General features: G+C 58.8%; 207 protein-coding genes, 1 tRNA gene, 4 pseudogenes and 2 riboswitches (2 of these 214 cut by a window edge). Of the genes and pseudogenes, 134 read left to right on the top strand and 78 right to left on the bottom strand.

The genetic code is table 11. The features are described 5' to 3' along the window. From istA (LJ360_RS13725) to LJ360_RS13685, 9 genes are all read right to left on the bottom strand, one after another. A protein-coding gene (istA, locus tag LJ360_RS13725; protein ID WP_213480217.1) for an IS21 family transposase crosses the window boundary here: on the bottom strand, window positions 1-277 show its 5' end (the start). The gene continues 1229 nt to the left of window position 1, outside the view; the window shows 277 of its 1506 coding nt (coding positions 1-277); its start codon is at window positions 275-277; the stop codon falls past the left edge of the window. Between the two features lie 492 nt (window positions 278-769). Then, window positions 770-976 (bottom strand): MbcA/ParS/Xre antitoxin family protein, encoded by a 207-nt coding sequence (locus LJ360_RS13720; RefSeq protein WP_143066680.1) that lies wholly within the window; start codon window positions 974-976, stop codon window positions 770-772. Window positions 977-1181: 205 nt separating this feature from the next. Beyond that, entirely contained in the window at window positions 1182-1649 is a 468-nt protein-coding gene (locus LJ360_RS13715) for a nucleotidyltransferase domain-containing protein (RefSeq protein ID WP_264994299.1), read from the bottom strand. A 9-nt stretch (window positions 1650-1658) separates the two neighbouring features. After that, window positions 1659-1898, bottom strand: a complete 240-nt coding sequence (locus LJ360_RS13710) for a hypothetical protein (protein WP_264994298.1) — start codon at window positions 1896-1898, stop codon at window positions 1659-1661. After that, window positions 1895-2551, bottom strand: a complete 657-nt coding sequence (locus LJ360_RS13705) for a metallophosphatase domain-containing protein (RefSeq protein WP_264994297.1) — start codon at window positions 2549-2551, stop codon at window positions 1895-1897. Before LJ360_RS13705 ends, LJ360_RS13710 begins: the two co-directional genes overlap by 4 nt. After that, window positions 2548-3174 (bottom strand): 3'-5' exonuclease, encoded by a 627-nt coding sequence (locus LJ360_RS13700; RefSeq protein ID WP_264994296.1) that lies wholly within the window; start codon window positions 3172-3174, stop codon window positions 2548-2550. Before LJ360_RS13700 ends, LJ360_RS13705 begins: the two co-directional genes overlap by 4 nt. Then, a complete protein-coding gene (locus tag LJ360_RS13695; RefSeq protein ID WP_264994295.1) occupies window positions 3171-3482 on the bottom strand; it encodes a hypothetical protein in 312 nt (103 codons plus the stop codon). Before LJ360_RS13695 ends, LJ360_RS13700 begins: the two co-directional genes overlap by 4 nt. A 32-nt stretch (window positions 3483-3514) precedes the next feature. After that, window positions 3515-3865 (bottom strand): metallophosphoesterase, encoded by a 351-nt coding sequence (locus LJ360_RS13690; RefSeq protein ID WP_264994294.1) that lies wholly within the window; start codon window positions 3863-3865, stop codon window positions 3515-3517. After that, window positions 3862-4209 carry a hypothetical protein gene (locus tag LJ360_RS13685; RefSeq protein WP_264994293.1) on the bottom strand — a complete coding sequence of 116 codons (348 nt, stop codon included), beginning with the start codon at window positions 4207-4209 and terminating at the stop codon, window positions 3862-3864. The genes LJ360_RS13690 and LJ360_RS13685 overlap by 4 nt, the downstream gene beginning before the upstream one ends. A 253-nt stretch (window positions 4210-4462) precedes the next feature. On the opposite strand from LJ360_RS13685, the gene LJ360_RS13680 reads away from it, so the two are divergent. From LJ360_RS13680 to LJ360_RS13660, 5 genes are read left to right on the top strand one after another with little or no spacing between them, the layout of a single operon-like run. Beyond that, window positions 4463-5008: a hypothetical protein gene (locus LJ360_RS13680; protein WP_264994292.1), complete on the top strand. Its 546-nt coding sequence runs from the start codon at window positions 4463-4465 to the stop codon at window positions 5006-5008. After that, window positions 4996-5661, top strand: coding sequence for a metallophosphoesterase family protein (locus LJ360_RS13675; protein ID WP_264994291.1), 666 nt, complete (start codon window positions 4996-4998; stop codon window positions 5659-5661). Before LJ360_RS13680 ends, LJ360_RS13675 begins: the two co-directional genes overlap by 13 nt. Continuing rightward, window positions 5648-6994 (top strand): type II toxin-antitoxin system HipA family toxin, encoded by a 1347-nt coding sequence (locus LJ360_RS13670; RefSeq protein ID WP_264994290.1) that lies wholly within the window; start codon window positions 5648-5650, stop codon window positions 6992-6994. The genes LJ360_RS13675 and LJ360_RS13670 overlap by 14 nt, the downstream gene beginning before the upstream one ends. 47 nt (window positions 6995-7041) lie before the next feature. Beyond that, window positions 7042-7752 carry a hypothetical protein gene (locus LJ360_RS13665; RefSeq protein WP_264994289.1) on the top strand — a complete coding sequence of 237 codons (711 nt, stop codon included), beginning with the start codon at window positions 7042-7044 and terminating at the stop codon, window positions 7750-7752. A 53-nt stretch (window positions 7753-7805) separates the two neighbouring features. Then, complete coding sequence (locus tag LJ360_RS13660) at window positions 7806-8192, top strand: DUF2384 domain-containing protein (protein ID WP_264994288.1); 387 nt, start codon at window positions 7806-7808, stop codon at window positions 8190-8192. 160 nt (window positions 8193-8352) lie between these two features. Here the strand turns inward: LJ360_RS13660 and merA are convergent, their stop codons facing one another. Genes merA through merT form a run of 4 tightly spaced genes read right to left on the bottom strand, consistent with a single transcriptional unit; the run spans window position 8353 to window position 10659 of the window. Next, complete coding sequence (gene merA / locus LJ360_RS13655) at window positions 8353-9795, bottom strand: mercury(II) reductase (protein ID WP_264996046.1); 1443 nt, start codon at window positions 9793-9795, stop codon at window positions 8353-8355. Next, complete coding sequence (gene merF / locus LJ360_RS13650; RefSeq protein WP_264994287.1) at window positions 9749-10009, bottom strand: mercury resistance system transport protein MerF; 261 nt, start codon at window positions 10007-10009, stop codon at window positions 9749-9751. Before merF ends, merA begins: the two co-directional genes overlap by 47 nt. After that, window positions 10006-10308, bottom strand: coding sequence for a mercury resistance system periplasmic binding protein MerP (merP, locus tag LJ360_RS13645; protein ID WP_011783481.1), 303 nt, complete (start codon window positions 10306-10308; stop codon window positions 10006-10008). Before merP ends, merF begins: the two co-directional genes overlap by 4 nt. A gap of 15 nt (window positions 10309-10323) precedes the next feature. Further along, window positions 10324-10659: a mercuric ion transporter MerT gene (merT, locus tag LJ360_RS13640; RefSeq protein ID WP_413774429.1), complete on the bottom strand. Its 336-nt coding sequence runs from the start codon at window positions 10657-10659 to the stop codon at window positions 10324-10326. 93 nt (window positions 10660-10752) lie between these two features. Here merT and merR point away from each other — a divergent pair, with 93 nt between their 5' ends. The 3 genes from merR (at window position 10753) to LJ360_RS20050 (ending at window position 12434) form a co-directional block, all read left to right on the top strand. After that, window positions 10753-11187 (top strand): Hg(II)-responsive transcriptional regulator, encoded by a 435-nt coding sequence (gene merR / locus LJ360_RS13635; RefSeq protein ID WP_091852855.1) that lies wholly within the window; start codon window positions 10753-10755, stop codon window positions 11185-11187. A gap of 430 nt (window positions 11188-11617) precedes the next feature. Further along, window positions 11618-12178 carry a PDZ domain-containing protein gene (locus LJ360_RS13630; RefSeq protein ID WP_264994286.1) on the top strand — a complete coding sequence of 187 codons (561 nt, stop codon included), beginning with the start codon at window positions 11618-11620 and terminating at the stop codon, window positions 12176-12178. 151 nt (window positions 12179-12329) lie between these two features. Next, on the top strand, window positions 12330-12434 hold the full coding sequence (locus LJ360_RS20050; protein ID WP_413774428.1) for a DUF4113 domain-containing protein: 105 nt from the start codon (window positions 12330-12332) through the stop codon (window positions 12432-12434). 40 nt (window positions 12435-12474) lie between these two features. On the opposite strand, the gene LJ360_RS13625 is transcribed toward LJ360_RS20050, so the two are convergent. Beyond that, window positions 12475-12780, bottom strand: coding sequence for a DUF1778 domain-containing protein (locus LJ360_RS13625; protein ID WP_264994285.1), 306 nt, complete (start codon window positions 12778-12780; stop codon window positions 12475-12477). 173 nt (window positions 12781-12953) lie between these two features. Between LJ360_RS13625 and LJ360_RS13620 the strand changes: the two are divergent. Both LJ360_RS13620 and LJ360_RS13615 read left to right on the top strand, forming a co-directional pair. Next, a pseudogene (locus LJ360_RS13620) lies at window positions 12954-13619 on the top strand (SOS response-associated peptidase). Window positions 13620-14034: 415 nt separating this feature from the next. Further along, window positions 14035-15197 (top strand): IS3 family transposase gene (locus LJ360_RS13615; RefSeq protein WP_264994284.1). Its coding sequence is split into 2 segments (ribosomal slippage): window positions 14035-14290 and window positions 14290-15197, totalling 1164 coding nucleotides; the frame shifts between segments, so codons are not numbered across the junction. A gap of 348 nt (window positions 15198-15545) precedes the next feature. On the opposite strand, the gene LJ360_RS13610 is transcribed toward LJ360_RS13615, so the two are convergent. Further along, window positions 15546-16358 (bottom strand): PaaX family transcriptional regulator C-terminal domain-containing protein, encoded by an 813-nt coding sequence (locus LJ360_RS13610; protein WP_264994283.1) that lies wholly within the window; start codon window positions 16356-16358, stop codon window positions 15546-15548. 63 nt (window positions 16359-16421) lie between these two features. Here LJ360_RS13610 and LJ360_RS13605 point away from each other — a divergent pair, with 63 nt between their 5' ends. From LJ360_RS13605 to LJ360_RS13590, 4 genes are all read left to right on the top strand, one after another. Beyond that, window positions 16422-17204: a crotonase/enoyl-CoA hydratase family protein gene (locus LJ360_RS13605; RefSeq protein ID WP_264994282.1), complete on the top strand. Its 783-nt coding sequence runs from the start codon at window positions 16422-16424 to the stop codon at window positions 17202-17204. A 15-nt stretch (window positions 17205-17219) separates the two neighbouring features. After that, entirely contained in the window at window positions 17220-18743 is a 1524-nt protein-coding gene (locus tag LJ360_RS13600) for a class I adenylate-forming enzyme family protein (protein WP_264994281.1), read from the top strand. A 292-nt stretch (window positions 18744-19035) separates the two neighbouring features. Then, window positions 19036-19557, top strand: coding sequence for a hypothetical protein (locus LJ360_RS13595; protein ID WP_264994280.1), 522 nt, complete (start codon window positions 19036-19038; stop codon window positions 19555-19557). Window positions 19558-19709: 152 nt separating this feature from the next. Next, entirely contained in the window at window positions 19710-20513 is an 804-nt protein-coding gene (locus tag LJ360_RS13590) for an opioid growth factor receptor-related protein (RefSeq protein ID WP_264994279.1), read from the top strand. Between the two features lie 10 nt (window positions 20514-20523). Here the strand turns inward: LJ360_RS13590 and LJ360_RS13585 are convergent, their stop codons facing one another. From LJ360_RS13585 to LJ360_RS13575, 3 genes are all read right to left on the bottom strand, one after another. Continuing rightward, on the bottom strand, window positions 20524-21201 hold the full coding sequence (locus tag LJ360_RS13585; RefSeq protein WP_264994278.1) for a hypothetical protein: 678 nt from the start codon (window positions 21199-21201) through the stop codon (window positions 20524-20526). A 164-nt stretch (window positions 21202-21365) separates the two neighbouring features. After that, complete coding sequence (locus tag LJ360_RS13580) at window positions 21366-21545, bottom strand: hypothetical protein (protein ID WP_264994277.1); 180 nt, start codon at window positions 21543-21545, stop codon at window positions 21366-21368. After that, window positions 21542-21859 (bottom strand): hypothetical protein, encoded by a 318-nt coding sequence (locus LJ360_RS13575; protein ID WP_264994276.1) that lies wholly within the window; start codon window positions 21857-21859, stop codon window positions 21542-21544. The genes LJ360_RS13580 and LJ360_RS13575 overlap by 4 nt, the downstream gene beginning before the upstream one ends. A gap of 197 nt (window positions 21860-22056) precedes the next feature. Here LJ360_RS13575 and LJ360_RS13570 point away from each other — a divergent pair, with 197 nt between their 5' ends. Beyond that, the gene (locus LJ360_RS13570) at window positions 22057-23058 is read left to right on the top strand and encodes a helix-turn-helix transcriptional regulator (RefSeq protein WP_264994275.1); all 1002 of its coding nucleotides are present in this window, start codon (window positions 22057-22059) and stop codon (window positions 23056-23058) included. Window positions 23059-23108: 50 nt separating this feature from the next. Here LJ360_RS13570 and LJ360_RS13565 read toward each other — a convergent pair whose 3' ends face one another. After that, on the bottom strand, window positions 23109-23441 hold the full coding sequence (locus LJ360_RS13565; protein WP_264994274.1) for a hypothetical protein: 333 nt from the start codon (window positions 23439-23441) through the stop codon (window positions 23109-23111). A 256-nt stretch (window positions 23442-23697) separates the two neighbouring features. Between LJ360_RS13565 and LJ360_RS13560 the strand changes: the two genes are divergently transcribed. From LJ360_RS13560 to LJ360_RS13490, 15 genes are all read left to right on the top strand, one after another. Then, window positions 23698-24627, top strand: a complete 930-nt coding sequence (locus LJ360_RS13560) for a metallophosphoesterase (RefSeq protein WP_264994273.1) — start codon at window positions 23698-23700, stop codon at window positions 24625-24627. Between the two features lie 222 nt (window positions 24628-24849). After that, window positions 24850-27753 (top strand): DEAD/DEAH box helicase, encoded by a 2904-nt coding sequence (locus tag LJ360_RS13555; protein ID WP_264994272.1) that lies wholly within the window; start codon window positions 24850-24852, stop codon window positions 27751-27753. 8 nt (window positions 27754-27761) lie between these two features. Further along, window positions 27762-32765: a hypothetical protein gene (locus tag LJ360_RS13550; protein WP_264994271.1), complete on the top strand. Its 5004-nt coding sequence runs from the start codon at window positions 27762-27764 to the stop codon at window positions 32763-32765. Beyond that, complete coding sequence (locus LJ360_RS13545; protein ID WP_264994270.1) at window positions 32762-35239, top strand: dynamin family protein; 2478 nt, start codon at window positions 32762-32764, stop codon at window positions 35237-35239. The genes LJ360_RS13550 and LJ360_RS13545 overlap by 4 nt, the downstream gene beginning before the upstream one ends. 14 nt (window positions 35240-35253) lie before the next feature. After that, a complete protein-coding gene (locus LJ360_RS13540; protein WP_264994269.1) occupies window positions 35254-36186 on the top strand; it encodes a diguanylate cyclase regulator RdcB family protein in 933 nt (310 codons plus the stop codon). Next, on the top strand, window positions 36170-36454 hold the full coding sequence (locus LJ360_RS13535) for a patatin-like phospholipase family protein (protein ID WP_264994268.1): 285 nt from the start codon (window positions 36170-36172) through the stop codon (window positions 36452-36454). The genes LJ360_RS13540 and LJ360_RS13535 overlap by 17 nt, the downstream gene beginning before the upstream one ends. 58 nt (window positions 36455-36512) lie before the next feature. Next, window positions 36513-37814 carry an IS1380-like element ISMaq3 family transposase gene (locus LJ360_RS13530; protein ID WP_011784498.1) on the top strand — a complete coding sequence of 434 codons (1302 nt, stop codon included), beginning with the start codon at window positions 36513-36515 and terminating at the stop codon, window positions 37812-37814. A gap of 138 nt (window positions 37815-37952) precedes the next feature. Further along, complete coding sequence (locus LJ360_RS13525) at window positions 37953-38771, top strand: patatin-like phospholipase family protein (protein WP_264994267.1); 819 nt, start codon at window positions 37953-37955, stop codon at window positions 38769-38771. A 248-nt stretch (window positions 38772-39019) separates the two neighbouring features. Then, window positions 39020-43729: a DUF3320 domain-containing protein gene (locus LJ360_RS13520; RefSeq protein ID WP_264994266.1), complete on the top strand. Its 4710-nt coding sequence runs from the start codon at window positions 39020-39022 to the stop codon at window positions 43727-43729. Beyond that, window positions 43726-44184 (top strand): hypothetical protein, encoded by a 459-nt coding sequence (locus tag LJ360_RS13515; protein ID WP_264994265.1) that lies wholly within the window; start codon window positions 43726-43728, stop codon window positions 44182-44184. Before LJ360_RS13520 ends, LJ360_RS13515 begins: the two co-directional genes overlap by 4 nt. Before the next feature lie 17 nt (window positions 44185-44201). After that, window positions 44202-44519, top strand: coding sequence for a hypothetical protein (locus tag LJ360_RS13510; RefSeq protein WP_264994264.1), 318 nt, complete (start codon window positions 44202-44204; stop codon window positions 44517-44519). Between the two features lie 11 nt (window positions 44520-44530). After that, window positions 44531-44881, top strand: a complete 351-nt coding sequence (locus tag LJ360_RS13505) for a hypothetical protein (RefSeq protein WP_264994263.1) — start codon at window positions 44531-44533, stop codon at window positions 44879-44881. Between the two features lie 8 nt (window positions 44882-44889). Beyond that, entirely contained in the window at window positions 44890-47154 is a 2265-nt protein-coding gene (locus LJ360_RS13500) for a DUF262 domain-containing protein (RefSeq protein WP_264994262.1), read from the top strand. Continuing rightward, complete coding sequence (locus LJ360_RS13495; protein WP_264994261.1) at window positions 47154-48431, top strand: hypothetical protein; 1278 nt, start codon at window positions 47154-47156, stop codon at window positions 48429-48431. Before LJ360_RS13500 ends, LJ360_RS13495 begins: the two co-directional genes overlap by 1 nt. A 165-nt stretch (window positions 48432-48596) precedes the next feature. Next, window positions 48597-50372: a DEAD/DEAH box helicase gene (locus LJ360_RS13490; RefSeq protein WP_264994260.1), complete on the top strand. Its 1776-nt coding sequence runs from the start codon at window positions 48597-48599 to the stop codon at window positions 50370-50372. Window positions 50373-50518: 146 nt separating this feature from the next. On the opposite strand, the gene LJ360_RS13485 is transcribed toward LJ360_RS13490, so the two are convergent. Then, the gene (locus tag LJ360_RS13485; protein WP_264994259.1) at window positions 50519-51820 is read right to left on the bottom strand and encodes an IS1380 family transposase; all 1302 of its coding nucleotides are present in this window, start codon (window positions 51818-51820) and stop codon (window positions 50519-50521) included. A gap of 155 nt (window positions 51821-51975) precedes the next feature. Here LJ360_RS13485 and LJ360_RS13480 point away from each other — a divergent pair, with 155 nt between their 5' ends. After that, the gene (locus LJ360_RS13480; RefSeq protein WP_264994258.1) at window positions 51976-56613 is read left to right on the top strand and encodes a DUF1998 domain-containing protein; all 4638 of its coding nucleotides are present in this window, start codon (window positions 51976-51978) and stop codon (window positions 56611-56613) included. A gap of 1 nt (window position 56614) precedes the next feature. Further along, complete coding sequence (locus tag LJ360_RS13475) at window positions 56615-58735, top strand: UvrD-helicase domain-containing protein (protein WP_264994257.1); 2121 nt, start codon at window positions 56615-56617, stop codon at window positions 58733-58735. 94 nt (window positions 58736-58829) lie between these two features. Here LJ360_RS13475 and LJ360_RS13470 read toward each other — a convergent pair whose 3' ends face one another. From LJ360_RS13470 to LJ360_RS13460, 3 genes are read right to left on the bottom strand one after another with little or no spacing between them, the layout of a single operon-like run. Continuing rightward, window positions 58830-59780, bottom strand: coding sequence for a TraI domain-containing protein (locus LJ360_RS13470; protein ID WP_264994256.1), 951 nt, complete (start codon window positions 59778-59780; stop codon window positions 58830-58832). Next, on the bottom strand, window positions 59767-61002 hold the full coding sequence (locus LJ360_RS13465; RefSeq protein WP_264994255.1) for a site-specific integrase: 1236 nt from the start codon (window positions 61000-61002) through the stop codon (window positions 59767-59769). The genes LJ360_RS13470 and LJ360_RS13465 overlap by 14 nt, the downstream gene beginning before the upstream one ends. Next, complete coding sequence (locus LJ360_RS13460) at window positions 60995-61237, bottom strand: hypothetical protein (RefSeq protein ID WP_264994254.1); 243 nt, start codon at window positions 61235-61237, stop codon at window positions 60995-60997. Before LJ360_RS13460 ends, LJ360_RS13465 begins: the two co-directional genes overlap by 8 nt. 151 nt (window positions 61238-61388) lie before the next feature. Between LJ360_RS13460 and LJ360_RS13455 the strand changes: the two genes are divergently transcribed. Continuing rightward, entirely contained in the window at window positions 61389-61595 is a 207-nt protein-coding gene (locus LJ360_RS13455) for a helix-turn-helix domain-containing protein (protein ID WP_264994253.1), read from the top strand. Window positions 61596-61835: 240 nt separating this feature from the next. Here LJ360_RS13455 and LJ360_RS13450 read toward each other — a convergent pair. Further along, a tRNA-Met gene (locus tag LJ360_RS13450) sits at window positions 61836-61912 on the bottom strand. 252 nt (window positions 61913-62164) lie between these two features. Between LJ360_RS13450 and LJ360_RS13445 the strand changes: the two genes are divergently transcribed. The 9 genes from LJ360_RS13445 (at window position 62165) to LJ360_RS13405 (ending at window position 71346) form a co-directional block, all read left to right on the top strand. Continuing rightward, complete coding sequence (locus tag LJ360_RS13445; protein ID WP_264994252.1) at window positions 62165-62602, top strand: META domain-containing protein; 438 nt, start codon at window positions 62165-62167, stop codon at window positions 62600-62602. Window positions 62603-62763: 161 nt separating this feature from the next. Next, the gene (locus tag LJ360_RS13440) at window positions 62764-63129 is read left to right on the top strand and encodes an MbcA/ParS/Xre antitoxin family protein (protein WP_218144752.1); all 366 of its coding nucleotides are present in this window, start codon (window positions 62764-62766) and stop codon (window positions 63127-63129) included. Beyond that, window positions 63126-63944 (top strand): RES family NAD+ phosphorylase, encoded by an 819-nt coding sequence (locus tag LJ360_RS13435; protein ID WP_264994251.1) that lies wholly within the window; start codon window positions 63126-63128, stop codon window positions 63942-63944. The genes LJ360_RS13440 and LJ360_RS13435 overlap by 4 nt, the downstream gene beginning before the upstream one ends. Window positions 63945-64146: 202 nt before the next feature. Continuing rightward, window positions 64147-64620: an acyl-CoA thioesterase gene (locus tag LJ360_RS13430; protein WP_091848652.1), complete on the top strand. Its 474-nt coding sequence runs from the start codon at window positions 64147-64149 to the stop codon at window positions 64618-64620. A gap of 133 nt (window positions 64621-64753) precedes the next feature. Next, window positions 64754-66484: an acetate--CoA ligase gene (gene acsA, locus LJ360_RS13425; RefSeq protein ID WP_264994250.1), complete on the top strand. Its 1731-nt coding sequence runs from the start codon at window positions 64754-64756 to the stop codon at window positions 66482-66484. Between the two features lie 20 nt (window positions 66485-66504). Next, the gene (pdhA, locus tag LJ360_RS13420) at window positions 66505-68484 is read left to right on the top strand and encodes a pyruvate dehydrogenase (acetyl-transferring) E1 component subunit alpha (protein ID WP_264994249.1); all 1980 of its coding nucleotides are present in this window, start codon (window positions 66505-66507) and stop codon (window positions 68482-68484) included. Next, window positions 68481-69722, top strand: a complete 1242-nt coding sequence (locus tag LJ360_RS13415; protein ID WP_264994248.1) for a dihydrolipoamide acetyltransferase family protein — start codon at window positions 68481-68483, stop codon at window positions 69720-69722. The genes pdhA and LJ360_RS13415 overlap by 4 nt, the downstream gene beginning before the upstream one ends. Then, window positions 69719-69961: an acyl carrier protein gene (locus LJ360_RS13410; RefSeq protein ID WP_091848648.1), complete on the top strand. Its 243-nt coding sequence runs from the start codon at window positions 69719-69721 to the stop codon at window positions 69959-69961. Before LJ360_RS13415 ends, LJ360_RS13410 begins: the two co-directional genes overlap by 4 nt. A gap of 71 nt (window positions 69962-70032) precedes the next feature. Further along, entirely contained in the window at window positions 70033-71346 is a 1314-nt protein-coding gene (locus LJ360_RS13405; RefSeq protein WP_264994247.1) for an erythromycin esterase family protein, read from the top strand. 42 nt (window positions 71347-71388) lie between these two features. On the opposite strand, the gene LJ360_RS13400 is transcribed toward LJ360_RS13405, so the two are convergent. From LJ360_RS13400 to LJ360_RS13390, 3 genes are all read right to left on the bottom strand, one after another. Further along, window positions 71389-71856, bottom strand: a complete 468-nt coding sequence (locus LJ360_RS13400) for a phosphoribosyltransferase (protein WP_413774367.1) — start codon at window positions 71854-71856, stop codon at window positions 71389-71391. Window positions 71857-71934: 78 nt separating this feature from the next. Further along, the gene (locus tag LJ360_RS13395; protein WP_264994246.1) at window positions 71935-72066 is read right to left on the bottom strand and encodes a hypothetical protein; all 132 of its coding nucleotides are present in this window, start codon (window positions 72064-72066) and stop codon (window positions 71935-71937) included. A gap of 84 nt (window positions 72067-72150) precedes the next feature. Further along, window positions 72151-74103 carry a sigma-54-dependent Fis family transcriptional regulator gene (locus LJ360_RS13390; RefSeq protein ID WP_264994245.1) on the bottom strand — a complete coding sequence of 651 codons (1953 nt, stop codon included), beginning with the start codon at window positions 74101-74103 and terminating at the stop codon, window positions 72151-72153. A gap of 254 nt (window positions 74104-74357) precedes the next feature. Between LJ360_RS13390 and LJ360_RS13385 the strand changes: the two genes are divergently transcribed. The 10 genes from LJ360_RS13385 (at window position 74358) to LJ360_RS13340 (ending at window position 88646) form a co-directional block, all read left to right on the top strand. Continuing rightward, window positions 74358-75335 carry an alpha/beta hydrolase gene (locus LJ360_RS13385; RefSeq protein ID WP_264994244.1) on the top strand — a complete coding sequence of 326 codons (978 nt, stop codon included), beginning with the start codon at window positions 74358-74360 and terminating at the stop codon, window positions 75333-75335. A 4-nt stretch (window positions 75336-75339) separates the two neighbouring features. Beyond that, window positions 75340-76968: a flavin-containing monooxygenase gene (locus tag LJ360_RS13380; RefSeq protein WP_264994243.1), complete on the top strand. Its 1629-nt coding sequence runs from the start codon at window positions 75340-75342 to the stop codon at window positions 76966-76968. A gap of 320 nt (window positions 76969-77288) precedes the next feature. Continuing rightward, a complete protein-coding gene (locus LJ360_RS13375; RefSeq protein WP_264994242.1) occupies window positions 77289-78773 on the top strand; it encodes an aldehyde dehydrogenase family protein in 1485 nt (494 codons plus the stop codon). A gap of 80 nt (window positions 78774-78853) precedes the next feature. Then, a complete protein-coding gene (locus tag LJ360_RS13370; RefSeq protein ID WP_264994241.1) occupies window positions 78854-80944 on the top strand; it encodes a PQQ-dependent dehydrogenase, methanol/ethanol family in 2091 nt (696 codons plus the stop codon). Window positions 80945-81032: 88 nt separating this feature from the next. Next, window positions 81033-83141, top strand: coding sequence for a TonB-dependent receptor family protein (locus LJ360_RS13365; protein ID WP_264994240.1), 2109 nt, complete (start codon window positions 81033-81035; stop codon window positions 83139-83141). 133 nt (window positions 83142-83274) lie between these two features. After that, window positions 83275-83739 carry a (2Fe-2S)-binding protein gene (locus tag LJ360_RS13360; protein ID WP_091848641.1) on the top strand — a complete coding sequence of 155 codons (465 nt, stop codon included), beginning with the start codon at window positions 83275-83277 and terminating at the stop codon, window positions 83737-83739. After that, window positions 83736-86084, top strand: a complete 2349-nt coding sequence (locus LJ360_RS13355) for a xanthine dehydrogenase family protein molybdopterin-binding subunit (protein ID WP_264994239.1) — start codon at window positions 83736-83738, stop codon at window positions 86082-86084. The genes LJ360_RS13360 and LJ360_RS13355 overlap by 4 nt, the downstream gene beginning before the upstream one ends. Before the next feature lie 5 nt (window positions 86085-86089). Then, window positions 86090-87088, top strand: coding sequence for an XdhC family protein (locus LJ360_RS13350; RefSeq protein ID WP_264994238.1), 999 nt, complete (start codon window positions 86090-86092; stop codon window positions 87086-87088). Window positions 87089-87148: 60 nt separating this feature from the next. Further along, window positions 87149-87742, top strand: a complete 594-nt coding sequence (locus tag LJ360_RS13345; RefSeq protein ID WP_264994237.1) for an NTP transferase domain-containing protein — start codon at window positions 87149-87151, stop codon at window positions 87740-87742. A 133-nt stretch (window positions 87743-87875) separates the two neighbouring features. Next, complete coding sequence (locus tag LJ360_RS13340) at window positions 87876-88646, top strand: VOC family protein (RefSeq protein WP_264994236.1); 771 nt, start codon at window positions 87876-87878, stop codon at window positions 88644-88646. A gap of 67 nt (window positions 88647-88713) precedes the next feature. Here LJ360_RS13340 and LJ360_RS13335 read toward each other — a convergent pair whose 3' ends face one another. The 19 genes from LJ360_RS13335 to LJ360_RS13240 form a co-directional block, all read right to left on the bottom strand. Next, a complete protein-coding gene (locus LJ360_RS13335) occupies window positions 88714-89406 on the bottom strand; it encodes a TetR/AcrR family transcriptional regulator (protein ID WP_264994235.1) in 693 nt (230 codons plus the stop codon). 82 nt (window positions 89407-89488) lie between these two features. Beyond that, the gene (locus LJ360_RS13330; protein WP_264994234.1) at window positions 89489-90352 is read right to left on the bottom strand and encodes a branched-chain amino acid ABC transporter permease; all 864 of its coding nucleotides are present in this window, start codon (window positions 90350-90352) and stop codon (window positions 89489-89491) included. Window positions 90353-90453: 101 nt separating this feature from the next. Beyond that, the gene (locus LJ360_RS13325; protein ID WP_264994233.1) at window positions 90454-91335 is read right to left on the bottom strand and encodes a branched-chain amino acid ABC transporter permease; all 882 of its coding nucleotides are present in this window, start codon (window positions 91333-91335) and stop codon (window positions 90454-90456) included. A gap of 1 nt (window position 91336) precedes the next feature. Beyond that, a complete protein-coding gene (locus LJ360_RS13320; RefSeq protein ID WP_264994232.1) occupies window positions 91337-92041 on the bottom strand; it encodes an ABC transporter ATP-binding protein in 705 nt (234 codons plus the stop codon). Continuing rightward, on the bottom strand, window positions 92034-92792 hold the full coding sequence (locus tag LJ360_RS13315; protein WP_264994231.1) for an ABC transporter ATP-binding protein: 759 nt from the start codon (window positions 92790-92792) through the stop codon (window positions 92034-92036). Before LJ360_RS13315 ends, LJ360_RS13320 begins: the two co-directional genes overlap by 8 nt. Before the next feature lie 57 nt (window positions 92793-92849). Then, window positions 92850-94064 (bottom strand): ABC transporter substrate-binding protein, encoded by a 1215-nt coding sequence (locus LJ360_RS13310; RefSeq protein WP_264994230.1) that lies wholly within the window; start codon window positions 94062-94064, stop codon window positions 92850-92852. Window positions 94065-94069: 5 nt separating this feature from the next. After that, window positions 94070-95788, bottom strand: a complete 1719-nt coding sequence (locus tag LJ360_RS13305; protein WP_264994229.1) for an acyl-CoA dehydrogenase — start codon at window positions 95786-95788, stop codon at window positions 94070-94072. A 10-nt stretch (window positions 95789-95798) separates the two neighbouring features. Continuing rightward, the gene (locus LJ360_RS13300) at window positions 95799-96266 is read right to left on the bottom strand and encodes an AMP-binding enzyme (RefSeq protein ID WP_413774366.1); all 468 of its coding nucleotides are present in this window, start codon (window positions 96264-96266) and stop codon (window positions 95799-95801) included. Between the two features lie 68 nt (window positions 96267-96334). Continuing rightward, window positions 96335-97432: an AMP-binding protein gene (locus tag LJ360_RS13295; RefSeq protein ID WP_264994228.1), complete on the bottom strand. Its 1098-nt coding sequence runs from the start codon at window positions 97430-97432 to the stop codon at window positions 96335-96337. Window positions 97433-97815: 383 nt separating this feature from the next. After that, a complete protein-coding gene (gene cynS, locus LJ360_RS13290) occupies window positions 97816-98265 on the bottom strand; it encodes a cyanase (protein ID WP_264994227.1) in 450 nt (149 codons plus the stop codon). A 60-nt stretch (window positions 98266-98325) separates the two neighbouring features. Further along, window positions 98326-99684 (bottom strand): FAD-dependent oxidoreductase, encoded by a 1359-nt coding sequence (locus LJ360_RS13285; protein WP_320108767.1) that lies wholly within the window; start codon window positions 99682-99684, stop codon window positions 98326-98328. Beyond that, entirely contained in the window at window positions 99681-100820 is a 1140-nt protein-coding gene (locus tag LJ360_RS13275) for an acyl-CoA dehydrogenase family protein (protein WP_264994226.1), read from the bottom strand. Before LJ360_RS13275 ends, LJ360_RS13285 begins: the two co-directional genes overlap by 4 nt. Window positions 100821-100862: 42 nt before the next feature. Continuing rightward, window positions 100863-101417, bottom strand: coding sequence for an OsmC family protein (locus LJ360_RS13270; RefSeq protein WP_248231428.1), 555 nt, complete (start codon window positions 101415-101417; stop codon window positions 100863-100865). Window positions 101418-101634: 217 nt separating this feature from the next. Next, complete coding sequence (locus tag LJ360_RS13265) at window positions 101635-103293, bottom strand: sigma 54-interacting transcriptional regulator (protein ID WP_264994225.1); 1659 nt, start codon at window positions 103291-103293, stop codon at window positions 101635-101637. 82 nt (window positions 103294-103375) lie between these two features. Further along, on the bottom strand, window positions 103376-104206 hold the full coding sequence (locus LJ360_RS13260) for an ABC transporter permease (protein WP_264994224.1): 831 nt from the start codon (window positions 104204-104206) through the stop codon (window positions 103376-103378). Then, window positions 104203-105465, bottom strand: coding sequence for an ABC transporter substrate-binding protein (locus tag LJ360_RS13255; RefSeq protein WP_264994223.1), 1263 nt, complete (start codon window positions 105463-105465; stop codon window positions 104203-104205). The genes LJ360_RS13260 and LJ360_RS13255 overlap by 4 nt, the downstream gene beginning before the upstream one ends. A 30-nt stretch (window positions 105466-105495) precedes the next feature. Continuing rightward, window positions 105496-106305 carry an ABC transporter ATP-binding protein gene (locus LJ360_RS13250; protein ID WP_091848631.1) on the bottom strand — a complete coding sequence of 270 codons (810 nt, stop codon included), beginning with the start codon at window positions 106303-106305 and terminating at the stop codon, window positions 105496-105498. A gap of 203 nt (window positions 106306-106508) precedes the next feature. Further along, window positions 106509-107435 carry a 5'-nucleotidase gene (locus tag LJ360_RS13245; protein WP_264994222.1) on the bottom strand — a complete coding sequence of 309 codons (927 nt, stop codon included), beginning with the start codon at window positions 107433-107435 and terminating at the stop codon, window positions 106509-106511. Between the two features lie 4 nt (window positions 107436-107439). After that, window positions 107440-108318 (bottom strand): cation transporter, encoded by an 879-nt coding sequence (locus LJ360_RS13240; protein ID WP_413774365.1) that lies wholly within the window; start codon window positions 108316-108318, stop codon window positions 107440-107442. Between the two features lie 276 nt (window positions 108319-108594). Here LJ360_RS13240 and LJ360_RS13235 point away from each other — a divergent pair, with 276 nt between their 5' ends. The 6 genes from LJ360_RS13235 to LJ360_RS13210 all read left to right on the top strand — a co-directional run bounded on the left by LJ360_RS13235 (window position 108595) and on the right by LJ360_RS13210 (window position 113354). Further along, entirely contained in the window at window positions 108595-109284 is a 690-nt protein-coding gene (locus LJ360_RS13235; protein WP_264994221.1) for a uracil-DNA glycosylase family protein, read from the top strand. Then, on the top strand, window positions 109274-109609 hold the full coding sequence (locus LJ360_RS13230) for a hypothetical protein (RefSeq protein ID WP_264994220.1): 336 nt from the start codon (window positions 109274-109276) through the stop codon (window positions 109607-109609). The genes LJ360_RS13235 and LJ360_RS13230 overlap by 11 nt, the downstream gene beginning before the upstream one ends. A 15-nt stretch (window positions 109610-109624) precedes the next feature. Beyond that, a complete protein-coding gene (locus LJ360_RS13225; protein ID WP_264996042.1) occupies window positions 109625-110290 on the top strand; it encodes a metallophosphatase domain-containing protein in 666 nt (221 codons plus the stop codon). 337 nt (window positions 110291-110627) lie between these two features. Then, entirely contained in the window at window positions 110628-111386 is a 759-nt protein-coding gene (locus LJ360_RS13220) for a hypothetical protein (RefSeq protein WP_264994219.1), read from the top strand. A 658-nt stretch (window positions 111387-112044) separates the two neighbouring features. Next, a complete protein-coding gene (locus tag LJ360_RS13215) occupies window positions 112045-113001 on the top strand; it encodes a hypothetical protein (protein WP_264994218.1) in 957 nt (318 codons plus the stop codon). Window positions 113002-113045: 44 nt separating this feature from the next. Next, entirely contained in the window at window positions 113046-113354 is a 309-nt protein-coding gene (locus tag LJ360_RS13210; protein WP_264994217.1) for a hypothetical protein, read from the top strand. A gap of 194 nt (window positions 113355-113548) precedes the next feature. Here the strand turns inward: LJ360_RS13210 and LJ360_RS13205 are convergent, their stop codons facing one another. Beyond that, window positions 113549-114703, bottom strand: coding sequence for a C4-dicarboxylate TRAP transporter substrate-binding protein (locus tag LJ360_RS13205; RefSeq protein ID WP_264994216.1), 1155 nt, complete (start codon window positions 114701-114703; stop codon window positions 113549-113551). 297 nt (window positions 114704-115000) lie between these two features. On the opposite strand from LJ360_RS13205, the pseudogene LJ360_RS13200 reads away from it, so the two are divergent. The 3 genes and pseudogenes from LJ360_RS13200 to LJ360_RS13185 all read left to right on the top strand — a co-directional run. Further along, window positions 115001-115536, top strand: a pseudogene (locus tag LJ360_RS13200) (DUF3427 domain-containing protein); the annotation flags it as partial. Between the two features lie 74 nt (window positions 115537-115610). Then, window positions 115611-116693: an IS630 family transposase gene (locus LJ360_RS13195; RefSeq protein ID WP_264993966.1), complete on the top strand. Its 1083-nt coding sequence runs from the start codon at window positions 115611-115613 to the stop codon at window positions 116691-116693. A gap of 20 nt (window positions 116694-116713) precedes the next feature. Continuing rightward, window positions 116714-119334, top strand: a pseudogene (locus tag LJ360_RS13185) (DUF3427 domain-containing protein); the annotation flags it as partial. On the opposite strand, the gene istB reads toward LJ360_RS13185, so the two are convergent. Together istB and istA (LJ360_RS13175) are read right to left on the bottom strand one after the other, a co-directional pair. Then, a complete protein-coding gene (istB, locus tag LJ360_RS13180; protein WP_264994014.1) occupies window positions 119315-120070 on the bottom strand; it encodes an IS21-like element helper ATPase IstB in 756 nt (251 codons plus the stop codon). The pseudogene LJ360_RS13185 and the gene istB sit on opposite strands and share 20 nt — an antisense overlap. Next, the gene (istA, locus tag LJ360_RS13175) at window positions 120063-121559 is read right to left on the bottom strand and encodes an IS21 family transposase (RefSeq protein WP_091848196.1); all 1497 of its coding nucleotides are present in this window, start codon (window positions 121557-121559) and stop codon (window positions 120063-120065) included. The genes istB and istA (LJ360_RS13175) overlap by 8 nt, the downstream gene beginning before the upstream one ends. A gap of 155 nt (window positions 121560-121714) precedes the next feature. On the opposite strand from istA (LJ360_RS13175), the gene LJ360_RS13170 reads away from it, so the two are divergent. Next, complete coding sequence (locus tag LJ360_RS13170) at window positions 121715-122311, top strand: class I SAM-dependent methyltransferase (protein ID WP_264994212.1); 597 nt, start codon at window positions 121715-121717, stop codon at window positions 122309-122311. 8 nt (window positions 122312-122319) lie between these two features. Here LJ360_RS13170 and LJ360_RS13165 read toward each other — a convergent pair whose 3' ends face one another. The 3 genes from LJ360_RS13165 to LJ360_RS13155 form a co-directional block, all read right to left on the bottom strand. Then, on the bottom strand, window positions 122320-123426 hold the full coding sequence (locus LJ360_RS13165) for an HNH endonuclease domain-containing protein (protein WP_264994211.1): 1107 nt from the start codon (window positions 123424-123426) through the stop codon (window positions 122320-122322). Window positions 123427-123516: 90 nt separating this feature from the next. Then, window positions 123517-124260 (bottom strand): NYN domain-containing protein, encoded by a 744-nt coding sequence (locus LJ360_RS13160; protein WP_264994210.1) that lies wholly within the window; start codon window positions 124258-124260, stop codon window positions 123517-123519. Between the two features lie 113 nt (window positions 124261-124373). Then, window positions 124374-124937, bottom strand: coding sequence for an NADPH-dependent FMN reductase (locus LJ360_RS13155; protein ID WP_264994209.1), 564 nt, complete (start codon window positions 124935-124937; stop codon window positions 124374-124376). Window positions 124938-125119: 182 nt separating this feature from the next. Then, window positions 125120-125205, top strand: a riboswitch (glycine riboswitch). Beyond that, window positions 125206-125303, top strand: a riboswitch (glycine riboswitch). 40 nt (window positions 125304-125343) lie between these two features. Between LJ360_RS13155 and LJ360_RS13150 the strand changes: the two genes are divergently transcribed. Beyond that, window positions 125344-125943 (top strand): trimeric intracellular cation channel family protein, encoded by a 600-nt coding sequence (locus LJ360_RS13150; protein WP_264996041.1) that lies wholly within the window; start codon window positions 125344-125346, stop codon window positions 125941-125943. A 50-nt stretch (window positions 125944-125993) separates the two neighbouring features. Here LJ360_RS13150 and LJ360_RS13145 read toward each other — a convergent pair whose 3' ends face one another. Both LJ360_RS13145 and LJ360_RS13140 read right to left on the bottom strand, forming a co-directional pair. Beyond that, window positions 125994-126512, bottom strand: coding sequence for a cytochrome b (locus LJ360_RS13145; RefSeq protein ID WP_264994208.1), 519 nt, complete (start codon window positions 126510-126512; stop codon window positions 125994-125996). Window positions 126513-126531: 19 nt separating this feature from the next. Then, window positions 126532-127371 (bottom strand): DODA-type extradiol aromatic ring-opening family dioxygenase, encoded by an 840-nt coding sequence (locus tag LJ360_RS13140; RefSeq protein WP_264994207.1) that lies wholly within the window; start codon window positions 127369-127371, stop codon window positions 126532-126534. A gap of 116 nt (window positions 127372-127487) precedes the next feature. Between LJ360_RS13140 and LJ360_RS13135 the strand changes: the two genes are divergently transcribed. Then, window positions 127488-128393, top strand: a complete 906-nt coding sequence (locus LJ360_RS13135) for a LysR family transcriptional regulator (protein ID WP_091848618.1) — start codon at window positions 127488-127490, stop codon at window positions 128391-128393. A gap of 107 nt (window positions 128394-128500) precedes the next feature. On the opposite strand, the gene LJ360_RS13130 is transcribed toward LJ360_RS13135, so the two are convergent. Next, a complete protein-coding gene (locus tag LJ360_RS13130; protein WP_245742413.1) occupies window positions 128501-129709 on the bottom strand; it encodes an acyl-CoA dehydrogenase family protein in 1209 nt (402 codons plus the stop codon). Between the two features lie 318 nt (window positions 129710-130027). Between LJ360_RS13130 and LJ360_RS13125 the strand changes: the two genes are divergently transcribed. Further along, on the top strand, window positions 130028-130534 hold the full coding sequence (locus LJ360_RS13125; protein ID WP_264994206.1) for a hypothetical protein: 507 nt from the start codon (window positions 130028-130030) through the stop codon (window positions 130532-130534). 89 nt (window positions 130535-130623) lie between these two features. Here the strand turns inward: LJ360_RS13125 and LJ360_RS13120 are convergent, their stop codons facing one another. The 3 genes from LJ360_RS13120 to LJ360_RS13110 form a co-directional block, all read right to left on the bottom strand. Next, window positions 130624-132264 (bottom strand): 3-(methylthio)propionyl-CoA ligase, encoded by a 1641-nt coding sequence (locus LJ360_RS13120; protein WP_264994205.1) that lies wholly within the window; start codon window positions 132262-132264, stop codon window positions 130624-130626. Window positions 132265-132467: 203 nt separating this feature from the next. Then, window positions 132468-132884: a PaaI family thioesterase gene (locus LJ360_RS13115; RefSeq protein ID WP_264994204.1), complete on the bottom strand. Its 417-nt coding sequence runs from the start codon at window positions 132882-132884 to the stop codon at window positions 132468-132470. Window positions 132885-132983: 99 nt separating this feature from the next. After that, window positions 132984-133328, bottom strand: coding sequence for a hypothetical protein (locus LJ360_RS13110; protein WP_264994203.1), 345 nt, complete (start codon window positions 133326-133328; stop codon window positions 132984-132986). 209 nt (window positions 133329-133537) lie between these two features. On the opposite strand from LJ360_RS13110, the gene LJ360_RS13105 reads away from it, so the two are divergent. The 4 genes from LJ360_RS13105 to LJ360_RS13090 all read left to right on the top strand — a co-directional run bounded on the left by LJ360_RS13105 (window position 133538) and on the right by LJ360_RS13090 (window position 137802). After that, window positions 133538-135181 (top strand): class I adenylate-forming enzyme family protein, encoded by a 1644-nt coding sequence (locus LJ360_RS13105; protein ID WP_264994202.1) that lies wholly within the window; start codon window positions 133538-133540, stop codon window positions 135179-135181. 36 nt (window positions 135182-135217) lie between these two features. Then, window positions 135218-135955 (top strand): enoyl-CoA hydratase-related protein, encoded by a 738-nt coding sequence (locus tag LJ360_RS13100; protein ID WP_264994201.1) that lies wholly within the window; start codon window positions 135218-135220, stop codon window positions 135953-135955. A gap of 166 nt (window positions 135956-136121) precedes the next feature. Beyond that, window positions 136122-136508, top strand: a complete 387-nt coding sequence (locus LJ360_RS13095) for a DUF302 domain-containing protein (RefSeq protein WP_264994200.1) — start codon at window positions 136122-136124, stop codon at window positions 136506-136508. 154 nt (window positions 136509-136662) lie between these two features. After that, window positions 136663-137802: a C4-dicarboxylate TRAP transporter substrate-binding protein gene (locus tag LJ360_RS13090; RefSeq protein ID WP_264994199.1), complete on the top strand. Its 1140-nt coding sequence runs from the start codon at window positions 136663-136665 to the stop codon at window positions 137800-137802. Between the two features lie 63 nt (window positions 137803-137865). Here LJ360_RS13090 and LJ360_RS13085 read toward each other — a convergent pair whose 3' ends face one another. Together LJ360_RS13085 and LJ360_RS13080 are read right to left on the bottom strand one after the other, a co-directional pair. Further along, window positions 137866-139353 carry an amidase family protein gene (locus tag LJ360_RS13085; protein ID WP_264994198.1) on the bottom strand — a complete coding sequence of 496 codons (1488 nt, stop codon included), beginning with the start codon at window positions 139351-139353 and terminating at the stop codon, window positions 137866-137868. 36 nt (window positions 139354-139389) lie between these two features. Further along, entirely contained in the window at window positions 139390-140415 is a 1026-nt protein-coding gene (locus LJ360_RS13080) for a hypothetical protein (protein ID WP_264994197.1), read from the bottom strand. Between the two features lie 201 nt (window positions 140416-140616). Here LJ360_RS13080 and LJ360_RS13075 point away from each other — a divergent pair, with 201 nt between their 5' ends. Both LJ360_RS13075 and LJ360_RS13070 read left to right on the top strand, forming a co-directional pair. After that, the gene (locus LJ360_RS13075) at window positions 140617-142359 is read left to right on the top strand and encodes an autotransporter assembly complex family protein (protein WP_320108766.1); all 1743 of its coding nucleotides are present in this window, start codon (window positions 140617-140619) and stop codon (window positions 142357-142359) included. Then, window positions 142356-146108 carry a translocation/assembly module TamB domain-containing protein gene (locus LJ360_RS13070; protein ID WP_264994196.1) on the top strand — a complete coding sequence of 1251 codons (3753 nt, stop codon included), beginning with the start codon at window positions 142356-142358 and terminating at the stop codon, window positions 146106-146108. The genes LJ360_RS13075 and LJ360_RS13070 overlap by 4 nt, the downstream gene beginning before the upstream one ends. A 14-nt stretch (window positions 146109-146122) precedes the next feature. Here the strand turns inward: LJ360_RS13070 and LJ360_RS13065 are convergent, their stop codons facing one another. From LJ360_RS13065 to LJ360_RS13055, 3 genes are read right to left on the bottom strand one after another with little or no spacing between them, the layout of a single operon-like run. Then, entirely contained in the window at window positions 146123-146863 is a 741-nt protein-coding gene (locus tag LJ360_RS13065; protein WP_264994195.1) for an SIMPL domain-containing protein, read from the bottom strand. After that, window positions 146856-147632: a gamma-glutamyl-gamma-aminobutyrate hydrolase family protein gene (locus LJ360_RS13060; RefSeq protein ID WP_091848606.1), complete on the bottom strand. Its 777-nt coding sequence runs from the start codon at window positions 147630-147632 to the stop codon at window positions 146856-146858. The genes LJ360_RS13065 and LJ360_RS13060 overlap by 8 nt, the downstream gene beginning before the upstream one ends. Then, window positions 147625-148620: an amidoligase family protein gene (locus tag LJ360_RS13055; protein ID WP_264994194.1), complete on the bottom strand. Its 996-nt coding sequence runs from the start codon at window positions 148618-148620 to the stop codon at window positions 147625-147627. Before LJ360_RS13055 ends, LJ360_RS13060 begins: the two co-directional genes overlap by 8 nt. Before the next feature lie 216 nt (window positions 148621-148836). Here LJ360_RS13055 and lexA point away from each other — a divergent pair, with 216 nt between their 5' ends. Both lexA and LJ360_RS13045 read left to right on the top strand, forming a co-directional pair. Next, on the top strand, window positions 148837-149454 hold the full coding sequence (gene lexA / locus LJ360_RS13050) for a transcriptional repressor LexA (protein WP_264994193.1): 618 nt from the start codon (window positions 148837-148839) through the stop codon (window positions 149452-149454). 53 nt (window positions 149455-149507) lie between these two features. Further along, window positions 149508-149927, top strand: a complete 420-nt coding sequence (locus tag LJ360_RS13045) for a cell division inhibitor SulA (protein WP_091848697.1) — start codon at window positions 149508-149510, stop codon at window positions 149925-149927. Between the two features lie 18 nt (window positions 149928-149945). Here LJ360_RS13045 and LJ360_RS13040 read toward each other — a convergent pair whose 3' ends face one another. After that, window positions 149946-150206: a hypothetical protein gene (locus LJ360_RS13040; protein ID WP_091848603.1), complete on the bottom strand. Its 261-nt coding sequence runs from the start codon at window positions 150204-150206 to the stop codon at window positions 149946-149948. Between the two features lie 26 nt (window positions 150207-150232). Beyond that, window positions 150233-150706, bottom strand: coding sequence for a DUF6586 family protein (locus tag LJ360_RS13035; protein WP_264994192.1), 474 nt, complete (start codon window positions 150704-150706; stop codon window positions 150233-150235). 240 nt (window positions 150707-150946) lie between these two features. On the opposite strand from LJ360_RS13035, the gene LJ360_RS13030 reads away from it, so the two are divergent. The 22 genes from LJ360_RS13030 to flhB all read left to right on the top strand — a co-directional run bounded on the left by LJ360_RS13030 (window position 150947) and on the right by flhB (window position 172018). After that, complete coding sequence (locus LJ360_RS13030; RefSeq protein WP_264994191.1) at window positions 150947-151279, top strand: SOS cell division inhibitor; 333 nt, start codon at window positions 150947-150949, stop codon at window positions 151277-151279. 216 nt (window positions 151280-151495) lie between these two features. Continuing rightward, window positions 151496-152947: a sigma-54 dependent transcriptional regulator gene (locus tag LJ360_RS13025; RefSeq protein WP_264994190.1), complete on the top strand. Its 1452-nt coding sequence runs from the start codon at window positions 151496-151498 to the stop codon at window positions 152945-152947. A gap of 142 nt (window positions 152948-153089) precedes the next feature. Continuing rightward, entirely contained in the window at window positions 153090-154349 is a 1260-nt protein-coding gene (locus tag LJ360_RS13020; protein WP_264994189.1) for a sensor histidine kinase, read from the top strand. Between the two features lie 25 nt (window positions 154350-154374). Further along, a complete protein-coding gene (locus tag LJ360_RS13015) occupies window positions 154375-155850 on the top strand; it encodes a sigma-54-dependent transcriptional regulator (protein WP_264994188.1) in 1476 nt (491 codons plus the stop codon). Between the two features lie 247 nt (window positions 155851-156097). Next, window positions 156098-156466, top strand: coding sequence for a flagellar hook-basal body complex protein FliE (gene fliE, locus LJ360_RS13010; protein WP_091848597.1), 369 nt, complete (start codon window positions 156098-156100; stop codon window positions 156464-156466). Between the two features lie 35 nt (window positions 156467-156501). Next, window positions 156502-158211 (top strand): flagellar basal-body MS-ring/collar protein FliF, encoded by a 1710-nt coding sequence (gene fliF / locus LJ360_RS13005; protein ID WP_264994187.1) that lies wholly within the window; start codon window positions 156502-156504, stop codon window positions 158209-158211. Continuing rightward, window positions 158204-159241 carry a flagellar motor switch protein FliG gene (gene fliG, locus LJ360_RS13000; RefSeq protein WP_264994186.1) on the top strand — a complete coding sequence of 346 codons (1038 nt, stop codon included), beginning with the start codon at window positions 158204-158206 and terminating at the stop codon, window positions 159239-159241. The genes fliF and fliG overlap by 8 nt, the downstream gene beginning before the upstream one ends. Then, window positions 159241-160089: a flagellar assembly protein FliH gene (locus LJ360_RS12995; RefSeq protein ID WP_091848594.1), complete on the top strand. Its 849-nt coding sequence runs from the start codon at window positions 159241-159243 to the stop codon at window positions 160087-160089. The genes fliG and LJ360_RS12995 overlap by 1 nt, the downstream gene beginning before the upstream one ends. Beyond that, window positions 160070-161449 carry a flagellar protein export ATPase FliI gene (gene fliI, locus LJ360_RS12990; protein WP_264994185.1) on the top strand — a complete coding sequence of 460 codons (1380 nt, stop codon included), beginning with the start codon at window positions 160070-160072 and terminating at the stop codon, window positions 161447-161449. The genes LJ360_RS12995 and fliI overlap by 20 nt, the downstream gene beginning before the upstream one ends. Continuing rightward, entirely contained in the window at window positions 161446-161889 is a 444-nt protein-coding gene (fliJ, locus tag LJ360_RS12985; RefSeq protein WP_091848592.1) for a flagellar export protein FliJ, read from the top strand. The genes fliI and fliJ overlap by 4 nt, the downstream gene beginning before the upstream one ends. A gap of 181 nt (window positions 161890-162070) precedes the next feature. Then, complete coding sequence (locus LJ360_RS12980; protein WP_091848591.1) at window positions 162071-162376, top strand: STAS domain-containing protein; 306 nt, start codon at window positions 162071-162073, stop codon at window positions 162374-162376. Between the two features lie 58 nt (window positions 162377-162434). Continuing rightward, window positions 162435-164162, top strand: coding sequence for a fused response regulator/phosphatase (locus LJ360_RS12975; RefSeq protein ID WP_264994184.1), 1728 nt, complete (start codon window positions 162435-162437; stop codon window positions 164160-164162). 115 nt (window positions 164163-164277) lie between these two features. Beyond that, window positions 164278-164625, top strand: coding sequence for an Hpt domain-containing protein (locus LJ360_RS12970; protein ID WP_264994183.1), 348 nt, complete (start codon window positions 164278-164280; stop codon window positions 164623-164625). A gap of 130 nt (window positions 164626-164755) precedes the next feature. Continuing rightward, complete coding sequence (locus tag LJ360_RS12965; RefSeq protein WP_264994182.1) at window positions 164756-166036, top strand: flagellar hook-length control protein FliK; 1281 nt, start codon at window positions 164756-164758, stop codon at window positions 166034-166036. Between the two features lie 270 nt (window positions 166037-166306). After that, window positions 166307-166804 carry a flagellar basal body-associated FliL family protein gene (locus LJ360_RS12960; RefSeq protein WP_264994181.1) on the top strand — a complete coding sequence of 166 codons (498 nt, stop codon included), beginning with the start codon at window positions 166307-166309 and terminating at the stop codon, window positions 166802-166804. A gap of 78 nt (window positions 166805-166882) precedes the next feature. Then, window positions 166883-167881, top strand: a complete 999-nt coding sequence (fliM, locus tag LJ360_RS12955) for a flagellar motor switch protein FliM (RefSeq protein WP_264994180.1) — start codon at window positions 166883-166885, stop codon at window positions 167879-167881. Next, entirely contained in the window at window positions 167874-168389 is a 516-nt protein-coding gene (fliN, locus tag LJ360_RS12950) for a flagellar motor switch protein FliN (protein WP_264994179.1), read from the top strand. The genes fliM and fliN overlap by 8 nt, the downstream gene beginning before the upstream one ends. A 2-nt stretch (window positions 168390-168391) precedes the next feature. Beyond that, window positions 168392-168862 carry a flagellar biosynthetic protein FliO gene (fliO, locus tag LJ360_RS12945; protein ID WP_264994178.1) on the top strand — a complete coding sequence of 157 codons (471 nt, stop codon included), beginning with the start codon at window positions 168392-168394 and terminating at the stop codon, window positions 168860-168862. Then, a complete protein-coding gene (gene fliP / locus LJ360_RS12940; RefSeq protein ID WP_281247003.1) occupies window positions 168859-169608 on the top strand; it encodes a flagellar type III secretion system pore protein FliP in 750 nt (249 codons plus the stop codon). Before fliO ends, fliP begins: the two co-directional genes overlap by 4 nt. Window positions 169609-169619: 11 nt before the next feature. Beyond that, entirely contained in the window at window positions 169620-169889 is a 270-nt protein-coding gene (gene fliQ / locus LJ360_RS12935; protein ID WP_091848585.1) for a flagellar biosynthesis protein FliQ, read from the top strand. Between the two features lie 7 nt (window positions 169890-169896). After that, entirely contained in the window at window positions 169897-170682 is a 786-nt protein-coding gene (fliR, locus tag LJ360_RS12930; RefSeq protein ID WP_264994177.1) for a flagellar biosynthetic protein FliR, read from the top strand. Window positions 170683-170881: 199 nt separating this feature from the next. After that, entirely contained in the window at window positions 170882-172018 is a 1137-nt protein-coding gene (gene flhB, locus LJ360_RS12925) for a flagellar biosynthesis protein FlhB (protein WP_264994176.1), read from the top strand. A 197-nt stretch (window positions 172019-172215) separates the two neighbouring features. Here flhB and LJ360_RS12920 read toward each other — a convergent pair whose 3' ends face one another. Both LJ360_RS12920 and upp read right to left on the bottom strand, forming a co-directional pair. Beyond that, complete coding sequence (locus LJ360_RS12920) at window positions 172216-173517, bottom strand: uracil-xanthine permease family protein (protein ID WP_264994175.1); 1302 nt, start codon at window positions 173515-173517, stop codon at window positions 172216-172218. A gap of 1 nt (window position 173518) precedes the next feature. Beyond that, window positions 173519-174157 carry a uracil phosphoribosyltransferase gene (upp, locus tag LJ360_RS12915; RefSeq protein WP_091848581.1) on the bottom strand — a complete coding sequence of 213 codons (639 nt, stop codon included), beginning with the start codon at window positions 174155-174157 and terminating at the stop codon, window positions 173519-173521. Between the two features lie 194 nt (window positions 174158-174351). Here upp and flhA point away from each other — a divergent pair, with 194 nt between their 5' ends. The 14 genes from flhA to LJ360_RS12845 all read left to right on the top strand — a co-directional run bounded on the left by flhA (window position 174352) and on the right by LJ360_RS12845 (window position 189000). Then, the gene (gene flhA, locus LJ360_RS12910; protein WP_264996039.1) at window positions 174352-176529 is read left to right on the top strand and encodes a flagellar biosynthesis protein FlhA; all 2178 of its coding nucleotides are present in this window, start codon (window positions 174352-174354) and stop codon (window positions 176527-176529) included. A 24-nt stretch (window positions 176530-176553) separates the two neighbouring features. Next, window positions 176554-177921 carry a flagellar biosynthesis protein FlhF gene (flhF, locus tag LJ360_RS12905; protein ID WP_264994174.1) on the top strand — a complete coding sequence of 456 codons (1368 nt, stop codon included), beginning with the start codon at window positions 176554-176556 and terminating at the stop codon, window positions 177919-177921. Between the two features lie 91 nt (window positions 177922-178012). Continuing rightward, window positions 178013-178831 carry a MinD/ParA family protein gene (locus LJ360_RS12900; RefSeq protein ID WP_264994173.1) on the top strand — a complete coding sequence of 273 codons (819 nt, stop codon included), beginning with the start codon at window positions 178013-178015 and terminating at the stop codon, window positions 178829-178831. A 31-nt stretch (window positions 178832-178862) separates the two neighbouring features. Continuing rightward, on the top strand, window positions 178863-179612 hold the full coding sequence (locus tag LJ360_RS12895) for an RNA polymerase sigma factor FliA (RefSeq protein ID WP_091848578.1): 750 nt from the start codon (window positions 178863-178865) through the stop codon (window positions 179610-179612). Between the two features lie 194 nt (window positions 179613-179806). Continuing rightward, window positions 179807-180190 (top strand): chemotaxis response regulator CheY, encoded by a 384-nt coding sequence (gene cheY, locus LJ360_RS12890; RefSeq protein WP_091848577.1) that lies wholly within the window; start codon window positions 179807-179809, stop codon window positions 180188-180190. A 48-nt stretch (window positions 180191-180238) separates the two neighbouring features. Further along, window positions 180239-181021, top strand: a complete 783-nt coding sequence (locus LJ360_RS12885) for a protein phosphatase CheZ (protein WP_091848576.1) — start codon at window positions 180239-180241, stop codon at window positions 181019-181021. A gap of 13 nt (window positions 181022-181034) precedes the next feature. Continuing rightward, complete coding sequence (locus LJ360_RS12880; protein WP_264994172.1) at window positions 181035-183194, top strand: chemotaxis protein CheA; 2160 nt, start codon at window positions 181035-181037, stop codon at window positions 183192-183194. Window positions 183195-183222: 28 nt separating this feature from the next. After that, window positions 183223-184380 carry a protein-glutamate methylesterase/protein-glutamine glutaminase gene (locus LJ360_RS12875; protein ID WP_264994171.1) on the top strand — a complete coding sequence of 386 codons (1158 nt, stop codon included), beginning with the start codon at window positions 183223-183225 and terminating at the stop codon, window positions 184378-184380. Further along, window positions 184380-185123, top strand: a complete 744-nt coding sequence (locus tag LJ360_RS12870) for a flagellar motor protein (protein WP_091848573.1) — start codon at window positions 184380-184382, stop codon at window positions 185121-185123. Before LJ360_RS12875 ends, LJ360_RS12870 begins: the two co-directional genes overlap by 1 nt. 21 nt (window positions 185124-185144) lie before the next feature. Beyond that, complete coding sequence (motD, locus tag LJ360_RS12865) at window positions 185145-185939, top strand: flagellar motor protein MotD (RefSeq protein WP_264994170.1); 795 nt, start codon at window positions 185145-185147, stop codon at window positions 185937-185939. 190 nt (window positions 185940-186129) lie between these two features. Next, on the top strand, window positions 186130-186918 hold the full coding sequence (locus tag LJ360_RS12860) for a ParA family protein (RefSeq protein WP_091848571.1): 789 nt from the start codon (window positions 186130-186132) through the stop codon (window positions 186916-186918). A 69-nt stretch (window positions 186919-186987) separates the two neighbouring features. After that, window positions 186988-187791, top strand: coding sequence for a chemotaxis protein CheW (locus LJ360_RS12855; protein ID WP_264994169.1), 804 nt, complete (start codon window positions 186988-186990; stop codon window positions 187789-187791). A gap of 218 nt (window positions 187792-188009) precedes the next feature. Beyond that, the gene (locus tag LJ360_RS12850) at window positions 188010-188498 is read left to right on the top strand and encodes a chemotaxis protein CheW (RefSeq protein WP_091848569.1); all 489 of its coding nucleotides are present in this window, start codon (window positions 188010-188012) and stop codon (window positions 188496-188498) included. A gap of 103 nt (window positions 188499-188601) precedes the next feature. Then, entirely contained in the window at window positions 188602-189000 is a 399-nt protein-coding gene (locus LJ360_RS12845; RefSeq protein ID WP_091848692.1) for a DUF2802 domain-containing protein, read from the top strand. A gap of 9 nt (window positions 189001-189009) precedes the next feature. On the opposite strand, the gene LJ360_RS12840 is transcribed toward LJ360_RS12845, so the two are convergent. Beyond that, the gene (locus LJ360_RS12840) at window positions 189010-189294 is read right to left on the bottom strand and encodes an EscU/YscU/HrcU family type III secretion system export apparatus switch protein (protein WP_264994168.1); all 285 of its coding nucleotides are present in this window, start codon (window positions 189292-189294) and stop codon (window positions 189010-189012) included. Window positions 189295-189318: 24 nt separating this feature from the next. Further along, window positions 189319-190704, bottom strand: coding sequence for a flagellar hook-length control protein FliK (locus LJ360_RS12835; RefSeq protein ID WP_264994167.1), 1386 nt, complete (start codon window positions 190702-190704; stop codon window positions 189319-189321). 172 nt (window positions 190705-190876) lie between these two features. Between LJ360_RS12835 and ccmA the strand changes: the two genes are divergently transcribed. The 9 genes from ccmA to ccmI all read left to right on the top strand — a co-directional run bounded on the left by ccmA (window position 190877) and on the right by ccmI (window position 198292). Next, on the top strand, window positions 190877-191560 hold the full coding sequence (ccmA, locus tag LJ360_RS12830; RefSeq protein ID WP_091848567.1) for a cytochrome c biogenesis heme-transporting ATPase CcmA: 684 nt from the start codon (window positions 190877-190879) through the stop codon (window positions 191558-191560). Window positions 191561-191632: 72 nt separating this feature from the next. Continuing rightward, a complete protein-coding gene (ccmB, locus tag LJ360_RS12825; RefSeq protein WP_245742429.1) occupies window positions 191633-192295 on the top strand; it encodes a heme exporter protein CcmB in 663 nt (220 codons plus the stop codon). Window positions 192296-192358: 63 nt separating this feature from the next. Then, window positions 192359-193126 (top strand): heme ABC transporter permease, encoded by a 768-nt coding sequence (locus tag LJ360_RS12820; RefSeq protein WP_264994166.1) that lies wholly within the window; start codon window positions 192359-192361, stop codon window positions 193124-193126. Window positions 193127-193130: 4 nt separating this feature from the next. Continuing rightward, window positions 193131-193391 (top strand): heme exporter protein CcmD, encoded by a 261-nt coding sequence (gene ccmD, locus LJ360_RS12815; protein ID WP_264994165.1) that lies wholly within the window; start codon window positions 193131-193133, stop codon window positions 193389-193391. Beyond that, window positions 193388-193852 (top strand): cytochrome c maturation protein CcmE, encoded by a 465-nt coding sequence (ccmE, locus tag LJ360_RS12810; protein ID WP_091848564.1) that lies wholly within the window; start codon window positions 193388-193390, stop codon window positions 193850-193852. The genes ccmD and ccmE overlap by 4 nt, the downstream gene beginning before the upstream one ends. Before the next feature lie 41 nt (window positions 193853-193893). Beyond that, window positions 193894-195936 (top strand): heme lyase CcmF/NrfE family subunit, encoded by a 2043-nt coding sequence (locus tag LJ360_RS12805; protein ID WP_264994164.1) that lies wholly within the window; start codon window positions 193894-193896, stop codon window positions 195934-195936. After that, on the top strand, window positions 195933-196472 hold the full coding sequence (locus LJ360_RS12800; protein WP_091848562.1) for a DsbE family thiol:disulfide interchange protein: 540 nt from the start codon (window positions 195933-195935) through the stop codon (window positions 196470-196472). Before LJ360_RS12805 ends, LJ360_RS12800 begins: the two co-directional genes overlap by 4 nt. Then, a complete protein-coding gene (locus LJ360_RS12795) occupies window positions 196469-196954 on the top strand; it encodes a cytochrome c-type biogenesis protein (protein ID WP_413774364.1) in 486 nt (161 codons plus the stop codon). Before LJ360_RS12800 ends, LJ360_RS12795 begins: the two co-directional genes overlap by 4 nt. Window positions 196955-196996: 42 nt before the next feature. Beyond that, window positions 196997-198292, top strand: a complete 1296-nt coding sequence (gene ccmI / locus LJ360_RS12790) for a c-type cytochrome biogenesis protein CcmI (RefSeq protein WP_264994163.1) — start codon at window positions 196997-196999, stop codon at window positions 198290-198292. A gap of 22 nt (window positions 198293-198314) precedes the next feature. Here ccmI and LJ360_RS12785 read toward each other — a convergent pair whose 3' ends face one another. The 6 genes from LJ360_RS12785 to LJ360_RS12760 are packed head-to-tail and all read right to left on the bottom strand — an operon-like array spanning window position 198315 to window position 204945. Then, window positions 198315-199715 carry a BatD family protein gene (locus LJ360_RS12785; protein ID WP_264994162.1) on the bottom strand — a complete coding sequence of 467 codons (1401 nt, stop codon included), beginning with the start codon at window positions 199713-199715 and terminating at the stop codon, window positions 198315-198317. Continuing rightward, window positions 199709-201535 (bottom strand): VWA domain-containing protein, encoded by a 1827-nt coding sequence (locus LJ360_RS12780; protein ID WP_264994161.1) that lies wholly within the window; start codon window positions 201533-201535, stop codon window positions 199709-199711. Before LJ360_RS12780 ends, LJ360_RS12785 begins: the two co-directional genes overlap by 7 nt. Beyond that, window positions 201532-202560, bottom strand: a complete 1029-nt coding sequence (locus LJ360_RS12775) for a VWA domain-containing protein (RefSeq protein ID WP_264994160.1) — start codon at window positions 202558-202560, stop codon at window positions 201532-201534. The genes LJ360_RS12780 and LJ360_RS12775 overlap by 4 nt, the downstream gene beginning before the upstream one ends. Next, window positions 202554-203012: a DUF4381 domain-containing protein gene (locus LJ360_RS12770; protein ID WP_264994159.1), complete on the bottom strand. Its 459-nt coding sequence runs from the start codon at window positions 203010-203012 to the stop codon at window positions 202554-202556. Before LJ360_RS12770 ends, LJ360_RS12775 begins: the two co-directional genes overlap by 7 nt. Next, complete coding sequence (locus tag LJ360_RS12765) at window positions 203009-203965, bottom strand: DUF58 domain-containing protein (protein WP_264994158.1); 957 nt, start codon at window positions 203963-203965, stop codon at window positions 203009-203011. Before LJ360_RS12765 ends, LJ360_RS12770 begins: the two co-directional genes overlap by 4 nt. A gap of 14 nt (window positions 203966-203979) precedes the next feature. Then, entirely contained in the window at window positions 203980-204945 is a 966-nt protein-coding gene (locus tag LJ360_RS12760) for an AAA family ATPase (protein ID WP_091848555.1), read from the bottom strand. Window positions 204946-205109: 164 nt separating this feature from the next. On the opposite strand from LJ360_RS12760, the gene LJ360_RS12755 reads away from it, so the two are divergent. The 3 genes and pseudogenes from LJ360_RS12755 (at window position 205110) to LJ360_RS20045 (ending at window position 212384) form a co-directional block, all read left to right on the top strand. Beyond that, complete coding sequence (locus tag LJ360_RS12755) at window positions 205110-209975, top strand: NAD-glutamate dehydrogenase (protein WP_264994157.1); 4866 nt, start codon at window positions 205110-205112, stop codon at window positions 209973-209975. Between the two features lie 113 nt (window positions 209976-210088). Next, window positions 210089-211180: a class I SAM-dependent methyltransferase gene (locus LJ360_RS12750; RefSeq protein ID WP_264994156.1), complete on the top strand. Its 1092-nt coding sequence runs from the start codon at window positions 210089-210091 to the stop codon at window positions 211178-211180. Window positions 211181-211653: 473 nt separating this feature from the next. Further along, window positions 211654-212384, top strand: a pseudogene (locus LJ360_RS20045) (class I SAM-dependent methyltransferase). On the opposite strand, the gene LJ360_RS12735 reads toward LJ360_RS20045, so the two are convergent. Further along, window positions 212363-212977 (bottom strand): riboflavin synthase subunit alpha, encoded by a 615-nt coding sequence (locus LJ360_RS12735; protein WP_091848552.1) that lies wholly within the window; start codon window positions 212975-212977, stop codon window positions 212363-212365. The pseudogene LJ360_RS20045 and the gene LJ360_RS12735 overlap by 22 nt on opposite strands. A 247-nt stretch (window positions 212978-213224) precedes the next feature. Here LJ360_RS12735 and LJ360_RS12730 point away from each other — a divergent pair, with 247 nt between their 5' ends. The 5 genes from LJ360_RS12730 (at window position 213225) to LJ360_RS12710 (ending at window position 217677) form a co-directional block, all read left to right on the top strand. Next, the gene (locus LJ360_RS12730; protein ID WP_264994154.1) at window positions 213225-214199 is read left to right on the top strand and encodes a hypothetical protein; all 975 of its coding nucleotides are present in this window, start codon (window positions 213225-213227) and stop codon (window positions 214197-214199) included. Window positions 214200-214254: 55 nt separating this feature from the next. Further along, entirely contained in the window at window positions 214255-214947 is a 693-nt protein-coding gene (locus tag LJ360_RS12725; RefSeq protein WP_264994153.1) for a TetR/AcrR family transcriptional regulator, read from the top strand. A gap of 136 nt (window positions 214948-215083) precedes the next feature. After that, window positions 215084-215578, top strand: coding sequence for a L,D-transpeptidase family protein (locus LJ360_RS12720; RefSeq protein ID WP_413774427.1), 495 nt, complete (start codon window positions 215084-215086; stop codon window positions 215576-215578). A 45-nt stretch (window positions 215579-215623) separates the two neighbouring features. After that, complete coding sequence (locus LJ360_RS12715; RefSeq protein ID WP_245742428.1) at window positions 215624-216871, top strand: mechanosensitive ion channel family protein; 1248 nt, start codon at window positions 215624-215626, stop codon at window positions 216869-216871. Then, window positions 216868-217677 carry an S-methyl-5'-thioinosine phosphorylase gene (locus LJ360_RS12710; protein ID WP_091848549.1) on the top strand — a complete coding sequence of 270 codons (810 nt, stop codon included), beginning with the start codon at window positions 216868-216870 and terminating at the stop codon, window positions 217675-217677. Before LJ360_RS12715 ends, LJ360_RS12710 begins: the two co-directional genes overlap by 4 nt. A gap of 76 nt (window positions 217678-217753) precedes the next feature. On the opposite strand, the gene LJ360_RS12705 is transcribed toward LJ360_RS12710, so the two are convergent. Beyond that, entirely contained in the window at window positions 217754-218497 is a 744-nt protein-coding gene (locus LJ360_RS12705; RefSeq protein ID WP_264994152.1) for a peptidoglycan binding protein CsiV, read from the bottom strand. A gap of 92 nt (window positions 218498-218589) precedes the next feature. Further along, window positions 218590-222096 (bottom strand): transcription-repair coupling factor, encoded by a 3507-nt coding sequence (mfd, locus tag LJ360_RS12700; RefSeq protein ID WP_264994151.1) that lies wholly within the window; start codon window positions 222094-222096, stop codon window positions 218590-218592. A 280-nt stretch (window positions 222097-222376) separates the two neighbouring features. Between mfd and LJ360_RS12695 the strand changes: the two genes are divergently transcribed. The 8 genes from LJ360_RS12695 to LJ360_RS12660 all read left to right on the top strand — a co-directional run. Further along, window positions 222377-223873: a glyceraldehyde-3-phosphate dehydrogenase gene (locus tag LJ360_RS12695; protein WP_264994150.1), complete on the top strand. Its 1497-nt coding sequence runs from the start codon at window positions 222377-222379 to the stop codon at window positions 223871-223873. A 364-nt stretch (window positions 223874-224237) separates the two neighbouring features. Beyond that, window positions 224238-225584 (top strand): Na(+)-translocating NADH-quinone reductase subunit A, encoded by a 1347-nt coding sequence (locus LJ360_RS12690; protein WP_264994149.1) that lies wholly within the window; start codon window positions 224238-224240, stop codon window positions 225582-225584. A 3-nt stretch (window positions 225585-225587) separates the two neighbouring features. Beyond that, the gene (locus tag LJ360_RS12685) at window positions 225588-226796 is read left to right on the top strand and encodes an NADH:ubiquinone reductase (Na(+)-transporting) subunit B (protein ID WP_091848545.1); all 1209 of its coding nucleotides are present in this window, start codon (window positions 225588-225590) and stop codon (window positions 226794-226796) included. After that, window positions 226789-227592 (top strand): Na(+)-translocating NADH-quinone reductase subunit C, encoded by an 804-nt coding sequence (locus LJ360_RS12680; RefSeq protein WP_091848544.1) that lies wholly within the window; start codon window positions 226789-226791, stop codon window positions 227590-227592. The genes LJ360_RS12685 and LJ360_RS12680 overlap by 8 nt, the downstream gene beginning before the upstream one ends. A gap of 2 nt (window positions 227593-227594) precedes the next feature. After that, window positions 227595-228260 carry an NADH:ubiquinone reductase (Na(+)-transporting) subunit D gene (locus LJ360_RS12675; protein WP_091848543.1) on the top strand — a complete coding sequence of 222 codons (666 nt, stop codon included), beginning with the start codon at window positions 227595-227597 and terminating at the stop codon, window positions 228258-228260. Further along, window positions 228260-228868 (top strand): NADH:ubiquinone reductase (Na(+)-transporting) subunit E, encoded by a 609-nt coding sequence (nqrE, locus tag LJ360_RS12670; protein WP_264994148.1) that lies wholly within the window; start codon window positions 228260-228262, stop codon window positions 228866-228868. The genes LJ360_RS12675 and nqrE overlap by 1 nt, the downstream gene beginning before the upstream one ends. Before the next feature lie 37 nt (window positions 228869-228905). Continuing rightward, window positions 228906-230132, top strand: a complete 1227-nt coding sequence (nqrF, locus tag LJ360_RS12665) for an NADH:ubiquinone reductase (Na(+)-transporting) subunit F (protein WP_264994147.1) — start codon at window positions 228906-228908, stop codon at window positions 230130-230132. A 21-nt stretch (window positions 230133-230153) separates the two neighbouring features. Further along, window positions 230154-230686, top strand: the 5' portion of a protein-coding gene (locus LJ360_RS12660; RefSeq protein WP_264994146.1) for an FAD:protein FMN transferase. The gene runs 505 nt beyond the window's last position; 533 of the gene's 1038 nt are visible here — the first part of the coding sequence; its start codon is at window positions 230154-230156; its stop codon lies beyond the right edge, outside the window.

Here is a 230686-nt window from a genome sequence, read left to right as displayed (position 1 = left end):
GATCCGAAGCTGGCAACTCACCAACCTTCGCTTGCAGCTTGCGGGCAATTTTGACGGCGCTGAGCTTGGGGAATTCTTTGAGAAGATGAATCAGATAATCCCGGTGATCATCGAGGCGCTTGGTGCGTGAGGGATCTTCTATCTGTTCCGAAATCGCGTTCTCATCCATCCGCAGATACTTGCGAACGGTATTGCGGGACAACCCCAGTTCCTGACTGATGGCGCGGATCGACAACCCTTTGCCGTTATCGTGCAGTGCCTTGATCTTGTGTATCACAACCCACTCCTTCACTGACATGCCCCCGGCCATCGATAAAAGCCGGGGACAGTAGCTGGTTCTGTGGCCTGACGGCCACTCGGAGGTGGGTCAAAATTAATGGCCAGTAGTGGGTCATTTTAATTGGCCATTAACAGGCAAAGTCGACCTTTCGATGAGCTCATTTCATTTTGATGTCCCGGCATACGGCCAGCAACCGGATGGATGGCATAGCTAACAGTGATTAAAAGCAACTGCCCCTCTGGCTTAATGGTTGTCAGCTTCGTAATGCTCAGGTAGGCCCCTACCTGAAAAGGTCTGCTTTGTGGTTTGGGCGCCAATGTGACCGCGGCAAACATTGGAAAGCCGACCTTTTTGCCCCGCCGAGATGGGCTAGTCAAGGAAGCTTGGGTTGTCGCCCAAAGAGCACGGTGCTTGATTTGACGCAAAGCTAAGCACCATGAAAAGGGCGTCCGGTGGGTGCCACTGGGCCAGAATGGCAAGCTCTCAAAATTACGAGTAGTCGCCGTACTTCAGCTTCTTAATGTACCTTTCCAGAACTTCACACCCGGTGGGCGTCCCCATCAGTGTCTGTGGTGACTCGCCAGCCAGAGCCGGTACCGGTGTCTCCAGCCAGCGGCTGATGAGCTGTTCATCACCATCGAAAAGGTTTTTTAAAGCGTCTTCGAAGAGTTCTTTAGCTTTCTGATCGCTATCCATGCCGTTGACCACCCACCGTAGTTTCAAAGTATTCTGCGCGTTTTCTTGACCTCCACCACGCGGCGGTGGCCCCGGTGGGTCATTATAATATTGATTAGTAACAAGATTTACTAATTAGTAAATCTTGTTACTAAAACATACTAACCTCAATGGGCCAGACTAATTTGTAAGGTGTCGAGTGCTTGGCGGGCGTCGAGGGGACTTGTCATTTATTGCGCGACCAGATTGTCAAACCCTCTCGTGTGATGTTCGCCAGAAAATCCGGGTTGGAGTGCTTCGAGGGTTCCCGCCATTCCGCTTCCCAGATGGGGAAAGGCTGAATCCTTACGCCCGTTTGCACTAACACATCAAAGGCTCGGCGTGCCATTTCCAACTTGGTTAAATCCCTTGGCACACCCTGCAGAATCACCGCAACGTCGACATCGCTCTCGGAGTGATAATCTCCTCGAGCCCGACTGCCGAACAGAATCAGTTGGATAACATCATAGTCATCAGCGAGTCTCTCGCGGAACTGGAGGATCACGTCGCCGATATCAACCTGGCCGTCCATGATCGTTTGCTCAAAGCCAACAGAGGGCGCGTGGTCCCAATCTTTCTGCTCATCTGGGATTGGCGCGGCTGGATCACATTGCGCCACCAAATCTGTCAGGTTGTATCGCTTCCGTTGTGACATGGGCTTCTCCTATCGCAGCGGTCCACGACGTCCCAGAATCACGGCGGCCTGCATGATGCCGGCGGCCGGCTCTTCGAAGCGCTCCGGCGGTTGATACTGACCATCCCACGGCTGGGCATGACGATAGCGCACCACGTCTTGCCCTTTAAGCTCTATGACCTCGTCAAATCCGTTCTCATACCCCTCCACCAGAACGGGTGTGTCCGGAGGCAACGCTCTCAATCGGGCGATCAGTTCATCAGCGGTCATCGACAATCTCCTGTTTTGCTCAGATCGAACACAATGGGTGGATTGGTAGGCTCGTATCGAGTGGTGCAGGTGCTCGCGTTTATGAGTCGGGTCTGCCCTCGCAGGTATTGGCCGTAGCCTTCGTGAATGTGACCGAATACGTGGGCCTGAAGGTCGGTGAGTTGTTCCAGACGCTGTTCGAGGTCAACACAGCCGACATGCCTGGCGCGAAAATCCACCGCTACCTGGTCACCGATGCCTCTTGGTGGACCATGAGTTATCAACACGTCGGTATTTTTCGGAATCAGCTGCCATTTTTCGCGCAGTGCCTGGCCCCGCTCAAGAATAAACGCCCAGTCCAGGAACTGCGGCGTCCAGGGGGAGCCCCAAAACCGCAACCCATCAAGTTCGACCCCACTGTCTTCCAGGTATATCGCATGGGTTAACGTCTCCCGAGCCAACCCTGGTGCTTCCTGAAAGACCCAGTCGTGATTGCCGGCGATAACGATTTTATGCTGGTGGGGTAGGGTGCCCAGCCAATCGTTCAGGTCGGCCAGATTTTCCAGCGTACCCTGGCCCAGGCTGTCACCGGCGTGGATCAGTATGTCGCCGTCCGGAATCTCGGGGATACGCCGGTGCATGCCGTGAGTATCCGAAATACACACGAGCCTCATCGCGATCTCTCCTGAGCGCCTGGATGGGTGAGCAACTGAGCTTCGAGCGACCAATCCATATACGGGAGTAGGCGAACCATATTCCTTGCGTCGTCCACACCACGATGATGATGCCCCTCGAATTCAAGGTGGTGGTAGGCGAGCGCGTGAGCTAGACCGTTTTTCCGTTTCTGTCCGGTCGTGCGACGCCAGATCCGCTTGAGGTTTAGATGGGGCGACAACATGAAGCCAGGGGCCACGTTATGCTTCGTGCTATCGGCCAGAATATGCAATCGGTCGTAGTTTCCCCAACTACACCAGACAAACGATTCCGTTAGCTCACCCAGCCAGGCATCTAACTCCCTTACGACCTCCGGGAATGCTGGCGCATCGTCGACCATGGATTGATCGATACCGGTCAGCGATGTGCAGAATTGGCTGAGCTGGGGTGACCAGGTTGGCCTGACCAGAAACGACTTGCTGTCCAAGAGTTTTCCATGCCGGGTGGTCAGGGCGCAGCCAAATTCAATGATCTCCATATTGTTGACGCTTTGGGGTTCTCCATCAGGCGTCCGGCGGTTCTCCCAGCAGGTAGCCTCTAGGTCCACCACGAGCAGTGGGCTATCAGGGGCCTGTTCTGTCATGACGATTCGTACCCCGCGAGCGTGATGAGTTCCTGCACCGTTAAAAGAGTGGGCTCTCCCGATGCCTCCAGCGTGTCGATCCAGAGCTGGTTTCCTCGTTGAACGATTCCATGGGTACCGATATGGCCGGAAACGACGGTGCCCACACCCCCGATCGTCTGCTCGGGACCGGTGGCTCGGTTCCACGGCCAGGTGCAGTCGATGGCGACCTGGTCGGTGTATTCAATCGTGGCCAGCTCACGCCAGTCATCGACCGGCGACTGGGCGTGCACGAGCCCCAGCAGGCCTTGTTCGGTCTCGATCGTCATGGTCAGCGGTAGATGGTTCGCGCAACCCGTGGTCAGATCGCGATACTGACTGAAACCCAGCTCATCGACCCATTCACCGCCGATGCGCCGATGTTTCTCCCGGTACCCCGGCCGGTGGCACCACTGATAAACATCAGTTCGTGATTGCCCATCACCGAGAAGACGTTGTCGGTGTGCAGGACCCAGCTGAGCAGGTCCGCTGATTGAGGCCCCCGATCGATCAGGTCGCCCAACAGAAAGAGTCGGTCCACGCCCAGTTCGATATGCTTTTCTTCAATAAGCGCCATCAAGAGCGCGCGATGGCCATGCAGATCGCCGCAGACCCAGTCCCTGCCAAACCGGTTACACCCGAAATGCTGATGGACAACCAGGCTTCGTCTCATGAGGGAGGCTGCTCGTCATCTGGGCTTGGGTCGCGCTGAGGTCGGTTTCGGCTATGCCCATCACCCGTAACGCTGTTCGAAGCTTCGCCCAGTAGCCGCTCCCCCATATCGATGAATGCGGTCATGGCCTCGCTCATCGTCTGATCCGGCTTCGTCCCGGAGTGTTGCTGCCAGTAAATAACCGCTAGCCGCATCAGTGCCTCGTAGCTGAGCGGATCCAGCACGACGCCAAGAAGATTCTCGCCATCACTGATCCCAATCGGAGCAGCCTGGAGACAGGCTGCAGAGTGGGTACTTAATGTGTCAGTTGTGACAAAACCGTTGACAAACGACAGGCTCGACATTTTTCGCATACCTCTTGGGTGTCTCATTTTTTTACGGTAATCTGTTTCGTAACTAGATGCAAATGCTCATGGGTAGCACACTACTACACTGTGTATTGAAAAATGAGGGCAACATCCAGAGGGTGGAGGGCATGAAGTGGTTAAAAAAATCAGTGAAAACAAAATTCTGGAGAACCTGGATGCCGATGGGGCCCACGCGGACGAGCTAAGCACGGGCCCGCTGGCGAGCATCTTTGCATATCGTGCATTTGATATGAGAGGTCGGTTCCCTGAGCCGTTTGCGGATTTTCGTGGTGCTCTGGAAGCTCTTCAAAGTGACATCGCCTATCTACCAGAGATGTCCGGTGAGATCGTGGCCTACTCCCGCGATGGTCGCTGGTTCGAGATCCCCACGCGGTTCTTTATTCGTCGGCCACCGCGGTTTGCTGACCGTGAGGCCGCCGAGCAATGGGTGCGGGAACGTCAACAGGCCATCGAGCAGGGTAAGCCCGGCGCCAAGTCGATGGGGTATGTCGTGGCGCGCCCGGGGGATCCCATCGAAAAGCAGATCGACGATGCGCTCGCCTTTCGCGACTGCCGCCTGGTCGGACCCGAGGAGAACGATGCAATCTGTGAGCGGGTTGCCCGCTGGCTGGCTGAGCAGGTGGACGGAGAATGGTGTGCATCGTCCGTGTTGAACAGGCCCCTTTCCATGAACTGCCTCATCGCACGGGTGGCCCGTCAGGGAAACCGCTGCGCAATCGTTTGCCGTTTCATCGGGCCTGGGCCACTGGGCTGCCCGATGGTGTGGACGCGCTGATTTTTAGCTCCGACCTGCAGGGCCGTGAAGACGGCGGCGCCAACCGGCTGATGGGGGTGCCTGTAGCAGAAGCGCTGATGGCATTAGTGGGGGAAGGAACGATTCCGCAGCCGCAGGCGGCGTTTCTGTGTGGCGATCTGTACGACTACCCAGACTGCCACAAACGCGGTGGAACCGGCCCGGTGGATGAAGTCTACGAGGCATTCGCTCGGCTGGTGCCACAGGTCCTCGCCGTGCATGGCAACCACGATGAACTGGCCGACCCGAAGACATTGCCAAGGAATGTTCAAATCCTTGATGGTCAGGTCTTCAACACAGCCGGACTGCGCGTCGGTGGCGTCAGCGGCATCATAGGGAGCCCCAGGCGCCACCAGCGGCGTGATGAAGAAACATTTTTGGAAGTCATGGAGTCGGTCTCCGCACGGCGTCCGCACATCATCCTGTTGCACCAGGGGCCGGAGGACATTGAACGTCGCCGTCGTGGCGATCCCGGTATAACGCTTTCACTGGCGACAGGGTATTCCGGCCTGACGGTCTTCGGGCACTCTCATTGGGACTGGCCCTGGCTGATCTCGCTGGGCGACGGCCAGGCCCTGAACGTGGATGGTCGCGTTGTGGTTCTATTGAGAGGAGATGACCATGTCTGTGGTTGAACTCGAGCGCTGGGGCCCGGCAGGTTGGGATACATTGGCGGGGATTATTATTGACCGGCCGGAGTCCGGCCTACTCAGTCCCATGCGTCTGGATTATCAACGCCAGGACGGTTGGACCTGTGTCCCGCTTGCTGGAGTCACCCTCGGCCTTGAGGATTTTCAGGAAGACGATTTCGTACCCGTCATTAGCCTGCCATTCGTGCAGTGGGCCAGTCCCCAGGTGCCGGGCGACGTACTCGAAACCTATGAGGGCGAAGCGGTCGCGGCCTTGCTGAGGGATCTGATTCCCAGCGGCTGGGCCCGTCGGCGCCTGCTCAAGCGGTTACGGTCACCACGGTGGCAAGACGGGACGATCCAGGATGGCCCTCAGCACGATGTGCGCCTGTTAAAAGAAGGCGCCCTCTCTCCCATTGGCAATTTTCGCATCAAAGGGCCGAGCGTTGACGACGGCCTTTTCCCTTCCATTCCCCTGGATGTTGAGCGTGCCGGCGACTGGTATTGGCCATACGAACCGTTCAACGAAGCCCTCGGCCTTTCTGATATCCACCCGATTTGGGCGGGTCTGGGTGCCGGCGGTGAAAACCCCAAACTGCTGATCAACCGAGCCGATGACGGTCAGTTCTATCTGGACGGCAACGAACCGGATAGCTGTATGATTACCGATTACTGGCTGGTGAAGTGGCCCCGTGAGCCGATAAGCCGGAATCGAATCGACATTCTCCGTGCTGAATACCTGTACCTGAAGGCCCTCGGTTCATTAGGTTTTGATGTGCCGGAAGTACGCTGGCAGCCCGATGCCCTTTGGGTCCGTCGTTTCGACCGCGGGCCGGGCGGGGAACGTTATCCGGTGGAGTCCCTGTATAATGTGATGGGAAAAATTGGTAACGGTGCCCGGCTGAGCCACATCGATGCGCTGGAAGTCATTCTGCCCCTGGCCAGTGATCCGGATGGAATGCTCGTCGAATACCTTATCCGGGATCACATTAACCGGTTGCTCGGAAACAGCGATAACCACGGGCGCAATACGTCGTTCCATCGAACGTTCCACGGCCTGGAACTGACGCCCATCTATGATGTGTCACCCATGGTGATGGACGAAGACGGCATTGCCTGGAGCGCCACCTGGCCCAGAGACTGGCAAAAGGGTGGGAATCCAGACTGGCAGAGCGTCATTCAACGCTTCGCACATTCACCGGATCGAGCCTGGGCCGGGTTGCAATCCCGTAGTGCGGCCCTCACTGAACTACAACGCACCGATGCCTGGCAGGCGCTGCCAAAATCCGTGACCCGACACCCACGGGTCTTGCCCATCGGTGTACCCATTAGTCTGTAAATGCATTTACATTTATACCTCACCACAAAAGGATGACTCGGCCAACCATGGCGATTCAGTTCTACGACAAGGGCGAGCTCTCGTCCGGCTTTTACGGTTGGCGTGTTGCCGCAACGATTCGTGGCAAGCGCTATCAGAAGTATTTCAGCCTGCGCCGTCCCAGTGACGCCGTGCCCGAAACGCTCTGGCACCGCTATCAGAAAACCCGTGCCGAGTACTACGACGCCCGTTGGGCCATGCGGGCCGCGGCCATCAAATACCTGGACTTCATTCGTACCGAGCACCCGCGGGTCAAACCCTTCCGGGGTGTTGGATTCCAGGGCATCACCCTGGGCATCGGGACCATCGGCGGGAACCAGGCGGAACAGTGTTACTTCCAGGTAAACGCACCGGGCAATCCCATGCGCATTGCCATCACCGAGAACCAGACTCTCTCCAAAGCTTGGGACCGCGCCGTCAGGCTGTGGGGCGAAGCTTTCGGTATCCGCCAGAAGGACATTGAGTCTAAACGCCAGACTCCGCCCACGCCGGAGCAGTTCAAGCGGCTGCGCAAGCACATGAACGAGGAAGAGAGCGCCAGTTTGGGGGTGGGTGTGTTGCACCACGTCTATGCCGAACAGCGCGCGGAGATCGAGCGGAAGAAATCCCGGACCAGTTTGAAGGAGCGGCCCGTCGACCAGGACGACCTGCTGGATGTGCATGCCCGCCTGGAGCGGGAAATCAGCGAATTCATGGAAAAGTCCGGGGCGCGGGCTTGATTCAGCGATCAGTCCGACATGCCATCCCTACCAATTGAAGGTGAAGTACCCACATGGAAAGCAATGAAGGCCCAGCAGTACCCACCGATAAGGCGGCGGTCGCCCTGAAAGGGTTTCGGCACATCATGGCGCAGTGGGGCTGTTTGGAGGCCGAGCAGAAGCAATTGCTGGGTCTGAGCCAGGCTGAGTTCGACGAACTCACGGCCGACAAATCTGCTGAAATGTCCGGGCAGGTGCTTGAGCGAATCAGTTATCTGATGGGAATCGCCCGCGCACTCGATACGCTTTACCCGAGCGACGATCGAGCTGCCGAGCGGATCCGAAAGCCCACCACGGATCAGCCGTTTTGCGGGCTGTCGCCACTGGCTTTCATGTTGGCTAATCCGCAGGATGGGCCGAGACTGACCCGCCGGTACTTTGATTGGAAAACGCAGGTGTGACCTTTTCGGAGCGCCATGGTTTATGCCGGATGCAGGTTGATCGCCATGGCGCTACATGTTTACCCGAGACAGGTGAAATGCCGCCACAATTTGGCCGCTCGGGTCGCAAAGCGAACGTTCAAATTTTGGACAGTGCTAGCGTTGACCAGAGCCGGAGCGATTAACCGGCACAGCAGGACAACTGCTTTACATCCTTGGTGAACGTTTGCGCACAGAGCTTGAGTCCTTCAACCATGGTCAGATAAGGGAACAAGTCATCGCCGATTTCCTGAACAGTTAAACCTGCTCGTAACGCCATCACTGCCGTTTGGATAATTTCACCACCTTCCGCTGCGACAACCTGCACCCCGAGCAAACGACCTGACGTGCGCTCTGCCACCATTTTAATAAAGCCTTGGGTGTCAAAATTGACTAGCGCACGCGGCACGTTTGCCAAGTCGAGCAGTCGGGTGTCCACGCTATAACCCCTTGCAACTGCTTCGGCTTCAGTGAGGCCAACGGTGGCAACTTGGGGATCGGTAAACATGACCCCGGGCATGGCACTGAGGTCGAGTTTGGCCTCGCCTCCCGTCATGTTGATGGCGGCTCGGCTGCCTCCGGCAGCGGCGACATAGACAAACTGCGGTTGGTTGGTGCAGTCTCCGGCAGCGTATATTCCGGGGGTCGTGGTTTGCAGATGCTCATCCACCTGAATTGCGTCGCGTGAGGTTTCCACGCCAATGCTAGCCAGGTTCAGGGCCTCGGTATTGGGCGTTCGACCGGTCGCCACCAGTAGTTGGTCGGCTCGCAAGGTGCCGGCAGGCGTCTCGACGATAAACTCGTTGTCGCTGTAGTCCACGTTGCTAGGCGTGGTCTGGCGAAGCACCTCAATCCCTTCCCGTTGAAAAGCCGCCTCTATGGCCTCTCCGATCGTAGGATCTTCGCTGGACAACACACGGCTCCGGGCTAAAACGGTAACCTTGCTGCCGAGTCTGGCGAATGCCTGAGCCAATTCCAAGGCAACGAAACCGGCACCAATCACGATCAGCCGTTTGGGAACGGTATCCAGCGCCAAGGCACTGGTTGATGTCAGGTAAGGAGTGTCTGCCAGCCCCGTTATTGGCGGCTCTGCCGGTCTGGCTCCGGTTCCAATAAAGGCGCGATCAAAATGAACCGGTTTTTTACCACCCTCAGCCAGCGTGACTACCAGGCTATTGGTATCGACAAACCGAGCCTCACCGTTCAGGACTGTGATGTCCTTGTGTTCTCGAAGTATCTTTTCGTACTTGGTGTCACGCAGCTCCTCCACTCGTGCCTGCTGTTGCTGAAGCAGTTTTGCTCGGTCTACCTGAGGAGCCTCAGCACTGATGCCCGCGTCAAAAGGGCTTTCTTTTCGAAGATGCGCGACATGTGCTGCACGAATCATAATCTTCGATGGCACGCAGCCAACATTTACGCAGGTGCCACCGACAGTCCCACGTTCAATCAGGGTGACGCGGGCACCGCGTTCAGTCGCCTTCAGGGCAGCCGCCATGGCGGCACCACCACTTCCGATTACCGCAATATGCAGTTTGTTGTCATTTTTCACTGGGGAAACTCCTTGGAGCTTTGGAATTGCTCTCATAGCTGGCGTCATAGTGCTTTTTCCGCCAGAACGCATAGACCGTAAGGCCGATGAATACCGCCAGTGCCGGAAGAAGCACATAGTCGAGATAGCCCGTCAGGGTGGCCAGTCCCACGGTGGACATCAGAATGACCAGAATCGGTGTGAAGCAGCATAGTGCAACCAGAATAGTCCCTACTATACCGACCCTGAGCAGGTTCTTCGGATTCTTCATTGCCCCTCCGGAGTCGCCTCTGAGGCCGTAGGAGTGGAGGGGTAACCAGCGTCGCTCGTGGCCTCGGTGAGCGCCTCTATGGAAGTGAGCGCATCGTTAAAGGTGACGACGGCTTCTCGATCAGGGTAGCTCACGGAAACTTGCGACACCCCTTCCACCTTACTTAAGGCCAACTTGACGGTGATCGGACACGCGGCACAGGTCATGTCAGGCACCGAGAGAGTTACTGTTTGAGACGCAGCCCAGGAGGACATGCTGAGCAAAGTGAGGAACATGGCAAGTACAAACTGTTTACGCATGAGCAAGATCTCCTTTTAGTAGAATAGGGGCAAAACGTAGGGGAAAACTAAAGCGACCAGTACCAGAGCCGTAACTACCCAAAAGATCACCTTATAAGTCTTTCGGACTTGAGGGATCGCACACGTTTCACCGGGTGAGCATTGCTCTACAGGGCGATAGATTCGTCGCCAAGCAAAGTACATGGCGACGATGGCCGCGCCAATGAACAGCGGTCGATAGGGCTCCAAAGCTGTCAGGTTGCCGATCCAGGCACCGGAAACGCCCAAAGTGATAAGTACCAATGGCCCGAGACAGCAAGCCGAGGCGAGAATTCCTGCAATCCCCCGACAGCGAGAGAAGCACCTCCGGATTTAGATTTGAGTTTCGACATGACGTTGACACCTGTTGCCCATGGACTCGATAAGATAAGGTTACTTCCGTAGTCAAGTACGGAGTCAAGCATCATGTTGGATAAAGCTAATTCACTGACTATTGGCGGCTTGGCCAAGGCGGCCAATGTAAATGTCGAGACGATCCGCTATTACCAGCGGCGAGGTCTTTTGTCAGAACCCAAACGACCTCCAGGTGGTATTCGACGCTACGGTTTCGCCGATATTGATCGGCTGACATTTGTGAAAACTGCGCAGCAGCTGGGTTTCAGTCTCGACGAGATAAGCGACCTCCTACGGCTAGAAGATGGCACCCACTGTGAAGAAGCCAGTGCGCTCGCCGAGCACAAGCTGAAGGATGTGCGCGAAAAGATCGAAAGGCTGGTAAAAATCGAGGAGGCTCTGAGCGAAATGGTCAGTCAATGCCACGCGCAGCCGGACAGCATCGCGTGCCCGCTCATTGCATCTCTACATGAGGGAGACATTGGAAAAAAAGGCCAAAGGGATTAGCTTCTGAACCAATCGACCTCTTGAGGTTCTACCCCGTCACTGCGGACACTACGAAAAGATAGGCAGATTTATCGAACCGAGGTGCGCGAACGTTCGCTTTTGTTTAAAAGGAGCCCCGGCTTTGGCCCCTTCGCGAGCCCAGAAAGTCAATCGGGCGCTCACCGCCGAGCGCGGGCACGGAGCTGACGAGCCACCGGATTGCCAGGCCTACCGACTTCCATCTGGTGACCGCTTTTCGAAAACCTGGATAGCCGCTTCGTAATCCTCGTTAATCTCGGTAGTCATGGTGTGCTCTACTCCAGCCTGATTTTGGACGATAAAGTCATCATACCTTGAGCCTTTTGGGCAACCCTATTGGGAGTTCTGTGCGATAGTTGAGGACCACTTCGCAATTTAGTGCCACCCATAAATGTAGTAGAGGTAACCTGTCATGAGCGAAACCATGAAAGAACCGACTCAAGGGATCCGCATAACGACTGTAGATCGAAACGGAGCCGCATATCACGCTGGTCTTGAGCCAGGTGACGTGATTATTAGATACAATGGCCAACCCATCCGTTCGGTCAAAGACCTTGATCAGGCAGTCCAGGAGACGACAGGACTCTTCAAGGTCAACGTCGAGTATCAACGGGAAGGGAAAGTCCTGAACAATAGCATCACTACTGGCAAGTTGGGCATCCATTCGAACGAGTCCGGTATGGATCAGTCTGTAGCTCCAGCTGCCTCGGTTCAGCGTCCCCAACAACCGTCCATACAGCAGCCACGAATGTTCTGGACATCGTTAATCATGTTCATGGCCACCCTGACGTTGATCATAAGCGTCCTGGGCGGCGTCATGGTTTTGGTATCCAGCCAGAATGCCTTTGGCTTCTTCACCGGAGCTCAGGCCATATTGATTGGGTTGTTTGCCTACGCCATTGCCAAGGTCATGGTAGAAACCTGGAAAAATACTGCAGCAATCCGGAATATTCTGGAGAGGCAACAACTATAGAGATCTTTGCGGAGACCTCTCAAGCCAATCAATACGACATACAAGCCTCACTATTGGTTGGCCAGCAAGGAAAAAATTGAATTCAGGAGTATCCAATGAAAACAACCCCAAGTCAGGATTCGCGTGTGATCGTGGATAACACGTTAATGCTATTGGGGTCTGCCTACCGCCGGGGTCACCAGCACGCCAAGCCCGGCGTTCGCACCTCTCATCACTCTACACGACAAATTGGCGGCAGTTGCCCGTCGTGCACTGAGATGGCTGGGTCACAATCTTACGAACAAAGCGAGAATCAATCACCTCGATTTTCGAGGGTGTTGAAAACGATGTTTTCGGTCAGCATGTCGACATGCTGCTTCGCACAGTTTCGCGTTCAGTGGCCGGGGGGTGTCGAGTCGCTCCATCATAAGATCTGCACTTTCCCAAGTAAGTCTGAGCGTCGTTTCTTGCTGTATGCCCTGCTTGGCTGTCTTGGTGGCCGCATTGACCAGGAACTGGTTCATACTCAATCCTGACAGCTCAGCCGCACGCACGATGCGTTGATGCGTTTCAGGGTCGACGCGGGCGCTCAAACGGGTGATTCTGGTCGGATCGGCGGTCATGATTAAATCACTGCTTGAGGGTTGGACAAAGTCGCCTGCGACGTAGTTGTTCTAAAAATAGACATTGAAGGAGACAGTACAACGGTACAAAAGCCATCGTAGCAACTTCTCAAGGCTACAGACGGTGTTTTTGACGAGGGTTTGCCGGGGTATATAGCATAAGGGGCTTTGATATGTGCGGTCGCTACAACGTAACCGATTCCCCTGTGGTTCAGGAGCTCATGGGACAATTAGGTCCGCCGGGTGTCGCGCCGCGCCCCCAGCTCAATGTCCCTCCCGGCGGCACCGGCGAGTTTGTTATGGAGGCCGGAGGTGACCGTTACCTGGAGCCGGGTATTTGGTCTCTACTGATCGAGCCACGGCCGGAGGGGCATGTGTACCGACCCAACCCGAAGTTTCATACCTTCAATGCGCGCAGCGACCGGCTTACCAGCAGCCCGCTCTGGAAGAAGGTTTATCCGTCCCATCGCTGCATTGTCCCGGTCAGCGCCTTCCATGAATGGCAGGGCAAGCAGGTCTACAACATCGACCCGCAGGGCGAGGCCACCGCCCTGGCCGGGTTATGGCAATCCTGACATTTTGGTGAAGAGCAGGTGAGCTCGTTCACGGTCATCACCTTGCCACCGCACCCGAGGTTCAGCCACATTCATCCCAAGAGCATTCCACTGATGCTCCGGCCAGAGGACTTTGACTTGTGGCTGGATCCGGATTTTCATCATACCGATGCGTTCGTGCACCTGATGAAGACGCATATCCCTGCGCCGCTGGTTTGTGAGCCGGTAAGGAGTGCCAAGGATCTATATTCCACCGGGGCAGGTGCAGTGCTTCCAGCGGATTAGGTGCTGGATACAAGGCGCGAATTTGGTAAATTGATTGGCATGGCAGTTCGCCAACTATCGGGAGCATCGCCATCTGCGTAGGCAGAAGTATGCGATCGTTAAAGTCAGGTTTCCTGGGTTGGTAAAACTTCGACCTGGTGGGGATCATTTTTTGTTTGAGCTATCAGAATCAGCGGACAGACGGAGGCTTAAAATGATCCGGGATGAGAAACCAGGCCTGACCGACCGGCACGGTGATGCTGGTCTTCGCTGGCTACTGGATCGGCGGAATTCGTGGGGCCTCACTGATTCGGAGCTGGCCTCCTTGCTGGGCGTTTCCACCGAAACATTGCTCAGCTGGCAGTCGCATGTAGTGGTTCAATGATCCCGGACACCAACGTAGGTGGTAAGATCGCCACCATAAGCGAGGTGTCTGATGACCAGAAAACGACGTTCCTTTACTCCTGAGTTCAAACAGGAAGCAGCCAGCCTGGTGCTGGATCAAGGTTACACCATTGCCCAGGCCTGTACGTCCTTGGGCGTGGGTGAAAGTGCTTTGCGACGCTGGGTTCAACAGCTGACGGATGAGCGAGAAGGCATTACCCCAAAGGGGAAAGCTTTGACCCCGGAGCAGCGACGGATTCAGGAGCTGGAAGCCCGCTGCAAACGCCTTGAGATGGAGAAGACCATACTAAAAAAGGCTACCGCTCTCTTGATGTCGGACGACCTGAATCGTACGCGCTGATAGACCAGTTAAGTGAGCAAATGCCTGTTGAAATGGTCTGCAATGCGTTCGATATCAGCCGTTCCAGCTATTACGAGTATCGCCAACGGCGGAAGCACGTGGATGTTGAGCGTCTGGCCCTGAAGGCTCAGGTTAATCGCCTGTTTACCAAAAGCCGCAGCTCTGCCGGCAGCAGAACAATCAAGGGTATGCTCAATGACGACGGCGTTGTCATTGGTCGCTTCAAGGTTCGACGACTGATGAGCGAGCTAGGGCTGATTTGCAAGCAACCTGGCCCTCACGCCTACAAGCAGGCCACCGTTGAGCGACCGGATATCCCGAACCATCTGGCTCGTGAGTTTACGGTAGACCAGCCCAATCAGGCGTGGTGTGGTGACATTACCTATGTATGGAGCGGCCAGCGGTGGAGCTATCTGGCTGTCGTGCTGGATCTGTTCGCCCGCCGCGTTGTTGGTTGGGCTATGTCGTCCAGTCCGGATGCGGATCTGGTTGTAAAAGCTCTGGATCACGCCTGGGAACAGCGTGGTCAGCCAGAGAAGGTCATGTTCCACTCGGACCAGGGGAGCCAGTACGCCAGCCGTAAGTTCCGCCAGAGGCTCTGGCGCTATCGGATGACTCAAAGCATGAGCCGTCGAGGCAACTGTTGGGATAACGCACCGATGGAGAGGCTGTTCCGGAGCCTAAAATCCGAATGGATACCGGCCCTGGGTTACCGAAATCTGCCTGAGGCCAAAAAAGATGTGGGTGGCTATCTGATGGACTACTACAACCGGCAACGACCTCACGCATTCAACGACGGCATTTCGCCCGTTGCCGCTGAGGAAAACCTTAAAATACTGTCCGGGATTAGTTGACCACTACAGCAGGTGTCGACTGGAGAGATGGTAAGGCTGCCTTCCGATACCTTTGAACGGATCGGCTTGCTGTTGGGGGTGCATCAGGGTTTGGTCAATCTGACACCCTCAGGCCATGAGTCGCTAGCAGCGGAGTGGTTTCAGAAACCAATACAGCTGTGGGGACTTGCCGGTCACTCTATCCGCTCACATCTGTTGAACGATTCGCGTCGTGCGGTACTGATCGAAATGGTTCGACGGATTAAGTCGGAAACAGCTTAGAGGATCGAGTTCGCTGGCACTCGGGTGCCCCTTCGCAAACGCGGCCCTGCTTCTCGACGGCTTCACCTCCAGCAATGCACTAAATCTCTATTCACCCAGCACCTTCAACCAGATTTTGATTGCCACCGTCTGATACTCCTGCATCAGACTGATCAACCTGAGCCGCTGCTTGCTGGGTACAAGCTCCTCCGGTAACAGAGGGTCGCGAATAATCTGACGAATGACGGACCGACCGAAGACCAGAGATTCCGCTGCAGCCGTCTCTGGTGACAAGGTTTCCAGTCTCCCCAGCTGATCAGATACCTGATCAACCAATCGCTTGTAGTCCCGGAGCAAAGTTTGTTTATCCCAAAGTGACCTTGCTGCCTGCTCATCGTCCTCTGAGAAACCCTGAATCTCGAATACATGCGCTTCAGCAGCCAGGCCAAGCCCCTTCAGGTCCTTGCGCAGGACCTTGACGCCACCAACCAGGTTATCCGGGCGAACACTCAGCCCTTCAAACAGTCGCTCAAATCCTCGAAGCTTCATTGATCGTTCGTGAGCCCGCCACTCTGTCTTGTTCCGACGTGGTACCCCACTATCCAGGATACCCACCCAGCCACCGTGCCAGGGCGAGCTGCGACGCTCTTTCGCGATCCAGTTTTCAACGTCCAGGAAAAGACTGTTACCAGCCGGGTTCCAGGCATAAACGCCCCGAGCCGGGTTGGTCACCTTGCCTTCTTTGACCAACCGCGTCAGAGCCACCCGGACGGTTTGTTCCGTGAGCCCCACAAGTTCTCCGGCCTGACAGAGTGATGAAGCTGACAGCTCGTGTGCGGGGTGGGTTGCCAACAGATCCAAGACCAGATCGCTACCGGTCAACTCGGCACTTTCATTACATACTTTATCTTTATTGGCCATTGCGTGTAATATTACTCTAAAACATCAAGGTGGACATAAATAGTAACAAATAGCGAGGGCTACGTGGACAATTCCCCGGTACGAATAGAAGAGAACGGTCAGGTTTGCACGATCATCCTGGATCGGCCTGCAAAAAGAAACGCCGTTGATCGACAAACGGCAGCGGCTTTGTTGGAAGCCTTCGAGCAATTTGAAGGTAACGATCAACTTCGCATTGCCGTCCTTTGGGGGGCAAACGGCACGTTTTGCGCCGGTGCTGACCTGAGCGCCATGGCCGATCCGCAGACGAGGAATGTGGTAGATCCGGAGGGCGAGGGAGACGGTCCCATGGGGCCAACACGCATGATGTTGAGCAAGCCGGTAATCGCGGCGGTTTCGGGGTACGCCGTCGCCGGGGGCCTTGAACTCTCATTGTTTTGCGATCTGCGTGTCGTGGAGGAGTCCGCTGTCTTCGGGGTTTTCTGCCGTCGCTGGGGCGTGCCGCTGGTCGACGGCGGTACCGTGCGCCTGCCGCGGGTTGTGGGCCAATCGCGAGCCCTGGACATGATCCTCACGGGAAGGCCGGTCGATGCGCAGGAAGCGTTGCAAATCGGGCTTGCTAATCGGGTGGTACCGGATGGGACAGCACGCAGTGCCGCTGAAGAACTCGCCGCCGAAATTGCCCGGTTTCCCCAGCAATGTATGAATGCCGATCGGGCCTCGGCCTACCGCCAATGGGACCTCTCCCTACCAGATGCGCTCAAGAACGAGGGCAAGCATGGCTATCCCATCGTGTATGAAGAGGCCATTGAAGGCGCGGACCGATTTACCAAAGGGGCCGGTCGACACGGCCAATTCGATAACTGAGAAAGGAGTACGACAATGACAACAACTTACCTTGATCTGATAAACCGTGGCGCAAAGCACTATCCGGACCGGACGGCGATCGTTTATGAAGACCAGACCTTCACATTCAAAGACGTGGACCAGCTTAGTAGTCAGCTGGCACACGCACTCTATGCGGAAGGCGCCCATCAGGGTGACCGTGTTGCCCTGTTGCTCAATAACGGCCCCTACAGCGTTCCGCTGGATTTTGCCTGCGTGAAAGCAGGCTTGAACCGCGTGCCTTTGAATGCTCGGCTTTCCGTCCAGGAACACGCTCGCATGCTCAAAGAAACCGGCGCCCAGCGTATCGTTTTCGGTGCTGATGTGACCGATCATGCAGAGGCGCTCAAGCAGGCGTTACCCGGCCTGAAGTGTCACGGGCTGGATAGCCAAATCGACGGTGGCGATGACCTGATGGCTAGCGCGCGCTCCCAGCCTACATCGGCACCAGATATCACAGTCAATGATGACGATGTCATCCTTACCCTGTTCACGTCCGGTACGACCGGAACCTTGAAGGCAGCTCAGCATACTCAGGCATCCTACGCTGGCGTATGCAAAAACGTCCTGATGAACTTGATCAACGTGGAACACGAGGACGCCATGCTCCATGCGGCGTCACTCATTCATGCCAGTGGGGTGTTCGTCCTGCCTTTCTGGCTGCGGGGTGCAAAAACCGTCATCATGAAGGCGTTTGATCCAACCGCCTTCCTGGAGCTCATTGCCCGGGAACGGATTACAGCTATCAATATGGTCCCGACCATGCTGCAGATGCTGCTCGGGCATCCGGATTTCGAGAAAACCGACGTTTCTTCATTGAAGCAGGTTATCTACGGAGCCTCGCCAATGCCGAGACCGGTCATTGAAAAGGCGATGGCGCTTTGGGGAAGAGAGCGTTTCTGGCAATACTATGGTCAGACCGAGTGTCCCCTGACCATTACCGTTCTCCGGCCGGAGGATCATGAGGGGGATTTGCTTGGTTCGTGTGGCAAGCCTTGTGTGGATGTTGAAGTGCGCCTGGTCGATGAGGCTGGTAACGACGTGCCGCACGGAGAGCCCGGTGAAATCGCCATAAAGGCGCCCTCCATGATGAAGGGGTATTACAACACCGACCACCTGAACGCTGAAATGTTTACTGACGACGGCTGGCTCCGTACGCGGGACGTGGCGATTATGGACGAGCGCGGCTTCTTGCATATGAAAGACCGCACCTCCGATATGATCATCACCGGCGGCTACAACGTCTACCCACGGGAGGTCGAGGATGTCCTTATGGAACATCCTGCGGTAGCCGAGTGTTCCGTCGTTGGCACCAAAGATGAAAAATGGGTCGAGGCGGTGACCGCGGCTATTGCGCTCAAGCCTGGTCAGGAAGTTACCGAGGCAGAGCTCATCGACTTTGTCAGCGGGCGCCTGGCCTCCTACAAGAAACCAAGGAAGGTGGTCTTCGTCGACAGTGTGCCGAAGACGGCGGTTGGAAAGCTGAACCGCAAGGCATTGCGGGATATGTTGGCGGGCTAGCCGACTCCCAGGTCAGGAGAAACCACTCGCCATGACAGCCCGGGCAAGAGTTGGCCCGGGCGTGTCCACGCTCAGTTCGATTTATTGATGAAATCGAAAGCGGCGGTATTCACCCCGTTCAAATCTGACGCACTTAAGAAGTGCTGCCCACCGAGGCGGTAGGTTTTCAGTAAGCGACCGCTTTTGTCGCTCCGGTCGCTTAATCTGACGACACATCTTGAGGGAGTGCGATCTGCAACAGAAAACAGATCAGCACGACAAGACAGTGCCGCCAGATTCAAGGAGACAGAACATGCTGGATACCATCCGATCCTGGGTGAACGAGACCAATCTGCACTTCGCAACCTCCAGGCGCCCATGCACGGAGTTCAAGGAGCTGTTTGCCGGTTATTTCCCTGAAAGTTTCCTCGCCCGGAGCTACTACGTCGAAGTGCCCGAAGTACCGTTGCCACCGCTGGAGTATGTTTCGCAGGCAGGCCTGGATGACCTGTTTGGCCAAAGTGTTGCAGGCCTGACTCTCGATGACACCTATTACCTGACGCCCTCAGCGGCCAATAACCTGCGAATTCATTTCCATGAACTGGTCCATGTGGCCCAGTGGCAGCAGCTTGGCTATCGCAACTTCATCTCTCGTTACCTGGAAGAAATTTCTATTTACGGATATGACCAGATGCCCCTGGAGCGGATGGCCTATGACCTTGATGCCCGGTTTGTTGCTGGCGGGCCGGTTGTGGATGTTCGTCAGACCGTCCGCAAACTCCTGGAAGACAACGATACGGACGTCAGTTTGCGCAGTCACGAGGAGATCGAGTAGCGATGTCGAAGCGAACCCTGGTCTGGAAGATTGGATGCCTTTATCCGGTTCCTGCAGTAACGGCAGGCGGGGATAACGAAGTGGCACTGCAGCGGAGCACTCTGACCCAGTTTTCATCTGAGATGAAACAGCTATTTTCAGGATGCCTGGTCATGACCGCTTCTCCCGACTGGCCGGCTATCTGTGTGTATTCCTCTGATCGATGGGGCCATGTGCGGACCCAGCTTGAAGCACTACCCAACATGGAGCCGGAGGCGCGGAGGCTGCAGCGGCGGATGCTAGGGCATGCCCACTCGATGGATCCTAATGAACGGTTACAGGTCTCCGCCCCGTTGGCTGAACTGGCTGGGGTGAGCGACAAGACGGAACCCTGCTGGCTGATTGGCTTCAATCCGGATACCGCAGAACTCTGGACCGAATCGAACTTGATCAGGCTTGCGGCAGGCGAGCTGGACCTGGAAAGCCATTTGATCCGATTTTTCCGTGGTGGGGTCGGGGACCACAAGGGGCGAACCTTTGAGGATATTCTGGCCCTGGAGGATTTCTGGCTAGAGCACACCCATGATGTTATTCAGTGGCTGTTCCCGATTCCAGAACGCAGCGTCCACAAGCCATCAGCGCCCGTTCTGACGGAAGGTGATCGACGTTGCTTCGCCATCGACGAACAGCTCAGGCAGCAACACAGAAGCGCCCTGGACCGGATGTTGGCATTTTACGGACTGACTCGTCGCGGCAATAAGATAGAAGCACTACCGGAGCTGAACCCCAAAGACCATATCTGGCTGAAAACCGGCGGTCACAATCATCTCAGGATATCCCGGATAATCCGGAGTCTGCAGTACTGTCACCAGCAGGAACTGGCGAAGGCAGTACAGCAGGCCTTCGTATCGATCGGCTCAGAGCGCGGGTTCGTCAGCCCAAGGAGTGTCGAGTACTGGCTCAGAGCGACGGATTAGCCGTCGTCAGTCACTTACACCGAACTTCTACCACCACGACCGTGAACGGCTCTGGGGCAAGAGCTTTTTCATTTTCGGGGTTGTCGTCTGATTCCGGAGATTTCCAGGCCGCTTTAACCGTACAGTCGACGTCGTTGACGATCTTGCCCTGGCCGATCAAGCTTTCGGAGACGATTTCCTGAAGCCTTTCGTTCCAGTCTGACATGGTGCGAGAGAGGGTGCGTTTCGTTATAAATACCAGATAGCTGGTTTCGAGTCGGCTCCCTTGCGGCACGGCGTCAGCCAAAAGAGCCAGCCGCTCGATATCCTTCTTCAGTTCAGCCAGCTTGTGGCCTTTCTTGAATTCGATAATGTGTGCAGGCCGGCCTCGTTTACGAGTAAGCAACACAAGATCAAAACGGCCGTTTTGGCGCAGTTCCGGAAAGGTCTCAAGAGCTTCCTGGTTATAATCCGGAACGCCGGCCTGTTCGAGAATCTCGGCGACGGACGCTTCCAGGTTATAACCAAAATTACTGAACCGATTGAAGAAATGCTCCCCAACCCGTGTTCCCATGAAATACTCCGGCATATCACGGAGCGGCTTTTTGCACGCATGGGAAGAGTGCTCGTGGGCAGCTTTGAGAGCATTAACAATTTCGTTGATGCGGTTTTCCCTGGATGAGCGCATTGGGTGGGCGGTCAATGTCATGTGGCTTCCTCGATAATTTTCAGATTGAACGCGATTAGCCGGGAATACCGCTGGTATTGCAACCATCTTGCTTGGTGCTGTTGAAAAAGATTGTTAAATCCATTTTGTGGGCAGGAATGCCTGAAAATGGCGGTACCTGTGATCGTGGTCTGATAGTTTTTCGCTTATCTGATCCACCAGGGTATAAAAAGAGCCGGTGCAACCAACACTATCGGAATCTTCATCCATACCGGCAAGGCCTCCCACTCCTCCCAGCCCTCGACATGGTCGTTGAAGTAGCTGATACACAGCATGGAGGCTGCAATCCAGAGCACCACATTCAGGACGAAAAGGCTAAAGATCATCGCACACCTCGCTTGATGATGAACTGGAAAGTCATGGCATTGTGCTCACTGATCGTCAGCACGTGTATGGTAACGACATCCTGGCTGCGGTTCAGGTGGAGACGTTCCACCACTGGGTTTTCATAGCGCAATTCAGTCATCCAGCGGTTATAGAAATGCTTAACCGCAGCGGTCAGGTCTCCGGTATTGGTAAGCAGTTCACAACGAATCATCGCGTCGGGTGAATGAGGTTGCTGATGGACCTGTGAATACGGGCTGAAAACAGGGTCGTCGTGAATAAGCGCGTTATAAATCTCATGCTGGAAACCGAGCATGGTCGATGCGAAGTCGTAGGACTGGGGGGTGAATCCATGTTCGACCAGAAGGTGGGTAAAGTCTGAGTGATTCAGGGTTACTCTCCTTTGCTTGCTGATTTGTCGGAAGCTTTACTTGGTATGGGTAAGAATCTAGCATGGCGTTACGACATTTTATGTCGTCTATGGTGTCGTATAGATCATGCAAGGAATCTGCTATGTCCAACACCGCCGTTCGATACCTCACCATGCTTCGGATGGTGCCCCGTTACCCGAAGTCGATCACCGCACCTGAGCTTGCGAGCCGGCTGGAGGGGCAGGGATTCTCGGTGACCATGCGTTCCATCCAGCGGGACCTGGAAAAACTGAGTGCAGATTTCCCGCTCTTGGTGGATGAAGATTCCCGCCCTTATCGTTGGTCATTCGACCGGGATGCCACCATGGACATTATCCCGGCGCTGGACCTACCTGCAGCACTCACGTTTGAGCTTGCCAGGGCTTACCTTTCTCCCATGCTGCCTCCGAGGGCCCTGTCCCATCTGAAGCCGCATTTCGACGAGGCTCACCGCACCCTGCTTCGGGAGAAAAATCCGCTTGGCCAGTGGCCAGATCGGGTAAGGGTTATCAACCGTGGCCTTGGTGGGCAACGCCCGTCGATAGACGCCGATGTACTGGAAGCGGTGACGGAAGCCTTGCTGCGGGAATATCAATGTCAACTGACTTACCAGGCCCGGAACTGGCCAGAGCCGGAAGAAATCGTGGTGCACCCATATGGGCTAATCTTCCGCGACCCGAACGTCTACCTCATCGGTACTATCGAAGGCCGGGAAGGGATTCGCCAGCTGGTTCTGCACAGGGCGACAGCGGGGGCCGTCGTGGAAGAGCCCACGGTTCGCCCGGATGACTTCGACCTGGATCTGTACATCCGCTCGGGTGCCATGGGGATTCTCAAGTCAGAGCAACCGGTATACCTCAAGCTGCGCTGCGACAGGCCGGTGCTGAATCACCTGATTGAATCCCCATTGGGCTTTGATCAGCTGACCAAAGAACTTGACGACAAGACCTTCGAAATTGCCGTTACCGTAGGCGATACACAGGATTTACGCTGGTGGCTGACGGCCCAGGCCGTACATTGCGATATTCTGGAGCCAGCGTGGCTGAGGCAGGAGATCGAGACCACGCTGGAGCAGGGGCTAGGGCGAGTCCGGCAGGAGCCGTAAGCTCTTTGCGGGCTTCCAAAGCTCTGCAGTAACGGGCTGGGAGAGGTGGGTTATCCGAGACGCCGCAGCGCCTCTTCCCGGGCAACTGTCCAACTGGCATCGTCCGTAGGTAACCCATTGGCACCAAGCGGAGGTACTCCAAGCTTTTGGCGGCGTGAATTTACCTCGGCGGTGTAATCCGCACTCATGGGATTGATTCCCTGGCGGCGGTCATTGGCGTCAGCAATGGAGTCCATCATTGCGTCGTACTCTTCCGGAAACAGCTCGAAATGAATCTTGTTGATCATCTCCTCGAGCTGGTCCAGCTTGCGACTTTCCTCCTCAGAAAGTCCTTTGCGTTCCTCGATGCGCTTCTTGAGCATTTCTTTTTCTGCACGGTTCATCGCTTGCTCCTTGTGATTATTTGACTGCTATAAGGCTAGAACAGCAGTGCGACGCACTGTGTCGCAGGATGCCGTTAAGATGCTCCGGTAAGAGCGGTGAAGAGCGGGTGTTTCTCAATGTAAACAATGGTTACGTGTGCTTGGAATCGACGCTTCCTTCAAGCAATATTACTTATACTCCGAATGAAGCGCAGCCTAACTTTCAAGCATAGACAATGGCAGTCGCGCAGGAACAACCACCAGGCAAGGACGAGCGATGTACGACCTGATCGGCGATATTCATGGCCACGCAACCGAACTTAAAGCCCTCCTAACCAAGATGGATTACCGAGAAACAGACGGTGTGTGGCAGCACCCGGAGCGCAAAGTCATCTTCCTGGGGGATTTTGTTGATCGCGGTCCAGAGCAGGTGGAAACCGTTACCATTGCCCGTAACATGGTCGAGGGCGGCCAGGCTCTGGCTGTGATGGGCAATCACGAGTTCAACGCGGTGACCTGGGTCACTGCTGACCCGCAAAACCCTGGTGAGTATCTCCGCCCCCATATCGATAAGAACCTGAAACAGCACAGAGAATTTCTGGAACAAGTTGTCGAGGGCAGCGAACTGCACCACAGCATGATTGAGTGGTTCAAAACCTTGCCGGTTTATCTGGATCTACCGGAATTCCGCGTAGTCCACGCATGCTGGCACCCGGAACACCTGGCGGCGATCGCCGATTACACCGATTCAGACAACCGGCTACTGCCAGGTGCCTGGGAAGCAGCAAGCCGAGAGGGTTCCGCGGCTTATGAGGCGATTGAAGCCCTGCTTAAAGGCCTGGAAGTGCCGCTACCCGGAGATCACCACTTTTTCGACAAGTATCAGCAAAAGCGCACCAATATCCGCACAAAATGGTGGCAGCAGGGTGAGTTAACCTATCGTGACTTGGCCATGGTGCCTGGCAATGTAATCGACCAAATTCCTCATGAACCGGTGGTAGCTGACGTTTTGCCAGGGTACGACGGCGAGAAGCCGGTGTTTGTCGGGCACTACTGGATGTCCGGAGAGCCGGCGCCGTTGAACGAGCATGTTGCTTGCCTGGATTATAGTGTCGCGGGTGACAAGGGTGGGAAGCTTTGCGCCTATAGGTATGGATCGGAAAAAGAACTTAAGGCGGACAATTTCGAATGGATTGCGAGGGTCTGAATTGGGCCGGGAAGACTTTCTATGCAGCTTAGTTGCAAACCTCAAACACCCATGAAAACAATCACCTGAAATGTAAAAAATCACTAATCTCTCTTCACCTTTGCAACCTGATAGACCATTATCCAGCTAACTAAACGGTAACCTTTTAAAGCGACAGAGGATGTCGGAGCCAGCAGCTACCCTCCAGGCATCCACGTCAGTAAATACAGTCGGGAAGGGCACATGTCTTCACTCTACGCACCAGGCGCCAGAGTACTCATCCGGGATTGCGAATGGATCGTCCGTCGCGCAGATGCCAGTGATGACGGCGGTTACGTCCTCACCGTAGACGGCCTGTCGGAACTGGTGAACGGCAAAAGCGCCCGTTTCCTCACCAAGCTGGAAGAGCAGGCCGATGCCATCCGCGTGCTGGACCCGGCGGAAACCCGCTTTGAGCAAGACCTGACCCCCGGCTTTGAAAAAAGCCGCCTGTTTATCGAAACCCAGCTGCGCCAGATCACCCCGGCGGACGAGAAAATCCACCTCGGCCATAAAGCCGCGATGGACCCGGTGCCTTACCAGTTGGACCCGGCCCTGCAGGCCCTGAAACAGAACCGCCAACGTATTTTGATTGCCGATGCCGTGGGCCTGGGTAAAACCCTGGAAGCCGGAATATTGATGACGGAGCTGATGCGCCGGGGCCGCGGCAAGCGCATCCTCGTGCTCACCCTCAAAAGCATGATGACCCAGTTCCAGAAAGAAATGTGGAACCGCTTTACCATCCCGCTCACGCGACTGGATTCGGCCGGCCTGCAACGGGTGCGTAATCACATTCCGGGCAACCACAACCCCTTCTACTATTACGACAAGTCGATCATCTCCATCGACACCCTCAAGCAGGACAACGAATACCGCCGGCATCTGGAAAAGGCCTATTGGGACATCATCGTTATCGACGAAGTCCACAACGTGGCCGAGCGGGGCAGCAGTTCCCAGCGGGCGCAACTGGCGCAATTGCTCAGTGGCCGGTCAGACACCCTGATCATGCTTTCCGCCACGCCCCACGACGGCAAGGCGCGGTCTTTCGCCAGCCTGATGAACATGCTGGACCCAACGGCCATTTCCGACCCGGACGATTACGCCAAAGAAGATTTCCGGGACAAAGGCCTGGTGATCCGCCGCTTCAAGAAAGACATTCGGGACCAGGTGCAGCAGGAATTCAAAGAGCGGGTAGTAAACGACATCTACCTGAACGCCAGCCCGGAAGAAGAAGCCGCCTACCAGTCACTGCTGGACGTGCCCTTCACCTACCGGGGCGAGCACAGCGCCTCAAAAAATGGCCAGCTGGTGCGCATCGGCCTGCAAAAAGCCATCTTCAGCTCTCCGGCTGCGGCGGAAGTGTCTGTACAGCAACGCATCAAAAGGCTGGAAAGCAAGCCAGACATCAGTGAAGACGAACAACAGGAAATCCAGGCCCTCAACAGCCTGCTGCTGTCGCTGCGTAACATTACCCCGGCCAACTTCCACAAATACCGGGACTTGCTGAACCTGCTCAGCAGCAAGGATTACGGCTGGAAGAAAACAGATACCGAAGACCGCCTGGTGATCTTCAGCGAACGCATCGAAACCCTCAACTGGCTGCACAGCCAGCTGCAAGGTGACCTCAAGCTCAAAGACGATGCCATCCGTATTCTGCACGGCGGCATGGGCGACCTCGAACAGCAGGAAATCGTCGAAGAGTTCGGCAAACCGGAAAGCAAGCTCCGCGTACTGCTGTGTTCCGACGTGGCCTCTGAGGGCATCAACCTGCATTACCTCTCGCACCGGCTGGTGCATTTCGATTTGCCCTGGTCGCTCATGGTGTTCCAGCAGCGCAACGGCCGGGTAGACCGCTACGGCCAGGAACAAACGCCGATCATCACCTATCTGATCAACCAGAGCGACAACCCCAAAGTACGTGGCGACCAGCGCATACTGGAAATCCTCAAAGAGAAAGACGAGCAGGCCTACAAAAACATCGGCGACCCGGCCACCTTTATGAAAGTGCACGACGCCGAAGCCGAGGAAGCCCTCACCATGGAAGCCATGGCCGAAGGCACCGATGCCAAAGCCTTTGATGACAAATACCAGGCCGACGACAGCAACGAAGGCGACGACTTACTGGCTCTGTTCCTGAACCCCGAGGCCGCACAACCGAAAACCGAGGAAGAAGCGGAGCAATACATCGTAGAGCGCTACAGCCTGTTCCCCAGCGACTACGAATTCGCCCGCCAGGCGCTGGAAGCCATCAACCGCGAGCGCAGGCAGGTGCATTTTACCGCCAACAACGACAAGCAAACCCTCACGCTCACGCCGCCGGATGACCTGGACTACCGCTTCCGCTTCCTGCCGCCGGAAATCCGCCCGGTAGACGGCAGCCTGGTACTCACCGCAGACAAAGCCCGGTTTGAAAACGAAATCCGCCGCAGCCGGCAGGATGAAAACGCCTGGCCCAAACTCCATTACCTCTGGCCCCAGCACCCGGCCATCCAGTGGCTACAAGACAAATTGCTGGCCCAGGTAGCCCGCCACAGCGCGCCTGTGCTGGCCCTGCCGGATACCGATGCCGTAAAACAGGCCCTGCAACCGGGCGAATCCGTATTCCTGGTCAGCGGGCTGATCCCCAACCGCAAGGCCCACCCGGTGATCTGGGAGTGGTTCGCCATCAAAACCCGCCAGGGCGAAGTAACAGCGGTAGAGCCGGCTGAACACTGGCTGCAAAGCCTGCAACTGGACAACAAACTGCCCAATCGCGCCCAGCCGATCAATATCAGCGAACTGGAAGCCCTGCGTCAGCCCGTTATCAACGCCGCCAAGGCAGAAATGCACCGGCGCCAGCAGGCCTATACGGAACAGAAGAGCGACGAGCTGGCAGACCAACTGCAGGCGCTGGAAGCACTCCAGCAGCGGCAGGTAAAACAGATAGAACTCCAACTGGAAAAATCCGCCCAGGCGGAACACTTCAAAGCCGCCAGAAGGGAAGAGCGCATCGGGCGAATAGAACGGGTGTTCGATGAATACCAGGCCTGGGTACGGGATACCCTCACCATCGAGCCCGTGCCGTTCATCCAGATCATCGCCGTATTCACCCGTGAAGCCGGGGAGTAAGTATAACCATGGCCGTACAAGACACCGCCGCCACCTTCATCGGTTTAACCAACGACAACGAATTCTTCAGCGCCCACTACCTGGCCGAAGTGTTCCAGGGTGACTTTGCCGACACCATCAAAGACTGGGATGCCCGCGAAGAGCAGGCCAAAGAGGCCGGGACAGAATACACCACGCCCCACCGCGCCCTGCGCAACCTCAACCAGACCTACTTCGCCCTGCGCCACAAGCTCAAAACCGAGCGCAGCGCCGCCGAGCGTATTCGCCTGCAGCGGGACTTCTTCAAAGACCTGCTGGGCACCCTGGGCATTCCATACCAGCCAGAAAACCGCACCATTGCCCCCAACACCGAGTTGCCCGTGCTCAGCACCCTGGGCGACCAGCTGTGGGTACTGGGCGCGCTGGATGCCAACAACGAAGGGGAAGACCCGCTCTCCCTGCAACTGCACAGCAACCAGTTCTTCGGCCCCGGCCCGCACCACGACAAACTGAAAAACACCAGCTGGTACAGCATCCTCAACGAAGCCGTATTCCGCCAGCTGGCAGGCCATAACGACAACCCGCCGCGCTGGGTACTGCTCATCAGCGACCGCCAGGGCATATTGATCGACCGCTACAAATGGTCGCAAAACCGCATGCTGCGCTTCGACTGGGAAGAAATCCTCGGCCGGCGCGACGACAAAACCCTCAAGGCCACCGCCGTGCTCCTGCACCGGGAAAGCCTTGCTCCGGACGAAGGCCAATGCCGCCTCGACAGCCTGGACGAAAACAGCCACAAACACGCGTTTGCGGTCTCCGACGACCTGAAATACGCCCTGCGCCAGGCCATCGAACTGCTGGGTAACGAAGCCGCCGAACAACTCATTGAACAGGCCCGCGACCGCAAGGAAGGCATCTACAGCGGCAGCAACGCCCTGGATGCCGACCAGCTCTCCAAGGAATGCCTGCGCACCATGTACCGCATTCTGTTCCTGTTCTACATCGAAGCGCGGCCAGAACTGGGCTACCTGCCGGCCGAAGACGAAACCTGGCGCATGGGCTACAGCCTCGACAGCCTGCGCGACCTGGAAAGCGTGCGCTTGACCACCGAAGAAAGCCGCAAGGGCCACTACTTCCACTACAGCCTGCAGCGCATGTTCACGCTGATCTACGAAGGCAATCAGGTTAGCCGGCAGAAAGACGACCTGCATGAAAGCACAGCCAACGCCTTCACCCTGCAAGGCCTGGACAGCCACCTGTTCGACCCGGCCAAAACCCCGCTGCTGAACCGCGTCACCTTCAGCAACGAAACCCTGCAGCAGGTCATCCAGAGCATGTCGCTAACCCGGCCAACCAAAGGTAAAAAGCGCCGGGGCCGCGTGAGCTACACCCAGCTTGGCATTAACCAATTGGGTGCCGTATACGAAGCCCTGCTCAGCTACCGCGGCTTCTTCGCCACCGAAGACCTGTACGAAGTAGCCCCCAAGGGCCAGAACATCAACCCGGACGAACTGGACACCGGCTACTTCGTCACCCAAAGCCAGCTGGACGAATTCGACGACAAAGAGCGCGTGTACGACCTGGACAGCGACCGCCGCAAAACCCTGCGCGTGCACCCCAAAGGCAAGTTCATCTACCGCATGGCTGGGCGCGACCGGGAAAAATCCGCCAGTTACTACACCCCGGAAGTGCTCACCAAAAGCCTGGTGAAATACACCCTCAAAGAACGCCTGACGGACGAGGTAACGGCAGACGACATCCTCGACTTAACGGTATGCGAACCCGCCATGGGCAGCGCGGCCTTCCTCAACGAAGCCGTGAACCAGCTGGCGGAAGCCTACTTAACCCGCAAACAGCAAGAGCAGGGCGAACGCATCCCCCACGAGGATTACCAGCGGGAACTGCAGCGGGTAAAAATGCACATCGCCGACCACAACGTGTACGGGGTAGACCTGAACCCCATTGCCGTGGAACTGGCGGAAGTGTCCCTGTGGCTGAACGCCCTCAGCGGCGGCCACAACGTACCCTGGTTCGGCTACCAGCTCTTTACCGGCAACAGCCTGATCGGCGCCCGCCGCGAGGTGTACCCGAAGATCGCCCTGAAAAAACAGGCCAAAGAAGGCTACTGGTACAACAACGCCCCGCGCCGGCTAAACCCGGAAACCCTGCAGAACCCCGCAGGCGAGGGCGGCCGCAGCGAAAACGACATCTATCACTTCCTGCTACCCGACCCCGGCATGGCCGGCTACAACGACAAAGTGGCCAAACAACTCCGCCCGGATGCCTTCAAGAAAATAAAAGACTGGAAAAAAGACTTCTGCGCCCCGCTGGACCAGCAGGAAATCAAAACCCTGCAAAGCCTGAGCGATGCCGTAGACCGCCTGTGGCGCGAACACACCCAGATGCTGGAACAACACCGCCGGCGCACCGAAGACACCTACCCCCTGTGGGGCCAGGAGCAGGTGGAAGAACACCACACCACCACCCGGGAAAAAGACAACCTGCGGGCACACGGCATCTTCAACACCAACGCCCGCATCGCCTCCCCATACCGCCGCCTGAAACTGGCCATGGATTACTGGTGCGCCCTCTGGTTCTGGCCTCTGGACAAAGTGGACGAACTGCCGGACCGGCAGAAATGGCTGTTCGACCTGAACACCATCCTCAACAGCGCCGGCACCTTTGAGTTTGCGCCGGAACAGGAAAGCCTGCTGGGCGCCACCTCAAACCCGGAAACTGCCACCCCGGAAAACGAAAAGCCGGCAGAGCAGGGCGAAGACTTGTTTGCCAAGCCGGTAGACGACCTGTTCGCCGCCGACGAGCCCCAGCAAACCCTGCGCGCCGAAACCCAGGCCGCCCGCGAAGTCAGCAACCAGCGCGGCGAACTCAACCTGGAAAAGCTATTCAAAAACCCGTTCTTCAATACCCTGGCGATTGCCAATGAACTGGGTGAACACTACCGCTTTTTCCACTGGGAACTGGCCTTCGCCGACATCTTTGCCAAGCGCGGCGGCTTCGACATCACCCTGGGTAACCCGCCCTGGCGCAAAGTGGAATGGCAGGAAGGCGGCATCCTCGGCGACCACAACCCGGCCTTTGTGCTGCACAAACTCAGCGCCAAGCAACTGACCGATGAGCGCGAAGCCGCCTTCGAGCGCAGCCCCCAATTGCAGCAGGCATGGTTTGACGAACTGGCAGAAGCGGAAGGCTCGCAGGCATTCTTGAATGCCACCCAGAACTACCCGCAGCTCAAGGGTGTGCAGACCAACCTCTACAAATGCTTCCTGCCCCGGGCCTGGGCCAATGTAAACGGGCAGGGCGTGAGTGGCTTCCTGCATCCGGAAGGGATTTACGACGATCCCAAGGGTGGAGGATTTCGACGGGAGGTATATCGGCGGTTGCGAGGGCACTTCCAGTTCCAGAACCAACGGATTCTTTTTCCGATTGGCGACCGCGTTAAGTTCAGCACCAATGTCTATGGGCCAGTGCGCGAGGTGCCCAGCTTCAATAACATTGCCAACCTGTTTGTTCCGCAAACAATTGATGCGGCTTTTGCCCATGATGGACAAGGTATGGTTGGTGGTATCAAGGACGATGAAACCGGTGACTGGAACCAGAAAGGTCACCGTGACCGCATTCTCGAAATTGGCCAGCATGAATTGGCCCTGTTCGCCCAGCTCTACGACGAAGCCGGTACCGATGCCCTGGAAGCCCGCCTGCCGGCCCTGCATGCCCGGCAGCTCACCAACGTACTGGAAAAATTCGCCGCCCAGCCCCGGCGGCTGGGGGATCTGAAAGGGCAGTACTTCTCGACGGTAATGTTCGACGAAACCTACGCCCAGCGTGACGGCACCATCAAGCGCGATACCCAGTTCCCGGAAAACCCGGAACAATGGATACTCTCCGGCCCCCATTTCTTCGTCGGCAGCCCGCTCTACAAAACCCCGCGGGCAGTCTGCACCGAGAAAGGCCACTACGACATCCTCGACCTGCAAACCCTGCCGGACGACTACCTGCCGCGCACCAACTACATCCCCGCCTGCGACCCCGCCACCTACCGTGACCGCACTCCGCGCGTGCCTTGGGTGGACGAGGGCGAGCACCGGAACGGATTGGTGACGGATTATTACCGTTTAGCGTTGAGAGCGATGATTAGTATCGGGGCGGAAAAGGGGCTGGTGCCCGCTTTGATACCGCCGGGTATCGGACATACCAACGGCGTGCGGACATACAGTTTCACCGATCAGGACTTGTTGATCTTGGTAGCTGGAGCCTGTTATTCGCTTGTTTACGATTTCATGATGAAACTGTCTGGGCGTACGAACCTTCACCAAAGTATTGAGGACTACGCTCTACCCGGTAGGCTGCGCGGTGATAGTCGTTTGACTGTTCGAGTCCTTGGCCTATCCACGCTAACTAGTTATTACGCTGATCTCTGGCAATCCAACTGGCAAGACAATTTCTGCCAACAACACTGGGCCACCCGCGAACCCATCGCAGCGCTGCCCCAGGACTTCTTCGCCAACCTCACCCCCGAGTGGCAACGCAACAACGCCCTGCGCACCGACTACGCCCGCCGCCAGGCCCTGGTAGAAATCGACGTCCTCGTCGCCCAGGCCCTAGGCCTCACGCTGGAAGAACTGCTCACCATCTACCGCGTCCAGTTCCCCGTCATGCGCCAGTACGAAGCCGAAACCTTCTACGATCAGACCGGCCGCATCGTCTTTACCCCCAGCAAAGGCCTGGTTGGCGTAGGTTTGCCCAGAAAAGCCAACAAGAAGGAACTCAACGAAGGCACCTTCTACTGCATAGACACACCAGAAAGAAAAGGCTCTCCACAAGAACCGGGCATCGCCCTCGGCTGGGAAGACATCCAGCACCTGCAGGAAGGCAGCGTGTACAAAACCTATATGGACGACACGCTCCCCGGTGGGCCGGTGGAGCGGACAGTGGAATACAAAGCGCCGTTCTTCCGGCCGGATCGGGAGGAGGATTATCGGGTGGCTTGGGAAATTTTTGAGGTGAAACCATGATTCTATTCGCACTGCAAGATGAAATTAAAACTCTGATTGAACGGCAACAGGGATTGATGCGTAGGCTTAGGAATGAGGAGGCTATTTGGCAGCAGCAGGAAACCACTGCCATGCTGTCACCCGCTGAACTTGATCGGCAATTGGCAGCCCTGAGCAGTGACACTGTAAAGGTTCAGGCACTTGAGTCGACCATTGCGGTGATAGGCACCATGAAGGCGGGCAAATCGACCACAATCAATGCGCTAGTTGGCACTGAAGTATTGCCCCATCGCTTGACTGCCATGACCACCCTGCCGACCCTGATCCGCCATAAACCCGGTCAAAGAGAGCCTCTGCTGAGGCTGCCAAAGGTTGAGGTATTCAAGGCATTACTCAATGAAGTGATAGCGAAACTGCCAGCAGTGGATGATCACGTCAGCGACTTGTCAAAGATAGCTGACGCACTGAAAACCGTAAAAGCTGGGGCTGACGATATTCGTCAGGAATATGTCGGCAAGGACGCTATCCATCAGGCACTGTTTCTGATCAACGATACCTTCCGCCTGGCTGGCCACGACAGTTTCGGGGTTAACCTTGACAATTACCTGCAGCATTTTACCGATATCAGCAGTTTGCCAACGGTAGAGGTCGAGTTCCGGTGTCTGGCTGGCAAACCGGAATCTGTGCATAACGGTTCATTGGCGTTGCTGGATACGCCGGGTCCGAATGAGGCCGGTCAGAGTAAAGTACTCAAGCGTATTCTGGCAGAGCAGATTGAGAAAAATGCTTCGATGGTGCTGCTGGTGATGAACTACACCCAGCTGGATACTGAGCAGGATGCGGAAATCAGAAAACACATCAAGGGTATTAAGGAAGTTTTCAGAGAACGCTCCTTCGTGGTGGTGAATCGGTTTGATGAGAAAAAACATAATGATCTCGACGCAGATCAAACCAAAAAGAAGGCCAGCGATTTGCTGAATGAAAGTGTTGATGATGAGTTTATAACCCCCAGCGAGGTTTTTCCGGTCTCGTCACACTATGCCTTCATTGTGGAAAGGGTTAGGCAGCAAATTGAACAAGGTGTGGCAATTTCAGACTTCATAAAAAGCGAGCTAAACAAAGACTTTATCAAGGCTGCGTTTGGGGAGTTGGATGAGGATGAGGTTGAGGAGCTGACTTACAAACAGATCAACAGCAAAAGTGACCGTTTGCTCAAACGCTCAGGGTACGAGGCTTTTACCAAAAACATGCTGGAAAAGGCCTACACCAAAGCCGGCGAGAGCAGCTTGCAAGCTGCGTTGGCACGGCTGAAGGATAATGCAGGCAAGATTGATCGTTTCTCGGCTTCGGTACGAGGTGGTCTGGCGCAGGAAATGGATGAATTGTCGGGTAGCATCGACAGAACCAAAGCCCTGGTCGAGAGTATTCAGTCGGTCTACGGGAAACTGGATGAGGTCAAGGGCGTTGGTATTTCTGAGTACCGCGCCAACGCCAGCAGCGCGCTTAAAGAGCACGTGGGGATTGTGAAGGAGAAAATAGGTAAAGAGTTCAGTGCAGAAAGGACCAAGCAGCTCGAAAAGCTGCAGAATGCACTGGAACACAAATCCAGTGAGAAAAAGGGGCAACGCGAGCGTGACTGGCTCGGAAGAGAAAATAAAGACTTCCAGCTAATTGAAAATGAACTGAAAAACCTCCGCGCAGAAATTACAAAGCACTCGCAGGCTGGTGACGGCGTGCTTGATTTTGGTGAGAACCGACAAGACGCATTGAATTTCAGCAGTAATGCGAGTGCAGTTGTCAATTCGCTGTTGTCGTCAATGGTCGATTCATTGCAGCAACAGTTGAATGACCTTGAAGATAGAACCCAGCAAAAGATTCAGGTTGAGTTGTTTGGGCAGCTGGAAAGGTTATGCAGTGACTATGAGAGAGAGATGAAAACTAAAGGCTTCGAGTTCAACGTCAGCCTAGCGGAAAGCTTTTGCCTTGATGTGCTCGCAGACTCAACCTTCGACCTAGATCCGTCTAGTGCAATAGAGGGATATAGCGAAACTGTTGTAGAAACAAAGAGAAAAAGGGTTTTGCGCGATGGCTGGGTTCACAAAACATTAAAAGTGCTGAGCTTCGGATTCCGAGATGACTACGAAGATAAAGTCGTTGCCAAAACGAGAGAGGTAAAAAGATATAGGGTTGTTCTGGATGACTATGTGAGGGAGGCAGAGCAGCTTGCAGATGCATTCTATAAAGATATTGAAGGCAAGCTTTCAAAGCAGTTTGAGGACAAGCTTGTTCCTGCGGTTGACGATGTATTTTCCGATGTCATGTTAGATGTAATGGGCATTGAGGAGGCGCTGAATAATTCAAAAAAGTTGAAGGCTGAAAGTGTATCCATCATCGCTAGCATCAAAGAAATGATGGAACAGGTGAAAAGCGATAACCTGACCCACTTAAAGCGAATTGGCGTTGCATTACGAGGCATTGAATCGCTGGCCCGGTGAAGGTAGGAGTTATAATGGGAAACAATATTGATGTCTCTGGCCTCGATTGCCTGTTGGAGAGTTATCCTCATCTAGAAGAAAAAGCCATTGTTGATTTTATCAATGGCCTGAGTGTGATGTCTGACCATCTTGAGCAGAAAGCCAAGGTATCGGCTAAGGGGTTTTCAGGCCGTTTTTTTCAAAGAATCACGGGGCATACCAGAAAACGCCAAGAATTGATCGATGGCAGTTTCGAAAACAGCTTTGTCTTTATAAAAGATTATATTGTGAGCAATGAACAGCGTCTGGCAAAAAATGAGCATTTTCTGCATCAGGTGATGGATGGCGTAAGCCTTATATCTGGCAGACTTCAGGATGTGGTTGGTGATACTCAAGTGCTGCGTGAGGATCTTGTGGAATTGTCTCAAAAGGTTTCTGACATGGAGCATTCCATATCACGGAAAATGGACTATTTCGAGCTGCAAAACAGTGCTATGGCTGAAAAGGAGCTGGCATTAAGCGTGTTTGCATCAAAAGATGCCATGTTTACCCCGGAGCAGAGCCTCTGGATGCTGTTAACGAGACTCAGGTACGGTGACTTCGGTGTCTGGTTGGCGTCTGCAGAGGGTGGTGAAAAACACCCGCAGACAGTACAGAAAGTCATGAAGTCCTTACGTCTTGATTGCATCAGAATTCTTTCAGAGCACACTGGTAGGTCCCCCCATGCCCTGATTGATCGAAACACTCTGTTTGCCAACCTGTGTTCAGCAGACGAGGTGTTGAGTGAGGCTTTGTGTCTGGTTAGTGACAGCGAATCTAGCGAAATAGAATCTGTCATCCTGATGCTGAACAATGCTCAAACGCCTGCACCGGGTGAAGAAATGCCTTTCGTCTTTTCCAATACCAGCATTTATGAAGAAATGTCGAATGTAATTATTGAGGGAGAAGGGCATGCTGCAATCCACTAAGTTGGGTCTGGTCCTTTCCGGTGGCGGGGCCAAGGGCGCTTATCAGGCGGGGGTTCTGCGCTATCTCGCTGAGCAGGACATCCAGCCCGATGCCGTGTCCGGCGCGAGCATTGGTTCTTTGAATGGTTCCGTCGTGGCCGGTTCTCGGAATGTGCATGAGGCGGCCGAGACCCTTGAAAGGGTATGGCACGAGGTGGCTGAAAGCTCTCCATTAAAGATGGATGCTCTAGCCCGAATTTCTCATGAGGGGATAAAAGAAAGCGGCTGAAAGTGTTAAAATTTCAGGACCTTACACCATCAATCAACACCAACAACCGCTATCCAAAATGGTACCTCAAAAACTGACCTTCTCGCCACTTTCCCGCCGCCAGATTGAAACCGACTTCTCCGGAGGCCATATCACCTCCGATGCCGGCTTGCTGTTACTGCGCGAAGTCGACAAACAACACCGGTTAACCCAACGGCTGGCCGAGACTCTGACCGACCAGCGGGATCCCCGGATGATTCGTCATGAGCTCAAGTCCCTGGTCCGGCAACGGGTCTACGGTGTGGCCGGTGGCTACGAAGATCTGAATGATCATGAAGCGCTTCGCTTTGATCAGGCACTACAAACCGCCACGGGGAATGCCTCGACTCTGGCCGGCAAGTCCACGCTTTGTCGAATGGAGCAGGCGATGGATCGGCAAACCATTGTCAAAGCGCATGAGTTGCTCTGGCACCACTTTATCGAGCAGCATGAGAAGCCGCCCAAGGAAATCGTGCTGGATTTTGACGGCACCGATATTCCGGTGCACGGCGACCAGCCGGGTAAGTTCTTTAACCGGTATTACGACCATCACTGCTACTTCCCGCTTTACGTCTTCTGCGGTAGGCACTTGCTGGTGAGCTATCTGCGCACCAGCAATCGAGGTGATGCCCGGCACAGCTGGGCCATTCTGGCGCTGCTGGTGCGATTTATTCGCGAGTATTGGCCACAGACCCGGATCGTGTTCCGGGGCGACTCCCACTTCAGCAAGCCCCGACTGCTGGCCTGGTGCGATCGCAACCAGGTGGATTACATCGTAGGCATGGCCCGCAACCAGCGGCTGGAGGCGCTTGCCGCCCCAGCCATGGACAAAGTCCGGACCTACTACGAGGCTCATGGCCATAAGCTCGCCAGCACCTTCCGCTTCCGCTACAAAGCCCGAAGCTGGCATAAGCCACGCTGGGTGGTTGCGCGCCTGGAATATGGCCCTCAAGGCCCGAACCCCCGGTTCGTTATCAGCTCCCGCTACGATGACGGATTCAAGCTCTACTACGAACAGTATTGCGCACGGGGTGATATGGAGAACCGGATCAAGGATCAACAACTGGATCTGTTTGCCGGTCGCACCTCCAGCACACACTGGTGGACCAACCAGTGGCGGCTGATCTTATCCGGCTTCGCCTACACCCTGTTCGAGCGTTTGCGGGTGCATCTGAAAAACACGCCCTTCGAACGTATGAGTGCCGGCACCTTGCGCTTGAAGCTGATCAAGGTTGGCGCAGTCATCATCCGCAACACCCGCCGAATACGGGTGTTGATGAGTGATAGCTATCCACACAAGAACGATCTCTCAGCACTGGTTCAGCGCTTGGTGCCCCAGTAGATAATCGGGCTCCCCCGGCCCGATACCAATGGGGGAAAGGGGGAGTTGTGCCTGAATGCCGGAAACTGGCTAAATAATCGCCAACTTCGACCATGACCACTCGGATCTGGCACTACCAGGCTTGGTCTGCGAAGGTTGTTGGAGCACTATGAGAAATCCGGGCTAGCTGTACTGGCTTTTATGGTGAGAATTGCTGCTGCCGTTTTTGGAGGCCCTGCCGGTCGGCGAGCTGCAGCGTCAACACAGATTTTCGAAGGCATTCTACCCGAAAAGTATCACAAGTATATTGGTACCCCAGCCTTTTTCGATAACTCACCAAGTATCGATATACTTCGCCGCTATGCAAGTCTGGACTCGAAAGATATGGCGCTGCCTTTCTGGGCTTCCGTCTATGAAAGTGATGGTGTTGTAACTGATATTTGGAAATTTATTTCTACGAGCCTGGATGTGTACAAAGAGTCAAAGGCCTCCAGTTTTATTCATATAAACACCCTCTCACCAGGCGAGAAGTTGAAAGCTTTGCTGGCTTCTTCGGCTATTCCACTGGCCTATGAAGCGCAGAGAATTGATGGCAAGAAGTTTTACGACGGTGGTTTGGGTGGTGGTAGCAATTTTCAGGGCAACACTCCCATAACGCCGCTGATAGAAAATGAAAAATGCAGTCACATTATCGTCACCCACCTTCAGGATGGCGCATTTTGGGATCGCAAGCGTTTTCCAAACGTCAGTATTTTGGAAATTCGACCACGGGGAATCTCCAAGGGCAAGCTGGATATGCTTAACTTTGGGAGCGGCGCAATACTGGAATGGATGGAGCAGGGCTATCAGGATGCCAAAGCCAGTATTGAGCCAGTTGCAGAGGGGCTAGATACTTTTCAGCGCAGTCGGAAAACCCAAGATCGATTGATCGATTCTGCTTCGGAAATGACTGATGCGCTTAAATGGCTCAAAGAATGATTGCCTCGGCTCATACTGATCGGGGCGTAGGATATTTCACGGTGATTAATAAGTGCCATGCGTCGCGCGCGAATCAATGAGGCAAATGACCTGGAGGAAGGCAGTCGGCAACTGCGGGATATTTCTGAAGAACTGAGATCTTGCCTATAGTTCTCTCTTTTTTCTGATTAATATCGCGATTGCGATCCAGGGTTGTACTGTTTTTGTGTAACGCTGGTCACTACCGGGTTTAGGTGAGAGGGAGTTTGATGTCTTTAGAACAAAAACTAGAGCTGGCAAGGCTGGAACTTCTTGATATGGGTTTGCGGGGTAATCCGCTCCTCAGTATCCCGAAGACCATGAAGTTTCTTGAAGTGGTCGAGGAGCGATCCGAAGACGTGTTCAGTATTCTCGTAGAAAACCGGAAGACCATGAGCTTTCTTCCGTTGCCGGAGGTTTATGAGAGTGATGAGGGCGACGAGGAGGGGGAGGCGCTGCCATCTCTTCGAGAGTATCTCGAAGATACTTCAGGCGAGTCCCGGTTCGGTGATCGCTTTCTTCAAACCGAACAACCAGCGGAGAAGCTGGACACCCGGTTGCTGAAGATAGAGAGCGAGGCCCACACACTCTTGCAGGAGCAGGGTATCGATGTACTCCATCTGGCGATGGGTATCCTGGAGTGGTATGAGGACCCCAATGCCAGAACTCCACGCTATGCACCTTTGGTGTTGATCCCGGTTGAGATGAAACGGGAATCTGCGCGTGCGGGGTTTTCTATCGCTTACACCGATATCGAGCTTTCTCCGAATCTGACGCTCGCAGCCAAACTCAGGGGCGAGTTCCGGGTTCAGTTGCCGGACTATGCGGACGAGTTTACGCCCTCAGAATACTTCGATGCCGTTGAAAAGGTGATTGCCGGGCAGGCGAACTGGAAGCTGCACAGGGACAAGATGTATCTCGGACTGTTTTCTTCCGGCAAGTTCCAGATGTATGTCGACCTGGACCCCGTTAGTTGGCCGAGCGATGCTCCGCTCACGGACAACCCTCTTTTGGGAAAAGTGCTTGAAAGCGGGTTTCGCAGAGATGGCGAGGTGCTGGAGCAGATAGCCGGTCACCAGCACATATCCGAGCCTGAAAAATTGCACCTGGTCAAGGACGCTGACACATCGCAAATGGAAGCCCTGATTGCGGCAGTGGAGGGTGCAAACCTGATTGTTCAGGGGCCGCCGGGAACCGGGAAGTCGCAAACCATTACCAACCTGATTGCTGAAGCGGTGGGGCGCGGCAAAAAGGTTTTGTTTGTTGCCCAGAAAATGGCTGCTCTTGAGGTGGTTAAATCACGGTTGGACGAGACCCATCTTGGGGATTCTGTGCTTGAGCTGCATAGCCATAAGAGCAGCAAGAAAGCGGTTCTTGATTCGCTGAAATCCTCGTTCGCCCAGGGAGCACCTTCCGTGCCGGACCGTGGATACGAGTACCGACGTTTGGCCGAGTTGCGACAACATCTGGACACTTATGCCGCTGAAATCAGCCGTCCCATCCTGAATTCCGGTATGAATTTCCTCCAGGCTCTGGGCGAGATGCTTCGGTTACAGAAGAAGGAATCCCTGGCATCTTTGAACCGAATTCGGTTTGATCTCCTGAAACGGTGGTCGAGCGAAGACCTTGATCGGGCGAGCCGAACGCTGCAGACAGTAGAGGCCTATTTGCGCGAGTTTGGGCGGCCAGATGCCAATGTGTTTGCAAAGTCTGCTCTTGGTCGACTCTCCCCCTCGGGAGAACAGGATATTCGCCAGTTAACAGAGCAGGCTCACCAAGGGCTGGGTGCATTAGTCGCTGATTGTAAGTCCCTTACACAGCTGATGCGCCTGCCGGAAACAGAGACCTTCAGCGACATCGATCTTGTCCATCAGGCTGGCCAGCGCGCTTTGAGTGCTCCTCATCTTCAAGGAGTTAAGGTCAGTACCCAGGATTGGCAACTTCGCCGGGATGATATTCGCGAGCTCGTTGTTCTGGGTCGCGAACTGAATAAGAAGCGGGAGCAATTGGATGGCTTCTTTATCGAGTCCGCTTTGTCTGCGGATCTGCTGCCCGTTCGCATGGGGCTGGCAGGTCGGGCCGACAAGTGGTGGCGTATCTTTTCCGGAGAGTATCGCAGAGCCAGGGCGACGCTTCGTGGGTACGTGAAGGACGGCCTTGTGGGAACACCGTCAGACTGGCTGGCCAACGTAGATCTTGCTCTGGAGCATCAATCCGAATTAAAGCGCTTTGGTGAGATAGAGGGTATTGGCCAACTGTTATTTGGCGCTCAGTGGCAGGGCCGAAAGTCTGACTGGGATGTACTGTCTCGGATCGCCGAATGGATCTTTGCGCTTTACGACGAGATCGGAAATGGGGAGCTTCCGGAGGGGCTCACGGACTTCCTCGAAGCCAACCCTGATGTGCGCGAACGATCCGGTGACATTGAGGCGCTCGCTGACCAGTCTAGAGAAGTCACAGGGCTTCTGGAGGGTTTGGCTGAGCGACTTGAATGGAGTGAGGCTTTCAGCAAAGCCGGCCCCATCACCGTTTGGTCGCAGAATCTTGAGTCCTGGTTGGAGAACCCGGACCACCTGTACGCAATAGTGCGCTTTAACCAACTGGAGTCGGATATCCGGTCTGTGGGATTGGAGGTCATCCTTGCGGAATTGAGAGGGTGGCGGCACTCGCCGGACATCCTTGTGGACTGGCTCAAACTGAGCTTTTATTCCGGACTGGTTGATACTGTTTACACTGAGTCAGACCGGATCGGTCGTTTTGACCGGGTCTCCCACGAGCGAATGATTCACGAGTTCCGGGAGCTGGACACGGCTTGTCTCAATTTCGCGCAAGAAGAGCTGGTGCGCAAGCTGCATGAGTCTTTGCCGAGTTTTAACGCACCGGGGGAAATGGAACTGATCCGGCGGGAAATTGGTAAAAAGCGCCGGCACATTCCGATTCGAAGATTGATTTCGGAAGCAGGAAATGTAATCCAGCAGGCAAAGCCGGTTTTTATGATGAGCCCAATGTCGGTGGCCACCTATTTGCCACAGGGGAAGCTTTCATTTGATCTGGTTATTTTCGATGAGGCGAGTCAGATCCCGGCTCCTGAAGCACTTGGCGCAATGTCCCGTGCGCAACAGGCCGTCGTTGTTGGTGACAGCAAACAGATGCCGCCGACTAATTTTTTCAGTAAGGCGGTGGAGATCAGTGATGAGGAGGCTGACCAGAGTGTCACCGCCGATGTAGAAAGCATTCTGACGATGATGCAGGCGAGGGGGGCTCCAGAGCGGATGCTGAGTTGGCATTACCGAAGCCGGCATGAGTCGCTGATCGCCGTGTCTAATGATCAGTTTTATGACAATCGGCTGGTATTTTTCCCCAGCTCAGGGGCGAACCCTGATGCCTGGGGGTTGAGCTTCAATTATCTGCCCGATGCTTTGTATGACAGGGGGAAAACCAGGGCGAATGTTGGCGAGGCAAAGGCAGTTGCACAGGCGGTGCTGGAGCACAGTGTGAAACGCCCTCATTTGTCACTCGGCGTGGTTGCATTCAGCACTGCGCAGCGCGAGGTGATTCTGCTGGAGGTGGAGCGTATACGCCGTGAAAATCCGGAAACGGAGGAATTTTTCCAGCATCATGCCAGCGCGGATGAATTCTTCATTAAGAACCTCGAGAACGTTCAGGGTGATGAGCGCGATGTCATTTTCATCAGCGTTGGCTATGGCAGAACCGCTAGCGGCAATGTCAGTCAGAACTTTGGCCCTTTGAATGGGAAAGGTGGCGAACGTCGACTTAACGTTCTCATTTCCCGGGCAAAGCTCGCCATGCAGGTTTTTGCGAACTTCCGGGGCGATGAGTTGCGTACAGACGCAAGCTCATCGTTTGGTGTGCGGGCTCTGAAAGTGTTTCTCGACTATGCCGAGAAGGGCGACCTCCCTGCCATATCTGAAACCGGCAAAGAGCCAGATTCCCCATTCGAAATTGAAGTGATGAGCGCGATTAAATCCCTGGGCTTTGATGTTGAACCGCAGGTGGGCTGCTTGGGCTATTCAATTGATTTGGCCATTGTGGAGCCTTTTAATCCAGGCAGGTATCTCCTTGCAGTTGAATGCGATGGTGCCAGGTATCACAGCTCCGCTTCCGCTCGTGAGCGTGACCGCTTGCGACAGGGTGTACTTGAGGGGCTGGGCTGGCGGTTTCACCGTATCTGGAGCACTGAATGGTTCCGTAATCCTGCCCAGGAAATTACCCGGATGCAGCAGGCCATTGAGCGGGCAATAGAAGAGCAGGCCCGTATTGATGAACGTGGGGCTGCAGAGGCTAGACTTTCACAACTGCAACAACATAATCACGCACCGACCATTGAGCGAGCTGAGTTCTCCGAGGAAGAGGCAACCAGAGCGATTCCTCATTACAAACCTGTCGACGAGGATGCGTTGGGGCTTCCGCTGTATGTAGACGACTTTCTCGAGGTTCCGTCCAGCAAGGTAAAAAATGCAATCCTTGTTGTTTGCGAACACGAGGGGCCTGTTCATGTATCGATTCTAACGACGCGGCTAATCAGTTCGGTCGGACTGAGTCGCGCAGGCCAGAGGATACAAAATCGGGTGCTGGAGTGCATAAACGATTTGGAGCGCGAGGGTGCTATCGACTTTGATGGCTCATTCGTAAAGCTTGCGGACATGAATTCTGTAACTTTGAGGGACTGGAGTGAGCTGCCGGCTAATCACAGGAAGTTTGATTTCGTATCGCCCGCTGAGCTATCCGAAGCCTTGTTTGTAACTGTTCAGGATGCGCATTCGGTGGATCGTGAAGGCTGCATGAGCGCAGCCCTGAACCTGATTGGGTTCAAGCGTTTGACCGGAAGTATCCAGGCCCGCCTCGATGAAGTGATTGATGACCTTATCGAAGAAGGCCGTCTGTTTGAACGGTCTGGGCGGCTGCAGGTGGCTGTATGAGCTTGGGAGTGGGGGTGGAAGGTCATCGGCATTTGGTTCTTGAGCAGGCCCTCGGTCTCACCCTGGAAGACCAGCTAACCATCTACCGCGTTCAGTTCCCCGTCATGCGCCAGTACGATGCGGAAACCTTCTACGACCAAACCGGCCGCATCGTCTTCACTCCCAGCAAAGGCCTGGTAGGCGTAGGCCTGCCCAGAAAAGCCAGTAAGAAGGAGCTGACCGAAGGCGTCTCCTATTACATCGATGCTCCGGCCAGGAAAGAGGATGGCATCGCCCTTGGCTGGGAAGACATACAGCACATGCAGGAAGGCAGTGTTTACAAAACCTACCTGGACGACACGCTTCCCGGCGGGCCGGTTGAACGGACAGTGGAATACAAAGCCCCCTTCTTCCGGCCGGATCGGGAGGAGGATTATCGGGTGGCCTGGGAGGTGTACGGCAATCAACCTAACTGAACCGAACACCGAGCCCATTGGCACTCAACGAAATTGATATTGGTTTTGCTGGTCGTCATGGTTCGGAGTCAGCAATCCATGACCTTATCGCCAAGCTCAAGCCTGGAGCGCCTTTGCAGGGGAAGGTCGAGAACAACCGTTATCTGTTTCTTGATTCCGATGGCAATGTCGTGGGAAGAACCGCTGCCTCGTTTCGCCTTGATAGACAGCTTGAGTCCAGCGAGGTGGCAGCAGTAGTTATTCGATATAACGAGGACTCGGAAGAGCAATACCGGCATTTCAATAAAGTTAGCCGGTGGGAAGTGGTTGTTCCTAAGGTGGTTTTGAGTGAGTAAGGTTTGGGGGCATGATGCGGTTCTCACTGCAGCCAGAAAATTTCTACGCGATGGAGCTTCTAAGCTCCGAGTTCGGTAAGCAGGTGCGCACCTATTCACCGATAAAGGTCTATTCAGTAGCTCCTGCGGGAGATGGCAGCCGACGCTTCGATTTGTCGTTTTACCATGCCGCTTACCCGGAAGGTGTTCAGAATAAGGTCTATACCATTCAGACCATAGAACGTAGCGCCAACTTTTTACTTGGGCGTGTTTTGGGCACAGATCGTGTCATTCTCGTTATGGATCTGACGGACGTCTGGCTGCACAAGCATTTCGATGACAAGGCTGTCCGGTCATTCCTTCAAGAAAATAATCTGAAATAAGGATTTTCATGAAAATCTCCACCCTCCTGGACCAAATCGAATTCGGCCAAATCGCCTTGCCGGAATTTCAGCGTGGCTATGTCTGGAACCGTGACCAGGTTCGTGGGCTGGTTCGTTCGCTCTATAAGCGTTACCCGGTAGGAAGTCTTCTGGCGTGGATTACTGATAACTCCCAGGCGAAAGGGCGTGGTGTTTCAGAAGCAAGCCCGGGACAACAGGTGAAAATGCTGCTGGATGGTCAACAGCGGATGACTTCATTGTATGGAATTATGAAGGGTGAGCCGCCCGCCTTTTTTGATGGAGACGCCAATGCCTTCAAGGGGCTGTATTTCCATGCGGAGACTGAAGAGTTTTCGTTTTATATGGCCTCCAAAATGCAGGGAAATCCTTTGTGGGTCGATGTTACACGGTTAATGAAGGAGGGTGAGGAAGACCGGATCCAGGACGAAATCCTGGAGTACACGCAGGATCTGAAGCGAACCTCCAGCCTTACCAAGAGGCTGATCAAGCTGAGAAATATCCGTGACATCGATGTGCACATCGAGGACGTCTCCGGCCCGGAAATGACCCTGGACGTGGTGGTGGATATCTTCAACCGGGTAAACAGCGGTGGCCGTAAGCTATCCAAGGGTGACCTGGCCCTGGCCAGGATCTGCTCGGTAGAGCCGGATGCCCGCTCTCGCATGCGTAAGGCGCTGGATGAATGGAACGAGGCAGGCTTCGGTTTCTCTCTGGATTGGTTGCTGCGCAGCGTGACCACGATTGCCACGGGTGATGCACGTTTTTCAGCACTGCATGATCTTGATGCGGCAACCTTTAACAGTGCGCTGCAGCGTGCCATTAACCATATCAATACCATTCTGGATCTGATCGGTGCGCGGCTTGGTCTGGACCATCAGCAGGTGCTGACGGGGCATTTCGCGTTCCCGATACTGGCTCGGTTTCTGGACGATGCCGGTGGTGCCGCCCAGGACCACGATACCCAGAACAAAATCCTGTTCTGGTATGTGCAAACGGCCATTTGGGGCCGGTATTCCGGTTCCACGGAGAGTGTTCTGTCCCGCGACCTGAATATTCTTATGGACGCGGGGCCAGGGGTCGGGCTGGATGCGCTTATCCGTGAGCTGCAGCTGTGGCGGGGTAATCTGCGCATCCGGCCAGAGCATTTCACGGGCTGGAGCCGTGGCAACCGCTTTTATTCGATTCTATACATGCTCACCCGCGTTGGCGAGGCACAGGACTGGGGCTCTGGTCTGCCATTGAAGAAAGGCCTGTTAGGTAAAAATACGTCTCTGGAAGTTCACCATATTTTCCCCAGGGATTTTCTCAAGAAGAATGGTCATGACGACAAGATGGCAATTAACGCTTTGGGCAACTTTTGCTTTCTGACCAAAAGCAGCAATCTGCAGATCAGTAACAGGCCACCTCAGGAGTATTTTTCAGAGGTAGAGGACCAGCATACCGGTGCGCTTGCCAGCCAGTGGATTCCTGCAGATCCGGAGCTGCGTAAGCCGGAAAACTATATGGAATTCCTCCGCCAGCGCCAGGCGCTGCTGGCTGAAGCGGCTAATCGTTTTCTGGATACTTTGTATGACCTGCCATCGGAGGAAGAGGCGCCTGGATATCAGGCTGTAGAGCAGGGCGAGTCTGCTCCAGGTGGAATAGCGGATGAGCAGGAGGAGAAGCTCCTGGATGAGGTGAATGCCTGGATTACAGAGCACGGCCTGCCGTCGGGAGACAAGGAATTCGAGCTGAGAGACCCGGATACCGGTGAACTGAAGGCTTTTCTGGATCTTGCTTGGCCGGAAGGTTTGCAGGAGGGTTTGTCTGAGCCGGTTGCATTGATTCTCAATGAGGAGATGGATGTCTTTAAACTGGCGACCAATGCGGGATTTCAGGTGTTTGATGATGCCGAGAGCTTCCGGGTTCATACTGCCCGGAAGGTACTTGGTGACCTGCATTATGGTCTGCCTGATTGGGCGCAGCAGGTGGAAGAGGCTGCCATCCCGGTAGTGAACCATATTCTGAAGAGCGAGCTGCCCGCGCCTGAGTGCGGTGCTGAGATCCAGATGGATAACGGTGAGGTAGCCGGTGAGTTCGAGTTTGTGTGGGATGATCTGCGGGTTGCTGTGTGGGTGTCGGCAGAAAGGGCACCCCAGCGGGCAATGCTGGCGGCTCAGGGCTGGCGTTTGTTTGGCCTGGAAGAGGTGTTGGAGGTGCCGCGCTTACTAGAGGTGGCTTTGGATACGTACAGGTCAAAATGGGCTGAGTAATGATCCGATTCACCAATAAGCAGTGGCTTTATATTATTTTCGTTTCCTTGGTGCTTACGTTAGGCGGGTCGCTGGCCTTCTGGCTTTACAAGACTCGAACGCAGGTGGACCTTACCACTTTCATCGTAGCTACGCTGTCGGCGCTTATATCTCTTGTTGCGCTTTTTGTCGCGTTGCAGACGTATTTATCGATTGATAGCGTTAATAATATTACAAAGATGGATGGAAATATTTTAGATAACGAGAATTATGTCACCTCGATTCCAGAATTCGTCGATAAATATAAGGAAACTGATAGGGAAAAACTTTGTCGGCACATTTTCTCAGAGGTAAAGCAGAACCTGAAAAAGAATTCGAATACCGCAGTAAACTTTGCCGATACTATTCAAGGTATGATTGATATTCTGGTTCTTCTTCCTGCTCTTGATTTGAAGGCCGAGCTGCGTAACAAGGAATTTCGTAGGGATGTCCAGTGGATCCTGAACCAGGTTGAAAGGCGTGCAGAAGAAATTCAAAGTATTAGTAAAGGTAGCTCGATACAGATCAGGGAAGCCGTTAAACTGTTCCTTTCCGTATACGAGTACCAGATTTCTGTAGAAAACAAACGTATGCTTGGGAGCAGTGGCTTACTGAAGGTTCGGGCAGCGATGATTCGAAATCCGGTAAGCTCGACTGTGTATTACAACTACCTTGGACTTTATTACCGAAAGTGCGCGGTACAGGTTATCGACTCAACTGATAAAGCTGATATACCGACGTTAAAGTCCTGGGCTTATCGGAAAGTATTACTATCAGGCGGTGAGTCAGAACGGCTCAGGCGGTACCTAAATAATTCAATAAATTCGTTTCAAAAGGCATGGGGCTATTCTTCCGAGGACCCCATGTGGCGTGGGTATATCCTTTTTAATCAGGCTCGTGTTGCCTTTATAGAACACGTATTTTTTGGCGATTCCCATGCTGACCCCTTTGAGAAAATGGCGGAAGCCATCAATGCTCGTGCGACCCTTAACGAGTTGATATCGGAAGTTCTAGGGGACCGCGATGAATTAACAGTCTTGCAAAAACACTACCTATATCAAGAAGAATATGCTCGGGAGCTTCTCGTTAATTATAATTTAACTATGAATGATCAGGCTTTCTATAGAGGAATGTTAATGAGGTCAACTGAAGAATATCTTGAAACGATAGCGCCCTATATAAGCCAGTTAGAGCCAAAAAATCAAGCTGGATTAGAAGCGATTAGAGCTGGGCTGGAAATCCCTCGCCAAGTGACGTAACGCTGTGGCATCGACAGTATGGAATATTAGGTCGCAGGTTAGGCACTCATGTTGCGGTCCCCTCTATTGATGGTTTTTTATTGAGCAATTGAATCTCTAAGGCAAGGACATACCTCTCGTTTTAAGCTAAGGTTACTACTTGTAGTAACCAATAAAGGAGCCCCCATGATCCCCGGCTTGTTGGCCAATGAAGTATCGGCCGCATTGCGTGAATTCATCATCACCGGTTACGAAACCGAGACCGATCCCTTCAAAGGCGAGTTCCGCCGCCTGGTGGAGGAGCAGCAAGACGGTGAGGCGTTTATTAAGGGGCCTTATGTTTCCGTCGGCCTTCCGTTTCTCACCGGCTCTTCCGGCCGGGATTTCTTCAAAAGCTTTGAAACAGAGCACCCGCCTTATGCCCACCAGGAGCAGGCCTGGCAACGTTTGGCATCAGACCGACGTGCTGCAAATACGCTGGTGGCGACTGGTACCGGTTCCGGTAAGACCGAGTGTTTCATGTATCCGGTTCTGGACCACTGCCAGCGTGCGGCCGCGCCGGGTATCAAGGCGATTGTCATTTATCCGATGAACGCTCTGGCAACGGATCAGGCCAAGCGCTTTGCTGCGGAGATTCATCGGCAGCCCACGCTAAAAGGCCTGCGTGTCGGGCTGTTTGTGGGCGGGGATGGTCAGGGCACCAAGGCCATGGGCCCAGACCAGGTGATCACCGACAAGGAAACCCTGCGCAATAACCCGCCGGATGTGCTGCTCACCAACTACAAGATGCTGGATTACCTGTTGATGCGCCCGCAGGACCAGAAGCTGTGGGCTCATAACGGGCCGGATACCCTGCGCTATCTGGTGGTGGATGAGCTGCATACCTTTGACGGGGCCCAGGGCACGGATTTGTCGTTGTTGATTCGCCGGCTTCGGGCCCGGTTTGATTTGAAGCCGGACCAGCTGGTTTGTGCGGGCACGTCCGCCACGCTCGGTGGTGATGACAGTATTAACGGGCTGCTGGCCTACGCTTCGGATATTTTCTCAAGCCCGTTCCGGCGTGATTCGGTGATTGCGGAGCAGCGGCAGAGTGATTCGGAGTTTCTGGATAACCTGGCGTTTCTGGGCTTGAACAAGGATATTGGGCCGGAAGATCTTTCCGTGGCGTTGAATGAGGGTCTGCAGGCGTATCTTAAGAAGGCCTACGAGCTTTATTTCAGCAAGCAGCCGGAAGTGCCACTGGATTCTAAAGAAGGAAGGATTCAGCTGGGCAAGGACCTGAAGCAACATGGCCAGCTGGCGAATCTGCTGCGCCAGCTCAAGTTGGGGCAGGGTACACCCCGATTCCGCGAGTTGGTAGAAAAGCTGGCCTCACAGATCCCACCGCTGTTCAAGCGCCAGCCGGAGCAGGCTTTGATTGCTCTGCTGGCATTGCTGTCCCATGCCCGGAATGATGTTGGCCTGCCTTTCGTGCAGCTGCGCTTGCAGCTTTGGTCCCGTGAACTCCGGCGTATTGTTGGGACGTTGCGGGAGCCAAAGCCCCTTGGACTTGTCGACGACGACTCTGAAAACGGGCGCTCTTCGGTATTACCGCCATTGCTGGCGTTCGGTGATGATAAACCTCCGAAAGATCAGCGCCAGGTTCGCTTGCCGCTGGTGCAGTGCCGCGAATGTCACGGTACCGCCTGGTTGACTCGCATGGAGAAGAGCCACGTTTCTGAACAGGTGGTGGAAAGGGAGCTGCAGAATATCTATAGCGCGTTTTTTGGAAACCATGAGGAAACAGCTTTGCTGCTGCCCTGGCAACAGGGAGCGGGAATATCTCCGGCTGGCATGGACCTGGAAAATTTTCGGGTGTGCCGGGACTGTGGCCGCACCGCAGCGGCGGATTATAGCGGGGAGTGTAAGGGCTGCCAGGCGGGCAATGAGGCGCTGGTGCGGGTTAGCCCGGATTTCTCATAGTGCTCCAACAACCTTCGCAGACCAAGCCTGGTAGTGCCAGATCCGAGTGGTCATGGTCGAAGTTGGCGATTATTTAGCCAGTTTCCGGCATTCAGGCACAACTCCCCCTTTCCCCCATTGGTATCGGGCCGGGGGAGCCCGATTATCTACTGGGGCACCAAGCGCTGAACCAGTGCTGAGAGATCGTTCTTGTGTGGATAGCTATCACTCATCAACACCCGTATTCGGCGGGTGTTGCGGATGATGACTGCGCCAACCTTGATCAGCTTCAAGCGCAAGGTGCCGGCACTCATACGTTCGAAGGGCGTGTTTTTCAGATGCACCCGCAAACGCTCGAACAGGGTGTAGGCGAAGCCGGATAAGATCAGCCGCCACTGGTTGGTCCACCAGTGTGTGCTGGAGGTGCGACCGGCAAACAGATCCAGTTGTTGATCCTTGATCCGGTTCTCCATATCACCCCGTGCGCAATACTGTTCGTAGTAGAGCTTGAATCCGTCATCGTAGCGGGAGCTGATAACGAACCGGGGGTTCGGGCCTTGAGGGCCATATTCCAGGCGCGCAACCACCCAGCGTGGCTTATGCCAGCTTCGGGCTTTGTAGCGGAAGCGGAAGGTGCTGGCGAGCTTATGGCCATGAGCCTCGTAGTAGGTCCGGACTTTGTCCATGGCTGGGGCGGCAAGCGCCTCCAGCCGCTGGTTGCGGGCCATGCCTACGATGTAATCCACCTGGTTGCGATCGCACCAGGCCAGCAGTCGGGGCTTGCTGAAGTGGGAGTCGCCCCGGAATACGATCCGGGTCTGTGGCCAATACTGGCGAATAAATCGCACCAGCAGCGCCAGAATGGCCCAACTGTGCCGGGCATCACCCCGGTTGCTGGTGCGCAGGTAGCTCACCAGCAAGTGCCGGCCGCAGAAGACGTAAAGCGGGAAGTAGCAGTGATGGTCGTAATACCGGTTAAAGAACTTACCCGGCTGGTCGCCGTGCACCGGAATATCGGTGCCGTCAAAATCCAGCACGATTTCCTTGGGCGGCTTCTCATGCTGCTCGATAAAGTGGTGCCAGAGCAACTCATGCGCTTTGACAATGGTTTGCCGATCCATCGCCTGCTCCATTCGACAAAGCGTGGACTTGCCGGCCAGAGTCGAGGCATTCCCCGTGGCGGTTTGTAGTGCCTGATCAAAGCGAAGCGCTTCATGATCATTCAGATCTTCGTAGCCGCTGGCCACGCCGTAGACGCGCTGCCGGATCATGGTGTTGAGCCCATGACGAATCATGCGGGCATCCCGCTGGTCGGTCAGCGTCTCGGCCAGTCGCTGGGTTAGCCGGTGTTGTTTATCGACTTCGCGCAGTAACAACACACCGGCATCCGAGGTGATATGGCCTCCGGAGAAATCGGCTTCAATCTGGCGGCGGGAGAGTGGCGAGAAGGTCAGTTTTTGAGGTACCATTTTGGATAGCGGCTTTTAGTGTGGGTTTTTGTGTAGGAACTTGAATTCTAACACTTTAAGCCGCTTCTTCCTTCCTCATGCTACCTTCTTCATGAGAAATCCGGGTTAGCAAGCCTCATCAATTGAAGGAGGTGAAGCGGGATAATGTGAACCGGATGGTTCACGAACACGATTGCCCGTATTGCTCTGCTAAATCTTCGTTGGTGGTGTTTGGTGCCCGGGCCGCCAGTTTGAGTGCGGTGGCCATTCACCAGTTGTTCAGCAGTCGTGATAACGATGACCGTAAGCTGCTGACCTTCAGCGACTCCGTGCAGGATGCCACTCACCGTGCGGGTTTCTTCGCGGCGCGTACCTGGCAGAACAACGTGCGTATGGCGCTGACTCAGCTTCTTGAAAGCAAGCCGGAACCGGCTCCGTTACTCCAATTGCCGGAGCTGTTTGAGGCTTACTGGCTGAACCAGGGCGAACATCCGGGGCGGTTGGACCTTGCCAAATACCTGCGCGAGTTCATGCCACCGGACAAGCGGTTTACCGCCGAGTTCGAGCATTTCGAAACCACCGGGGAAGTGCGCGACCCTGCCCGGCTGCTCAAGCTGATTCGCGGGCGCATGTTGTGGCAGGTGTTGGAAGACCTGGGATGGCGTTCCCAGGTGGGGCGTTCTCTTAACCGGTTGGGCATCGCCGCGCTGGACTGGCCGGCTGAACCTGTAGCCAGTGCTGCTGCATCGTGGCGCGAGATTGCTGATAACACCCTTGGCTACCGGATTGATAAAGAGGCGGCTGAGGGCCTGATGACCGGGCTGGTTCAGCACATGGTGAACCTGGGAGCTTTCGGGCTGAAAGACCTGGCCTTTTACCGTGAGAAATCCGGCAAAAGTTACCTGCTCAAGTTTGTGGACTATGCCCCGCCTTTGGGGCCGTCCTCGCCCAGGCCCCGATACCCGGCTCTCGCCACAGCGGAAGGCTATGAGCCGCTGAGCCATAACAATGCCTCCCGCTCCTGGTATGAAAACTGGCTGAGCTGCCTGAACCCGGATGCCATGGTCGACCGCAAGCAACAGGAACACGTGCTTGCGGCGGCACTGGATGCGTTAGCCAGCGCCGGCATGGTGCAAACAGAAACCAATGAGCGCGGCGTTAAACTCTGGGCCCTGAATCCCGAGGTGCTGACCATTTCTACCGATATTCAGGCCGTGGAGTGTGAAGGCTACCGCCCTGTGCACGTGCCTGCAGGTAAAGCTCGTGGCTGGCTCGGGCTGCCCATGATCAGTGCGGCCGGGCCGGATCTTTTGTATGAAAACGTGGTGCCTGTGCGCAACACGCTGTATCGGAATTTATACCGCCACGGTGAAATTCACCGGGTGATTGCCCACGAGCACACCGGCCTGCTGGCGGCCAGTGAGCGTATTCGGGTGGAAAACAGCTTTATCAAGGGGGAGAAACCCTGGGAATACAACCTGTTGTCGGCCACGCCAACGCTGGAAATGGGTATCGACATTGGTGATCTGTCCAGCGTGCTGCTGTGTTCGGTACCACCGGCCCAGGCGAATTATCTTCAGCGGGTTGGCCGGGGTGGCCGCCGCGACGGCAACTCCTTTGTACTGACGGTAGCCAACGGTCGCCCGCACGATTTGGTGTTCTACGCCGATCCGGGCCGGATGCTGGACACCCCGGTTGAGCCCCCCGCAGTGTTCCTCAAGGCCCGCCATGTGCTGCGCCGTCAGTTACTGGCTTACACCATGGATTGCTGGACCCGTTCGGCCAAGGGTGACAACCAGGTGCCGCATACCATGCAGCCGGTGCTGGATGCCGTGGAGAAGGCCCAGGAGGATCGCTTTCCGTACACGCTGCTGAGATTCCTGAAGCACAACATGCAGGAAATCTGGGATGGTTTCAGCAGCCATGTCGCGACGGAGTTGAGTGGAGAAGACCTCGAGCTGCTCCGGCAGTATTTGTTCGGTGGGCCACAGTTTGATGAAAGCCGATTGGAGATTTATCTGCTTGATCGTTTGAGGCTGGTGGCGGATGAACGCGGCCTGATGGCCACTACCATCAAGAACCTGGACAAGCAGTTAGATAAGTTGCGAAAGCAGCCGCAGGATGAGCACACCCAGGCCGAGATTCTGGAGCTGGAGCGTGAAGCCGCCGGCTATCGGGGAATGCGCATTCGCCTGAACAAGCGTGAGACTCTGAACTTCTTTACCGACGAAGGCCTGCTGCCGAATTACGCGTTCCCGGAAGAGGGCGCGACCCTGCACTCGGTGATCTTCCGCTCCGATAAAGCAGCCGCTGGCGATGGTGCCGAGCGCGAGTTCGTTAAGCGGGAATACGAGTACCAGCGCCCGGCCCAGGCCGCGTTAACGGAACTGGCACCGGAATCGGTGTTTTACGCCGGCAATCGTAAGGTAAAAGTAACGCGGGTAGAAACGTCCAAGGGCCGCAACATTCAGGACTGGCGATTTTGCCCCCGCTGTCATTATTCCGCACCGGCTGACGACCCGACAGCAGGCTTCAGCGATAAAACCTGTCCCCGCTGCCACACCAACCAGTGGGGCGATGAAAGCGCCCGCACCAAGATGCTGAAGATGACGCAGGTTTATGCGTTCACCAATGCCAAGGACGCGATTCTGGATGACCGGTCCGATGACCGCGAACCGGTGTTCTTCAACAAGCAGATGCTGATTGACTTCAAGCCCTCTGATGTGCCGATTAGCTGGGTGCTGGATGATAAAGACAAGCCGTTTGGCTTCGAATTCATTCGTTCTGCCAACTTCCTGGAGGTGAACTTTGGCCGCCGGGAAGGGGAGGAGATGTACTTCGACGTGGCCGGCGAGCACATCCAGCGGGCGGGTTTTCCGATTTGCCGCGAATGTGGCTCGGTGCAGACCAAGGCGGCAGCCAAGGGCAAAAAGGAAGCAGAACATCTGAAGTCCTGCAGCTATGCCCGTGGCCCCAAAAAGCTGGCGGGTGGTAAGGAAGATACCGGCCTGGAAAACTGCTTGTACCTGTACCGGAAGTTCTCATCCGAGGCCCTGCGGATTCTGTTGCCGAGGTTGTCTACCGGTGGCACCGAAGAGCAGGTGAATTCCTTTGTGGCAGCATTGCAGCTTGGCCTGAAGCGGCGGTTCGGCGGCAAGGTGGACCACTTGCGGGTGGCTTATCAGAGTGAGCCGATTGGCGAAACCGACGAGCGCCGGCACTTTATTGTGCTTTACGATTCGGTGCCCGGTGGTACGGGTTACCTGCATGAGCTGCTGAGCCGCGTCGAGAATATGCAGGAGGTATTCCGCAAAGCCTACGATGTGATGGATGCCTGCGACTGTTACGACAACACCATGGATGGCTGCTATCGCTGCCTGCTGGAATATCGCAATGCCTACGGCATGGAAAGCACCAGCAAGGAGCTGGCGCTTGAGATGCTCAAGGATATCGTTGATGGCGATCACCAGTGGGTTGAGGACAAGCAGGGCCTGAGCGCACTTGGTGGCAATCCCTGGATAGACTCCGAGCTGGAAGCCCGATTCCCGGAGGCCCTGGCGCGATTCTCCGGCGAAGACTGTGCGGGTAACCACAAGGTGCGGGTAGGTAAGGACATTATCCGAGGCAAAAGCGGTTACCGGCTGACGATTGGTGATCTGGCCTATGAAATCGAGCCCCAGGTAAATCTTGGCATGGCAGAGGGCGTTCAGTTCGCCAGCAAGCCGGATTTCGTGCTGTGGCCGGTGCGGTCTGGCTTGCTGCCAGTAGCTATTTTCCTGGATGGCTACAAGTTCCATGGTGACAAGGCCAGCGAAGACCTGCTCAAACGCCAGGCATTAATGCGGGCCGGCTTCGTGGTCTGGACCCTGAACTGGTATGACGTCAACAAGGTGATGGGCGATAAGGCTATGGACGTGCCCCTGCCTTTGAGCATGACTTCGCCGGAGCAACACCATCAGGCCATTGCCGGCTTGGCTAAGGTGGCTGGGGTGAGTAATACGGCCCAGCACCTGAACAAGTGCACCTTCGACCTGCTGATGCATTTCCTCACTGAGCAGGATGCCACGTTGCTTCGGCAACAGGCCCTGTTTTTCCTCCTGCAATGCCTTCCAGCCCGTTCGCTGGCGGACCCTGGCGTAAAAACAGCCGTTCTGGAGAGTCTGAATGGACTGCCAGCAAGTTTCACCGACCTGACACCAGACCCCGCCGCTTTGGCGGGTTCGGTTGAGCTGACCGACGATAAAGCAGCCGCCGTGATTTCACTGAGCCTGTTGGCTGGCCCGGATCTACTCAAAAACTTTGACCTCAACAAAGCGCTGGTTTCCGCCAGTTACACCCTGAAAAAAGGCAGCGAAGACCAGGCCCGTTACCAGTGGCAGCGATTCTGGAACGCCGTCAATTTCCTCCAGTTCCTCCCCGTATTTTACGCCTGGACTCCAGACTCCAAGAACAGCGGCATAGCTGCCGGCCTTGAGTGGGGTCCGACCCAGGCCCAGAATGACAAGCCTGAAAAGCAGGGGCAAACTCCGGCCTGGTTTGAGAATCTTGAGGATGAACTCCGCATAGAGCTGGAAGCTCACCAGATTAGTTGGCCTGACGAGGCGCTGGTGGCTGAGGCTGTGGTTGCCGGTGAGTTGGACGAGGTGGTGGGCGAGGCCGAGCTGATGTTTGCTGATGCAAAGATCGCTTTGTTGCTTGAGGACATTGAGGATCAGGTGGCGGCCAGACCTTACCTGGAAGCCGATGGATGGCGGCTCTGCGCTTCGGTTGAAGAGCTGGTTGATGCCGTGAATGAACTGGAATCGGGAGCCTGAGATGGCGAGTGTTGCGTTCTCTGACAAGTACTTTGAAAGCCTGCTGAAGCTGACACCCAACGAGCAAAGTCAGGCCAATAAAGCCGTAATGTTGTTCCAGCAGGACCGGAACCACCCCAGTCTGAACTATGAAAAACTACCGTCTTTCAGGGATGACAAGGTGCGTTCGATTCGAGCCAATCAGGATGTGCGCATTATTCTGGCCGCCGCCGAGAAAGAAGATTTGTACTTGATGCTGTATGTGAATCACCACGATACGGCCTACAAATGGGCGGAGAAGCGCAAAATCGAGATTAACCCCAATACCGGTAGCCTGCAGGTGTTCACCGTTGAGGAGAGTGCGCTGGAGCCGGCATCGGGAACCCAAGAGACGCCCGCTCAGCCCGGATTGTTTGATGCGATACGAGACCGCCAACTGCTGCAGCTCGGTGTGCCTGAAGATGCTCTGGCGGTGGTGCGTAGCATGAAAATTGAGGCAGACCTGGAAACGGCCCTGATTAACGAGCAAATACCCAAAGATGCCCATGACGGACTGTTCATGCTGATGGCCGGGGCCACGTTCGAGGAAGCCTGGAACGAAGTGGTTCCGATAGCTCCGGAGGCGGTGGATACCGAAGACTTCACCGCAGCACTGACTCGGCCCGAATCCCGCGCTTTGTTCACGGTGGCCGAGAACGAGCAGGCGTTGCAGGAGGTGCTAAACCAGTCCATTGAGAAATGGCGGGTATTCCTTCACCCGGCCCAGCGCCGCCTCGCGGAGGGTAAAAAGAATGGTCCGGTTCGGGTACTGGGTGGGGCTGGTACAGGTAAGACGGTGGTTGCCATGCACCGGGCCAAGTGGTTGGCCAATCAGCTTGATGAAGGTGATGGAAAAATTCTGTTCACGACCTTTACCAAAAACCTGGCTGCGGATATTCAGCAAAACCTGAACAAAATCTGCTCCCAGGACGCTCTTTCCCGGATTGAGGTACAGAACCTCGATGCCTGGGTGATGAACTTCCTGAAAAAGCAGGGCTACGATTACGGATTGCTTCTGGATAGCCGTGAGGAGAAGAAGCTCTGGGAGCAGGCCTATTCCGAGAAACCTGCCAGCATTGAACTTGGAATGGCCTTCTTTCAGGAAGAATGGGCGAGGGTGATTCAGCCTCAGTCGGTAGGCAGTGTGGATGAGTACAAGAAGGCATCCCGTATTGGCCGCGGTACCCGCCTGAATCGTCAGCAGCGGGTTGAGATCTGGCCGGTTTTCGAGCGCTATCGCCATTTGCTTGCCAGCAACTATCTGAAAGAAACTGATGACGCCTATCGGGATGCTCGGGAACTGATTGAGAACAAGCCTGAGCTGCGGCCGGACCTGGCCGCCGTAATCGTGGATGAGGCCCAGGACATGGGCAGTCAGGCATTCATGCTGATCCGCGCGCTAGTGCCACCTGGCGCGAATGATCTGTTTATTGTGGGGGACGGCCATCAGAGAATCTACGGCAAGAACAAGGTGGTCCTCGGCCAGTGCGGTATTGATATTCGGGGCCGTAGTGCCCGCCTGAAGATTAATTATCGAACCACTGACGAAACCCGAAAGATGGCTGTAAGTATTCTGGAAGGTGTGGAAGTGGATGACCTGGACGGCGGGCAAGACACTCAGAAGTTCTACCACTCGCTGATGCATGGCCCCGTACCCGAGGTACGTTGTTTCGAGTCCATGGACCAGCAGGCGGAAGCCATTCTGGAAGCAGTGAAAACGAAGAACCTAGTACCGGAAGCCTGCTGCGTGATCGCCCGTACTCGCCGGGAGGTAAATGAACTGAAAGCAGCACTGGAAAGCCGGCAGCAGCTTTGCCACGTTCTGGAAGGGCAGAGCGCGGCCACGCCAGATGGTGCTCTGAACCTGGCCACCATGCACCGGGTAAAGGGCCTCGAATTTGATGGGGTGTTCCTGGCCTCGGCGAATCAGGGGCTTGTACCTCTGGACTTTGTGGTGAAGTCCGCCGCCGATGCAGTGACGCACCGGCAGCGCGAGAATGAAGAGCGAGCTTTGGTGTATGTGAGCCTTACCCGGGCCAGGAAGTTAGCCTTTGTGTTTGGGTATGGGCGGATCAGTGAGTGGTTTGTACAGGCGTCCAGCTGAGTTTGCCACATACGTTAGTGTAGGTGACGGCGGAAACCGCAATCGTGAAGGGGTTGCATGATGGAATGCACCCCCTCTGGTTGTTGCGTAATCCTCATTGAGCGGGAAGGGATGGCCGCCAGTAGTCATTGCGCCCCAACTTTCCAAAGCCTGTTGGCTCGCGTTTCTGAAAGGCCCGACTTTGATTGTCCGCCATGGCACTCTGTCCATCCGCATCGCGAACATACCGAGCAAGGGTCATCGCAGCGGGGGCTCCGTATCGCGCTCCAGGCGAGGCGCAAGTCCAGATATGCCTTAAAGCCAGCGCCGCATCGGGATTAACCTTGTCGAGATAGGCCAGGCCGACAGCGCAGGCCTCAAGGGTAAGGTCCGCATGGTCACAAAGTCTGGCCGTGGCAGTTGGGCGGCCATTTACGTCATTAGTAAACGTTTTTCCAATGTCGTGAAGCAGCCCGGCGACAAAACCTACTTCCTGCATTGCTCTCGGCATCTGAGGTTCGTTGATTTGAACCATGTTAAGTACACCGCGGGCGACAGCCAGAGAGTGGACAAGCAGTCCGCCAGGATAACTATGATGATAGCTCTGGCTGGCAGGGGCCTTAAGGAAAATTTCCAACCTGTCCCTGCGCTCGAGTACTCGTTTGATGAACAACTGAAGATGATTAGAGCCAAGCGAGCGCACTGCTTCGACCAACTCATCCAAAGAGTTCGGCTGGGGACAGAACAGGCGCGGCAGTGTCTGTAGCGCTGGCAGCCGAACCACTTCAGGTTGTAGTGGTCGGCGGATCTCGGTTAGCAGGATGACGCTTTCTTCAGGGCCAATACAGATCTGTCCCTTTACCACAACGAGTTCCATGTGCCCGAGCCGGTCAGGTATCGCGACAGAATCGATGGCCACCAGAACCACGCAGTCTGCTTGGCAGCTGCTGAGGCGAAGTTTGAGATAAGGAATGCCTTCATCATCGAAGGAGGCTACGCGCCCGGTGAGGCGGTACGTACCTGCGAAAGTTTCCTTCAGAATAGGGCGCAACTCATTCAGTTTCATCGGTCACCTCCTGTTGGGTGGTCCCACGGCTCAGGATCAGTCGCTCGAAGGCGCTGCCGTCCATACGTGTCAGGTTGGGGATGTAGCGGGAGTACACCTTGAACAGCATCTCTGTGGAAGCATGTCCAAGCGTGCGGGCAACCCATTCCGGGTTCTCCCCGGCTGCGAGCAGCAATGTGGCAGCGGTATGCCTTGTCTGATAAGGGCGCCGTTTTTTCAGCTTCAGCATTTCCAGTAGGGGGTACCAGACCCGCTTGGCAACGTTACCGTGTTCAAGCGGTTCGCCCTCACGGTTACAGAAAACGTACTCGCTGAGCTTTCCGGTTGCTTCGTACTGGTCTTTCAGCGCTTGGTATACCGGGCCAAACATGGGGATTTCCCGCTGTGATTGGTCCGTTTTGGTGTACTCTGGCTGGCCATTTACCCGGGTCTCTCGAATCAGAATTTCTCGCCTTTCAAAGTCAACGTATTGCCATTTCAGACCATCAACTTCACCAGTGCGCATGCCGGTATAGAAGCGAACCAGATAGTAGTTCCGGTAATCCGGCCGTACGTACTTGAGGATTCGCTCCACTTCGTCGAGGGAAAAAGGCTCAATATGAGTTTTCTTGAGCTTCAACGGCTTGATGTTTCGGTAAGGATTGTCGAAGTCGTACCGGTCAGAAGCCTCCCTCAGAATCGCCCGCAGGATAGACATCTGATTGTTGATGGTTTTAGGAACCTTCAGCCCGTTATCACCTCGTCCTTTGCTCTTCGCCAACTTGTTTCTTAACTCGAGGATATCGGTTTTCGTGATGTCCCCGATCCGTTTCCTCTGAAAGGCAGGTTTTAGGGACCGGTCGAGAATGTTCACCATGTTGCGCTGGTGTGATGCCCGCCAATGGATTTTGTTTTCCAGGAACCACTGGTCAGCGAATTCGGGGAATAGTGGTGTATCGATCCTAGCTGCCTTATCAAAGGCTTGCGCACCGGAAATGTCAGCCAGGCTGGAATCGCCTCGCGCCTTGGCGATCTTATCTACGTTTTTGCTGCCGGGGAAAAACTCCGCATAGTCGAAATCACCGAGCAGGATCTTTGCTTCAATCTTCTGCAGAAGTGCTTCACATTTTTTGCGATTAGCTGCGGTGTTGGGGAGGGCGGTCTGTTCCCGGCAACGAATGCCCTCACACGTGAAATCTAGGTAAAGCTTCCCAGTCTCTTTGCGCTCTCTGACTTTACCCATGACAGACCACCCCGCTTGCCATTGGAATGGCGAGCTGCTCGAGCTCCTGAGCCCCATGGAGCATTTCCTTCTCCACCTCTTCCCACAGGAACAGAATTTTTCTGCGACCAAAGGGTTTGATGTAGTGCTTGCCCTCAAGTAGCACTGTGTCTTTCAGGCACTGCCGGATGGTTCGACAGTCATACTTGATTCGGCCAGCGAGTTCTTCGGTTGTCAGGTAGGTATAGGAATCCATCGAAACTCTCCTTTCACTGCGCTATGCTAGATCGACAAAAGACATTCTCCGTATCAGAATGCCATCCTAAATGACATTTTAGGTGACATAAATTCATTTGCAAGAGTTTTTTGTCATTCTGAATGGCATTTTTTAATCAGGGATATCTCAGATGATTAGATGCCACCTCGCCCGCTTGATGGGGGAGCACAAAATGAAAATCGTGGATGTAGCCCGAGAAACCGGCCTGAACAGGAACACTGTGACGCTGCTTTACAAAGAAACTGCCCAGCGGATCGATCTTGAGGCAATAGATAAGCTTTGCAGTTTATTCGACTGTGAGGTGGCTGATCTGCTGGAGTTTCAAAAGGAGGAGTAGGTGAAAACCTTGCCGAGATTTTGAACTAGGGTAGTCGTCTGTTGGGGTGCCTGATCGCTGGAGCCAGGCAATGTGCTGTACTGGGGCAAGGAGTGACTTAAGGTCATTTTGAAGTCGGACCCCAAAACCACCGTCACCGGTTTTGGCACGGATTTGTCACATATACGTCACAGAGAGGTTCTGGAATCCCAAACGCAAAAAAGGCAGACCAGTAAGTTGCTGATCTGCCTTTCTTTTATATGGTAGCGGGGGCTGGATTCGAACCAACGACCTTCGGGTTATGAGCCCGACGAGCTACCAGACTGCTCCACCCCGCATCAAACTTGTCGTCATCACAAAAAGTTCTGGTTAACTTTTTGTTTTAGCAGTGTTTTCTGTTTGCTTCACCGCTCAACGTGGTGCGTATATTAAGGATTCGGCGGAGGGCTGTCAACGGCTATTTGAAGATTTTCTGTTGAGGATAACCCCTACGTCCCCTCGGCCTGTGAGAGTCGCGCCTGGAAAGGGTGATAAGATTCCCGGGCATCGTAAAACATTTCAGTGCTTAATGTTCTGGCCAGGAGAGTCGCATGACTGAGGGAGTTATCAGGCGCACGGTGTTGCTTTTGTTGTTTGCTGTCGTGACGGGGTGTGCAACCGGTCAGTCGGTGCCGGACCAGCCGTTGCTGAATACCTACTGGAAACTGGTGAGTCTGGAAGAACCAGGAGTGACAGTTATCGAGGGACACCGGGAGCCACACCTGGTACTGCACCAGGAGGGTCAGCGTCTTGCAGGTTCAACCGGGTGTAATAACCTTTCCGGTCGTTATCAGCTGGATGATGATCAGCTCAGGTTCCGGAACCTGGTTACCACGCTGATGGCCTGTCGGGAGGTGATGCAACAGGAAGCGTTATTCCTGAAGGCACTGAAAGACACTGTCAGTTGGACGGTGGATGGTGACGTGCTCGTGTTCCGGGATGAACGGGGGGCCAAGGTGGCTGAGTTCCTGGCGGTTTACCTGTACTGACGGTGGGGACAAGCGACCGTCGGGCTCATAACCCGAAGGTCGACGTCGCTTCCGCTACCACTATCACAGCTTACACGGCTTTATCGTGAAAATTCCCCGGAATAGCCCCACTAAGTGATAATGCACTATACTGGACAGAGCAGTTCACGAGGAGAAAAGTGATGACCCTGGCCGCCGCCACGCAAAACCGGACCAACGATCGCACTTTGCTCGCCAAGGCGCTTTTTAATGCCGCCGATGCCATGGGGGTTGCCAAGGCTGACGTGTCAAAGATCGTTGGACGGGATCGTACCGGCATCACTCGCGACGGCATTGATCCGCAGTCAAAGTCCGGCGAACTGGCGCTTATGTTTGTTCGTGTATACCGGGGGCTTTATGCACTGGTCGGTGGCGACCGGGACAATATGCGGCACTGGCTAACCACTGATAATGAGTACTTCGGCCAGGCGCCCCTGCAGACGATGAAAACCTGCGAGGGCCTGGTGCGGGTAGTGATGTACCTCGATGCCATCCGGGGCAAGGTTTGAGCTACCTGGAGCGAATATACACCCAGACGGGGCCACTCAAGGGGCAGGTTTACCGGGTGGCGGAAACCCAGGAGAAATCCGCCACCACCGATATCGTCGACACCGCTGAAGAGCAGTCTCGCCTTGAAGAGCTACTGGAAGAAAGCAAGCCGCCTTACACGCACCCTGATCGTGGGCTGCACTACCTGTTGAAAACGCCATTTCGATATCCGCCGTTGCGTTATGGTTCTCGCTTCGGGCGAGTCTTCGAGAAAAGCCTGTTTTACGGTTCTGCCGACACCCAAACGGCGTTGTCGGAAACCGCTTATTACCGGCTGGTGTTCGTTCGGGACACTACAAAGCCGTTCCCCAGGCCGGTCAAATCCCACCATACAATCTTTGAAGCGTCGGTAGGGGTGGAAAAGGGGCTCCAGCTTCAATCGTCCGCCTGGCGCGATGTTCGGGACAAGCTGACCCATCCGTCGGATTATGCGTTTACCCAGGCTCTGGGGGGCGAGATGCGGGAAGCTGGTGTTCAGGCGTTCCAGTTTATTTCAGCCCGGGCAGTGCAGGTGGGGCTTCGGGCTCCCGACGCTGAAGACAGGGCTGCAGGAAAGTCCAAGTCGGGGTTGAACGCAGTGGGCCTCAACTGGGGGGTGTTCACGCCAAAAGCCTTCCGGCGGCGTCAGCCGAGTAATTTTCGGCCGATGATTGCCGTGACCACCCGAGAGCACGTATCCATTGTCGTGACGGAGCGTGATGGTACCTCTACCGCCGCGGAATTCCCTGCCGACAGATTTATGGTAGCCGGGCAGCTTCCCCGTCCCGCGGTCTGACCAATTCGCCTGCTATTCCTATCAGTAATCCGCCTGGTGGGTTGTAGCCCGCCACTGCCTGGTCGAGGGGGTGAATAGTTTCATTGCTATCTGCCATAATTCCTTTTCAAACTACGGCGCCCGACTGGAATGCGGCCGGCAAATGGTGGCATGCAACCGGTACGGCAGATCCCCATATAAAACAACGATAAAAGGAGTATTCATGGACACCCCGTTCCGCTATTACATGCAAGTCCGTTACGGCGAATGCGATGCCCAGAAAGTGGTTTTCAATGCCCGCTACGGTGATTACATCGACCTGGCGGCCACCGAATTCCTCCACCACATCTGCGAGCAGGACCAGCTGCCCGGTGGCGGCTTTGACTACCAGGTGGTCAAGCTGACCATCGAATGGAAAGCCCCGGCGCGTTACCGGGACCAGCTGGAAATCACCGTCCAGCCCGGGCATATCGGCAATACGTCGTTCACCCTGGATATGGACATCACCAACGCCCGCACGGGACAGTTCCTGGCAAAGGGCGAGATGATCGGCGTGACTGTACATCCGGAAACCGTTGAGAAAATGCCCATTCCCGACCTGATGCGCCAGGCGCTGGAGCAGGGCGGTCGTGGTGAGTTTATCGACCATGCGGGCATGCATACTGCCACCAAAGCTACCGCCCTCGCTGAAGCCTGAGGGCCGCCTTGGGCCCAGGGCCATCAGATTCTGGTGGTCCTGGGGCGGCTCGTCGCAACTTGCCGTCATCGTCAAAGCAATTCTGGACTAAGCTCATGCATGGACAGGAACCTCTATCATCGGGAGGAACTACATGCAGGCGAGTTCGGTTAATCTGCCGGATTACGAGCAGTTTTGTGCCAGTTTTTCGTGGGCCCAGGCCTGGCGGGAACTGGCAGGCATGGGCGATGGTCGGCTCAATATCGCCTTCGAGGCGCTGGACCGGCATATGGGCACAGAGGTGGCAGAACGCACCGCCATCCGCTTTATGCCCCGTGACAGTCAAACCCCGGTGGATATCAGCTACCGGGCCCTGAACGAGCGCGCCGCGCGATTTGCCAATGTGCTGCAGGATCTGGGGGTCAGGCCCGGCGAACGGGTCTACGGTCTGTCCCATCGGATTCCGGATCTTTATGCAGCGGTGCTGGGTACCCTCAAGCACGGCTGTGTGTTCACGCCCCTGTTTCCTGCCTTCGGCCCGGAACCCATTCGTCAGCGCGTGGAAATCGGTGAGCCAGCGGTGCTGGTCACCAGCGAGCGGTTGTATCGGAAAAAAGTCGCGGACTGGGTAGCAGACACACCGTCGATACGCCATGTATTGCTGATTGACCAGCTCGACGAGGCGCCACCCGGAACCGAGGATGCCGCGTCGCTGATGGCGGCCGCCAGTGATCAGTACGCCACCCGGGCCATGGACCCGGAAGATCCGGCGCTTCTGCATTTTACCAGCGGCACGACGGGCAAGCCCAAGGGCGCCCTGCATGTGCACGAGGCCGTGGTGAACCATCACATGACCGGTCGCTATGTGCTGGACATGCACCCGGGTGACATCTACTGGTGCACTGCTGACCCTGGTTGGGTAACGGGCACCTCCTACGGCATCATCGCGCCGCTGACCAATGGTGTGACCATGGTAGTGGACGAGGCCGAGTTCGACGCCGAGCGCTGGTACCGGATCATCCAGGACCAGAAAGTTGCCGTCTGGTACACCGCACCCACCGCCATCCGCATGTTGATCAAGCTGGGTCCGGAACTGCCCCGGTCCCATGACCTGTCGTCGCTCCGGTTCATGGCCAGCGTTGGCGAGCCCCTCAATCCGGAAGCCGTTGTCTGGGGGCGCAAGGTGCTGGGCAAGCCCTTTCATGACAACTGGTGGCAGACGGAGACCGGCGGCATCATGATCAGCAACTATGCCTCCATGGAGGTTCGTCCCGGCTCCATGGGTAAGCCCATCCCCGGTGTGGAGGCGGCCCTGGCCCGAAAGACCGAAACCGGCATCGAGCTGATCACGGAACCGGACGAGACGGGCGAACTGGTGCTGAAAAAGGGCTGGCCTTCCATGTTCCGTGGCTACCTTCACCAGGAAGAGAAATACCGCAACAGCTTCGTCGGTGACTGGTACCTCACCGGGGACCTGGCACGCCGGGACGCCGATGGTTACTACTGGTTTGTCGGCCGTGACGATGACGTTATCAAGTCGTCGGGGCACCTGATTGGCCCGTTCGAGGTGGAAAGCGTGCTGCTGGAGCACCCCGCCGTAGCGGAGGCCGGTGTTATCGGCGTACCCGACGAGATTGCGGGAGAAACCGTGAAGGCCTTTGTTGCCCTCAAACCGGGCTATCAAGCGGATGAGAGCCTGCGCAAGGAGCTGATGGGACTGGCCCGCAAAAGGCTGGGGCCTGCAGTAGCGCCACGGCAGATCGATTTCCGGGACGAACTGCCGCGCACCCGCAGCGGCAAGATCATGCGCCGCTTGCTGCGGGCGCGGGAACTGGGCCTGCCGGAAGGTGATACTTCCACCCTGGAGAGCGGAGGTGCGCAATGAGTCCGTCCGGGAAACCCAGGATGTCCCGTGAGCACGCGCTTCGCCTGCTTCGGGACATGCTGCGTGCGCGACGGTTTGAAGAACGCTGTGTGGAACTGTACACCCAGAAAAAAATCCGTGGCTTCCTCCATGTCTGCATCGGCGAGGAGGCCGTTGGCGCCGGCGTCATGTTCAATATGACAGAGGACGAGGCTGTCGTGGCCACCTACCGGGAACATGGCCATGCCCTGCTCAAGGGTATCTCCATGGAGCGGGTCATGGCGGAGATGTACGGTAAGGTGTCGGGTTGCGCCAGGGGGCGGGGCGGTTCCATGCACCTGTTCGACGCCGATACCCGGTTTTTCGGCGGCAATGCCATTGTCGGTGGCGGAATTCCCATGGCGGTGGGGCTGGCGCTGGCAGACAAAATGCAGGGCCGCACCCGGGCAACGGTCTGTTTCTTTGGTGAGGGCGCCGCCTCGGAAGGCGTGTTCTACGAAAGCCTGAACCTGGCGGCACTCTGGCAGTTGCCGGTTGTATTCATCTGTGAAAACAATCACTACGCCATGGGGACGCCCCTGGACGTTGAACATGCCCGGGGCGAGGTCTATCACAAGTCGGAAGCCATTGGCGTACCGTCCGAGCGGGTGGATGGCATGAGCGTGGTCCAGGTGGAGGCGGCTGCCCGCAACGCCCTCGATGCGGCACGTTCCGGAAAGGGACCACGATTGATCGAATGCGACACCTACCGGTTCCGTGCCCACTCCATGTTCGACCCTCAACTTTACCGGGACCCGGCAGAAGTGGAGGCCTGGAAGGAAAAGGACCCCATTGTCCGCCTGGCCGACTGGATGGCACAGACCGGGCTTATCCAGGAGGGCGAGCGGGAGGCCCTGGAAAAGGAAATCACCGAAGAGATCGACAAGGCGGTCCAGTTCGCCGAGAACGCCGACTGGGAGCCGCCGGAAACCCTGCACGACTATGTTTCCCTCCCTTTGCCCAGTCCCTTGGCGCCACCACCGGCACCGGAGTCGGAACCCTCACTAACCAGCATGCGAGAGGCGTTCAATCGCGGTTTGCAGGAAGCCCTTGAGCACGATGAGCGGGTATTCCTCATGGGGGAGGATATCGGGCGCTATGGTGGTTGCTATGCGGTTACCCGTGACCTGTTTGCCGAGTTCGGGGCCGATCGTGTGAGGGACACACCGCTGGCGGAGAACGGCTTTACCGGCGCCGGGCTGGGGGCGGCCCTCGGGGGCATGCGGCCCATCGTGGAAATCATGACCGTGAACTTCAGCCTGCTGGCCATGGACCAGATCGTCAATACGGCCGCTGCCTTACTGCACATGTCCGGTGGCCAGTTCAATGTGCCCGTGGTGATCCGCATGGCAACCGGCGCCGGGCGGCAGGTAGCGGCACAGCACTCCCACAGCCTGGAAAACTGGTACACCCATGTGCCCGGTCTTCGTGTGCTGGCACCGGCTACGGTGGAAGATGCCCGGTACATGCTCTGGGCCGCACTGCAGGACCCCAACCCGGTACTGATCTTCGAGCATGTGATGCTCTACAACCACACCGCCGAACTGACGCCGCAACCGCAGGGTGTGGACATCGAGAAAGCGGCTATCCGCCGTCCGGGCACGGATATCACCCTGATTACCTATGGTGGCTCCCTTTACAAGGCACTGGAAGCGGCGGAACAGCTAGCCGGCGAGGGGATCGAGGCCGAGGTGATTGATTTACGGGTGTTGCGGCCGCTGGACACCGATACGCTGGTGGAGTCGGTTAACCGCACACACCGGGCGGTCATTGTCGATGAGGGATGGAAAACCGGCAGCCTGGCCGGTGAATTGATGGCCATCCTCAATGAGCGCGCATTCTGGGAACTGGATGCACCGCCGGCCCGGGTTTGCAGCGAGGAAGTTCCGGTGCCTTATCCCCGGCACCTTGAGCAGCTGGTCTTACCCCGGGTTGAGCAGATCGTGGAGGCAGCCCGCCGGACGCTCGGAGAGAAGCCATGAGTGAGTTCACCATGCCGTCCCTGGGTGCCGATATGGATGTCGGCAAGCTGGTCCAGTGGAAGGTGAAGGTGGGCGATCGGGTAACCCGGGGGCAGGTTATCGCCGCGGTGGAAACCTCCAAGGCGGTGCTGGACGTGGAGGTGTTCGAGGATGGCGTGGTCGAGGCGCTCTACGTCGGAGAGGGAACCGAAGTGGATGTGGGCACGCCACTGGCGCGGATTGGTGACGGTAGCGGCAAGGGTCGGCCCGGCCCGGAAACGCCATCACCAGGGACCACCAAACCGGCCACCGAACCTGGTGAGACAATCGGTGCGCATGCCAGGCCGGAAAAGGCTTCGAAGGAAGACCGGCCACTGCCGTCACAACCGGTGTCTGCAGGGTCAGTCCCGGCCGACAACGGTGGCCATGCTGCGGAGCGGATCCTGGCATCACCGGCGGCCCGGCGCAGGGCCCGGGAGGCTGGTGTGGATCTGTCGGGTATCCGGGGCAGCGGACCGGATCGCGCCGTTGTGCTGAGAGACCTGCAGGGAACGACGCCTGGGCGCAGGCCGGCGCCCGCCGGAGGCGGCTTTGACCGGGAGCAGATGCGCGCCACTATCGCAGCAGCAATGACCCGGTCCAAGCGCGAGATTCCCCATTATTACCTGGCGACCATGGTAGACCTGCATGCGGCTGAAGCCTGGCTGGCGGACTATAATCAGCATCAACCGCCGGAGAAAAGGCTGTTGCTTGCTGCCCTGTTCATGAAAGCCACCGCCATGGCCCTGGCCCGTTATCCTGAGCTCAATGGTCACTATGGCGAAGCGGGCTTTGCCGCTGCGGACCAGGTCAATCTGGGCATGGCGGTGCACCTGCGTGGCGGCGGGCTGGTGGCCCCGGCTATATCGGACACCGACAAGCTGTCGCTGCCGGAGTTGATGCAACGGTTTCAGGACCTTGTCCGCCGTGCCCGGGGAGGTGGCCTGCGCCTGTCCGAGATCACAGGCGGCACCGCCACTTTGACGGCCCTTGGTGATCGCGGCGTAGACACGGTCTACGGTGTGATCTACCCGCCCCAGGTCGCCATGATCGGCATTGGTCGTGCCCGCCGCCGGCCCCTGGCAGTGGGGGACGGGGTCGCCGTCCGCCTGGCCGTGGACCTGACCCTGGCGGCCGATCACCGTGTCTGTGATGGCCACCTTGGCGCACTGTTTCTCAACGAGATTGAACAACGACTACAGCAACCGGAGGCACTGTGAATCGGGACGAATTGCGCAAGGCGGTGCTGGAGGAGTTGTCGGATGTGGCACCGGACATCGACATGGCCACGTTTGACGACAGGGCCAGCCTGCAGGACGAATACGACCTGGATTCCATGGACCTGCTTAACCTGGCAGCAGCGGTACACAAGCGGCTGGGTGTGAACATTCCCGACCAGGACTACGCGCGCATGCGGTGCGTTGCGGACCTGCTGGATTACCTGCAGGAACGGGTCTGACGGGGCAGGTTGGAGCCTGCTGGTCCGGGGTGGTCCATGAACAAGGATTCTTTCAGCGGGGGATGAAAAGCATGCACGCAAGCTCGGCAATCACGTCCATTTCAAAGCGGCTGTCCCAGGTCGCGATTCCCTTTGATACGCTCCAGGATATGCCCATGGATGGCCTGATGCGACGCATCGGAAATGCCCGGGTGGTAATGATCGGCGAGGCGTCCCATGGAACGTCCGAGTTCTATGCAGCCCGGGCGCGAATCACCCGCCAACTGATCGAACGCCTGCACTTTGACTTTGTGGCTATTGAAGGCGACTGGCCGGACGCCTCGCGGGTGGATCATTATGTGCGTGACCGACGTACCCCTTCATCGGAGTGGACGGCGTTTGCCCGCTTCCCCACCTGGATGTGGCGTAATGACGAGGTACGACTGTTCGTGGACTGGCTTCGGCGCTGGAACCTGGACCGCCCGGAATCCGGCCGGGTAGGGTTCCACGGGCTGGACCTGTACAGCCTGTACCTGTCCCTGGACGAAGTGCTGGCCTACCTTCGTCGCCATGAGCCGGACCTGGCGAAGCAGGCCCTTGCCAGCTACCAGTGTTTGCTGCCGTACCGGGATGACCCGGTCAACTACGCAAGAACTGCATTGAACCCCCGTTTCCGCAGTTGTGAGGACGATATCCTTGCCACCCTGGCAAACCTTTACCAGCATCGTCGTGAGCTTGCCAGACACGATGGTGAATCGCTCTTCGATGCCCTGCAGAATGCCAACCTCGTAGCCAGCGCCGAAGAATACTATCGCACCATGTTCTTCAGTGATGCCAATGCCTGGAACCTGCGGGATACCCATATGTTCTCCACCCTGGAACGGCTGCTGGAACATTACGGTGAGAACAGTCGCGGCATTGTCTGGGCCCACAACTCCCATGTCGGTGACAGTGACGCCACCGACATGGGGCGCAGGGGTGAATACAACATTGGCCGACTGGCCCGGGCACGTTATGGCGACGACCTGTTCAGCATTGGCTTCGGCACCCACCAGGGTACGGTGATGGCAGCATCCGACTGGGGCGGCGAGGCGGAGGTCAAATCGGTCAATCCCCCACTTGCCGACAGTTATGAGCTGGCCTTCCATGGCAGTGGCGTTGAACGGGCGCTGGTGCCACTCAGACATGGTGATGGGGAATTACTGCACCTGCTTCGCCCGAAGCGCCTGCAGCGGGCCATCGGGGTGATCTATCGGCCCGAAACGGAGCGGCACAGCCATTACTACCACGCCAGCCTGCCGCAGCAGTTTGACGAGTACATCTGGTTCAATGAAACACGGGCGGTGACGCCGCTGAAAGCGCAGACCCTGCAGGGAGTGCCGGATACCTATCCGTTCGGCCTTTGATGCCGGCTATCAACAGGGGCAGGGAGCTTGCACGATGGCCGGTTACGTCCCTTCTGGGTTCCGACCCCGGAGGTCTGCCATAGACGCCTTCAGGGCTTGAATGACTTCGTCCTCGGACACCTGGTTAAAATCGAGGTACCAGAGGCCCACTGAACTGAAGCGCGGGGGTTCCAGCAGGCAGACACACTGGTCGGCGACCTCAGAGAAGCGTTCGATGGTGCCCGGTGGACCGACCGGTACAGCAACGATAATCCAGTCGGCACCGCGTTTTCTCAGCACCTGGACTGCCAGCTCCATGGTGGCACCGGTGGCAACACCGTCATCCACCAGTATCACCGTGCGGCCGGTGACGTCGGCCTGCGGTCGCACCTCCCGGAACAGCCGGGTGCGGACGGCCATAACGGCCTTTTCCTCGGCCTCGACCCGCTCAATTGCCTCCTGCGGGATGTGCAGCCGGTCGACCAGCAAGGTGTTCAGATAGCGGGTTCCATCTTCGGCGATGGCGCCCATGGCCAGTTCAGGCTGCCCCGGCAGGCCGAGCTTGCGGAGATTGATGATGTCGAGCTCCAGCCCCAGTTCCCTGGCGATTTACCAGGCAACCGGAACCCCACCCCGGGGCAGTCCCAGCACCACGGCATCGGGTGGTATCGAAGATTCCCGGAGTTTCTGTGCCAGCGCCTGACCAGCCTCAACCCGGTCCCTGAATGATGATCCGGCCATGGTGTCTGTCCTTATGGTCTGCCCGTCACACCTTAGTTTATTTAAGTCCAGTCCAGCTCTCCTGACAATTGTCCATGACCAGTATCAACAGGACGTCTTGTATTGTCCGGGGCTGCTTGCAGGCTCCTTGTTCAGGCGCCGGTAAAGCGTGGAACGGCTCACCCCCAGGGTTTTGGCGGCAGCAGAGTAGTTGCCATTGCAGGCTTGCAGGGTTCGCTGCATGTGTTCCCATTCCAGGTCTTTGAGGTTTCGTGGCTGTTGTTCGGGGGTGGCAAGCCTGGTGTCTGCGCGAGCTGGCACCAGGGCGTGCTGCTGGAATTTCCGGCGCCAGCGTATCGGGAGGTCTGCGGTGGTCAGATACTCAACGCCAGGCTGCGCCCCGACCAGCAGGGCTTCCAGGCAGTTTTCCAGCTCTCGCCAGTTGCCGGGCCAATGGTATCCCGCCAGCTGTTCCAACAGTTCCGGATCAAGTTCGGCGGAGCTGCCGTGGCGTGCACAGACGTCGTGCCAGAGGCGGTCGACGGCTTGCGGCAGATCGGCTTGCTGGTGAAGCGCCGGCAGTTCGACCACTACCGCGGCCAGCCGGAAATAGAGGTCCTCCCGAAAACGTCCCTGGTCGACAAGTTCTTCCAGGTCGTGGAGGCTTGCCGCTACGATGCGACAATCGATCGGCAGCTCTTCGTGGCCGCCGAGGGGTGTGACGGCTCGTTCCTGGATAACCCGCAGCAGCCGGGCTTGTAAATCCAGGGGCATATCGCCAATTTCATCCAGCAACAGGGTGCCACCCTGGGCCTGCAGGAAACGGCCGTTGTAACCGCCCTTGCGGGCGCCGGTGAACGCTCCGTCGCGATAACCGAACAGCTCACCCTCGATGACTCCCTCCGGTAGGGCAGCGCAATTGATGGCCACGAAGGGGCCAGCGGATTCGGTGTCGGTATGGAGGGCCTTTGCAAACTGTTCCTTGCCGGTGCCGGTATCGCCCTGCAACAGCACCGGCATTCCGGCTTCCAGGGCCCGTACCGCCCGCCGGGCTTCCGTGGCCAGTTCGCTCGGCCAGGACCGGATCAATGCGTCCGTTGCCGATAGTTTCCCGGGTTTGCGTATTGGAAGCGAGGTGACCGCACGCCAGTTCGACGGTGGCGACAACCGACCGATCATCTGACGCCCTGTCTTTTCCAGGCTCAGTACGCCGGGATATTTCCTGCAATGGTCCACCAGGGCGCCCCAGGACACCCCGAAAATCGACTCTACCGGGCACCCGACCAGCCCTGTCTCGGTCGTTACGAAGGTCTTGAGTGCGTGTGAGCTGGCGGCAATCAATGAGCCGTCTTCGTTAAAGGCAAGGAGGCCCGAGGGCTCCTGTTGTGACCAGGTGGACAGGGCCTGCACCTGCAGGATCCAGTGATCACGGTAGCTGTCCAGGAACAACTGGTGCTCGAAAGCCGCCGAGAACCAGTTTGCATGGTCAAGGAACTGGTCCGGTCGTGGGTGATTGGCCGCAAAGGTAAAGTCGATTAGCCCCAGCACGTCACCGTGCAGATCGAACAGTGGCGCAGCAACACACCCGACGGTCACCTCCGGGTACAACAGGTGCTCACACGAATTCACCAGCACCGGTTTGCGCTCAATCAGACAGAGCCCGGGGGCGTTTGTGCCGGCCAGGGACTCGGGCATCAGTGTGCCGGGATCCATGGTGACGTCCGCCATGAAGTCCTGGTGTGGCCCTAACCGTTTAAGGATCGTCGCATCGGGGGACGCCAGGATCACCTGGCAGTCGTTCAGATTGCTGGAAAGTCGCTCTGCCAGTGGTGACGAAAGCTTGAGAAAACGCTGGTTGCGGCCAAGTTCATGCCTCAGTTCCCCGCTGGCCATCTGAGGTAACTCCGGCTCGGAACCTACCCGTAAACCGGATTCCAGGCATCTGAGCCAGGACTGGCCAATACTGGCATCGAGTAAATCGGTGGAAACATGGCCCCGCTCTGCCTGGAGGTAGGCCTGCTTGATGACTTCCGGTGTACGGAGGACTGTCCGAAACATCCCGTGTACTCCTGTAGGGGTCTTGTTCTTGTTGTCTGATTCTGCAACACCTGTCTCACTCTGACACAGGCGATGCCTGCTTAATATTAGCAAAGTTTCTGCTAACCACATGTCCACCAAGCTTTCCTTGATATCTCCCCTGGTTGGCACGGCTCTTGATGAGCATCTGGACGGGCTGTTTCAGCCTGCACACCAACAATGACAACAAATGTGAAAGGGAAACGCTATGACTCAGAGTTCCAGGAAATCGTTCAATGGCGCACACCGTGCCGGGGAGGTTCGCTGGTATGGCTATTGACCAGGCATCACAGATGTTCCTTGAGGCCCTCGCCAAACCTGGCGCCCCGGCAATCCACGAGAGCACACCTGCGGTCGCGCGCATGAGTGGCCCGATACTGGCCGGCATGAGCGGAAAGGGGCCGGAGGTCGGTGCGGTTGAGGCATTCAGGCTTGCGACCCGTGACGGTGACGAAATCCGGATGCGGGTCATGAAGCCCGAGGGCGTGGCAAAGTCGGTCATCGTCTATTTCCACGGTGGAGGTTGGGTCATTGGCGACATCGATCTTCAGTACGACAACCTGGCTCGTCAGCTGTGTGTCAAGACACAGTCCGTGGTCGTACTGGTGAATTACCGCAAGGCTCCGGAATACCGGTTTCCGACCGCTATCGAGGACAGCCTCGCCGGACTGGAGTGGGCTGCAGAGCACAAGCGGGACCTCGCCGGTTCGGATGTGCCACTGATCGTCGCCGGGGACAGCGCAGGCGGCAATATCGCGGCCGTGATGACCTTGCGAGCCCGGGATGCAGGCGGCCCGCACATCGACTACCAGGTCCTTGTGTATCCGGTCACTGACTGTGACTTTGACCGGCCGTCCTATGTCGCCCCCGAGAATCAGTTGCTACTCAATCGCGATACGATGATCTGGTTCTGGGACCACTACCTGCCCACCGGAGACCGGACCCACCCCGATGCGTCGCCACTGCGTGCGAAGGACTTATCCGGCCTGCCGCCGGCGCTGGTTTACCTTGCCGAATGCGATCCTCTCCACGATGAGGGTGCCGAGTACGCGAGCGCCTTGAACGAGGCAGGCGTCGAGGTGGAAGTGAGCATCGCCGAGGGCCAGATGCACGCATTTTTCCAGATGGCAAACATTCTGCCCGGGTTTGACGTTGGCGTTGACTATGTCAGTGAGCGGATCAATGCCCACCTGAACAAGCTTGCGGAGGGTTAGGGTCATGACAACATCGGCAGCACCTGATCGGCATAACAAGCCTGGAGGCGTCGACTACGACGTGGTAATCATCGGCGCGGGGTTCGCCGGTATGTATCAGTTGCACAAGCTCCGTCAGATGGGGATGAGTGCGCATATCTTTGAAACCGGGGACGACGTCGGCGGTACCTGGTACTGGAACCGTTACCCGGGCGCGCGGGTGGACATCGAGTCGATGGAGTACTCGTATTCGTTCGATGACGCCCTGCAGCAGGAGTGGCGCTGGAAGGAGCGGTATGCGCCCCAGCCCGAGCTGTTGGAATACGCCCGCCATGTCTGCGACCGTTACGATCTGGCCAGGGACATCAGCTTCTCGACCCGGGTCAATAAACTGGCATGGGATGACGACGCGCGGAGCTGGACGGTGAGCACATCGGACGGAAAGTCCACCACTGCCCGATACGTCATCGCCGCGACTGGATGCCTGTCCAGGCCTTCTGAACCGACGTTCGAGGGTATGGAAGACTTCAGGGGAGAGATGTACTGGACCTCCCGGTACCCCCGTGAGGGTGTCGATCTGTCGGGCAAGAGGGTCGCTGTGATTGGTACCGGGTCGTCGGGTATACAGACCATCACCACAATCGCACCGGAAGTTGGTCACCTGACCGTCTTTCAGCGAACGCCGACATTCGCGGTGCCTGCTCACAACACCCGTATCTCTGACCAGCGAGACGCCGAAATCAAGGCCAACTACGATGAAATCCGGCGCCTCGGTCGCGAGACCACGGTCGGCTTCAACCAGCCTCCGGGTAACGTGATGTTCGCCGATGTTTCCCCGGAACAGGCACGGGAAGACCTGGACAAACGATGGGCCCGTGGTGGCCTGGGGTTCAGTTTTGGCTTCGAGGATGTCTTGTTTGAGCCCGTGGCGAATGAGTTTGTGGCGGACTATGTCCGCAACAGGATCCGGGAGAAGGTGAAAGACCCGCAAACGGCGGAGCTGTTGTGCCCCACGAGTTACCCCATTGCCAGCAAGCGGATGTGTGTCGATACCGGTTACTTCGAGACCTACAACCGGGACAACGTCGATCTCGTTGATCTTCAAACCGAACCACTGAAGCGCATCACGGAAACCGGGATCCGTGTGGGCAGTCGGGAGATCGAGTTCGATGTCATCATCTTCGCGACAGGCTTTGATGCGATGACCGGGGCATTGAACAGTATGGACATCCGCAACGGTACCCAAACGCTGCGCGAGAAGTGGAACCATGGACCGCGAACCTATCTCGGCCTGATGAGCCATGGGTTCCCGAACCTGTTCATGGTCACCGGCCCCCAGAGCCCATCGGTACTTTCCAACATGATGGTATCCATAGAGGATCACGTGGACTGGATAAGCCAGGCCCTCAGCGACCTGAACGCCTCGGGGCAGACCCGGATCGAACCGGCCGCTGACGCAGAGGAAAACTGGGTCCATACCACCAACGACCTCGCCAACCTGACACTGATGCCACAGGCCAACTCCTGGTATATGGGCGCGAATATTCCTGGCAAGGAGCGGGTATTCATGCCCTTCGTGGGCGGGGTGGATACCTACGCCCAGATCATCACGGGTGTGCGCGTGGCCAACTACCACGGCTTCGAATTGACGTAAGTTGCCGTAACCCGTGCCTGGCCTGGCAGATACCGGTTCCTGTGAGGGTGTCTGCCAGGCCAGGCCAACCTGCAAACTTTCCCTCCGGGTCCACCTGCCGGCAAGCCGGATTTCCCTGTCCAGATTGTCCGATTTTGCGACACCTGTCGCACTCTGACACAGGCTCCGCCAGTGGCATTATTGCCAGGTTGCCCCTAACCACATGACTACCAAGCCTTCCTTGATATATCCGTTGCTGGCATGACTCTTGATACAGATCAAGACGGGCTGTTTCGTGGCCTGAGCACCAACAATGACAACAACGATGAAAAGGTAATGCTATGACCCAGATTTCCGATTCGGTAAGGGCCTGGCTGGATAAAGAGCACAAGCTTTTTATTGGCGGCAAACCGGTGGACGCGGTAAGCGGCAACTCGCTGGACGTATTCAACCCGGCAACCACTGATCGAATTGCCCGCGTGGCGTCCGGTGGTGCTGAAGATATTGACCGTGCGGTAAACGCTGCCAGGGAAGCCTTTGGCACCTGGCGCAAGGCACGCCCGGCTGTTCGCGAGAAGCTGCTACTGGACCTTGCGGATGCGATAGAAGCCCGCGCCGATGACTTCGCCGTTATTGAAACGCTGGATAACGGGAAGCCAGTGACCGTGGCCAAGGCCATGGATGTGGCCAGTGTGGTGTCCTTTATCCGCTATACCGCTGGCTGGGCTACCAAGATAGATGGCCGCTCCATGACCCCCACCTTGCCCCCGGTCCCGGATGAGGCACAGATTGTGGCATACACCCGCCGGGAGCCTGTCGGGGTGGTCGGTGCCATCGTTCCCTGGAACTTCCCTTTGCTGATGACCGCCTGGAAGGTGGCACCTGCCCTGGCGGCGGGCTGCACCGTGGTTCTCAAACCAGCAGAAGATACGCCCCTCACCGCACTGCTGCTGGCGGAAGTAGTCAACGAGGTTGGCTTTCCGCCCGGCACCCTGAACGTGGTTCCGGGGCTCGGCTATGAAGCAGGCGCCGCCCTGTCAGGACATCCCGGCATCAACAAGATTGCCTTTACTGGCTCCACTGCAGTTGGCAAGCAGGTGGGCCGGGCCGCCATGGAGAATATGACCCGTACCACCCTGGAGCTGGGTGGAAAGTCACCCGTTATGGTTTTGCCGGATGCCGATCTCGACATGGCGGCCGCGGGCGCCGCACAGGCCATCTTCTTCAACCAGGGCCAGGCCTGTACCGCAGGCTCGCGTATCTACGTACACGAGAGTATCCACGATGCCTTTGTGGGCAAGCTGGTGGACCAGGCCAAGGCGCTGACCCTCGGCTCGGGAATGGATGAGACCACCATGATTGGTCCGCTGGTATCGGCCAAGCAGCAGCAGCGTGTTCTCGGTTACATCGAACAAGCCCGTTCCGACGGGGGCAAGATCGAGATTGGTGGTGGCAAGGGACTGGACCAGGGGTATTTCGTAGAACCCACCGTCATTACCGGACTGGCCCAGGGCAGCCGTTGTGTGCAGGAAGAAATCTTCGGGCCGGTCGTGGTGGTCCAGAAATTCAGTGACAACCAGGAACTGGTCAGACTGGCGAACGACAACTGCTACGGCCTGGCCGCCAGTATCTTCTCCAACGATCTGTCACAGGTCAATCGGCTGATTCCCGAGATCGATGCCGGCTCGGTATGGGTTAACGGGCACCACCTGATTGATCCTTGCATGCCCTTTGGTGGCTTCAAGCAATCAGGCACTGGCCGTGAGCTGAGTGACAGCCTGGTTGCCCATTACACCGAGGAGAAGTCGGTGGTGATCCTTTGCTGAAGACCCTTCAGAACGACTTCTGAGAGTCTGGGCCGGCAAATAGCCGCTGCCCCCATAAAAACAAGTAACAGGACTTTCTCATGATCAAGAAACAAAGCATAACCCTGCTGTCCGGATGTCTGCTGGGAGCCATTGTCGCCAGCCACGCCATGGCTGATGACGCTAAATATGTGGACGACAATCACCGAGCCATTGCTGAAAACCGTGAAACCGGTAAAAACTGGCCTGCCCATGGTTTCGACTACTGGGAGCAACGATACAGCCCGCTGGCCCAGATCAATACTGATAACGTCAAGGACCTGAAGCTGGAATGGACCTACAACCTCCAGTCCACCCGGGGTGTTGAATCGACGCCCGTGGTTGTTGACGAAGTCATGTATGTCACCGCCCCCTGGAGTATTGTCCACGCGGTGGACGCAAAAACCGGGAAGAACCTCTGGACCTACGATCCGAAAGTGCCGAAATCCTACGGTGAAAAAGGCTGTTGCGACGTGGGTAACCGTGGTGTCGCCGTCAGCGGCGACCGGGTATATTTCGGCGCATTTGACGGCCGCCTGATCGCCCTGGACGCGGCGTCCGGCGAAGTGGTGTGGGAAGTTGACACCATCGAGGATCGTGAAAAGCCATACACCATCACCGGTGCGCCGCGAGTGTTCAAAGGCAAGGTGATTATCGGTAATGGCGGGGCTGAATACGGTGTCAGGGGCTATATCACTGCCTATGATGCCGAAACAGGTGAAGAAGCCTGGCGCTGGTACACCGTCCCGGGTAACCCGGACGAGCCCTTCGAGAACGAAGCCATGGAAATGGCTGCCAAGACCTGGGATCCCAGTGCCAAATACTGGGAAAACGGCGGTGGTGGCACCGTATGGGACAGCATCGTTTTCGACCCCGAGCTTGACCTGATGTATATCGGTACCGGTAACGGTACACCCTGGTCGCACCACCACCGCAGTCCGGCCGGTGGCGACAACTTGTTCCTGGCTTCAATCGTAGCGCTGGACCCGGATACAGGCGAGTACCAGTGGCACTACCAGGAAACGCCGGCGGATAACTGGGACTATACGTCGACACAGGACATCATCCTCGCTGACCTTCCCGTGGACGGCGAAACCCGCAAGGTGCTGTTGCACGCGCCGAAGAACGGGTTCTTCTATGTTGTCGACCGTAAGACGGGTGAGTTCCTGTCTGCCGAGAATTTCGTGGACGTGAACTGGGCGACCGGCTATGACGAATCCGGTCGCCCCATCGAAAACCCGGAAGCTCGCTCAACGGACGAGCCTTACGACTCGATTCCGGGGCCTTATGGGGCACATAACTGGCACTCGATGTCTTACAGTCCTGACACCCGGCTTGCCTACATCCCCGCGCAGAATATACCGGTCGCCCTGCAGGACATGCCTGAGTGGACCTACAATTCCGATGAACCGGGAGTTTTCCAGGGCAGCACAGGCTGGAATACCGGTATGTACCTGAACCCGACAGCACCCGGCAGCGAGCCCTTTGGCCGCCTGGTCGCCTGGGATCCCGTGAACCAGGAAGAAGCCTGGCGCCATGATCATATCTCGCCGTGGAACGGCGGGACCATGACGACCGCTGGTAACCTGGTCTTCCAGGGTACAGCGGACGCGCGGCTGATGGCGTTTAACGCACAAACCGGCGAACAGCTCTGGGATACCCTGGTGGGCACTGGCATTGTGGCAGCACCGGTCACCTACGAGGTTGATGGCAAGCAGTTTGTTTCCATCGCGGCCGGCTGGGGTGGAGCCTACGGGTTGGTCCAGAGAGCCACCGAGCGGACCATTCCCGGAACGGTCTATACCTACTCTCTGACCGGTACCGCCGAGGCACCAGCGCACAGTGAAAACCAGCGGACCAGCCTGGTATCGGGTGTCGAGTATGATCCGGAGCTCGCCGAGGAAGGTACAGCCCTGTTCATCACCAACTGCGTTGTCTGCCACGGTGTTCCTGGTGTTGACCGTGGAGGCGCGCTGCCTAACCTGGGCTACTCCAGCCCGGAAGTGATCCGTAACCTGGAATCCTTCGTGCTTGAGGGTGCCCTGGCCAGCCGTGGAATGCCGGACTTCTCTGACCGGTTGACCCAGGAGGACGTTGACAAGATCCGGGCGTTTATCATGGGTACCGCGGACACCATCCGCGCCAGCCAGTAGTCCGGTTAGCAGACCGTGGCTTTCCCCGGGGCCTGCTCCCGGGGAAAGCCTCATTTCCCAGCCAGATTTACATGACCTGGATGACTCCATGACAATAAAAAGCCGTCTGATAATAAAAAACGACCTGCGTGCATTTTTCCTGATCGGGGCCGGAGTGGTCTTTCCGGGGCTGGCCATTGCCCAGCAAGCCGTGCCGGAAGGCCAGGCGACAACAGCCACCACAGGTCAGAACCGACCGGCCATCCTGGTAACAGCTCCACGCATGTCCCGTTCACTCCAGGATACTCCTGCCGCCGTCTCGGCGGTTACCCGGGACCAGATCCAGCAGGGCCAGCAGGGACTCCAACTGGATGAGAGCCTTGTTATCGTTCCCGGCCTGTTTCTCCAGAATCACAACAACTTCGCCCAGGGCCAGCGTATCGCCAGTCGTGGCTTTGGCGCGCGCGCACCCTTCGGCATACGTGGCATTCACGTCCGTGTGGATGGTATTCCCTATACCTTGCCCGATGGGCAGGCCCAGGTTGACGCCATTGACCTGGACAGTGCCGAGCGCATTGAAGTTATCCGGGGGCCGGCCTCGGTCCTTTATGGCAACGCCGCTGGCGGTGTCATCGACGTCACCACAGCGGATGGCAGTCAGCGCCGTGACCGAGCGGACATTGGCCTGCAAGGCGGCAGCGACGGATACCGCAAGCTGTCGGCGAGTCTTGGCGGCGAGAATGGCCGCTGGCGGCATAATCTGAGTTTTTCGGCACTGGATTTCGAGGGTCAGCGGGACCAGAGCGAGGTCGAGAAGCGCCTGTTTAACGGACAGGTTGGCTATCAGATCGACGAGGACCGCACACTGTCGGCCCTGGTCAACGTACTGGACATGCCACTGGCGGAAGACCCCGGTGGCCTGACCCTGGAAGAAGTCGAGGAGGACCGGGACCAGGCTGCGCCCATGTCGGACCTGCTGGACGCCGGCCAGGAGGTGGAGCAGCAGCTGGTGGGGCTCCATTACCAGGACCGGAACCTCGGCGGTGGCGACCTCAACCTGAGGGCTTTTGCCAGCTGGCGGGATTTTGAGCAGCAACTGCCGTTCCCGGGCAGCAGTCGGATTCGTTACGACCGCTTCTATTACGGTGGCGGTGCGGACTACCGGCGGGGGCTGCAGCTTTGGGACCTTCCCACCACGGTTATGGTGGGCACCGAAGTGGGCCGGCAGGAAGATGACCGTTCGCGGTTTGCCGTGAACACCGACCGGGAAATCACCGCCCGTACCGGCGATGAGCAGCAGGACGCCACCGCGACCGGCGTGTTCGCGCTGGCTGACATGGACCTGAATGATCGTCTCACCGTTAGCGCTGGGGTACGCCACGACTGGGTCCGTCTGTCTATCGATGATCGTTTCCTGGCCGACGGAGTCGACAACAGCGGCAGCCGCACCTTCCGGGAATGGAACGGCAGTCTCGGGGCGCTTTATCGCCTGAGCTCAGCCCATTCGCTTTATGCCAACGTTGCCACCGCCTTTGAAACCCCCACGTTTACCGAGTTTGCGCGACCTGACGGGCAGGGTGGGTTCAATAGTGACGTGGAGCCGCAGAGGGCGATCAGCCGGGAGCTGGGATTGCGGGGTTACCTTTCGATGGGTATCGAGTATGACCTCAGCGTGTTCCGCATCGACGTAGACGATGAGCTGCTTCCGTTCGAAGCGATTGACGGCCGGACCTACTATCAGAACGCCGGGCAGACGTCCCGCCAGGGTGCCGAACTGGCCCTGGACTGGTACATGACCCCGGCGTGGCGCTGGCACAGTGCGCTCACCATGGCCAGCTACCGGTTCGAGGACTTCGAGACCGAAACCAGCGATTTCAGTGGCCTGAGAATGCCGGGCCTGCCACGCCACCAGTGGAACAACCGACTGACCTGGTCAGGCCTGGGTGACACCTTTGCCAGCATTGAAGGACTGTATTCCGGCGATTTCTACGCCGACAACGCCAACACCGTGGAAGTCGACAGTAGCTGGGTCATGAACCTGCGGGCTGGTACAGGCTGGCAGCTGGGGGGTGACCGCACACTGAAGGTCCATGCCGGCATCCGTAACCTTCTTGAAGAAGAGTACTACGCCAACGTGCGTATCAACGCCAATGGTGGCCGGTACTATGAACCGGCACCCGGGCTGACTTTTCATGGTGGTGTTGAACTGGCCTTCTGACCGGTTCGTAACCACACTGTGTTGAACGAATTGCGGGCTGGCACCCGCCAGGACATAACGCCGGCGTCTCAAGCGCCGGAGAGGGCCTCCGCGCTGCGACGGGCCACACAATAACAGGATGAGGGAGAGCACCATGATCAACCTGACAATAAACGGGCAGGAGCACGAACTCGACGTGCCCGGCGATATGCCCCTGCTTTGGGCACTCAGGGATGTCGTCAAGCTTACCGGCACCAAGTTCGGGTGCGGCATTGCCCAGTGCGGCGCCTGCACGGTGCACCTTGATGGCGAGGCCACCCGCTCCTGCGTGACCCCGGTTGCAAGCGCAGAAGGCAAGGCTGTGACCACCATAGAGGCCATGGCCGATGACGACGTTGGTCAGCGGGTACAGCAGGCCTGGCTGGAACTGGGCGTGGCCCAGTGTGGCTATTGCCAGGGGGGGCAGATCATGACGGCAACGGCGCTCCTCAAAGAGAACAGCAACCCGGACGGTGCCGAGATCCGTGATGCCATGAACGGCAACCTCTGCCGATGCGGCACCTACAACCGTATCGAAGCAGCGGTTGCACGGGCGGCAGGCATGGAGGACAAGTCATGAGCAGGATAGGCAATTCGGTCATGCTGGCCAACGTGAGCCGGCGCCACTTTCTGCGCGGGCTTGCCGCCGGTAGTGCCTTTGTCATGGCTGCCCGCTGGGGCCTGGCCACCGCCGCTGACGCAGCCGAGGTAAAGTATGGTGCCGCCGCCATGCCGGGCGGTTGGGTTGATAACCCCAATGTGTTCATTCGTATCGATGCGGACGGCACAGTCACCATCACCAATCACCGGGCCGAGATGGGGCAGGGCATTCGTACCAGCCTGGCGCTGGTGGCCGCCGATGAGCTTGGCGCCGACTGGGATCGGGTCAAGGTAGAGCAGGCTGATGCAAACCAGGACAAGTACGGCAACCAGAACACCGACGGCTCCCGCAGTATGCGCCACTGGTATGAGCCCATGCGTCGTGCTGCCGCCGGTGCCCGCCTCATGCTGGAACAGGCTGCTGCCGATCAGTGGGGCGTGCCGGTTGACGAGGTGGAAACCCGTGTACATGAAGTGGTCCACAAGAACAGCGACCGCAGCCTGGGCTTTGGCGAACTGGCGGCGGCTGCCCGTGAACTGGAGGTTCCTGATCGCGACCAGTTGACACTGAAACCCGATAGCCAGTTGCGCTATATCGGCCGGGAAACCGGTCTGGTCAATGGTGACCTGACTAACCGCGATACTCGTCCGCCCGCCATCGATGGAGAGGACGTGGTGACCGGCAAGGCCCGCTTCGGTGCCGACGTGCAGATGGACAACATGCTGTATGCGGTGATTGCACGGCCGCCCGTGCTGGGGGCAACCATCAAGAGCGTGGACGACAGCGCCACCCTGGGCGTTCGTGGTGTGGTAAAAACGATCACCCTGGAAGGCACCGGTATGCCGGCAGCGTTCAGCCCCCTGGGTGGTGTGGCGGTTGTCGCCGAGAATACCTGGGCCGCAATCAAGGGTCGTGATGCCCTCGAAATCGAGTGGAACATGGAGCCCGCTGGGGACAACGCCCGGTATACCTCCAACGACTACCGACAGATGCTGGAGGAGCGGGCCGAATCCGCTGGCAAGGTGGTCCGCGAGTCCGGAGATATTGAAAAAGCCCTGAAGGAAGCGAACAAAACCGTCACAGCTACCTACTATATGCCCCATATGGCCCAAGCTCCGATGGAGCCACCGGTGGCCATTGTTCAGTTCAATGGCGACACCGCAGAAGCCTGGGCGCCGGTACAGCATCCCCGAGCCACCCGGCAGGGTGTCGCGGGCGCCCTGGGGCTCGACCTGGAAAAGGTCACTGTTCACCAGACCCTGCTTGGCGGTGGCTTCGGGCGCAAGTCAAAGCCCGACTTCGTGATTGAAGCGGCCAGGCTGGCCAGCCAGTTCAAGGGCCGCCCGGTGCGGGTGCAGTGGACCCGGGAAGATGACATCCACCATGCCTATTTCCATGCCGTGTCTGTAGACCGTCTGGAAGCGGCACTGGACAGTGACGGCAAGGCCACCGGCTGGCTGCACCGGACGCTGTCACCCAGCATCGGCTCACTGTTCGCTGAAGACCCGAAGCACAAGGCGGACTTCGAATTGGGCATGGGCTTCAACACCATGCCGTTTGATATCCCGGCCATTCGCCTGGAAAACCCTGAGGCTGCCGCACATACCCGCATCGGCTGGTTCCGGGCGGTCTATAACCTGCCCCATGCCTGGGCGATCCAGAGCTTCGCTGCAGAAATGGCCGAGGCAGCGGGCAGGGACCACCGGGACTACCTGCTGGAGCTGCTGGGAGAGCCACGTAAAATCAACCCGTCTGAGTTCAAGGACGGCTGGAACTACGGGGAAAACCCGGAGGTCTATCCCATCGATATCGGCCGCATGAGAGCGGTGGTGGAGCGGGCAACCCGCGAGGCGAACTGGGATAACAAGGACCGGGGTGAACGGCGCGGGCTGGGCCTGGCCATGCACCACAGCTTTGTGTCCTACACCGCCATCGTGATGGATGTGGAGGTGGACGACGCCGGTGAGGTGATCATCCACCGGGCCGACATTGCCTTCGATTGCGGCAGGGCGGTTAACCCGGAGCGGGTGCGCTCGCAGATGGAAGGTGCCTGTGTCATGGGCATTGGTATTGCCCTTCAAAGCGAAGTGTCGTTCCGGGACGGCAAGGCCGAACAGGATAACTTTGACCGTTATCTAATCCCCCGCATGGAAAACGCGCCCCGGGAAGTGCATGTGCACCTGGTGGACGGTGGCGAGGATGCCCCCATGGGGGGTGTGGGTGAGCCTGGCTTGCCGCCGGTAGCGCCGGCCCTCTGCAACGCCATCTATGCGGCCACCGGCAAACGTATCCGCCGGTTACCGGTAGCGGATCAGTTGGGCTGACCATCATGCAGAACCTGGATTATCGGGTGGTCGGCCAGGCCATGGCCTGGCTAAAGGAAGGCCGCACGGTGTGGTTATGCACCGTGCTGTCTACCTTTGGTTCATCGCCGAGGGAGCCCGGTTCGCTGATGGTGGCCAATGCCAATGGCGAACACCTGGGCTCGCTCTCCGGTGGCTGTATGGAGGAAGATTTCCTGGAGCGGTTGGTGGCCGGCGAGTACCAGCAGCCGGCCGTAGTGGTACGTTATGGCGGACCGGAGGATGGGGGCAACAAACCCGGGGCTGCCCGGGTACAGCTGCCCTGCGGCGGAATTCTGGAAGTGCTGGTTGAGCGCATGGCCGCCAGCGAGGAGAACGTGGCACATCTCGAACAGATAAAAACTGCGCTGGGCGGTGAGCACGACCGGATCCGGCAGGTACGGCTTGCCGATGGGCACCGTTCCCTGTCAGAGGCGGGCCCGAGCGGACCCCAGGTGCAGTGGTATCCGGGGGAGGAGGTTGTCCAAATCCGCGTGGGGCCCGTGGCTAAACTGATACTGGCTGGCTACTCCAGCGTGGCCGAGGCCTGTGCCGGCTTTGCGCTCACCCTGGGCTACCAGGTCGTGCTTTGTGACCCCCGCAGCGAGGTTACCGATGGCATGAACCTGCCCGATGCCGTGGAGTTCATACCCCAGCTGCCGTCGCTCTACATTGCTTCGCCGGGGGCCTGTACCCCGTCAACGGCAGTAGTCGCCGTCACCCATGACCCCCGTATTGACGACCTCGCGATGATGGCGGCGGTGAAAACCTCCGCCTGCTATATCGGCGTTATGGGTTCCCGCCGTACCTCACAGGCACGGGCGGAGCGGCTGGCTCGCACCGGTGGCCTTGCGCCCGATGAGATCAGCCGCATTCATATGCCCATCGGCCTGGATATCGGTAGCAAAACCCCGGCGGAGATCGCCCTGGCGATCATGGCGGACGTCTTGCGGGTTCGCCGGGGGCGGGTCCTGTCAGAGGTATGACCTTTTGTGTCGGGTTTTACGTGCGGCCACACCCCGAACGGTTCAACGAGGACTCGCCCGGTGGCTGATATCGCCGCGCTGATTCTGGCCGGCGGCGCCAGCTCTCGCTTTGGCGGGTGCAAGCTGCTGGCGGAAATCGATGGCCGAAACCTCCTGCAGCGCAGTATTGAGCTGGCATCCGGCGTGTTACCGGGCCACGTCCATGTGGTCACCGGCGCCTGGCATCCGCAACTGATGGCGGCGAAGGCCGAGGGGCGGCTCTGTGGGGCGGAGTTCATCCACGCCACTAACTGGTCCGAGGGCATGGCGGCATCCTTGCGGGCCGGAATCAACAACCTGACCGCTGACTACCGTGCGGTCCTGGTACTGCTGGCGGACCAGGTGGCGCTGACGAGGGCTGACCTTGCCGCCCTGTTGGAGGCTTTCGACGGTCACAATATAGCCTGCGGCGTATACGGCGGCCGCCGGGGCGTGCCTGCCGTTTTTCCCCGCAGCAGCTTTCCACGATTGGGGCAGCTGGGTGGCGACCAGGGTGCCAAGGCGGTGCTTTACGAATCCACGGTCCCCGTTCGGGAGTGTTCCATGCCCAACGCACAACGGGATATTGATACTCCGGAACAGCTTGGAGCCTGGCAGGGTAGCGGGGCTGTGTGAGGGTCAGCCGTAGTAACGGCCGGTCCAGCCCGTGGGTTTGCACGCAAATTGCCAGAAATGGCGTAGTTGTTAATACTGTGCTGCAAGCCGCAAACAGACATGTCCGCCAACCTGTGTCGTAAGGAGCCCTCCGATGTCCATTTATCTCCGCCAGATTTGCCTGGTGGCCGAACAGCTTGAACCGGTTGTCGAGCAGATTGAAAACCTGTTCGGCGTACCGGTATGCCATCGGGATCCGGAGGTAGCCACCTTCGGGCTGGAAAACGCCCTGTTTGCCTTTGGCAGCCAGTTCCTGGAAGTGGTGGCACCCATCCGCGAAGGCACCGCCGCCGGGCGTTTTCTGGAGCGACGGGGTGGACCTGGGGGCTACATGGTGATCTGCCAGGCCACCTCACTCGAAGAGCAAGCTGGCGTGCGGGCCAGGGCTGCTGAAAATAACGTCCGGGTAGCCTGGGAGTCGGATCACGAAAGCGGGAACCTTATGCAACTGCACCCCCGGGACATGGGCGCAGCCTTCCTGGAAGTAGACTGGGACGAACAGGCTGACCCCCAGGGTCACTGGCAGCCAGCGGGAGGTATGGACTGGGTCAAACACACCATGACCGACCGGGTGTCCGGAATTACCGGCGTCACCCTTTCCGACACGCGACCGACCCACCTTGCACGGCACTGGTCAAACGTTCTGGGTATGCCCGTGAAAGACCGGGACGGCACCCCGGTGATCGAGACTCCTAACGCTGTATTGACGTTTGCAGAATGCGATCATCAGGAGTCCGCCGGGCTGACAGCGATCGACCTGGCCGTCGGTGACCCGGCGACGATTCTGACACGTTCCATCGAGCAGGGGGCCGATCACACCGGCCACAGCCTCAAGCTGTGCGGTGTGGAGATTCTGTTGCGGTAGTTCGTGACCTTGCTTGCGGCCGGGCTGGCCACAACGTTGTACTAAAACCGATATCGGGCGATGGCCTTTATTCAACCGGGTAGGATGCGCCGATGCTTTCAGGCAGGGAGGCAGCGTCGCCGGCCTTGAGCATACGCCCGAGCAGGTCGGCCATGCCTTCTGCTATCTGGTTGGAGGACCAGGCTCCACCGCGTCGATACCATTTCGATACCCACGCCATGGCGCCAATCAGCGCGAAGGTGGTGAGGGCCGGGTCACAGGGCGCAATGGAGCCGTCATCAATCCCCTCTTGTACCTGCTCTCTCAGGCTGTGCTCAAGTCTTTTCCGAAGTGCGCGCACTTCGATAGCCTGCTGTTCACTGAGGGCGCCGTCTTCAAGATATAGAAAGGTCTCGATTTGTGACTGGGTGACAGACGCCAGGTAGTTCCGGACGATGGCCCTCACCCGTTCAAAGCCATTTGTGCCTTCCTGGACGCCGGTCCTGACCGCGTTACTGGTCGCCTCCGCGGACTTCAGGTGGATTTTGTAAAGCAGGTCACCTTTGTCTTTCACATAGTGATAGAGGGCTCCCTTGGTTAGCCCCAGTTCCTCGGTCAGCATGCTCATGCTGGTGCCGTGAAACCCGTAGCGGTTGAAAAGCCTGGCGGCGGTCTCCAGCAGGATTTTCTCCCGCGCTTGACGCTGCTCCTCAAGGGTCTGGACACCTCCGCCCCAGGATCTCCGTCGGCCATTGGTGGTTTTGGGCTGGGTCTTGCTCATACAGTTTGTCCGATTCTGGTGTACTGAAAACAGAATTTCCTATGCCCCACCATGCATGGGCAGGGTGACGCCCGGTAAAGTCTCAGTGCGGCGACGTGCCGGGCTTGGCCCTGCGCCGGTTCAAAAGGTCGCGGATCATACCCACGATGCCCTCGCGGAACAGAAGAACGCAGCTCATGAAAATCAGCCCCTGAAGGATGGTGACCCAGGCTCCATAGGGCGCCAGCAGGTACTGCATAGCCACGACGATCAGGGCACCGAGGGCGGGGGCCCAGATAATACCAAGCCCGCCAAGCAATGCCATTAACACCACTTCACCGGAAAGCAGCCATGAGACATCTGTCAAAGTTGCAATGCTGAACACAAACACCTTCAGCGAGCCTGCGATGCCGCTGAAACCAGCAGAAATCACGAACGCCATTTGCTTGTATTTCACCACGTCATAGCCGAGGGAAATGGCGCGGTCTTCGTTGTCCCTGATTGCCTTCAGGGACTGGCCGAATGCACTCTGGGAGATACGCACCAGTGCGAGCATGGCAATGGTGAATACCACCAGGATGGTGTAAAACAGGGCGAGATTTGAGGATACATCGATTACGCCGAAAACAGGTGGCCTCGGTATGGATTGAATGCCGTCTTCGCCTCCGGTAAACGGCGCCTGGAGGGCGATGTAATAGATCATCTGGCTGAGTGCCAGTGTGATCATGGCAAAGTAGATGCCCTTGCTTCGGACGGCGATCAGGGCAAATACCCAGCCCAGAACCAACGAGACCAGAACTCCGCAAGCGACAGCCAGTTCGAAGGTAAGTCCCCACTCCTTCGCTGCGTGACCTGTGACATAAGCGGCAGATCCAAAGAAGGCGGCATGCCCGAATGACAGCAGTCCACCAAATCCCAGCATCAGGTTGAACGCACAGGCAAACAGCATGAACACCAGGACATTCATCAAAACGACCGGATAGATGAAAGCTGGAAGAACTAGTGCAACCAGGAAAATTCCAGCCCAGATGGCTTTCTGATTCTTATAGGAGCTCATAGGTGCAGCACTCACTTTCCAAACAGTCCATTAGGGCGGGCCACCAGAACAATGGCCATGACCACGAAGATCACCAGGTTAGAGGCCGGCGGGTAGAACACCTTGGTCAAACCTTCAATAATGCCCAGCATGAAGCCGGTGATAATGGCGCCTCCAAGTGAGCCCATGCCGCCGATTACGACCACCGCAAATACGGTGATCATCAGGTTTACCCCCATATGCGGGTTGACCTGGTAAAGCGGTGCGGCAAGCACACCTGACAGGGCGGCGAGCCCGACACCTGCGCCGTAGGTCAGCGTGATCAACAGGGGGACATTGATGCCGAACTGCTGAACCAGGGCCGGGTTCTCTGTCGCGGCCCTCAGGTATGCCCCGAGTTTGGTTTTCTCCACCACAAACCAGGTGATCAGGCAGACCACCACGGAGAACACAATGACCCAGCCTCGATAAGTGGGCAGGAACATGAAGCCCAGGTTGAGCGCTCCCTGCAGGGCTGCGGGAACGCTATAAGGTTTGGAGATTCCACCGAAAACTTCGTGCATTACCCCTTCGATAAAAAGGGCCAGGCCGAATGTAAACAGAAGACCGAACAGGTGATTCAGGGAGTACAGCCTGGAGATAAAGGTGCGTTCCAGCGCGATGCCGATTGCACCAACCATCAACGGAGCAAGGAGCAGGGCGAGCCAGTAGTTGACTCCAAGCCACTGCATCAGCAGCCAGGTGGCAAAACCGCCCAGCATGTAGAACGCGCCATGGGCAAAGTTGATGATATGCAACATGCCAAAGATCAGTGCCAGCCCCAGGCTCAGCACGGCGTAGAATGAGCCGTTCACCAGGCCCAGCACCAGTTGGGCCATAAGGGCATGGGACGAAACGCCCAATAGTTCAAACATGTCAGACCCCTAACATCTGGTTTATCTTGTCTTTGTTTTCGAGGGCGTACTGTCGATCGAAGGAGGCCACCACTTCGCCCTGATCAAGCACGTAGAACCGGTCCGAAACCTTCAGTGCAAAGTTGAAGTTTTGTTCAACCAGTACCACGGTCAGGCCTTTTGCCTTCAGTTCCAGCAGCGTCTGACCAATCTGCTTGATGATCACTGGCGCCAACCCTTCGGTAGGTTCATCCAGAAGCAGAACCCGGGCGCCGGAGTACAGTAGCCGGGCAATCGCGAGCATTTGTTGCTCACCACCGGAGAGCTTTGTGCCCATACTGTTCCCGCGTACTTTCAGTTTCGGAAAGAGTTGATAAATGGCGTCGAGCGACCAGGCCAGGTCGGTCACCCTGGGAGGAAGTGTCAGGTTTTCCCTTACCGTGAGGCTGGAAAAGATGCCTCGCTCCTCGGGGCAGTAACCAAGGCCTTTGCGGCCGATCCGGTAAGAGGGCAGGCGATCAATTGGCTCACCAAAAAAACGGATGTCACCCTGGCATCGATCGAGCAGGCCAGCGACGGCTTTAAGCGTGGTGGTTTTGCCTGCCCCATTACGTCCCAGCAGGGTGACCACTTCGTGTTCCTTGACGTTGAGTGATATATCCCTGAGTACGTCAATTTCGCCGTAACCGGCATTCAGTCTTGAGACATCAAGCACTACCTTACTCATCGTCGTCACCCGTGCCGAGATAGGCCTCCATGACCCGTGGATTGGAAGAAACCTCGTCGTAGTTGCCCTGACAAATGACCTGGCCGGCCTCAAGAACGGTAATGGTGTCTGACAAGTCGCGCACGACGTCGAGGTTATGCTCCACCATGACAATGGTTCGCCCACTCCGGATCTCCTGGATGAGGTCGGAGATGGTTGCGATATCTTCCCGTCCCATCCCTGCCATGGGCTCATCCAGCAGAAGCACGGATGGGTTCATGGCCAGGGTGGTCGCGATTTCCAGGGCTCGGCGCTTGCCATAAGAAAGGCTGCCGGAACGATCAGCCGCCTGTTGTTCCAGGCCAGTGCGATAAAGAAGGTCCATGGTTTCTTCACGATACTGATGAAGCGTTCGCCGGGGGCTCCAGAAATTAAACGACATGCCCTCACGTTTCTGGATAGCGATCTCCACGTTTTCCGCGCAGGTCAGGTCGGGAAAGATGGAGGAGATCTGGAACGAACGTATCATTCCCCGTTCGGCGACCTCGGCAGGCTTGAGGGAGGTGATGTCATGACCCCGATAGAAGATCTGGCCGCTGCTGGGTGCAAGAAACTTCGTGATCAGGTTGAAGCACGTGCTCTTGCCTGCACCATTCGGGCCGATCAGGGCATGGACGGCACCCTCTCGGACGTCGATATCCACCTCCGAGACCGCGCAAAAGCCATGAAAGTGCTTCGTCAACTTTCGCGTTGAAAGAATATAGTCAGTCATTTGTCGAACCAGTAGGCAGGTAGCGGAGGGGGCAATTGCCCCCTCGGTGGAAGCGTTTTACTGGATAAAGCTGCAGTTGCCCTGTTCGAGGGGACGGAAGGCTTCCTCGCCGGGAATGGTCTCAACCAGCTCAAACAGGTCCCATGGGTGGTTGGCGTCTCCGGGAGATTTGACCTTGACCAGGTACTGGTCATGAACCATGCGTCCATCCTCACGAATGTAACCCTCGGCGAACCAGTCGTTGACTGGCAGCTCCTTCATGGCCTTTGTTACATCGACACCGTTATCCGTTCCGGCTTTTTCTACTGCCTTGAGATAGTGCATGACGTAGGAATAAGCTCCCGCCTGTGCCATGGACGGCATGGCGTTCATGCGCTCGAAATAGCGCTCGGACCAGGCGGCACTTTCTTCACTCTTGTTCCAGTAGAAAGGTGAGATGAGCATGGTGCCGGCGGCGACTTCCGCACCGATACCCTTGATGTCAGGAATCATGACCAGTGGTGCAAACGAATTCTTGCCGGACTGCTGAAGGCCGAACTCCTTGGCTGTCTTGATCGCGTTGGCGGCATCGCCAGCGGCACTGGCAAACACGACAACATCGGCCTCCGACGACATCGCCTGCATGATATAGGAAGAGAAGTCGTTGGCACCCAGTGGGTGCTTGACCGAGCCAACGATTTCGCCACCGTTCTGTTTCACGAAATGGGCGATGGCGTCCTGCAGTTGCTGGCCGAAGGTATAGTCAACGGTAACGAAGTAGACTTTCTTGCCCAGGTTTTCTGTGATGGCCAGCGCTGATGCTTTCGCCATGGAATAGGTGTCATAGATGTAGTGAATACCGGTCGGAGAACAGTTCTCTCCGGTCAGGCGCGCTGTTGCAGCACCACCGCCAATGATGACCTTGCCTTTTTCCCGACCGATCTCCTGTACGGCGAGGGCAATCGAGGAATTGGGCAGGTCAACGATCGCGTCGACGCCTTCCCGGTCGAACCAGCGGTTGGCCACTGAGGTGCCAACGTCCGGCTTGTTCTGGTGGTCTGCCCCGATGACCTCGATGGGTGCGCCTAGGACTTCCCCGCCAAAGTCTTCGGCAGCCATCTTTGCGGCCTCCAGGGAACCGGGGCCGGCAGCGGGCGCGTAGACACCCGACATATCGTTGAGCACACCGATCCTGACGACGTTGTCTGATACTGTTTCGGCGGCGGCTGCCATACAAACACTGGTGGCAGCCAATGACATCCCTACGGTTCTTACTATGTTCTTGTAGTTCATGATCGTTACCTCGTTTCGATTATTGTTGTTGGCAAGTCGGCTTCGGGAAGAATTCTTCGGAAGAAGAAACGCCCCGTATTCACTTTGTCCCGATGAAACCGGGATTCCTGGTTACAGCAGGCTGTGATGATGCGGGCCCAGGCAGAACCGCACAGCAACAGGTAAAACGCCTCCAGAAAACCACAGAACTCGGCACTGACATCCGGGTCTTCGTTTTCCATCCGCTCGATGAGAATGGAGCCTGCGTTCTTGATCCTCCCATTCAGGTGGGTTAACGCATTGGCCTGGTCCGCGAAGCCTTCAACACGGCTCAGGCGCAATGCACTGACAGCGACCTCATCAAAAACACTTTCAAACTGGACAAACTGTTTCAGCAGTTTTCGCTGAACCAGGTCTCTGGCCTGAATCGCATTGGTGCCTTCGTAAATCGAGGCGATCCGAACGTCCCGAACCAGTTGTTCGATGCCGTTCTCGTGGATATAGCCATGGCCACCCAGGACCTGCATGCATTCATTGGCCACCGATGAGCCCAGCTCGGATAGCGCGTATTTCAGGACCGGCGTGTAGATTTCAAGGCGGGACTGGATCTCGAGGGCTTCATCCTCATTCCTGGCCAGATCCGCGAGGTCCAGCAGCAGGCTGGCGTCATAGGTCAGCACCCTGGCCGCGGTAATGCGGGCTTCCATGTCCCGGAAGCGGCGCTGGATGTCCGGGTGTTCAATGATGGGGTGTGGTGGCCGGGTGTTGGTTCCTTCGTGTACCGGTGCCTTGCCCTGTCGGCGCTCGCCAGCATAGGACAGGGCCTTGTCATAGGCTTCCTGCGCCGTCCCCAGGCCCTGCAGCCCCACGGATACCCGGGCTGCGTTCATCATGGTGAACATGCAACGGAGGCCTTCGCCCTCGTTGCCCACCAGCCAACCGACGGACTCGTCAAAGGCCAGGGCACAGGTGGGTGAGCCATGGATCCCCATCTTGTTTTCGATGCCCATGGTCTGAACCTGGTTCGACCTCTGGGCACTCTCGGCGCCGAGCCATTTTGGCACCAGGAACAGGCTGAGGCCTGCCAGGCCACTTCCGGGTTCGCCGGACCTGGCCAGCACCAGGTGGACAATGTTGTCCGTGAGGTTGTGGTCGCCCCAGGTGATGAAGATCTTGTTGCCCGAGATTTTCCAGTGGCCGTTATCAAGGTCCCGTCGGGCGACGGTCCGGATCAGACCCAGGTCCGTGCCGCAATGGGGCTCCGTCAGGCACATGGTGGCTGTCCATTTTCCGGAAACCACTTTCTCCAGATAGTGGGCCCGGAGTTCGTCCGAACCGTGGCGGCTGAGCGCCTTGTAAAAGCCGAAGTTCAGGTCATGCAGCAGGCCAAAAGCGAGGCTTTTGCCATTCAGCGTTTCGCGCAGGAAGGCGTGGCACAGGTGGGGCAGGCCTTCGCCCCCGAAATCAGGACTGCAGGCCAGGCCGTTCCAGCCATGGTGGCAGAAATCCCGGTAGAGCGACTGCATCGCCTCTGGCAGGCACACGGTTCCCTGGGTCAGGGTCGCACCCTCCTGGTCCAGGAGGGGGTTGATTGCTCCTATGGCGGGTGCCATATCAGTGTCGAAATGGCCGGCAATACCTAACAGGTCGGAGGGCTCTACCTGCTTTGCAGCGCAGACGCGCTCAAGGTTCGTCGAGTCCAGCACCTGCCTGACAATAAAGTCGCGCTCGGTTTGCGTGTTCATGGCCGGACCCTTACGCCTCGTCGGTTTTCAGGGAGTAGCCTTCGAACTTGCGACGCAGTTCCAGCTTGGACAGCTTGCCCGTTGCCGTGTGGGGCAGTTCGTCTACGAGGATTATTTCGTCAGGTATACACCACTTCGCCACTTGCCCCTCATAGACCGCCTTGATGTCTTCCGGGTCGGCGTCGGCGCCTTCCTTGAGCACGACACAGACCACCGGTCGCTCGCCCCACTTACTGTGCTTGATGGAGATACAGGCGGCCTCTGCCACTGCGGGGTGGCCCACGGCGACATTTTCCAGTTCGATGGAACTGATCCATTCACCACCGGACTTGATCACATCCTTGGTCCGGTCAGTGATGATCAGGTAGCCTTCCGGATCTATGGCCGCCACATCTCCGGTTTCGAACCAGCCGTCTTCGGTAAAGGAATCCGGCGAGGCATCCTTGTAATAACTGCCCACTACCCAGGGGCCCTTCACCTGGAGTGCACCGATCGCCTTGCCATCGTGGGGCTGTATGTTGCCGTCCTCGTCGACAATGCGCAGGTCTACACCAAACAGCGGGCGCCCTGCAGGGCCTGTATCTGGTAACGGTCCTCCGGCGACAGGTTGGCCTGGTGGCTCTTAAGGGCGCCCAGGGTGCCTACCGGGCTGAGCTCGGTCATGCCCCAGCCATGCATAACCCGCACGTCATACTTTTCTTCGAACTCCCGGATGATGGCCATGGGCGCTGCTGAGCCGCCAACCATCATTCGGTCGACTGAATCTATCGTGAGGTTATTCCGGTTGAGGTAATCGAGAAGCCCGAGCCACACTGTGGGGACGCCGGCCATCAGGGTCACCTGCTCCTCATTGAGCATGGTGTGAAGGTTGGGTCCGTCCAGAGCATAACCGGGCAGTACCAGCTTGGCGCCATTCATCAGGGCCGCATAGGGAATGCCCCAGGCGTTGGCATGGAACATGGGTACCACCGGCAGGATGCTGTCCTTCTGGCGCACGCACAGCCAGTCGCCGCCGCTGACGGAAAGGGCGTGTATCAGGGTAGAGCGATGGCTGAACAGGACACCCTTGGGGTTGCCGGTGGTACCGGAGGTGTAACAGAGGGCACTGGCCTGTTTTTCATCAAGTTCCGGCCAGTCGAAGCTTTCAGCTTCGTTGGCGATGAGGTCCTCGTATACCTCCACGCCCTGAGCATCTGCGGCTTCCGGTTTGGCGTCAGAGAGCACAATATAACGTTCTATGGACTCGAAAGTGTCTTTTAGCTCAGACACCTTGCCGTAGAACTGGGGATCGAAGAAAAGGAACTTGTCTGCGGCGTCATTGGCGATAAAGGTCAGCTGGTCGTCAAACAAGCGCGGGTTGATCGTGTGGCAGACTGCCCCGATGCAGGAAGCAGCGTAATAGATCTCCATGTGGCGGTGGTCGTTCCAGGCCAGTGTCCCGATACGATCATCGGACTGGACACCAGCCTTTACCAGGGCATTGGCCAGCTGGCATACCCGGCGATAGAACTGGTCATAGCGGAAGCGGTGAATCTTGTCGTCGGAGGTCTTTGATACGATTTGTGACCCCGCGTGGAACCGGTTTGCGTGCTGAAGGATCTTTGTGATTGTTAGCTGGTCTTGCATCATCTGGCCGTAAAGCATGGCAAGCTCCTGATTGTTATTGATGTTTTCTGATTATTCGAGCACAGGCCGCCGGGACCCCGTAACGGCCTGGTGCCAACCCTTGTTGTTTTTCTGATTCCAACTACACCGCTCAGACTAATATCCGGAGCATATCTCTATGCTAATTAAACGATCGGTTAGTCGGTATTCCGAGTGTTCAATGGATTCGAGGCTAGTTCAGTTTTTGACAAAAGGCAAGCCGTATGAACGGGCAAAGTTGCCCGTTTCTGTCTTGGGGAAGCGAGGTGTGTCAGGAAAGCACCGTCATGGTGCCCAGCTGCGTGTGCGACGGCAGAATGCGGGAGCACACACCCGGCAGCTCGACGCTGTCAGGTGTGCGGTTCTCGAAGGTGGGAATCGGCTTAGTAGGCTTTGTAGGGAAGGAACTTGCCGGACAGCACCACGTTAACGCGATCCCCATTGGGGTTTTCCTCGCGCTGGATGTCCATGTTGAAGTCGATGGCGCTCATGATGCCGTCGCCAAATTCCTCATGGATGAGTTCCTTGATGGTGCTGCCGTAGACATTGACCACTTCGTACCAGCGGTAGATCAGCGGGTCGGTGGGCACGGCTGTCGGCAGGGAACCCTTGTAGGGAACCACCTGCAGCCAGGCAATAGCCTCATCGGTCAGGCCGAAGATGTCGCCGACAATTTCGGCCTGCTTCTTGTCGAAGGTCATCTGGCCCAGGCACGCAGCGGTGGTCCATTCCTTGGAGAGGCCGATGGCATCGGCCACCTGGCTCCATTGAATGCCCTTGCTGACCTTGGCAGAGAGGATCATGTTGGTCACTTCTTCGCGGGTATGGATCATGATGTTCACCTTTGGTTGACGTCATTGTCGGGACTGGGACGGTGGCCCGGCCCGGTAAGATCAGGCGGCCTTGCTTTGCATGGGCTGGCCAAGGCTCAGTGTGGCGACGATGGTGTCGCCGACCCGTTGTTCCATCACCATGCTGTTGCCTTCCCGCTGGGTGATTGCCCAGCGGCCATTGGGTTTTGGCAGGCCGTGCAACACCAGCGGCAGCGACCGGGTTTTCAGGCGTACCACCGGTCGTCTGTGTTCATAGGCTGGTGCCTCAACACCCAACACCGCCGCCGCAATGGTGCGGGCCTGGTGCTGGATGGGTTCGATAAAGCGGCAGGGCTCACCGTTCAGGCTGATACAGTCGCCAAGGGCATGGATCCAGGGATCGCTGGAGCGCAACTCCTGGTTCACCTCAATGCCACCGTTGAATGCCAGCCCGGCCTGGCGGGCCAGCCGGTTGTCGGTTTTCAGGCCGGTGGCGGCGATCACCTGGTCCACGGCTAGGGTTTCACCGTTTGCCAGCAGAACGTTCTTGCCGTCACCGTCGGCGCGGACTGCCTTGACCTGGCTGTCGGGCCGGTAGTGAATGCCCAGTTCCGCCAGGCTTTCCTGGAGTGCCTGTCCGGCTTCCGGGGGAATCAGGCCACACAGGGGATGGCTCTGGCGGTCCAGCAGGGTGACCGTGTGGCCGGCGCGAGCCAGGTCTTCGGCCAGTTCGCAGCCCACCATCCCTGCGCCGACAATGGCCACCCGCCGGGGGCCGGTGGCCAGTTGTTGCTGTAATCCGCTCCAGCCGGCCAGGTCATTGATGCGCCAGCACAGTGATGGGGGCAACTCGTCAGGCAGGGCGGGTTTCGCGCCCTGGGCCAGCACCAGGCGGGTGTAGGCCACGGTGCCCCGGGTGGTGCGCACTTCCCGTCGCTCCGGGCTGATGCCCACCACGAAGGTGTCCGCCAACAGGCGAATCCCGAGTCGGTTTGCCGCATCGGCAGCGCTCTCCCGCACCAGGTCCCCAGGCTGCTGACCCCGGCTCAGGGCCACGGACAGCTCCGGTTTGTGGTAGCGGTCACCATGGCAGGCGCTGACCAGGGTGATGGGGGTCTCGGCGTCCAGGTGGCGGATCGCTTCCACGACTGACCACCCGGCAATGCCGGCACCCACCACCACAATGCCCGGCACCTTGCTGAAGGTGGTGATGCCCACCGGTGCGGCTGCGGTAATCTCCTGCTTTTCCAGCAGCTCGAAGTCGGACTTGGTGACACCGCACAGGGGGCATTCCCAGTCATCCGGAATGTCCTCAAATCGCGTGCCCGGGGGCAAGCCGCTGTCCGGGTCGCCTTCCGCCTCGTCGTAGATCAGGCCACAGGCGAGGCAGATATACTGGCGCCAGGGGCGTTCTTCCAGGTCGGTTTTACGGGTACTCATGCCGGAACCTCCTCTCGCATCAGTTTGTCCATCTCCCAGCGCAGGTGCTTGATGGCCGGTGTCACGATGGCTACGAAGTGGGCTTCACGGATCCGGCGCTGGGGGGCGGAATTCATCAGGTACCCGCGGGCGCCCTGGTGAAGCAGGGCGGACTGGGAGGCCTTCAGGGACAGCTCGGAACCGTGGGCTCTCAACTCCAGCACGTCGAGCAGGTAGTCCTTGCTGCCGTCATAGGGGGTTTCTGCAAGACGGGCTGCGCGTTTGGCCACCTCGTCAAATTCGGCCTGCAATTCGTCGGGGCGGTTATGCAGGTACTGATTCACGTGCCCCAACTGGTTCTCCACCGCACGGATGGAATCGATGGAGCCCTGGATGACACCGGCGGCGATGCCCACCTGCAACAGGATGAACGCACCGCGGATCTTCTGGATAAACGGCCGGGCCGGGTCTGCAATGATCTGGTCCTCGCTCACGAAGTAGTCGTCCAGGGGCACCGACCAGGTGCTGGTGCCTTCCATACCCGAGAACTCCGGGCAGGGTCGCAGGGGCACCCGGTCATCAATGTCCAGCAGGAACATAACTTCGTGGGAGCGGCTACCGTCGTCGCGATCCACGGCGGCAATGGCGCCACAGTACTGGCCCGGGCCAATATGGCTGACCCAGGGCAGGGTACCGCTGACCCGGTATCCGCCCGGTACCTTCTTCGCTTTCAGGGCCATTTTCTCGATGCCGGTCAGGGCCTTCATCGGATTGGACAGGGCAGTGCCCCCGAAGGTCTGGCCGGCAGCATGGCCCTGCAGTCGTTTCAGCAGCGCCGGGTTGCCGGACTGCTCCATGTAGAGTCCGCAGACATCGTGGCACCAGGTCATGAACCCGGTGGAGCCACAGTGACGGCTGATCTCCTGCATGCTCGACAGCGCCAGTCCGAAGCGACTACCGTGTTGGTCCAGGTGAGTGGCGAAGGCGCCGGCCTGGCCCAGGTCTGCCATGATGTCGGTCGGGTAATAACCTTCATGGTCGATGCGGTAGGCGTTGGGCGCCAGCTGCTCGCTGGCAACCCGGGCGACCTCAGCCTGCACCATGGCGTCATCGGCCCAGGGGCTTAACGGTGGGTTGGATACGGCGACGTTATTCATGGCAGTTCTCTCCTCTTGGTCCTCGCCTCTGTGTGGGCCGGTTCAGTCCATCAGGCTGATGCTGAACGGGATCGGGTTGCGCATGGTGTTGGCCACCGGGGAGAAGTAGTTGGCGTGCTGAACGATCTCGTCCAGCTGTTCCCGGGTGGCATCGCCTTCCACCAGCACCTTGACGCGGATTTCCTGGAAGCCCATCTGATCGGGCTTCATTTCCGCACCACCGGCACCCCAGGCCGCCGGGTTGCCGATATCCCCTTCCAGGAAGATCTCCAGTTTGCTGAGTTTGACCTGCTTCCAGGTGGCCACGGCGGTGATGCCGACGGCGAGGCAGCCACCCAGGCCGGACAGCACGATCTCGCCGGGTGCCGGCGCGGTGTCCTCACCGAACAGGTGCAGGGGCTCGTCCACCACCACTTCATGCTGATTGACGTGGCTGATGGTCCGGTACTGGCCCTCGGTAACCGTGTGGACCTTGTTGGTGCCGCGGGTGCCGGGGTTGTTGCGACCCTTCTCGGCGAAGGCCAGCAGACCCTCCCGGTCGATCGGACGCAGGTAGGTGGATACGGTTTCGGGTTTGGTAGGCGTTGCAGTGGTCATTGGCAATTCTCCAGTGGCTTTGATGACACCGCGCGGTCCGGGACGGGCCTCGCGGTAACCTGTTATGTCCAGAGCAGGAGCTGTGCCAGTTTCGCCATTTTTATTTTTTAGCGTTTAAAACAGATGCTTATGGTTTTCGGTGTGGCGGTAGAAAGGAGTGAGGCGGGAAGTGTCGGACATTGTCCTGATGACAATGTCCGACAATGTCGGTTGGTGGTCAGGGCGCATTGGTCAGTTCAAGCTTGTCCAGCCGGTAGCGGAATTGGCGCGCGCTCATGCCCAGTAATGCCGCAGCTCGCGTCTTGTTACCGCCGGTCTGTTGAAGGGCGTTCAGCAATTGTTCCTCTTCATCCTCCCGGACCCAACGATACGGACGGGAAGAGGCGGCAACAGGGGCTACAAGGCCCGGTTCCGTGATGCGGGTGGTGGCAGCAGGTTCCGCGGCGCGCGGGTAATTTGATACAGCCGCCTGGCCCGCCTCCAGGTGCTTGTTGATCACCGATTCCTGGCGCAGGATGCTCTCGATGTCGCTGACGCTGATGTTGCCGTCCAGCGCAATCAGCACCGCCCGCTTGATCACGTTTTCCAGCTGGCGGATATTGCCGGGCCAGTTGTAGCTCTCAAGTCGCTCCAACACCCCCCGGCCAAACAGGGTGTAGCGGCCGTACTCGCGATTGGCGCTGAGCAGGAAGTGCCGGGCCAGGATGCGAACATCGCCGTCCCGTTCCCGCAGCGGTGGCAGGTGGACCGGAAACACATTCAGTCGATAGAAGAGGTCCAGGCGGAAGGTGCCCTGGTTGACAGCCTCCTGCAGGTTCTTGTGGGTTGCGGTGACAATGCGCACATCCACCGGTACATCCCGGGTACCACCGACCCGCTGGATAACCTGGCCTTCCAGCACCCGCAGCAGCTTCGACTGCAGTTCCATGTTCAGGTCACCGATCTCGTCCAGGAACAGGGTGCCACCGTTGGCCAGTTCGATCTTGCCCGGCTTGGTGGCGGTCGCGCCGGTGAAGGCGCCTTTCTCATGACCGAACAGCTCGGACTCCAGCAGTTGCTCTGGAATGGCGGCGCAGTTAATGGCCAGGAAGGGCTGGTCACAGCGTTTGCTGTTGAGGTGGAGAATCTGGGAGAACCGCTCCTTGCCGGTACCGGACTCGCCGGTCAGCAGCACCGTGACGGGGGTATCGGCTACCCGGGTAATCTGCAGCAGGGCATCCTTGACGGCGGCGCTTTCCCCCAGGATGCCGTGGTTGTTCTGTTGCTGCTCCAGGGCCACCTTCAGCTCCTGGTTTTCTTCCCGCAGGTGGCTGGTGCGCTCTTCGATCAGGGTGTTGATCTTGATGATCTGGGCAATAAACGTGGCCAGGATGCGCAGGATCACCAGGTCGGCATTGATGGCCCTGGGTCGCATGCGTAAGCGGTGTGCCGCCAGTACACCCACGGTCAGGTTGCCCTCCATGATGGGCACCGCCAGGTAGGAGACAATGCCTTCAGGCAGGGTCGCCCGGTCCACGGTCCGGAACAGGAAGCCGGGCTCCTGGTCTACGTCCTGCACCACCGCCTGCTGTCCGGTTTTCATGACCTTGCCGGTGACCCCTTCCTCGAAACTGTAGAGGCCCCGTTTACGCTCCTGGTCGGTCAGTCCGTAGCTGTAGCGAATGGCCAGCAGGCCGTCCTCATCCGAGGGTAGCAGCACCCGGCCCCGGTTGAGACCCAGCATCTGGGACATCAGGCGCAAGGTACCGGTGATGGCCACCCCGGGGGTGGCGGACTGACCGATCAGCCGGGCGGCTTCCTGCACCACGGTGAGGTCGGCAGCGCCGGTGTCAATGGGTGCGTTGGTGGTCACGGACGAAATCGGCTGCGTGTCCATGGTGTTCATTCTCCTGGCTGGGCAACGACAAAAGCCCGCTCAGGGAGCAGGCTTGTTGCAGGTACGGGAATCCGGGCACTGGTTATTCGACATGCCAGTTGAAGCGCTTTATGAGCAGGCCGCAGATGGTATCCAGCCCGTAGCCTATGAGGCCGATGACAAGGACAATCGCTGCCAGTGTGTCGTAGGCCAGGGTGTCCCGGGCATCATTGATGGCGTACCCCAAGCCGCTGGTCACCCCCAGGTATTCCGCGGGCACCAGCACCACCCAGGCCACGCCCACGGCAAGCCGGATACCGGCCATGACATCGGTCATGATGGCTGGAAGGATGATCCGTCGCAGCATCTGCGGGCCGGAGGCGCCGAGGTTCTTCGCCACCTTGAACCAGTTCGGGTCGATGCGGCGAACGCCGTGTGCGGTGGAGAACATGATCGGCCATACGGTGGCCATCACCAGAAGGAAGATGATGGCAGCGTCCCAGGTGGCAAAGGCCAGCACCGCAATCGGCATCCAGGCCAGGGGGCTGATCATGCGCAGGAACTGGAACGGCACGTTGGCGATCTTCATCGCGGTGCCCACGTAGCCGATCAGGACGCCTACGGGGACGCCGATAACCACGCCCCAGAACAGGCCGATCAGGACCCGGTAAAGGCTTGAGACGATGGTGGGCCAGATGTCACCACTGGCCACCAGGTCGTAGAGGGCGCTGAAGGTAGGCGCCGGGGCGAAGTTGGCGAAGGCCCACATGTCCGGGTCATTGGCGACTACGTAGCCCCCCAGCCACCACAGGGCGAGGAGCGTTGTAATGCCAATGGCCGGGTAGCAAAGGGCCGCCAGCCAGCTGATGACAGGGGCGAGGTTGACCTGCGCCCCGTTGGCACCGCTGAGTGCCTGTGTTGTCTGAGTACTCATAGCTTGATGGCCTCCTCCCGTTCGAACGGGTTATCGGCGTTAAACCCGGGGCCTTGCTGCCAGCCGGTGTGTTTCTCCATGGCGGCTTTCACAAAGCGGTAATCCACCAGGTCATCGGCAACAAAGTCCGCGTCCAGGTCTTGCAGGAAGGTGGTATCGCCACCCACCAGTGTGTTTTTCAGTTCATTAACGATCAGCCGGGTGGCGGAGGGGTAAGGCCAGGGCTGGAAGTCGATCCGTCCGCTGCCCCATTGCGGGTTCTGGATGGCGTCCGGTGTGGCGTAGCTGTCCTCGTCGTAAAGGGTCATGGCCCGTTCGACAATGTCAGCTTTCATGGGCAGGTAGCCCTTGCCATCCTTCGACAGCATGCGGGCCACTTCCGCCTTGTTCTGCTGCGAGTAGATCTGCGCCCGGACGATGGCGTTCATCACTTTCTGACTCCACTCCGGGTTGGCGTTCACCTGGTTCTCATTCATGCAGACTACGCAGCAGGGGTGGTTTTTCCACATGTCGCCGGTGAAGCGCAGCATCTTGCCACCGGCCAGCATCTCGCCAACGGCGTTGAAGGGCTCAGCCACGATAAACGCGTCGATCTTGCGCGCGGCCAGGGCCGGGGGCATGTCCGGTGGGGGCATGATCTGCAGGTTGACTTCGTTGGGTGCCAGCGTGTCCCCCTGGGATTTAATCACTGGCGTCAGGCCAGCGTGGCGCAGGCCCATCTGCAGCACAATGTTGTGCATGGAGTACCAGTAAGGCACGGCGATCTGCTTGCCACCCAGTTCGGCAAAGGTCTCCACATTCGTGTGTCGACCCACCACCAGCCCGGAGCCGTTCAGGTGGGCCCAGGCCATGATCTTGACCGGGAAACCGTTGTTGTAGCGCATCCAGACGGGGATCGGCTTGAGCAGGTGCACCAGGTTGAACTTGGCGGCGGCAAAGCCTTCCACCAGCGGTGACCAGCCCCGGATCAGGGTCGGCGGCTCGGTTTTCAGGCCTTCATCCTCGAAATAGCCCATGGCATGGGCGACCAGCAGAACCGTGGCGTCGGTAATCGGCAGGTAACCGATACGCACCACTTCGTCCTCAGGCGCCTGCATGCTGCCCCAGGCGGAGGCGCTGGCGGTCAGGCCGAACCCGGCCGCCAGGCCGCCGGCGGCCATACTGTCCAGCAGGAAGTCACGCCGGCTCATCTCGTGTTTTTGCAGATAGGCCAGCTCATCGGCGGGGATATTGCTTTGCTTGCTTCTTGGCTTCTTCATGGTCAGGACCTCAATGATTCAGGCAGAGTCTCAGGCGGCGTTTTCGGCGTCGTCATCGGTGGTTTCAGTGATGGCCTTGCGGCCGGCCAGTCCGTCATCGGTATCCTTGAACTGGGTCATCAGCTGGTCGCGCAGGGACTGGAAGCCCGCGTCCATGTGGCGGCGGGGCCAGGGTAATTCCACATCCAGCTCGCCCACGATGCGGCCGGGGTTCTGGGACATGATCATGACGCGATCCGCCATGGCGATGGCCTCATCGATGTCGTGGGTAACGATGACCATGGTGATGTCCAGGTCGCGGCAGATAGCGGGAACCTCTTCCTGCAGGGCGGTGCGAGTGAAGGCGTCCAGTGCGGAAAAGGGCTCGTCCAGCAGCAGGATTTCCGGATCGGTTGCCAGCGAGCGTGCCAGTGCAACGCGCTGTTGCTGTCCCCCGGAGAGGCTCTGCACATTGACGTCCCGCTTGTCATGGAGGCCCAGCATCTCCAGCAGTTCGTCCACCCGGCTGAAGGCTTCGGTCTTGGCCATGCCGGAGAAAAGCAGACCAAGCGCCGCGTTCTCCCGCACGCTCATCCACGGGTAGAGCGAGGCCTTCTGGAACATCATGTTCCACTTGGCGCTGGGCCGGGAAACCTGGTGGCCGTTGACGCGGACACAGCCTTCGGAGGGAATCAGCAGGCCAGCCAGCATGTGCAGCAGGGTGGACTTGCCACAGCCACTGCGGCCAATCAGCGCGACCATCTCACCGGGTTCGATCCGGTTTTCGATCTTCTCCAGGGTTGGTGCTGCCCCGCGGCTGAAACGGTGGGTGATGTAGTCGAGGGAAATCGTGGCGCCCATAGTGATGCTCCGGTCAGGTATCTGGTCCGGTATCAGCAGGTTGTATGCCACATCAAGAAAGTAATGGTTATACAGCGGGTTGGCTGAAATAGTGAGGCTTTGTCAGGCATTGTCACCACCGGACAATGTCCGACAATGGCGCACTATGGGAAATGTGCACCGGGGCCGGGCGTGGACCAAGTAGCCAGACGGGATACCAGCTCTCAGATAACGTTCGCCACTCCGAACGGAATATGCACCATCGGGATATTGCCCCCGGCGGATTGGAGGTGGCTTTGCTGGTCGTCGAAGAACATGTGGGGGCGCAGCACGCTCAGGATCCGGTCCTTGGTCATGCCGCCGAGGAAGAACACCTCGTTGGCGTCGACGCCCCAGTGTTCCAGGGTGGTGATGACCCGCTCGTGGGCCGGGGCGCTGCGGGCGGTGACGATGGCGGTACGCAGGATGCGCTGGTAGTCCGGGTCAGCGTTGCTGGCCTCGTCTTCCAGTTGCTGCAGCAGGGACAGCTTGCGGAACAGGTCGGCCAGCGGGCCCGGGCTGTGGGGGACGTCGGCCCGGGAGGTTTCATGCTCGTGGAAGGCTTCCAGTTCCTGGCTCTTGTAGACCCGCTCCGAGGCGTCGTCTGCGATGACTCCGTCGAAGTCGAAGGCAATCCTCAGCTCCACGTCGTCTTCCTCATCCACCACATGGGAGGGCAGCACTGTCCCTGCCGGGTATTCATAGGCGATCGCCTTCTGCACATCCTGTTCGTTGGACGACAGGAACAGTGAGGCATTAAAGGCAGGAATATAGGGGTAGGGCGACTTGCCCTCCAGAAAGGCCGCCCGGCTGATATCCAGGCCGTGGTGGGCGATGGAGCGGAACACCCGCTTGCCGGTAATGGCAGAATTGCGGGACAGCAGCACCACCTCCACCGGGCTTTTTTCCGGGAAGCGCTTGTTGATATTCAGAAACCGGCGCACAAACGGAAACGCCACACCCTTCTCCAGCGGCTGGTCCAGGTGCGCCTCCTGGTAATCGCGGTAGGCGACGGCGCCTTCCTCCTGGAACACCCGGTCCGACTCGGTCAGGTCAAACAGCGCACTGGAGGCGACGGCGATGACCAGTTTCTGTTCAATGGGGAAGGGCATGGGGTTACTCCTTGAGTGCCAGGATTCGCCGGGCCCCGGAAAGTACGATCAGCCCCACAATGGTCCCGATCACCAGGTCCGGGTAGTTGGAACCAGTCCAGGCCACCAGGGCACCGGCGAGGATAACGCCCAGGTTGATGACCACGTCATTGGCGGAGAATATCCAGCTGGCCTTCATATGGGCGCCGCCTTCCCGGTGCCTGGATATCAGCAGCAGGCAGGCGGTATTGGCGATCAGCGCCAGGAGGGCGATGGCCATCATCATGCCGGATTCCGGCTCGCTACCGAAAACAAAACGCCTGCCCACTTCCACCAGCACGCCGATGGCCAGTATCAGCTGAAGCACACCGGCCACCCGGGCTGCCCGCACCTGCATCCGCACACCGTGACCGACCGCATAGAGGGCAAGGCCATACACCGCTGCATCCGCAAACATGTCCAGCGAATCGGCAATCAGCCCGGCGGACTGGGCGATAATGCCTGTGGTCATCTCCACCAGGAACATCAGGCCATTGATAGCCAGCAGTATCCAGAGCGTACCGGACTCTTCCGCTTCTGTGGCGCTGGTGGCCTGGCGGGCGTTTGCGTCCGCCTTGCGCGTTTCACTGAGTTTGGCGCCTAGCCCCAGGGGTGTCAGCTTGTTGGTAATCGGCTCGGCACCGTCGTCGTGAAGTACCTCCAGGGTGCGCCCGCCCAGATCAAACGACAGCCCCCGGATGTTGTCGAGACCACCCAGCGCCATGCGGATCATCCGCTCTTCCGACGGGCAGTCCATTTTGGGGATTGAGTACTTGCTGACCCATTCGCCAGCGCCCGTAGTGACGTGCTGTGATGGTGCCTCTGGGCTGTCGCAACTGCATGGGGTGCGGCAGGAATCACTCATGGAGAACTCCGGACGTTGCATTGGGCTATCGCTGACCTGGGAGCTGATGGGGCTCGTCGATCAAGGATTTCTGGCGGTCTCTTGTTGATGAACCTATTGTGTCGTGATCCAGTGAGCGGCAGCAAGGGCACTATCGCTCGTGGTCAGCAACAACTCGCGCCTCGGATTTTTGGTCAACAGTTTGTGATTTGACGACGAATTGTGTCGCAACGGGTAACCAGAATACCCTTGTAAGTCGCGGGCGGTGCGAACTCACGAAACAGAGTTGTTAAACCTATGGCAGTGACCGAACCAAAGAAAAATCACTACTCAGATACCTTTGATGAAGGCTTCAGCACGGTGCCTCATTACCTGGCCTATCCCCGAATGCGCCCTTTCGTTGGTTGTCGGTATGCTGGGGCCAAAGCTCGAATCCTGTTGGTTGGAGAGAGTCACTATCTGCCGAAGAACCAAACCCTGCACCTCGACGCACAGCGCTGGTATCAGGGGCAGGAAGGCGACTTCAGGCCCGGCCAAGGACTGGGCTGGATTCACACCAGAGAAATCCTGAACAAGAGTACCGGCGAGTGGCGAAAGCAGGGCCATGCCATTTATCGCAATCTTGATAGAGCATTATACGAGGCGGGTTTTCAGAGCGGCGATTCTGCATTGGAGCACATAGCATTCATGAACGGCTTCCAGCGCCCGGCCAGAGAGCGGCTGTCTCTGGAAGTTGCGCCTGAAGACATCGAAGTGGGACGGGAAACCCTTGCGGCGGTGATAGACATACTTCGGCCCGATGGCGTCATCTTTGTGTCCCGTAAGGCCGCCCGTCACCTGTCCGGGGAACTGAAGGTGCCTCACGGCTCGGTTCCGCACCCCGCATCTGCCTGGTGGAACCGTGCTTCCAGGCGAGGCACCGGCAAAACCAGTTTATTCAGCAAGTGTCCCGGATTTGTTCCGGTAAGGCGGGCTCATGAACTTTGATCCGGATTTTGACCAAAAGCAGCTTGACCTACTGGCAAGCCAGTATCTGCAGGACACCACGGTGAATGGCAAGGTGATCTTCTTCAGCGACAAGGAGAACCGCATCAGCCACGCGACCTGGAGGTTTAATGATGCCGACCATGCCACTTTGCGGGAGATGGGGTTAAAGTTTGCACTGATGGACGTACTGGACAACCTGATTGCCTACAGGGTTCGGGAAGAGCAGCCGAACGCTGGTCAGGGTGTGGTATCGATCAGCGACGGCATAATGACCCTCCGATGGACTTCACTGGAAGTCGCTGAGGCATTGAGGGAACAGGACTGACAATCAATGCGCCCCATGAAACTCGTCTGCATCTCCGACACCCACAGCATGCACCGCCGCATACCCGAGATTCCGGATGGTGATGTATTGATCCACGCCGGCGACTGCCTGGGTGCCGGCACGCTGGAGGATGTGGCCGACCTGAACGACTGGCTGGGGACGCTGCCCCATCGACACAAGATCGTCATTGCGGGCAACCACGACTGGATCTTCCAGGAAGCGCCGGACCATGCCCGGGAATTGCTCACCAATGCCACCTACCTGGAAGACAGTGGTATCGAGATTGAAGGCGTGCGCTTCTGGGGCTCGCCCTGGTCACCCACCTTTATGGACTGGGCGTTCATGCAAGACCGGGGTGAGCCCATTGACCGTTACTGGCAGCGCATCCCGGCCAATACCAATGTGCTGATTACCCACACCCCGCCCAATGGTATCGGGGACGAGGTAGACACCGGGCTGCGTTATGAAAGCGTTGGCTGCGAGGATCTGTTGGTGAGGGTCCGCCAGGTGAAGCCGCAGGTTCATATCTACGGCCATATCCATGAAGGTTACGGCGAGCATGCCCGCTGGGACACAAGGTTTATCAATGCCAGCACCTGTGATGAGCGGTATCGACCGATTAATCCACCGATGGTTGTAGAGCTGGGGATGGGAGCGCTCGAAGCAGAAACCTCAGACTGAGCATCGAAGTATGGGACACTCGGAGGTAAGTGGCATGGCTCTCATGTCGCGGATTCCGGCATAGCGAACCCTCAAGAACTTTGTTAATTTTCCAGTTCAACAGGAAGTTGTCCGTTATTAACCGATACCCTCAGGGACGAACCATGCCTTCATCCATCTACTACCCGAACCGCGCCTGCTCATCCCGTGACATCGCTAGCATGTCCTGTCCATCTGATCTGTCGCCTGAAGATTTCGAGCGGCGCCTTCTGGCAGCAAATGGTCGGCGACCAACACCAATAATCTGTGCGCACCGCACAAACCGCTCCTGCTGCCCTCTGCCAGGCAGAACGATTCAGTGGATATCAGCCAGGTTCTGTCATGCACGCCGGAGCAACAACACACGCTGTCACACCTGAGCCATTACGCTGGCGGCGCTGCCGTAATGGGCATGGCGGATTTTCTGTGGGACACCAGGCTGCCTGACGTTATGGGTGACCTGAATACCTTTGGCGGTAACGGCATGGGTGCCGCGGTGGCCCAGTCCAACAAAGTGTTGGACGCCATCAACCGCTACGATATCGCGAACAAACGGTTTGAGGACCTGAAGAATCACCGCGCTGCACCAAGAATGGTGAACGCTGCAAAGCTACGGGCAGACGCTGCGTTCCGGGAAATGAACCAGGTTCTCTACAGCCGTTCACTGAACTACCTGAATAACAATGCGTTTCGCATGCGTCAGACCACTAACGCCACCGGCCGGCCAGTATGGGAATCCATACCGGTCCGCGACACAGCTGACGTACAGAAGCTGGCAAGGTTCGCGAAGGTGGGCCGGGTAGCAGGCCCCGGTTTTATTCTGCTGGATGGCTACCTGCGAGCAAACAGCGTTCACCACGCCTGGAAAAATCGCGATCCGACCTGGAAGCGTGAGGCCGTTGTCCAGAGTGGGGCGTTTGCAGGTGGTATTGTTGCCGGTGTATTAATCGGCGCAGTTGTAGCAATAACGCCTATTGGGCTGGTCATCGGGGTGGTTGCTGGTGGCGCAGCAGCGGTTGGTGCCGACTATATTGTTAAAGGATTCCTCGGCAATTTATATGACTGGGTGACCGAATGAGTGTCCCGCTCGGAGTCTTGATTTCGCTAGTCGGGATCGCAGGAATGTTGGCGGCCTTTATCGGACTGGTTATCCTCCGCCTGACGCTGACCCGCCGTTTGAACTCCAGGTTCAGAACCAGGCACAACGACTGGACTGCTGGAACGACAGACCTCGGTTTCGTTAACACGGCGCTGTTTGCCTGGGCTTGCGCGATACCTTCCATCCAGCAACTGCCACGGTTTCAGTTGCTGTTTAACGAATTGGACGTCCGAGCTTTTGCAAGTTCATTTGAACGGGGAACGGCTTACGGAACCATAGGAGGATTGGTTCTGTTCTTCCTTTGCGGCGGCTTGTACCTACTGCTCACTCCCTAGCGCTGTCTATGGTACAGCAACAGAGCTCTGCAGGCCCTTTACGCAGGCACATGCCCACTACCTGACCAGTGAACACTTGCCCCGTACATCTTTATTGATCGTTCAGACTATAAACCCCGGCATTACACAGGGGTGCTCGAAGCAGAAACCTCAGGCCGAGCATCGAAGTATGGGACACGCGGAGGTAAGTGGCATGGCTCTCATGTCGCGGATTCCGGCATAGCGAACCCTCAAGAACTTTGTTAATTTTCCGGTTCAACAGGAAGTTGTCCGTTATTAACCGATACCCTCAGGGACGAACCATGCCTTCATCCATCTACTACCCGAACCGCGTCTGCTCATCCCGTGACATCGCCAAGATGTCCTGTCCATCTGATCTGTCGCCCGAAGACTTCGAACGGCGCCTTCTGGCAGCCAATGGCCGGCCGATCAGCACCAGTAATCTGTGCGCACCACACAAACCGCTCCTGTTGCCCAATGCCAGGCGGGACGATTCAGTGGATATCAGCCAGGTTCTGTCATGTACGCCGGAGCAACAACACACGCTGTCACACCTGAGCCATTACGCTGGCGGCGCTGCCGTAATGGGCATGGCGGATTTTCTGTGGGACACCAGGCTGCCTGACGTTATGGGTGACCTGAATACCTTTGGCGGTAACGGCATGGGTGCCGCGGTGGCCCAGTCCAACAAAGTGTTGGACGCCATCAACCGCTACGATATCGCGAACAAACGGTTTGAGGACCTGAAGAATCACCGCGCTGCACCAAGAATGGTGAACGCTGCAAAGCTACGGGCAGACGCTGCGTTCCGGGAAATGAACCAGGTTCTCTACAGCCGTTCACTGAACTACCTGAATAACAATGCGTTTCGCATGCGTCAGACCACTAACGCCACCGGCCGGCCAGTATGGGAATCCATACCGGTCCGCGACACAGCTGACGTACAGAAGCTGGCAAGGTTCGCGAAGGTGGGCCGGGTAGCAGGCCCCGGTTTTATTCTGCTGGATGGCTACCTGCGAGCGAACAGCGTTCACCATGCCTGGAAGAATGGCGACCCGGCCTGGAAGCGTGAGGCCGTTGTCCAGAGTGGGGCGTTTGCTGGTGGTATTGCTGCCGGGGCCGCGATTGGCTTTGTGATAGCGTTGACGCCGGTTGGGTTGGCTGTTGCTGTGGTCGCTGCTGGCGCAGTAGCAGTCGGATCCGATTACCTCCTCAAAGGCATTTTCGGAGACTTGTACGATCTGGTAACAGAGTGGTGAACATGCCAGTGGGATTGCTTATCTCTATAGTGGCGGGAGGGGGTATGCTGCTAGCAATGCTGAGCATGCTGTTACTCAGGGTTACTCTCACGTACCGCTTAAAAAAGAAGCTGAAACCGACTGGGGAATACTGGCGTACCGGTACCCTCGACCTGGACTTCGGCAATACCGTTCTGTTTGCGCTGGTCTGCACGCTCCCCTTCGCGCAGAGGTCGGATTTTTACAAGGCCGTCTATCCAGACCTGGATATAAAGGCGTTTGCGAATCCGTTTGAAACGGTTTTAGCCTACAGCATGGTGACCGGGTTCGCGGTGTTTTTTATTATGGGGCCTTTCTACTATATCTTCGCGTGATCATTTCGTTGGAGATGCGAAGCATTTGCCCGGCCGCCCCGAAAGGCGCTCCCCATAGTTGCAGCGACAGACCTCTACAGGTCCTTTACGCGGGGTAGGCAAGTGCTCACTACCTGACGAGCGAACACTTGCCTCGTACATCCTCATCGATCGTTCAGACTATAAACCCCCGGCATTACGCCGGGGCACGTTGCTCAGATTCCGTAGGAGCTGACATCGACCTTAGAGAACACCTCTTCCCAGTACAGGTCGCGGAGCTCTTCCCGGGTTTCGATGCCTTCGACCTTACCGACCCATTCATCCAGCATCTCCTTGAACTCGGCCATCCTGGCCTCGGCCTCTTGCACGTCGTAACGCTCTGCGTAGCTTGATGCCACCGTCTTGAGGTCTTGTTCGATAAAGTCCCTGGTCATCTGACGAAACTCCTCATCTGGCTCGTGGAGCGTCAGTTCCGGCTGCTCGTCGATCCTCCTCAGGGCCTCCTCATGGTCCTCCAGGTAAAGCTTGGCTATCTCAGCCGCCGTAGTCGCGGCGCCATACAGCACTGTTGTACGGTCCTCTTCAGACAGAGCCTTCCAGACGTCAGCATTCATACTGGTACCAACCCCGCCGAATGTGCCGCCAGGAACCCCCATGGTGACGTCGCTGGCGATCTCGATAAACTTGAAATTGAGATAGTCCGACAGGTTATGGGCCGTACAGTCGACAACGCCCTGGCTGAGCCCTTCATAGGTTTCGTTAACCGGAATGGACACAGGTGAGCCGCCCATGGCGGTTACCCATCGCGACCACTGGGGGCCGCCAATACGGATGCGTTTCCCTTCAATGTCCTCTTTGCTGGTAATCGCACCATTGCAGAACAGACCGTAAGGCGAAGAGCTGGCCAGTCCCAGGAATATCTGATTACGGTCATGGTGTTCCTGCAAACAATCGGGACAATGGTTTATCACATACTCGGACACTGCGCCGGTATAGGCAAAAACGGCATCCTGTGGGCTCACATCCGCCAGCTCAAGGGCCATGGTTAGTTCTGTGAGCATGATGGTATTGGGGAAGTCAGACGGGAAATATGGTGTAAGAACGTGGCCCAAGTCTGCGATACCGTCTCGAAGCCCGGTCGGAGTTTCCATGAAGCTGAGCAAGGACTGAGCGTATCCTTTCACGCTGATATCGCCGCCGGAGCGTTCTTCAACAGCTTCGATAAAGGCATCCATGGCCTTGGTGCCTAGAGTGTTCTGGGGCGCACCGGTTGCAAAGCGGAGTTCGGTGGCATTTGCAAAGTTGGCGGTGGACAGTCCTGCGATGGCAATGCCGGCCGCGATGGTTTTGAGAGAGGGTATCGTTTTCATTGTTGTGTCCTCACTGATTGAGGTTGGGGGGTAACCACCACTGAGACAGAGGTGGTCGTGCAAAAATCACCCACTAGTTCACAACGTAGATGGTGGTCCGGTTTACAGCAAGGAGGCGAAAGGGTGTTTTGCGAGGTTTTTTGGCAGGTCGGGGAGTGTCGTTTCCAAGGATTCCATGGAAAACGGTATGTTAAGGGGTAACGTTCCCTTACTGGCTTTCGTTAGCTAGCGAGCATATATGAATGCCCGTAGTCACGGTGCCGTTCTCCTGGAAGTCATCAACGTGGAACGTAAATGATGCAGCAGACCGGAATCTATGAGCAGCTGATCACCAAGCTCATTGAAAGCCGCCTGGATAGAAGCAGGTTTTACGTTGGCGAACGCCAGCTCGACAGCAGCGAAGCGTCGGTTTGGCTGTCACGATTCCTCTCCAACATCCTGGAGTTTGCCATTGAAGCGGTGCCGTCGGGCGAAGATCGGCTGCAAGAGCAAATCGAACTCTCCAACCAGCTGCTGATGTGGCTCAAGAACCAGATTTCAGACGAAGGCTTTCTTGAGGAAAACCTTCTCGATAGCCAAGGCAAGATCCTCACCGCGCTCTACGAGTTGGAGAACCCCGTTGCTGCCAACCTTAAACAATACGTCGAAGACATTTTCCCGCTAACAGGCTTGACCCAAAGCGAATTGTTCTCCGGTAGCAATGCCGGCCTTTCACTGGAATCTGAGCTCAAGCGCGAGATTCTGTCGGCAGACAAGATTTACTGGCTGGTGTCGTTCATCAAGTGGGCCGGCATCCGCATTTCCGGAAAGAGCTGGAAGCCTTCACTGCTAGTGTTCCGTCCGGGTATTTCCTAAGCGCATATATGCTATAATTCGAGCTATTATTCACGAGTTTGGAGACTCTGTTTTGGCCCGGAAACCAGCTCCCTTTAATCTTACGGTAAACGATCAACTGGAGTTGGAAAGCTGGTTGCGAACAAGCACGCTGAGTCAGAATCTCGTTCTGCGAGCGCGAATCGTTTTGGCCCTGAATGCCGGTGAATCACCCAAAGTCGTTGCTGAGCGACTGGGAACCACGACGGCCACGGTATTCAAGTGGCGTAATCGTTACACCGAACAGGGCCTGAGCGGTCTTCAGGATGCACCAAGACCCGGGCAACCCAGAAAGCTGAATCAGAAAAAGGTTAAGGCAATTCTTGATGACACGGTCAAAAAGCTGCCCAAGGAATCAACCCACTGGAGCGTCCGGTTGATGGCCGAATATGCCGGTGTTAGTCGCTGGCAAGTGCATCAGATCTGGAAAGCCGCTGACCTGAAACCGCACCGGCTGAAAACTTTCAAAATCAGCAATGATCCGGACTTTGCTGATAAAGTTTTCGATGTTGTCGGTTTGTACCTGAATCCGCCGGATAACGCCCTGGTGCTGTCTGTTGATGAGAAAACGCAGATCCAGGCACTGGATCGCACTCAACCAAAGTTGCAATTGAAACCCGGCCAGATCGAGCGTCGCACCCACGATTACAAGAGGCACGGCACGACCAGCTTATACGCGGCTCTGAACATTCTGAACGGCGAAGTGATTGGGCGCATTACGCAACGCCACCGAGCCAAAGAGTTTCTCGACTTTCTGCGACAGATTAATCGAGAAACACCGAAAGAGCAGGACCTTCATCTGATTCTGGACAACAGCTCGACTCATAAAACACCAGAGGTAAAAGCCTGGCTGGAGAAACATCCCCGGTTCAAGCTTCACTTCACACCAACCAGCGCCTCCTGGCTGAATGCCGTGGAGGGCTGGTTTGGTCAACTGGAACGCCGTGCTTTGTACCGTGGCATTTTTACCAGTGTCGGCGAACTGAAGAAGGCGATTCGTCGCTTTATCCAAACTCATAATGAGAAGCTGGCAAAGCCCTTCCGCTGGCACAAAAGCGCAGAATCGATTATGACTTCAGTGGCGCGAGCAAAGTTGAGTGTCATTAATGATAAATAAACGAATTACCCAGACGGGACACTAGTGGGCGAGAGCTGAAAATCATCACCACGTCCTATATGGGGGCGACCGATGCTAAAGCCGTTGAGTACCTGGCCAGCCTGCCGAATACCGAAGTTAAACTGAGCTACAACACCGAGCGGGAAAGACTGCACGCCAAAAGCTATTTATTCCTACGGAACACGGGCTTTCACACGGGTTACATTGGTTCATCAAATCTGTCCCGATCGGCGCTGACCAACGGTCTTGAGTGGAACCTGAAGATCACCTCGCAGGAAATTTCGCACATCATCAACAAGTCTTTGAGTACTTTCGAGACTTACTGGGCGTCAGATGAGTTTGAACGGTTTGATGGGCAGGCCGAGAGTACTGAAAACTCAACCGAGCACTCAAGCAGCAAAAAGGGTTGGATGCTCCAGGTGTCTCCCACTATTTCGAAATAACCCCGTTTCCCCACCAGAAGGACATTCTGGAGCAGCTGTCTGTGGAAAGGGACGTGCACCAGCGTTTCCGGAACCTCGTTGTGGCCGCCACAGGCACTGGCAAGACCCTGATCTCGGCTTTTGATTTTCAGCGGTTCATGAAAGCAAAGCCGTCCGCCCGTTTTCTGTTTGTGGCGCATCGGGAAGAAATTCTGCGGCAGGCCCGCGAAGCCTATCGTGGCGTGCTGCGAAACAATGGCTTCGGCGAACTTTGGGTGGGCGGTCAGTTGCCTGAGCACTATCGCCAGTTGTTCGTGTCTATCCAGACCCTGAACAACCAGCTGGGTCAGCTGAAGCTGACGGAAGACTATTACGACTACATCGTAATCGATGAAGTGCACCACATCGCTGCATCGAGTTATCGGGCGGTACTGGAGCACTTCTCGCCCGGTATATTACTTGGCCTGACTGCAACACCGGAGCGTAATGATGAAGCAGATATCCTTAGCGACTTTTGTGGAGTCATCGCCGCTGAAATTCGGTTGCCGGAAGCGATAAACCGACGTCATCTTTGTCCTTTCCAGTATTTCGGTATTGATGATGATACTGATCTGCGAACTATCCCGTGGCGTCGGGGCCGTTATGAGCCCGCTCAGCTGACCAATCTGTATACACATAATCACAGCCGTGTAAAAAAGATTGTTCGCAGTTTGAGAGAGATCGTCACCGATATAGGAAGTATGAGGGCTTTGGCCTTTTGTGTTGATCATCAGCATGCGAACTTCATGGTGGAGCAATTCCTGCTGCACGGGATCAAGGCAGACATTCTCACCAGTGACAATAGTCACGAGCGCCAACAAAAGCAGCAAGCCGTTCGCTCAGGGCACATCGACGTGCTGTGCGTGGTCGACATCTTCAACGAAGGCGTCGACATTCCTGAAGTCGATACCTTGCTGTTCCTGCGCCCAACCGAAAGCCTGACCATCTTCCTGCAGCAACTGGGCCGCGGCCTGCGTTTGGCGGAGGACAAAGAATGCTGCACGGTATTGGATTTTGTAGGCAACTCCCGTCCTGAATATGACTTTGCCAATAAGTTCAGGGCACTGGTGGGTAAGTCGGAACGCTCGATCACCGAGGAGCTCAAGCAGGGTTTTCCCCATGCACCGCTCGGCTGCCGAATTGAGCTCACCAAGAAAACCCAGGAAATGGTGCTGAGCAACATACGGCAAGCCACACTGACCATGAAGCGGTTGGTATCTCTTATTCGCCAGTTTCCGCAGCATTCCACTAAGCCACTCACGCTGAAAAACTTCATAACCCATCATCCCTACATCGATCTGAACGAACTATATAAACGGGGCAGTTGGGCGGAACTAGTGAGCAAAGCGAATGACGAGGACGTAGACGATGAATCGTTGTTCAAGCTGGCGAAAAAGGCCATCTACCATCGCATTTTGATCTGTGACGATCACCAGTATCTGCTGTTCCTCAAGAAGCTATGCCAAGCCGGGTTCAGCTGGGACGATGCAAGCAACCGCCAAGCACTCATGTGCCATTACGATTTCTGGCAGAAAACCGGGCCGGAGCTGGAATTTGATTCGCTTGCACATAGCCTGGCAGAACTCAGCAAGCTGGGGCTGGAAGAAGAGTTGGTGGACGTGCTCGATTGGAAGCTGGCGAAAACCAAGCACGAACAACCCGCTATGCCGGAATTACCGCAAGTGCCCTTGCGTCTCCATGCCCGCTATTCCCGAGAGCAGGTTCTGGTTGGCTTTGGGGCTATGACGTTCGAGAATCAGCCGCCATCGAGGGAGGGTGTTTATGTCATCCAGGATCAGAATATCGAACTTTTGTTTGTCACCCTGGATAAAAACGAAAAGCAGTTTTCCCCGACTACCATGTACCATGATTACGCCATCAACGAGCAGCTGTTTCACTGGCAGTCTCAAAACAGCGCTCGGCCTGACCGTGGGAAGGGGAAACACTATATTCAGCACCAAGCCCTCAACAAACGGTTGTTCCTGTTTGTAAGAGAGCAGGCGAAAGACGAATATGGTCGTACGATGGGGTTTGTGAATTATGGTGAGGTGGATTATGTATCTCACACTGGTTCCCAGCCGATGAGTATTACCTGGAATGTACGGCGTCAACTATCTTGGCCGGTCCAGCGTCGATTAAGTTGGCCGGTTGACGGTGAACCTATGTTGTCTGCTTCTTGAGTGAGGCTTTTCTCCGGTAGCTTTCCCCCGTGCATTGAAGGATGGTGGCGTGATGGACCAGTCGGTCGATGGCGGCGACGGTCATGATGGTGTCCTCAAACAGCTTGTCCCAGTGCTCGAAGTCCTGATTGGAAGTGATGATCAGGCTGTGGCGCTCGTAGCGATGGGCGATCAGCTCGAACAACACAGTGCTTTCCTGCTCGGTTTTCCGAACGTAGCCCAGGTCATCGATGATGAGCACAGCATACTTGTCGAGACGGGCCAGAGCATCGCTAAGACGCAGGGCTTCCTTGGCGCGTTGTAGGCTTTGTACGAGCGCCGTGGCGGCCACGAACTTGACCCGGATGCCGGCCTCTATCAGGCCGTAACCGATGCTGCTGGCCAGGTGGGTTTTACCGATCCCGCTGGCACCGAACAGCAACAGGTTGTCACCACGTTTCACCCAGTCTGGCTGGTTGATCAGCTGGCTGATGTGAGGCTTGGTCACCCCCGTCACCGCGTCGAAGTTAAAGCTGCCCAACTGCTTGCCCGGTGGTAATGTAGCGTCCTTCAGATAGCGCTGTAAGCGCTTGTCTTCCCGTGAGGCAAGCTCCAGGGCACACAGCTCGCTCAGGTACTGTTCCGGACGCCAGTGTTCCGTCACGGCCTTATCCGCCAGGGGTTGCCAGTGATCCTTGATGCTGCCCAGGCGCAGGTGTTTCAACATCAAGGGTAGTGAAGCCGTCACGTCACTCATGGCAGCCTCCCATGTGCAGCAGCGCCTGGTAGTCGCCCAGCGCATGCTGATGAACCACCATAGCCGGCAGAGCCGGATTGAGGCTCAGGAAGCGGTCTTCGCATTCCAGCAGACTGGGGAGTTTGCCGCGCTCAATGCCGGCCAGCACGTAACGACCCAGGGCGCTTTCGCGGTCGCTCTTCTTGGCCAGGTGCAGCAGTCTTACGATGTAGTGGCAGGCCTTGTCTGCGTTCAAGGTTTCGTCGACATGCTGCCAGATACGCCGGTAATCGTCGCCGGGTAGCAGGTCATCGCGCCACTGAGAGTGCCGGAAGGCGCGGGGCTTTTTAACCAGGGATTCGATCACATGGCAGTAATTGACGCTGCGCCGGCGTTGCTGTCCCCGGGCGTGGATGCGGGGCAGTGTCAGCGTATGCACACCGGCGCACCACAGCTCCAGGCGGGCATCGAACAGGCGTACCGTCAGCCGGCTACCGATCAGTCGTGAGGGCACCGAGTAGGTCACCCGCTTAAGCGCGATGGTGCTGGTGCGGCTGACCCGCAAGGTATGCTCACTGTAGGTATTGCTGTCATGAGCAGGCAGTGGTTGGAGACGTTGCTGCTCTGCCTTGAACACGGTGCTGATCCGGCGGTTGCGCCGTGTCACCACTGCCTGAACGAAGGCTTCGTAGGCATCACGGGTGGTAAAGTCATGGCTTCCGCGCAGTAACAGGGCTTGTTTGAGTTGCTGCTTGATGTGGTTGTTGGGCGATTCGATGGCACCGTTCTCGTGAGCCACGCCCCGATTGTTGCGGGTAGCTCGGACATCGTAGTGGTGACAGAATTCGGCAAATCGCTCGGTAAAATCCTCCTGCTCCTGCCGGTTCTTATAGGCGGCACTCAGACTGTCGGTGCGTAATTGTCGCGGCACTCCGCCACTGTTCCGGAAGGCCTTTTGCAGGCCATCCGACAGCGCACTGAAGCTCTCGCCACCATAGGTGACCTGAGCGTAGGCCCAGCCGCTGGCAACCAGGCGGTAATGGAACAGCTTGTGCGGTAAGGCCTCACCCGCAATGGTCACCGGCTCTTTAACCCAGGTGAAGTCGGCAATGCCCAGTTCTCCAGGCTCGTGGCTCTGGACGAACATGACCGGTTGGGCTGGCCCGTGTAATTGTCGCCAGCGGCCAATACGCCGTTCCAATGTGCGTCGTGCACGGGGATCGAACTGATCTGTATGGTACTCACAGAGGTGATCAAAAATACCCACTGGTGTGAGGTCAGGCGATGACTCCAGCAGCGGTAACACGATGCTATCCCAGACTTCTGCCAACGGGTCTTTACGAGTACGCCAGTTGCGCTCTCGCTTCTGGGGCTGGTGCAATTGCTGGTCTATGCGACGGGCGGACCGCTCTGAGATACCGGCCTTGGCCGCGGCGACGGTCTGTGTCTGGCTTTTGCGGTGGTGCATGAATAACCTGACCTGTTGATCTGTAATGTGTTTGCCCGACACAGCGACTCCTCCGTTCTGCTGTGTCGGACCCTATCAGATCAACCGGCCAACATAGTTGTCGCTGGACCGGCCAAGTTAATTGTCGCGCTATACTGGAAACTCCGAACGCCGATGCCGAACTTTATGTGGCAACAGGCTGCTAAGTTGGCGGTGGCATGAGTTACGGTCCTTACAACCAAAACGCCCGGAAGTTCTTTGATCAATACCAGTCCCTGACCTTCCAACAGGTCCACAGCGATTGGTTTCCCCTTCTGGAGAAAAGCTCCGGCCTGGCACTGGATGTCGGTGCGGGCAGCGGCCGCGATGCGCTGGCCCTGGCGGAGCGTGGCTGGGATGTGGTGGCGGTTGAGCCGGCGGCGGAGTTACGCCGCCTGGGTGAAGCGGCTACCGTCCACCAGAGTATTCAGTGGGTCGACGACAGCCTGCCGGATCTGGCGGAAATTCGTAAACTCAGTTACCGCTTTGACCTGATTCTGGTATCGGCCGTGTGGATGCACATTGCTCCATCGTCGCGTGAGCGGGCGTTCCGGATTCTGACGGAGTTGCTGGCACCGTCGGGCAATTTGGTTATTACCCTGCGGCATGGTCCCGGCGATGGGGAACGGGTGTTCCATGAGGTCAGCAAGGCTGAACTGGATGGTTTTGCACGAAATAGTTTTGTAGTGCCAGTTACCTTCCAGTTAGCGTCATCACCTGACCAACTGAAGCGCCCCCAGGTCCGGTGGGAAACTGTGCTCTATCGCATGCCTTAGGTAATAGCTCATTGATACCCGAGGTTCTTGGCCAGAGACATCAGAGGTTTCATCTTTCCTTCCAACGCGGCTGCAACCAGATCTGGGTTTAATACCTCGTCTGCACTTAGGGATAGCCCCTCAAGGTAAGGCTGGACGATTCGCGGCCAACTTTTTCTGTTCTTAGAATGGTGTATCTCGATACCAATTAGATGCTGCTCAATAAATGGCTTGAGTTTATTTTCGCTGGGGATCGCCCGTCCCTTTTTTATATTTGCAATCGGGTCTGCTGGAATGAGATTCCAAAGTTCATCGTGGCAGATGAATGACCAGGGGATAAAGTGGTCGAGTGCAAAATCTCCTGACATTAGTGGTTGGTTGGAGTAGATGCAGAATAGATTGATGTTTTCGGAAACAAGATTCCAATAATCTGTTTGCTTTTTTAGTGGGGATCTACTTGCGGGTGGTTGTAGTTTGTTGAGTATCGCTGGTGTACTCGGGTTTTTCTTCTGAAGGTAGTTTGCCCATTCGAAAAGCACCCATCCTTGTACAATCCGCCAGTTATTCGAGAGATAGTTAAGCCAGTTATCGTGAAGTATTATCGAAGAGTGGTCATCGCTAAATCTGTAGATTGGGGGAGCGTTGGTGACAAAGCTCTGGCTACTTAGTTCAATGACTTTATTGTTGACCTTGGCGTCGGGTAAACCTTTTAGTTCCTTGGTGAAAAAAGGGCTTAATAGTCGGTAAGGTACATATCGCTCGAGGGATTTTCCTCCGATTCTGTTGAATTGCTCTTCGATAGCGGTTCTGAGTTCTTCAAAGCTTTTGCTGTTGGTTATAGCAGAGCCTTGGATATCAAAATTTAGCATGTCGAGTGAACGAGCAATTTTGTCCTGAATTCCAAAGGATAGATTGAAAAATCTGTGTGGGTACCACGCGAATTGCAGCATGCGAATTGAGAGGTTATTTAGTTGAAGTCTTTGGCTATTTTCTCCCTGTATGAGATTTGTTTTTATCTCTTCCATTATGGCCAAGAAGAATAAAAGCTTATATGAGTTGGTTGTGTTGGAAAATATTGAAGACAGGGCCGAAATATTCAGCTGAGGGTCGTCTGGTAAGATTTGGTTAATGGACATTGTCTTGCCTTGATATGAAACGCTGTCGCTTTGAAAATCCGGAAAAATTGATGATCTAGACCGGCCCGGTTTTCCCGGCAGGCCTGGAAGTCACCCCGGGCTCTTTATATACATCGCATTCTTCTCCCGCACACTGACCTCGAACAGCTCACTGGCCCGGACCAGGTCGCTGAGTTTTTTGTAGCCGTAGTTCACGGGTGAGAAGGAGCTGTTGTTGGAGATGTATTGGCCCACTGCACCAAGGTGTGCCCAGCCATCATCATCAGCGGTTTGTTCCACTGCCGTGCGCAACGTTCTGACCAGTACCGAGTCGCCCCGCAGCTGGTTGCGCTCCCAGCGGGTCTGCTTTTGTGGGGCAGGCTCGCCATTGGCCTGGCTGTCTTCGCTGTCCTCGCTCTCTTCCCGCAGGTTTTCGGTATAGATGAACTGCGAGCAGGCGTTGACGAATGGCATCGGGGTTTTTTGTTCCCCGAAGCCGAAAACCGGCAGGCCGGCTTCCAGAATTCGCATGACCAGGGGGGTGAAATCGCTGTCACTGGTCATCAGCGCGAAGGCATCCACGTTGCCGCTGTATAGCAGGTCCATGGCGTCGATGATCATGGAGGCATCGGTGGCATTCTTGCCCGTGGTATAGGCAAATTGCTGGACCGGGCGGATGGCGTTGGCGTGCAGTTTCTCGATCCAGCCGCCGAGCTGCGGTCCGTTCCAGTTGCCGTGTGCGTGTCGCACGTTGACGGCGCCGTACTTGGCCAGTTCCTGCAGGACACCTTCAATGGAGCGGTGGCTGACATTGTCGCAATCAATCAGCAGGGCGATTTTGTAGTTGCTTTTCATGGTCCCGAAACCTTCCTGTGCGGGGTGGTTGGGAACACACTACCATGTTTTCCGGTGCCTACCTTCTCCACGTCCGGCCAACGCCTGCTACCGGCGAAGACTGGAAAGTCACCTCAACGCATTGTTTTCAGCGCATTGGCCCATTTGGCCATTTCTTCCAGCATGGTGTTGGCAGAGCTGGTATGCATATCGGCGGCGGTAAAGCTGCCGTCATCGGCCAGGTTTTCCCAGGGCATCTGCACCATCACGCTTTCCACCATTGGCATCATCTTTACCGTGGTGACCAGGTTCTTGGCGGCCTGGGCAGAGCGTAAGCCCCCGGATACGCCACCGTAACTGACGAAGCCGCAGGGCTTGTAGTTCCATTCGTTGTAGACGTAGTTGATGGCATTAACGAACGAGGGCGGCGGGTTGAAGTTGTATTCCGGCATCACAAACACATAGGCATCGGCACTGGCCACGCTTTCGGACCAGGCCCTGGTGTGGTCGTGCTCGTACTTCTGGGTACGCGGGTGGTTGGGTTCGTCATAAATCGGAAGGTTGAAGCTGGCCAGGTCGACCAGTTCGCTGTCGAATGCTCCGTGGGTACCGGCAACCTCGTGAAACCACTCGCCGACAGATGGGCCGATACGCCCGGGGCGGGTGCTACAGATGATGGTTTGGAGTTTGAGCGACATGATCGGAAATCTCCTTTTTGAGCCACTGCATGGGGTGATGAAGTTATTCGCTTACTAATTTAATCTAGCGCCGATTCGAACATAAAGATATCGGGGCTTTTTGGCAGAGTTGTTCAGCCGATTCGACGGTTGATCCGATTTCTGATTGCCACTCGACGCCCGGCATGGGCATCTCTATAATCCGCCACTCCGCAGGAGAGAGGGCTACGAGCCCCGCCGAAGGCGCAAACTCCCATAAACGCTCAGGCACAGGTACTGCGGGCATTTTTCAACGCCGTCTGGAGAGAGGTTGCACAGCAACCCACCGAAGGGGCAAGCAGGGTCAGGCCCTGTAAACTCTCAGGTATCAGGGACAGGGGGAGAGGCCACAGAAACGCAGGAGTGCTGTGTGCTGACCTCTATCTATATGATTGCCATTACCGCCGAAGCCATGTCCGGCGCGCTTGCTGCCGGCCGGCGCAACATGGATCTGTTCGGTGTTGCCGTGATTGCCTTTTTCACCGCCCTGGGCGGTGGCACGGTGCGGGATATCCTGCTGGGTAACTTCCCGGTTACCTGGACCCAGCACCCCCTCTACATCTATATGACGATTACCGGCGGTCTGGTAACCATTGTTATCGCCCGGTTCATGCGCCACCTTCATCAGCTGTTTCTCGTGCTTGACGCCATTGGCCTGGTGGCCTTTACCGTGATTGGCTGCAATGTGGCCCTCAGGCTGGGCTATGAGACGGTCGTGGTGGTCATGGCAGGAATAACCACAGGGATTTTTGGCGGCATTATCCGGGACATCATGTGCAACCGGACTCCCCAGGTGCTGCGCCACGAGCTCTACGCCAGCGTTTCCCTGGTGGTGGCGCTGTTCTATCTCACCCTGCTGAACCACGGGGTGGGCGAAAACATCACCCTGCTGGCGGCGTTCAGCCTTGGGCTGTTGCTGCGGATGTCTGCCATCCGCTGGAAGCTGTCGCTGCCGGTGTTCAGTTATTCCCGCGCCCGCTGGGATTGAGGTGGTTTAAACAAGCCGTGTATACCTGAATAAGGGGGTGCCGAATTTGTTTATACCATTCGCTTAAGCACAGCCTCGCCCCGGAAGTGGTGCAGCAGGGCCATGCCGATGTGCCCGATGATCAAAGCGGTCAGTGCCCAGGCCAGTGGCGAATGCAGGCTGCCCAGCGTGGCGGCCCAGCCGAGTTCTTCGCCCTTGGCAATAAGCTGCAGACCAAAGGCATTAACCCCGTAACCGCCCCCAAGCATCACCATCATGCCCGTGAGTGGCATCAGTAACATACCTGCGTAGAGGAGTCCGTGACCTGCCTTGACCAGTCTGGCCGTCTGCGGGTCCTGCTCCGGACGGTGTTTGTGCTGACTCGCTGCCCAGATAATCCGCGCGACAATGAGCACCAGCAACAACGAACCGATAGATACGTGCCAGGGGACCATTGTCTGGCCAACCCAGTGTTCTCCATCCGCGATCCGGTCGCCGAACTTCATCAACTGCCAGCCGATGAGCAGGGCCATGCCCCAGTGCAGGATCTTGCTGAGCATACCGTATTGGGTTCTGGAATCGTTGATCATGGGTGTCTCCCTGGTTGTGTTAGTGTCCTGGCCAGCCAAATCGAAAGGCTGAGAGTTGTGTTTCGAGTACCTGCCCGGACCACGCTTTCTGCCCGGTGTCTTCACCTGCGGCGCCGGCGGCCACCATCAGTGGCAACAGGTGTTCCTCGTGCCCTGACGGGTGGCACTGGTGGGCATAGGGTGCTGAGCTCCAGTGGTCGAGCCTGTCCTCCCTTTGCGCAGGTGTCGCCGCCATGGATTCGCCCAGCCAGGTGTCGAAAGCCTCGGAGATTGGCGTAAAGCGCTCGTCGCCGTAGCCGCGCATATTATGAAAACTCATTCCGCTGGCGATAATCAGTACGCCTTCCTGGCGCAGGGCCTGCAGGGCCTTGCCAGCCTGCTGGTGAGTTGCAGGGTCCAGGTCCGCGCGCAGGGAAAGCTGCACAACCGGAATGTCAGCGGCGGGGAACATCAGCTTCAGCGGGATAAACATGCCATGGTCAAATCCCCGCTCCCTGTCCTGCCGGCTGGCCAATCCTGCCTGGGCCAGCAAATCGTTGACCCTTATTGCCAGCGCCGGATCGCCCGGGGCGGGGTAGGTCAGTTCGTAGGTGTGCTCGGGAAAGCCGTAATAGTCGTAGATGAGCCCGGGTTGTTCGCCGGCGGTCACGGTGAAATCCTCCGCCAGCCAGTGAGCCGATACCATGAGGATGGCCCGTGGTTTTTCTGGCAACGATGAGTGAATGTTGCGCAGAAAATCTGCCATACCATGCCAGGCGTCAGCGGGTGTCCAGTCCATAAAGAAGCACGGGCCCGCGCCATGGGGAATGAAAAGGACCGGCTGGGTAGCGGGTGCAGCGGAGGCCTCTGGATTGGTCATGGTTGGTACCTCGCTGGAAAGTGCGTTTGATCAATAGCTGGTAATTTACGTTTTATTCGCGGGTGCGAGAACCTGCTAAAATCGGAACACACCTTTAACCAGGAGTGTGAAATAGAATGCTGGACCGCTTTATCAGCATGAGGGTGTTCGTACAGGCGGCCACCCATGGCAGTCTTTCTGCTGCCGGCCGGGTGATGGACATGTCTCCGGCCATGGCTACCAAGCATATGGATGCGCTGGAGGCTCGGCTGGGCGTGAAGTTGCTGCACCGCACCACCCGCAAGCTGACACTGACGGATGCGGGCACGGAGTTCCTGGAGTCGTGCCGCAGCATTCTGCAGGAGCTGGACGAGGCGGAAGCCGAAGTCAGCGTACAGCGCACGGAAGCCGTCGGACGACTGCGCATGAATCTGCCCCACTCTTTCGGCACACGTTTTATTGCGCCCCTGTTACCGGAGTTCAGTCGTCGTTATCCCGGAATCGATGTAGAGGTGGGGCTCAGCGATGCGCAGCATGACCTGATACGGGAAGGCTGGGACCTGGGCGTTCGTATTGGTCACCTGGCGGACAGTTCGCTCAAGGCCCGTCGGCTGGGCAACTGTCAGCTATATGTGTGTGCCTCACCCGACTACCTGGCGCGGCACGGCCGACCTCGCCGGGTGGCGGACCTGGCTGAGCACAACTGCCTTGGCTATACCTTGTCGCCCCTGCAGGGCAAGGGCCCCTGGGCCTTCGGTCGCCAGGGGGACATTAAGGTGCCGGTGCACGGCAATCTGACAGCCAATAATGGCGATGCCTTGCTGGCTGCGGCGGTGGGAGGGCAGGGCATCATCTACCAGCCGGACTTTATCGTGGACCGGGCGATTGCCAAGGGTGAACTGGTGTCATTGGAGCTCGACCAGCCGTTGGTGGAGCTTGGCGGGCTTTATGTGATGTTTCCGCCGGATCGCCGTTTGCCAGCCAAGGTCCGGCTGATGATCGACTTCCTGGTTGAGCAGTTTGTGGGTTCACCCGCCGGATAAAAAAATGCCCCGATACCAGCGGCACCGGGGCGAGGCCTTGAACCGGGAGATGGTCCAGGTCAAGGAGGCAACTTCAGCAAGTCACCGAAGGGTTCTGTTGTTGATTGTCAGCCGTTATCGCGCTTCCAGTCACGCTTGATTTTCTTGGCCAGGGACCACTTGTGGACTTCGGTGGGGCCGTCGTATACGCGGAAGGCGCGGATTTCACGGAACACCTGTTCCACGATGGTGTGCTCGGTCAGGCCGTTGCCGCCCATTACCTGGACGCAGCGGTCGGCAATGCGCATCAGGGCTTCACTGACGGCGACCTTGGCCATGGAGCTTTCGGTACCGCCTTGTTCGCCCCGGTCCAGCACGCTGGCGCACCAGTCGATCATCAGCTGACATTGCTGCAGGTCGATCTTGTTCTCGGCCAGCATGAAGCCGACACCTTCGTGGTCAATCAGCTGCTTGCCGAAGGCCATGCGACGGTTAACGTAGTCGGTGGCAATCTCGTTGGCGCGGATACAGGCACCCAGCCAACGCATGCAGTGTGACAGGCGGGCCGGCGCCAGGCGTACCTGGGCGTAGCGGAAGCCGTCGCCGGCTGCGCCGAGCATCTGTTCTTCCGGCACCCGCAGGTTCTTGATGGTCAGGGTGGCGTGGCCGCCAGGCATGGAGCTGTCCATGGTATTGGGCACGTTATCAATCTGGATGGCCGGGTTTGGCAAGTCCACCAGGAACATGCTGGCCCCTTCCGGCGCCTTGGCCATGATAATGCCGACACCCGCGCCCTGGGCACCGGTAATAAACGCCTTGCGGCCGTTGATGACCCACTCGTCACCGTCTTTGTGGCACTCGGTCATCATCATGGACGGGTCAGACCCCGCACCACCTTCCTGTGATGGCTCGGTCATGAAGAACGCGGAGCGCTTCTCGCCAGCCACGATAGGTTTCAGGAAGCGTTCCTTGATCAGGTCGCTGCCCATCTTGCCCAGCAGGAACATGTTGCCTTCGTCTGGTGCGGCCGTGTTACAGGCCAGCGGGCCAAGGGGAGAGAGACCGCTGCGGATCAGCACCATGGCGGTGCCACGCTGGCTCAGGTGACCGCCTTCCGGGAAGATGTGGGGTGTCAGTACGCCGGCCTCCCGGGCCTTGGCGCGCATTTCCTGGGTCAGCTCATCGGTAGGGCAGTCGTGGTGGTCACGCCGCGGGTCGCTTTCATAGGGAATGACCACATCGCGAACAAACCGTTCGACTTTCTCGGCGATTTCTTCCGCCCGAGCCCGGTCCGGAAAGCTGTCGTCTGTTATCGGGTCCATGGTGGTGTTTGTCATTGTTATCTCCGGCAAAGGTCTTGCAGGCAGTTCGCTCCGTTGAAGGGAGACGATGCCGATCAGTCTGGTATAGGTATCATTGTGGCTTCGTGGGCCATAACCGCCATCGTCGTTATGGACGAAATAGTGCGAGCGCTCTATAGATTAAAGCGAGGTGATTGGCCAGACAAGGACTTTTATTAAGGAGGTGGATAAGGGTTGGAGTGCGGATTGACCTGGAGTGGAAACGGCGGGTGGTTCCGCAGGGCCTGGTGGCGAAGCAAGGGCTCTTGAGCTTTACTGTATTTGTCGTCCACATCGTTTCGCAGGAGGTTTGCGATGAACAGAATTGTGCGATTTATCGCCGTTTCCATGATGCTCGTTGCACCTTTTGCCCTGGCTCAGGGGCAGGGCAGTCAGGGGCGGCCCGCGGGCACCATGATGTCCCAGGAGCAGATGCAGCAAATGCAGCAAAATATGTCCCGTATGCAGGAGATGAACCAGAGAATGCGGGGCGATACCGGTCAACAGCGCGAGCAGCGGAATGAGTTGATGCAGCAGCATATGGAGCAGATGCAGCAGCACATGCAGATGATGCGGGGCATGTCCGGGCCGCAGGGAATGATGAATAACCAGGGTATGGGAAATCGCCAACAGGGCGGTAACAGCCCGGGCATGCGGAATAACCAGGGCATGTCCCCAGGTCAGGGTGGCCCGGGACAAGCCGGCTCCGGGATGAACACTGATGAACGCGTTCAGCTCATGGAGCAGCGCATGGACCAGATGCAGCTGATGATGGAACAGATGCTGGAGCACCAGCGTCAACTTCAGCGTGACTTGCGGTAACGTTTAAGCCCAGTAGATTGTCGTAAAGGTCTGGGGCCTGTCGGCCCCGGCCATTCCGAAGTCTGGCTTCGGGTTATTGTTGGGGGTACTCAGGAACTCTCTGCAGCAACGTATCCCTTGAACTGCTCCCTTAGCTTCGTTTTGAGCAGTTTGCCGGTGGCGGTGTGGGGCAGCTCGTCGACGAAGGCGATGTCATCCGGCAACCACCACTTGGCGACCCGTTCACCAAGGAATTGCATCAGGTCGTCGGAGGTAACCGTGGCGCCTTCTTTTGCAACCACGATCAGCAACGGCCGCTCCTGCCAGGTCGGGTGGTGGATGCCGATGACAGCGGCTTCGGCCACGTCAGGATGTGATACCGCCTGGTTCTCAAGCTCCATGGTGGAGATCCACTCGCCGCCAGACTTGATGACGTCCTTGGAACGGTCAACCAGTTGCAGGTAGCCATTGCTGTCGATGGTTGCGATATCGCCGGTCGGGAAGTATCCATCGGCGTCGAGTTGGTCACTGTTGTCTTTCTTGAAATAGCCTGCGGCAATCCATGGGCCCCGTATCATCAGGTTGCCGACGGACTCGCCATCCCAGGGTTGCTCGTTGCCTTCGTCATCGGTGATCTTGGACTCGACGCCCCAGATGCCGCGCCCCTGCTTGGACTTGATGGCAAAGCGCTCGTCCTTGGAGAGGTTTTTGTGCTTGGGTAGCAGGTCGCCGTTCACAAATCCGAGGGGGCTGGTCTCGGTCATGCCCCAGCCCTGCATGACGTCAATACCATTATCTTCGAACCGCTCGATCATGCTCCTGGGTGGCGCAGCCCCACCGATGCTGACTTTTCTCAGGGGCAGTTTTGACAGGTCCAGCCCGGGCTTTGAATCAATGTACTGCAGGAACATCAGCCAGACGGTTGGCACACCCTGGGAGAAGGTGACACCTTCCGTGGCCATCAGGTCATACAGGTTTTCACCATCCAGCCGGGGTCCCGGCAGCACCACCTTCGCGCCGGTCATGGCGGCGGCGTAGGGTATGCCCCAGGCATTGGCATGGAACATCGGAACGATCAGGAGCAGGCACTCGGATGCGCTGATGTTGGCGCCGTCCGGGGTTGCGGCCATGATGGTATGGAGGACGGTGGAGCGGTGGGAGTAGAGGACGCCCTTGGGATTGCCGGTGGTGCCTGACGTGTAGCAAAGCGATGAAGCCGTTCTCTCGTCAAACAGTGGCCACTGGTAGTCGGGCTTTTCTGCCTGCACCAGCTCCTCGTAACAGTAGAGGTTTGGCAGGTCCATGTCCGGCATGGAGTCCTTGTCGGTCATGGCAATATAGAATTCAACGGACTTCAGCTTCGGCGCCAGTTTCTGGACCAGGTCAATAAAGGATATGTCGAACATCAGCACCCGGTCTTCTGCGTGGTTGATGATGTATTCAATCTGCTCTTCGAAGAGGCGGGGGTTGATGGTATGCAAAACCGCCCCGGAGCCGGAGACGCCGAAATAAAGCTCCATGTGACGGTAGGTATTCCAGGCCAGGGTGCCGACCCGGTCACCTTGCTCGATACCCAGTTTTTCCAGTGCGTTGGCTACCTGTTTCGATCGGTCTCTCAGCTCTAGGTAATTGGTCCGGTGGATCGGACCTTCTACTGTTCGGGTGACAATTTCCGAGTCCGGGTGAAACCGGGCGGCGTGCTCGATGAGGGAGGAAATCATCAGGGGATGCTCTTGCATTATGCCCAACATCGCGATCTTCCTTATTGTTGTTGGTGTTCCAGGGAATCGCGGCTCCTCTCTGTCGGGAGTGGCCGCGAATGCGTTGAAGCTAATAGTGAGCTTGATTGCTACTTAAACAACGTAGAAGTGGCCGGGAAATCCGGCCATCGTCGGAATCGACGAATTATCGTCAGGGGAGGGTAGGAGCAGGGGGGCACTAAGGAAGAAGTTTTTCAGCCTGGAACATTCGCCATGGTTGCCTGCATCAGGGCAACGGTTTTTACACTGTCGCCGGAGTAGGCAACAACCTCGCCCCGGCAAACCGACAGCATCCGGCCAGCGGTTTCCAGCCTGCCAATGGCGACGAAGCGCTCACCGACGGCGGGCCTGACAAAGTTGGTCTTGAATTCGACGGACACCACGGTATGTCCTTCCGGTGCCCGGGTCAGGGCGGCATAGCCGCAGGCGGTATCCACAAGGCTGGTCACAACGCCGGCATGCAGGTAGCCAAGTCCCTGGGTGAGGTCTGCCGAGAAAGGCAACTCTATCTGGACTTCACCGTCGGTAACGGACAGCAAGCGGGCCCCCAGGGTTTTCATCAGGCCCCGGGCGTAGAAACTGGATTCAAGTCGGTTCTGGAGATCGTTCATGGGATGTTTTCGGGTCATTTGTCAGGGTTGTGTTGAAGTACCAGGCACAAGTCCAGGATGGCGTGGCCCAGGCAGAGCGACCTTCGGCCGCGCAGAGTGCTAACTCGCCTTGCGCTGGTTTCTCAGCATCTGGGCTTCTTCCAGGGGCAGCCACTGTATGTTGAGCTGATTTTTCTCGATGTTCACGACGCCCTGGCAGAGGTTGGCCTGGTGCTGGCTGGCCCGGTGGCTGATCAGGTCATCCAGGAGTTCCAGCAGTGCCGATTTGAACCCGGATTCCTGGAGGCTGCGCTGGTCCTTCTGGGACAATTGCCAGGTAGCATGGCTCAGGCGTTCACCCTCGTCAGCAAAGAAAATCACATCTCCTGTGACCGGGGTATTCCCCAGATACTGGCTCGCCAGTTGTGCCAGCCTCTCCTGATCCACGGACGGTGTATAAGACATTTCTGTACTCCTGATACTTCAATCACCTGCGCGCCCATGTCCACCGGGGTTCAGGTTGACTGCGGGTGTTACCTTGCCGGCCATGGTCGCACGCATGCTCTGGATAGGGAACTAATAAACAGGATATCCGGATCCCGGAGGTCAGCGCAATAAAATTGACCGATCGTTTGGTGGGTACTAGATTGGGATTTGTGCGTGGAGGGCAAAACATGACAGAACAAAAATTCGAGCAGCGGTTCTGGCAGAAATTGTATGACCCGGGCCAGCCTGGGGAGATACACCAGGAATACGGCGATATGTTGTCGGTATTCCGGGATGCGGTGCGGCAGCGCCCGGACATGCCGGCCATTTTGTACTTTGACGGTAGCTTGTCGTTCAGTGAGGTCGACAAACTTTCGGATCAAATGGCCAGGGCATTTATCGACAATGGGCTTGGCGCCGGCGACCGGCTACTGATGGTGATGCAGAACGTGCCTCAGTTTGTGCTGGTTCTGATCGCTGCGTGGAAGGTCGGAGCGATCGTGGTGCCTGCAAACCCCATGTACAAGTCGAAAGAGTTCGGATTTGTCCTCGAGGATTGCGAACCGACCATCGTTGTCCTGCAGGATGAGTTTTACCACGCTGTTGGCAAGGACGTTACCGAAAACCACGGGGTGGGAAAGGTTTATGTCACCTCGGAGGCGTTTTTCCAGGGCGAGAACGATCCGAGGGTATTCGGTGATGCAGCCTCCCGTGCAGGGTACCCGGAATTTATGGAGGAAGTTTCTTCGTTACCGGCAGGCGACATCCCCGTTATTGAGCGGACGAATACGGACACAGCAACCATCGTCTATACCTCCGGCACGACCGGCAAGCCCAAAGGCGCCATGCACTCCCACGGCAACCTGTCTTTCAACGCCCAGGTATCCCGGGAATGGCTCAGAATGGCGCCCGGGGAGCCCAACCTGGCCATCGCGCCCCTGTTTCATATTACCGGCCTTGTGGGCAACCTTTGTTCGGCGCTGTTGGCCGGGTCGCCCCTGGTTCTGTACCGGCGATTCGTGCCCGACATGGTGCTGGACGAGATCAGAAGGCACAAGCCGGTGTTTACGGTGGCGCCAATTACCGCATTGATTGCCCTGATGAATGTGCCCGGCGTGAAGCCCGGGGATTTCGAGAGTTTCAGGCTGGTTCTTTCCGGCGGGGCGCCGGTACCTCCCGCGGTGCGGGATGCCTTGCGGGAAAAGCTTGGCATCATTGTCCGCAATGCCTACGGGATGACGGAAACCAGTGCCACGGTGACCGTGACGCCCCTCCAGTACGAGGGGCCGGTCGACCCGAAATACGGCGCCCTGTCGATCGGTGTTCCGGTGTTCAATACCGATATCCGGATCGTGGACGACCAGGGCAAGGAAGTACCTGCAGGAGAGGAGGGTGAGCTGCTGATAAAAGGGCCCCAGGTCATCTCCGGTTACTGGCGGAGGCCTGAAGATCAGTCCATTGTTGATGGGTGGATTGCGACGGGCGACATAGCCACTGTCGACAAGGACGGCTGGGTTTACCTGATTGACCGCAAGAAGGACATGATCATTGCCTCCGGTTACAAGGTCTGGCCCAGGGATGTGGAGGATGTGCTTTACACCCCGCAGGTTCGTGAAGTCGCCGTGGTGCCGGCCAGGGACGATTACCGGGGTGAGACTGTGAGAGCCGTCGTCAGCCTGACCGAGGGCGCAAAGGTGACGTCGGAGGAACTGATCGACTATTGCAAGGAGCGCCTGGCGGCCTATAAGTACCCCAGAATCGTCGACATTATTGAGGACCTTCCAAAAACCCCGACCGGGAAGATTTTGCGGCGGGCCTTGAAAGAGACCTGAATCAGCTACCTGTCGAAAATCGGAGATATCCCACCCATGTCAGACATAGATCTGTCGGTCGCCGAGCATGTGGCTACCATTACCCTGAGTCGTCCGCCTGTGAACGCGCTGACTCTCGGCATGATGCAGGAGTTGGTCGAGGCCCTGAAAGCAGCCGATGCCGATGATGAGGTACGAGCGGTCATCCTGACCGGTCAGGGCCGGTGTTTCTCGGCAGGGGTTGATTTGCGTGAGCAGCTGGCGGCGCTTGAAAGTGATACGCCCGGGCCGACCAGTGTTGGCCTGGATATGTACGATGCCCTCCTGAACAGTCGCAAACCCTCCATTGCCGCCATCAATGGCCCCGCGCTGGGCGCTGGTCTTGGTATCGCGTCGAGCTGTTGCATTCTGGTTGCCAGCGAGAATACCTATGTCGGTATTCCGGAAGTCAATGTGGGCATGCTCGGTGGCGCCCGCCATGCCATGCGCCTGCTAGGCCACTCCACGGTTAACCGAATGCTACTCACTGGTCACCAGATGGATGCCCGTGAGCTTTTCCATCGCCGGGTTATCGAAGCCTGCCTTCCACAGGAGGAATTGATGCCCTATGCGCGGACCATTGTCAGGGAAATAGCGGAAAAAGATCCCGCCGCGGTTCAGATGGCCCGGAAGAGCCTGGCCGATGTAGAGCAGATGGGGGTGCTGGAAGGTTATGGCCTGGAGATGGGCCTGGCGACAGAGTTGGGCAAAACTGAAAATGCCCGTAACGCCATGAGGGCGTTCCTTCAACGGTGACAGCCGCTCTCCAGGCGATGCTGACAGTGGTGGAGTGAGCAGACTGGCTCAGGGTGGGTATCGGATCGTTGGGCTGCTGTGATTTTGCGTTTGCCTGGCCAGGGGGTCACTATGGAGGTCAGGTTTTCTGGTTGTTCCCTGTCACAGTGCAAACGAGGAGGTTGGTATGACTTATACCCTGGATCGCACAATCCGCGATGCGGACTTTGAAACTGTTGACGAACGCACGCGCAAGGCGTTGGCAGACAAAGGCTTTGGTGTGCTGACCGAAATTGACGTCAAGGCCACCATGAAGAAGAAGCTGGACAAGGACATGGCCGGCTACCGCATTCTGGGAGCCTGTAACCCCGGCATGGCCTGGGAGGCCATCGGCGCTGAACCAAAAGTCGGGGCCATGTTGCCATGCAACGTCATTCTGCGTGAGACGGACGATGGCATTGAAGTCAGTGCCATTGACCCGGTGGAGTCGATGATGGCTGTCGACAACCATAAGCTGAAGCAGATTGCCGCAAAGGTCCGCGATATGTTGGCCGAGGCCGTCCAGGCCATCTGACTCGCTGGCCGTTCAGCGGGGTTTCGGGAGCGGCGGGAAGTGGAAGATAATACTTTGCAATGCGGGAACCATGGATTCCCGGCGATGGGATACGTATAGTTGGGTCCGCACCAATATGGTTTCATTTTGAAACAACAATAAAGGAGCTCCCCCAATGAAAAAGTATCCCCTTGCTGCGGCTATCGGTCTGATGGCCATGGGTTCTGTGGCTGTCCAGGCTGCGGAGCTGCGGTTCGCCTCGGGTTATCCGCAGGGCAGTATCACCAGTGATGCCCTGGGCGTGTTTGAAGAGCGCCTGGACGAGCTGTCCGGTGGCGATGTCAGCGTTCGTGTATTCGAGCTGTCGCTGCTGAACCTGCGGGAAACCCCGGCTGGCATCCGCGACGGCATGGCCGATATGGGCGTGGTACTCACGCCGTACTTCCCGGCGGATTTTCCCCACACCAACATGGTGGCGGAAGTGTCCATGTCCATTGAGCTGACCGAGCGTGGCTCATCCCAGGCGGGCCTGGTGTATACCGGTGCCATGTCCGAATTCATTTTCAGCGAATGCACCGAGTGCCGTGACGAGTTTGCCGCCCAGAACCAGCTGTTCCTGGGTAGCGCTGCCACACCGCCTTACTCCCTGTTGTGCCGTGAGAAGGTGGACAGCCTTGAGGCCCTGGAAGGCAAGAACCTGCGTACGTCCGGTGCCCAGTGGGCACGTTGGGCCGAGTCTGTGGGCGCCAACCCTATCACCATGTCTGTTAACGAGATCTATGAAGGTCTGAGTCAGGGTGTGGTGGATTGCTCGGTTCAGTCCACCTCGGAACTGTCCGTCTTCAACTTGTTTGAAGTGGTGGACGACATCACCGTGAACTACCCCAGCGGTACCTTCAGTGGTGTGGGCTCAGCCAACATCAACCTGGACAGCTGGCGCTCGCTGAACGAAGAGCAACGCCAGGCGCTGCTGGAAGCCACGGCGGTTCTGTCTGCCGAGTTCAGCTGGGGCTATGAGAAGGGCGCCGTAGACAACGAGCGCACCGCCGAGGAACAGGGCATTGGCCTGACCCAGCCCTCGGAAGCCATGGTTGAGAAGAACCGTGAGTTTATCCGTGAAGACCTGAAGACCATCGCCTCCGCCTACGAGGAGCGCTACGGTATCCAGAATGCTGACGAGAAGATCGAGCGCTTCCGTGAGCTGCTGGGAGAATGGCGCGAGCGTATTGATGGCGTCGAAAGCAGCGAAGAGCTGGCGGACCTCTACTGGGAGCACGTGTTCTCGAAGGTCGACGTTTCTCAGTACGGCCAGTAATCCCTTTCAGGACGATTTGACCGGGCCAGGGACGGCCTGCCTGATCTCTTCCTGTCCATTGCGCTATTCTCCCGAATAGCCTGGCGGCTTCCTGAAGCCGGCCAGTCCCTCTGCTTCAAGCAGCCGTGCGAATCCCAGTGTTGTCAGATCCCTGCCCGGTGCACCGATCACCTGGATGCTGTATGGCAGTCCCGCGTTGGTCACGCCAATCGGAACGGAGGTGGCAGGCAGCCCCAGCAACGTGGCCAGGGCAATCCAGCAGAACTGGTCGTAGTAGGGGCGGTTGTCGCCGTTGACCCGGATCTGCCGGCGATAGGGCGGGTCACTCTGGTCGTGGTGGATGGCCGTGACCGGGTTTACCGGCGTCAGCATGACATCCACTTCCCGGAAAATGTCCTCTACCTGTTCCCGCATTTTCTCCCGGGTTTCGTTCCAGTGCATCCAGTGGCCGATGGTCTGGCTGGTGCCACGGGCGAATTCCGCCATGCCGCAGGTCATGGGTGTTATCCGGCGCAGGGGCTTTTCGGCCAGGGCAAAGAGTTTGAGGCGCCGCTTCTGGCGGCTGGTCATGCCGCTACCCAACAGGCTGCCCAGCAGGTTGAAGTAGGCCGGCATGATGTGGGCCAGGGATAACAGCGGATGGGCCAGGTCCGTCACCAGGGCGCCACCGGCGGCCAGGGTATCGGCCAGTTTTCGATAGGAGTTGGTCAGTTCGTGGTCTACGGGGCACTCCGGGTCGTCCAGCCACAGGCCAATGCGGGCTTCGGCCAGGCTTTCAACAGCTGCCGGCTCCATACTCAGTTGCCAGCTGCGCGCCAGGTTCGGGCGCGGGCCGGCAATCACTTTTAACAGGGTTTCCAGGTCCTCCGCCGACCGGGCCATGGGCCCGCCTTCTGCCAGGTCCGGCTGGCTGATGGTGCCCGGCGGGCCAGGGATATGGCCGCGGAAGGAGATCAGCGTGCGGCTGGGCTTGTGCCCGAATACGCCACAGAAGTGGGCCGGGGTGCGGATGGAACCGGCCAGGTCGCTGCCCACTTCCAGTGGTGTCATGCCACTGGCCAGGGCCGCGGCGGAACCACCGGAAGACCCGCCGGGGGTGTGGTCCCGGTTCCAGGGGTTATAGCTGGTACCGTAAACCCGGTTGTAGGTCTGTATGTCGGAGGCGTAGTAAGGCACATTGGTCTTGCCGATGATAATGGCGCCGGCGTCCTGGAGCCGCCGGATTACATCCGCCGGCTGCTCTGGCCGGTATCCGGACAGCACCGGTGCGCCTGCGCAACAGCCCAGGCCGGGTACTTCCCAGGTGTCCTTCACTGTCATGGGCAAGCCATGGAGGGGGCCGCAGGGTTCACCTGCCTGGCGTTTACGGTCGGCTTCCCTGGCGAGGCCAAGGGCCCTTTCCTGGTCCAGGTCGATGACGGCGTTGAGGGCCGGGTTATGTCGTTCAATTCGTTGGAGCAGGGAGCGGGTGAGCGCTTCACTGGTCAGGTCGCCTGCCTCCAGTAATTGCATTAGCCCGGAAGCGGTAAGGTAATGCAGCGGTTGATCCATGTACGTCTCCCGGATAAGGCATCGGCCCTGACAGGGTCAGAGTTCCTCGCGCCACCGTTTGTGGTGAACCTGGTCCTTTATAGCGTCAATGATCTCCAGCGTCAGGTTGATCAGTACCTCATTGTCCTGGCGACGGGACACTTCGGGTTCTCTGGTGGCGTCGAAGGTCCTGGGTTGTGGCATGAATACATCCACCAGGTCGGCAATGAAATCGTGGTTGCGACTGCTGGAAAGGTCTTCCATCACCTGGTTGATGATATTGGCGGTGATGTCGCCGATGGCTTCCTCCAGCGTGCCCCGTACCTGGTTACCGAAGATGGGCAGCAGCTTGAGGCGCGAGAGTTCCGGGTTCTGACGGATGGCGTCGCTGATGCGGTCCTCCATATATCCGCGCAGGGCGTCCCGGTTGGGCACATAGCCCTGGTTGGCCATGTCAGCCACCCGGTCCGATATCCAGCCCACCAGGACGTCCCGGCGGGGCAGGATGATGTCATGTGAGATGCGGTCCAGCAGCGGGGAACCCCGGCGTACTTCCTCCTGCATGCCTGACAGTACCTTCAATACGATGCGGTCGGACAACTCTTCCATGAAGGCTTCATAGTAAAACGCGAGGAACTGGTACAGCCGCGTCTTCGTAAAGTCGATAACGCCGTAGCGGTGCAGGCGGTAGATAATGCTGATCACCCGCAATACCCGCAGGAAGCGCATGCCACTGGTTGGTATACAGCCAAGCAGGTCGTACCAGTGGATAAACGGATAGAAATACCACCGCTGATAAAGCCCGATGCGTATGGCGTAGAGCCAGCGCACGAAGAACTCTGTCAGAAAGATGCTGACGAAGATCAGGTCGTAGAAGATGAAATTGCGGTGTACCGGGTGATAGGCATTGTAGAATGCCGGCAGGGATTGCTGGAAAAAGTCCTGGATGGCCGCGAAGCTGTATATGGAATCGAAGATAATCAGTGCCAGGTTGAGGATCAGCAGACCCAGCATCAGAAAGTCGACGACAAACCAGACGGTCTGATGGCTTTTCTTGAGATTCTCCCTGTTGATGGTGAACATCCGCTGGCAACAACTCCCCTGACGCCTGGTTGAATGGAGACGTGTCCGGCAACGACCCCGGCGATCAGTATTTGCCGCCGATTCATGGTGTTGTCAGACGCTTTCCAACAGACTAGCGTATTTGGACGTCCACGACGAACTCCTGACAGGGCAGCCATTTGCCGGGGAAGAACCACGGGCGTCGTTAAACCGGAGCCGGATTTGCGAACCAATTACACATCAGGACGATTCTCCCTCGGCGCTGTGGTGTCGCTGGTGCTGGCACTGGCGCCTTTGGCAAACGCCAACCAGGTTGATATCCGGATTGAAGGGGATTACCCGGAGCTTCTGCAGAACGCCCGCGCTTTCGTCGGCGAGGTGGAGAACCGCAGCCGTCCGTCATTGCGCCGCTACGGTCGCACCGCGGAAGACCAGGTCCGTGAAGCCCTGCGCGCCCTGGGTTACTACAGTCCGTCTATTACCCGCCGGATTCAGGACGGTGACCCGCCGGTACTGATTCTGGAGGTGGTGCCCGGTGAGCCGGTGCGTGTTGCCTCCCGTGAAGTGACAATTTCCGGTCCTGCGTCCGAGGACCCGGACTTCAGCGCCAACCTGCCGGAGCAACCAGCACAGGGCGATATCCTGAATCATGGCCAGTACGAAACCCTGCGCCAGGTGATCAGCAGCCGCGCCTCACGTCTTGGTTATTTTGACGGTGAGTTCGAGCAACGCACGCTCAGAGTCAATCCGGAGACCCGGGAGGCAGATATCGTGCTGCACTTTGTCAGCGGCGATCGCTATCGCATGGGTCAGGTCAGCTTCAACGAAGACCACGTGTTCGACCAGTCCCTGCTGCGGCGGTTTGTGCAGATTGAGCCGGGTACGCCCTACCATGCGGACAAGGTGGCGGAGCTGAGCTCAGACCTGTCCAACAGCGGCTATTTCGAGCAGGTACTGGTGACGGCACCGCCCTCGGAGGCAGAAGACGGCGTTATCCCGGTGACCGCCCGGGTCAGTGAGCGTGATCCCCGCTCGGTGGCTGCCGGTGTTGGCTTTTCCACGGATGTTGGCCCCCGTTTCCGGGGCACCTGGACTGAGCACTGGGTGAACGAATGGGGCCATCGCCGTGGCGCGGAGACCGAATTATCGGCGCCACGCCAGAACATCACTGGCTGGTATGAGTTGCCACTCGACCCGCCCATGACCGATTCCATACGCCTCTCGGCCGGTTACCAGCGGGAGGATATCGAGGATGTGCAGTCAGACCGGTTCACTGTCGGCCAGCAGTGGCGCCACCAGATGGACAATGGCTGGACGCGGGTACTTTCCATGCGCTGGGAGAATGAGCGGTTTGATATCGGCAACGCAGAGTCCGGCAATACCCGGTTATTGCTGCCAGGCATTGCCTTCTCCAAACGCCATGCCGATTCCCCCATCGATCCTTCCCGGGGATACAGGCTGCAGTTTGATTTGACCGGCGGCTTGCGGGACGCTTTCTCGACGGTTGATGTGCTGCATGTGAACTCCGAGGCTCGGGGGCTGATAACCCTGGCAGACAATCACCGCTTCCTGACCCGGTTCCAGCTGGCCGGCGTGGCCACCAACCGGTTCTCTGACGTGCCGCCGTCGCTGCGGTTCTTCGCTGGCGGTGACCAGAGTGTTCGGGGTTACGGTTACGAGACCCTGTCGCCGGAAGACAGTGAGGGCAACGCCGTGGGCGGTCGCTATCAGGTAGTAGGCAGTGTGGAGTATCAGTACGAGGTGGCGGATAACTGGCGCGTGGCCGCGTTTGTGGATGAGGGCAATGCCATTGATAACCTGAACGATCCGCTGGCCACCGGCGCCGGCATAGGCGTGCGCTGGATCAGCCCGGTTGGGCCGATCCGCTTCGATGTGGCCAGGGGCCTTGATGATCAGTTTGGCGGCGGCTGGCGCCTGCACTTCTCCATGGGGCCAGAGCTATGAGCCGGGCGACCCGTTTGTTGACCAGTCTGTTCAAGTGGCTGCTGATCACCCTGGTGATCTTGCTGTTGTTGTTGGTAATCGTGGTTGGCGCAATGCTGGCGGCCTTGCGGTCGGAGACTGGCACTGCCTGGGTGCTGGAGCAGATTCCGGGACTGACAACGGAACAGGCGAGGGGCTCTTTGCTGGGGCAGTGGCAGGCAGCGCAACTTTCCTGGAATGGGTATGGTGTGCAGGTGCATGCCGAGGAGCCTGTCATCGACTGGTCGCCCACCTGCCTGTTCCGCAAAACCTTCTGCCTTGATCGCCTGGAAGTGGCGTCACTGGACGTTACCCGGATGCCCGATAGTACCGTGCAAGAGGACCAGGCCTCGGGGCCGGTGCAACTGCCCGAGGTCAACCTGCCGGTTAACCTGGATATCGGGTCGGTGGACGTTGGCAGGTTCCGTTTCAACGACACCCTGATCTGGGATCGCCTCAGGCTGCAGGGCGGCGGTGGCGGTGCCGACTTTCATATCCGCGAACTCAGCCTGGTCCGGGAAGACGTGACGCTGGCGCTTGACGGTCGCCTGGAAACCCGTGGCGACTGGCCCCTCGCCGTACAGGTGGACCTCAGCCTGCCGCCACCCCGGGGCGAGCAGTGGCGTATCGTCGGCCAGTTCCGTGGCAGTGTGCGTGATTTACGGGCGGAACTGGTGTCCAGTGGCTATCTCGACGGACAACTACAGGCCGAGCTGGCGCCGCTGGCGCCGGACCTTCCCGCCAGTGCCCAGTTCCGATCCGAGGCTTTCCTGGCCCTGGACACGCTGCCAGAAACCCTGACCCTGCAGGAGTGGCGGGTCGATGCCCGGGGCAACCTGGCGGGTGGCTATCGCGTCAATACCCGGGCGCAGCTTCCGGGGCAGCGGGGACCGGTGGACCTTGAGCTGTCTGCCCTGGTGACCGCCCAAGAGGCCAGTGACGTGCAACTGAACCTGACCGGCCCGTCCGCCGGGGGTGATGGCCAGGCCGCGCTGAACCTGGATGGTGCCGTCGATTGGGCAGATGAACTGTCCGTCCGCGCCAGTGTGGACATGGGGACCTTTGCCTGGTTCGACCTGTTACCGGATATGACGCCGCCCCCGGTCACCATTACCGCCCTGCAGGCAAGCGGTGAGTACAGGAACGGTGAATACAGTGCCACCGTGGACCTCGACGCGTCCGGTCCCATGGGCGACGCTACCCTCGACAGTCGTGTACAGGGTGACCTTGAAAAGGTACGGCTGGACGAGCTGACCATGACCACGGGTGGCGGTCGTCTTCAGGGGCAGGCGGACGTCGGCTTTGCCCAGGCGCTGAGCTGGCAGGGCGAGTTCGTGCTGGAGGAGTTTGATCCAGGTTACTGGGTGCCACAGGCATCGGCCAGCATCAATGGTACCGTTACCTCCCGGGGCCAGCTGGATGATGAAGGTCAGCCGGAGTTTACCGCCACCTGGGACCTGGACGGCCAGTGGCGGGAGGCGCCGCTGACCAGCCGTGGCGAGCTCAGTGCTGCGGACCGGTTGTGGCAGGTATCTGACGTCATGGCTGCCATTGGGGCGAACCGGCTGTCGGTTTCCGGCGAGCTACGTGACCCGCTGGGAGATGCCCCGGCCATGGCCCTTGAAGGTTCGCTTGATCTGCCTGAGCCGGAAACCCTTCACCCGGAACTGGCCGGCAACCTGCGGGCGGAATTCGATCTGGAGGGACCGATGCTGGCCCCTGCCGGTACCCTGACGGCCTCGGGCGAAGGCCTGGCCTGGCAGGACCAGCTGAGCATCAGCAACCTGTCCCTGACCGCCCGCCTGGACGCGAACCAGGCCCTGGAGGCCCGCCTGGAGGCTGGCATGATTCAGGCCAGCGATCAGACCATCGAGCAGGTGCAGGCAGACCTGGCCGGCACCCTGGAAGACCATCGCCTGGAACTGGGTGTGCGGCATCCCCAGGCAGTTCTTGATATCACGCTGGCCGGCGGCTGGACGACGGAGGATGGCGGCCAATGGAGCGGGCAGCTGGCGGATGGCCAGGTGCAGCTGTCGGAGCCGGATCAGACCTGGCAGCTTGAAGCCCCCGCGGACCTGGGCTGGCGCAACCAGACCCTGACCCTCGGGGCCCACTGCTGGCGCTGGCAGGACAGCACCCTGTGTGCTGGAGACCAGACCCTGTTACCCGATACCGCGCTGGACCTGGAAATCAGCAATCTTCCTGCCTCTGCCCTGTCACCCCTGTTGCCGGAAACCATTCGCTGGAAGGCTCGAATTGATGGTTCGCTGGTGTTGTCCCTGGGTGGCGAAGGCCCCACCGGCGACGTGCGGGTGTCCGCCGGCCCGGGTGAGGTGGACGTCGTGCTGGATGAAGACTGGGAGACACTCAGTTACCGGACCCTGACCCTGTCAGCGAATCTGATACCGCAGCAGGCGGATGTGGCACTGCGGCTGGACGGTGACAGCCTTGGGGCGCTGTCGGTGGACCTGACCGTTGATCCCAATGCCCCGGACCGACCGGCCAGCGGAACCTTCAGTCTTACCGGTTTTGACCTGGCGATGGTGGGCTCGTTGCTCAACATGGAGGAGGTCAGCGGCCTGGTGGAAGGTTCCGGGCGGCTGGACGGTCCCCTGCTCGCCCCCCGTGTGGACGGTGAGCTGGTGCTCTCTGATGGCCGTGTGATCGATCCCATGGTACCGATTCCCGTGTCTGACCTGAACCTGCGGCTGGCCTTTGCCGGCAAGCGGGCCACCCTGGAAGGCAACTGGCGAAGCAACGGTAGCGGCCGTGGCGAGATCGGTGGTGCGCTGGACTGGGAAGACGCACCGGTGCTGACGCTGGTACTCGAAGGTGACCAGCTGCCGCTCAATTACGAACCCTATGCACAGCTCAAGGTTTCGCCGGACCTGGAGCTGCGCTTTGTCGATGGCGACCTGACCATAGCGGGCCGGGTGGCGATGCCCAGCGGTCAGATCGAAGTGCGGGGACTGCCGGAACAGGCCGTGGCGGTGTCTGGTGACGAAGTGATTGTCGGCCGGGAGCCGGAGCCGCCGCCGGTCCGGTCCATGAATATGGATGTCACCGTTGTGGTAGGGGAAGACCGGGTATCTTTTGAAGGATTCGGGGTTACTGGCAACCTTGAAGGCGAACTGCGCATTGGTAACAACATGGATACCCGCGGTGCGCTACAGCTGGTTAACGGTCGTTACGAGGCCTTCGGCCAGGAGCTGGACCTGCGGCGGGCGCGGCTGGTGTTTGTGGGTTCGGTGGGCGAGCCCTACCTGGATATCGAGGCCGTACGGCGGGTCGACAATGTGGTGGCGGGTATCCGGCTCAGTGGATCCGCCCAGGAGCCACAAACGGAAGTGTTTTCGGAACCCCCCATGTCCCAGGACCAGGCGTTATCCTATGTCATTTTGGGGCGTCCCCTGCAAAGCCAGGGCGACCAGGGCCAGGTGAGCCGGGCGGCCCTTTCCCTGGGGCTCAACCGGGCCAGTGGTATTACCCGGGATATCGGTGAGGCGTTCGGCATACAGGACCTGACCCTGGAAGCGGAAGGCTCCGGGGAGGGCTCTGCCGTGGTTGCCAGCGGTTACCTCACAGAAGATCTCAGCCTTCGCTATGGCGTGGGCCTGTTCGAGCCCATTACCACGGTGGCCCTGCGGTATGACCTGGGACGTTATTTCTATGTGGAGGCGGCCAGCGGGCTGGCGTCGTCACTGGATATCTTCTACACCCGGGATTTCTGATGATCGCCTGCCCGCTACGCCTGCCTGTTGTTCAACTTATTCCATTGTGAACGTCGCCTGCACCGTGGCGGTGATTTCCCGGGGCCCACCTCACTCACGGTGTCGGCCTTTGCGGATGCTTCTGCCATGCGCATCATCACCGGGCCGCCTCCTGAGGATTGCAGGTTCAGGGATTTCACTTCACCGCAGGTCATGTCCAGTTGTGCGGCGGCAAACCGGCAACGCTCCCGGGCATTGCGGATCGCAGCAGCCAGGGCGTCCCGCTGGAGTCTTTCCTCGTCAGAATGGAAGAACTGGTGCTGGCCCAGGCTGTAGTTCATTCCCAGATTCTGGGCTTTCTCCAGTACCGGGTTGAGCAGGTCCAGGTCGTGGATCTCGAATGTGATGGTCTGGCTGGCCACGGCAATGGTTTGCGGCTCTTCGTCCTGGCTGTTTCCGTCCCGGACTGGCCGTGGTGGTTCCCGGCGCTGGTACAGGTGGGCTGAGGCGTCGCTGTAATCCACCAGTTCCCCCCGTATGTCTTCGATGGCGTCACGCCACTGTTCCATGGTGGACCGGACCTGCTCCAGCGCCTTGTCGGCGTCCGGGTGTTCTGCATTGATGGAGAAGCTGAGCCTGGCACTGTCCGGCATATAACGCACCTGGCCCTCACCACTCAGGCTGACTTCGGGAGTATCGGCAAGTGCTGCGCCGGCTGGTAGCATCAGGGCCAGCATTACCGGGCTGAAGATTCGACGAAAAGGGTGGTCACTCATGGTCTGTTCCTTCTGACGTTGGCGGCGGGCCTTCGGGTTCCGGGTATTCACCCCGGGTCAGGCGGGCCAGTTTCAGTTGTTCGGCGGTGCGTACAAAGTCCCGGAATATGCGGCGGTGTACGCCGTGGTAGAGCAGGTACTCCGGGTGCCACTGAACACCCATCAGCCACTGCCCGTGGGTATTCTCGATGGCCTGCACGAACAGGTCATTGTCCACGGCGCTGACCTTCAGTCCACTGCCCAGCCATTGGATGGCCTGGCTGTGGATGCGGTTGGCGCCGATTTTCCGGGTACCGGCAATACGCCCCAGTCGGGTAGGCTCCACGATGCCCACCGGTTGCAGGGGTAGTAACAGCGGTCGATGGCGGGTTTTAACCCGCAGTGGCGTCACATCCTGGCACAGGGAGCCGCCCCGGAAGACGTTGATCAGCTGCGCGCCCCGGCAGATACCCAGTACCGGCAGGTGCAGCCGCTCCGCTTCGGTCAGCAGGACCTGGTCGGTACTGTCCCGCAGCCGGTCATAGCGCGCATTGATGGTTGGCTGTTGGCCATAGAGTTCCGGATGGATATGACTGCCACCGGACAACACGATGCCATCAAGCAGCGAGACATCGACCTTGCTACCGGGCCTGATGTAGTGGGTATGGGCTCCATAGAGCCTCAGCCCCAGGGCAATCAGTCGGTCTGCCGTACGTTTTCGGGACGGGCCGCTGATGCCGATGGTGAGGCCGGGTACTTCCTGTTCCGCGGCGTTATCGGTTTCAGACATAACCCCGGTTCTCCAGCCAGTGCTGGCAGCGGGTACGCCAGGTGCTGGTGAGGTTACGGAACGACAGGGTGCGGCTCTCCCGGAACAGGTCGTTCAGCTCCTGTTGATGTTCAGGGTTGGCGACAACCTGCTCCAGCACGACCCAGTCGTTCCAGACGGTGGAGAAGTGCCAGCGGGGGTTGTCGATGTCGCAGTCCGGGAGCCGGTAATGCAGGGTAGGGCGGGACTTGATGCGAGGGTCTTCCACATATTCTGCCAGCAGGTCCGCGTTGATATGGGCAAACAGTGGCAGCAGGTCGAGGGCCCGGTTGCGGGTAGGATTATCCTTCAGGTAATCCCGCATCAGGGTTTCCATATCCGGCGAATAGCCTTCTGCGACCAGCTTGTCGACGTATTTGCTCGCCCAAGGTTCAATGTAGGTGGTTACCTTGCGACTGAAGTCCAGCTGGTGACGGCCCTTCAGCCAGTCATACAGTGCCGCGAATGTCTGCAGGTAGCGGCGCAGTGTGTCTGCGTCCAGCGCAGGCAATTCGGGATTCAGCTGCAGGCCGAAGGCATAGAGAATGGCCTCACGGCTGCCTACGGCCCCGGCTTCCCGGAGGTGATCCACCAGGGCCTCAATGGTCTCCAGTGCCTCGAACGGGATGGGGGGCGAGACGATTTCCAGTGGCACCAGCCGCTCAGCCGCATAGTCAATAACGTCCATGGCATGGCCGCCCAGCTCGCGCAGGGACTCCGGCACCCTGTGGTCCTGAAGGTCCAGGTCCTTGATCGGGTCAGAGTCCAGTTCGACAGTGAACTCCCCCAGCGGCGAATCAATCCGGCTGACGTAGCGGCTGGCGGTGCTGGCCTTGCCGCCCAGCAGGTCGGCCGTCAGCGCTACCAGTTTTTCGTAGCCCAGGCCCGATATCTCGATTTCCACGCCCACCCGACGTTTTTCACCCTCGTCGGTCGTTAGCACATCGGGCATCTGGCAGCGCTCTGGCATGTATTCTTACTCCCTGAAAGTGGCACCGGATTGAGGTCAGTACGTCAATGTAACAGCTTCCCGGCCCGCTGGAAAAAACCTTGGTAACAGTTCACCTGTGCACCGCAGGCAGTTGTGCGGGGGTAAAAGTCGTGTCGGGGTTTACACTGGATAGAATACTGTATAAAGTTGAGTTACTGTATATAACACCAGCACTAGCCACGAGGGCCACTGCTCATGAAACTCACTGCGAGACAAAGCCAGGTACTGGACATCATCCGTCGTCACGTGGATGAAACCGGGTATCCGCCCACCCGTGCGGAGATTGCTGAAGAGCTGGGCTTCCGTTCGGCCAATGCTGCCGAGGAGCATTTGCGAGCACTGGCTCGCAAGGGTGCCATCGAAATGGTGCCGGGTACCAGCCGTGGCATACGCCTGCCGGAAGAAGAGCAGGACCCGGGGCTGCCGGTCATCGGCCAGGTGGCGGCTGGTAGCCCCATCCTTGCCCAGGAACACATCGAGGACTATTGCACCCTGCAGCCGGAGTTCTTCAACCCGTCTGCCGATTACCTGCTGCGGGTGCGGGGCATGAGTATGAAGGATATCGGAATACTCGATGGTGACTTGCTGGCAGTGCACCGTACCCAGGATGTCCACAACGGCCAGGTGGTGGTAGCCCGTGTTGGCGAGGAAGTCACGGTCAAGCGTTACCGGCGGGAAGGCCCCCAGGTTTACCTGGTGGCGGAGAACGAAGACTTTGAGCCGATTGTCGTCGACCTGCGGGAGCAGGAGCTGGTCATTGAGGGCCTCGGGGTTGGCGTGATTCGACAGTCCGACCTGCACCAGGTGCATTGATTGTTCAGGCTGGTGCCATCCGGTGTCAGCCCGTAGTATTCCGGGAGGAAGTCATGGAACAGCTGGGTTTGAGTGTAAACACAGAGTTGCTGCCGGTCGCCGAACCGGCACCGGAACCGCGTGGAAACGTGACCGAGGTAATTCTGCCGCCGGGGCAGGTAGAAAACTTCCAGTTGTTGTTGCCCATGCTGACCCAACTGAACCAGGAGCGGCGCTGGCTGGCCTGGATCGACCCGCCCCAGGAGCTGGTCAGCAAGTGGCAGACCATGCATGGAATTGTTGCCAGCGAGCTGCTGGTGCTGAGGTCAAGCCGCGACTATTCCGCTTTTGAGCTGGCAGAGCGGGCATTAGGGGCTGGTACCTGCCATGCGGTGGTAATGTGGACCACCCGGTTGTCGAATCGGGATTTCGGGGCGCTGGAGCAGGCATCTGCCCGCGGCCAGAGCCACGGGGTGATTCTGCGGTGCCGCTAATGACGCAACGTTGCCTGGTTAGTGCAGGGTGTGGTGGGCGTGCAGTTCGAAATCCTCCGGGTCGGCATCTTCCCAGTCTACAGCATCGTTGATGTGGCTCACGGCCTGGATGCCGGCGTCGATCATGGCGCGGGCAACGGTCATGTCGCGGTTTTCCATCAGCTCACGGGCTTCCTGGGAAAACGAGATCTTCACCAGCGGGGCCGACTCATCGTCCACACGCTTGAGCGCATAGTCGCCGTCGCTCAGTTGTACAATTTCAAAGAATGAAGGTGACATAGAATCCTTACATCAAGCCCGGGCTGCTACCATTCAGCATGGCGCTCGCCCAGGTCTGTCATGAATGCTTTCATGGCTGCCAGGGTTTCCAGCAGGCCGTCCGCAGAGCGATCGGGCCCGGCAGCCGTCGATACAGCGATAATATTCTCTTCCGATACCGTTTTCTGCTGCCGCGGAGGCTCGCTCTGGGCGACCTCCAGCTGCTCCAGGTGGTTCAGCCAGCTACCCGGGGTGCGGGCCAGGTCAGTCAACAGCTCAGCGTCCGGCGTATCGGCGATGAGTGTGGTCAGCTCTTCCACGGTGGCTGGCGTCGCCCGGTTTTGCTGGTGATAGCGGGCTACCAGGGCAAACATCAGTTTGCGAGCCCGCAAAGCCAGCTCAATAGCCCCCTGCAACGTGGCTTCCCGATCAGTGGCGGAAGCCTGCTTACGGGACAGTCCGGCCAACTGGGTTGCCAGGTAGAGCTTCTGTGACACCAGTGTCTGCCACTGTGCTGACATGGCTGGCTGTACCTCGTCGGATGAATCGCTGATTAACGGGGTATCTTACCAGAATCTGTGTGCAATTTCTTCCGCTTTCTGGCGCTGGCACGCGGCTGCGTGTGGCATTGTTTCGCCTGGCTCCCCATGGCCAGGCAGCGACTTTGTAGCGCCGTGGCCTGTATACTCGAACGAAGCTGCCTGAATTGGATAAGCCGTCGGCTTAACTCGGGCAACCCTGACAGTATACGGAGGCCTGGCATGACCAATGACGCCCATGAAGCCCTTGCAAGGCTGGATGAACGAATTGACCAGCTGCAACGGGCGCTGGAAGCCCGGGACTGGACGCGACTGGGTGAGCTCAACGCGGATGTCCGGACGCTGATTGACCCGGTGATGGATGCCATGGAGCAGAGACAGCTGGCGCCCACCGAGGTGCAGAAACGTTTGCGCACCCTGGAGCAGTTTGTGCAGCAGGCGGACTCAAGGGCACGCGAAGCCCGCGACGAAGCCAGGGAGGCGCTGGAGCAGGTAGGGCAGAACCGCAAGGCAGCCAGCACCTACGCCAGGGTGTCGGGGCGGGACCGTTCCTAGAGTCCGGGACACTAGCGTCCTGGACACTGGTAGATTGAGGGAGATTTCCGTCATATCAGGTCGCATCCTGCGATAACTGTGTGACCCGCGTCATAAAATTGACTCTCACCGATTAAACGTCTTAAATAGCGCTCAAACAATATCGCCGGACGGATCAGGGCTTCCCCGGGCCCGTGTCCGTTTTCCATGCTGTGCTGACCAAGAGATTCAATCTGAATGTCGATGACCGATACTGTGCTGGTGCTGAGCAGGGATGACTCACGGGCCAGGGATCTGAAAACCATACTGGAGTTCATTGGCAAGGAAACGGTACTGGACGACGGTGCATCCCGTGAACGGTTGGCAAGTAACGACGAGGCTGCCCTGGAAGAACTGGGCCTCGCTGTGATCAGTGCCGAGGATGACAGGGAACTGCGGGAGGACATCGAGCTGGTCTGTCACGCTGAGGCGGGGTTGCCCATACTGGTGGTCGGGGACCCGGATCTGGGCGGGCTGGACAAGGACTGCCACGACCGCGTGCTCGCCCGGGTGGAGTGGCCCCCCAATTACACCAAGCTGATCGATTCACTGTACCGGGCTCAGATCTACCGGGACCAGCACACCCGCGCCCGGGGCCGGGGCCAGCAACGGGACATCATGCTGTTCCGCAGTTTGGTGGGTACCTCCCGCAGCGTAAAAGGCGTAAGGGAGTTGATGAGCCAGGTGGCAGACAAGGACGTGAGCGTACTGATTACCGGCGAGTCCGGTACCGGCAAGGAAGTGGTTGCCCGTAACCTCCATTACCATTCACCCCGGCGAGAGAAGCCCTTTGTACCGGTCAACTGCGGCGCCATTCCTGCGGAGCTGCTTGAGAGCGAGCTTTTCGGTCATGAAAAAGGTGCGTTCACCGGTGCCATTACCGCCAGGGTAGGTCGCTTCGAGCTGGCAGAGGGCGGTACCCTGTTTCTCGATGAAATCGGCGACATGCCACTCAATATGCAGGTCAAGATCCTGCGGGTGTTGCAGGAGCGTACCTTTGAACGGGTGGGCAGCAACAGGACCCAGAGCGCGGATGTACGGATTGTTGCGGCCACCCACAAGAACCTGGAGGACATGATCGAGAAAGGGGACTTCCGCGAAGACCTCTACTACCGCCTTAACGTATTCCCCATTGAAATGCCTGCCCTGCGCGAAAGGGTTGAAGACATTCCGTTGCTGATCAACGAATTGATTGCCCGCATGGAAAAGGAAAAGCGGGGTTCGTTGCGACTCAACTCCGCCGCCATCCTCAGTCTGTGCCGCCACGACTGGCCTGGCAATGTTCGTGAGCTGGCCAACCTGGTTGAACGTCTCGCGATCACGCACCCCTATGGGGTGATCGGCGTCCAGGAACTGCCCAAGAAGTTCCGCTATGTGGACGACTACGACGAAGACTTGCCCATCGACGAACAGGCCACACCGTCAGGCGGCATGCCCGGACTGGTCGGGTTGGATGCGCCGGCTTTGTTGCCGGTCAATGGCATCGACCTCAAGGACTACCTGTCGAACCTGGAAAAGCAGCTGATTCAGCAAGCGCTCGATGAGGCCAACGGTGTTGTGGCCCGGGCGGCAGAAAAACTGCGAATCCGCCGGACGACGCTGGTAGAAAAAGTGCGTAAATACGGTCTTCGCGACGAAGACGACAGCTGACGGATTTCTGTCAGCGCCGGCGGTCCGGGTCGGGTTTTTGCTTTTTGTGGTCTCCAATCGTTTGTAATTAAAGAAAAATGACGTTCTGGCACGGGTCCTGCTAATACCCTTCTGAATCATTACATTATGGTCAGGGGGAAGCATGAGACAGATCCAGACGGCAGTACCTGCCTCCCGTGCCGGGAAGTTCGGTTCCGCGAGTACGAGGGATGCGGCTGCGGATGCCAATGACAAGGTAACCGCGTTGTTCCCGGCCCAGGAAGACGATGCGGTGGATTCCGCGCTGGATCTGTTCAATCAGATGTCCCGCCAGATCACCGACTCCTACCGTACCCTGGAGTCCCGGGTGAACCAGCTTTCCGGCGAACTCACTGCCGAAACCCGTCAGCGCCAGCGTGAGCTGGAAGAAAAGGAGCGCCTGGCGGATCGCCTCTCCACCCTCTTGTCCGCCTTGCCTGCCGGCGTGATTGTTCTGGACAGCCAGGGCACGGTTGCCCAGTGCAATCCCGCTGCCATTTCCCTGCTGGGTGAGCCCCTGGAGGGCGAGCGCTGGGTGAGTGTGATCCAGCGCTGTTTCGCACCCCGGCGCGACGATGGCCATGAAGTCTCCCTCAAGGACGGCCGCCGTGTCAGCATCGAGATTCGAACCATGGAGAATGAGCCGGGTCAGCTGATCCTGCTCACTGATCTTACCGAGACCCGTCAGCTCCAGGCCCAGTTGGCCCACGCGCAGCGGCTGTCGGCCATGGGCCGCATGGTGGCGTCCCTGGCGCACCAGATTCGTACGCCGTTGTCCGCCGCCATTCTCTATGGTGGGCACCTGTCCCAGCCAGACCTGGATGAAGAATTGCGCCAGCGCTGCGCAAGCCGTCTGATGTCCCGCCTGACCCACCTGGAGTCCCAGGTACGCGACATGCTTACCTTTGCCCGGGGTGAAACCCGGTTGGCGGAGGCGCTCTCTTCGGACCGTATTGAGGAGGGCCTGCGGGCGGCGGTCGATGGCCTCAACCTGGCGGATAACCAACAGGTAGAACTGGTCGCCGATGGTGCCCCGGTTCCGCTTATGTGTAACCAGGAAGCACTGGTAGGCGCCTGTATGAACCTGGTTAACAACAGCCTGGAAGCAGGTGCCGGGCGCGTGGAAATCTCGCTCACGGGCTGCCAGGACGAGCTGGTCATTGCGGTATCTGACAATGGTCCGGGCTTCCCCGGCCATAAGGCCGAGCAGCTGATGGAAGCCTTCTACACCACCAAGTCCCACGGCACTGGCCTGGGGCTGGCGGTGGTACAGGCCGTGGTCAAGGCCCACAACGGCCAGTTTAGCCTGGCGCCCACGCCTGGCGGGGGCGCCTCTGCATCGGTTCGTTTGCCTGCCGCCCGCAACCCGAAAACAACATCCTGACAAAAAAGGACAGTCGGAGGACATCATGGCCCGACCCCAGATTCTCATTGTTGAAGACGATCATGACCTGCGCGAAGCGCTGGTAACCACCCTGGAACTGGCCCGTTTCCGGGTGCGGGAGGCCGCATCCGGTGAGAAGGCGCTGGATGAACTGGCCCGTGGGCCCGTGGATATGGTGGTCAGTGACGTCAATATGCCGGGAATGTCCGGCCATGACCTGTTAGCCGAGGTGCTGAAAAAGTACCCCGGCCTGCCCATGATGCTGATTACCGCCTACGGTCAGATCAGCGATGCGGTCAGCGCCATGCAGACCGGCGCCATCGATTACCTGGTCAAGCCCTTCGAGCCCCAGGTGCTGGTGGAGGCGGTGGACAAGGTGGTGGGTGCCACGGTAAGCCGCCGTCGCAGCAGCGACGACCCGGTGGCTGAGGATCCTATCAGCAAGCGGCTGTTCCAGCTGGCGAAGAAAGTGGCTGCAAGCGATTCCACGGTGATGATTTCGGGTGAAAGCGGCACTGGCAAGGAAGTACTCGCCCGCTTTATCCACCAGAACTCCAGTCGCAGTGACCAGCCCTTTGTCGCCATCAACTGCGCTGCGATTCCTGAAAACATGCTGGAGGCCATCCTGTTCGGCCATGAGAAAGGCGCCTTTACCGGGGCCCACGCGTCGGTGCCGGGCAAGTTCGAGCAGGCCAACGGCGGTACCATACTGCTGGACGAGATTTCCGAGATGGACCTGGGGTTGCAGTCCAAGCTGTTGCGGGTCCTGCAGGAGCGGGAAGTGGAGCGGGTTGGCGGTCGTCGAACCATTTCCCTGGACGTGCGGGTGCTGGCCACCACCAACCGGGACCTGGCGGACTACGTTCGTGAAGGCAAGTTCCGGGAAGACCTCTATTATCGGTTGAGTGTGTTGCCAATGCACTGGCACCCGCTCAGGGATCGTCCGAAAGACATCCTGCCCCTGGCTGAACACCTGCTGCGCCAGCACAGCCGCAAGATGAAGCTTAGCGGTATTACCCTGGGCGCCAATGCCCGCCAGGCCCTGGAGAATCACCGCTGGCCAGGTAACGTGCGGGAACTCGACAATGCGATCCAGCGGGCGCTGGTGCTGCACCAGGGAGCTGAAATCCAGGCAGAGGACCTGTGCCTGGATATGGGAATCACCGGACTTGGCGGTGTCGCTGCCGTCCCTGCCGCACCAGCGGCACAGGCGGTATCTGCCCCGATGGAGGCCACGGCTAGTGCTGCAGTATGCGGTGATACGGGCGCGACAGCACCTGTGGCTGCAGTGTCGGAGCCTGCGGATGAGTCGGCCTCGCTGGGGGATGAGATCCGGCGTCGGGAGTTCCGGATTATCATTGACACGCTTCGCCGGGAGCGCGGACGTCGCAACCGGGCGGCAGAGCAACTGGGTATCAGCCCCCGGACCCTGCGTTACAAGCTGGCACAGATGCGCGATTTTGGCATCGACCTGGACGCCGAGCTGGCAATGGCGGTCTGACCCTGAAAGCTCTCCGGAGAAGGCGCCTGCGGGCGCCTTTTCTGTTTCTGGCCCGGGTATGCGCCTTCTCCAGCACGTCAAAATCCCGACAGCGTTCTGTGGTCGCAGCGGGCCTTGTTATTTAACACGCTGTAATCATTGATTAATTGTTAGTTGGTCAGAACTTTGCATTCACCCCGTCGAAACCTGTTCAGCGCCACCCCGGGACACCGGGCGCGCAAGAGCTTTTGGAACCGGGAGACGAGCAATGGTCCAGCGAGCCGATATCAATAACGTCCTGTCCGAGATGCGCAATCTGCGGGCGCAGATGATGCAGAACCAGCGCATGGATAACGACCTGGCGATACGTGGCCAGGTGGACAAGCCGTCGGGCCCGGAAAAGGTCAACGAAACTCCGGGCTTTGGCGATATGCTCAACCAGGCCGTTAACAAGGTCAACGACCTGCAGTCGACCACCGGCGAACTTCGAACCGCCTATGAGCAGGGCGACCCAAACGTGGATATCACCCGGGTGATGATTGCCTCCCAGAAATCGTCGGTCGCTTTTGATGCCCTGTCCCAGGTTCGTAACCGGGTGGTCAAGGCGTATGAAGACATCATGAACATGCCGATCTGACGGCCGGTATAACGAGTTAGTAGCGGAGCAACCCCATGGCCAGTATACCTGCAGACGCCACCTCCACTGAGCTGTCCACCACCGGTTCGGACACCGAAAGTGAAAGCCGCAGCGACCTGCTGTTTGGCTTCAACCGCCTTAACCTGCTGCGGCAGATCGGCCTTATGGTGGGGCTGGCTGCCAGCGTGGCACTGGGCGTGGCCGTGGTGCTGTGGGCACAGGAGCCCAACTACCAGCCGGTGCTGGGAGATCTCTCCAGCTACAACCCGGAGGACGTTTCCCGCATCCTTGACCAGAGTGGCATCGAGTACCGCATGGACGGCCGCTCCGGTGCCCTGCTGGTGGCATCGGACCAGGTCTATGACGCTCGCCTGAAGCTCGCTGCCGAGGGCGTGACCGACAGGGACACCATTGGTTACGAGTTGCTGGACCAGGAGCAGGGACTGGGCACCTCCCAGTTCATGGAAACCATCAGCTTCCGCCGGGGCCTGGAAGGTGAGCTGGCCCGGACTATCGGCAGCATGCGCAGTGTCAAATCCGCACGGGTGCACCTTGCCATTCCGGAGCGTTCCGTCTTTGTCCGTGATGCCCGCAAGCCAACCGCCTCGGTATTCCTGAATGTCTTCGCTGGTCGCCGGGTGGAGCAGGAGCAGATCAAGGCCATCGTCAACCTGGTGGCAGGCAGTGTGCCGGAGATGAGTCGGGAGCAGGTGACCGTGGTCGACCAGAACGGCAACCTGCTGACCGGCCGTGAGGAGGATGCGAATCGCCGGGACATGCAGGAACAGTATGAATACACCGAGCGAACGGAGGAGCGCCTGACCAGCCGGGTGGCTTCCATGATTGCACCGATTGTCGGCGACAGCCGCTTCCGCGCGGAAGTCAGTGCCGACCTGGACTTCTCCTCTGTCGAGCAGGCGGAAGAGCTCTTCAACCCTGAACAGCAGGCCATTCGCAGCGAGCGGGAAATGTCCGAGCAGCGCGCCAGCGGTGCCCAGGGCGGTATTCCCGGAGCGCTCTCCAACCAACCCCCGGGTCAAGCCGCTGTGCCTGAGCAGGCCGCAGCTAACGCGGACGAAGAAGAGGGTGGCCAGGCCCAGCCAGTGGACATCCGCCGTGAATCCACCCGCAACTACGAAGTGGACCGCACCGTCAGCTACATTCGCCAGGCGCAGGGAGGTATCAAGCGCCTGACCGTTGCCGTGGCCGTGGATGACAAGCGGGTGGTGGATCCGGACACCGGTGAGGTCAGTTACCAGCCGTGGCAACAGCAGGAGCTGCAACGCCTGAATATGCTGGTACGTGATGCCGTGGGCTACTCCGCTGCGCGGGGTGACAGTGTCACAGTGATGAACACGGCGTTCGCACCGGAACAGCCGGTGGAGTACGTGGAGCCTTCGTTCTGGGAGCAACCCTGGTTCTGGAACCTGATGAAGCAGGTGCTTGCCGGCGTGGTCATCCTGGCGCTGGTGCTGGGCCTGCTGCGCCCGGTCCTCAAGACCATTTCCGGTGGCAGCCGGCATGGCCGGGAGGATGACGCTGGCGCGGGCGGAGGCTCCTACGATGACCTTGGTATGGGTACCGACAGGGCTCTGGCGGACGCTATGGGCGGTCAGGATGAGCTGCTTTTGCCTGGCGCCGCTGACAGCTATGATAGGCACCTGAACGCTTTGAAGGGGCTGATTGCCGAGGACCCGGCCCGGGTCGCCCAGGTAATGCGCCAGTGGGTGAACGTCGATGAGTGAAGAAAATCGCCAGGACGGGGACAAGAAGCAACTCCGCCGCAAGATTCCCCGGGTAGAGCAGGCCGCCATCCTGCTGATGTCGCTGGGTGAATCCGACGCCGCCGAGATCCTGCGTCATATGGGCCCCAAGGAAGTCCAGCGGGTCGGTGTGGCCATGGCCCAGATGAAGGATGTGAGCAAGGATGAAGTGTCCTATGTGCTCAATGAGTTTGTCGACGCCGTTGGTGGCCAGACCGGCCTGGGTGTGGGCAATGATGAGTACATCCGTGCCATGCTCACCCAGGCCCTGGGAGACGACAAGGCCAATAGCCTGATCGATCGGATCCTGATCGGCGGTAACACCACCGGCCTCGACACCCTCAAGTGGATGGAGCCTCGCGCCGTGGGCGATATCATTCGCTATGAGCACCCCCAGATCCAGGCCATTGTTATCTCCTACCTGGATCCGGACCAGGCGGCCGAGATCCTTGGTACCCTGGACGACAAGGTTCGGCTGGATGTGATGATGCGGGTAGCGGCCCTCGAGAGCATCCAGCCCCAGGCCCTGCAGGAACTCAACGATATCCTCGAGAAACAGTTTTCCGGTGGCTCCGGCGCCCAGACCAGCCGTATCGGTGGCGTCAAGCGGGCGGCCGACATCATGAACTTTATGGACCGTTCCATTGAGGGCGGCCTGATGGATTCGATAAAGGATATGGATCCGGACCTGGCGTCAACCATCGAAGACCTGATGTTCGTGTTCGATAACCTGGTGGAAGTAGACGATCGTGGCATCCAGACCCTGCTGCGGGAAGTGTCCTCCGAGGTACTGGTGGTCGCTCTCAAGGGTTCTGATGATGCGGTCAAGGACAAGATCTTCCGCAACATGTCCAAGCGTGCCGCCGAGTTGCTTCAGGATGACCTGGAGGCCAAGGGCCCGGTCCGCGTCAGTGAAGTGGAGTCCGCCCAGAAAGATATCATCACCATTGCCCGTCGTATGGCGGAAGCGGGTGAGATCACCCTCGGTGGTGCCGGCGAAGAAATGATGTGATGAAGGATTCCCGTCGCGGTACCCGAGTTCCTCCCGAAGAACTCAGCGCCTGGGAGCGTTGGGAGTTGCCGTTGCTGGACGAGCAGGGCAACGAGATCGCCCGTGAGGAAGAGGTGGACGTCAAGCCGCTGACAGCCGCCGATATTGAGTCCATCCGTCAGTCGGCCTGGGAAGAGGGCCTGGAAGAGGGCCGCAGTTCCGGCTATCAAGAGGGCTTCGCGAAAGGTTCGCAAGACGGCCGTGAGCAGGGCTATCGCGAGGGCCGGGAAACCGGTGAAAGGGAAGGCCGGGAACAGGCCGAGCAGAATGCCCGCAGTGCCATTGACGAAAAACTGGCGCGACTTGAAAGTGTCATGGCCGAGTTGGTGGCACCCATTGAGCAGCACCAGGACGAACTGGAGTCTGCCCTGGTCAACCTGGCTACGGTACTGGCTCGGGCGGTCATCCACCGGGAGTTGTCCCTGGACTCGTCACAGATAAGGCAGGTGGTTACCGATGCGGTCAACAGCCTGCCGTCGACCCGTGAGAATGTCCGGGTTCGCGTTCATCCCTCTGACCTTGACTGGGTCAGTGAAGTCGCCGGGCGCCTCGATGCGGAAGTCGCGATTACCGGGGACGAGTCTATCCTCGCGGGGGGATGTAAGGTGGAAACCCGCCACTCGCTGGTGGATTACACCGTTGAAAAGCGTTTCCAGAAGGCCGTTCAGGGCATGCTGGAGCAGCAGATCGGCAGCGCTTCAACCGGCGAGAGCGAACAGCTGGAGTCGGTGATGGGAGAGCTGTCTGATTTCCACCGGGATGTACTGGACGAGCCGGGGGAGTCCGACGATGACCAGCAGCCTGGCTGATCGCCTGCAGCGACTGAGCGGCAATATACCCCCTGAACCCGCGCCGGAACTGTCCGGGCGCCTGACCCGTATGGTTGGCCTGACCCTGGAGTGCGTGGGCTGTCCCATGGTCGTGGGCGATCGCTGCCTGATCCTGGGCCAGGGTGATGCCACCGTGGAGGCGGAAGTGGTGGGGTTCGAGGACGACAGGGTCTACCTGATGCCCCTGACCGCCATTGATGGCCTGCGCCCCGGTGCCAGGGTGGTGCCATTGTCGGCGGCCAGCAAGGTTCCGGTGGGCGAGGGTTTGCTGGGGCGAGTGATCAATGGCAACGGCGAACCGCTGGATAACCATGGTCCATTGCAGGCCGAAGCCCGGGTGCCGCTCTCCGGCGAGATCATCAACCCGCTGAACCGCGCCCCCGTTCGCACCTCCATGGATGTGGGTATCCGTGCCATCAACAGTCTTCTGACCGTGGGCCAGGGCCAGCGTCTTGGCCTGTTCGCCGGCAGTGGCGTGGGCAAGAGCATGTTGCTGGGCATGATGACCCGGTTTACGGATGCGGATATTACCGTCGTTGGCCTGATTGGCGAGCGGGGTCGGGAGGTCAAGGAGTTCATCGATGACATCCTGGGGGAGGAAGGGCTGTCCCGTTCAGTGGTGGTTGCCTCGCCGGCGGATGACTCGCCCCTGATGCGCCTGCGCGCCGCCATGCTGACCACCCGTATCGCGGAATACTACCGTGACCAGGGCAAGCGCGTTCTGCTGCTGATGGACTCCCTGACCCGCTATGCCCAGGCCCAGCGGGAAATCGCCCTGGCGGTAGGAGAACCACCGGCGACCAAGGGTTATCCGCCATCGGTGTTTGCCAAGCTGCCACAACTGGTGGAGCGCACCGGCAATGGCAAGCCCGGAGGAGGCTCGATTACCGCGTTCTATACCGTGCTCACGGAGGGTGACGACCAGCAGGATCCGGTGGCGGACTCGGCCCGGGCCATTCTTGATGGCCATATCGTGCTGTCCCGGCGCCTGGCGGAAGAGGGCCACTACCCTGCCATTGATGTGGAAGCCTCCGTCAGCCGGGTTATGCCCCATGTTACGGACAAGGACCATTTCGCCCGGGCCCAGCGTTTCAAGCAGGTGTATTCCCGCTACCAGCAGGCCCGGGACCTGATTAGCGTGGGAGCCTATGTGAAGGGCTCCGATCCGGAAACCGACTTTGCCATCCGCTATATTGACGCCATGCGTGACTTCCTCCGGCAGGACCTGAATGAGGGCGCCCCGTTTGACCAGTGCGTGGAGCAATTGCTGGCCTTGCTGCCAGAGAAGCCTCCAAAGCCCGGCAATGCGGACAGAAACCAGGCCGGGGGCCGTGAATGACGGTACGGTCGCAACGCCTGCAAGTAGTGCTGTCGCTGGAAGAGCGCAAGGAACAACAGGCCCTGGACCGTATGAACGATGTACGGCGCCAGTGGCAGGAGGAACAGGACCGCCTTGAGGAATTGCAGCGCTACCAGCTGGAGTACCACCAGCAAATGCGGGAACAGCAGCAGGGGACCGTGCCGGTGGCGAGGCTGCAGGGTTGGCAGAACTTCATTGCCCGCCTGGACTTGCTCCTTGGGCAGCAGCAGGCCCGGGTCGAGCAGGCAGAGCAGCGCGTCGAGCAGGCGCGACAGCAATGGCAGCAAGCCTGGGAGCGGCGCCGGGGCATGGAAAAGTACATCCAGGCCTGCCGTGCCCAGGAGCAACGGGACCGTGACCTCGCCGAGCAGAAGCAGTCTGATGAAGCCGCCGCCCGTCAGTTCTCACGGCGGCGCTAAGTATCCGTGCGAGACAGTGCTGGAATACAAAAGCCTACACATTGGCTATCCTGAAGGGCGTGCGCCTGTTCAGAAGTCCTGCCGGTCCACGGATCACAGTGTTGCAGTGGCAGGCGATCAGCGGCAGGATTACCCCAAAGTCAGACCCGGTGTCTGACCCAGGTTAGCGGAGGGAACGACCATGCCTGTGCACACCCGACAAAGCGACGACGGTGAAACCCGCACCATTGCCATCGAGGGACGTTTTGATTTCAGTACCCACCAGGCCTTCCGTGATGCCTATGAAAACGATTCGGAGGGAGTCCGGCACTGGGTGATCGACATGTCTGATACCCGGTACCTGGACAGCTCCGCACTGGGCATGCTCCTGTTGCTGAGGGACTTTGCCGGTGGTGACAATGCCAGCATCTGCATCGAGAACTGCAACGGCGACGTGCGCCGTATCCTGGCCATCTCCAATTTCGAGCAGCTTTTTTCCATTCGTTGACGCGACCGGTGAGGGTGCTGCTGTGTCTGGCAGGCCCTCCGGGTGAGAGGATGCACCCGTGACAGATCCCGATAACCCCAGGCCGTTGCGGCTGCTGATTGCCGATGACAGCAGCACGGACCGGCTGATTCTCCAGGCCATACTTCGACGTCAGGGGCATGAGGTACAGGCCGCCGAGGACGGCCAGGCGGCACTTCAGCTCTATCACCGCTGGCAACCGGATATGGTGTTGCTGGATGTCATGATGCCAAGGATGGACGGTATGGAAGCCGCCCGCCAGATCAAGGCGCTGGCCGGCGAAACCCTGGTGCCGGTGATCTTCCTTACCTCCCTGTCCGATGCCGGTTCCCTGGCCCAGTGCCTTGAAGCCGGGGGTGACGATTTCCTGCCCAAGCCCTACAACCCGGTCATCATCCGGGCCAAGCTTTGGGCGTTTGATCGCATGCGCCGGATGCAGGAGACCCTGGCCCGGCAGCGGGACCTTATCCATATGCGTAACCAGCAATTGCTGGATGAACAGGTGACGGCCCGTCGGGTGTTCGACAATATCGCCCATACCGGCTGCCTCGACGCGCCGAATATCCGCTACCATGCCTCCCCCATGTCCGTCTTCAATGGTGACATCCTGTTTGCCTGTCCCCGACCCGCCGGCGGCATGCACCTGCTGGTTGGCGACTTCACCGGACACGGACTGCCGGCGGCTATTGGCGCCCTGCCGGTGGCAGAAATTTTCTACGGCATGACCAGTAAGGGTTTCAGCGGGCCGGATGTATTGCGTGAGCTCAACCAGAAACTGGTGCGGATCCTGCCCACCGGCATGTTTTGCTGCGCGACCTTTGCTGAAGTGGACTTCCGTCAGGGCGTGGTGCGGGTCTGGAACGGGGGGCTGCCGGATGGTTACCTGATGGACGTCGACGGCACCTGCCATTCCCTGGTATCCCGACACCTGCCGCTGGGGGTTCTGGGCCCGGAGCGGTTTGCCGCGCCCATGGAAGAGTACAGGGCGAAGCCGGGGGACCAGCTACTGCTGATGACGGACGGCGTGCTGGAAGCCACCGATGCCGGCGGACAGCACTTCGGTGAGCAGCGATTGCTGCAGGCGCTGGCGACCCAGCCGGCTCACGTCTCGCCCGTCGACCATGTTATCGAGCAGGTTCAGACCTTTGCCGGTGGCGGCCGGGAATCCGATGACCTTACCCTTCTGGGACTCCGGATGACCAGCCAGGACCCGGTGACGACGCGGTCAGTGCCTGCTACCCAGTCGGCCCTCACCGGCCCGGCCTTCTGGCGCTGCAGCTATGAGGTGGAAGGCCCCACCCTGGGCCAGTTCAATCCGCTGCCACTTTTGCTCCATGTCTGCATGGCCGTGGCCGGGCTGCGGCAGCACAGCGGCGAAATCTATACCTTGCTGGCGGAACTCTACAATAACGCCCTGGAGCATGGCGTGCTGGAGCTGCCGTCGGCCTGGAAAAATAGTCCGGAAGGCTTTGCCCGCTACTATGCTGAACGGGAGCGGCGCCTTGCCGTTGTGGAGGGGCATTCTATCCATTTTGACCTGGAGCACTGTTTGCGCGACAGCGGGGGGCGACTGATCATCCGCTGCCGGGATTCCGGGCAGGGCTTTGATCCCGAGGCGGTGACTGAGCCCGGGGAGCGGGCATATGCCGGTCGCGGACTGGCGTTAATTCGCCGGTTATCCAGTGGCCTGACCTACAACAAACAAGGAAATCAGGCGGAAGTAGTATATGATTGGGAGCTGACCGAGCACGGGAGCGGGCAAACTTGAGGACTGCCGGGTACGCTCTCCGGTCATCGGGTTGCAATATCACCAACTGCCCAGACTATGATTAGACAAATACATCAAGAGTCACGTTTCACCTGTGGCTCCCGTGAGGTTGGGTATGAACGACAAGCCACACCTTGATGAAGAAGCCCTCGCCGAGCTGCGGGATGTGATGGAGGATGAGTTCGACATCCTCATCCAGACGTACATCAGCGATTCCCGTGAGCGAATCCAGGCGCTTCATCAGGCCCTGTCCGACAACGACCCGGACGCATTCGCCAAAACGGCTCACAGTTTCAAAGGCAGCAGTATCAATATCGGCGCGGCCCGGCTGGGCGAACTGTGCCTTGGTATTGAAAAGGCGGGCCGTGAAGGAGCGCTGGCCGATGCCCGGCAAAGGATGACGGAGCTGGAGGCGGAGTTCGCCACCGTCCGGCGTCTCATGGAAGAATCCCTGCTCGCCTGACGGGCCTCGCCGATATAGATCCCGGAGCCGGTTTTACCGGCCCACTTCCTCTCTGGCACCTAATTTGCAGTATTACTGGAAAACCTGCCCTCCCGGGCGATTTTCAGTGATTCAGCGGCAAGAGGTTGCCATGTCATCGATGGTACTGACCCAGTTACTTAACCCCGAGTCGGGCATTGACCGTAAGGCCACCGGCAAGCTCCCGGACACCCAGGGGGCGGCCGATCAAGGCCCCAGCCGGTACGACGAAGTGGTTCGACAACAGGAAAAGCGCCTCGAACAACGACGCGTTGAAGACCGCGCTCGCGAGCGGGCCATGGAGCGGGAGCGTCAGGCCGAGGCCCGCCATGATGACCGGGCTGAAGAGACAAGGCCGGACCCTTCTGCACGGGTGGAGAAAGCGGAACGGCGAAGTGACACGGCTTCTGCAGCAAGGCGAGGCAGGAGCGACGAGGACGAGGCTTCCCGCAAAACTGACGCGCAGGAAGGCGCTGGCAAGGGTACCGACCCCGTGGCCGAATCCCGGTCTGTAAACGGCAAACCTGCGGAGGAGGCGGTAACAGAGGGCCAAAAGCTGTCCCCGGAGGAGTTGGCTGGCGAATTACTGGACCTGGCAGATGCCTCGGGCACGCCCTCTGCCCTTCCGTTCAATGGATCACAGTTACAGGGTGTCCCGGCAACCGGTTTGATGGCGCCGGGCCTGGTGGCAGGCCAGCAGCGCGGTGCTTCGGCGACTGTTGGCCGTCTGTTTGCCGCCATGCTTGAGACAGGGAAGGAATCCGGTGGCAAGGGTGGCGACTTGCTGGCGGGTTTACAGGGAAATAATACGCAACTGCTGAGTGAGTCGTCGGGTAAGGTTGCAGACAGCCTGATGACGCGGCTGTCTGCACCGGAACTGACTCAGTCACTGAACCAGTCGGCCACTCTTCGGGGTCAGGAAGCCCAGGCCCTGATGCGAAGTTACAGCACGAGTGTTGACGCCCCCGTTGGCGAAAACGAATGGGGTGAGAAAGTCATGGGTAAGCTGGCATGGCTGACGGCCAGCCAGATGTCGGTGGCTGAAATCCATATTACGCCCCCGGAGCTGGGTCCGCTGGATGTGCGGGTTCAGGTGCAGAACGACCAGGCCACTGTGACGGTCCATGCCAGCACCCCTGCCGTTCGGGAACAGCTCGAACTCCATGGCCACAGGCTGCGGGACATGCTCAGCGAGCAGGGCCTCAGCCTTGAGGGGTTTGATGTAAGCGACTCACCCGGTCGCGAAACTGCCGGCCAACAGGGAGACGGTGATGGCCAGGGCGAGCGGGGTCCGGGTCAACGGGTCAGCAGCGCGGAAGAAGGGGACACCGGGACGGTAACCTCCGGAGCCCTGGACCTGTCCTGGCGTGGTGAGGTAGACCTGTACGCCTGAGCCGCAAGCCTGTTGTCTGGTCCCGTGAGAGAGCCGCTCAAAGAATTCGCCTCCGGGCCGGTCAGAGGTTACACTTTGGCCAGTTGAATCAGAAACGCCAGCCACCGGGCTGGCGTTTCTGTTTGTGGACGGACGTTTCTGTTCGCGGACTGATAGAGGTACACTCTGACGGCACTTTTAACGGTTTATTCAGGGTTGGCGCAGTGATTGCTTGAGAACCTGGAATAGCGAATCCTGGCCGCAATCGGCAAAAAATTGACGGACTCCGGAATGGCGGAAAACAATGAGGTGGCAGCGCCACCCAAGAAAGGCAAACTCAAGACCATCCTGCTGCTGGTCATTGTTCTGTTACTGGCCGTCGGGCTGTCAGTGGCGGGTACGCTCTGGTTTCTTTCCGATAGTAGTGGCGAAATGGTCGACGATGCTGCGGCGGAAGTGGAGGAAACCTTTGTGCCCAGTGGCTACATGGTCATGGACCGGCCACTGGTTACCACCGTTCGCCACCCGGGGAGACAGCGCTATATCCAGGTATACCTGGCATTCGAGTCGACACAGGAGCCCGCCCTGGCGGCGGCCAGCAAGCACCTGCCGTTGTTGCGTAATGCGCTGATTTCCGAGTTAGGGCAGTCGGAGTTCATGGAGCTGCAAACCCTGGAAGGGCGTGAGGCCTTGCCGGACCGGCTACTGGCTGTGGTCAATGAGTCCCTGGCGGCGGAAGGCGAGCCAATCCTGGACAGGGTCCTGTTACGGAATTTCGTGGTTCAGTAAAAACCCATACGAAGGCGGTATGCGGGGGTAGATATGCCCGCATTCGCCGGAGCTGCAGGCAGTCAGAGGCTGATTAAGATGCAGGATCTACTCTCGCAGGACGAAATCGATGCGCTGCTCCACGGTGTGGACGACGGCGATATCGACACCTATGACGAGGTTGATGAAGAAGGGGTCAAGACATATGACCTTGCCAGCCAGGACCGCATTGTCCGTGGCCGGATGCCGACCTTGGAAATGGTCAACGAGCGCTTTGCCCGTTACACCCGCATCAGCCTGTTCAACCTCCTGCGCCGGAACGCCGACGTGTCCACTGGCGGTATCCAGATCATGAAGTTCGGGGAGTACATCCATACCCTGTACGTGCCTACCAGCCTCAACCTGGTGAAGGTGCGGCCACTGCGAGGCACCGGGTTGTTCATCCTCGATGCCAAGCTGGTGTTCAAACTGGTGGACAACTTCTTCGGCGGTGAGGGCCGCCACGCCAAGATCGAGGGCAGGGAGTTTACCCCCACCGAGACCCGTATCGTGCAGATGGTGCTCAACCAGGTCTTTGTCGACATGAAAGAGGCCTGGCATGCGGTGCTGAAGGTTGATTTCGACTACCTCAGTTCCGAGGTCAATCCGGCCATGGCCAATATTGTCAGCCCCAGTGAAGTGGTGGTGATCAGCACCTTCCATGTGGAGCTTGACGGCGGTGGCGGTGAACTGCACATGGCGCTGCCGTATTCCATGATTGAGCCGATCCGCGAGGTGTTGGACGCCGGCGTCCAGAGTGATATCGACGACGTGGATGAACGCTGGGTTAACGCCCTGCAGGAAGACATCAAGGAAGTACTGGTACCGGTTAATGCAATGGTGTGCCGACGCCGGATTTCGCTACGGGACGTGGCCAATTTCAAGGCAGGGGATGTGATTCCGGTGGAGATGCCGGAAGCCCTGGACATGACTGCCAATGGCATTCCCATCTACAAGGCCACCCTGGGTACCCGGGATGGCAAGATGGCCCTGAGAATCAAGGAACGCACCAGGCTTCCGAAAGTGAGAAAACAACTGAAGGTAGGTAGACATGGCTGACGATAATAAAGACGACCGCGAGCTCAGCGAAGACGAGAAGCTGGCTGCCGAGTGGGAAGCAGCCATGGAAGAGTCCGGTGACGGTGAAGGCGGTGAAGATGGCGCCGGTGACAACCGTGCTGACGAGTGGGCGGCGGCCATGGCCGAAGCCGGGGAGTCTGATGAGGGCGCGGGTAAACAGGTTCGCACGGCCCCGATGGAAGACTTCGGTGATCAACCGGAACCAGGGGGCGCCCCGGGCACCGAGCCGGACCTGGATGTGATTCTCGACATCCCGGTGACCATTTCCATGGAGGTGGGCAATACCCAGATTCCCATCCGCAACCTGCTGCAGCTTAACCAGGGCTCGGTGATCGAGCTGGACCGGCTGGCCGGGGAGCCGCTGGACGTGCTGGTCAATGGCACCCTGATTGCCCATGGCGAAGTGGTCATGGTGAACGAGAAGTTTGGTATTCGCCTGACGGATGTCATCAGCCCCGGTGAGCGCATCAAGCGTCTTCAGAAATGACCATGGGCTTTCGTATCAGCCATGTCCTGGCTACAACGCTGCTGGCACCCGCGCTGGTGCTGGCCCAGGATGAAACGGTCCGGGAAGCGCCGGAGCGCACCAGCAGCCAGAGTGATGCCGTAGCCACCCTCGCCACTATGGGCATCGGCCTGCTGGTGGTGGTGGCACTGATTTTTGGCTGTGCCTGGCTGATCCGCCGCATGAATGGCCTGACCGGCATGAACAGCGGTGCCATGAAAGTTGTTTCGGTGATGGCCCTGGGCGCCCGGGAGCGTATCGCGCTGATTGATGTGGCCGGTACCCAGATTCTGGTAGGCATCACCCCCAGCTCCATTCGAACCCTCCATGTCTTCGACGAACCGGTGGTAGTGCCGGGGCAGGCTGTGAGTGGAGACTTTGCCAAAAAGCTCCACGGGCTGATGGGGCGGCACTGGAAACCCGGTGACGCCGGTCGTAAGGGAGACACAGACTGATGCGGTGGCTGTTGATCCTGGCGGGGCTGGCGCTGGCCCCGGATGTATTCGCCCAGGACGGGATTGGTGGTATTCCGGGTATTCCTGCGGTTACCGTGACACCGGGTGAACAGGGGGAGGAGTATTCCGTTACCCTGCAGATCCTGGCCTTCATGACGGCGCTGACCTTCCTGCCCGCCATGCTGATGATGATGACCTCGTTCACCCGCATCATTGTGGTGTTTGCCATCCTGCGCCAGGCCCTTGGGCTGCAATCCACGCCTTCCAACCAGATCCTGCTGGGGCTTGCGCTGTTCCTGAGCATCTTCATCATGAAGCCGGTGTTTGAGGAGGCCAATCGGGTAGGGCTGCAGCCGTACCTGGCGGAGGAAATGACTTCCCTCGAGGCAGTGGAGGCAGCCAGTGTCCCGTTCCGGCAGTTCATGCTGTCCCAGACCCGGGAGAGCGACCTGGGGCTGTTCATACGTATTGCCGACGAGGAGTACGACAGCCCTGAAGACGTATCCTTCTGGGTGCTGATGCCTGCCTTTGTAACCAGCGAGCTGAAAACCGCGTTCCAGATCGGCTTTATCCTGTTTATCCCGTTCCTGATTATCGACATGGTGGTGGCCAGTGTTCTGATGGCCATGGGTATGATGATGCTGTCGCCAATCATTATTTCTTTGCCGTTCAAGATCATGCTGTTTGTGCTGGTGGACGGCTGGGCACTGATCATGGGCACACTCGCTGCCAGCTACGGAATTTAGGGAGGCCCGCCATGACGCCGGAAACCGCCATCGACATCATGCGTGAAGCTCTCTGGATGATCGTAATGCTGTCGGCCTTTATCATCGGACCGGGCCTGGTCATCGGCCTGGTGGTGAGTACCTTCCAGGCTGCAACCCAGATCAATGAACAGACCCTGAGCTTCCTGCCAAGATTGCTGGTGACCCTGTTGGTGATCATCTTTGCCGGCCCCTGGATGCTGACCCAGCTGATTGACCACGCCGAGGGGCTGATTGGCAGCATCCCCTACCTGATCGGATGAGCCGGGTATGATTCCCGCCGATCTCAGTGCGGATGTGATCAGCCAGTGGGTGGGGCAGCACCTGTGGCCGCTGTTCCGCATTGCCAGTTTCTTTATGGTGATTCCGTTTATTGGTACTCAATTGGTGCCGGCGAGGGTTCGCCTGGGTCTGGCCCTGCTGACCACGATCCTTGTGGTGCCCATGCTGCCGCCGGTTCCGCAGGTTGAGGCGCTCAGTGGCGAGGCGGTGATTATCACGCTGCAGCAGATTCTGATCGGTGTGGGTATGGGCTTTGCGCTGACGGCCCTGTTCCAGCTGTTTACCATCGCCGGCCAGATGATCGCCATGCAGATGGGTCTGGGCTTTGCCTCGATGAACGATCCGTCCCACGGGGTCAACGTGACGGTGCTTTCCCAGATCTACACCATTACGATCACTCTGTTGTACCTGGCGATGAACGGGCACCTGGTGGCTATCGAGGTGTTCCTGGAGAGTTTTCGTACCCTGCCTATTGGCCTGGAGGGGCTGGGTCAGGAGGGTGTCTGGCAGCTGGCCCACCGGATTTCGTGGATGTTTGCAGCGGCCCTGTTGCTGGCTTTGCCGGCGGTGACGGCGGTGTTTATCGTGAATATTTCGTTTGGTGTGATGACCCGGGCGGCGCCGCAGATGAACATTTTTGCCCTGGGTTTCCCGATTGGCCTGATTTTTGGATTGTTTGCCATATGGGTACTGCATGCCAATTTTCTGCCGCACTTTGAGCAGTATACCCGTGAGACCTTTGAGTTTATGAGACAGCTTCAGGGGCAGCCCTGAAGCTCACTACTTCGATGTGGCCTGGTTGTTTGGGTGGCGGGTCACGGCCGGCAACCCCCTTTCCGAAACACGCCCCGCAAGTACGTCTCTGTAGGGCTCGGTCGGCGCCGTCCTTGGCGCCTCACGGTTCCGGAAAGGGGGTTCCCGGCCATGCCCCTCTTACTATGTGCCGCGCCTGCGTGGATGTTTGACGGTAGATATGGCCGAAGAGAACGACAACAGTCAGGAAAAAACGGAAGAGCCGACGCCCCGACGCCTTGAGAAGGCCCGGGAGGATGGCCAGACCGCTCGTTCCAAGGAGCTGGCCACCATGGCCGTGCTGCTGGCCGGTGCCGGTGGGCTGCTGGTGTTTGGCAAGAGCCTGGCCATGTCCATGGAGCAGATCATGCGTGGCGCGTTTGTGCTGGAGCGGGGGGAGATTTTTGATACCCGTTTTATGAGCACGCAGCTGATTGGCTCTGCCTGGGACGCCACCGTTGCCCTCAGTCCCCTGTTGTTACTGTTGTTGATTGCCTCGATTGCCGGGCCCATTGGCATTGGCGGTCTGCTGTTCAGTGGCAAGGCCATTGCCCCCAAGCTGAACCGTATGGATCCCATCAAGGGTCTGAAGCGGATGTTTTCTGCCCGGTCGCTGGTGGAGCTGGTGAAGGCGATTCTGAAGGTGAGCCTGGTGCTGGCGGTGGCTATCCTGATTCTGAACCTGCGTACCGAGGATCTGCTGAGCATCGCTGAGGAGCCAGCGGTGCCGGCCATGGCCCATGTGGTGTGGACCATGGCGTGGAGTTTTTTCTTCCTTGCATGCGCCACCATCGTTATCGCTATCATCGACGTGCCGTTCCAGATCTACGATCACCAGAAAAAACTGCGGATGACGAAGCAGGAGGTGAAGGACGAGTACAAGGACACGGAAGGCAAGCCGGAAGTGAAGGGCAAGATCCGTCAGCTGCAGCGTGAGATGGCTCAGCGGCGGATGATGGCGGATGTGCCGACGGCGGATGTGGTTATCACCAACCCGACGCACTATGCGGTGGCGTTGAAGTACGATCAGAAGTCCATGGGCGCGCCGGTGGTGGTGGCCAAGGGGGCCGATGAGGTGGCCTTCAAGATCATGGAGATTGCCCGGGAGAACAAGGTGGAGCTGCTGCGCACGCCGCCCCTGACCCGTGCGGTTTACCACAACACCAAGGTAGGTGAGGAGATCCCTGATGGCCTGTACATGGCGGTGGCCCAGGTGTTGGCCTATATCTTCCAGCTACGGCAGTTCCGCAAGGGGCACGCGCCCAAGCCGACTATGCCGAACTTCCCCATTCCGAAGGATATGCGGCGGGATATCTAGGCTCTGGGTATTTGAGTTCTGCTTGCTGGTCTGAAGCTTTTGGTGGAGGTACAGCTTGGCCGGGGGGCTTTCTTCACCGCATTGGGGTGGCAGGACGCCCCTCCAATGCGGCGGAAAAAGCCTCCCCCTGGTTGCCGCCTCCCCGCAAACCTGCAGTCTAGGAGCAGACAACACCCGTCCGAGAGAAGGCTTTACCCTCAGTGCTCGTGATGAGCCCGCTCACCCCAGGCAGTATCCGACCCGGGAAGCACCAGGTTCAGCAGAATGGCAACGATGCCACACAGGGCAATACCCTCCACCCCGAAAATCGCCATACCGCCAATACCGAACACCAGGGTCACACCCACGATTACCAGGTTGCGGGCCTGGGACAGGTCCACCTGGTTGCGGATCAGGCTGTTCAGCCCCACCACCGCGATAGAACCGAACAACAGGCACAGGATGCCGCCCATCACCGGAACCGGGATTGTCTGCAGGGCCGCGCCGAACTTGCCCACAAAGGCCAGTACGATAGCCACCCCTGCAGCCCACAGCATTACCCGCGGGTTAAAGTTCTTCGTCAGCATCACCGCTCCAGTCACCTCGGAATAGGTCGTGTTGGGCGGTCCGCCCAGGAACGCGGCGGAACTGGTGGCCAGGCCGTCGCCCAGCAGGGTGCGGTGCAGGCCCGGCTTCTTGAGGAAGTTCTTGCCGGTCACGTTGCTGATCGCCAGCACATCACCGATGTGTTCAATGGCCGGGGCAATGGCCACCGGAATCATGAACAGGATCGCCCCCCAGCTGAATGAAGGGGACTGGAAGGCCGGCATGGAAAACCAGGCCGCTTCCGCAATCGGGGAGAAGTCCACAATCACCGGCGTTACGTTGAAAACGCCGGACAGCCATGTGAGCAGGTAGCCAACGATAATGCCGACCATAATGGGGATCAGCCGGAAAATGCCTTTCGCCCATACGGAAACCACAATGGTCACCAGCAGGGAAATCATGGCAATCACTATGGCTGGCTTGTACGGAACCAGTTCGACTGAGCCATCACCGGTATGGCCAGTGGCCATGTTTACCGCGACCGGGGCCAGCCCCAGGCCGATAACCATGATCACCGGGCCAATGACCACGGGCGGCAACAGCCGGTTGATGAAGCCGGTGCCCCGCAGGCGCACAGCGCCGCTCAGCAGGATGTAGAGCAGGCCGGCCGCCACCAGGCCGCCGAGAATCTCCGGAATGGAGAACTGGTTCTTCGCCGCCATGATCGGTGCAATAAATGCGAAGGACGATGCCAGGAATACCGGCACCTTGCCGCCAGTGACGATGTGGAATATCAGCGTGCCCAGACCGGCAGTGAATAGCGCGACGCTCGGGTCCAGACCGGTGAGCAGGGGCATCAGCACCAGGGCACCAAAAGCCACCAGCAGCATCTGGGAACCGGCCAGGGCCTGGCGCCAGACCGGCTCGCCGGCGTAGTCCTCCCTCAGGGAAGTGGTGTGATCAGCATCCTGCATGTCAGACGTCCTTCTGCTTGGTGCCGAAGATCTTGTCACCGGCATCACCAAGGCCGGGAAGGATGTAGCCTTTCTCGTTCAGGCGTTCGTCCACGGAGGCGGTATAGATGGAGACATCGGGGTGCTTTTCCAGCACCTTTTCGACACCTTCCGGAGCTGCCACCAGGACCAGGGCCCGGATTTCTGTGCTGCCCGCCTTTTTCAGCAGGTCGATGGTGGAAATCAGCGAACCACCGGTTGCCAGCATGGGGTCGACGATCAGTGCCATGCGCTGGTCCAGTTCACCTACCAGTTTCTCAAGGTAGGTGGAGGCTTCCAGGGTTTCCTCGTTGCGGATCTGGCCCACGACACTGACCCTCGCCACCGGTATCAGGCTCAGCACACCGTCCAGCATGCCCAGGCCAGCCCGCAGGATCGGTACGATGGTGACTTTCTTGCCACCGATCTGCTCCACCTCTACCGGGCCTGCCCAGCCATCAATGGTTTCCTTGCTCAGGGTGAAATCCTTGGTGGCTTCGTAGGTCAGCAGCGATGCCACTTCCTGGGCAAGCTCGCGGAAATTCTTGGTGCTGATGTCGGCTCGGCGCATCAGGCCGAGTTTGTGCTGGATAAGGGGGTGTTTGACTTCGTGAATGGGCATGGTTCACCTGTCAGCTGGTCGGGTGGGATTTGCGCAAGGATACCGTATCGGCGCAGCTCAGTCAGGGGGGATTCTGGAGAAAATGTTAGAAATGGTATGGATCTTGCCGCTAGTCCGGGTAAGGCGGCCCGGGCGTCAAAAAAACGGCCCTGGCCATTGCAGCAAGAACCACCATTGTGGAGATTTCCGTCAACATGGACCGGGCCCTTGTCCTGAATAACGTCAAATCCCTGACGCGGGGAAACCTGGGCATTCCCATTATGCTCGTGGCACTGCTGGGCATGATGATCCTGCCGATGCCGGCGTTTCTGCTGGACGTACTTTTCACGTTCAATATTGCCCTGTCCATTACCATCCTGCTGGTGTGTGTGTATGCCCTGCGACCCATGGAGTTCGCGGCGTTTCCCACCGTCCTGCTGGTAGCTACCCTGTTGCGCCTGGCCCTGAACGTGGCTTCCACCCGGATCGTCCTGCTCAACGGGCACGAGGGTGGCGACGCTGCCGGTAAGGTGATCGAGTCTTTCGGTGCGGTACTGATCGGCGGTAACTACGCTGTGGGCCTGGTGGTATTTGCCATTCTCATGATCATCAATTTCCTGGTGGTCACCAAGGGCGCTGGCCGGGTATCCGAAGTCAGCGCCCGTTTTACCCTGGATGCCATGCCCGGCAAGCAGATGGCCATCGACGCCGACCTCAACGCCGGTCTGATCAACCAGGACGAGGCGAAGCACCGCCGGGAAGAGATTGCGCAGGAAGCGGACTTTTACGGCTCCATGGACGGTGCCAGCAAGTTTGTCAAAGGCGATGCAGTCGCCGGCCTGCTGATCCTGTTCATCAACCTGATCGGGGGTATCGGTATCGGCATGCTCCAGCACAGTCTGGATTTTGGCGTTGCCACCCAGAACTATGCCCTGCTGACCATTGGTGACGGCCTGGTAGCCCAGATTCCGTCGCTGTTGCTCTCCACGTCTGCGGCCATCATGGTCACCCGGGTAACCAGCAGCCAGGATATGGGCGGGCAGATCCTCAAACAGATGTTTGATGCCCCCAAGGCGCTGGCCATCGCCGCAGCTATCCTGATCATGCTGGGCCTGATTCCTGGCATGCCCCATGTGGCCTTCCTGGGACTGGGGCTGCTGGCGGCCGGAGCGGCCTGGTGGATCTGGAAGCAGGGCCGCCAGGCGGTTGAGGAAGACGGCAGCAGCAGCTGGCCGACAACCTCACGTAGTGGTGGCGGCCAGGCCGCGCCAACCGGCGGTGCCCGTCCGGAGGCAGGAGACCAGGGGCATGCCTTGCCGGCGCCACCGGAGAATAAGGAACTGGGCTGGGACGACGTGGCAACGGTGGATATTGTTGGCCTGGAAGTGGGCTACCGCCTGATTCCCATGGTGGACAAGTCCCAGGGTGGTCAGCTGCTCAGTCGTATAAAAGGGGTGCGGAAGAAGCTTTCCCAGGATTTGGGCTTCCTGATGCCGTCGGTGCATATCCGTGACAACCTGGACCTGATGCCCAACGTCTATCGCATCACCCTGATGGGTGTAACCATCGCCGAGGCGGAAATCCATCCGGAACGGGAACTGGCGATTGATCCGGGGCAGGTGTTCGGCAAGGTGGACGGCATTGCCGGCAAGGATCCCGCCTTCGGCCTGGATGCCATCTGGATCGAGCCGGACCAGAAAGACAATGCCCAGACGCTTGGCTACACCGTGGTTGACGCCAGCACCGTCGTCGCCACACACCTGAACCAGATCCTGCAGAGCCACGCCCATGAACTGCTCGGCCACGAGGAAGTGCAGAAGTGGCTCGACCAGTTGGAGAAAGTTTCGCCCAAGCTTGCGGAAGAGCTGGTGCCGACCACCGTGTCTATCTCCATCCTGCTGAAAGTGCTGCAGAGCCTGCTGCAGGAAGAAGTGCCCATCCGTGATATGCGCTCCATTGCCGAAGCCATCGTCAACGTCCATCCCAAGAGCCAGGACCCGAAGGTCCTTACCACGGCTGCCCGTCAGGCACTGCGGCGAATGATCGTGCAGAGCATCTGCGGTAACGACAAAGAGATACCGGTTATCACCCTGGATCCGGAACTGGAACAATTATTGCTGAAGAGTCAGCAACAGAGTCAACAATCCGGCGGCGGTGACGACATCGGCCTGGTCCTTGAACCGGGCATGGTGGAGAAACTGCAGCGCTCCCTGCAGGAGAGCGCCCAGCGGCAGGAAATGATGGGCAAGCCCGCCATCCTGCTGGTATCCGCCCCCCTGAGGCCGGTGCTGGCGAAGTTCGCCAGCTACGGGGTAGAGCGCCTGCACGTGCTCTCGTACCAGGAAGTGCCGGATAACAAGCAGATCACCATCGTGGCGTCGGTCGGCCAGTAACGACCCACCGGGAGGTAGAGACAGATGAAGGTAAAACGGTTCTTTGCGGCAACCATGTCCGCCGCCCTCAAGCAGGTCCGCGAGTCCATGGGCGACGATGCGGTGATTCTTTCCAGCCGCCGGATAGATGGCGGTGTCGAGATTGTTACGGCACTGGACTATGACGAAAACATGGCACGCCAGAAGCTTGGCGACGCTGCTGCGGACGCCACCAGCGATGGCCGCCTGGCCGAGCTGCAGGCGGAACAACACCTCCGCTTGCAGGAAGAACTTGACCGCTCCCGTAGCCGTATCCGCAACTTGCGGGAGCAGCGCGGTGGCTACGAGCCCCGGCAGCGGACTCCGGCTGGCAAGGAGTACCTGGATACCGACGACCTGCCATCCCTGTCATCACCCCGTCAGCCTGGCGTGCACGCGAGTGCCGCGGGCGCGGAACGGGCCCATGTTCCAAGTGAGTCCGGTGCCAGTGACGAACTGGCGGTGATGCGCCGTGAGCTGGACTCGCTGAGGGCCATGATCAGCGAGCAGGGCGCCGCTGGCCACAAGGTCACTCCGCTGGCCAGGTCGCAGGCTGACGCGGAAGAGGCCCTGGATGCAGTTCGCAAGCGCCTCGCGGAGCGCCTTGAGGAATTCGGTCTCAGTGGTTCGCTGGCGGCAAGCCTGGCCCGTCAGAGTGGTCGTGGCAAACTCGAGGATAACTGGAAGCGCTCGCTGCGTACCCTGGCAGCGGGCCTCAGAACCGGTAGTGGTGACTGGGCTACTCGTGGTGGTATCTACGCCCTGGTAGGGCCTACCGGCTCCGGCAAGACGACTACGATTGGCAAGATTGCCGCCCAGTACGTGCTGGAGCATGGCGCCGACTCCCTGGCGCTGGTCACCACCGATCGCTATCGGGTAGCGGCCCATGAGCAGCTGTTCGTGTTCGGCCGTATCCTGAATGTGCCGGTACGGGTGGTGGATGACAGCCACAGCCTTGATGAGGTGCTGGATGAGCTGGAAGACCGGCACCTTGTGCTGATTGATACCGCTGGCCTGTCCGGCGCCGATCCCGGTTGCCAGGAGCAGCTGGCCGAGCTGGCGAACAGCCGGCACCGGGTGAGTCCGCACCTGGTGGTGCCGGCCACCAGCCAGTCGAGAATCATGAAATCCATGTGGCATTGCTATAAGATGGCGGGTCTTGCAGGCTGCATAATGACCAAGCTGGATGAGGCGCTGACCCTCGGTGAAGTCCTGGGCTTTGCCCTGGAAACCGCCCTGCCTGTGGCCTGGGTCACCGACGGCCAGAAGATTCCCCAGGACCTGCATCCAGCCAATGCGGCGTCACTGGTGCGTCTTGGCGTGGAACGACTGCGGGACGTGCGCAAGCAGCAGGCCATGGCTGAAGGTGCCTGAAGTGCAGCAGCGGCCGGGAACCGGACGTGGTCGGCGCCCTGCAGGCTTATTGTGTGAATAAGTACAACCTCGGCAGGAACAGACAACCACTATGAGCAGACCACATCCGGTTCAGGTAATCGCAGTCACCGGTGGCAAGGGTGGCGTGGGCAAGAGCAACGTTTCGGTCAACCTTGGCATTGCCCTGTCACAGATGGGGCGGCGGGTCATCCTGCTGGATGCCGACCTGGGCCTGGCCAATATTGACGTCCTGCTGGGAATCAGTGCCAAGCGCAACCTCGCTGACGTGCTGTCCGGTGAATGTGACCTCCGTGACGTACTGGTTAACGGCCCCGGCGGTGTCAGGATTGTACCGGCCTCTTCTGGCACCCAGCGTATGACCCAGCTCTCCCCCATGGAGCACGCCGGCCTGATCAATGCCTTCAGCGAGCTGGGTGACCAGGTAGACGTGCTGATCGTCGATACTGCCGCCGGCATTTCCGAAAGCGTGGTCAGTTTCCTGCGGGCCGCCCAGGAGTTGCTGCTGGTGGTCTGCGACGAGCCTACCTCCATTACCGATGCCTACGCCCTGATAAAACTGATGAACCGGGACTACGGTATTAACCGTTTCCGCATACTCGCCAACCAGGTCCGTAACGAGCAGGAAGGCAAGCATCTGTTCGGTAAACTGACCCGTGTCACCGAGCGGTTCCTTGATGTTGCATTACAATACGTCGGCATGGTTCCTTATGATGAGGCCGTGCGCAAGGCCGTGCAGCGTCAGCGAGCCGTGCTGGACGCCTACCCGCGGGCCAAGGCGTCACTGGCCATCAAGGCCCTGGCGGAGCAGGTGGACAGCTGGCCCCTGCCCACATCGCCCCGGGGGCACCTGGAGTTTTTCGTGGAGCGCCTGGTAGGCAGTAACACTTGATCCATTCCTGAAGTACGGGTTAACCGGATAAATGACTTTGGCCAGAAGACTCGGAATCTACCACCAGACCGGTCGGGACAGCGCCCATCAGCTGGTGGAACAGCATGCGCCGCTGGTCAAGAAAATTGCCCTGCACCTGATGGCCCGGTTACCGGACTCGGTTCAGCTTGACGACCTTGTCCAGGCGGGCATGGTTGGCCTGCTGGAAGCGGCTGCCAAGTACCAGTCTGACCGGGGTGCATCCTTTGAAACCTATGCCGGCATTCGCATCCGGGGCGCGATTGTGGATGAGATCCGCAAGGGTGACTGGGTGCCCCGCTCCGTTCACCGTAACGCCCGTCGGGTATCGGCCGCCATCAAGGCTGTGGAGGATCGGGAAGGGCGCGAAGCCCAGGACCAGGAGGTGGCACAAGAGCTGGGTATGAGCCTTTCCGAGTACCACTCGTGTCTCAGTGATGCCAGCTCCGGCCGACTTTTTTCCCTCGATGAGCTCAATGAAACCGGCGAGCTGCCGATACAGGAACAGGAAGGTTCGGATAATCCGCTGGATGATGTGTCCGGCGCGGCATTCCGGCATAACCTGGCGGCCGCCATCAATGACCTGCCAGAACGGGAAAAGCTGGTACTCAGCCTGTATTACCAGGAAGAGCTGAACCTCAAGGAAATCGGCGCGGTGCTCGGCGTGAGTGAAAGCCGGGTGAGCCAGATTCACAGCCAGGCCGCACTTCGCTTGCGGGGCAGGCTATCGGACTGGCAGGCAGGGGACGCAGGCTCGGTCTGACGCCTGGCATGGCCGGTATAGAAAGATGGTTACAGCAGAATCGTTCGATAACACATTGAAACGGTAAGCATCGCTCAGACTGCTAGAATGACGCCACGGCTGAGGATCTGACAGCAGTGCGGGCAGGGCAGCGCCTGCCAACGGCCCTGACAGGGCCAGGTCAACATTCCGGCGAAGACCAACTGGAGGTCCCATTGGACAAGAACATGAAAATTCTCATTGTGGACGACTTTTCCACAATGCGGCGGATCATCAAGAACCTGCTCCGTGATCTCGGATTCACCAACACCGACGAGGCGGATGACGGCAACACCGCCCTGCCCATGTTGAAAACAGGCAAGTACGACTTCCTGGTGACGGACTGGAACATGCCAGGCATGTCCGGGTTTGATTTGCTCAAGGCGGTACGGGCCGACGAGAACCTGAAGGATCTGCCGATCCTGATGGTGACGGCTGAAGCCAAGCGAGACCAGATCGTAGCGGCGGCCCAGGCCGGCGTTAACGGTTATGTGGTCAAGCCATTTACGGCTGCCGTACTCAAGGAGAAGATCGAGAAGATCTTCGAGCGAATCCAGTAAGGCCCGTTTACGCCTTGAACCCTGAACTGACTGTCCGGATGTGCTCCCATGAGCGAAGACAAACAGAACAGCCCCGGCCTGGACCCGGAAATCACCAGCAAGCTCAAGGAGCAGGCCCAGGCGCTTGTTGAGCAGGTCAACGCTGGTGACTATGCCCGGGCCATGACCCTGATCAATGACCTGAGTGAGGTGAGGGATCAGAGTCTGTACCAGGAGGTGGGTCGCTTGACCCGCAGCCTCCACGAGGCTATCCGCAATTTTCAGATACAGCCCCAGAACCCGGAGCAGCAGGAAGCCCTGTCGAAGATGTCCGATGCCTCGGACCGGCTGCAATACGTCGTTGAAATGACCGGCAAGGCCGCTAACCGCACCATGGACCTGGTGGAAGACGCCATGCCCCGGGCCAACGCCATGTGCGAACAGGCGCGGTCCCTGCGGGATGACTGGCAACGATTGCGTCGCCGCGAAATGGCGCCTTCAGAGTTCCGCGAGCTGTATGGTCGCATTGACCGTTTCTTCGAGAGCCTCGCGGACGACGCCGAGAAGATGTACACCGATCTGTCTGAAATCCTGCTGGCCCAGGATTTCCAGGACCTGACCGGCCAGGTCATCCAGAAAGTGACCGCGCTGGTGAAGGAAGTGGAAGAGAACCTGCTTAGCCTGGTGGTCATGGCCAGCCACGTGGACCAACTGACCGGAACGGTCCACGAATTGAAGGAAAAGGAATCCTCGATCAAGGGGGAAGGACCCCAGATGCGCGCCGCAGAGCGGTCTGACGTTGTTTCCGGACAGGACGACGTTGACGACCTGCTGTCCAGTCTCGGCTTTTAAGTGAGGTAGTTGCATGGCATTTGATGCAGACGAAGAGATTCTCCAGGACTTCCTGGTGGAGGCCGGGGAGATCCTGGAACTGCTCTCCGAACAACTGGTGGACCTGGAACAGCACCCGGAAGACAGTGATCTGCTCAATGCCATCTTCCGTGGCTTCCACACCGTTAAGGGCGGCGCCGGTTTTTTGCAGCTTGACGCGCTGGTGAACTGCTGTCACTCCGCCGAGAACGTGTTCGATACCCTGCGTAACCACAAGCGCACGGTGACCTCGGACCTGATGGATGTGGTGCTGCAGGCGCTGGATAACGTCAATGCCATGTTCGACGAGGTCCGCAACCGGGAAGAGCCTACCCCCGCGCCCCAGTCACTGATTGCAACCCTGGACCAGTACGCCCTGCCGGAGGGTGAGTCACCGGTGGACGCTCCGGGGGATTCGCCGGCCCGGCCTGCAGACGATGCCGTGGCCGCCGCAGCCGAGGAGGACCACGGCGATATCACCGATGAGGAATTCGAGCAGCTGCTGGACGCCCTGGAAGACGGCAAGGGTAAGGCGGGGGACAGCGCTTGCGAAGATGCCGGCTCCATCGAGGGTGCGGGTTCATCCAGCAGTGATGACATCAGCGATGACGAGTTCGAGGACCTGCTGGACCAGCTCCACGGCAAGGGCAGGTTCTCCGGCGAGGTGGCCTCCACCGACGTGCCGGACCCGGATGCGGGTGGTCAGCCGGAGGCTGAAAAGCCAGCCGCAGCGGATGACAAAAAAGCCAGTGGTGGCGATAGCGACCTGATTACCGACGACGAATTCGAGCGTCTGCTGGACGAACTCCATGGCAAGGGCAAGAGTCCGGCCCACTCTGCGGGTGATGAAAAGCCCGGGAATTCCGCTCCGCAACCGGCAAGTGACGGTCCTGCTGCGAACAAGTCCGAGCCTGCCACGCAACCCACGGAAGCGTCTGCCCGGCCGACGGCAGCCGCCAAGGCGGCGACGCCTGCGCGTGACAGCCAGGCCCAGGCGGAAACCTCGGTGCGTGTGGATACCAAGCGCCTGGATGACATCATGAACATGGTGGGTGAACTGGTGCTGGTTCGTAACCGCCTGCAGCGCCTGGGTTCGGAGAGCGAAGACAGCGAGATGCACAAGGCGGTGTCCAACCTGGACGTGGTGACCACTGACCTGCAGTCTGCGGTTATGGCGACCCGGATGCAGCCCATCAAAAAGGTCTTTGGTCGCTTCCCAAGGGTTGTGCGGGACCTGGCCCGTAACCTGAAGAAAGAAATTAACCTGGTCATGCACGGGGAAGATACGGACCTGGACAAGAACCTGGTGGAAGCCCTTGCGGACCCGCTGGTTCACCTGGTGCGCAACTCCGTGGACCATGGCATCGAGATGCCGGATGTGCGTGAGCAGGCCGGCAAGCCCCGTCAGGGCACGGTCACCCTGTCAGCTGAGCAGGAAGGAGACCATATCCTGCTGTCCATCGAGGATGACGGTGGCGGTATGGATCCGGAGAAATTACGCCGCAAAGCGGTGGAGAAGGGCATCTACGACCAGGATGCGGCTGATCGGCTGACGGATAATGAGTGCTTTAACCTGATCTTTGCCGCCGGTTTCTCCACCAAGGACCAGATCTCTGATGTGTCCGGGCGTGGTGTGGGCATGGACGTGGTGAAGACCAAGATTAGCCAGCTCAACGGACAGGTGCACGTGGAATCGAAACCGGGCAAGGGCACGGCGATTCGCATCAAGGTGCCGCTGACCCTGGCGATCATGCCGACGCTGATGATCATGCTTGGCAACCAGTCGTTTGCCCTGCCGCTGGTCAACGTGGTGGAGATCTTCCACCTGGACCTGAGCAAGAAGAACGTGGTGGACGGCCGTGAATGTATCGTGGTGCGGGACAAGGTGTTCCCGCTTTTCCACATCAAGCGCTGGCTGGTGCCCTCGGACACAGGTACTGCTGAACCTGAGAATGCCCATGTGGTCATCGTGGCCATGGGTACCCGCCAGGTGGGCTTTGTGGTGGACCAGCTGGTTGGTCAGGAAGAGGTGGTCATCAAGCCCCTGGGCCGGGCCTTACAGGGAACGCCGGGTATGGCGGGCGCCACCATTACTGGCGATGGCCGCATCGCCCTGATCATTGATGTGCCCAGTCTGTTGCAGCATTACGGCTGACGGGGCGGGTATTGGATAGGGGGAGTGAATGACAGTTTCTGTCCTGGTCGTTGATGATTCCGGGTTCTTCCGCAAGCGACTGACGGAAATTCTCAACGCTTCCGGCTCTATCAAGGTTGTGGGCGCTGCTACCAACGGCCGTGAAGGCGTGGAAATGGCGGAAAAGCTGCGACCGGACGTCATCACCATGGACTATGAAATGCCGGTGATGAACGGCATCGCAGCGGTGAAGGAAATCATGCGCCGTTGCCCGACGCCGGTACTGATGTTTTCCTCCCTGACCTACGAGGGCGCCCGGGTGACCCTCGACGCCCTGGAAGCCGGCGCCGTCGACTTCCTGCCCAAGAACTTCGAAGACATTGCAAAGGACGGCTCGGAACTCCAACGCATCCTGCGGGAGCGCATCCTGGACGTCGCCCGCAGTAGCCCGCGGGCTGGCCGGGGTCATGCCGCACCATCCTCACCCCGGCCGGCGCCAGCCAGCCCACGACCAGCCGCTGCCCCGCCGGGCCGTCGTGAGCCAGCCGTTTCGCGTCCGGCACCGGCTGATACCCAGGCACCCCGCCAGGAGCCGGAAGCACCGCCACGCTCCAGCCGGCGGCGTACCGCCAGCCGTCACTACGATGTGGTGGCCATCGGCACCTCCACCGGCGGCCCCATCGCCCTGCAGAAAGTGCTGGTGAACCTGCCTGCCAATTTCCCGGCGCCACTGGTATTGATACAGCACATGCCTGGCAGCTTTACCCCGGCCTTTGCCGAGCGACTGAACAAGCTTTGTCGCATCCAGGTGCGCCAGGCGGAAGACGGTGACATGCTGCGCCCCGGCCTGGCCCTGCTGGCACCGGGTGGCAAGCAGATGATGATCGAGAACCGGGGTGGCCAGGGTCGGGTACGTATCCTTCCCGGCGATGACCGGCTCAACTACAAGCCCAGCGTGGATGTCACCTTTGGCTCCCTGGCCCGCAGCTTCCCCGGGAAGACCCTTGGGGTAATCCTTACCGGTATGGGAGCCGACGGCAAGGAAGGCAGCCGGATGATGAAGCAGACCGGATCGGTGATCTGGTCCCAGGACGAGAAATCGTCGGTCATCTATGGCATGCCCATGGCGGTCGCCCGGGCCGGCCTGAGTGATGAAATCCTGTCGCTGGATGAGGTCGGGCCGCGCCTGGTTGAAGGGGTCCACTGATGGATATCCTCAGCCTGCTGGGCATTATCCTGGCCTTTGCTGCGCTGCTTGGGGGCAATATGCTGGAGGGTGGCACCCTGGCCTCCCTGTTCAACCTGCCGGCGGCACTGATCGTTATCGGCGGCACCCTGGCCGCTACCATCCTGCAGACGTCTGCCGGCCTCCTTCGCCGCGCCTTTAGCCAGGCCCGTTGGGTGTTTTTTCCGCCCTATGTCGGCCTGGAAGAAGGGGTGGGCAAGGTCATGGACTGGAGCGTCAAGGCCCGCAAGCAGGGCCTGCTTGGCCTGGAGGGCATCGCCGAGAAAGAGCCCGAACCCTTTGCCCGCAAGGGCCTGCAGTTGCTGGTGGACGGTGCTGAAACCGAGACCATCCGCAGCGTGTTGGAAGTGGACCTGGAATCCCGCGAACAGCGTGACCTGGAAGCGGCCCAGGTGTTCGAGGCCATGGGTGGATATTCCCCCACCATCGGCATTATCGGAGCGGTAATGGGGCTGATCCAGGTGATGACCAACCTGACGGATCCATCCACCCTGGGTGCCGGTATCGCCACCGCGTTTGTGGCAACCATTTATGGGGTCGCCCTGGCCAACCTGCTGTTCTTTCCCGTTGCCAACAAGATGCGGGAGATCGTGCGCCGCCGCAGTCGCTACGAAGACATGATGATTGACGGCATTATCGCCATCGCCGAGGGCGAAAACCCCCGGTCCATCGAGATGCGTTTGCGGGGGTTTATTCAGTCATGAGCCAGCGCGCAGGGGGAACCCATGAGGCGTCGATCCAGGCGGGCTGAAGTAGCCCAGAACCGGGAGCGGTGGCTGATTTCCTACGCGGATTTCATCACCCTGCTGTTCGGGTTCTTCGTGGTGATGTACTCGGTATCGTCGGTGAACGAAGGCAAGTACAAGGTGCTTTCGGAAACCCTCACCGGGGTCTTCAACGCGCCCCAGCGGGCAATTACCCCCATTCCAGTGGGTGAGCACCCCGGCCTGGTGGCACCCGCCCGCGACCAGGTAATCCCGCCACCGGTTGCACCCGCGCCGGCTGAGCAATCGACCACGGTCCGTGAACAGGCCCAGCGCAGTGAAGCCCTGCAGAGCATGGCCAACCAGTTTGCCCTGGAGTTCGACAGACTGATAGGGCAGGGCGTGGTCAGCCTGCAGAGCAGTGACAAGTGGATTGAGTTGAGTATGCGGGATAGCCTGCTGTTCGGTAGCGGTGAAGCCGAACCCCACTATGATGCCTTTCCGGTCATGGAGCGTATCGCCGACATCCTGCGGGACAAGGACAATGCTGTACGGGTGGAAGGCTTCACTGATGACCAGCCTATCCGTACCAGCCAGTACCCCTCCAACTGGGAGCTGTCCTCCGCCCGGGCGGCAGCGGTGGTTCGCATGCTGGCGGGGGAGGGCGTGGATCCATCGAGGATGGCTGCTATCGGCTATGGTGCCTGGCAGCCGGTAGCCCGTAACGATACGGAAGAAGGTCGCCGTCGCAACCGCAGGGTGGTGTTGCTTATTTCCCGGGACGCTGCGATCCGGGGCGTGGTCCGGTCAAGGTGAACCGGCCGGCTGCAGACCGGGGCGCCAGGGGTGGCACGATATCTGTATTACTGTCTGAGAAAGGTTGAATTCGACCGGACAGGAAGCCTGCCGCCGGCAACGGCTTGCCGGCGGCAGGCTTCCGGGCGCATCGGTAAATTTCAGGTAACAGCGGTTTCCCACGGGGGATACCGGATCAGGAGAAGGCTTTGTGCGGATCTGGGCAGTAGCGAATCAGAAAGGCGGCGTGGGCAAGACCACGTCGGTGGTAACCCTTGGCGGCCTGCTCGCCGAGCAGGGGCACCGTGTACTGGTGGTTGACCTGGACCCCCACGGCTCCCTGACCAGCTGGTTTGGCTATGATCCTGACCGGCTCTCCCACAGCGTGTTCGACCTGTTCCAGCACGGCGGCAAGGTACCCGAGGACCTGCCCGCGCAGCTGGTTACCGAGACCAGCTGCGAACACCTGTCACTGTTGCCGGCGAGCACCGCCCTGGCTACCCTCGAGCGCAAGATGGTGGGTGTCGAGGGTATGGGACTGATTGTGTCCCGTGCGTTGGCCCGGCTCTGGGATGACTTTGACTATGTGCTACTGGATAACACCCCGTCACTCGGGGTGCTGATGGTAAACGCGCTGGCGGCTGCCCAGCACCTGATCGTTCCGGTGCAGACTGAGTTCCTCGCCCTCAAGGGGCTGGAGCGAATGCTGCATACCTTGCAGATGATCATGCGCTCCCAGAAGAACCGGCTGGAATACACCATTGTCCCGACGCTCTATGACAAGCGTACCCAGGCCTCGGTAAAGAGCCTGAATGAACTGCGGCGCACCTATCCGGAAGAGTTATGGCGTTTCATGATTCCCGTGGATACCCGCTTCCGGGATGCCAGCCAGGCCGGTGTGGTGCCGTCCAGGCTGGATGCGGACACCCAGGGCGTTCGGGCCTACCGGCGGCTGTTGCAGGATCTGCAGGAGGGCACGACCTCATGGCAGCACAACTAGCAATTTCACCGGGCAGGCTTTCAGGTGACGGTTTTTCGACGCCGGGCCTGGGTTGCCAAGGGGGGCGTCATGGCAGCAGAGCGTAGTCCTCGCCGGCGAGCGGAACTGGCAGACCCTTCTGCGGCGCTGGTCAGTTACCTGGACGACCTGCTCCATACCGCCACATCGACGGAGCCAGAGGTGGAGGAGCCTTTGCCTGTCGAGCCGGAGGTGGACACTCCATCCACGGCAGCGAATACAGGGACTGGAGAAGCCATTGCGCCGGACCTCACCCCTGTCGAGGCAGCACCCGAACCGGAAGTTGCCGAGCAGCTGGCGCCGGTTCCCGCTCCGGTGGCCGAGCCGGTCGTTCGCGAGCAGGCTGAAAACCTGACGGTCCCTGAACCTGAGCCCCTGCCGGAAGGGCGTCCCTGCTGGGCAGACCGACCCTTCGAATGCCTGATATTCCGGGTAGCGGGCCTGCAGTTGGCGGTCCCACTGGTACTGCTGGGCGCCATCCACCGGATTGAAGAGCGGATCAAGCCGATTCCCGGACGTCCGCCCTGGTATATGGGTATGCTGCCGGACCGTGGGGTGAACCTGAAAGTAGTGGACTCCGCCCAGTGGATCATGCCCGGCCGTGCCCCGGCGGATGCCCGTGACGGCTACCGTTTTGTGATCCGGCTGGATGACAGCGACTGGTCACTGGCCTGTGACGAAGTGGCGGAATCCTTCACCCTCGATCCGGATCAGGTACGTTGGCGTACTTCCCGTAGCAAGCGCCCCTGGCTGGCAGGGACGGTGGTGCAGCATATGTGTGCCCTGATTGACGTGGGCGCCATGGCCAGGTTGTTGGCTAGGGCAGAGAAAGAGCAGAGGCTGGACCTGGAGTAGGCGATTACCCCCTGGATTCCGGGGTCATACTCAAGTTTTCCCCGGCGCCGGCCGATACTCACCTCAGACCGGCATAATGGTACCCGCCGGCAGTTACCAAATGAAACCGTACCACTCTGGCACGGTTTGTGCCCCTGACTATAGTATGGGGCGCTGACGATGGTTTTTTGACATCAGGCTGTCCCGTTGACGGATGGCCTGCCAGGAGATAAGGCATTATGGCATCCGATAACGGACAGAACAGTCAGGCCCGAGACGACAAGGTTCTTCAGTACGTCACCTTCCGCCTGGATGACGAGACCTACGGCATTGATGTAATGCAGATCCAGGAAGTGCTGCGTTACACCGAAATCGCGCCGGTTCCCGGTGCCCCGGACTATGTGCTGGGCATCATTAACCTGCGCGGTAACGTGGTCACGGTAATCGACACCCGTCGCCGGTTTGGCCTGGCGGACGCGGAGGTGACGGATGCCACCCGCATCGTGGTCATGGAGTCTGACAGCCAGGTGATGGGTATCCTGGTGGATTCCGTTGCCGAGGTGGTATACCTGAAAGCCAGTGAGATCGAGACGGCACCCAATGTGGGGAACGAGGAAAGCGCCAAGTTCATCCAGGGTGTCTGCAACAAGAATGGCGAGCTAATCATTCTTGTGGAATTTGACAAGATGCTGTCCGATCACGAGTGGGCGGAAATCGCCGCACTCTGACCCTGAAGATGGTCACCCTCCCTCCGGGAAGGTGATTGGAAAGCAGCGGTCAGGGCTGGTCCACCGCCTGGCGTGATCACTACCTGACGAGGACTGAGTGATGATGACCACCGACTGGACCACCCTGGCACCCTGGGCCCTGACCGTTCTGGCTTTAGTTCTGCTGGGCGTTCAGGGGCTGATGAATGCCCGCCGCATTGCCCGCCTGCGCCAGCAGTTGCGGGATAACAGCGAAAACCTGGTTCGTGAGCTCCATGCCACCAGCAGTGGCAGCATCGGGGTGGGCAACCGGGTGATTGCCTGCGAACGCCAGCTCCATGAGCTGCGTGCCCAGTTTGACGAGATGCGCCAGAACGATCCGCTGAGGGTCTCCTATGATGAAGCCTCGCGCCTGGTGGACCTGGGTGCTGACGTGGATGACCTGATGAATACCTGTGGCATCTCCCGCCCGGAAGCGGAGCTGGTCTCAGCCCTGCGCCGGCGCCAGAAACGGGCGGCGTAAGGCGGAGATTCAGCCAACGTCACCTGGCGTCTTTCCCTGCAGGTGGAAGGCAAACGCCAGGATTTCGGCGATCACCCGGTACAGCGTTTCCGGGATTTCCTCGTCCAGGTCCAGCCGCGCCAGGATTCCGGCGAGTTCGGCGTTCTCGTAAAGAGGCACGTCGTGCTCCCGGGCTATGCGGATAATCTCCTCCGCCACCTCGTCAAGCCCGCTGGCCGCGACGGTAGGCGCCCGCTTGCCGTCGTATTTCAGGGCCACGGCGGTTTCCCTTCCCGGTTTGCGTTGCTCAGTCATGGTGCCCATCCGTTGTCGTGACTCTCATGCCCGGGTATCCAGCAGCCGGTGTTCCAGCCGGGTCGGTGTGACTGGCGGCTGGCCCCGGCGGCATTCCAGTTCCGATACTTCCAGTCCCAGTTCCGTCAGGCGCGTGCGCAGGTCTCCCAGTTGCCGGGTGACCAGTCTGGCGGTGCCTTGCTGTTCAGCCCAGACGCGGGCGGATACCGCACTCTGGCGCAGAGCCACGTCAAAGAACACCTTGCCGGCCTCGTCCAGGTCCATGGCGAGGGACAGTCGCCACTCGGCCACGCCGGTTTTGCGGGGACTGGACGCCCCCTCCTGGCCGGGTTTCTCATAATCGATGCGAAGCTGGGCGGTTCTTACCTCACCCCCCGGAGCCATCCAGGGCAGGTCGGTGATCAGGGTGTTGGCCGGCGTGCCGGCATCGCCGCCGGCGCGGGTGGTCAGCAATTGGCTGTGAAGCTGGTTAACGGTGATCCGGTTAAGCATTCCTGCCAGTAAACGAAGCATCTGGCCTGGTGAGGCCGGCTCCCGGGCTTCGGCCATCGCCACTGGCGGTGTGGTCGGTACCGGGAACTGCAGGGGAGAGGTGACCAGTTCCTGGCTGGGAAGCGGGGTGAAGCGGGTGAACTGGTCACTGCCGAGGCTCTGATGCTGCAGCAGGGTCAGAGCCAGCCGACCCAGTGCCAGCTTCAGGTCCGCGGGGCCGGCTTCAGTGCTGCCACGTGCCAGGCTGGCCTCGGCGAGTACACCACTGCTGGCCAGCCACTGCCTGACGGCTGCGGCATCCAGCGTACTTTTCAGCGGTGTAGCCTGAGCGGTGGCGCCCGTGCCCTGACCGGTGACGTTCTGGCCGGCCACCGGCCTGAATGTCGGTGGCCCGTTATCCGCCGGCACTTGTGGCAACAACCGGGCAATGACCTGCAAGGCTTCCCGGACCGGCGCGGGCAATGCCTCTATGGAGCCGGGCAGGGTCGTCGCCCCGGGGGCATTCCTGAACCCGCCGGTTAACGTGGCCAGTAATCGGGTCAGGCCGCTGTCCAGGTTCTGCTGCCAGGGCAGGTGACGAAGCAGCGCTTGTCCCAGCCGGGTCTCCGCGGTGGCCGGTAGTTTGTCCAGCAGGGTGAGGGACTGGCCCTCGCGCATGAGACGGATGAGGTCACCGGCTTTCAGCTCGGGTCCGTTGGCAGGCAACTCCACCGTCACTCGTTGCCCGCGCACCTCAAGTATCGCTTGCTGGCCCCCGCGCTGAGTCAGCAATTCGGCCACCCGGGCCACCACCGCCTGGCGGTTTTCCAGCTGCAGTTGCCGGAGTTGTTGCATCGGGTCCGGCTGGACGCTGGCCTTCGCCGCAGACGGTGGTTTCGACGGCTGAGGGGGGATCGGGTTACCGTGCGGTAATTTCATGGCTTTTGTTAAGTACGACGCGTGGTTTTGATGTCAGGCAAGAGTAATCAATGGCCTGTTTCTATATAATAGCGACCTTGCCGGGAGTTCACCCGGTCGCCGCCGGCACTACCGGCGAAAACGCATTATCCGGGGTGGCTTCTGGGGCTGCCCCCCGTACGTCGGGGCCTTGATGACTGAGCCGCTGCAACACGCTGACCACTTGCTGAGGGCCGAGGCCCTGGAATGCGAGCGAGACGGCCGGACGCTCTTCAGTGATCTGAGTTTCTCCATAGTGCCGGGAACCCTCACTCGTGTCGAGGGCCCCAATGGTTCCGGCAAGACTACCCTGTTGCGAATCCTGGCGGGCCTCAATGACAACTGGTCCGGCCAGGTGTATTGGTGCGGCGAGCCCCGGCAACGGCACTGGGACCAGGTGCGCAGGAATGTGCTCTACCTGGGTCACCGTCCGGGTATCAAGATGCTGCTGACGCCGCTGGAAAACCTCCAGGCCCTGGTGGCCGGCCGCCAGTACGTACCGGATAACATTCTGACACAGGCCCTGGAACAGGTCGGTCTTGGACCCTGGACACAGGTACCCTGTAGCCAGTTGTCCGCCGGCCAGAAACGTCGGGTGGCACTGGCCAGGTTACTGTTCGCGGACGAACCAGTGTGGCTTCTGGACGAAGCCTTCACGGCCCTGGATGTGGACGCCGTAGCCGCGGTTGAACGGCTGCTGGAGGACAGGGTGCGTCAGGGAGGGGCCGTGGTCATGACCACACACCATGAACCAGCCCTTAAGGGTATGCGACGTATTCGCCTGGGCGCAGCCGGTGAACCAGAGTCGGTCGCCCACGCAGTGGGGGAGGGGGGCTGAATGGGGCAGCAGGAATCCATGTCGGTAAGGGTACTCGACCCTGTCACCACGTCCCCCGGCCTGTGGCAGTCCATGATCGCGGTGCTGCGGCGGGATCTGCGCCTGAGCGTTCGCCAGAAACAGGACCTCCTGAATCCACTGCTGTTCTTTGTGATGGTGGTGGCGTTGTTCCCCCTGGGCGTCAGTCCCGAGTCGGACTTTCTGAGAGAGGCCGGTGCAGGAATACTGTGGGTTGGTGCCCTGCTGGCGACACTTCTGTCCCTGGATCACCTGTTCCGGTTTGATTACGAGGACGGCACACTGGAGCAGATGGCCCTGCAGCCGCAGCCGCTTTTCGTGCTGGTTCTGGCAAAGACCCTGGCGCACTGGCTGGTCACCGGGCTCCCGCTGGTCATCCTGACCCCCATGTTGGGTATGATGTTGTTCCTGGACGGGAACTCTGTTGCCGTTCTTTGTCTAACGCTGCTGATCGGAACGCCGGTGCTGAGCCTGATCGGGTCGGTGGGAGCAGCGCTGACTGTGGGATTACGGGCCGGAGGTGTGCTCTTGTCGCTGCTGGTGATCCCTCTGTATATTCCGGTGCTGATTTTTGGTACCGGGACTGTCATGGCTGCGGCCGGCGGCTCGGACGTGTCCGGGCACCTGGCCCTGATGGCCGCGATACTGGTCCTGGCGCTGGTGCTGGCGCCACTGGCCGCAGCCGTGGCCCTGAAAATCAGTTTATCGGCGTCCTAGGCCGCGACCCTTTATCACGCAGGCCGATGTCGCCCACAGGTATAAAATCAGGGGATATACCCGATGTGGCAATTTTTTCACAAGCTGGGGTCACCGAAGTGGTTCTATGGTATCGCTGGCCGCTTCATGCCCTGGTTGCTGGGCTTCGGGCTGCTGCTGGCCCTGGCCGGGATCGTCTGGGGGCTGGCATTTGCGCCGAGGGATTACCTGCAGGGTAACAGTTACCGGATCATCTTCATTCATGTGCCAACCGCGTTCCTGGCTCAGTCTGTCTACATGATGATGGCCGTGGCCGGGGTCATTACCCTGGTATGGAAAATGAAGCTCGCGGATGTGTTTGTCCGCGCGGCAGCACCAGTGGGTGCGATTCTCACCGTGCTGGCCCTGTTCACTGGTGCGGTCTGGGGCAAGCCTACCTGGGGAACCTGGTGGATCTGGGATGCACGGCTGACCTCCATGCTGATCCTGCTGTTCCTCTACCTGGGCATTATCGGACTCGCCCATGCCTATTCCGACGAAAAAACCGCAGCCCGGGCGGTGGCGGTGCTGGCGGTCGTGGGGGTGGTGAATATTCCCATCATCAAGTACTCAGTGGAGTGGTGGAACACCCTGCACCAACCGGCCACCTTCAAGCTGACAGAAAAGCCGACCATGGTCCCGGAAATGTGGGTGCCGCTGTTGCTGGCCGTGCTGGGCACCTACCTGTTGTTTGGCTGGGCGGCGCTCTATCGCATGCAGACCGAGGTGTTGCGGCGTGAGCGTCGCACCCGCTGGGTGAAAGAACTCATCGCCGCCGGCGGCGGTTCGCAACTCAAATCCGGAGGGGCCTGAGAACATGGCGTTTGATTCCTTCAGTGCCTTTGTCGTCATGGGGGGGCATGGCCCCTATGTCTGGACCTGCTACGGCGTGTTCTTCCTGTTGGTGGCTCTGATAGCCTGGCTCTCCATAAGGGACCGGCGCCAGGTGGTGCGCAGCCAGCAGCGGGAACAGGCAATGGTATCCTCCGGGCAGGCTGACACGGCCCGCAGGGACCTTGCCGGCGGCAGCTTCCAACGTATTCCAACTACCCAAAATGAGTCGATCAGCAAGTCATGAACCCAGCACGCAAGCGCAAGCTCACCATCGTCCTGTTCCTGCTGGCCGGAGTGGCCGTCGCCGTCGGCCTGACCACCTATGCGTTCCGGCAGAACATCAACCTGTTCTACGATCCCACCCAGATTGCCGAGGGCGAGGCACCCGTCAACGTCCGCATCCGTGCGGGCGGTATGGTGGAAGAAGGTTCCGTGAAGCGGGATCCGGACAGTCTCAAGGTTCAGTTCCGGGTAACGGATTACTCGTCCTCGGTGACCGTGCGCTACGAAGGCATCCTGCCGGACCTGTTTGCTGAAGGGCAGGGCGTGGTGGCTACCGGGCAGCTCAATGAGAACCGGGAGTTTGTCGCCAGTGAGGTACTGGCCAAGCACGATGAGCAATATATGCCCCCGGAGGTCAGCGAGGCTTTGGAGCGCTCCGCTGCCCGCGCCCGGGAAGAGGGCCGGGAGATGCCCCAGTACTGATTGCCTGACGCCATTTACCCGACTCCAGAACGGAGAGAACCATGCTTCCCGAACTCGGACAAGTCACTCTCATTATCGCCCTGCTGCTCTCGCTGCTGCTATCGGTAGTTCCGCTCTACGGCTCGCTGACGGCCCGTGACAGCCTGCAGGCGTTCGCCCGCCCCCTCAGTGCCGGGCAGTTCGTGTTTATCGCCATCGCCTTTGGCATTCTTACCAATGCCTTTATGGTAGACGACTTCTCGGTGGCCTACGTGGCCAACCAGAGCAACAGTCTGATGCCCTGGTACTTTAAGTTCAGCGCGGTATGGGGTGGCCATGAGGGTTCCCTGCTGTTGTGGATTCTCATGCTCAGCGGCTGGACCCTGGCGGTTGCGACCTTCAGCCGTCGCTTGCCTTCGGTGATGGTTTCCCAGGTGCTTTCCGTAATGGGTATGGTGGCTGTTGGCTTCCTGCTGTTCATCCTGATGACCTCCAATCCCTTTGATCGCATTCTCCCCAATGTGCCGGCGGACGGGGCTGACCTGAATCCGTTGCTGCAGGACTTCGGCCTGATTGTTCACCCGCCAATGCTTTATATGGGGTACGTTGGCTTTTCGGTGGCCTTTGCCTTCGCCATTGCCGCGCTGATCAATGGCCGTCTGGATGCCGCCTGGGCACGGTGGTCCCGGCCCTGGACCACGGTTGCCTGGGGTTTCCTGACGCTGGGTATTGCCCTGGGTAGCTGGTGGGCTTACTACGAGCTCGGCTGGGGCGGCTGGTGGTTCTGGGACCCGGTGGAAAACGCTTCCCTGCTGCCCTGGATTTCCGGTACCGCGCTGATGCACTCCCTTGCGGTGACCGAGAAGCGGGGCGTGTTCAAGAGCTGGACAGTGCTGCTGGCGATCCTCACCTTCGCGCTTAGCCTGCTGGGGGCCTTCCTGGTTCGCTCGGGCGTTATTACCTCGGTACATTCGTTTGCATCCGACCCCACCCGTGGCGCGTTCCTGTTGCTGTTGCTGGCCATTACCGTCATTGGCAGCCTGACGCTTTACGCCTTCCGGGCGCCGGTGGTGCACACCCGGGCAAAGTTTGGTCCGTTGTCCCGAGAAGTCTTCCTGCTGATGAACAACGTCCTGCTGATGGCGGCCATGCTGCTGGTGCTCGTCGGGACCATCTTCCCCCTGATTTCCGACTATTTCGAGCTGGGCAACATCTCCATTGGCGAGCCTTTCTTCAACCTGACTTTCAGCCCGATTGCCGTAGTAGTCGGCATATTGCTGGGTGTAGGGATTTTCTCCCGCTGGAAGAAGACCGATGAGGGCTATTTGCTCCGCAAGATGGTTATTCCCACCGTGGTGAGTTTGATTGTCGCGTTCGTCGTGGTGCTGACCATGGGTAATGCGGTGTCACCTGAGGGTACCGGTTTCTGGAACAACTTCAGTCTGTGGGCGTTTTTTGGCGTACTGTCAGCCAGCTGGTGCGCCGCAGCAACCCTGCAGGATGTATGGAACAAATCCGGTTCCCGCCATGGTCGCCTGCACGGGCTGCGCCGTCAGTCCCGCAGTTTCTATGGCATGGTGCTGGGCCACCTGGGCCTGGCCATGGTGATCGCCGGAGCCACCGTGGTTAACAACTATGGCATCGAGCGGAATGTTCGTATGGGCCCTGGTGACACCGCCTCGGTTGGTGACTATCAGTTTCACTTTGCGTCAGTGGGCGAGCGGGAAGGAGCCAACTTTACCGCCCTGGTTTCCCGCTTTGAGATAAGCAGGGACGGCGAACTGGTGAGTACGCTTTACCCCGAACGTCGCCGGTACGTTGTGCAGCGCAACGTGATGACGGAAGCAGGTATTGATGCCGGCTTCCTGCGGGATATCTTTGTGGCGGTGGCCGAGCCGGTATCCAGCAATGCCTGGGCGGTGCGGCTGCAGTACAAGCCCCTGGTCCGCTGGACCTGGCTGGGCGCGCTGGTGATGGCGATTGGTGGCTTCCTTGCCATTGCCGACCGTCGTTACCGCATCAAGGATGAGGCTACGGAACGCCGCAAGGCCACGGTTACCGGTAATGCAGGCACTGACGGCCGGCCGGCGGAGGCAGGGGCATGAAGCGTGCACTGCTGTTCCTGCCCGTTATCGTCGCCGTGGCATTCGGTATTTTCCTGTATACCGGGCTGGGCAAGGATCCCCAGGAGCTGGAATCCGCCCTCATTGGCAAACCGGTGCCGGCGTTCGAGCTGGCGGATCTGAAGTACCCGGATCGCACGCTCACGCCGGACGTATTCCAGGGCCAGGTATCCCTGCTTAACGTGTGGGGCACCTGGTGCCCTGCCTGCCGGGATGAGCACGATGACCTGATCTGGCTGGCGGAAGAAAAGGGCATTCCGGTGATTGGCCTGAACTACAAGGACAACCGCAACCAGGCCCTGCGCTGGCTGCAGGACCTGGGTGATCCCTACCAGATCACCCTGTTTGATCCCCAGGGCAAGCTCGGCTTTGACCTCGGTGTCTATGGTGCGCCGGAAACCTACGTGATCGACAAGCAGGGTATCGTGCGCTATCGCCATGTCGGTGTGGTTAACCCTGAGGTCTGGGAACAAAAGCTGGGTCCCGTGGTTCGCCGTTACCAGCAGGAGGGTTCATGAGACATTGGCTGATGATGCTGCTGGCTATGGCGGTAGCAACGGGTGCCCTGGCTCAGTCCGGCAATTCGCCAGCGACTGCCCAGGATATCTACCCGCTGGCTACGGAAGCAGAGCGTGAGCGGTTTGACCGCCTGCTCAATGAGCTTCGTTGTCCGAAGTGTCAGAACCAGAACATTGCCGACTCTGACGCGCCCATCGCTGAGGATATGCGGGACGAAGTCTACCGCATGGTGAAAGACGGAGCGGATGAGCAGACCGTGGTGGCTTCCATGGTCGAACGTTTCGGCGAGTTTGTGCATTACAAGCCAGCCTTCGACGCCCGCACTGCCCTGTTGTGGCTGTTGCCGGCCATCGTGGTGCTGATCGGGTTGCTCGTTATCGTGGTGATCGTCCGGCGTTCCGGCAATGGCGGCGAAGACGATGGCGCCCAGCTGACCGAGGAACAGCGCCGCCAGGCTGATGAACTGTTACGGCGCCAGTAACCGGCTCCTGAACCCATCCCCGGATTCAACTGACTGATTCTTATGACCAATACTTTCTGGATCATTACGGCGATACTGATCGTTCTGGCTTTTCTTTTTGTACTCTATCCGTTGCTTTTCAGTCGTCCTGAAAAGCGCATATCAGCGGACATTCGCAACCAGAACCTGTTGGCCTATCGCACCCGCCTGTCCGAACTGGAAGAGGAATACCAGCAGGGTGTTATAGACGAGGAAAACTTCCGCATGCTGCGTGAAGAGCTGGCTGGCTCCATGCTGGACGATGTCGGCGAGGAGCAGCCGGCTGCAGAGGTGCGGGCGGCTGACCTGAGAATGGATCATCGTCGTCGCAGCACCTGGGCGGTTGTGGTGCTGGCCGTCGTGCTGCTGCCAGTGGGTGTTTTCCTGCTTTACCAGGAGTGGGGGGCACTGGGTAAGGTGGAACAATACCAGGCCATGCGGGAGCTGCAGCAGGGCGGTGACCGTATGGCCCAGATGACGGAACTGACCCGCCAGCTGGCCGATAGGCTCGAAGCGGACCCGGACAACCCGGATGGCTGGGCCATGCTGGGTCGCAGCTACATGCGGATGGAGCGTTATCCGGACGCGGCGCGGGCGTTTGAAAAGCTTGCTGAAGTGGCTGGTCGAGATGCCGACAAGGCCGTTGCCTGGGGTCTTTCGGCCCAGGCCTGGTTCTTTGAAAGCCAGGGTGCGATGACGGAAGAGGTAACCCGTGCCATGGACCAGGCCCGGGAATACAATCCCGATGAGGTCAACACCCTCGGGTTGCTGGGCATCCACGCCTTTGAACAACGGGATTTTGAAGGAGCCATTCGCCACTGGGAAAAGATCATCGAGGTGGCTCCTGACCATCCGCAACTGCCTTCCATTCGCGAAGGCGTTGCCAGGGCTTACCAGCAGCTCGGCATGGATGTGCCGGAAGATATCCGTAGTGAACCGGCCAGTGGCGGCGAGGCCGTATCTGATCGCGGCGTGACCGTGCGAGTGGAGCTGGATGAGGCCTTTGCTGGCCAGGTAGATCCGGACACAACATTGTTCGTTTACGCCCGTACACCGGACATGAAATCGGCGCCACTAGCGGTGGCCAGGCTGAGGGCAGGGTCGTTGCCCACCGAGCTCAGGCTGGATGACCGCCTGGCCATGGCGCCCCAGTTCCGGATTTCCGGGGCCGACGAGGTGGTGGTTGCCGCTCGTATCAGCCCCTCCGGCGCAGCGACCCCGCAACCTGGTGATTACCAGGGTATCCGGGACGAGCCGGTGCCTGTGGTGAGCGGTGAGAGTGACCCGGTGCTGCTGACCATTGATCAGCAGTTGCACTAGTGTCCCGGGATCCGGTCTGCTGTCAGGGCCGGATTCCCTCCGGGTAGAAGTCCGGTAGACCGGGTCTGTTGCCGCGCAGCCGTCGGTCCTGCTGCCAGGACCCGCGCGAGCGTTTGAGGGATTTTTCCAGTGTGGGTCCGTCCGGGGCCGGGGGTCCATCCTTGCCGAACAGGTGCCGTTGCCACTGACTGACAGCCTGGCGAAGCGCTTCGTCATCAAGGCACTCCAGGGCGGCTCCCACGGTATGGCAGGGCTGACCGGTCAACTGCCGGACCCAGGCCGGAAGGTGGTCGAAAAATGCCGGGTCCAGTGCCCGGGCCTGGTCACAAACGAGGGCGAACCGGCCTCGTTCACTCTTTCCTCCCGCTTCGGCAGGCGAACCTGTGTCGGGCTGGCTCCGGTCTGAACGGCGGGTCTGCAGCCACCAGGCTGCGCCCGTGGTCAGCCAGCCCAGGGCGAAGGCCGCCGCCAGCAGCGGCCATGTCCAATGAGTCCCCGCCGACTCGACACCATTATCAGGTGAAAAAGCGCGATCTTCTGTTTCCCCAGAGCCAGGTGTAGCTGGTGTAATGTCAGCGGTCGCCGCCGGGCTGGCCAGGCGCAGTGTTCGCGCTGGTAAAACCGCGATTTTCTCCCGGTCCTCCTCTACATCCCACCAGGGAATCCGGATCTCGGGCAGGGTGGCTTCACCATTGTGGCCGGGCACCGGCACCAGTGCCACGGTCTGTTGCAGCTGCCCCATTACGCCCTCATCGGTGGCGGAGGACTGCCGCCGGGCTGGCTCCGGATAGGCTCGCAGGGCGTCCGGATACTGAGGCGTCACATCAGGCAGGGTAGTGGCGGGCAGACCTTCCGTTGTCAGAGTCAGGGTACGGGTCAGGTTCTCTCCCGGCTGCACAGGACCTCCCTGGTCGAGGCCCCTTTCGCTGATCTCAACCGAGGTGGCAGGCAGCCAGGTGCGGCCACTGAAGCTGTCCGGAATGTCCCGGACCTCCAGCGGAAACAGCGTGGCCGAATCGGTGATCCGGTATTGATGGCCACGGGCGTGGCGGGCCGTGCCCTGGAAGTTGATGGGCGGCAATTGCAGTTGACCGGGTTTTTGGGGAAACAGCACGAAGTTGCGCTCGACCACCCGGTACCGTTCGCCATCGAGTAGTTCCCGGTACTGCTTTTGTTCCCCGATCTGTTCAATCATGACGTCGGGGTGTTCCGGATCTGACAGCTGGCCCTGAATCACGTTGTTGGTGTAGTAGAGCTTTACTCGCAGATGCATCTGTTGCTGCACATACAGTTCGTCTTCACTGGCAGAAAGCTCGATAAAAGCCTGGCGGGCCTCGTTATCCTGTGCCAGCGCCAGCAACGGCAGGCAGGCAAGCAGGGCGGCCAGGAGTCGGTGATGCAGGCAGGTAGTGAGCTTTACCATGGTGTGTCATTCTCGTCCGGTTGCGTGTTGCGGCCTCGGAATTGCTGCAGGAACTTGCGTCGCAGCAGACCACCGGGGTCATCCGGTATCCGCCGCAGCCATTGCTCCTGGGACTGGGTCAGGGCATCGGCCCGGGTGCCTTTGCCTGGCCGGCCGTCAGCGGAGCCCTGACCCGCGGGGTCGCCGTTACTCTGTTCGCCAGGCCCGGATGCGGCCTGTCCCTGACCGGCGTGTTGACCTGCCCGGGCACCGGGTTGCTCCGACAGCTCGTTGCCTTCTGCCGTGCCGGCCTGGCTTGCCGGGTCATCACCGCCGGGACCGTCGTAGTCACCGGACCCGTCTTCCGGCAGGGACCGGCTTCCCTTGCTCCCGCCACGTTGGCTGTTGCCCTGTCCTGAACCCTCCTGGTCCTGGTTGTCCCGTTTATCGCCAGACCGGGCTTGCTGTTGCTGTTCCAGGTATTGTCTGACGATCTGCTGGTTCTGCCGGGCTCCCTCGTGATCCGGGTTGCGTGCCAGGGCTTCCTGCCAGGCTTCCAGGGCAGCCTCCGGTTTGCCGGCCCGGGCCAGGGCATTACCCCTGTTGTAATGGGCGGTGGCGGAATCACTCCGGGCAAAGGCATCGACCGCTCCCTCATACTGCCCATCCCGATAAAGCGCGGTGCCCCGCCACAGGGGATCCTGCAGACGATTGGCGGCACTGGCCGGATCCTGCTCAATCAGTTCCGGTGCCCGTTGTTCCGGCGTACGCCACAGGTCTTGCCATTGTGTATTCCAGTCTGCCGCCCGCGCCGGCTCGGATGGTGTCCACCAGAGGGTACAGGCTACCAGCACCAGCGCGCCCCTGTGCCAGCCGAAAAGGACCAGCGGCAATGCCAGCCAGAGCAGCCAGTAGCCGTCATCCTGGCGGCGCTCGGTCATGCGCTCCCTGACGGCCTGCTGCCAGACATCATGGTCCCGGGCTCGCAGGCCCAGGCGGGTAATGTCCTGATCCGTCGTGGTCATTGGCAGGACCCTGCCGCCGGTGGATTCGGCAACGCTTGCCAGCTCATCCAGGCTGGCCCGGGTAATGACTACCTGGTCGCCGTCACGGATAAAGCCTCGTTCTGGCAGGGGAATGGGGGCGCCATTTTCCGTACCCACCATCAGGCCGTTCAGTTGCCAGGGTGAGTCTGCCAGTTGCTGGCGAATCCGTTCTCCGTAACGGGGATTCAGGCTGTCGGTAATCAGCAGGATGCGGCCCCGGCCCGGTGCGCCCTGATCCAGCAGTTCCACGGCCCGGGCCACGCCCAGGTCCGCCCGGTTTCCGCTGGCTGGCATGATCACCGGGTCGAGTGCGCCGAGCATCCCTTCAACTGTGCGGCGGTCGTCGGTTAACGGGGTGACAACGTGGCCATCCGCCCCATAAACCACCAGGCCCGTAAAAGCGCCTTCCCGGGTTGCCAGCAGATCGCGGATCTTGCGGGTCGCCCGGGTCAGCCGGTCCGGCTCTGCGTCGGTGGCCAGCATGGACAGGGACAGGTCGAGTACAACCACCAGCGAGTCGTCCTGCTGTTGCAGGGGCGATGGGGCAGACCGGAACGAAGGGCCGGCCAGGGCCAGTGCCGTCAACGCCAGCACCAGCGGGGCGACCACCCGGATCCTGGTAGCAGAATATGGCCTGCCGCTACCGGCGGGCAACAGCGGTTGCAACAGCGCCCGTGGAATGACCCGGTGCCATTGGCTCTGGCCGGGGCCAGCATGATGCTGTAGCCAGATCAGCAGGGGTATCAGCAACAGGACAAGCAGCCACAGGGGGCGCAGGAACTGGAAATCACTCATGGCATCCTCCCGCCAGGCGGTCGGGCAGCCAGCCTCAGGGCCGGGACCCTGCTGAAGGTAAAGCCAGCCAGCCAGAGGGCCAGCGCCGCCGCGGCCGGCCAGGCGAACAGGTCTGTCACCGGTCGCCAGCTCCTGCCTTCCAGTTCCATGGGTTCCAACCGGTCGATTTCCTGGTAGATACCCTGGAGTTCCTCGATGCTGCGGGCACGGAAGTACTGGCCGCCGGTTGCCGCAGCCACATCCCTCAACAGTGCCTCGTCCAGGTCGCTGGACGGGTTGACCTGGCGACGACCGAACAGGCCCTGGCGTATAGCAGTCTCAGCACCGATACCGATGGTGTGGATACGCACGTTGCTGTCAGCCGCGATGTCCCGGGCTTTGCGAGGGGACAGGTTGCCGGCCGTATTGGCCCCGTCGGTAAGCAGGATCAGCACCCGGTGCTGTTGGGGCCGCTCCCGCAGACGCTTGACCGCCAGGCCGATGGCGTCGCCAATGGCGGTAGCACGGCCCGCCATGCCCAGCCCCGCCTCGAACAGCAGGGTGCGCAGGGTCTGGTGGTCGAAGGTCAGCGGCGCCTGGATGTAGGGTTGTGAACCAAACAATAGCAGGCCCAGGCGATCCCCCTCCCGCTGACTGATAAAGTCGTCGAGTACCACCTTCAACGCTTCCAGGCGATTGAGCGTGCGGCCCTGCAGCACCATATCCCGCTCTTCCATGCTGGGGGAGATATCCACGGCCAGCATCAGGTCACGGCCGGTGACTGGCACCTGAGTGTTTTCCCCTATGTGCTGGGGGCGTGCAAGGGCGATCAACAGCAGCAGCCAGGCGAGGGTGAACAGCATTGTTAGCCAGCGGCGGTTGCCAGCGCCTTGTGGGCCGACACGGGGTAGCCCCGCCAGCCTGGACTGCAAGGGCAGGGCCGGTGCCGCTTCGGTACCGATGGTGGCAGGTGAGGGCCACAGGCGACGTAACACCCAGGGCAGGGGCAGCAGTGCCAGGAGCCAGGGCCATGCCAGGGTTACCATCGCTGCCTCCGTATCCAGCGTTCCGCCAGCCGGTAGGCTTCTGCAGGGGGCAGCTCACTCTGGCGCTGGTAACTGGCGTTTACCAGCTGTTGCCAGCTGTCACGGGGAATATTCGATGTGCGGGTCAGGAAGTCACGCCATTGATTGCCGCTGAGTGCGGCGGGATGATCGGCCGGGTACAGGCTCAGGGCGGTCTGTTTCAACAGTCGGTTGACGGCGGCGAACCATTCCGGGCCAGCGTTGTCGGGAATGCCATGGCCTGCAAGCCTTGCCAATGCCTCCCGCCGGGGTGCGTGGCGACGGTGTCGGCGCCGCGCCAGGACGAGCCCCGCAACGACCATGACGACAATCAGTCCGACCAGAAGCCACCACCCCGGCGCCGGCGGCCACGGGCCGGCCAGGGGTGGTGTCTCGATGTCACGGAGCTGTGCCAGCACGTCGGCAGGAATCAAAGTAGTCGCCCCCCGGCCGAGGTCAGGCCATGCATGAGGGAGACCGGGTCTTCTCCGGTAGCCAGGGTAAGGCCGTTGACCCCGGTCTGCTGGAACAAGTGTCGTAATGCGGCCTGGCGAGCATGCGCCTGCTCCCGCCATGCTCGCTGCAAGGCCCGGTCATTGCCATCGAACCAGAGTGTCCCGGAGGGGCCTGACACCGCATAGCGGCCCTGGTCGGGCAGGTGCTCGTCCAGTGGGTCGGTAACCATCACTGCAGTGACCTGGTTGTGCATTGCCAGTCCGGCCAACAGCGCGCGGGTATCTTGGCTGACCCCGAGAAAGTCGCTGATGATGAACAGCCGGCTGCCGGTATGGGCAATACGCCGGGCCTCGGTGAGTGCTGCGTCAAGGTCGCCGGTCCCTGCCCCGAAATCGGCCGCGGGTTGCTGGCGCTGGTTGGTGGCGAGGGCACTGAGTAGTTGCATGACCGATCGGCGCCGGCGGGACGGGCGGACGATGGCAGTCTTGTCGCCACCAAAGATGATGCCTCCCGCCTGATCGCCGGATCCATGGGCTACCCAGGCCAGCAGGGAGGCCAGTTCTGCGACCCGTACCTGTTTGTAGCTGCCCTCACTGGCGTAGAAAAGGGTAGGGCCAAGGTCACAGAGCACCAGCACAGGGCGCTCCCGCTCTTCTTCATAGACCCGGGTATGGGGCGCCTGGCGGCGGGCGGTGACACGCCAGTCGATACGACGCACGTCATCTCCTGGCTGATAGGGCCTGACCTCGGCCAGTGACATGCCGCGGCCCTTCAGGTGCGACTGATGGCCTCCCCGGCGCTGGCGCAGGGCCCGGCGCGCCGATGGCATTTGCAGGGTGCGGGCCCGGGCCTGCAGCTGAAGCAGCTCATCCAGTGTGATGGCTGATCTGTGCTGGCCGGTGCCGGCTGGTGTCGAGGCGAAAGCTCCCATGCTTGCCACCTTCCTCAGGCGCTCACCGGAACCCGCTCCAGCAGGCGCTGGACCACCTGGTCCGGGGTAATGCCGGCGGCTTCCGCCTCAAAGGTGAGTATCAGGCGGTGACGCATAACATCAGGCGCGACCGCCCTGACGTCGTCCGGAGTGACGTAGTCACGGCCGTCCAGCCAGGCCAGGGCGCGGCTGCAACGATCCAGGGCGATGGTCCCCCGGGGGCTGACGCCAAATGCCAGCCAGCGGTCCAGGTCGTCATCCAGGGCCAGCGGATCACGGGTAGCGAGTACGAGGGCCAGCACATAGTCTTCCACAGCCTCGGCCATAAACACATCACTTACCGCCTTGCGGGCTTCACTGACCTGCTCGGCGGTCACCGGTGTGGCATCGGGAGTCCGGGCTTCCCGTGTCTGCTGGCGGACAAGGTGGAGAATTTCCCGCTCGGCGGCCGGTTCCGGGTAGCCGATGGTCACGTGCATCAGAAAACGGTCGAGCTGCGCTTCCGGCAGCGGATACGTACCTTCCTGTTCGATGGGGTTCTGGGTCGCCATGACCATGAAAGGCTCCGGTAACGGGAAGGTGCGCATGCCGACACTCACCTGGCGCTCCCCCATAGCCTCCAGCAGGGCCGACTGTACCTTGGCGGGAGCGCGGTTGATCTCGTCGGCAAGCACCAGGTTATGAAAGACCGGGCCGCGCTGGAACTCGAACTGGCCGGTTTCGGGCCGAAAGATTTCACTGCCGGTAACGTCGGAGGGAAGCAGGTCGGGAGTGAACTGGATGCGGTGAAAGTCCCCTTCCAGGTGCTCGGCCAGGGCCTTGATGGCGGTCGTCTTGGCAAGCCCAGGGGCGCCTTCCACCAGCAGGTGACCATCAGCCAGCAGGGTAATCAGCAGGCGTTCCACCAGCGCGTGCTGGCCGATAATGCGACTGGCGAGGTGCTGCTTGAGCTCACCGAAGGTCTGTTGCAGGGAGGACATGGCTCTGGCTACTCCGGAAGTGGTTATATCTCGGTTTTACCGTATGAAGTTTTCGCGAATTTACAGCAAATTATCAAGGGTTTGACTATGCTGGAGTTACCATTCGTTCACATCGGTGCCTGACCCTTTTCAGCAGGTGCCCGGACCACAGACAGAGGTGATTGATGAATACCCTGACCGTGACCAGCAAGGAGCAGTTCCTTGAACAACTGGATGAGGAATTATTCCGCAAGCTGCCGAAAAAGGAGGCGGAACGGATCAGTCACTTCAGTCATCAGTACCTTATGCACCTGCCCCTGGATGAGTTGCTGAGCCGGGCGTTCCACGATACCTACGGCGCCGTGCTGGCAGCCTGGCAATTCCTGCAGAAACGGCCTGAGGGCAAGACGCCGGTCGCTGTATTCAATCCCGATCTGGAGAGCGATGGCTGGCAGTCCACCCATACGGTGATCTTTATACTGCATCCGAACATCCCGTTCCTGATCGATTCTGTGCGCATGGCCATTAACCGGCGGGATATTGGAACCCACACCATTCACCACTCGATCCTGGCGGTGGACCGTGACAAGGACGGCACGCTGGTGTCGCTTGAGGCACCAGACGAGGGCGATGAGTCAGGCCATGAGGCATTCATCGTACTTGAGATTGACCGCCACAGCGATCAGAAGGACCTGGCTAACCTGGAGAACCTGCTGCAGGAAGTGCTGCACGAAGTGCGTATCGTGGTCTCGGACTTCGGAGCCATGAAGCAGAAGGCCCTGGAAATCGCCCGGGAACTGGACAGCTCGCCTGCGGACATTACCCCCGACGATGTTGACGAAGCCAGGGCGTTTGTGGACTGGCTTATCGACGATCACTTCACCTTCCTTGGTTACGACGAGTATGACTTCGTCAGCGACAAGAAGGGGACGAACGTTTGCCGGGTGGAGAATTCGGAGCTCGGCATACTGCGGGTCAATAACGAACGCAGTGCAAAAGTGGCCATGCGTGAGTTGCCACGGCGTACCCGCAGTCAGATGACCCGCACCGATGAACTGTTTATCTTTGCCAAGTCGGCCCAGCGTTCGCGGGTTCACCGTCCGGCTTATCCTGACTATATTGCGGTCAAGAAGTTCAACAGCAAGGGCCAGGTGGTGGGTGAGCGCCGTTTCCTTGGCCTGTACACCTCCCGCGCCTACAGCGGTCGCCCCGAGGATATTCCCCTGCTGCGTCGCAAGGTCGAGGCAGTAGTCGAGCGCTCTGGCTTTATGAAGGATGACTACGCCGGCAAGGAGCTGGACCAGATCCTGTCAGTCTATCCCCGGGATGAGCTGTTCCAGATCGAACTGGACGAGCTTTACCAGACGGCGCTGGACATCCTCTATATCCAGGAGCGGCGGCAGATTCGCCTGTTCATGCGGGAGGATGTCTATGGCCAGTTTGTGACCTGCCTGGCGTTCTTTCCCCGGGACATCTACAACACCGAGCTGCGGCTGAGGGTCGAGGAGGTCCTGTGTGACCGCCTGGAGGCCGAAGACATCAGCTTTGTGACCCATTTCTCCGAGTCGGTGCTGGCGCGGGTTCAGTTCACCATCCGGGTGCCCCGGGCCGGAAGTCGACGCCTGCCGGTGGCGGAAATCCAGGAGCGGGTCATTGAGTTGGCCCAATCCTGGCGGGATGGCCTGGCGGAGGCCCTGCACGAAACCTGGGGCGAGGAGCGGGGCAACGAGCTGATGCGCTGCTATGCGTCGGCCTTTCCTGCCAGCTACCAGGACATGTTTTCCCCTCGCCGGGCTGCCATTGACCTGGAGCATATCTGTGCGGTCTCGGACGGCCGCCCCATGGCCATGAGCTTCTACCGGTCACTGGAAGAAGAAGAGAGCACGGTTCACTTCAAACTGTTCAACCCCACCGAACAGCTGCCCCTGTCCGATGTGATGCCGATTTTCGAGAACCTGGGCTTCCGGGTGATCGGCGAGCACCCCTTCGAGATCGTGGATCATGATCGCAATGTGGTGTGGATCCATGATTTTTCCCTGCAGGCCCGTTCAGGCGCGGTAGTGGATATCCATCGCATACGGCCCATCTTCGAGGAGCTGTTCGAGCGGGTATGGTTCGGCGAGGCTGAGAACGACGCTTTCAACCGGCTGTTACTGTCCGCATACCTGGGCTGGCGGGATATTGCGATCCTGCGCACCTATGCCCGTTATATGCGTCAGATCCGCTTCAGTAACAGCCAGACCTTTATTGCCAATACCCTGGTTAACCACGTCGGGCTGGCCGGCTTGTTGCTGCAGATGTTTGACACCCGCTTCAATCCGGGCCGAGAGCAGAGCCAGGCCAAGGGTGAGGCAGCGCAGCAAAAGCTGGAGCTGGAATTCAACGCCAGTCTCGACGAGGTGGACAACCTGAGTGAGGACCGTGTACTGCGGCTATACCTGGACCTGGTCCGTGCCACCCTGCGTACCAACTTTTTCCAGCGGGATGTGCAGGGTCAGCCCAAACCCTACATCAGCGTGAAGCTGGATCCGGCGAAGATCCCCGATGTGCCCTTGCCCCTTCCGATGTTTGAGATCTTTGTCTATTCCCCGCGGGTGGAAGGGGTGCACCTGCGTGGTGGCAAGGTCGCCCGGGGTGGGCTGCGCTGGTCTGACCGCTTCGAGGATTACCGTACCGAGATACTGGGGCTGGTAAAGGCCCAACAGGTGAAGAATGCCGTTATCGTGCCGGTCGGCGCCAAGGGCGGCTTCGTGGCCAAGCGCCTGCCAGACCCCTCTGACCGGGAGGCCTTCCAGGCGGAAGGTGTTGCTGCCTACAAGACGTTTATCCGGGGGCTGCTGGATATCACCGATAACCTGGTCGACAACGGGATTCAGCCACCAAGTGACGTGGTGCGCCATGACGGTGATGATCACTACCTGGTGGTAGCAGCCGACAAGGGCACCGCGACCTTCTCCGATATTGCCAACGGCCTGGCCGCCGAATACGGCTTCTGGATGGGGGATGCATTCGCCTCTGGCGGCAGCCACGGCTACGACCACAAGAAAATGGGCATAACGGCCCGGGGCGCGTGGGTGTCGGTTGAACGACACTTCCGGGAGCTGGGTATCAACCCGGCTAACGATACCTTCTCGGTGATCGGCATTGGCGATATGGGCGGCGATGTTTTTGGCAATGGCCTGCTACGCTCCGACAAGGCGCGACTGGTGGCGGCGTTCAACCATATGCACATTTTCATCGATCCGGATCCGGACCCCGGAAAGAGCTTCGCAGAGCGCAAGCGGCTGTTTGAAATGCCCCGGTCCGCCTGGTCGGATTACGACGAGTCGCTGATTTCGGAAGGGGGCGGTGTTTTCAGTCGCAATGCCAAGTCGATTCCGGTCAGCCCCCAGATGAAGAAACTGCTCGGCATCAAGTCTGACCGGGTGCCGCCGAACATGCTGATCACCCATATCCTGAAGGCCCAGGCAGATCTGCTCTGGATCGGTGGTATCGGCACCTACGTCAAATCTGCCCATGAATCCAACGCCGAGGTGGGCGACAAGGCCAACGATGGCCTGCGGATCAACGGCCGTGATCTGCGCTGCCGCATTGTGGGTGAAGGCGGCAACCTTGGGATGACCCAGCTCGGGCGTATCGAGTTTGCCCTTAATGGCGGCCTTCTCAACACGGACTTCATCGACAACTCCGGTGGTGTGGACTGCTCCGACCACGAAGTGAACATGAAGATCCTGCTCAACCGGGTGGTCGCAGCCGGGGACCTGACCGAAAAGCAGCGTAACCGCATGCTGGAAGACATGACCGAGGAAGTGGCCAACCTGGTGCTCACCAACAACTATCGTCAGACCCAGGCCCTGAGCCTGGCCAATGACGAGGCCGCCAACCGCCTGGAGGAATACCGGCGCCTGATCAACGGGCTGGAAGCGGAGGGCAAGCTCAATCGGGAGCTGGAATTCCTGCCGGATGACGAGGCCCTGGAAGAGCGCAAGGCCGCCGCCAAGGGACTGACCCGCCCGGAACTGGCGGTGCTGATTTCCTATGTCAAAGGTGACCTCAAGCAGGTGTTGATCGACAGCGACCTGCCAGACGACCCGTTGTTGGTGTCTGAAATGCACAAGGTCTTCCCTCAGCCGATGGTGGAAAAATTCCCGAAAGAGCTGGAGTCACACCAGTTGCGTCGAGAAATCATCGCCACCCAGATTGCCAATGACATGATCAACCACATGGGGATCACCTTCGTGGACCGGCTTGCCCAGTCCACAGGTGCCGATGCCCCGGCCATTGCCCTGGCCTGGATCATAGCCCGGGACGTATTCCGGCTTGACACCTGGTGGCGCAGGATCGAAGCGCTTGACTACCAGGTGCCGGCCAGCCTGCAGGTCAGCCTGATGAATGACCTGATGCGGCTGGTCCGCCGGGCGGTACGCTGGCTGTTGCGTAACCGGCGCAGTGAACTCAATATCCAGTCCCACCTGGACCGTTTCACCGACAGCATCGCCAGAATTTCTGCCAACCTTCCGGATTACCTGGGGCAGGGGGCCGAGAAGGACTGGAGGAGCGACCTGGAAAAACTGGAAAAGCAGGGCATACCGGAAGACCTGGCAGCGGTGGTGTCTGGCAGTTCATACCTGTACTCCGCGCTGGGTATTATCGAAGCCCACGAGTCCGCGGGTGTGCCCCTCAAGACGGTGGCAAACCTGTACTACACACTGGGCGAGCGGCTCGACCTGAACTGGTTTGCCGCCGCCATCGCCAATCTCAAGCCAGCCTCCCACTGGCAGGCGCTGGCCCGGGAAAGTTTCCGGGAGGACCTGGACTGGCAGCAGCGCGCCCTGACCACGGGTGTGCTCAGAATGGCGGATGACCACCATAAGGTGGAAGAGTGTGTGGAGAGCTGGATGGCGCAGCACGACACCATGATCCGTCGCTGGAAGAGTATGCTGGCGGAACTCAAGGGGGCGCGCCAGCCGGAGTACGCGATGTTCTCGGTGGCCCTGCGGGAATTGCTGGACCTGGCGCAAAGTAGCATTCATGCACCACTGGCTGAATGAACCCGGGAGTCCGTTCCGGTCACATCCCGGAGCGGGCTTTTCCCGGAGTGTTGCGATTCTCCCGTGAATGCCGTTCAATTCGCCCCACCTGAATCACTGGCTGAGGCAATCACATGACGGCACGCAAGGCATCCAATCGGGATCAGACCGGAGGGCGCAACCCGCTGGCTGCGCTGGAGCGCAACGCTGAGCTGGTGACCGGGCGGACAGGCCTGCTGGGGCTGTCCCTGCCTGAACTTCCCGACCTGCCCGGTGCCGGGCAGCCCCTGGTGATTACCGAACACGCCGGAGTCGCCGCTGCACTGGAGCAGCGGGGCGACTGCCGGGTGCAGTTTGGCTACGAACTGTCTGAGACAGAACGGGGATCGCTGGATACCCTGGTGATCTTTGTGCCCAAGGCCCGGGAAACGCTGGTCATGCAATTGGCGCTGGCCCGGGACCTGCTGTCAGCGCAGGGCCGGCTGGTGCTGGTGGGGGAGAAACGCGAAGGTATTGCCGGCGCCGCCCGCCAGTTGCAGGCCGTCGCACCTGAGGCCCGCAAAGTCGACAGCGCCCGCCATTGCCAGGTCTGGACGGCACGGTTACCGGCGGCAGACACGCCATTCTGCGCCCAGCAGTGGGTACAGTGGTATGACGTTGACTGCGCCGGCGCCCGGATATCGGTTGCCGGGGTGCCCGGTATTTTCAGTGACGGCCGCCTGGATGAGGGTACAGCCCGGTTGCTGGAAACCCTGGCGGATACACCTGTTCGCGGACCCGTGCTGGACTTTGCCTGCGGCGCCGGTGTGATTGGTGCCTGGCTGCAGGTCCGGTATCCGGAACTGGGGCCGGTGGACGGTGTTGATGTCCAGGCCCAGGCGGTATTCTGTGCTCGCCAGACCTATGAGCGTAACGGCGCAAAGGGTGACATCCTTGCCAGCGATGGCCTGCCGGACCAGCTGAGCAGCTACCTTACGGTCATTACCAACCCGCCCTTTCATACCGGCGTTCGTATCGATACATCGATGACCGAGAGTTTCCTCAGGCAGGTAGGGCGCCACCTGGCCCCCGGGGGAGAGTTGCGACTGGTCGCTAACCGGTTCCTGCCTTATCAGGAGCTGATCGAGGCATACATCGGGCCTTGCCGGGTGCTGGCGGAAGACAAGCGCTTCACTGTTTACCAGGCCGTTCGCCAGAAGCCCGCGAGCGGGAGGGGCAGGCGGTGACCCCTGCCAGCGATGGCAGTTCCGGTTTTCCGGCAGGTACCGCCAGCCTGACGCTCCACCGCCCCCATCGTGGTGGCCGCAGTCTCAGGGCCTGGGATGCGGCCGATGAGCAGTTGGTCGCCGAGGCCCTCAAGAGGCTGGCTCCGGGTCAGCGGGTCGCAGTCGTCGACGACAGTTTCGGAGCGCTTGCCCTTGGTTTGGCAGACTTCCTGCCGGATGTGATTGCGGATAGCGCGGCACTGGCGGAGGGTCTTGCCCTCAATGCCCGGGCCAACGGGCTTCCAGTGCCGGCTGTCCGAAGCTGGGACCAGGAGCTGGAAGCTGTCGCCCGCGGTTCAGCCTCGTCGGCTTCTGGTACGGCCCGTTATGACGCTGTGATTCTCAAGGTGCCGCGTCAGCTGGAGTACCTGGGGTTCCTGTTGCGGTGGTGTAACCAGGTGCTTCGCCCGGGGGGGTGGATTCTCGCCGGCGGCATGATCAAGCACCTGCCGGACCAGGCCGTCAGGGTCTATCAGGAGTTGGTGGTGACCGAGGCGGTGCTGCCAGCAAAGAAGAAAGCCCGGCTGGTGCTGTGTCAGCCGGGCACTCAGACCCTGGCGCACTGGGACCGCCTGTGGCGGGGCTACACGGTCGGGGAGCTGCCCGCACCGGTACAGGGCTTGCCGGCAGTCTTTGCCCGTGACCGGCTCGACATCGGCAGCCGCGAGTTGCTGCCTTTCATAGCAGAAGCCGTAACGGCCTTACCACCCGGGGCCCCGGTGCTGGACCTGGCCTGTGGCAACGGGCTGCTGGGCCTGGTGGCCCTTTCCGGGCGGCCGACCTTGCAATGGGTTTTGCCGACATTTCATCACAGGCGATTATCAGTGCCCGGGTCAATGTCTCCGCGGCGGGCCTGGAGAGGGGTCAGTGTCGCTTCTACCATGCCGACGGGGCGCCACGGCAGTCAGGACCTTTCCGGATGATTCTGCTGAATCCACCCTTCCATGAGGGTGGGGCTGTGGGGGACCACATTGCCGTGCGGCTGTTTGCGGAAGCCGCAGGCTGCCTGACAGGTGATGGCGAGTTACTGATGGTCGGCAACCACCACCTGGGCTATCACCGCAGCCTGCGGTCATTTTTCACGCAGGTGCAGCAGCTACACGCCTCACCACGTTTTGCGGTGTTCCGGTGTACTGGTCCCCGTCAGCCGGCAGGACGGTCGTAACCCATCCGGGCCAGGGTATCGACAATGGTCTGGGTCTGGCTGTCCACCTCGATGTTCACCCTGTCGCCTGGGTGGATATCGGAGAAGGTGGTGGCCCGCAGGGTCTCCGGGATCAGGTGGACGTTGAACCGGTTCGCCTCCACATCGCCGATGGTGAGGCTGGCGCCATTGACCGCGATATAGCCCTTTGGGAACAGGTACTTCTGCCAGGCTTCCGGCACTTCAAAGGTGAGGGTGCAATTGTTTTCAGGCTGCTCCCGGCTGACTACCCGGGCGGTGCAATGGATATGGCCGGACAGCAGATGGCCACCGATCTCGTCCCCAATCCTGGCGGCACGCTCAAAGTTCACCTGGCTCCCCTCAGCAAGCTCTCCCAATGTGGTCAGCCTCAGGGTTTCCTGCATGGCATCAAACCATAGCTGGTTATCCTGCTGGGCCGTGACGGTCAGACAGGTACCGTTGATGGCCACGGATGCACCTGTGGTTACGCCTTCCAGGCTGCCCTCCGGAAAACGGATCACAAAGGTGGTCAGGCCAGGACGGGCGTCCAGTGACTCCACCGTGGCAATGCCCTGCACAATACCGGTAAACATGGTTGCACCTCGTTACATTTCGGAACACGCAAGTGTATCGCCCCGGGAGTAAGCTATCAAAAGGGTTTCGCATGGGCTTCAGACGTTAGCCGCTAAAGAATGCCGCCAGGCAGGCGATAACCTTTCAGGGTCCGGCCATTCTGGTGGCCGGGACACTAGCAGGGCGCCAATAACAGAACCGGGCTGACAGCAATGGCAGATACTTTCGTGAAAACCCGAGATACCGCCCCCCCCGGGGCAAGATCCGGTGCTTCGCCCTGGCCGGCCAGCGGACCCGGAAGCCTCACCAGGGCCGGCGCGAAATACACCGACGGTATCGGAGCGAAAGGGCCGCCTGCCAGCCGAGAAGCCGGCCAGTACAGAACTCGTCAACCCCCGAAGCGAGGAGGTCAGTGCCGCGACCGGCAGTGTTGGTGACGATCAAGTGCTTGTAGCGAGTGATGCCGAATCCGAGGAAATCGAACGCCGCTACGCCGAGTCCTATCAGCGTCGGTTGCGCCGGCTGCTGCGACAGTGCGAACGGGTGAACCTGCTGGACTTTAATCTCCTCTCCCTGTCCGGCTGGCCCGACAGTTATACCCTCAATGCCGCCCGCCGGCGCCGGGACAGCTGGTTGTTGTCGGCGACCATCGCGGCGCTGGTATTTCTCAGTGGTATGACCGGCGTGGTGCCGGCCTGGATTGCCGGCGGAGGCTTTGGTGCGTTTGTGGTTATCCTGTTACTGGGGGTGCCGTTTGTACGTCGACTCTATACCTCGAATCCGTCCTACCTGGACCTGATTCTTTACCGGCAGCAATTGTTGCGCGACGCCCGTCGCCACGTTGCCCACCTGGAAGGGGAGCTGGGGCTTATCTGGCAATGTAACGAGCTCTCGGAGTTCAACTCGACCCTGGCAGCGCCCCGATTCAGCACACTCAGGCACCTGTCTGAGCAACGCCGGCTGGCCGCCTCCCTGACCCGGCGGGAGCATTTCCGGCTCTACCTGATTTTCATGCTGGAGGCGGAGAAAGCCTACGAGCGTATGCAGTCTGCCTATTTCGAGGGGCACCAGAAAGCCATCGACCGGGGCTGGCAGTCCGTGGCGCAAACGGTGACTGAATCCGTGCAGGATCCGCAGGCGGAGGATACGCCCTCCGCAGTGCCAGACACAGGTGCAAAGGACGGGGAACCGGGTTCAGAACCGGATGCAGCGGAGGGCGGGCAGGAGCGCAAGCGCGCTTGACAGACTTGCGTTTGAAACGTATGTTTTAAACATTCGTTTACTCAAGGAAAGTGTTGTGGCCCAGTCAGATACAGTGGACCGGATTCTTGATGCTGCGGAAGAGCTTTTCGCTGAACGGGGGTTCGCGGAAACCTCTCTCAGGATGATAACCAGCAAGGCTGGTGTCAACCTGGCCGCCGTGAATTACCATTTCGGGTCCAAGAATGCGCTTATCCAGTCGGTATTCGCCCGTTTTCTCACCCCTTACTCTTCCACCCTGGACGCCGAGTTCGACGAGCTGGAAGCCCGTCCCGGTGACCGGGCGTTGACCGTTGAAGAGATCCTCGGGGCCCTCACCGGAAGTGCGGTGCGTATGCCCCAGCGAAATGAGCGCGGTATTTCCATCTTCATGCGCTTGCTGGGACTGGCCTATACCCAGTCCCAGGGCCACCTGCGGGAATACCTTGAAGACGAGTACAAGGATATCTTCAATCGGTTCATGGCGTTGCTGAAGCAGGCCACACCGGAGCTTTCCCCGGTGGACCGCTACTGGCGTATCCAGTTCATGCTCGGCGCCACCGCCTTTACCATGTCGTCCAGTGATGCCCTCAGGGATATCCTGCAAACCAAGACCGGGGTGGAAACCCCGATCCAGGAGATTGCCGCCCGCCTGATACCCTTCCTTGCGGCAGGAATGCAAGCGCCGGACCTGATGCTGGTGCCGCGTCCGGAGGCCTCCGCCACGGGTAATAACCGGTCGGCAGGCTGAAACCATCCGCCAGCCATGAAGGCTGTGCAGTTGCCTCCGTCAGCCGGGTCCGCTAGCCTTTGCTGCTCAACGTCAGCATGGCAGGAGCGCCGGAGTGTCCACTTCAGTTTCCACCCCGGAAGGGGCGCAGCGTGTAATTGTCAGCCTGGACCACCAGACCCTGGACTGGTTCGGTGGCCGTGGAGAACACCTCAGCTGGCCCGTATCCACCGCTCTGAACGGTCCTGGCGAGGCCCAGGATTCCGGCTGTACGCCCCGGGGGCGTCACTATGTCAGGGCCCTGGTTGGGGGGGGCAGGCCCGAAGGAACGGTCTTTATTGCCCGTCGCCCCACCGGTGAGACCTGGTCGCCGGAACTGTCACGGCACTATCCCCAAAGGGACTGGATTCTCTCCCGCATAATCTGGCTCTGCGGCCTGGAAACCGGCTTCAATCGTGGTCCTGGTGTCGATAGCTTTCGTCGTTTCATATACATTCATGGCACCCCGGATACTGAACCCATGGGAAAACCAAGGTCCCATGGATGTATCCGTATGCGAAACCGCGATGTCATCGAGTTGTTTGACCGGCTGGTTGCCGGCACGCCGGTGATCATTGAGCCCGGTCCCCGTCCTGTCAACCAAGAACAGTAAGAGGAGATGTCAGTGGAAGAGACCCCGGAGGTGCTGACCAGTTGGATGGATAACTGGAGCCTGCTGTCCCAGAGTTGGCGAGTTGCCATTGTTGTGTTTGGTCTCGTATTTGCCACTGCAACGGTGGCTTTCCTGGTCAGCCGTATCATTCTTTTGCTGGAGCGTCGCTTCGAGCGCACCAGTAACCTTTGGGATGATGCCATTCTCCACGCCCTCCGGCGTCCTATGGTCGGTTTCGTATGGCTTCAGGGTGTCTATTGGGCAGCAGAGGTGGCGCACAATTATTCTGAAGCCGAGATCTTCTCGGCTAACGAAAAGCTGCTTGAACTGGGGTTTGTATGGATTATTGTGTGGACCCTGTTCGGTGTCATCAAGCAGTCGGAAGAAATCCTGACGTCGCCCATCAAGATGAAGCGGCCGATGGATTACACCACGGTCAATGCCATCAGCAAGCTGCTACGGGCTGTTGTGGCGATCACGGCGGTGCTGACGGTGATGCAGTCCCTGGGCTACAGCATTTCCGGGGTGCTGGCGTTCGGTGGCGTTGGTGGCATAGCGGTGGGCTTTGCCGCCAAGGATCTGCTGGCCAACTTCTTTGGTGGATTTATTATCCACCTGGACCGGCCGTTCAAGGTGGGTGACTGGGTGCGCTCTCCGGACCGGGAAATCGAAGGTACGGTGGAAGTGATCGGCTGGCGTCTGACCACCATTCGTACCTTCGACAAGCGCCCCTTGTATGTGCCCAACTCCGTCTTTACCCAGATTGCGGTGGAGAACCCGTCGCGGATGCAGAATCGCCGTATCTACGAGACGATTGGGATTCGCTATGCCGATGTGAAGGAAATGTCCGATATCGTCTCGGATATTCGGCGTATGCTGGAAAACCATGAGGAAATTGACGCCAACCAGACCCTGATAGTGAACTTCCTCGCGTTCAACAGTTCGTCCCTGGACATTATGGTGTACACCTTCACCAAGACCACCCAGTGGGTGAAATTCCATGAGATCAAGCAGGATGTATTGCTGAAAATCAGTGACATCATCGAGTCCTACGGTGCCGAAGTGGCCTTCCCCACGCGCACACTGCATGTGGCAGAAACCGTGCGTATTGACCGGGAAGCGCGCGATGACAATGAGGAGCGCGATGACGACCGGGATGGTGAGCGCGGCGGTGACCGCGAAAACCGACGCCGGCAGCGGGACAGCGAAGGCAAGGCCGCAGCCCGGGGGCCGGTGCGCGAGCCCTCCGGCCCCGGCCAGGAAACAACCCAGGGCGACGAGGGTGAGGCATGACGGATTTATCGCAAGCGCCACAGGCACCAGCCGAGACGGCTATCATAGGTGGCACGGGCCTGACCGAGCTTGAAGGTCTGGCCGTTGTTGATGAGCGGGTGTTCGACACTCCCTGGGGTGCGCCCTCAGGGCCGGTTATTACGGGGGACTTTCGTGGGCACCGGGTGCTGTTCCTTGCTCGCCATGGTCACCCTCACACAATCCCGCCCCACCAGGTCAACTACCGGGCCAACCTCTGGGCGCTGCGCGAAGCCGGGGCAGCCCGGGTCATCGGGGTGAACGCAGTCGGGGGCATTACACCGGCCATGGGGCCCGCCCGCATTGCCGTGCCCCACCAGGTCATCGATTACACCTGGGGGCGTGGGCACACTTACTATGAACAGGTGGGGGAGGCCGTGCTGGAAGGCGTCACCCATATCGACTTCACCTTCCCCTACGACGAATCCCTGCGCCAGGCCCTGCTGGAAGCTGCTTCCCGCAGGCAGGTAATCGCAGTGGATTATGGGGTCTATGGTGCGACCCAGGGGCCCCGTCTGGAGAGTGCCGCCGAAGTGGCGCGCCTGGAAAGGGACGGCTGTGACCTGGTGGGAATGACCGGGATGCCGGAAGCTGCGCTCGCCGCGGAGCTTGGGTTGCCCTACGCTTGCCTCGCCCTTTCCGTTAACTGGGCGGCTGGCAAGTCCGACCACATTATCACCATGGAAGAAATTGCCAGCGCCCTTGCCGAGGGGATGGCCGGTGTCAAGGCCGTGCTTGAAGAGGTGATTCCGGCACTCAAGGGTGTGGAACCTGTCGGCAATCCCTGATGCCCTGTGACCACTGGCGGCAACCAGGGGTGTCAATATTGCAAAGGCGCCTGGAGCTGTTCCAGGCGTCGGCCCGTTAGTCGAGGGGGCGGAAGTAGACCAGCACTCCGATGGTGGGGGAGTCCAGGAAGTGGATTTCCTCGCTGCGCATGCGCCGGGTTTCGCGAATCCAGGTGACAAGCTCCTTGTCGGAGCGGGCTGGCTGCATGGAGTCTTCGATCGCTGCCATACTGCTGTCGCTGCCTTTTACTGGCCCATTTTCAGTGCCCTGATCGTCATCGTCCCTGGATTCCCCTGCCTCCCCGGAGGTTTCCACCTGCATCGGAGCGCTACCGCCGGTGGCTTCCCGCCAGTGGTTCAGGGCGACGGTGACCAGGAGGTAGCGGCGGCGGTTGATCTCGATGGTGCCTTCAATGGCCCGATGCCCCGCTGCGTCCAGGTATTCGCCAAGCTCGATGGCCAGTGGCTCGCCGTTATAGTTGTCCGGGAAGCTCTCGATCCAGCCGGTTTTCATCAGCACCCTGTATTTGCCACTGCTTTCGAGCCTGGCCGCGGCGCTATTGAGGGTCAGGTTGGAGGTGGTGTCGATGTCGGAGATGCGGTTGCCGGTACTGTCTACCACCCACAGACGCTTGCCGGCTTCAGTCCGTTCCGGCAACCTGTCGGCCATATTCTCATTCAGAATAGGGTCCGCCAGACGTTCGAGGACTACGATTTCGGCGCGGTAACGGTCCTGGGCCAGGGACGGTGCAGACAGCACCGTCAACAGGGCCAGGATGGCAAGCAGTCGGCTGGCGAAGGTGAAGGCCGGTTTGTGCAAGGTGGGTCTCCTGATCCGTTCGTCGGAATTGACGGTCCGGTTATCAGTTACCGGCCATCTCCTTATCTTCCCGCAGCTGAGCTGCTGGCTGGTTATGCCGCCAGGTCCGCCAATGCCGCCGAGATGGCGTCGAGTTTACCATCGGTTGTATCGTCTTTCAGCCGCACGCTGAAGGTATTTGCCCCTTCCAGCCGGTACTGGTCCGGCGCCTGCTGCACCTTTTGCACCAGTCTGAGCGGGTCAACGGTCGTGTTGTTGCCGAACTCCAGCTTGAGCCAGTCCCGGCCGGCGTCCACTTTTACCACCCCGAGCCCCTCGGCGCGGATCCGCAGGCTGCTCTGACGGATCAGGTTTTTTGCCGGCTGGGGCAGCAGGCCGAACCGGTCGATCATTTCCACCTGCAACTCCTTGAGTTCTTCCTCGGTTTTCACGCTGGCGATGCGCTTGTAGAGCATCAGGCGATTGTGTACATCCGGCAGGTAGTCGTCCGGGATCAGTGCCGGAATGCGCAGGTTCATTTCCGTACCGTGGCTCAGGGGCAGGTCGGCATTGGGTGTTCGGCCTTCGCGGATCGCCTGCACGGCCTCATCCAGCAACTGCATGTAGAGTGTAAAGCCGATGCTTTCGATCTGCCCGCTCTGTTCATCCCCCAGCAGTTCGCCGGCACCACGGATTTCCAGGTCGTGGGTGGCGAGCATAAAGCCTGCGCCCAGGTCCTGGGCTTCGGAAATGGCATCCAGCCGTTTACGGGCATCCGCTGTCATGGCCTTGGGGGGCGGGGTCAGCAGGTAGGCATAGGCCTGGTGGTGGGAACGGCCGACACGGCCCCGCAGTTGGTGAAGTTGGGCCAGGCCGAACTTGTCCGCCCGTTCGATGATGATGGTGTTGGCGCTGGGAATGTCGATGCCGGTCTCGATGATGGTGGTGCACACCAGCACGTTGAAGCGCTTGTGGTAGAAGTCCGACATGATCTGTTCCAGCTCCCGCTCCCGCATCTGGCCGTGGGCCACGCCCACCCGGGCCTCGGGAATCAGGTTGCGCAGATCTTCGGCGGTTTTCTGTATGGTCGCCACATCGTTGTGCAGGAAATACACCTGACCACCCCGCAGGATCTCCCGCAAAATGGCTTCCTTCACCATGGCATTGTCTTTCTGGCGCACAAAGGTCTTCACCGACAGGCGTCGGGCCGGCGGGGTGGCAATGATGGACAGGTCCCGCAGGTGGCCCATGGCCATGTTCAGCGTGCGTGGAATGGGCGTGGCAGTCAGGGTCAGCATATCCACCTCGGCACGCAGGGCCTTGAACTTCTCTTTCTGGCCGACACCGAAGCGGTGCTCCTCGTCGATAATCACCAGGCCCAGGTTGCTGAAACGGATATCGCCCTGCAGCAGCTTGTGGGTGCCGATGACGATGTCCGCCTTGCCCTCTTCAATGCGCTCAATGGCCTTGCGGGTCTCGCCGGTACTGCGGAAGCGTGACAGCAGTTCCACGGTGACCGGGGTATCGGAGAAACGGTCCCGGAAGGATTCATAGTGCTGCTGGGCGAGAAGGGTGGTGGGCACCAGGACCGCCACCTGTTTGCCGGACCAGGTGGCAATAAAGGCGGCGCGCATGGCGACCTCGGTCTTGCCAAAGCCCACATCGCCACAGACCAGCCGGTCCATGGGGCGCTCACCGGTCATATCCTCGATCACCCGTTCGATGGCTGCCTGCTGGTCCGGGGTTTCCTCGAACGGGAAGCCAGCGGCAAAGTGGCGGTAGGCTTCCTCCGGGTCGCTGAACTGAAAGCCCTGGCGGGCCTCCCGTCGGGCATAGACGTCAAGCAGTTCCGCGGCGGTATCGCGGATCTTCTCCATTGCCTTCTGCTTGGCATTGCTCCAGCGGTCCGTGCCCAGTTTGTGCAGGGGCGCGTGTTCTGTATCCGAGCCGGAATAGCGGGAGATCAGGTGTAGGCTAGAAACCGGTACATAGAGTTTTGAGCCGCCGGCGTATTCCAGGGTCAGGAATTCCGTCGCATCGCCATCTACGGTGATGGTTTCCAGGCCCTGGTAACGACCTACACCATGGTCAATGTGCACCACCGGTGCCCCGACCCGAAGCTCGGACAGGTCTCGATAGCCGGAGTCGTCCACTTCGGTGGGTTTCTCCCGGCGCCGGCGCTGAAGTACCCGCTCACCGAACAGCAGGGTCTCGGTGATGAGGGCAAGGCCCTCCCGCGGTAACAGAAGCCCCGGTTCCAGCGGCGCGACGGTAATGCCCAGGCTGGTGTCGGTAGTGAGGAAGGCGTGCCAGTTATCGACGCCCTCAACCTTGATGCGGTTCTCCGCCAGGTTGTCCCTCAGGGCTTCCCGCCGCCCGGAGGATTCGGCACAGATCAGCACCCGGCCATCGAACTCGCCGATGAACTGACGCAGGCGGGCGGCGGGGTCGCTGGCACGGCCGTCCATGGCGACATCCGGTAACGGCTCGGAATGCAGGGAAGTGATGCCCTGGCCGGAGCGCGTGGTTTCACCGTGCACGAGGGTGACCCGGGGGCGCTGGCGCAGCAGGCCGAACAGCTCATCGGTTTTCAGGAACAGGTGGGCCGGCGGCAGGATGGGACGCATGCGATCATGGCGCCGCTCCTCGTAGCGGTTGGCGGTGTCCTGCTGAAACAGGTCCACCGCTTCATCCAGTCCGTCGGCGGTGAACACCAGGGTTTCGCCGGGCAGATAGTCGAACAGGGTTGCGGTTTCATCAAAGAAAAGTGGCAGGTAGTACTCGATACCGGCCGGAGTGATGCCCTGGGTCACGTCCTGGTAGACCGGCGCACTGCGGTCGGCATTGGGGAAGTACTCGAACCAGCGGTTGCGGAAGCCGGAGCGGGCATCCTTGCTCCATGGGAATTCGAAAGCCGGCAGCAGTTCCACCCGGTCGATGCGATCCAGGGAGCGCTGGGTCTCTGGATCGAAGGTGCGCAGGGTTTCGATTTCATCGTCAAACAGGTCTATGCGATAGGGCTGGCTGGCCCCCATGGGGAAGATGTCGACAATCGCCCCCCGCACAGCGTATTCGCCATGCTCGTAGACGTTTTCCGTATGGCGGTAGCCGGCGGCTTCAAGCTGCAGTCGCCACTGAGCCGGGTCCAGGGTCTGGCCTGCCTCGAGCAGCAGGGTGTTACCCTGCAGATAGGAGGCAGGTGGTAACCGGTGCATCAGGGTGCGTGCCGGAACGATCAATATGGCGTGACGGGTTTGTGGCAACCGGTGCAGGGTGCGAATACGCCGGGAAACGATATCCTGGTGGGGCGAGAACAGGTCGTAAGGCAGGGTTTCCCAGTCGGGCAATGACAGCAGCTCCAGGCCGTCGTCGGTAATGGACGTGGCCTCGTCATCCGGAGGCAGGTCCAGGTAGAAGCGGACAGCCTGTTCCAGCCGTATGGCCTCGTCGGTGCTGCGCGTGATTACCAGGGTCAGGCCGCCAGTGGCCCTGGCGGTTTCACTGATGGCCAGGGCGTCAGCGCTGCCATGCAGTCGGTCCCAGATCCGGTGATCTGCTGCGCGGGTTGGGGCAGCGGGAACAAAGTCGGCAATGGGAGTGTGCGGGGTGCCCGTTTTCATCGGGATGATATGCTCCTGGCCTTGGCATGCTGGATGATATTCAGATCATGAACGGACGGTAAGCCCGCAGCCCGGGTTTCGGCTGGCGACCGTTCCGAAAAGGGGGGTATTCTAGCGGTGACAGCCTCGGCTGTCATGACAGCCCGGTTAAGCTGTGTTGTGAGTCAGGGGTGTCTCGGGTGGTGTAAGCAGTCAGCGCTGGTCGTGGTTTGCGATCACGGGATTTAAATTGGATAATACGCACCCATTTTTTCGAGTGCCAACTTGCAGAGGTTCAAGCGTGAGTCACGAACAGATCAACCAGTACCTGTCCAACTGGACCGAGCGGGAGTCCACCGCAGAAGCGATGATCCCCCTGATCGGCCGTCTGTACCGCAAGAATAACGTGGTCACATCAGTCTATGGCCGTGCCATCATTAACCAGTCGGTGATTGGCATCATTCGTGCCCATCGTTTTGTCCGCCAGGTTGAAGACAGTGAACTGTCGGTGCACGACACCCTGCCGATGCTGGAAGCCATGGACAAGCTGGAACTGGGCCAGGCTCACGTGGATATTGGCAAGCTGGCAGTCAAGTTCAAGGCTGAAGGCAATGGCCGCTCACTGGAAGAGTTCCTGCGGGAGGAGATCGGACCGGTCGTCGGTCAGTATCGCGCCGAATCCGAGAAAAACGCCGTCGAGGAAACCAAGGACGTCGTGCTCTACGGTTTTGGTCGTATCGGGCGCCTGCTTGCACGCATCCTGATCGAGAAGGCCGGTGGCGGCAATAACCTGCGCCTGCGGGCCATTGTGGTCCGCCAGGGTGGTGCCGACAACGACCTGGAGAAACGCGCCAGCCTGCTGCGCCGTGATTCCGTGCACGGCCCGTTCAACGGCACCATTACCGTGGATGAAGAAAACTCTGCGCTGATTGCCAATGGTAACTTTATCAAGGTGATCTACTCCGACGGCCCGGACAAGGTCGACTACACCGCGTATGACATCGATAACGCCATTATCATTGATAACACCGGTAAGTGGCGTGACGAAGAGGGTCTGGGGCTGCACCTGAAGTCGAAGGGGGCCAGTCGGGTCATCCTGACCGCACCGGGCAAGGGCGATATCAAGAACATCGTTTATGGCATCAATAACGACACCATCACCGACGATGACCGTATCCTGTCTGCCGCGTCCTGCACCACCAACGCCATCACACCGGTTCTGAAGGCTATCCATGACGAGTTCACCATCGTTGATGGTCACGTGGAAACCGTGCACTCCTATACCAACGACCAGAACCTGATCGACAACTACCACAAGGGCAGTCGTCGTGGTCGCAGTGCCCCGCTGAACATGGTTATTACCGAGACAGGGGCCGCCAAGGCGGTTGCCAAGGCCCTGCCTGAACTGAAAGGCAAGCTCAGTGGTAATGCCATCCGGGTGCCCACTCCCAACGTGTCCATGGCTATTCTCAACCTGAACCTCGAGAAAGACGTGACGGTTGACAGTGCCAACGAGTACCTGCGGGAAATGGCCCTGCACTCCGAATTGCAGAAGCAGATCGATTTCGTGAACTCTCCGGAAGTGGTGTCTACGGATTTCGTGGGCTCCCGTCACGCCGGTGTCGTCGACGCCCAGGCTACCATTGCCAACGGCAAGCGCCTTATCCTGTACGTCTGGTACGACAACGAGTTCGGCTACAGCGCCCAGGTGGTTCGCTGCGTTAACCAGATGGCCGGTATCACCTATCCGATTTTCCCGAAGCGTTCCCGTGAATGGGCCCAGGCCCTGGCTGACTGAGGTCAGCTGAGCGGAAAAACCCCGGCAGCCGTGTGGCTCCCGGGGTTTTTTATCGCCTCGCAACCAGTTAGCCAGGCTCGTCGCCTCGTCGTGGTACCTCCGATGGGCAGGGTAAAATCCGATAACCTGTTCAGGTTACCGGTAGAAATAGGTTCTCTTAATCTCTATAATTGGCGCGATTTTGGGTACGTCTGGCACCCGCTTCTCATCGCTTTCCTGAACACTGACCGTACGCCGTGTGCAATGCCGGGCACGGTCAGCCATCATTCGGGCTGTACAAGCACCGCTTGAAACGTCGGGGAACAGGGCCGCAGGGTCAGGCGTGACAATCCTTTTAACAGTTCCTGATGATTGGACGAGGCTAATGATCAACATCAAAAAAGGCCTGGATCTTCCCATCAGCGGCGCTCCTGATCAGACCATCTCAGAAGGAAAGCCGGTACGCCACGTCGCGCTGATCGGCTTTGATTACAACGGCATGAAGCCGACGATGGAAGTCAAAGAGGGAGACCGCGTCAAGCGCGGGTCGCTGCTGTTTACGGACAAGAAGACTGAAGGCGTTCGCTATACCTCACCGGCAGCCGGTGTTGTAAAAGAGATCAACCGCGGTGAGCGGCGGGTGTTCCAGTCCATCGTCATCGAAATCGACGGTGACGAGGCAGAAACCTTTGCCCGCTACAGCGAAGGCGACCTGGCCTCACTGGAGCGCCAGCAAGTGGTGGATAACCTGGTTGAGTCCGGTTTGTGGACGGCGTTCCGCACCCGGCCCTTCAGCAAGGTTCCTGCTATCGACAGTGCGCCCCATTCCATTTTTGTCTCCGTGATGGACACCAACCCGCTGGCGGCGGACCCGGTTGTCATCATCAAGGAACAGGCTGCCGCCTTCGAAAAGGGGCTGCAGATTCTCACCAGGCTCACCAATGGCAAGGTGTTCGTCACCGGCAAGCCTGGTTCTGACGTGCCGGTGCCAAACTCCGATGCCGTTCAGGTTGAGCAGTTTGACGGTGTGCACCCGGCCGGTAACGTGGGTACCCACATCCACTACCTGGACCCGGTTTCCCTGGGCAAGACCGTCTGGACCATTGGCTACCAGGATGTCATCGCGATCGCGAAGCTGTTCGAAACCGGTGAGCTGCTGGTTGACCGCGTTGTGGCGATTGGCGGACCAAAGGCGAACAATCCCCGCCTGGTGCGTACCCGCATGGGTGCCAGCCTGGAGGAGCTGCTGAAAGACGAAACCGCAACTGACTGCGAGATCCGACCGATCTCCGGTTCTGTGTTCGGTGGCCGCCGTGGCATTGGTCCCTGTGCTTACCTGGGACGCTTCGATAACCAGGTCTCGGTACTAGAGGAAGGCTACAAGCGCCAGTTCATGGGGTGGCTGTCGCCGGGCACCAACAAGTTCTCGGTGCTGAACATCTACCTGTCCAGGCTCATGGGCAACAAGAAGTTCGACCTCACCACTACGACCAATGGCAGTGAGCGGGCCATGGTGCCAGTGGGTGCCTACGAGCAGGTGATGCCGCTGGACATCCTGCCAACGCAGCTATTGCGTACCCTGATTGTGGGCGACACCGAGATGGCACAGAAGCTTGGTGCACTGGAGCTGGATGAAGAAGACCTGGCCCTGTGTACCTTCGTGTGCCCGGGCAAATACGAATACGGTCCGATTCTCCGCGAGAACCTGACCCGAATCGAGATCGAGGGCTAACCGATGGCAATCCGACAGTTTCTCGATGGCATCGAGCATCATTTTGAAAAAGGTGGCAAGTACGAACGCTGGTACGCCCTGTACGAGGCGGTCGACACCATCTTCTATACGCCTAACAGCGTAACCTCCACCACATCCCACGTACGTGACGGCGTTGATCTCAAGCGCATCATGATCACTGTGTGGTTGTGCACCTTCCCGGCCATGTTCTTTGGTATGTGGAACATCGGTTTCCAGGCCAACAGCTTCCTGGCGGAGAACCCGGACGCGCTGGTCGGGGACGGTGGCCTGCGCACGGCCTTTATCCAGGCGCTGGCAGTGACCGGAGCCGGGGCAGGGGTGTGGGATAACTTCGTCTACGGTATGGCGTACTTCATTCCCATCTACTTTGTCACCTTTGCTGTCGGTGGCTTCTGGGAAGTGCTGTTTGCCACCGTGCGTCGCCATGAGGTGAACGAAGGCTTCTTCGTGACCTCCATCCTGTTCGCCCTGATCTGTCCGCCCAGCATTCCCCTGTGGCAGGTGGCGCTGGGTATCACCTTCGGTGTGGTCATCGGCAAGGAAGTGTTTGGCGGAACCGGCAAGAACTTCCTGAACCCGGCCCTGACCGGTCGTGCTTTCCTGTACTTTGCCTATCCGGCCCAGATCTCCGGTGACACTGTGTGGACCGCCGTGGATGGCTTCTCCGGTGCAACTGCCCTGAGCTGGGCGGCGTCTGGTGGCCTGGAAGCACTGGAGCAGAACATTGGCTGGATGAGCGCCTTCCTGGGCACCATCCAGGGCTCCATGGGTGAGACGTCCACCCTGGCGGTGCTGATTGGCGGGATTGCCCTGCTGGTAATGAAGATTGCCTCCTGGCGGATTGTCGGCGGTGTCATGATCGGCATGATCGCCACCTCCCTGCTGTTCAATGTCATTGGTTCGGAAACCAATCCGTTCTTTGCCGTTGGCCCCCACTGGCACCTGGTGATGGGTGGCTTTGCCTTTGGCATGATGTTCATGGCTACGGACCCGGTTTCCGCCGCCATGACCAATACCGGCCGCTGGTGCTTTGGTATCCTGGTGGGTGTCATGACCGTGCTTATCCGCGTGGTCAACCCGGCATTCCCGGAAGGCATCATGCTGGCGATCCTGTTCGCCAACCTGTTCGCACCGCTGATGGATCACTACGTGGTTCAGGCCAACATCAAACGGAGGCTTGCCCGTGGCTAAAGCTAAAGATACTGTCTCCAGAACCCTGATGGTGGCGCTGGTGCTGAGCATCGTGTTCTCGGTGGTGGTGTCCACCGCCGCCGTCATGCTCCGCCCGGCGCAGATCCAGAACCAGAACCTGGACATCAAGACCAACATTCTGTCCGCTGCTGGTATGCTTCAGTCCGGGATGAGTGTTGAGGACATCGAGGAAACCTTCGCCCGTTTCGACGTGCGCCTGGTGGACCTCGAGACTGGTCAGTTTGTGGAGCCTTCTGCCGTCGGCGTGGAAGACCCCATGAAGTACGATATGTACAAGGCAGCTTCTGACCCTGACATGTCCACAAACATCCCGGCAAGTGAAGACAAGGCCGGTATCAAGCGTCGTCCGGACGTGGCCAAGATCTATATGCTGCAGGAAGGCGGTGAAATGGTCCGGGTGGTGCTGCCGATTCACGGTTACGGCCTGTGGTCAACCCTGTACGGTTTTGTGTCCCTGGAAGGGGACCTGAACACCATTGAAGGTCTTGGCTTCTACGCCCATGCGGAAACGCCGGGTCTGGGGGGTGAAGTGGACAACCCCCGCTGGAAGCAGCAGTGGGTTGGCAAGGAACTCTACGGTGATGACAAGACCGAGCCGCAAATCCAGCTGGTCAAAGGCGGTGTGAGCTCCGATACCCGTGACAGGGAACACAAGATTGACGCTCTGTCCGGGGCAACCCTGACCAGCCGTGGTGTCCAGCAGCTGGTTAATTACTGGATGGGCGACCGCGGTTTTGCGCCATTCCTGCAAAAACTTCGTGAAGGGGAGGTCTGATCATGGCAGGCGCTTCAGCCAAACAGGTTCTCTTCGAACCGATTTTCAGTAATAACCCCATCGCCCTGCAGATCCTGGGGATCTGCTCGGCGCTGGCGGTAACCACAAGCCTGAATGTGACCATTGTCATGTGTCTGGCGGTTATCGCGGTAACGGCCTTTTCCAACCTGGCAGTCTCACTGGTGCGTACCCAGATTCCGGGCAGCATCCGGATCATCGTGCAGATGACCATTATTGCGTCCCTGGTTATCGTGGTAGACCAGATCCTCAAGGCCTATGCCTATGAGATCTCCAAGCAGCTGTCGGTATTTGTTGGACTGATTATTACCAACTGTATCGTTATGGGCCGTGCGGAAGGCTTTGCCATGAACAACCCGCCGCTCCTCAGTTTCCTGGATGGTGTCGGTAACGGCCTGGGCTACTCGGTGATGCTGCTTTTCGTGGCTTTCTTCCGCGAGCTGATCGGTGCCGGTTCGCTGTTCGGGCTCACGCTGATGCCGACCGTTAACGAAGGTGGCTGGTACGTGCCCAACGGCCTGCTGCTGCTGCCGCCGAGTGCGTTTTTCATCATCGGCCTGGCCATCTGGGGCCTGCGCGCCTGGAAGCCTGAGCAGGTTGAAGAGCCTGACTTCAAGATGTCACGCCACAAAGCCAAGGAGGCCTTCTGATGGAGCACTATATCAGTCTGATCCTCAAGGCCATTTTCGTTGAGAACATGGCGCTGGCCTTCTTCCTGGGGATGTGTACCTTCCTGGCCATTTCCAAGAAGATCGAGGCCGCCATTGGTCTTGGTATTGCCGTTGTGGTGGTGCTGACCGTCACTGTGCCGGTGAACAACCTGCTGTATAACACCATCCTGCGGGAAGGTGCCCTGGAGTGGGCGGGTCTGCCCAATGTGGATCTGAGCTTCCTGGGGCTGCTGACCTACATCGGTGTTATTGCCGCCATCGTACAGATCATGGAGATGGTGCTGGACAAGTACATCCCTGCGCTCTATGCAGCTTTGGGTGTGTTCCTGCCGCTGATTACCGTGAACTGTGCCATCCTGGGTGCGTCACTGTTCATGGTGGAGCGTGACTACACCTTTGGCGAAAGCCTGGTATATGGGTTTGGCGCTGGCGTGGGCTGGGCCCTGGCCATCGTTGCACTGGCGGGTATCCGTGAGAAACTGAAGTACAGCGACGTTCCCGAAGGCCTGCGCGGCCTTGGCATCACCTTCATCACTGTGGGTCTGATGTCACTGGGCTTCATGTCCTTCTCCGGTATTTCCCTGTAACCAACCCGGTGATTCGGTTTAACGAAAAGGCGAGACCATGAATACAGAAATAATTCTCGGCGTGGTCATGTTCACCGTTATCGTTCTGGCGCTGGTGGCGATCATCCTCGCCGCCCGCTCCCGGCTGGTAAGCACCGGTGATGTGACCATTGAGATCAACGATGACCCCGAGCACACGGTAAAGACCAGTGCCGGTGGCAAGCTGCTGGGTACCCTGGCCAACAGCGGTATCTTCCTGTCCTCCGCCTGTGGCGGCGGCGGTACCTGTGCCCAGTGCAAGTGCAAGGTGTTTGACGGCGGCGGCGCCATGCTGCCCACCGAAAAGACCCACTTCACCCCGCGGGAAGAGAAGGAAGGCTGGCGCCTGTCCTGCCAGGTTCCTGTCAAGCAGGACATGAAGATCGAGGTGCCGGAAGAGTTCTTCGGCGTGAAGAAGTGGGAGTGCGAGGTGGTTTCCAACCACAACGTTGCCACTTTCATCAAGGAGCTGGTGCTGAAGCTGCCGGAAGGCGAGGAAGTGGACTTCCGCGCAGGTGGCTATGTGCAGCTGGAGTGCCCGCCCTATGAAATCCCGTTCAAGGATTTCGATATCGAGGAAGAGTTCCACGAAGACTGGGACAAGCACGATATCTGGCGCTACAAGGCGATCAACAAGGAAGAGACTATCCGCGCCTATTCCATGGCCAACTACCCGGAAGAGAAGGGTGTTCTCAAGTTCAATATCCGGATTGCCACACCGCCTCCTGGAACCGACCACCCGCCGGGCATTATGTCGTCCTATGTCTTCAACCTGAAGCCGGGTGACAAGGTGACCGTGATGGGGCCGTTCGGGGAGTTCTTTGCCAAGAAGACCGAAGCTGAGATGGTCTTCATCGGTGGTGGTGCCGGCATGGCGCCCATGCGTTCTCACATCTTCGACCAGCTCAAGCGCCTGAACTCCAAGCGCAAGATCAGCTTCTGGTACGGTGCCCGGAGTGTCCGCGAGATGTTCTATGTGGAAGACTTCGATATGCTGGCCCGGGAGAATGACAACTTCGAGTGGCATGTGGCGCTGTCTGATGCGCTGCCGGAAGATAACTGGGACGGCCCGACCGGGTTCATTCACAATGTACTGTACGAGAACTATCTGAAGGACCACCCGGCACCGGAAGACTGCGAGTTCTACATGTGTGGGCCCCCCATCATGAACGCTTCCGTGATCAAGATGCTCAAGGATCTTGGTGTGGAAGATGAAAACATCATGCTGGACGACTTCGGGGGTTAAGACACTCAGATGACATCCGGCATGTCTCGACCCGTCAGGGTAACCAGAGCCAGCATCCTCGCGATGCTGGCTCTGGTCGCCCTGGCGGGTTGTTCGTTTGAGCCAGAGGAAAAGATCTGGGAAATCACCGGGGGAATCTTTGGTACCGGGTACCATATCAATGTCGTATTGACCGACGACAGGGAAACCCTTGAAGATTTGTCGCAAGGTATAACAGAAACCCTGGAGTCTGTGGATGCCAGTATGTCCACCTGGCGGGAGGATTCGGAGCTCAGCCGCTTCAACCTGAAGGATGATCAGTCGGAGTGGACACCGGTCTCCGATGCCATGTTCGAGGTGCTGGCAGCCGCCCTGCAGGTTTCTGAGCGATCGGGTGGTGCCTTCGATATCACCATTGGTCCGGTGGTCAACCTGTGGGGCTTCGGCCCGGAGGGGCGCCCTCAAAAGATACCGGATGACCAGCTGTTGGCAGACAAGCTCGCCAATACCGGTTTTCGCTTTCTGGAACTGGACCCTGAGCGGAAAGCCATCCGTGCTGAGCGGAAGCAATACCT

This window comes from Marinobacter sp. AN1 (assembly GCF_026013985.1).
GTDB classification, from domain to species: Bacteria; Pseudomonadota; Gammaproteobacteria; order Pseudomonadales; family Oleiphilaceae; genus Marinobacter; species Marinobacter segnicrescens.
The sequence above is the reverse complement of the archived record's forward strand: the minus strand, read 5'-3'. Positions and strand labels throughout refer to the sequence as shown.

What these genes read in the sequence shown, in the direction of transcription:
- LJ360_RS13720 (WP_143066680.1), bottom strand. Translation starts at nt 976, where the DNA reads ATGGATAGCGATCAGAAAGCTAAAGAACTCTTCGAAGACGCTTTAAAA.
- LJ360_RS13715 (WP_264994299.1), bottom strand. Translation starts at nt 1,649, where the DNA reads ATGTCACAACGGAAGCGATACAACCTGACAGATTTGGTGGCGCAATGT.
- LJ360_RS13710 (WP_264994298.1), bottom strand. Translation starts at nt 1,898, where the DNA reads ATGACCGCTGATGAACTGATCGCCCGATTGAGAGCGTTGCCTCCGGAC.
- LJ360_RS13705 (WP_264994297.1), bottom strand. Translation starts at nt 2,551, where the DNA reads ATGAGGCTCGTGTGTATTTCGGATACTCACGGCATGCACCGGCGTATC.
- LJ360_RS13700 (WP_264994296.1), bottom strand. Translation starts at nt 3,174, where the DNA reads ATGACAGAACAGGCCCCTGATAGCCCACTGCTCGTGGTGGACCTAGAG.
- LJ360_RS13695 (WP_264994295.1), bottom strand. Translation starts at nt 3,482, where the DNA reads ATGACGATCGAGACCGAACAAGGCCTGCTGGGGCTCGTGCACGCCCAG.
- LJ360_RS13690 (WP_264994294.1), bottom strand. Translation starts at nt 3,865, where the DNA reads ATGAGACGAAGCCTGGTTGTCCATCAGCATTTCGGGTGTAACCGGTTT.
- LJ360_RS13685 (WP_264994293.1), bottom strand. Translation starts at nt 4,209, where the DNA reads ATGTCGAGCCTGTCGTTTGTCAACGGTTTTGTCACAACTGACACATTA.
- LJ360_RS13680 (WP_264994292.1), top strand. Translation starts at nt 4,463, where the DNA reads ATGAGAGGTCGGTTCCCTGAGCCGTTTGCGGATTTTCGTGGTGCTCTG.
- LJ360_RS13670 (WP_264994290.1), top strand. Translation starts at nt 5,648, where the DNA reads ATGTCTGTGGTTGAACTCGAGCGCTGGGGCCCGGCAGGTTGGGATACA.
- LJ360_RS13665 (WP_264994289.1), top strand. Translation starts at nt 7,042, where the DNA reads ATGGCGATTCAGTTCTACGACAAGGGCGAGCTCTCGTCCGGCTTTTAC.
- LJ360_RS13660 (WP_264994288.1), top strand. Translation starts at nt 7,806, where the DNA reads ATGGAAAGCAATGAAGGCCCAGCAGTACCCACCGATAAGGCGGCGGTC.
- merA (WP_264996046.1), bottom strand. Translation starts at nt 9,795, where the DNA reads ATGAGAGCAATTCCAAAGCTCCAAGGAGTTTCCCCAGTGAAAAATGAC.
- merF (WP_264994287.1), bottom strand. Translation starts at nt 10,009, where the DNA reads ATGAAGAATCCGAAGAACCTGCTCAGGGTCGGTATAGTAGGGACTATT.
- merP (WP_011783481.1), bottom strand. Translation starts at nt 10,308, where the DNA reads ATGCGTAAACAGTTTGTACTTGCCATGTTCCTCACTTTGCTCAGCATG.
- merR (WP_091852855.1), top strand. Translation starts at nt 10,753, where the DNA reads ATGTTGGATAAAGCTAATTCACTGACTATTGGCGGCTTGGCCAAGGCG.
- LJ360_RS13630 (WP_264994286.1), top strand. Translation starts at nt 11,618, where the DNA reads ATGAGCGAAACCATGAAAGAACCGACTCAAGGGATCCGCATAACGACT.
- LJ360_RS13625 (WP_264994285.1), bottom strand. Translation starts at nt 12,780, where the DNA reads ATGACCGCCGATCCGACCAGAATCACCCGTTTGAGCGCCCGCGTCGAC.
- LJ360_RS13610 (WP_264994283.1), bottom strand. Translation starts at nt 16,358, where the DNA reads ATGGCCAATAAAGATAAAGTATGTAATGAAAGTGCCGAGTTGACCGGT.
- LJ360_RS13600 (WP_264994281.1), top strand. Translation starts at nt 17,220, where the DNA reads ATGACAACAACTTACCTTGATCTGATAAACCGTGGCGCAAAGCACTAT.
- LJ360_RS13595 (WP_264994280.1), top strand. Translation starts at nt 19,036, where the DNA reads ATGCTGGATACCATCCGATCCTGGGTGAACGAGACCAATCTGCACTTC.
- LJ360_RS13590 (WP_264994279.1), top strand. Translation starts at nt 19,710, where the DNA reads ATGACCGCTTCTCCCGACTGGCCGGCTATCTGTGTGTATTCCTCTGAT.
- LJ360_RS13585 (WP_264994278.1), bottom strand. Translation starts at nt 21,201, where the DNA reads ATGACATTGACCGCCCACCCAATGCGCTCATCCAGGGAAAACCGCATC.
- LJ360_RS13580 (WP_264994277.1), bottom strand. Translation starts at nt 21,545, where the DNA reads ATGATCTTTAGCCTTTTCGTCCTGAATGTGGTGCTCTGGATTGCAGCC.
- LJ360_RS13575 (WP_264994276.1), bottom strand. Translation starts at nt 21,859, where the DNA reads ATGCTCGGTTTCCAGCATGAGATTTATAACGCGCTTATTCACGACGAC.
- LJ360_RS13570 (WP_264994275.1), top strand. Translation starts at nt 22,057, where the DNA reads ATGTCCAACACCGCCGTTCGATACCTCACCATGCTTCGGATGGTGCCC.
- LJ360_RS13565 (WP_264994274.1), bottom strand. Translation starts at nt 23,441, where the DNA reads ATGAACCGTGCAGAAAAAGAAATGCTCAAGAAGCGCATCGAGGAACGC.
- LJ360_RS13560 (WP_264994273.1), top strand. Translation starts at nt 23,698, where the DNA reads ATGTACGACCTGATCGGCGATATTCATGGCCACGCAACCGAACTTAAA.
- LJ360_RS13555 (WP_264994272.1), top strand. Translation starts at nt 24,850, where the DNA reads ATGTCTTCACTCTACGCACCAGGCGCCAGAGTACTCATCCGGGATTGC.
- LJ360_RS13550 (WP_264994271.1), top strand. Translation starts at nt 27,762, where the DNA reads ATGGCCGTACAAGACACCGCCGCCACCTTCATCGGTTTAACCAACGAC.
- LJ360_RS13545 (WP_264994270.1), top strand. Translation starts at nt 32,762, where the DNA reads ATGATTCTATTCGCACTGCAAGATGAAATTAAAACTCTGATTGAACGG.
- LJ360_RS13540 (WP_264994269.1), top strand. Translation starts at nt 35,254, where the DNA reads ATGGGAAACAATATTGATGTCTCTGGCCTCGATTGCCTGTTGGAGAGT.
- LJ360_RS13535 (WP_264994268.1), top strand. Translation starts at nt 36,170, where the DNA reads ATGCTGCAATCCACTAAGTTGGGTCTGGTCCTTTCCGGTGGCGGGGCC.
- LJ360_RS13530 (WP_011784498.1), top strand. Translation starts at nt 36,513, where the DNA reads ATGGTACCTCAAAAACTGACCTTCTCGCCACTTTCCCGCCGCCAGATT.
- LJ360_RS13520 (WP_264994266.1), top strand. Translation starts at nt 39,020, where the DNA reads ATGTCTTTAGAACAAAAACTAGAGCTGGCAAGGCTGGAACTTCTTGAT.
- LJ360_RS13515 (WP_264994265.1), top strand. Translation starts at nt 43,726, where the DNA reads ATGAGCTTGGGAGTGGGGGTGGAAGGTCATCGGCATTTGGTTCTTGAG.
- LJ360_RS13505 (WP_264994263.1), top strand. Translation starts at nt 44,531, where the DNA reads ATGATGCGGTTCTCACTGCAGCCAGAAAATTTCTACGCGATGGAGCTT.
- LJ360_RS13500 (WP_264994262.1), top strand. Translation starts at nt 44,890, where the DNA reads ATGAAAATCTCCACCCTCCTGGACCAAATCGAATTCGGCCAAATCGCC.
- LJ360_RS13495 (WP_264994261.1), top strand. Translation starts at nt 47,154, where the DNA reads ATGATCCGATTCACCAATAAGCAGTGGCTTTATATTATTTTCGTTTCC.
- LJ360_RS13490 (WP_264994260.1), top strand. Translation starts at nt 48,597, where the DNA reads ATGATCCCCGGCTTGTTGGCCAATGAAGTATCGGCCGCATTGCGTGAA.
- LJ360_RS13485 (WP_264994259.1), bottom strand. Translation starts at nt 51,820, where the DNA reads ATGGTACCTCAAAAACTGACCTTCTCGCCACTCTCCCGCCGCCAGATT.
- LJ360_RS13480 (WP_264994258.1), top strand. Translation starts at nt 51,976, where the DNA reads ATGGTTCACGAACACGATTGCCCGTATTGCTCTGCTAAATCTTCGTTG.
- LJ360_RS13475 (WP_264994257.1), top strand. Translation starts at nt 56,615, where the DNA reads ATGGCGAGTGTTGCGTTCTCTGACAAGTACTTTGAAAGCCTGCTGAAG.
- LJ360_RS13470 (WP_264994256.1), bottom strand. Translation starts at nt 59,780, where the DNA reads ATGAAACTGAATGAGTTGCGCCCTATTCTGAAGGAAACTTTCGCAGGT.
- LJ360_RS13465 (WP_264994255.1), bottom strand. Translation starts at nt 61,002, where the DNA reads ATGGGTAAAGTCAGAGAGCGCAAAGAGACTGGGAAGCTTTACCTAGAT.
- LJ360_RS13460 (WP_264994254.1), bottom strand. Translation starts at nt 61,237, where the DNA reads ATGGATTCCTATACCTACCTGACAACCGAAGAACTCGCTGGCCGAATC.
- LJ360_RS13455 (WP_264994253.1), top strand. Translation starts at nt 61,389, where the DNA reads ATGATTAGATGCCACCTCGCCCGCTTGATGGGGGAGCACAAAATGAAA.
- LJ360_RS13445 (WP_264994252.1), top strand. Translation starts at nt 62,165, where the DNA reads ATGACTGAGGGAGTTATCAGGCGCACGGTGTTGCTTTTGTTGTTTGCT.
- LJ360_RS13440 (WP_218144752.1), top strand. Translation starts at nt 62,764, where the DNA reads ATGACCCTGGCCGCCGCCACGCAAAACCGGACCAACGATCGCACTTTG.
- LJ360_RS13430 (WP_091848652.1), top strand. Translation starts at nt 64,147, where the DNA reads ATGGACACCCCGTTCCGCTATTACATGCAAGTCCGTTACGGCGAATGC.
- acsA (WP_264994250.1), top strand. Translation starts at nt 64,754, where the DNA reads ATGCAGGCGAGTTCGGTTAATCTGCCGGATTACGAGCAGTTTTGTGCC.
- pdhA (WP_264994249.1), top strand. Translation starts at nt 66,505, where the DNA reads ATGTCCCGTGAGCACGCGCTTCGCCTGCTTCGGGACATGCTGCGTGCG.
- LJ360_RS13415 (WP_264994248.1), top strand. Translation starts at nt 68,481, where the DNA reads ATGAGTGAGTTCACCATGCCGTCCCTGGGTGCCGATATGGATGTCGGC.
- LJ360_RS13405 (WP_264994247.1), top strand. Translation starts at nt 70,033, where the DNA reads ATGCACGCAAGCTCGGCAATCACGTCCATTTCAAAGCGGCTGTCCCAG.
- LJ360_RS13400 (WP_413774367.1), bottom strand. Translation starts at nt 71,856, where the DNA reads ATGGGCGCCATCGCCGAAGATGGAACCCGCTATCTGAACACCTTGCTG.
- LJ360_RS13395 (WP_264994246.1), bottom strand. Translation starts at nt 72,066, where the DNA reads ATGGCCGGATCATCATTCAGGGACCGGGTTGAGGCTGGTCAGGCGCTG.
- LJ360_RS13390 (WP_264994245.1), bottom strand. Translation starts at nt 74,103, where the DNA reads ATGTTTCGGACAGTCCTCCGTACACCGGAAGTCATCAAGCAGGCCTAC.
- LJ360_RS13385 (WP_264994244.1), top strand. Translation starts at nt 74,358, where the DNA reads ATGGCGCACACCGTGCCGGGGAGGTTCGCTGGTATGGCTATTGACCAG.
- LJ360_RS13380 (WP_264994243.1), top strand. Translation starts at nt 75,340, where the DNA reads ATGACAACATCGGCAGCACCTGATCGGCATAACAAGCCTGGAGGCGTC.
- LJ360_RS13375 (WP_264994242.1), top strand. Translation starts at nt 77,289, where the DNA reads ATGACCCAGATTTCCGATTCGGTAAGGGCCTGGCTGGATAAAGAGCAC.
- LJ360_RS13370 (WP_264994241.1), top strand. Translation starts at nt 78,854, where the DNA reads ATGATCAAGAAACAAAGCATAACCCTGCTGTCCGGATGTCTGCTGGGA.
- LJ360_RS13365 (WP_264994240.1), top strand. Translation starts at nt 81,033, where the DNA reads ATGACAATAAAAAGCCGTCTGATAATAAAAAACGACCTGCGTGCATTT.
- LJ360_RS13360 (WP_091848641.1), top strand. Translation starts at nt 83,275, where the DNA reads ATGATCAACCTGACAATAAACGGGCAGGAGCACGAACTCGACGTGCCC.
- LJ360_RS13355 (WP_264994239.1), top strand. Translation starts at nt 83,736, where the DNA reads ATGAGCAGGATAGGCAATTCGGTCATGCTGGCCAACGTGAGCCGGCGC.
- LJ360_RS13350 (WP_264994238.1), top strand. Translation starts at nt 86,090, where the DNA reads ATGCAGAACCTGGATTATCGGGTGGTCGGCCAGGCCATGGCCTGGCTA.
- LJ360_RS13340 (WP_264994236.1), top strand. Translation starts at nt 87,876, where the DNA reads ATGTCCATTTATCTCCGCCAGATTTGCCTGGTGGCCGAACAGCTTGAA.
- LJ360_RS13335 (WP_264994235.1), bottom strand. Translation starts at nt 89,406, where the DNA reads ATGAGCAAGACCCAGCCCAAAACCACCAATGGCCGACGGAGATCCTGG.
- LJ360_RS13330 (WP_264994234.1), bottom strand. Translation starts at nt 90,352, where the DNA reads ATGAATGTCCTGGTGTTCATGCTGTTTGCCTGTGCGTTCAACCTGATG.
- LJ360_RS13325 (WP_264994233.1), bottom strand. Translation starts at nt 91,335, where the DNA reads ATGTTTGAACTATTGGGCGTTTCGTCCCATGCCCTTATGGCCCAACTG.
- LJ360_RS13320 (WP_264994232.1), bottom strand. Translation starts at nt 92,041, where the DNA reads ATGAGTAAGGTAGTGCTTGATGTCTCAAGACTGAATGCCGGTTACGGC.
- LJ360_RS13315 (WP_264994231.1), bottom strand. Translation starts at nt 92,792, where the DNA reads ATGACTGACTATATTCTTTCAACGCGAAAGTTGACGAAGCACTTTCAT.
- LJ360_RS13310 (WP_264994230.1), bottom strand. Translation starts at nt 94,064, where the DNA reads ATGAACTACAAGAACATAGTAAGAACCGTAGGGATGTCATTGGCTGCC.
- LJ360_RS13305 (WP_264994229.1), bottom strand. Translation starts at nt 95,788, where the DNA reads ATGAACACGCAAACCGAGCGCGACTTTATTGTCAGGCAGGTGCTGGAC.
- LJ360_RS13295 (WP_264994228.1), bottom strand. Translation starts at nt 97,432, where the DNA reads ATGCTTTACGGCCAGATGATGCAAGACCAGCTAACAATCACAAAGATC.
- cynS (WP_264994227.1), bottom strand. Translation starts at nt 98,265, where the DNA reads ATGATCCATACCCGCGAAGAAGTGACCAACATGATCCTCTCTGCCAAG.
- LJ360_RS13285 (WP_320108767.1), bottom strand. Translation starts at nt 99,684, where the DNA reads ATGAGTACCCGTAAAACCGACCTGGAAGAACGCCCCTGGCGCCAGTAT.
- LJ360_RS13275 (WP_264994226.1), bottom strand. Translation starts at nt 100,820, where the DNA reads ATGAATAACGTCGCCGTATCCAACCCACCGTTAAGCCCCTGGGCCGAT.
- LJ360_RS13270 (WP_248231428.1), bottom strand. Translation starts at nt 101,417, where the DNA reads ATGACCACTGCAACGCCTACCAAACCCGAAACCGTATCCACCTACCTG.
- LJ360_RS13265 (WP_264994225.1), bottom strand. Translation starts at nt 103,293, where the DNA reads ATGGACACGCAGCCGATTTCGTCCGTGACCACCAACGCACCCATTGAC.
- LJ360_RS13260 (WP_264994224.1), bottom strand. Translation starts at nt 104,206, where the DNA reads ATGAGTACTCAGACAACACAGGCACTCAGCGGTGCCAACGGGGCGCAG.
- LJ360_RS13255 (WP_264994223.1), bottom strand. Translation starts at nt 105,465, where the DNA reads ATGAAGAAGCCAAGAAGCAAGCAAAGCAATATCCCCGCCGATGAGCTG.
- LJ360_RS13250 (WP_091848631.1), bottom strand. Translation starts at nt 106,305, where the DNA reads ATGGGCGCCACGATTTCCCTCGACTACATCACCCACCGTTTCAGCCGC.
- LJ360_RS13245 (WP_264994222.1), bottom strand. Translation starts at nt 107,435, where the DNA reads ATGCCCTTCCCCATTGAACAGAAACTGGTCATCGCCGTCGCCTCCAGT.
- LJ360_RS13240 (WP_413774365.1), bottom strand. Translation starts at nt 108,318, where the DNA reads ATGAGTGATTCCTGCCGCACCCCATGCAGTTGCGACAGCCCAGAGGCA.
- LJ360_RS13235 (WP_264994221.1), top strand. Translation starts at nt 108,595, where the DNA reads ATGGCAGTGACCGAACCAAAGAAAAATCACTACTCAGATACCTTTGAT.
- LJ360_RS13230 (WP_264994220.1), top strand. Translation starts at nt 109,274, where the DNA reads ATGAACTTTGATCCGGATTTTGACCAAAAGCAGCTTGACCTACTGGCA.
- LJ360_RS13225 (WP_264996042.1), top strand. Translation starts at nt 109,625, where the DNA reads ATGAAACTCGTCTGCATCTCCGACACCCACAGCATGCACCGCCGCATA.
- LJ360_RS13215 (WP_264994218.1), top strand. Translation starts at nt 112,045, where the DNA reads ATGCCTTCATCCATCTACTACCCGAACCGCGTCTGCTCATCCCGTGAC.
- LJ360_RS13210 (WP_264994217.1), top strand. Translation starts at nt 113,046, where the DNA reads ATGCTGCTAGCAATGCTGAGCATGCTGTTACTCAGGGTTACTCTCACG.
- LJ360_RS13205 (WP_264994216.1), bottom strand. Translation starts at nt 114,703, where the DNA reads ATGAAAACGATACCCTCTCTCAAAACCATCGCGGCCGGCATTGCCATC.
- istB (WP_264994014.1), bottom strand. Translation starts at nt 120,070, where the DNA reads ATGAGTGACGTGACGGCTTCACTACCCTTGATGTTGAAACACCTGCGC.
- LJ360_RS13170 (WP_264994212.1), top strand. Translation starts at nt 121,715, where the DNA reads ATGAGTTACGGTCCTTACAACCAAAACGCCCGGAAGTTCTTTGATCAA.
- LJ360_RS13165 (WP_264994211.1), bottom strand. Translation starts at nt 123,426, where the DNA reads ATGTCCATTAACCAAATCTTACCAGACGACCCTCAGCTGAATATTTCG.
- LJ360_RS13160 (WP_264994210.1), bottom strand. Translation starts at nt 124,260, where the DNA reads ATGAAAAGCAACTACAAAATCGCCCTGCTGATTGATTGCGACAATGTC.
- LJ360_RS13155 (WP_264994209.1), bottom strand. Translation starts at nt 124,937, where the DNA reads ATGTCGCTCAAACTCCAAACCATCATCTGTAGCACCCGCCCCGGGCGT.
- LJ360_RS13150 (WP_264996041.1), top strand. Translation starts at nt 125,344, where the DNA reads ATGATTGCCATTACCGCCGAAGCCATGTCCGGCGCGCTTGCTGCCGGC.
- LJ360_RS13145 (WP_264994208.1), bottom strand. Translation starts at nt 126,512, where the DNA reads ATGATCAACGATTCCAGAACCCAATACGGTATGCTCAGCAAGATCCTG.
- LJ360_RS13140 (WP_264994207.1), bottom strand. Translation starts at nt 127,371, where the DNA reads ATGACCAATCCAGAGGCCTCCGCTGCACCCGCTACCCAGCCGGTCCTT.
- LJ360_RS13135 (WP_091848618.1), top strand. Translation starts at nt 127,488, where the DNA reads ATGCTGGACCGCTTTATCAGCATGAGGGTGTTCGTACAGGCGGCCACC.
- LJ360_RS13130 (WP_245742413.1), bottom strand. Translation starts at nt 129,709, where the DNA reads ATGACAAACACCACCATGGACCCGATAACAGACGACAGCTTTCCGGAC.
- LJ360_RS13125 (WP_264994206.1), top strand. Translation starts at nt 130,028, where the DNA reads ATGAACAGAATTGTGCGATTTATCGCCGTTTCCATGATGCTCGTTGCA.
- LJ360_RS13120 (WP_264994205.1), bottom strand. Translation starts at nt 132,264, where the DNA reads ATGTTGGGCATAATGCAAGAGCATCCCCTGATGATTTCCTCCCTCATC.
- LJ360_RS13115 (WP_264994204.1), bottom strand. Translation starts at nt 132,884, where the DNA reads ATGAACGATCTCCAGAACCGACTTGAATCCAGTTTCTACGCCCGGGGC.
- LJ360_RS13110 (WP_264994203.1), bottom strand. Translation starts at nt 133,328, where the DNA reads ATGTCTTATACACCGTCCGTGGATCAGGAGAGGCTGGCACAACTGGCG.
- LJ360_RS13105 (WP_264994202.1), top strand. Translation starts at nt 133,538, where the DNA reads ATGACAGAACAAAAATTCGAGCAGCGGTTCTGGCAGAAATTGTATGAC.
- LJ360_RS13100 (WP_264994201.1), top strand. Translation starts at nt 135,218, where the DNA reads ATGTCAGACATAGATCTGTCGGTCGCCGAGCATGTGGCTACCATTACC.
- LJ360_RS13095 (WP_264994200.1), top strand. Translation starts at nt 136,122, where the DNA reads ATGACTTATACCCTGGATCGCACAATCCGCGATGCGGACTTTGAAACT.
- LJ360_RS13090 (WP_264994199.1), top strand. Translation starts at nt 136,663, where the DNA reads ATGAAAAAGTATCCCCTTGCTGCGGCTATCGGTCTGATGGCCATGGGT.
- LJ360_RS13085 (WP_264994198.1), bottom strand. Translation starts at nt 139,353, where the DNA reads ATGGATCAACCGCTGCATTACCTTACCGCTTCCGGGCTAATGCAATTA.
- LJ360_RS13080 (WP_264994197.1), bottom strand. Translation starts at nt 140,415, where the DNA reads ATGTTCACCATCAACAGGGAGAATCTCAAGAAAAGCCATCAGACCGTC.
- LJ360_RS13070 (WP_264994196.1), top strand. Translation starts at nt 142,356, where the DNA reads ATGAGCCGGGCGACCCGTTTGTTGACCAGTCTGTTCAAGTGGCTGCTG.
- LJ360_RS13065 (WP_264994195.1), bottom strand. Translation starts at nt 146,863, where the DNA reads ATGAGTGACCACCCTTTTCGTCGAATCTTCAGCCCGGTAATGCTGGCC.
- LJ360_RS13060 (WP_091848606.1), bottom strand. Translation starts at nt 147,632, where the DNA reads ATGTCTGAAACCGATAACGCCGCGGAACAGGAAGTACCCGGCCTCACC.
- LJ360_RS13055 (WP_264994194.1), bottom strand. Translation starts at nt 148,620, where the DNA reads ATGCCAGAGCGCTGCCAGATGCCCGATGTGCTAACGACCGACGAGGGT.
- lexA (WP_264994193.1), top strand. Translation starts at nt 148,837, where the DNA reads ATGAAACTCACTGCGAGACAAAGCCAGGTACTGGACATCATCCGTCGT.
- LJ360_RS13045 (WP_091848697.1), top strand. Translation starts at nt 149,508, where the DNA reads ATGGAACAGCTGGGTTTGAGTGTAAACACAGAGTTGCTGCCGGTCGCC.
- LJ360_RS13040 (WP_091848603.1), bottom strand. Translation starts at nt 150,206, where the DNA reads ATGTCACCTTCATTCTTTGAAATTGTACAACTGAGCGACGGCGACTAT.
- LJ360_RS13035 (WP_264994192.1), bottom strand. Translation starts at nt 150,706, where the DNA reads ATGTCAGCACAGTGGCAGACACTGGTGTCACAGAAGCTCTACCTGGCA.
- LJ360_RS13030 (WP_264994191.1), top strand. Translation starts at nt 150,947, where the DNA reads ATGACCAATGACGCCCATGAAGCCCTTGCAAGGCTGGATGAACGAATT.
- LJ360_RS13025 (WP_264994190.1), top strand. Translation starts at nt 151,496, where the DNA reads ATGTCGATGACCGATACTGTGCTGGTGCTGAGCAGGGATGACTCACGG.
- LJ360_RS13020 (WP_264994189.1), top strand. Translation starts at nt 153,090, where the DNA reads ATGAGACAGATCCAGACGGCAGTACCTGCCTCCCGTGCCGGGAAGTTC.
- LJ360_RS13015 (WP_264994188.1), top strand. Translation starts at nt 154,375, where the DNA reads ATGGCCCGACCCCAGATTCTCATTGTTGAAGACGATCATGACCTGCGC.
- fliE (WP_091848597.1), top strand. Translation starts at nt 156,098, where the DNA reads ATGGTCCAGCGAGCCGATATCAATAACGTCCTGTCCGAGATGCGCAAT.
- fliF (WP_264994187.1), top strand. Translation starts at nt 156,502, where the DNA reads ATGGCCAGTATACCTGCAGACGCCACCTCCACTGAGCTGTCCACCACC.
- fliG (WP_264994186.1), top strand. Translation starts at nt 158,204, where the DNA reads ATGAGTGAAGAAAATCGCCAGGACGGGGACAAGAAGCAACTCCGCCGC.
- LJ360_RS12995 (WP_091848594.1), top strand. Translation starts at nt 159,241, where the DNA reads ATGAAGGATTCCCGTCGCGGTACCCGAGTTCCTCCCGAAGAACTCAGC.
- fliI (WP_264994185.1), top strand. Translation starts at nt 160,070, where the DNA reads ATGACCAGCAGCCTGGCTGATCGCCTGCAGCGACTGAGCGGCAATATA.
- fliJ (WP_091848592.1), top strand. Translation starts at nt 161,446, where the DNA reads ATGACGGTACGGTCGCAACGCCTGCAAGTAGTGCTGTCGCTGGAAGAG.
- LJ360_RS12980 (WP_091848591.1), top strand. Translation starts at nt 162,071, where the DNA reads ATGCCTGTGCACACCCGACAAAGCGACGACGGTGAAACCCGCACCATT.
- LJ360_RS12970 (WP_264994183.1), top strand. Translation starts at nt 164,278, where the DNA reads ATGAACGACAAGCCACACCTTGATGAAGAAGCCCTCGCCGAGCTGCGG.
- LJ360_RS12965 (WP_264994182.1), top strand. Translation starts at nt 164,756, where the DNA reads ATGTCATCGATGGTACTGACCCAGTTACTTAACCCCGAGTCGGGCATT.
- LJ360_RS12960 (WP_264994181.1), top strand. Translation starts at nt 166,307, where the DNA reads ATGGCGGAAAACAATGAGGTGGCAGCGCCACCCAAGAAAGGCAAACTC.
- fliM (WP_264994180.1), top strand. Translation starts at nt 166,883, where the DNA reads ATGCAGGATCTACTCTCGCAGGACGAAATCGATGCGCTGCTCCACGGT.
- fliN (WP_264994179.1), top strand. Translation starts at nt 167,874, where the DNA reads ATGGCTGACGATAATAAAGACGACCGCGAGCTCAGCGAAGACGAGAAG.
- fliO (WP_264994178.1), top strand. Translation starts at nt 168,392, where the DNA reads ATGGGCTTTCGTATCAGCCATGTCCTGGCTACAACGCTGCTGGCACCC.
- fliQ (WP_091848585.1), top strand. Translation starts at nt 169,620, where the DNA reads ATGACGCCGGAAACCGCCATCGACATCATGCGTGAAGCTCTCTGGATG.
- fliR (WP_264994177.1), top strand. Translation starts at nt 169,897, where the DNA reads ATGATTCCCGCCGATCTCAGTGCGGATGTGATCAGCCAGTGGGTGGGG.
- flhB (WP_264994176.1), top strand. Translation starts at nt 170,882, where the DNA reads ATGGCCGAAGAGAACGACAACAGTCAGGAAAAAACGGAAGAGCCGACG.
- LJ360_RS12920 (WP_264994175.1), bottom strand. Translation starts at nt 173,517, where the DNA reads ATGCAGGATGCTGATCACACCACTTCCCTGAGGGAGGACTACGCCGGC.
- upp (WP_091848581.1), bottom strand. Translation starts at nt 174,157, where the DNA reads ATGCCCATTCACGAAGTCAAACACCCCCTTATCCAGCACAAACTCGGC.
- flhA (WP_264996039.1), top strand. Translation starts at nt 174,352, where the DNA reads ATGGACCGGGCCCTTGTCCTGAATAACGTCAAATCCCTGACGCGGGGA.
- flhF (WP_264994174.1), top strand. Translation starts at nt 176,554, where the DNA reads ATGAAGGTAAAACGGTTCTTTGCGGCAACCATGTCCGCCGCCCTCAAG.
- LJ360_RS12900 (WP_264994173.1), top strand. Translation starts at nt 178,013, where the DNA reads ATGAGCAGACCACATCCGGTTCAGGTAATCGCAGTCACCGGTGGCAAG.
- LJ360_RS12895 (WP_091848578.1), top strand. Translation starts at nt 178,863, where the DNA reads ATGACTTTGGCCAGAAGACTCGGAATCTACCACCAGACCGGTCGGGAC.
- LJ360_RS12885 (WP_091848576.1), top strand. Translation starts at nt 180,239, where the DNA reads ATGAGCGAAGACAAACAGAACAGCCCCGGCCTGGACCCGGAAATCACC.
- LJ360_RS12880 (WP_264994172.1), top strand. Translation starts at nt 181,035, where the DNA reads ATGGCATTTGATGCAGACGAAGAGATTCTCCAGGACTTCCTGGTGGAG.
- LJ360_RS12875 (WP_264994171.1), top strand. Translation starts at nt 183,223, where the DNA reads ATGACAGTTTCTGTCCTGGTCGTTGATGATTCCGGGTTCTTCCGCAAG.
- LJ360_RS12870 (WP_091848573.1), top strand. Translation starts at nt 184,380, where the DNA reads ATGGATATCCTCAGCCTGCTGGGCATTATCCTGGCCTTTGCTGCGCTG.
- motD (WP_264994170.1), top strand. Translation starts at nt 185,145, where the DNA reads ATGAGGCGTCGATCCAGGCGGGCTGAAGTAGCCCAGAACCGGGAGCGG.
- LJ360_RS12855 (WP_264994169.1), top strand. Translation starts at nt 186,988, where the DNA reads ATGGCAGCAGAGCGTAGTCCTCGCCGGCGAGCGGAACTGGCAGACCCT.
- LJ360_RS12850 (WP_091848569.1), top strand. Translation starts at nt 188,010, where the DNA reads ATGGCATCCGATAACGGACAGAACAGTCAGGCCCGAGACGACAAGGTT.
- LJ360_RS12845 (WP_091848692.1), top strand. Translation starts at nt 188,602, where the DNA reads ATGACCACCGACTGGACCACCCTGGCACCCTGGGCCCTGACCGTTCTG.
- LJ360_RS12840 (WP_264994168.1), bottom strand. Translation starts at nt 189,294, where the DNA reads ATGACTGAGCAACGCAAACCGGGAAGGGAAACCGCCGTGGCCCTGAAA.
- LJ360_RS12835 (WP_264994167.1), bottom strand. Translation starts at nt 190,704, where the DNA reads ATGAAATTACCGCACGGTAACCCGATCCCCCCTCAGCCGTCGAAACCA.
- ccmA (WP_091848567.1), top strand. Translation starts at nt 190,877, where the DNA reads ATGACTGAGCCGCTGCAACACGCTGACCACTTGCTGAGGGCCGAGGCC.
- ccmB (WP_245742429.1), top strand. Translation starts at nt 191,633, where the DNA reads ATGATCGCGGTGCTGCGGCGGGATCTGCGCCTGAGCGTTCGCCAGAAA.
- LJ360_RS12820 (WP_264994166.1), top strand. Translation starts at nt 192,359, where the DNA reads ATGTGGCAATTTTTTCACAAGCTGGGGTCACCGAAGTGGTTCTATGGT.
- ccmD (WP_264994165.1), top strand. Translation starts at nt 193,131, where the DNA reads ATGGCGTTTGATTCCTTCAGTGCCTTTGTCGTCATGGGGGGGCATGGC.
- ccmE (WP_091848564.1), top strand. Translation starts at nt 193,388, where the DNA reads ATGAACCCAGCACGCAAGCGCAAGCTCACCATCGTCCTGTTCCTGCTG.
- LJ360_RS12805 (WP_264994164.1), top strand. Translation starts at nt 193,894, where the DNA reads ATGCTTCCCGAACTCGGACAAGTCACTCTCATTATCGCCCTGCTGCTC.
- LJ360_RS12800 (WP_091848562.1), top strand. Translation starts at nt 195,933, where the DNA reads ATGAAGCGTGCACTGCTGTTCCTGCCCGTTATCGTCGCCGTGGCATTC.
- LJ360_RS12795 (WP_413774364.1), top strand. Translation starts at nt 196,469, where the DNA reads ATGAGACATTGGCTGATGATGCTGCTGGCTATGGCGGTAGCAACGGGT.
- ccmI (WP_264994163.1), top strand. Translation starts at nt 196,997, where the DNA reads ATGACCAATACTTTCTGGATCATTACGGCGATACTGATCGTTCTGGCT.
- LJ360_RS12785 (WP_264994162.1), bottom strand. Translation starts at nt 199,715, where the DNA reads ATGGTAAAGCTCACTACCTGCCTGCATCACCGACTCCTGGCCGCCCTG.
- LJ360_RS12780 (WP_264994161.1), bottom strand. Translation starts at nt 201,535, where the DNA reads ATGAGTGATTTCCAGTTCCTGCGCCCCCTGTGGCTGCTTGTCCTGTTG.
- LJ360_RS12775 (WP_264994160.1), bottom strand. Translation starts at nt 202,560, where the DNA reads ATGGTAACCCTGGCATGGCCCTGGCTCCTGGCACTGCTGCCCCTGCCC.
- LJ360_RS12765 (WP_264994158.1), bottom strand. Translation starts at nt 203,965, where the DNA reads ATGGGAGCTTTCGCCTCGACACCAGCCGGCACCGGCCAGCACAGATCA.
- LJ360_RS12760 (WP_091848555.1), bottom strand. Translation starts at nt 204,945, where the DNA reads ATGTCCTCCCTGCAACAGACCTTCGGTGAGCTCAAGCAGCACCTCGCC.
- LJ360_RS12755 (WP_264994157.1), top strand. Translation starts at nt 205,110, where the DNA reads ATGAATACCCTGACCGTGACCAGCAAGGAGCAGTTCCTTGAACAACTG.
- LJ360_RS12750 (WP_264994156.1), top strand. Translation starts at nt 210,089, where the DNA reads ATGACGGCACGCAAGGCATCCAATCGGGATCAGACCGGAGGGCGCAAC.
- LJ360_RS12735 (WP_091848552.1), bottom strand. Translation starts at nt 212,977, where the DNA reads ATGTTTACCGGTATTGTGCAGGGCATTGCCACGGTGGAGTCACTGGAC.
- LJ360_RS12715 (WP_245742428.1), top strand. Translation starts at nt 215,624, where the DNA reads ATGGATAACTGGAGCCTGCTGTCCCAGAGTTGGCGAGTTGCCATTGTT.
- LJ360_RS12710 (WP_091848549.1), top strand. Translation starts at nt 216,868, where the DNA reads ATGACGGATTTATCGCAAGCGCCACAGGCACCAGCCGAGACGGCTATC.
- mfd (WP_264994151.1), bottom strand. Translation starts at nt 222,096, where the DNA reads ATGAAAACGGGCACCCCGCACACTCCCATTGCCGACTTTGTTCCCGCT.
- LJ360_RS12690 (WP_264994149.1), top strand. Translation starts at nt 224,238, where the DNA reads ATGATCAACATCAAAAAAGGCCTGGATCTTCCCATCAGCGGCGCTCCT.
- LJ360_RS12685 (WP_091848545.1), top strand. Translation starts at nt 225,588, where the DNA reads ATGGCAATCCGACAGTTTCTCGATGGCATCGAGCATCATTTTGAAAAA.
- LJ360_RS12675 (WP_091848543.1), top strand. Translation starts at nt 227,595, where the DNA reads ATGGCAGGCGCTTCAGCCAAACAGGTTCTCTTCGAACCGATTTTCAGT.
- nqrE (WP_264994148.1), top strand. Translation starts at nt 228,260, where the DNA reads ATGGAGCACTATATCAGTCTGATCCTCAAGGCCATTTTCGTTGAGAAC.
- nqrF (WP_264994147.1), top strand. Translation starts at nt 228,906, where the DNA reads ATGAATACAGAAATAATTCTCGGCGTGGTCATGTTCACCGTTATCGTT.